Annotated in this window: 212 protein-coding genes, 5 tRNA genes, 3 rRNA genes, 1 pseudogene and 1 riboswitch (1 of these 222 cut by a window edge); of the genes and pseudogenes, 106 read left to right on the forward strand and 115 right to left on the reverse strand. The window is 56.9% G+C overall.

Going from position 1 to position 230,686, the window contains the following annotated elements:
- From IB144_RS23650 to araC, 4 genes are all read left to right on the forward strand, one after another.
- Positions 1-384 carry the final stretch of a hemolysin family protein gene (locus IB144_RS23650; protein WP_002886718.1) on the forward strand. 954 nt of this gene lie to the left of the window's left edge, so only the last 384 of its 1,338 coding nucleotides appear in the window; its start codon lies beyond the left edge, outside the window; its stop codon occupies positions 382-384.
- A gap of 202 nt (positions 385-586) precedes the next feature.
- A complete protein-coding gene (locus tag IB144_RS23655; protein ID WP_065888529.1) occupies positions 587-1,819 on the forward strand; it encodes an oligosaccharide MFS transporter in 1,233 nt (410 codons plus the stop codon).
- 18 nt (positions 1,820-1,837) lie between these two features.
- Entirely contained in the window at positions 1,838-3,847 is a 2,010-nt protein-coding gene (locus tag IB144_RS23660; RefSeq protein ID WP_065888530.1) for a beta-galactosidase, read from the forward strand.
- Positions 3,848-3,877: 30 nt separating this feature from the next.
- The gene (araC, locus tag IB144_RS23665; protein WP_004178353.1) at positions 3,878-4,750 is read left to right on the forward strand and encodes an arabinose operon transcriptional regulator AraC; all 873 of its coding nucleotides are present in this window, start codon (positions 3,878-3,880) and stop codon (positions 4,748-4,750) included.
- 61 nt (positions 4,751-4,811) lie between these two features.
- Here araC and IB144_RS23670 read toward each other — a convergent pair whose 3' ends face one another.
- Positions 4,812-5,018, reverse strand: coding sequence for a DUF1107 domain-containing protein (locus tag IB144_RS23670; protein WP_002886707.1), 207 nt, complete (start codon positions 5,016-5,018; stop codon positions 4,812-4,814).
- Between the two features lie 323 nt (positions 5,019-5,341).
- Between IB144_RS23670 and IB144_RS23675 the strand changes: the two genes are divergently transcribed.
- The gene (locus IB144_RS23675) at positions 5,342-5,899 is read left to right on the forward strand and encodes a YtfJ family protein (RefSeq protein WP_002886706.1); all 558 of its coding nucleotides are present in this window, start codon (positions 5,342-5,344) and stop codon (positions 5,897-5,899) included.
- Here the strand turns inward: IB144_RS23675 and cysQ are convergent.
- The gene (cysQ, locus tag IB144_RS23680) at positions 5,889-6,632 is read right to left on the reverse strand and encodes a 3'(2'),5'-bisphosphate nucleotidase CysQ (protein ID WP_002886705.1); all 744 of its coding nucleotides are present in this window, start codon (positions 6,630-6,632) and stop codon (positions 5,889-5,891) included. The genes IB144_RS23675 and cysQ overlap by 11 nt on opposite strands.
- A gap of 192 nt (positions 6,633-6,824) precedes the next feature.
- On the opposite strand from cysQ, the gene cpdB reads away from it, so the two are divergent.
- Entirely contained in the window at positions 6,825-8,768 is a 1,944-nt protein-coding gene (cpdB, locus tag IB144_RS23685; protein WP_065888531.1) for a 2',3'-cyclic-nucleotide 2'-phosphodiesterase, read from the forward strand.
- Between the two features lie 54 nt (positions 8,769-8,822).
- Here the strand turns inward: cpdB and IB144_RS23690 are convergent, their stop codons facing one another.
- On the reverse strand, positions 8,823-9,194 hold the full coding sequence (locus IB144_RS23690) for a helix-turn-helix domain-containing protein (RefSeq protein ID WP_004152015.1): 372 nt from the start codon (positions 9,192-9,194) through the stop codon (positions 8,823-8,825).
- Positions 9,195-9,283: 89 nt separating this feature from the next.
- Between IB144_RS23690 and IB144_RS23695 the strand changes: the two genes are divergently transcribed.
- The 4 genes from IB144_RS23695 (at position 9,284) to ytfE (ending at position 12,826) form a co-directional block, all read left to right on the forward strand.
- On the forward strand, positions 9,284-10,132 hold the full coding sequence (locus tag IB144_RS23695; protein WP_023342466.1) for an SDR family oxidoreductase: 849 nt from the start codon (positions 9,284-9,286) through the stop codon (positions 10,130-10,132).
- Positions 10,133-10,209: 77 nt separating this feature from the next.
- Positions 10,210-11,034 (forward strand): AraC family transcriptional regulator, encoded by an 825-nt coding sequence (locus IB144_RS23700; RefSeq protein ID WP_048993755.1) that lies wholly within the window; start codon positions 10,210-10,212, stop codon positions 11,032-11,034.
- Positions 11,035-11,109: 75 nt separating this feature from the next.
- Positions 11,110-12,081, forward strand: coding sequence for a DMT family transporter (locus IB144_RS23705; protein ID WP_002886691.1), 972 nt, complete (start codon positions 11,110-11,112; stop codon positions 12,079-12,081).
- Between the two features lie 82 nt (positions 12,082-12,163).
- Positions 12,164-12,826, forward strand: a complete 663-nt coding sequence (gene ytfE, locus IB144_RS23710) for an iron-sulfur cluster repair protein YtfE (protein ID WP_040215974.1) — start codon at positions 12,164-12,166, stop codon at positions 12,824-12,826.
- Positions 12,827-12,930: 104 nt separating this feature from the next.
- Here ytfE and cycA read toward each other — a convergent pair whose 3' ends face one another.
- On the reverse strand, positions 12,931-14,334 hold the full coding sequence (cycA, locus tag IB144_RS23715) for a D-serine/D-alanine/glycine transporter (protein WP_002886688.1): 1,404 nt from the start codon (positions 14,332-14,334) through the stop codon (positions 12,931-12,933).
- A gap of 304 nt (positions 14,335-14,638) precedes the next feature.
- The gene (gene fklB, locus IB144_RS23720) at positions 14,639-15,259 is read right to left on the reverse strand and encodes an FKBP-type peptidyl-prolyl cis-trans isomerase (protein WP_002886687.1); all 621 of its coding nucleotides are present in this window, start codon (positions 15,257-15,259) and stop codon (positions 14,639-14,641) included.
- Positions 15,260-15,477: 218 nt separating this feature from the next.
- On the opposite strand from fklB, the gene IB144_RS23725 reads away from it, so the two are divergent.
- Positions 15,478-16,152, forward strand: coding sequence for a LysM-like peptidoglycan-binding domain-containing protein (locus tag IB144_RS23725; RefSeq protein ID WP_004177687.1), 675 nt, complete (start codon positions 15,478-15,480; stop codon positions 16,150-16,152).
- Positions 16,153-16,260: 108 nt separating this feature from the next.
- Here IB144_RS23725 and rplI read toward each other — a convergent pair whose 3' ends face one another.
- The 4 genes from rplI to rpsF are packed head-to-tail and all read right to left on the reverse strand — an operon-like array spanning position 16,261 to position 17,699.
- Positions 16,261-16,710 carry a 50S ribosomal protein L9 gene (gene rplI, locus IB144_RS23730; protein WP_002886682.1) on the reverse strand — a complete coding sequence of 150 codons (450 nt, stop codon included), beginning with the start codon at positions 16,708-16,710 and terminating at the stop codon, positions 16,261-16,263.
- A gap of 41 nt (positions 16,711-16,751) precedes the next feature.
- The gene (gene rpsR, locus IB144_RS23735; protein WP_000135199.1) at positions 16,752-16,979 is read right to left on the reverse strand and encodes a 30S ribosomal protein S18; all 228 of its coding nucleotides are present in this window, start codon (positions 16,977-16,979) and stop codon (positions 16,752-16,754) included.
- Positions 16,980-16,983: 4 nt separating this feature from the next.
- Positions 16,984-17,298, reverse strand: coding sequence for a primosomal replication protein N (gene priB, locus IB144_RS23740; protein ID WP_002885722.1), 315 nt, complete (start codon positions 17,296-17,298; stop codon positions 16,984-16,986).
- A 5-nt stretch (positions 17,299-17,303) separates the two neighbouring features.
- A complete protein-coding gene (gene rpsF, locus IB144_RS23745; RefSeq protein WP_002885691.1) occupies positions 17,304-17,699 on the reverse strand; it encodes a 30S ribosomal protein S6 in 396 nt (131 codons plus the stop codon).
- 340 nt (positions 17,700-18,039) lie between these two features.
- Here rpsF and IB144_RS23750 point away from each other — a divergent pair, with 340 nt between their 5' ends.
- Entirely contained in the window at positions 18,040-18,315 is a 276-nt protein-coding gene (locus IB144_RS23750; protein WP_002885689.1) for a DUF1471 domain-containing protein, read from the forward strand.
- 149 nt (positions 18,316-18,464) lie between these two features.
- Positions 18,465-19,658 (forward strand): MFS transporter, encoded by a 1,194-nt coding sequence (locus IB144_RS23755; RefSeq protein ID WP_004177693.1) that lies wholly within the window; start codon positions 18,465-18,467, stop codon positions 19,656-19,658.
- A 63-nt stretch (positions 19,659-19,721) separates the two neighbouring features.
- Here the strand turns inward: IB144_RS23755 and IB144_RS23760 are convergent, their stop codons facing one another.
- From IB144_RS23760 to ulaA, 6 genes are read right to left on the reverse strand one after another with little or no spacing between them, the layout of a single operon-like run.
- Positions 19,722-20,408, reverse strand: coding sequence for an L-ribulose-5-phosphate 4-epimerase (locus IB144_RS23760; protein WP_002885687.1), 687 nt, complete (start codon positions 20,406-20,408; stop codon positions 19,722-19,724).
- Positions 20,408-21,262, reverse strand: coding sequence for an L-ribulose-5-phosphate 3-epimerase (locus IB144_RS23765; protein WP_004210671.1), 855 nt, complete (start codon positions 21,260-21,262; stop codon positions 20,408-20,410). The genes IB144_RS23760 and IB144_RS23765 overlap by 1 nt, the downstream gene beginning before the upstream one ends.
- 9 nt (positions 21,263-21,271) lie before the next feature.
- Positions 21,272-21,922 carry a 3-keto-L-gulonate-6-phosphate decarboxylase UlaD gene (ulaD, locus tag IB144_RS23770; protein ID WP_002885684.1) on the reverse strand — a complete coding sequence of 217 codons (651 nt, stop codon included), beginning with the start codon at positions 21,920-21,922 and terminating at the stop codon, positions 21,272-21,274.
- Positions 21,923-21,935: 13 nt separating this feature from the next.
- Entirely contained in the window at positions 21,936-22,403 is a 468-nt protein-coding gene (ulaC, locus tag IB144_RS23775; protein ID WP_002885683.1) for a PTS ascorbate transporter subunit IIA, read from the reverse strand.
- 9 nt (positions 22,404-22,412) lie between these two features.
- Positions 22,413-22,718, reverse strand: coding sequence for a PTS ascorbate transporter subunit IIB (gene ulaB, locus IB144_RS23780; RefSeq protein WP_002885682.1), 306 nt, complete (start codon positions 22,716-22,718; stop codon positions 22,413-22,415).
- A gap of 12 nt (positions 22,719-22,730) precedes the next feature.
- Positions 22,731-24,131 (reverse strand): PTS ascorbate transporter subunit IIC, encoded by a 1,401-nt coding sequence (ulaA, locus tag IB144_RS23785; protein ID WP_002885681.1) that lies wholly within the window; start codon positions 24,129-24,131, stop codon positions 22,731-22,733.
- Between the two features lie 362 nt (positions 24,132-24,493).
- Here ulaA and ulaG point away from each other — a divergent pair, with 362 nt between their 5' ends.
- On the forward strand, positions 24,494-25,558 hold the full coding sequence (ulaG, locus tag IB144_RS23790; protein WP_008807182.1) for an L-ascorbate 6-phosphate lactonase: 1,065 nt from the start codon (positions 24,494-24,496) through the stop codon (positions 25,556-25,558).
- Positions 25,559-25,665: 107 nt separating this feature from the next.
- Positions 25,666-26,421, forward strand: a complete 756-nt coding sequence (gene ulaR, locus IB144_RS23795; RefSeq protein WP_004186641.1) for an HTH-type transcriptional regulator UlaR — start codon at positions 25,666-25,668, stop codon at positions 26,419-26,421.
- Here the strand turns inward: ulaR and yjfP are convergent.
- Positions 26,418-27,134 carry an esterase gene (gene yjfP / locus IB144_RS23800; protein ID WP_032418160.1) on the reverse strand — a complete coding sequence of 239 codons (717 nt, stop codon included), beginning with the start codon at positions 27,132-27,134 and terminating at the stop codon, positions 26,418-26,420. The two genes, ulaR and yjfP, sit on opposite strands and share 4 nt — an antisense overlap.
- 209 nt (positions 27,135-27,343) lie before the next feature.
- Between yjfP and bsmA the strand changes: the two genes are divergently transcribed.
- Both bsmA and yjfN read left to right on the forward strand, forming a co-directional pair.
- Entirely contained in the window at positions 27,344-27,652 is a 309-nt protein-coding gene (bsmA, locus tag IB144_RS23805) for a biofilm peroxide resistance protein BsmA (protein WP_002885674.1), read from the forward strand.
- Between the two features lie 137 nt (positions 27,653-27,789).
- Complete coding sequence (yjfN, locus tag IB144_RS23810; protein ID WP_002885673.1) at positions 27,790-28,065, forward strand: DUF1471 family protease activator YjfN; 276 nt, start codon at positions 27,790-27,792, stop codon at positions 28,063-28,065.
- Here yjfN and IB144_RS23815 read toward each other — a convergent pair.
- The 6 genes from IB144_RS23815 to IB144_RS23840 all read right to left on the reverse strand — a co-directional run bounded on the left by IB144_RS23815 (position 28,056) and on the right by IB144_RS23840 (position 35,275).
- Entirely contained in the window at positions 28,056-29,693 is a 1,638-nt protein-coding gene (locus IB144_RS23815) for an isovaleryl-CoA dehydrogenase (RefSeq protein ID WP_004177700.1), read from the reverse strand. The two genes, yjfN and IB144_RS23815, sit on opposite strands and share 10 nt — an antisense overlap.
- A gap of 125 nt (positions 29,694-29,818) precedes the next feature.
- A complete protein-coding gene (gene rlmB / locus IB144_RS23820) occupies positions 29,819-30,550 on the reverse strand; it encodes a 23S rRNA (guanosine(2251)-2'-O)-methyltransferase RlmB (RefSeq protein WP_002885669.1) in 732 nt (243 codons plus the stop codon).
- 81 nt (positions 30,551-30,631) lie between these two features.
- On the reverse strand, positions 30,632-33,064 hold the full coding sequence (rnr, locus tag IB144_RS23825; protein ID WP_002885668.1) for a ribonuclease R: 2,433 nt from the start codon (positions 33,062-33,064) through the stop codon (positions 30,632-30,634).
- Between the two features lie 36 nt (positions 33,065-33,100).
- Entirely contained in the window at positions 33,101-33,526 is a 426-nt protein-coding gene (nsrR, locus tag IB144_RS23830) for a nitric oxide-sensing transcriptional repressor NsrR (RefSeq protein ID WP_002885667.1), read from the reverse strand.
- A gap of 150 nt (positions 33,527-33,676) precedes the next feature.
- Positions 33,677-34,975: an adenylosuccinate synthase gene (locus IB144_RS23835; RefSeq protein ID WP_002885665.1), complete on the reverse strand. Its 1,299-nt coding sequence runs from the start codon at positions 34,973-34,975 to the stop codon at positions 33,677-33,679.
- 102 nt (positions 34,976-35,077) lie between these two features.
- Entirely contained in the window at positions 35,078-35,275 is a 198-nt protein-coding gene (locus IB144_RS23840; RefSeq protein ID WP_002885664.1) for a DUF2065 domain-containing protein, read from the reverse strand.
- Between the two features lie 222 nt (positions 35,276-35,497).
- On the opposite strand from IB144_RS23840, the gene IB144_RS23845 reads away from it, so the two are divergent.
- Complete coding sequence (locus IB144_RS23845; protein ID WP_032420825.1) at positions 35,498-35,788, forward strand: hypothetical protein; 291 nt, start codon at positions 35,498-35,500, stop codon at positions 35,786-35,788.
- An 82-nt stretch (positions 35,789-35,870) separates the two neighbouring features.
- Here the strand turns inward: IB144_RS23845 and hflC are convergent, their stop codons facing one another.
- The 9 genes from hflC to nnr form a co-directional block, all read right to left on the reverse strand.
- A complete protein-coding gene (gene hflC, locus IB144_RS23850) occupies positions 35,871-36,875 on the reverse strand; it encodes a protease modulator HflC (RefSeq protein WP_002885662.1) in 1,005 nt (334 codons plus the stop codon).
- A 2-nt stretch (positions 36,876-36,877) separates the two neighbouring features.
- Positions 36,878-38,140 (reverse strand): FtsH protease activity modulator HflK, encoded by a 1,263-nt coding sequence (gene hflK / locus IB144_RS23855; protein ID WP_004146726.1) that lies wholly within the window; start codon positions 38,138-38,140, stop codon positions 36,878-36,880.
- A 65-nt stretch (positions 38,141-38,205) separates the two neighbouring features.
- Positions 38,206-39,486, reverse strand: coding sequence for a ribosome rescue GTPase HflX (gene hflX / locus IB144_RS23860; protein ID WP_004146725.1), 1,281 nt, complete (start codon positions 39,484-39,486; stop codon positions 38,206-38,208).
- Between the two features lie 75 nt (positions 39,487-39,561).
- Positions 39,562-39,870, reverse strand: a complete 309-nt coding sequence (gene hfq, locus IB144_RS23865; protein ID WP_002885659.1) for an RNA chaperone Hfq — start codon at positions 39,868-39,870, stop codon at positions 39,562-39,564.
- 92 nt (positions 39,871-39,962) lie between these two features.
- Positions 39,963-40,913 carry a tRNA (adenosine(37)-N6)-dimethylallyltransferase MiaA gene (gene miaA / locus IB144_RS23870; RefSeq protein WP_002885652.1) on the reverse strand — a complete coding sequence of 317 codons (951 nt, stop codon included), beginning with the start codon at positions 40,911-40,913 and terminating at the stop codon, positions 39,963-39,965.
- Entirely contained in the window at positions 40,906-42,765 is a 1,860-nt protein-coding gene (gene mutL / locus IB144_RS23875; RefSeq protein WP_032420824.1) for a DNA mismatch repair endonuclease MutL, read from the reverse strand. The genes miaA and mutL overlap by 8 nt, the downstream gene beginning before the upstream one ends.
- Positions 42,766-42,775: 10 nt before the next feature.
- Positions 42,776-44,131, reverse strand: a complete 1,356-nt coding sequence (gene amiB / locus IB144_RS23880) for an N-acetylmuramoyl-L-alanine amidase AmiB (protein ID WP_004152021.1) — start codon at positions 44,129-44,131, stop codon at positions 42,776-42,778.
- Between the two features lie 16 nt (positions 44,132-44,147).
- Positions 44,148-44,609 carry a tRNA (adenosine(37)-N6)-threonylcarbamoyltransferase complex ATPase subunit type 1 TsaE gene (gene tsaE, locus IB144_RS23885; RefSeq protein ID WP_004210688.1) on the reverse strand — a complete coding sequence of 154 codons (462 nt, stop codon included), beginning with the start codon at positions 44,607-44,609 and terminating at the stop codon, positions 44,148-44,150.
- Positions 44,602-46,113, reverse strand: a complete 1,512-nt coding sequence (gene nnr / locus IB144_RS23890) for a bifunctional ADP-dependent NAD(P)H-hydrate dehydratase/NAD(P)H-hydrate epimerase (protein ID WP_072143359.1) — start codon at positions 46,111-46,113, stop codon at positions 44,602-44,604. Before nnr ends, tsaE begins: the two co-directional genes overlap by 8 nt.
- Before the next feature lie 13 nt (positions 46,114-46,126).
- On the opposite strand from nnr, the gene queG reads away from it, so the two are divergent.
- The gene (queG, locus tag IB144_RS23895) at positions 46,127-47,266 is read left to right on the forward strand and encodes a tRNA epoxyqueuosine(34) reductase QueG (protein ID WP_004178333.1); all 1,140 of its coding nucleotides are present in this window, start codon (positions 46,127-46,129) and stop codon (positions 47,264-47,266) included.
- A gap of 270 nt (positions 47,267-47,536) precedes the next feature.
- On the opposite strand, the gene IB144_RS23900 is transcribed toward queG, so the two are convergent.
- The 3 genes from IB144_RS23900 to IB144_RS23910 all read right to left on the reverse strand — a co-directional run bounded on the left by IB144_RS23900 (position 47,537) and on the right by IB144_RS23910 (position 47,904).
- Positions 47,537-47,612: transfer RNA gene (locus IB144_RS23900), tRNA-Gly, on the reverse strand.
- Between the two features lie 72 nt (positions 47,613-47,684).
- Positions 47,685-47,760: transfer RNA gene (locus IB144_RS23905), tRNA-Gly, on the reverse strand.
- Between the two features lie 68 nt (positions 47,761-47,828).
- Positions 47,829-47,904: transfer RNA gene (locus IB144_RS23910), tRNA-Gly, on the reverse strand.
- A 294-nt stretch (positions 47,905-48,198) separates the two neighbouring features.
- Here IB144_RS23910 and IB144_RS23915 point away from each other — a divergent pair.
- Positions 48,199-48,930, forward strand: coding sequence for a transporter substrate-binding domain-containing protein (locus IB144_RS23915; protein ID WP_004177719.1), 732 nt, complete (start codon positions 48,199-48,201; stop codon positions 48,928-48,930).
- Positions 48,931-48,973: 43 nt separating this feature from the next.
- Here the strand turns inward: IB144_RS23915 and orn are convergent, their stop codons facing one another.
- Positions 48,974-49,519, reverse strand: a complete 546-nt coding sequence (gene orn, locus IB144_RS23920) for an oligoribonuclease (protein WP_002885538.1) — start codon at positions 49,517-49,519, stop codon at positions 48,974-48,976.
- 94 nt (positions 49,520-49,613) lie between these two features.
- On the opposite strand from orn, the gene rsgA reads away from it, so the two are divergent.
- The 3 genes from rsgA (at position 49,614) to mscM (ending at position 55,151) form a co-directional block, all read left to right on the forward strand.
- On the forward strand, positions 49,614-50,675 hold the full coding sequence (gene rsgA, locus IB144_RS23925) for a small ribosomal subunit biogenesis GTPase RsgA (RefSeq protein WP_002885537.1): 1,062 nt from the start codon (positions 49,614-49,616) through the stop codon (positions 50,673-50,675).
- A gap of 160 nt (positions 50,676-50,835) precedes the next feature.
- On the forward strand, positions 50,836-51,798 hold the full coding sequence (gene asd / locus IB144_RS23930; protein WP_002885536.1) for an archaetidylserine decarboxylase: 963 nt from the start codon (positions 50,836-50,838) through the stop codon (positions 51,796-51,798).
- Positions 51,799-51,821: 23 nt separating this feature from the next.
- On the forward strand, positions 51,822-55,151 hold the full coding sequence (gene mscM / locus IB144_RS23935; protein WP_004146716.1) for a miniconductance mechanosensitive channel MscM: 3,330 nt from the start codon (positions 51,822-51,824) through the stop codon (positions 55,149-55,151).
- Positions 55,152-55,188: 37 nt separating this feature from the next.
- On the opposite strand, the gene yjeM is transcribed toward mscM, so the two are convergent.
- A complete protein-coding gene (yjeM, locus tag IB144_RS23940) occupies positions 55,189-56,691 on the reverse strand; it encodes a glutamate/gamma-aminobutyrate family transporter YjeM (RefSeq protein WP_004178330.1) in 1,503 nt (500 codons plus the stop codon).
- 182 nt (positions 56,692-56,873) lie between these two features.
- Entirely contained in the window at positions 56,874-57,851 is a 978-nt protein-coding gene (gene epmA / locus IB144_RS23945; protein ID WP_004146714.1) for an elongation factor P--(R)-beta-lysine ligase, read from the reverse strand.
- 275 nt (positions 57,852-58,126) lie between these two features.
- On the opposite strand from epmA, the gene frdA reads away from it, so the two are divergent.
- The 5 genes from frdA to IB144_RS23970 all read left to right on the forward strand — a co-directional run bounded on the left by frdA (position 58,127) and on the right by IB144_RS23970 (position 62,067).
- Positions 58,127-59,917 (forward strand): fumarate reductase (quinol) flavoprotein subunit, encoded by a 1,791-nt coding sequence (gene frdA / locus IB144_RS23950; RefSeq protein ID WP_057222659.1) that lies wholly within the window; start codon positions 58,127-58,129, stop codon positions 59,915-59,917.
- Positions 59,910-60,644 (forward strand): fumarate reductase iron-sulfur protein, encoded by a 735-nt coding sequence (gene frdB, locus IB144_RS23955; protein WP_004177729.1) that lies wholly within the window; start codon positions 59,910-59,912, stop codon positions 60,642-60,644. The genes frdA and frdB overlap by 8 nt, the downstream gene beginning before the upstream one ends.
- A gap of 10 nt (positions 60,645-60,654) precedes the next feature.
- On the forward strand, positions 60,655-61,050 hold the full coding sequence (gene frdC, locus IB144_RS23960; RefSeq protein WP_023287031.1) for a fumarate reductase subunit FrdC: 396 nt from the start codon (positions 60,655-60,657) through the stop codon (positions 61,048-61,050).
- A 10-nt stretch (positions 61,051-61,060) separates the two neighbouring features.
- A complete protein-coding gene (gene frdD / locus IB144_RS23965) occupies positions 61,061-61,420 on the forward strand; it encodes a fumarate reductase subunit FrdD (protein WP_002885526.1) in 360 nt (119 codons plus the stop codon).
- Positions 61,421-61,533: 113 nt separating this feature from the next.
- Positions 61,534-62,067, forward strand: a complete 534-nt coding sequence (locus IB144_RS23970) for a lipocalin family protein (RefSeq protein ID WP_002885523.1) — start codon at positions 61,534-61,536, stop codon at positions 62,065-62,067.
- Here IB144_RS23970 and sugE read toward each other — a convergent pair.
- The 4 genes from sugE to efp all read right to left on the reverse strand — a co-directional run bounded on the left by sugE (position 62,064) and on the right by efp (position 63,602).
- Complete coding sequence (gene sugE / locus IB144_RS23975) at positions 62,064-62,381, reverse strand: quaternary ammonium compound efflux SMR transporter SugE (protein ID WP_002885521.1); 318 nt, start codon at positions 62,379-62,381, stop codon at positions 62,064-62,066. The two genes, IB144_RS23970 and sugE, sit on opposite strands and share 4 nt — an antisense overlap.
- A 143-nt stretch (positions 62,382-62,524) precedes the next feature.
- The gene (ecnB, locus tag IB144_RS23980; protein ID WP_002885518.1) at positions 62,525-62,671 is read right to left on the reverse strand and encodes a lipoprotein toxin entericidin B; all 147 of its coding nucleotides are present in this window, start codon (positions 62,669-62,671) and stop codon (positions 62,525-62,527) included.
- Positions 62,672-62,830: 159 nt separating this feature from the next.
- A complete protein-coding gene (locus tag IB144_RS23985) occupies positions 62,831-62,962 on the reverse strand; it encodes an entericidin A/B family lipoprotein (protein WP_002885511.1) in 132 nt (43 codons plus the stop codon).
- A 73-nt stretch (positions 62,963-63,035) separates the two neighbouring features.
- The gene (gene efp / locus IB144_RS23990) at positions 63,036-63,602 is read right to left on the reverse strand and encodes an elongation factor P (protein WP_002885506.1); all 567 of its coding nucleotides are present in this window, start codon (positions 63,600-63,602) and stop codon (positions 63,036-63,038) included.
- 41 nt (positions 63,603-63,643) lie between these two features.
- Here efp and epmB point away from each other — a divergent pair, with 41 nt between their 5' ends.
- Entirely contained in the window at positions 63,644-64,672 is a 1,029-nt protein-coding gene (gene epmB / locus IB144_RS23995) for an EF-P beta-lysylation protein EpmB (protein WP_002885500.1), read from the forward strand.
- 121 nt (positions 64,673-64,793) lie between these two features.
- On the opposite strand, the gene IB144_RS24000 is transcribed toward epmB, so the two are convergent.
- Complete coding sequence (locus IB144_RS24000; RefSeq protein WP_031589392.1) at positions 64,794-65,438, reverse strand: winged helix-turn-helix domain-containing protein; 645 nt, start codon at positions 65,436-65,438, stop codon at positions 64,794-64,796.
- A gap of 480 nt (positions 65,439-65,918) precedes the next feature.
- Between IB144_RS24000 and IB144_RS24005 the strand changes: the two genes are divergently transcribed.
- From IB144_RS24005 to yjeJ, 8 genes are all read left to right on the forward strand, one after another.
- Positions 65,919-66,482 (forward strand): fimbrial protein, encoded by a 564-nt coding sequence (locus IB144_RS24005; RefSeq protein ID WP_004872803.1) that lies wholly within the window; start codon positions 65,919-65,921, stop codon positions 66,480-66,482.
- Between the two features lie 58 nt (positions 66,483-66,540).
- Positions 66,541-67,227, forward strand: coding sequence for a molecular chaperone (locus IB144_RS24010; RefSeq protein WP_004872804.1), 687 nt, complete (start codon positions 66,541-66,543; stop codon positions 67,225-67,227).
- Positions 67,228-67,262: 35 nt separating this feature from the next.
- Positions 67,263-69,797, forward strand: a complete 2,535-nt coding sequence (locus IB144_RS24015; protein ID WP_048289690.1) for a fimbria/pilus outer membrane usher protein — start codon at positions 67,263-67,265, stop codon at positions 69,795-69,797.
- A gap of 19 nt (positions 69,798-69,816) precedes the next feature.
- Entirely contained in the window at positions 69,817-70,824 is a 1,008-nt protein-coding gene (locus tag IB144_RS24020) for a fimbrial protein (RefSeq protein ID WP_065888535.1), read from the forward strand.
- Between the two features lie 262 nt (positions 70,825-71,086).
- A complete protein-coding gene (locus tag IB144_RS24025; RefSeq protein ID WP_004178321.1) occupies positions 71,087-71,452 on the forward strand; it encodes a hypothetical protein in 366 nt (121 codons plus the stop codon).
- Positions 71,453-71,514: 62 nt separating this feature from the next.
- On the forward strand, positions 71,515-72,801 hold the full coding sequence (locus IB144_RS24030) for an HlyD family secretion protein (RefSeq protein ID WP_004178320.1): 1,287 nt from the start codon (positions 71,515-71,517) through the stop codon (positions 72,799-72,801).
- Complete coding sequence (locus IB144_RS24035) at positions 72,794-74,917, forward strand: peptidase domain-containing ABC transporter (RefSeq protein ID WP_032420819.1); 2,124 nt, start codon at positions 72,794-72,796, stop codon at positions 74,915-74,917. Before IB144_RS24030 ends, IB144_RS24035 begins: the two co-directional genes overlap by 8 nt.
- Positions 74,918-74,930: 13 nt before the next feature.
- Positions 74,931-75,794 (forward strand): YjeJ family protein, encoded by an 864-nt coding sequence (gene yjeJ / locus IB144_RS24040; RefSeq protein ID WP_032420818.1) that lies wholly within the window; start codon positions 74,931-74,933, stop codon positions 75,792-75,794.
- Between the two features lie 54 nt (positions 75,795-75,848).
- Here yjeJ and IB144_RS24045 read toward each other — a convergent pair whose 3' ends face one another.
- From IB144_RS24045 to IB144_RS24055, 3 genes are all read right to left on the reverse strand, one after another.
- Positions 75,849-76,202 (reverse strand): DUF4156 domain-containing protein, encoded by a 354-nt coding sequence (locus IB144_RS24045; RefSeq protein WP_004152419.1) that lies wholly within the window; start codon positions 76,200-76,202, stop codon positions 75,849-75,851.
- A 260-nt stretch (positions 76,203-76,462) separates the two neighbouring features.
- Positions 76,463-78,109: a chaperonin GroEL gene (gene groL / locus IB144_RS24050; protein ID WP_002885441.1), complete on the reverse strand. Its 1,647-nt coding sequence runs from the start codon at positions 78,107-78,109 to the stop codon at positions 76,463-76,465.
- 37 nt (positions 78,110-78,146) lie between these two features.
- The gene (locus tag IB144_RS24055) at positions 78,147-78,440 is read right to left on the reverse strand and encodes a co-chaperone GroES (protein WP_004152420.1); all 294 of its coding nucleotides are present in this window, start codon (positions 78,438-78,440) and stop codon (positions 78,147-78,149) included.
- Between the two features lie 232 nt (positions 78,441-78,672).
- Between IB144_RS24055 and yjeH the strand changes: the two genes are divergently transcribed.
- Positions 78,673-79,923 (forward strand): L-methionine/branched-chain amino acid transporter, encoded by a 1,251-nt coding sequence (gene yjeH / locus IB144_RS24060; protein ID WP_032418170.1) that lies wholly within the window; start codon positions 78,673-78,675, stop codon positions 79,921-79,923.
- Between the two features lie 51 nt (positions 79,924-79,974).
- On the opposite strand, the gene IB144_RS24065 is transcribed toward yjeH, so the two are convergent.
- Positions 79,975-80,451 (reverse strand): FxsA family protein, encoded by a 477-nt coding sequence (locus tag IB144_RS24065; protein WP_002885425.1) that lies wholly within the window; start codon positions 80,449-80,451, stop codon positions 79,975-79,977.
- 337 nt (positions 80,452-80,788) lie between these two features.
- Between IB144_RS24065 and aspA the strand changes: the two genes are divergently transcribed.
- The 7 genes from aspA to IB144_RS24100 all read left to right on the forward strand — a co-directional run bounded on the left by aspA (position 80,789) and on the right by IB144_RS24100 (position 88,817).
- Complete coding sequence (gene aspA, locus IB144_RS24070) at positions 80,789-82,225, forward strand: aspartate ammonia-lyase (protein WP_002885424.1); 1,437 nt, start codon at positions 80,789-80,791, stop codon at positions 82,223-82,225.
- A 114-nt stretch (positions 82,226-82,339) separates the two neighbouring features.
- Positions 82,340-83,641, forward strand: coding sequence for an anaerobic C4-dicarboxylate transporter (locus tag IB144_RS24075; RefSeq protein WP_002885423.1), 1,302 nt, complete (start codon positions 82,340-82,342; stop codon positions 83,639-83,641).
- Positions 83,642-83,765: 124 nt separating this feature from the next.
- Positions 83,766-84,089, forward strand: a complete 324-nt coding sequence (gene cutA, locus IB144_RS24080; protein ID WP_002885422.1) for a divalent cation tolerance protein CutA — start codon at positions 83,766-83,768, stop codon at positions 84,087-84,089.
- Positions 84,065-85,861: a protein-disulfide reductase DsbD gene (locus tag IB144_RS24085; protein ID WP_065888537.1), complete on the forward strand. Its 1,797-nt coding sequence runs from the start codon at positions 84,065-84,067 to the stop codon at positions 85,859-85,861. Before cutA ends, IB144_RS24085 begins: the two co-directional genes overlap by 25 nt.
- A gap of 20 nt (positions 85,862-85,881) precedes the next feature.
- A complete protein-coding gene (locus IB144_RS24090; RefSeq protein WP_002885410.1) occupies positions 85,882-86,472 on the forward strand; it encodes a transcriptional regulator in 591 nt (196 codons plus the stop codon).
- Positions 86,473-86,538: 66 nt separating this feature from the next.
- Positions 86,539-88,626: a DUF1176 domain-containing protein gene (locus tag IB144_RS24095; RefSeq protein WP_065888538.1), complete on the forward strand. Its 2,088-nt coding sequence runs from the start codon at positions 86,539-86,541 to the stop codon at positions 88,624-88,626.
- Positions 88,627-88,741: 115 nt separating this feature from the next.
- Positions 88,742-88,817 (forward strand) — tRNA-Phe (locus tag IB144_RS24100).
- A 996-nt stretch (positions 88,818-89,813) separates the two neighbouring features.
- Here the strand turns inward: IB144_RS24100 and IB144_RS24105 are convergent.
- Positions 89,814-90,170 (reverse strand): PerC family transcriptional regulator, encoded by a 357-nt coding sequence (locus IB144_RS24105; protein ID WP_305953346.1) that lies wholly within the window; start codon positions 90,168-90,170, stop codon positions 89,814-89,816.
- A gap of 128 nt (positions 90,171-90,298) precedes the next feature.
- On the opposite strand from IB144_RS24105, the gene IB144_RS24110 reads away from it, so the two are divergent.
- Positions 90,299-90,421: a hypothetical protein gene (locus IB144_RS24110; protein WP_004146686.1), complete on the forward strand. Its 123-nt coding sequence runs from the start codon at positions 90,299-90,301 to the stop codon at positions 90,419-90,421.
- Here IB144_RS24110 and IB144_RS24115 read toward each other — a convergent pair.
- Positions 90,416-90,982 carry a LuxR C-terminal-related transcriptional regulator gene (locus IB144_RS24115; protein ID WP_002885396.1) on the reverse strand — a complete coding sequence of 189 codons (567 nt, stop codon included), beginning with the start codon at positions 90,980-90,982 and terminating at the stop codon, positions 90,416-90,418. The two genes, IB144_RS24110 and IB144_RS24115, sit on opposite strands and share 6 nt — an antisense overlap.
- Before the next feature lie 634 nt (positions 90,983-91,616).
- On the opposite strand from IB144_RS24115, the gene pgaA reads away from it, so the two are divergent.
- From pgaA to pgaD, 4 genes are read left to right on the forward strand one after another with little or no spacing between them, the layout of a single operon-like run.
- Entirely contained in the window at positions 91,617-94,064 is a 2,448-nt protein-coding gene (gene pgaA / locus IB144_RS24120) for a poly-beta-1,6 N-acetyl-D-glucosamine export porin PgaA (protein ID WP_074440753.1), read from the forward strand.
- An 8-nt stretch (positions 94,065-94,072) separates the two neighbouring features.
- The gene (gene pgaB, locus IB144_RS24125; protein ID WP_065888546.1) at positions 94,073-96,088 is read left to right on the forward strand and encodes a poly-beta-1,6-N-acetyl-D-glucosamine N-deacetylase PgaB; all 2,016 of its coding nucleotides are present in this window, start codon (positions 94,073-94,075) and stop codon (positions 96,086-96,088) included.
- The gene (pgaC, locus tag IB144_RS24130) at positions 96,081-97,409 is read left to right on the forward strand and encodes a poly-beta-1,6-N-acetyl-D-glucosamine synthase (protein WP_149358904.1); all 1,329 of its coding nucleotides are present in this window, start codon (positions 96,081-96,083) and stop codon (positions 97,407-97,409) included. The genes pgaB and pgaC overlap by 8 nt, the downstream gene beginning before the upstream one ends.
- Entirely contained in the window at positions 97,409-97,858 is a 450-nt protein-coding gene (gene pgaD, locus IB144_RS24135; RefSeq protein ID WP_004177775.1) for a poly-beta-1,6-N-acetyl-D-glucosamine biosynthesis protein PgaD, read from the forward strand. Before pgaC ends, pgaD begins: the two co-directional genes overlap by 1 nt.
- 45 nt (positions 97,859-97,903) lie before the next feature.
- On the opposite strand, the gene IB144_RS24140 is transcribed toward pgaD, so the two are convergent.
- Positions 97,904-98,689, reverse strand: coding sequence for a DsbA family protein (locus IB144_RS24140; RefSeq protein ID WP_002885391.1), 786 nt, complete (start codon positions 98,687-98,689; stop codon positions 97,904-97,906).
- 225 nt (positions 98,690-98,914) lie between these two features.
- On the opposite strand from IB144_RS24140, the gene IB144_RS24145 reads away from it, so the two are divergent.
- A complete protein-coding gene (locus IB144_RS24145) occupies positions 98,915-99,598 on the forward strand; it encodes a TerC family protein (protein WP_040214814.1) in 684 nt (227 codons plus the stop codon).
- Here IB144_RS24145 and IB144_RS24150 read toward each other — a convergent pair.
- Positions 99,555-99,668: a hypothetical protein gene (locus IB144_RS24150; RefSeq protein ID WP_020316611.1), complete on the reverse strand. Its 114-nt coding sequence runs from the start codon at positions 99,666-99,668 to the stop codon at positions 99,555-99,557. The two genes, IB144_RS24145 and IB144_RS24150, sit on opposite strands and share 44 nt — an antisense overlap.
- Before the next feature lie 75 nt (positions 99,669-99,743).
- Here IB144_RS24150 and cbpA point away from each other — a divergent pair, with 75 nt between their 5' ends.
- Both cbpA and cbpM read left to right on the forward strand, forming a co-directional pair.
- Positions 99,744-100,661: a curved DNA-binding protein gene (gene cbpA, locus IB144_RS24155; RefSeq protein WP_002885338.1), complete on the forward strand. Its 918-nt coding sequence runs from the start codon at positions 99,744-99,746 to the stop codon at positions 100,659-100,661.
- Positions 100,661-100,966 carry a chaperone modulator CbpM gene (cbpM, locus tag IB144_RS24160; protein WP_002885324.1) on the forward strand — a complete coding sequence of 102 codons (306 nt, stop codon included), beginning with the start codon at positions 100,661-100,663 and terminating at the stop codon, positions 100,964-100,966. The genes cbpA and cbpM overlap by 1 nt, the downstream gene beginning before the upstream one ends.
- 1,119 nt (positions 100,967-102,085) lie before the next feature.
- On the opposite strand, the gene IB144_RS24165 is transcribed toward cbpM, so the two are convergent.
- The 5 genes from IB144_RS24165 to IB144_RS24185 all read right to left on the reverse strand — a co-directional run bounded on the left by IB144_RS24165 (position 102,086) and on the right by IB144_RS24185 (position 106,560).
- A complete protein-coding gene (locus IB144_RS24165) occupies positions 102,086-102,457 on the reverse strand; it encodes a plasmid partitioning/stability family protein (protein ID WP_008807236.1) in 372 nt (123 codons plus the stop codon).
- Between the two features lie 9 nt (positions 102,458-102,466).
- The gene (parM, locus tag IB144_RS24170; RefSeq protein ID WP_046654758.1) at positions 102,467-103,423 is read right to left on the reverse strand and encodes a plasmid segregation protein ParM domain-containing protein; all 957 of its coding nucleotides are present in this window, start codon (positions 103,421-103,423) and stop codon (positions 102,467-102,469) included.
- A gap of 147 nt (positions 103,424-103,570) precedes the next feature.
- The gene (locus tag IB144_RS24175; protein ID WP_004146677.1) at positions 103,571-103,693 is read right to left on the reverse strand and encodes a hypothetical protein; all 123 of its coding nucleotides are present in this window, start codon (positions 103,691-103,693) and stop codon (positions 103,571-103,573) included.
- Positions 103,694-103,698: 5 nt separating this feature from the next.
- Entirely contained in the window at positions 103,699-105,114 is a 1,416-nt protein-coding gene (gene melB, locus IB144_RS24180) for a melibiose:sodium transporter MelB (RefSeq protein WP_004146676.1), read from the reverse strand.
- A 93-nt stretch (positions 105,115-105,207) separates the two neighbouring features.
- A complete protein-coding gene (locus tag IB144_RS24185) occupies positions 105,208-106,560 on the reverse strand; it encodes an alpha-glucosidase/alpha-galactosidase (RefSeq protein ID WP_040214811.1) in 1,353 nt (450 codons plus the stop codon).
- Between the two features lie 239 nt (positions 106,561-106,799).
- On the opposite strand from IB144_RS24185, the gene melR reads away from it, so the two are divergent.
- On the forward strand, positions 106,800-107,738 hold the full coding sequence (melR, locus tag IB144_RS24190) for a transcriptional regulator MelR (RefSeq protein WP_134894632.1): 939 nt from the start codon (positions 106,800-106,802) through the stop codon (positions 107,736-107,738).
- 49 nt (positions 107,739-107,787) lie between these two features.
- On the opposite strand, the gene proP is transcribed toward melR, so the two are convergent.
- Positions 107,788-109,290, reverse strand: coding sequence for a glycine betaine/L-proline transporter ProP (gene proP / locus IB144_RS24195; protein ID WP_002885227.1), 1,503 nt, complete (start codon positions 109,288-109,290; stop codon positions 107,788-107,790).
- Between the two features lie 187 nt (positions 109,291-109,477).
- Between proP and IB144_RS24200 the strand changes: the two genes are divergently transcribed.
- The 13 genes from IB144_RS24200 (at position 109,478) to phnP (ending at position 118,667) form a co-directional block, all read left to right on the forward strand.
- Positions 109,478-109,747: a hypothetical protein gene (locus IB144_RS24200; protein WP_016831374.1), complete on the forward strand. Its 270-nt coding sequence runs from the start codon at positions 109,478-109,480 to the stop codon at positions 109,745-109,747.
- An 87-nt stretch (positions 109,748-109,834) separates the two neighbouring features.
- Positions 109,835-110,170: a zinc ribbon domain-containing protein YjdM gene (locus IB144_RS24205; protein ID WP_004177783.1), complete on the forward strand. Its 336-nt coding sequence runs from the start codon at positions 109,835-109,837 to the stop codon at positions 110,168-110,170.
- A gap of 228 nt (positions 110,171-110,398) precedes the next feature.
- The gene (gene yjdN / locus IB144_RS24210) at positions 110,399-110,833 is read left to right on the forward strand and encodes a VOC family metalloprotein YjdN (protein WP_012737181.1); all 435 of its coding nucleotides are present in this window, start codon (positions 110,399-110,401) and stop codon (positions 110,831-110,833) included.
- A gap of 155 nt (positions 110,834-110,988) precedes the next feature.
- Positions 110,989-111,714: a phosphonate metabolism transcriptional regulator PhnF gene (gene phnF, locus IB144_RS24215; RefSeq protein WP_004177785.1), complete on the forward strand. Its 726-nt coding sequence runs from the start codon at positions 110,989-110,991 to the stop codon at positions 111,712-111,714.
- Positions 111,715-112,167 carry a phosphonate C-P lyase system protein PhnG gene (gene phnG / locus IB144_RS24220; protein WP_004210036.1) on the forward strand — a complete coding sequence of 151 codons (453 nt, stop codon included), beginning with the start codon at positions 111,715-111,717 and terminating at the stop codon, positions 112,165-112,167.
- Positions 112,164-112,748: a phosphonate C-P lyase system protein PhnH gene (phnH, locus tag IB144_RS24225; protein ID WP_004221970.1), complete on the forward strand. Its 585-nt coding sequence runs from the start codon at positions 112,164-112,166 to the stop codon at positions 112,746-112,748. Before phnG ends, phnH begins: the two co-directional genes overlap by 4 nt.
- Complete coding sequence (locus IB144_RS24230) at positions 112,749-113,813, forward strand: carbon-phosphorus lyase complex subunit PhnI (RefSeq protein WP_004177786.1); 1,065 nt, start codon at positions 112,749-112,751, stop codon at positions 113,811-113,813.
- A complete protein-coding gene (locus tag IB144_RS24235; RefSeq protein ID WP_002885202.1) occupies positions 113,806-114,654 on the forward strand; it encodes an alpha-D-ribose 1-methylphosphonate 5-phosphate C-P-lyase PhnJ in 849 nt (282 codons plus the stop codon). The genes IB144_RS24230 and IB144_RS24235 overlap by 8 nt, the downstream gene beginning before the upstream one ends.
- Positions 114,651-115,409 (forward strand): phosphonate C-P lyase system protein PhnK, encoded by a 759-nt coding sequence (gene phnK, locus IB144_RS24240; RefSeq protein WP_004178305.1) that lies wholly within the window; start codon positions 114,651-114,653, stop codon positions 115,407-115,409. Before IB144_RS24235 ends, phnK begins: the two co-directional genes overlap by 4 nt.
- 107 nt (positions 115,410-115,516) lie before the next feature.
- Complete coding sequence (gene phnL, locus IB144_RS24245; protein WP_065888540.1) at positions 115,517-116,197, forward strand: phosphonate C-P lyase system protein PhnL; 681 nt, start codon at positions 115,517-115,519, stop codon at positions 116,195-116,197.
- On the forward strand, positions 116,194-117,330 hold the full coding sequence (gene phnM / locus IB144_RS24250) for an alpha-D-ribose 1-methylphosphonate 5-triphosphate diphosphatase (RefSeq protein ID WP_004177788.1): 1,137 nt from the start codon (positions 116,194-116,196) through the stop codon (positions 117,328-117,330). Before phnL ends, phnM begins: the two co-directional genes overlap by 4 nt.
- Positions 117,330-117,893, forward strand: a complete 564-nt coding sequence (gene phnN, locus IB144_RS24255; protein WP_004151727.1) for a ribose 1,5-bisphosphokinase — start codon at positions 117,330-117,332, stop codon at positions 117,891-117,893. Before phnM ends, phnN begins: the two co-directional genes overlap by 1 nt.
- A gap of 15 nt (positions 117,894-117,908) precedes the next feature.
- Positions 117,909-118,667, forward strand: coding sequence for a phosphonate metabolism protein PhnP (phnP, locus tag IB144_RS24260; RefSeq protein WP_004151728.1), 759 nt, complete (start codon positions 117,909-117,911; stop codon positions 118,665-118,667).
- Between the two features lie 21 nt (positions 118,668-118,688).
- On the opposite strand, the gene yjdP is transcribed toward phnP, so the two are convergent.
- Both yjdP and IB144_RS24270 read right to left on the reverse strand, forming a co-directional pair.
- A complete protein-coding gene (gene yjdP, locus IB144_RS24265; RefSeq protein ID WP_004151729.1) occupies positions 118,689-119,042 on the reverse strand; it encodes a DDRRRQL repeat protein YjdP in 354 nt (117 codons plus the stop codon).
- 70 nt (positions 119,043-119,112) lie between these two features.
- Complete coding sequence (locus IB144_RS24270) at positions 119,113-121,398, reverse strand: ATP-binding protein (protein WP_032418185.1); 2,286 nt, start codon at positions 121,396-121,398, stop codon at positions 119,113-119,115.
- 179 nt (positions 121,399-121,577) lie between these two features.
- On the opposite strand from IB144_RS24270, the gene IB144_RS24275 reads away from it, so the two are divergent.
- The 4 genes from IB144_RS24275 (at position 121,578) to IB144_RS24290 (ending at position 126,147) form a co-directional block, all read left to right on the forward strand.
- Positions 121,578-123,098 carry a sugar ABC transporter ATP-binding protein gene (locus IB144_RS24275; protein WP_065888541.1) on the forward strand — a complete coding sequence of 507 codons (1,521 nt, stop codon included), beginning with the start codon at positions 121,578-121,580 and terminating at the stop codon, positions 123,096-123,098.
- Positions 123,095-124,093 carry a ribose ABC transporter permease gene (locus tag IB144_RS24280; protein WP_002885172.1) on the forward strand — a complete coding sequence of 333 codons (999 nt, stop codon included), beginning with the start codon at positions 123,095-123,097 and terminating at the stop codon, positions 124,091-124,093. The genes IB144_RS24275 and IB144_RS24280 overlap by 4 nt, the downstream gene beginning before the upstream one ends.
- 30 nt (positions 124,094-124,123) lie before the next feature.
- On the forward strand, positions 124,124-125,065 hold the full coding sequence (locus IB144_RS24285) for an ABC transporter substrate-binding protein (RefSeq protein ID WP_002885156.1): 942 nt from the start codon (positions 124,124-124,126) through the stop codon (positions 125,063-125,065).
- A 74-nt stretch (positions 125,066-125,139) separates the two neighbouring features.
- Positions 125,140-126,147, forward strand: coding sequence for a carbohydrate kinase family protein (locus IB144_RS24290; RefSeq protein ID WP_065888542.1), 1,008 nt, complete (start codon positions 125,140-125,142; stop codon positions 126,145-126,147).
- 124 nt (positions 126,148-126,271) lie between these two features.
- Here IB144_RS24290 and IB144_RS24295 read toward each other — a convergent pair.
- The 3 genes and pseudogenes from IB144_RS24295 to IB144_RS24305 form a co-directional block, all read right to left on the reverse strand.
- A pseudogene (locus tag IB144_RS24295) lies at positions 126,272-127,189 on the reverse strand (nucleotidyl transferase AbiEii/AbiGii toxin family protein).
- Between the two features lie 5 nt (positions 127,190-127,194).
- The gene (locus IB144_RS24300) at positions 127,195-127,953 is read right to left on the reverse strand and encodes a type IV toxin-antitoxin system AbiEi family antitoxin (protein WP_004177809.1); all 759 of its coding nucleotides are present in this window, start codon (positions 127,951-127,953) and stop codon (positions 127,195-127,197) included.
- Between the two features lie 85 nt (positions 127,954-128,038).
- A complete protein-coding gene (locus IB144_RS24305) occupies positions 128,039-128,767 on the reverse strand; it encodes a response regulator transcription factor (RefSeq protein WP_004177810.1) in 729 nt (242 codons plus the stop codon).
- Between the two features lie 272 nt (positions 128,768-129,039).
- Between IB144_RS24305 and IB144_RS24310 the strand changes: the two genes are divergently transcribed.
- On the forward strand, positions 129,040-131,187 hold the full coding sequence (locus IB144_RS24310; RefSeq protein WP_012737173.1) for a formate dehydrogenase H subunit alpha, selenocysteine-containing: 2,148 nt from the start codon (positions 129,040-129,042) through the stop codon (positions 131,185-131,187).
- On the opposite strand, the gene IB144_RS24315 is transcribed toward IB144_RS24310, so the two are convergent.
- Positions 131,184-131,327 carry a hypothetical protein gene (locus IB144_RS24315; RefSeq protein ID WP_022631365.1) on the reverse strand — a complete coding sequence of 48 codons (144 nt, stop codon included), beginning with the start codon at positions 131,325-131,327 and terminating at the stop codon, positions 131,184-131,186. The two genes, IB144_RS24310 and IB144_RS24315, sit on opposite strands and share 4 nt — an antisense overlap.
- A 205-nt stretch (positions 131,328-131,532) precedes the next feature.
- On the opposite strand from IB144_RS24315, the gene IB144_RS24320 reads away from it, so the two are divergent.
- Complete coding sequence (locus IB144_RS24320) at positions 131,533-132,219, forward strand: tetratricopeptide repeat protein (protein WP_004151733.1); 687 nt, start codon at positions 131,533-131,535, stop codon at positions 132,217-132,219.
- A gap of 36 nt (positions 132,220-132,255) precedes the next feature.
- On the opposite strand, the gene gltP is transcribed toward IB144_RS24320, so the two are convergent.
- Entirely contained in the window at positions 132,256-133,569 is a 1,314-nt protein-coding gene (gltP, locus tag IB144_RS24325; RefSeq protein WP_004146659.1) for a glutamate/aspartate:proton symporter GltP, read from the reverse strand.
- A gap of 111 nt (positions 133,570-133,680) precedes the next feature.
- Positions 133,681-133,881 carry a hypothetical protein gene (locus tag IB144_RS24330; RefSeq protein ID WP_004146658.1) on the reverse strand — a complete coding sequence of 67 codons (201 nt, stop codon included), beginning with the start codon at positions 133,879-133,881 and terminating at the stop codon, positions 133,681-133,683.
- Positions 133,882-133,981: 100 nt separating this feature from the next.
- Here IB144_RS24330 and acs point away from each other — a divergent pair, with 100 nt between their 5' ends.
- The 3 genes from acs (at position 133,982) to actP (ending at position 138,087) form a co-directional block, all read left to right on the forward strand.
- On the forward strand, positions 133,982-135,940 hold the full coding sequence (gene acs, locus IB144_RS24335) for an acetate--CoA ligase (RefSeq protein ID WP_149358905.1): 1,959 nt from the start codon (positions 133,982-133,984) through the stop codon (positions 135,938-135,940).
- Between the two features lie 183 nt (positions 135,941-136,123).
- A complete protein-coding gene (locus IB144_RS24340; protein WP_004177812.1) occupies positions 136,124-136,435 on the forward strand; it encodes a DUF485 domain-containing protein in 312 nt (103 codons plus the stop codon).
- A complete protein-coding gene (gene actP, locus IB144_RS24345) occupies positions 136,435-138,087 on the forward strand; it encodes a cation/acetate symporter ActP (RefSeq protein WP_024623073.1) in 1,653 nt (550 codons plus the stop codon). The genes IB144_RS24340 and actP overlap by 1 nt, the downstream gene beginning before the upstream one ends.
- A gap of 46 nt (positions 138,088-138,133) precedes the next feature.
- Here actP and IB144_RS24350 read toward each other — a convergent pair whose 3' ends face one another.
- From IB144_RS24350 to IB144_RS24380, 7 genes are all read right to left on the reverse strand, one after another.
- A complete protein-coding gene (locus tag IB144_RS24350) occupies positions 138,134-139,231 on the reverse strand; it encodes a type 1 fimbrial protein (RefSeq protein WP_004178296.1) in 1,098 nt (365 codons plus the stop codon).
- 19 nt (positions 139,232-139,250) lie between these two features.
- Positions 139,251-139,802 carry a fimbrial protein gene (locus IB144_RS24355; RefSeq protein ID WP_044816513.1) on the reverse strand — a complete coding sequence of 184 codons (552 nt, stop codon included), beginning with the start codon at positions 139,800-139,802 and terminating at the stop codon, positions 139,251-139,253.
- A 35-nt stretch (positions 139,803-139,837) separates the two neighbouring features.
- Entirely contained in the window at positions 139,838-142,417 is a 2,580-nt protein-coding gene (locus tag IB144_RS24360) for a fimbria/pilus outer membrane usher protein (protein WP_040214803.1), read from the reverse strand.
- Positions 142,371-143,060: a fimbrial assembly chaperone gene (locus IB144_RS24365; RefSeq protein ID WP_032418191.1), complete on the reverse strand. Its 690-nt coding sequence runs from the start codon at positions 143,058-143,060 to the stop codon at positions 142,371-142,373. The genes IB144_RS24360 and IB144_RS24365 overlap by 47 nt, the downstream gene beginning before the upstream one ends.
- A 60-nt stretch (positions 143,061-143,120) precedes the next feature.
- Positions 143,121-143,678, reverse strand: a complete 558-nt coding sequence (locus IB144_RS24370) for a fimbrial protein (RefSeq protein WP_004192602.1) — start codon at positions 143,676-143,678, stop codon at positions 143,121-143,123.
- A gap of 510 nt (positions 143,679-144,188) precedes the next feature.
- Positions 144,189-144,878, reverse strand: a complete 690-nt coding sequence (locus tag IB144_RS24375; protein ID WP_002885088.1) for an LrgB family protein — start codon at positions 144,876-144,878, stop codon at positions 144,189-144,191.
- Complete coding sequence (locus IB144_RS24380; protein WP_002885086.1) at positions 144,875-145,282, reverse strand: CidA/LrgA family protein; 408 nt, start codon at positions 145,280-145,282, stop codon at positions 144,875-144,877. Before IB144_RS24380 ends, IB144_RS24375 begins: the two co-directional genes overlap by 4 nt.
- Before the next feature lie 105 nt (positions 145,283-145,387).
- Here IB144_RS24380 and IB144_RS24385 point away from each other — a divergent pair, with 105 nt between their 5' ends.
- Positions 145,388-146,269, forward strand: coding sequence for a LysR family transcriptional regulator (locus IB144_RS24385; RefSeq protein ID WP_002885085.1), 882 nt, complete (start codon positions 145,388-145,390; stop codon positions 146,267-146,269).
- A gap of 162 nt (positions 146,270-146,431) precedes the next feature.
- On the opposite strand, the gene IB144_RS24390 is transcribed toward IB144_RS24385, so the two are convergent.
- The 4 genes from IB144_RS24390 to soxR form a co-directional block, all read right to left on the reverse strand.
- On the reverse strand, positions 146,432-148,078 hold the full coding sequence (locus tag IB144_RS24390) for a Na+/H+ antiporter (protein WP_002885082.1): 1,647 nt from the start codon (positions 148,076-148,078) through the stop codon (positions 146,432-146,434).
- A gap of 147 nt (positions 148,079-148,225) precedes the next feature.
- Complete coding sequence (locus IB144_RS24395) at positions 148,226-149,575, reverse strand: NCS2 family permease (protein WP_040214799.1); 1,350 nt, start codon at positions 149,573-149,575, stop codon at positions 148,226-148,228.
- A gap of 388 nt (positions 149,576-149,963) precedes the next feature.
- Complete coding sequence (locus tag IB144_RS24400) at positions 149,964-150,632, reverse strand: glutathione S-transferase (protein WP_002885078.1); 669 nt, start codon at positions 150,630-150,632, stop codon at positions 149,964-149,966.
- Positions 150,633-150,891: 259 nt separating this feature from the next.
- The gene (gene soxR / locus IB144_RS24405; protein WP_002885077.1) at positions 150,892-151,350 is read right to left on the reverse strand and encodes a redox-sensitive transcriptional activator SoxR; all 459 of its coding nucleotides are present in this window, start codon (positions 151,348-151,350) and stop codon (positions 150,892-150,894) included.
- An 84-nt stretch (positions 151,351-151,434) separates the two neighbouring features.
- Here soxR and soxS point away from each other — a divergent pair, with 84 nt between their 5' ends.
- A complete protein-coding gene (gene soxS / locus IB144_RS24410) occupies positions 151,435-151,764 on the forward strand; it encodes a superoxide response transcriptional regulator SoxS (RefSeq protein WP_004151738.1) in 330 nt (109 codons plus the stop codon).
- On the opposite strand, the gene IB144_RS24415 is transcribed toward soxS, so the two are convergent.
- A complete protein-coding gene (locus tag IB144_RS24415; RefSeq protein WP_004177824.1) occupies positions 151,749-153,353 on the reverse strand; it encodes an EAL domain-containing protein in 1,605 nt (534 codons plus the stop codon). The genes soxS and IB144_RS24415 overlap by 16 nt on opposite strands.
- Positions 153,354-153,859: 506 nt before the next feature.
- Here IB144_RS24415 and IB144_RS24420 point away from each other — a divergent pair.
- Entirely contained in the window at positions 153,860-154,141 is a 282-nt protein-coding gene (locus IB144_RS24420; RefSeq protein ID WP_002885064.1) for a YjcB family protein, read from the forward strand.
- A gap of 46 nt (positions 154,142-154,187) precedes the next feature.
- On the opposite strand, the gene IB144_RS24425 is transcribed toward IB144_RS24420, so the two are convergent.
- Genes IB144_RS24425 through IB144_RS24440 form a run of 4 tightly spaced genes read right to left on the reverse strand, consistent with a single transcriptional unit; the run spans position 154,188 to position 158,136 of the window.
- Complete coding sequence (locus IB144_RS24425; protein ID WP_004186517.1) at positions 154,188-155,045, reverse strand: ABC transporter permease subunit; 858 nt, start codon at positions 155,043-155,045, stop codon at positions 154,188-154,190.
- The gene (locus IB144_RS24430) at positions 155,042-155,875 is read right to left on the reverse strand and encodes an ABC transporter permease subunit (protein WP_004177833.1); all 834 of its coding nucleotides are present in this window, start codon (positions 155,873-155,875) and stop codon (positions 155,042-155,044) included. Before IB144_RS24430 ends, IB144_RS24425 begins: the two co-directional genes overlap by 4 nt.
- 60 nt (positions 155,876-155,935) lie before the next feature.
- Positions 155,936-157,075, reverse strand: a complete 1,140-nt coding sequence (locus IB144_RS24435; RefSeq protein WP_004177835.1) for an extracellular solute-binding protein — start codon at positions 157,073-157,075, stop codon at positions 155,936-155,938.
- Between the two features lie 29 nt (positions 157,076-157,104).
- Complete coding sequence (locus IB144_RS24440; RefSeq protein ID WP_004177837.1) at positions 157,105-158,136, reverse strand: ABC transporter ATP-binding protein; 1,032 nt, start codon at positions 158,134-158,136, stop codon at positions 157,105-157,107.
- 163 nt (positions 158,137-158,299) lie between these two features.
- Between IB144_RS24440 and IB144_RS24445 the strand changes: the two genes are divergently transcribed.
- Genes IB144_RS24445 through IB144_RS24455 form a run of 3 tightly spaced genes read left to right on the forward strand, consistent with a single transcriptional unit; the run spans position 158,300 to position 160,852 of the window.
- Complete coding sequence (locus IB144_RS24445) at positions 158,300-159,070, forward strand: ribonuclease Z (protein WP_004178284.1); 771 nt, start codon at positions 158,300-158,302, stop codon at positions 159,068-159,070.
- Positions 159,067-160,080, forward strand: a complete 1,014-nt coding sequence (locus tag IB144_RS24450; RefSeq protein WP_032418197.1) for a LacI family DNA-binding transcriptional regulator — start codon at positions 159,067-159,069, stop codon at positions 160,078-160,080. The genes IB144_RS24445 and IB144_RS24450 overlap by 4 nt, the downstream gene beginning before the upstream one ends.
- 10 nt (positions 160,081-160,090) lie before the next feature.
- Positions 160,091-160,852, forward strand: coding sequence for an inositol monophosphatase (locus IB144_RS24455; RefSeq protein ID WP_032418198.1), 762 nt, complete (start codon positions 160,091-160,093; stop codon positions 160,850-160,852).
- Between the two features lie 38 nt (positions 160,853-160,890).
- Here the strand turns inward: IB144_RS24455 and iraM are convergent, their stop codons facing one another.
- Together iraM and bamA are read right to left on the reverse strand one after the other, a co-directional pair.
- Positions 160,891-161,244, reverse strand: coding sequence for an anti-adapter protein IraM (gene iraM / locus IB144_RS24460; protein ID WP_002885039.1), 354 nt, complete (start codon positions 161,242-161,244; stop codon positions 160,891-160,893).
- Between the two features lie 551 nt (positions 161,245-161,795).
- Positions 161,796-164,219: an outer membrane protein assembly factor BamA gene (bamA, locus tag IB144_RS24465; RefSeq protein ID WP_004146635.1), complete on the reverse strand. Its 2,424-nt coding sequence runs from the start codon at positions 164,217-164,219 to the stop codon at positions 161,796-161,798.
- Between the two features lie 21 nt (positions 164,220-164,240).
- Between bamA and IB144_RS24470 the strand changes: the two genes are divergently transcribed.
- From IB144_RS24470 to IB144_RS24480, 3 genes are all read left to right on the forward strand, one after another.
- Positions 164,241-164,471, forward strand: a complete 231-nt coding sequence (locus tag IB144_RS24470) for a potassium:proton antiporter (RefSeq protein WP_004146634.1) — start codon at positions 164,241-164,243, stop codon at positions 164,469-164,471.
- A gap of 373 nt (positions 164,472-164,844) precedes the next feature.
- Positions 164,845-166,605, forward strand: a complete 1,761-nt coding sequence (locus IB144_RS24475) for a tannase/feruloyl esterase family alpha/beta hydrolase (RefSeq protein ID WP_065888543.1) — start codon at positions 164,845-164,847, stop codon at positions 166,603-166,605.
- Positions 166,606-166,638: 33 nt separating this feature from the next.
- Complete coding sequence (locus IB144_RS24480; RefSeq protein WP_048337965.1) at positions 166,639-167,007, forward strand: helix-turn-helix transcriptional regulator; 369 nt, start codon at positions 166,639-166,641, stop codon at positions 167,005-167,007.
- A gap of 263 nt (positions 167,008-167,270) precedes the next feature.
- Here IB144_RS24480 and IB144_RS24485 read toward each other — a convergent pair whose 3' ends face one another.
- Positions 167,271-169,529, reverse strand: a complete 2,259-nt coding sequence (locus IB144_RS24485; RefSeq protein ID WP_048337964.1) for a TonB-dependent siderophore receptor — start codon at positions 169,527-169,529, stop codon at positions 167,271-167,273.
- Positions 169,530-170,115: 586 nt separating this feature from the next.
- Between IB144_RS24485 and IB144_RS24490 the strand changes: the two genes are divergently transcribed.
- Positions 170,116-171,696: a lytic transglycosylase F gene (locus IB144_RS24490; protein ID WP_032418202.1), complete on the forward strand. Its 1,581-nt coding sequence runs from the start codon at positions 170,116-170,118 to the stop codon at positions 171,694-171,696.
- A gap of 124 nt (positions 171,697-171,820) precedes the next feature.
- On the opposite strand, the gene ssb1 is transcribed toward IB144_RS24490, so the two are convergent.
- Positions 171,821-172,345 (reverse strand): single-stranded DNA-binding protein SSB1, encoded by a 525-nt coding sequence (gene ssb1, locus IB144_RS24495; RefSeq protein ID WP_004151744.1) that lies wholly within the window; start codon positions 172,343-172,345, stop codon positions 171,821-171,823.
- A gap of 251 nt (positions 172,346-172,596) precedes the next feature.
- Here ssb1 and uvrA point away from each other — a divergent pair, with 251 nt between their 5' ends.
- Positions 172,597-175,422, forward strand: a complete 2,826-nt coding sequence (gene uvrA / locus IB144_RS24500) for an excinuclease ABC subunit UvrA (RefSeq protein WP_004146620.1) — start codon at positions 172,597-172,599, stop codon at positions 175,420-175,422.
- On the opposite strand, the gene IB144_RS24505 is transcribed toward uvrA, so the two are convergent.
- From IB144_RS24505 to dnaB, 6 genes are all read right to left on the reverse strand, one after another.
- On the reverse strand, positions 175,423-175,779 hold the full coding sequence (locus tag IB144_RS24505; RefSeq protein WP_002884953.1) for an MmcQ/YjbR family DNA-binding protein: 357 nt from the start codon (positions 175,777-175,779) through the stop codon (positions 175,423-175,425).
- A 3-nt stretch (positions 175,780-175,782) separates the two neighbouring features.
- Entirely contained in the window at positions 175,783-176,199 is a 417-nt protein-coding gene (locus IB144_RS24510; RefSeq protein ID WP_002884951.1) for a secondary thiamine-phosphate synthase enzyme YjbQ, read from the reverse strand.
- Positions 176,200-176,329: 130 nt separating this feature from the next.
- Positions 176,330-177,043, reverse strand: coding sequence for an acid phosphatase AphA (aphA, locus tag IB144_RS24515; protein ID WP_040165058.1), 714 nt, complete (start codon positions 177,041-177,043; stop codon positions 176,330-176,332).
- Positions 177,044-177,233: 190 nt separating this feature from the next.
- Positions 177,234-178,427 carry an aromatic amino acid transaminase gene (gene tyrB, locus IB144_RS24520; protein ID WP_040165061.1) on the reverse strand — a complete coding sequence of 398 codons (1,194 nt, stop codon included), beginning with the start codon at positions 178,425-178,427 and terminating at the stop codon, positions 177,234-177,236.
- Positions 178,428-178,603: 176 nt separating this feature from the next.
- Positions 178,604-179,683, reverse strand: coding sequence for an alanine racemase (gene alr / locus IB144_RS24525; protein ID WP_004214117.1), 1,080 nt, complete (start codon positions 179,681-179,683; stop codon positions 178,604-178,606).
- Positions 179,684-179,714: 31 nt separating this feature from the next.
- Positions 179,715-181,130, reverse strand: coding sequence for a replicative DNA helicase (dnaB, locus tag IB144_RS24530; RefSeq protein WP_002884942.1), 1,416 nt, complete (start codon positions 181,128-181,130; stop codon positions 179,715-179,717).
- A 169-nt stretch (positions 181,131-181,299) separates the two neighbouring features.
- Here dnaB and IB144_RS24535 point away from each other — a divergent pair, with 169 nt between their 5' ends.
- Positions 181,300-182,283: a quinone oxidoreductase gene (locus IB144_RS24535; protein WP_002884941.1), complete on the forward strand. Its 984-nt coding sequence runs from the start codon at positions 181,300-181,302 to the stop codon at positions 182,281-182,283.
- Between the two features lie 182 nt (positions 182,284-182,465).
- On the opposite strand, the gene pspG is transcribed toward IB144_RS24535, so the two are convergent.
- From pspG to IB144_RS24550, 3 genes are all read right to left on the reverse strand, one after another.
- The gene (gene pspG, locus IB144_RS24540) at positions 182,466-182,708 is read right to left on the reverse strand and encodes an envelope stress response protein PspG (protein ID WP_009484997.1); all 243 of its coding nucleotides are present in this window, start codon (positions 182,706-182,708) and stop codon (positions 182,466-182,468) included.
- Positions 182,709-182,847: 139 nt separating this feature from the next.
- Positions 182,848-183,846: a tRNA dihydrouridine(20/20a) synthase DusA gene (gene dusA, locus IB144_RS24545; protein ID WP_002884937.1), complete on the reverse strand. Its 999-nt coding sequence runs from the start codon at positions 183,844-183,846 to the stop codon at positions 182,848-182,850.
- 100 nt (positions 183,847-183,946) lie between these two features.
- Entirely contained in the window at positions 183,947-184,435 is a 489-nt protein-coding gene (locus IB144_RS24550; protein ID WP_002884935.1) for a cupin domain-containing protein, read from the reverse strand.
- Positions 184,436-184,684: 249 nt separating this feature from the next.
- Between IB144_RS24550 and zur the strand changes: the two genes are divergently transcribed.
- Positions 184,685-185,200: a zinc uptake transcriptional repressor Zur gene (gene zur / locus IB144_RS24555; protein ID WP_002884931.1), complete on the forward strand. Its 516-nt coding sequence runs from the start codon at positions 184,685-184,687 to the stop codon at positions 185,198-185,200.
- A gap of 95 nt (positions 185,201-185,295) precedes the next feature.
- Here zur and IB144_RS24560 read toward each other — a convergent pair whose 3' ends face one another.
- Positions 185,296-185,505 (reverse strand): CsbD family protein, encoded by a 210-nt coding sequence (locus tag IB144_RS24560; protein ID WP_004151747.1) that lies wholly within the window; start codon positions 185,503-185,505, stop codon positions 185,296-185,298.
- A gap of 65 nt (positions 185,506-185,570) precedes the next feature.
- Here IB144_RS24560 and IB144_RS24565 point away from each other — a divergent pair, with 65 nt between their 5' ends.
- A complete protein-coding gene (locus IB144_RS24565) occupies positions 185,571-185,720 on the forward strand; it encodes a hypothetical protein (RefSeq protein WP_004219133.1) in 150 nt (49 codons plus the stop codon).
- 19 nt (positions 185,721-185,739) lie between these two features.
- Here the strand turns inward: IB144_RS24565 and dinF are convergent, their stop codons facing one another.
- The 3 genes from dinF to IB144_RS24580 form a co-directional block, all read right to left on the reverse strand.
- Positions 185,740-187,056, reverse strand: a complete 1,317-nt coding sequence (gene dinF, locus IB144_RS24570) for an MATE family efflux transporter DinF (protein ID WP_004151748.1) — start codon at positions 187,054-187,056, stop codon at positions 185,740-185,742.
- Between the two features lie 69 nt (positions 187,057-187,125).
- Positions 187,126-187,734 carry a transcriptional repressor LexA gene (lexA, locus tag IB144_RS24575; RefSeq protein WP_002884822.1) on the reverse strand — a complete coding sequence of 203 codons (609 nt, stop codon included), beginning with the start codon at positions 187,732-187,734 and terminating at the stop codon, positions 187,126-187,128.
- A 122-nt stretch (positions 187,735-187,856) separates the two neighbouring features.
- Positions 187,857-188,225 (reverse strand): diacylglycerol kinase, encoded by a 369-nt coding sequence (locus tag IB144_RS24580; RefSeq protein WP_002884819.1) that lies wholly within the window; start codon positions 188,223-188,225, stop codon positions 187,857-187,859.
- 128 nt (positions 188,226-188,353) lie between these two features.
- Here IB144_RS24580 and plsB point away from each other — a divergent pair, with 128 nt between their 5' ends.
- Positions 188,354-190,777 (forward strand): glycerol-3-phosphate 1-O-acyltransferase PlsB, encoded by a 2,424-nt coding sequence (gene plsB, locus IB144_RS24585; protein WP_004178269.1) that lies wholly within the window; start codon positions 188,354-188,356, stop codon positions 190,775-190,777.
- Positions 190,778-190,825: 48 nt separating this feature from the next.
- Here plsB and ubiA read toward each other — a convergent pair whose 3' ends face one another.
- From ubiA to malK, 5 genes are all read right to left on the reverse strand, one after another.
- The gene (gene ubiA, locus IB144_RS24590) at positions 190,826-191,692 is read right to left on the reverse strand and encodes a 4-hydroxybenzoate octaprenyltransferase (protein WP_002884808.1); all 867 of its coding nucleotides are present in this window, start codon (positions 191,690-191,692) and stop codon (positions 190,826-190,828) included.
- A 12-nt stretch (positions 191,693-191,704) separates the two neighbouring features.
- Positions 191,705-192,202 (reverse strand): chorismate lyase, encoded by a 498-nt coding sequence (ubiC, locus tag IB144_RS24595; protein WP_002884807.1) that lies wholly within the window; start codon positions 192,200-192,202, stop codon positions 191,705-191,707.
- Between the two features lie 187 nt (positions 192,203-192,389).
- The gene (gene malM / locus IB144_RS24600; protein ID WP_004151749.1) at positions 192,390-193,313 is read right to left on the reverse strand and encodes a maltose operon protein MalM; all 924 of its coding nucleotides are present in this window, start codon (positions 193,311-193,313) and stop codon (positions 192,390-192,392) included.
- Positions 193,314-193,427: 114 nt separating this feature from the next.
- Positions 193,428-194,717 (reverse strand): maltoporin, encoded by a 1,290-nt coding sequence (locus IB144_RS24605; RefSeq protein ID WP_002884747.1) that lies wholly within the window; start codon positions 194,715-194,717, stop codon positions 193,428-193,430.
- Positions 194,718-194,800: 83 nt separating this feature from the next.
- The gene (malK, locus tag IB144_RS24610; RefSeq protein ID WP_002884743.1) at positions 194,801-195,910 is read right to left on the reverse strand and encodes a maltose/maltodextrin ABC transporter ATP-binding protein MalK; all 1,110 of its coding nucleotides are present in this window, start codon (positions 195,908-195,910) and stop codon (positions 194,801-194,803) included.
- A gap of 370 nt (positions 195,911-196,280) precedes the next feature.
- Between malK and malE the strand changes: the two genes are divergently transcribed.
- The 3 genes from malE (at position 196,281) to malG (ending at position 200,038) form a co-directional block, all read left to right on the forward strand.
- Positions 196,281-197,471, forward strand: a complete 1,191-nt coding sequence (gene malE / locus IB144_RS24615) for a maltose/maltodextrin ABC transporter substrate-binding protein MalE (RefSeq protein ID WP_009309456.1) — start codon at positions 196,281-196,283, stop codon at positions 197,469-197,471.
- A 117-nt stretch (positions 197,472-197,588) separates the two neighbouring features.
- Positions 197,589-199,133 (forward strand): maltose ABC transporter permease MalF, encoded by a 1,545-nt coding sequence (malF, locus tag IB144_RS24620; RefSeq protein WP_002884726.1) that lies wholly within the window; start codon positions 197,589-197,591, stop codon positions 199,131-199,133.
- Between the two features lie 14 nt (positions 199,134-199,147).
- Positions 199,148-200,038 carry a maltose ABC transporter permease MalG gene (gene malG, locus IB144_RS24625; RefSeq protein ID WP_002884725.1) on the forward strand — a complete coding sequence of 297 codons (891 nt, stop codon included), beginning with the start codon at positions 199,148-199,150 and terminating at the stop codon, positions 200,036-200,038.
- A 191-nt stretch (positions 200,039-200,229) separates the two neighbouring features.
- Here malG and psiE read toward each other — a convergent pair whose 3' ends face one another.
- Entirely contained in the window at positions 200,230-200,640 is a 411-nt protein-coding gene (psiE, locus tag IB144_RS24630) for a phosphate-starvation-inducible protein PsiE (protein WP_002884721.1), read from the reverse strand.
- A 373-nt stretch (positions 200,641-201,013) separates the two neighbouring features.
- Between psiE and IB144_RS24635 the strand changes: the two genes are divergently transcribed.
- From IB144_RS24635 to IB144_RS24660, 6 genes are all read left to right on the forward strand, one after another.
- The gene (locus IB144_RS24635) at positions 201,014-202,291 is read left to right on the forward strand and encodes an L-serine ammonia-lyase, iron-sulfur-dependent, subunit alpha (protein WP_032433758.1); all 1,278 of its coding nucleotides are present in this window, start codon (positions 201,014-201,016) and stop codon (positions 202,289-202,291) included.
- Positions 202,292-202,374: 83 nt separating this feature from the next.
- Positions 202,375-203,115, forward strand: coding sequence for an AzlC family ABC transporter permease (locus IB144_RS24640; RefSeq protein ID WP_004177854.1), 741 nt, complete (start codon positions 202,375-202,377; stop codon positions 203,113-203,115).
- Positions 203,108-203,428 (forward strand): AzlD domain-containing protein, encoded by a 321-nt coding sequence (locus IB144_RS24645; protein ID WP_004177855.1) that lies wholly within the window; start codon positions 203,108-203,110, stop codon positions 203,426-203,428. Before IB144_RS24640 ends, IB144_RS24645 begins: the two co-directional genes overlap by 8 nt.
- Positions 203,429-203,448: 20 nt before the next feature.
- Positions 203,449-203,829 (forward strand): Rid family detoxifying hydrolase, encoded by a 381-nt coding sequence (locus IB144_RS24650; RefSeq protein ID WP_004178266.1) that lies wholly within the window; start codon positions 203,449-203,451, stop codon positions 203,827-203,829.
- Positions 203,830-203,936: 107 nt separating this feature from the next.
- Positions 203,937-204,446 (forward strand): GNAT family N-acetyltransferase, encoded by a 510-nt coding sequence (locus tag IB144_RS24655; RefSeq protein ID WP_004177856.1) that lies wholly within the window; start codon positions 203,937-203,939, stop codon positions 204,444-204,446.
- Between the two features lie 8 nt (positions 204,447-204,454).
- Positions 204,455-204,910, forward strand: a complete 456-nt coding sequence (locus tag IB144_RS24660) for an acyltransferase (protein ID WP_004178265.1) — start codon at positions 204,455-204,457, stop codon at positions 204,908-204,910.
- Positions 204,911-204,959: 49 nt separating this feature from the next.
- On the opposite strand, the gene pgi is transcribed toward IB144_RS24660, so the two are convergent.
- Entirely contained in the window at positions 204,960-206,609 is a 1,650-nt protein-coding gene (pgi, locus tag IB144_RS24665; RefSeq protein ID WP_023159379.1) for a glucose-6-phosphate isomerase, read from the reverse strand.
- Between the two features lie 349 nt (positions 206,610-206,958).
- Positions 206,959-207,194: riboswitch (Lysine riboswitch) on the forward strand.
- Positions 207,195-207,373: 179 nt separating this feature from the next.
- Here pgi and lysC point away from each other — a divergent pair.
- From lysC to IB144_RS24680, 3 genes are all read left to right on the forward strand, one after another.
- Positions 207,374-208,723 carry a lysine-sensitive aspartokinase 3 gene (gene lysC, locus IB144_RS24670; RefSeq protein ID WP_004146591.1) on the forward strand — a complete coding sequence of 450 codons (1,350 nt, stop codon included), beginning with the start codon at positions 207,374-207,376 and terminating at the stop codon, positions 208,721-208,723.
- A 138-nt stretch (positions 208,724-208,861) separates the two neighbouring features.
- Positions 208,862-209,791 carry a ketopantoate/pantoate/pantothenate transporter PanS gene (gene panS, locus IB144_RS24675; protein ID WP_002884627.1) on the forward strand — a complete coding sequence of 310 codons (930 nt, stop codon included), beginning with the start codon at positions 208,862-208,864 and terminating at the stop codon, positions 209,789-209,791.
- A 116-nt stretch (positions 209,792-209,907) separates the two neighbouring features.
- Positions 209,908-210,180: a DUF3811 domain-containing protein gene (locus tag IB144_RS24680; protein WP_002884625.1), complete on the forward strand. Its 273-nt coding sequence runs from the start codon at positions 209,908-209,910 to the stop codon at positions 210,178-210,180.
- Here IB144_RS24680 and rluF read toward each other — a convergent pair.
- The gene (rluF, locus tag IB144_RS24685) at positions 210,177-211,052 is read right to left on the reverse strand and encodes a 23S rRNA pseudouridine(2604) synthase RluF (RefSeq protein ID WP_023342414.1); all 876 of its coding nucleotides are present in this window, start codon (positions 211,050-211,052) and stop codon (positions 210,177-210,179) included. The genes IB144_RS24680 and rluF overlap by 4 nt on opposite strands.
- A 198-nt stretch (positions 211,053-211,250) precedes the next feature.
- On the opposite strand from rluF, the gene pepE reads away from it, so the two are divergent.
- Positions 211,251-211,940, forward strand: coding sequence for a dipeptidase PepE (pepE, locus tag IB144_RS24690; protein ID WP_004895000.1), 690 nt, complete (start codon positions 211,251-211,253; stop codon positions 211,938-211,940).
- A 112-nt stretch (positions 211,941-212,052) separates the two neighbouring features.
- On the opposite strand, the gene IB144_RS24695 is transcribed toward pepE, so the two are convergent.
- Both IB144_RS24695 and metH read right to left on the reverse strand, forming a co-directional pair.
- Entirely contained in the window at positions 212,053-213,684 is a 1,632-nt protein-coding gene (locus IB144_RS24695) for a Na/Pi cotransporter family protein (RefSeq protein ID WP_004177864.1), read from the reverse strand.
- A gap of 129 nt (positions 213,685-213,813) precedes the next feature.
- Positions 213,814-217,497, reverse strand: coding sequence for a methionine synthase (gene metH, locus IB144_RS24700; RefSeq protein WP_023342412.1), 3,684 nt, complete (start codon positions 217,495-217,497; stop codon positions 213,814-213,816).
- A 194-nt stretch (positions 217,498-217,691) separates the two neighbouring features.
- Here metH and iclR point away from each other — a divergent pair, with 194 nt between their 5' ends.
- Positions 217,692-218,522, forward strand: a complete 831-nt coding sequence (gene iclR, locus IB144_RS24705) for a glyoxylate bypass operon transcriptional repressor IclR (protein WP_016946580.1) — start codon at positions 217,692-217,694, stop codon at positions 218,520-218,522.
- A gap of 50 nt (positions 218,523-218,572) precedes the next feature.
- Here iclR and aceK read toward each other — a convergent pair whose 3' ends face one another.
- From aceK to metA, 4 genes are all read right to left on the reverse strand, one after another.
- Positions 218,573-220,357 (reverse strand): bifunctional isocitrate dehydrogenase kinase/phosphatase, encoded by a 1,785-nt coding sequence (aceK, locus tag IB144_RS24710; protein ID WP_002884575.1) that lies wholly within the window; start codon positions 220,355-220,357, stop codon positions 218,573-218,575.
- Positions 220,358-220,459: 102 nt separating this feature from the next.
- Positions 220,460-221,764 carry an isocitrate lyase gene (aceA, locus tag IB144_RS24715; RefSeq protein WP_002884570.1) on the reverse strand — a complete coding sequence of 435 codons (1,305 nt, stop codon included), beginning with the start codon at positions 221,762-221,764 and terminating at the stop codon, positions 220,460-220,462.
- A 79-nt stretch (positions 221,765-221,843) separates the two neighbouring features.
- A complete protein-coding gene (aceB, locus tag IB144_RS24720; RefSeq protein ID WP_002884559.1) occupies positions 221,844-223,445 on the reverse strand; it encodes a malate synthase A in 1,602 nt (533 codons plus the stop codon).
- Positions 223,446-223,705: 260 nt separating this feature from the next.
- Positions 223,706-224,635, reverse strand: a complete 930-nt coding sequence (gene metA, locus IB144_RS24725; RefSeq protein ID WP_004146576.1) for a homoserine O-succinyltransferase — start codon at positions 224,633-224,635, stop codon at positions 223,706-223,708.
- A gap of 156 nt (positions 224,636-224,791) precedes the next feature.
- Here metA and IB144_RS24730 point away from each other — a divergent pair, with 156 nt between their 5' ends.
- Positions 224,792-225,253 (forward strand): acetyltransferase, encoded by a 462-nt coding sequence (locus IB144_RS24730; protein ID WP_004178258.1) that lies wholly within the window; start codon positions 224,792-224,794, stop codon positions 225,251-225,253.
- Between the two features lie 162 nt (positions 225,254-225,415).
- On the opposite strand, the gene rrf is transcribed toward IB144_RS24730, so the two are convergent.
- From rrf to IB144_RS24750, 4 genes are all read right to left on the reverse strand, one after another.
- A 5S ribosomal RNA gene (gene rrf / locus IB144_RS24735) occupies positions 225,416-225,531 on the reverse strand.
- A gap of 190 nt (positions 225,532-225,721) precedes the next feature.
- Positions 225,722-228,623: ribosomal RNA gene (locus tag IB144_RS24740) — 23S ribosomal RNA — on the reverse strand.
- A 182-nt stretch (positions 228,624-228,805) separates the two neighbouring features.
- Positions 228,806-228,881: transfer RNA gene (locus IB144_RS24745), tRNA-Glu, on the reverse strand.
- A gap of 85 nt (positions 228,882-228,966) precedes the next feature.
- A 16S ribosomal RNA gene (locus tag IB144_RS24750) occupies positions 228,967-230,506 on the reverse strand.
- Together the 16S, 23S and 5S rRNA genes with 1 tRNA gene alongside form the textbook arrangement of a ribosomal RNA operon.
- Positions 230,507-230,686: the final 180 nt, after the last annotated feature.

Raw genomic sequence — 230,686 nt, forward strand, 5'->3', positions numbered from 1 at the left:
GTGGTCGGGATCATCACTCTCAACGACGTAATGACCACCCTGATGGGCGACCTCGTCGGCCAGGGGCTGGAAGAGCAGATTGTCGCCCGCGATGAAAACTCGTGGCTGATCGATGGCGGTACGCCGATTGATGACGTGATGCGCGTGCTGGATATCGACGAGTTCCCGCAGTCCGGGAATTACGAGACCATCGGCGGCTTTATGATGTTTATGCTGCGTAAAATCCCCAAACGCACCGACGCGGTGAAGTTCTCCGGCTATAAGTTTGAGGTCGTGGATATCGATAACTACCGTATCGACCAGCTGCTGGTGACCCGCATCGATAACAAGCCAACGGTGCTGGTGCCGAAGCAGGCGGAAACGGCGGAAAGCCAGAACGCCTGAGCGTAATCTTTTCTCTCTCCTAAGGGCGGATGACCATCCGCCCTTTTTTTATGGCTCGAATGTGAAGCGGCTCACGCCCCTCTGCCGATAGCAGATTACTCCTGCTCGATAGCGAAACGTTCATGACTCCCCGACGCGCAAAAAGGTAACGTTGCTCGCATCAACACGATCATATTCCTGAATAAAGGAAGCGAGGGTTACCATGATAACGTCAAATAAAAATTACTTTATCAGCTGTCTGTTTTTCCTGTTCTTCTTTATAGGTTGGGGATGCTGCTACCCTTATTTATCCCTGTGGTTGACGGAAACCATCGGTATTAACTACACCGACGTCGGCCTGGTTTATTCTTTCACCGCCATTGTCGCCGTCTGCGTTCAGCCATTATTCGGCTTCATCTCCGATAAACTGGTGTATCGTAAGAATCTGATGTGGATGCTGGCGATTATTATCACGTTATTCGCCCCTTACTGGATTTATGTCTTTGCTCCCCTGTTAAAAATAAATGTGTTCCTCGGCGCGCTGGCTGGCGGCCTTTATATTGGCATGGCCTACGGCGCCGGCTGCGGGATTTGCGAAGCCTACATTGATAAAGTCAGCCGCGCCTCCGGCTTCGAATTTGGTCGGGCGCGGATGTTCGGTGGCATCGGCGCTGCGATCGGTACCTTTGCGGCAGGAAAACTCTACGGCATTGATCAGAATATGATTTTCTGGTTGGCCAGCGGCGCAGGCGTCTGTCTTATGGCGATTGTCTGGAAAATGCAGATCAGCGCCCACCCTCAGCAGGGATTGCTGCCTGGCAAAGCCTCGCCGGTTACCCTCCGCGATGCCGTCTCGCTGTTAAAAATTAAAAAATTCTGGTTCTTCGCCCTCTATGTCATTGGCGTCGGGGCGGTCTATGAAACCTATGATCAGCAGTTCGCTATCTATTACAGCCATTTCTTTGAGAGTAAAGCCCGGGGTGCAGAAGTCTTCGGTTATTTAACCACGGGTCAAATTTTCCTTGATGCCATCGTGATGTTCTTTGCGCCATGGTTTGTGAATAAAATCGGCCCGAAAAATGCGCTGTTATACTGCGGGCTGATTATGAGCTTGCGCATTATCGGCTCCGCATGGGCTATTGGCCCGGTATCCATCAGCCTGATTAAACTCCTCCACGGCTTTGAAAGCTCGGTGCTCCTCGTCGCGGCGCTAAAATATATTACCGCTAACTTTAACCCTCTGCTGTCAGCGACCGTTTACTTAATTGGCTTCCAGTTTTCGAAAAGCTTTAGCTCTATTTTTCTCTCGACCGGTATCGGCCATATGTACCAGAGCATGGGCTTTACCAGTAGCTATATCGTACTCGGCGGTATCGCTCTGTGCTTCACGCTTATTTCTTTTATTACGCTGGATAAAGCGCGTGTCTTCTCTTCACAACCGGTGCCCGCGAATTAATGTCAGGAGGTAGTGTGTATGTCTCATTTATTTTATGGCGTGGCGTATTACGATGAATATATGCCGGAAGATCGGCTGGCTAAGGATATCGCCTTAATGCGCGAAACCGGCATTAACGTGGTGCGTATTGCCGAGTCCACCTGGAGTACGCTGGAGCCTGAAGAGGGCCAGTATAATTTCTACCATATCGACCGGGTGCTGGAGGCGATGCATGAGGCCGGCATTGCGGTCATCGTCGGGACGCCCACCTACGCGGTCCCGGCCTGGCTGGCGGCGAAACATCCCGATATTCTGGTCACCACCGTCGCGGGGCAGCAAAAATATGGTCCGCGGCAGATCATGGATATCGTCAACCCGACCTTTCGCCGCTATGCCGAAAAAATTATCCGCACGCTGATGGCCCATGTGCAACACCATCCGGCGATTATCGGCTGGCAACTGGATAACGAAACCAAGCATTACGACAATATTGGCCGCTATATGCAGGAGGGCTTCGTGCGCAGCCTGCAGGAGAAATATCCTGACCTCCGGCAGCTGAATCACGATTTCGGCCTGGATTACTGGAGCAACCGCATTGACCGCTGGCAGGATTTTCCGCCGGTGGAAAACACCATCAACGCCAGCCTCGCCTGCGCCTTCTCCCGCTATCAGCGTCAGCAGGTCACCGAGTATCTGGCCTGGCAGGCGGCCATCGTTCGGGAATACGCCCAGCCGCACCAGTTCGTCACCCACAACTTCGATTTCGAATGGCGCGGTTACTCTTACGGCGTGCAGCCGCGGGTCGACCATTTTGCGGCGGCGCAGGCGCTGGATATCGCCGGCGTCGATATCTATCACCCGAGTCAGGCACACCTGACCGGACGGGAAATCGCCTTTGGCGGCGCCATCACCCGCTCGCTTAAGCCGGGCCAGAACTACTTCGTGCTGGAAACCCAGGCTCAGGGCTTCGCCCAGTGGACCCCCTTCCCGGGCCAGATACGCCTGCAGGCATTCAGCCATATCGCCTCCGGCGCCGCCATGGTCTCCTACTGGCACTGGCATTCGATTCATAACGCCTTTGAAACCTACTGGAAGGGGCTGCTCAGCCACGACTTCTCGCGCAACCCAACCTGGCAGGAAGCTACCACCATCGGCGCCGATTTCGCCCGCCTGTCGCCGCAGCTGGCGGAGCTGAAGGCCGAAAATGACGTCGCGTTGCTAATAAGTAATGAGGCGATGGACGCTCTCAATCACTTCCTTCCCGGCGACGCCAGGGGCAACATTTATAACGATATCTTCCGCCGCTTCCACGATGCGCTGTATGACCACAATATCAGCCTCGACATCATCCACGATGTGAACGAGGAAACCTCGCGCTACCGGGTGCTGATCGTTCCTGGTCTGTACGCCGCCGATGAGGGCCTGCTAACGCGGATTAACGACTATATCGCCCGGGGCGGCAGAGCGCTGATCGGCTTTAAATCAGGCTTTAGCGATGAAAACGTCAAGGTGCGCAGCAGCGCGCAGCCGGGGGTTTTGCGCCAGAGCTGCGGCGTCAGCTACAGCCAGTTCACCCTGCCGGAAGAGACGACGGTAAGCTCTTGCTGCGCAGAGATTGATTGCCGCAATGACAATCAGGCTGAGCTGTGGATGGAATTGCTGACGCCCGATGACGGGACCCGCACCCTGCTGCGCTATCAGCACCCGGCATGGGGCGAATACGCCGCCGCAACGGAGGCGGATTACGGTCAGGGTCGCGCCCTGTACGTTGGCTTTCTGCCGCAGAAGGGCCTGATTAGCCAGCTGTTTGATGTCCTGACGGCGGATCTCACGCTGAACTCGCGAACTTCCGCCTATCGCTATCCGTTAGTGGTTAAAAAGATGCGTAACCGTGCCGGAAATAATATCCACTTCCTGTTCAATTACTCCGGCGAGGCGATGGATGTTGTCAGCGAGACCCTGGGTACTGCGCTGCTGAGCGGGGAGACAGTATACGTCGGCCAGCCGTTGCGCCTCAGGGCTTGGGAATTTACTATCATCGAAAGCTAACGACGCGGCGGCGCTCAGGTGGAAGAGAGAATGGAACTGGATATCAATGAGCTACTCAATTTCTCGCCATTGATGAAGACCTTTACCTTCAATGCCTGGGTCGTCGCAGGCTTCACGCCGATTACCCGCGGCTCCACGCTGGACTACTACATTAATCGCCCGCAGGGGATGAAAGGTTACATCATTAATCTGACCCTGCGCGGCCAGGCGCGGGCGAAAGCGGGCGATGGCTTCCTGCTGTGCCGGGAAAACGATCTGTTGCTGTTTCCTCCCGGCGTGCCCCATCATTACGGCAGGGACGAACACAGCGAGTACTGGGACCATCTGTGGATCTACTTTATCCCCCGCCCCTACTGGATAGACTGGCTGAAGTGGGACCAAACCACCCACGGTATCGGCAAAACAACCATTAACGATCCCGACCAGCTCCAGCAACTGCGCGATCTGTTCTACGAAGTGATACGCCACCACTCTGCGTCCGTACCGCTGTCAGAAGCGCTGGCAATGAACGCGCTGGAGAGATTAATTCTCCGCTGTTTTCAGCAGCAGCCCATTAGCAACCGCCATGCCCACGACCCACGGATTAACGCCATCTGCGACTATCTTAACGCCCATATTGCACAGGAGGTAAAAATCGAGACTCTGGCGGCGATGGTGTTTATCTCCCCTTCACGTCTGGCGCACCTTTTCAAAAATGAACTGGGGCAAACGGTCTATGCGTGGCGGGAAACGCAGCGCATCAACCGCGCCAGGTGGCTTATTCAGAGCACTTCGCTCCCACTTAACAAAATTGCTTTATCGGTGGGCTACAGCGATCCGGTCTATTTCACCCGCTTGTTTCGTAAACATAACGGCATCCCGCCGGGTGAATATCGCAAACGCTATGCGGAAATGAAGGGCTAAAAACATCAACGGCTCCCATCGGGAGCCGTCTTTTACCTACTACGTACTGCTACGTGCCAGGCTATGCCATCTCAGTTTGCAGACGCAACACCTGACGATTGACTTCGGACATCACTGACAGATGCAGCTTGTCCTTGACCTTCGGGATAAGGATTTTGCCCTTATCAAATTCAAATGCGCCAACGTCCTTGATGTACAACCGTCCACGAAACAGGATCTTCACGTACTTCGCCACTTGCAGCGGATTGTAGCGTTGGAAAATTTTCATTCTTCTCTCCTGCCAGGGTTACGCTCTTGTGGTGCCACAGTTAGCCCACGTCTTGGGAGCGCAAATTTTAATGCCCTAAAACTATAGTCCAGAATCTCAGAGGGACCCAGTATGTATAAGTTTATTTACCCTTTGATGACAATAATTCAGAATTTTCGTTTCAGACATACGATGAAGTAAGTATAAGTCGCCGTTTTACGACTAATTTGTGCGTCAACACGCAAACTGGCATCCTCATTGCGGGTAATCACCGTCAATCGCACTTATGATTAAACGAGACCAAGTGGTCGGATCACCTGCATAAAAATGATTAAGGATTACGCATGACCCTACGTAGCATACTGGCCGCCTCGTTACTGCTTCTCCCGCTGCTGGCCACAGCGCATAACTTCGTCGACGGCCAGCGCGTGGCGCCCGTTGGCGTCGCGGATCGGGGAGAGCTTATTCTGGATAAGGATAAGTTTAGCTATAAAAACTGGAATAGCGCCCAGCTGGCGGGAAAAGTGCGCGTGGTCCAGCACATCGCCGGACGCTCGTCAGCAAAAGAGAAAAATGCCAATCTGATCGAGGCGATTAAAGCGGCGGGCTTCCCGCACGATCGCTATCAGACCACCACCATTGTAAACACTGACGACGCCATCCCGGGCACCGGGATGTTTGTACGTAACAGCATTGAAAGTAATAAAAAGCTCTTCCCATGGTCGCAATTTATCGTCGACAGCAACGGCCTGGTGCGGAAAGCCTGGCAGCTGGACGAGAAGAGCTCAGCGATCGTGGTGCTGGATAAGAACGGGCGTGTGCAGTGGGCTAAAGACGGCGCCCTCACCCAACAAGAGGTGCAGCAGGTGATCGACCTGCTGCATAAATTGCTTAATAAATAGAGACCCGGAAGCCGGGGTTGAGGAAGGATTCACGCGGCGTGTAGTCGAGGGTTTTCCCCTGCCAGTCGTGAACATGCGCCCCGGCGGCCACCGCGACCGCATGGCCGGCGGCGGTGTCCCAGGTGCTGGTCGGCCCGAAGCGCGGATAGAGCTGGGCCTGACCTTCCGCCACCAGGCAGAATTTCAGCGACGAACCGATTGAGGTGGTCTGGTGTTCGCCAAGTTGCTCAAGATACTCCTGCAGCTCCGGATCGTTGCTATGGGAGCGGCTAATCACCACCAGCGGCGGACGGGCATCGCGGACCTGGATCTGCTTGCGTACGCCGCACTCTTCTTTCCAGGCTTTGCCATTTTGCGCGCTGTACATCACCTTCATCACCGGCGCATAGACAACGCCCAGCGTCGGCTTGCCGTTTTCAATCAGCGCGATATTGACGGTGAATTCGCCGTTACGCTTAATAAACTCTTTGGTGCCGTCCAGCGGGTCGACCAACCAGTAGCGCTGCCAGTGCTGGCGCACTTCCCAGGACGGCGGGTCCTCCTCGGAGAGGATCGGGGTATCCGGATCCAGCGCCTGCAGGCCGCTGACAATGACTTTATGCGCTGCGATATCCGCCGCCGTGACCGGAGAATCATCTTTCTTGCTGGCGACGTTGATCGGCTGGTTTCCATCGTAGACTTCCATGATGGCATCGCCCGCGTTCCGTGCAAGCTGACATACTTGTTCTAACATTCTCCACCTCGTCTGGTTACAGTGGCGTTAACTCGTTGTTTTATTTATATCGCATCACCGCGAGTTCCGCTATCTGTGATAACGATGGCGGTTTCTCTGCCCGCTTTTCTGGCAAGATTCACATTTCTGTAAGCAACAGAATATAAATACATTTTCTACTGTGCTATCGCTCATAAAAAAAGGACGCCTCTGATGATTAAGTTTAGCGCAACGCTCCTGGCCACGCTGATCGCCGCCAGCGTCAACGCCGCGACGGTCGACCTGCGGATCATGGAAACCACCGATCTGCACAGCAATATGATGGACTTTGACTATTACAAAGATGCCGCCACGGAGAAATTCGGCCTGGTCCGTACCGCCACCCTGATCGAACAGGCGCGGGCAGAAGCGAAAAACAGCGTGCTGGTGGATAACGGGGATGTTATCCAGGGGAGCCCGTTAGGCGACTACATGGCCGCGAAAGGGTTGAAAGAAGGCGATGTGCATCCGGTGTATAAGGCGATGAATACCCTGAATTACGCCGTCGGCAACCTGGGCAACCATGAATTCAATTATGGCCTCGACTTCCTGCATAAGGCGCTGGCCGGGGCGAAATTCCCCTACGTGAACGCCAATATCATCGATGCCAAAACTGGCAAACCGATGTTTACGCCGTACCTGATCCAGGATACCCGGGTCGTGGACAGCGATGGTCAACCCCATACTCTGCGCATCGGCTATATCGGTTTTGTGCCGCCGCAGATCATGACCTGGGATAAAGCCAATCTCAGCGGTAAAGTGACGGTCAACGACATTACCGAAACCGCGCGCAAATATATCCCGGAGATGCGGGCGAAAGGGGCTGATGTGGTGGTCGTGGTCGCGCACTCCGGCCTCTCCGCCGACCCGTATCAGGCGATGGCCGAGAATTCGGTTTACTACTTAAGCCAGGTGCCCGGCGTGGACGCCATTATGTTCGGCCATGCCCACGCGGTGTTCCCGGGTAAAGACTTCGCCAACATCAAAGGCGCGGATATCGCCAAAGGGACGCTGAACGGTGTACCGGCGGTGATGCCGGGAATGTGGGGCGATCATCTCGGGGTGGTCGATCTGGTGCTAAATAACGACAGCGGTAAATGGCAGGTAACTCAGAGTAAAGCGGAAGCGCGGCCAATCTATGACGCGGTGGCGAAGAAATCACTGGCGGCCGAAGATGGCAAGCTGGTGGCGGTGCTGAAAGCCGATCATGACGCCACTCGCGAATTCGTCAGCAAGCCGATCGGCAAGTCCGCCGACAACATGTACAGCTATCTGGCGCTGGTGCAGGACGACCCGACGGTGCAGGTGGTCAACATGGCGCAGAAAGCCTACGTCGAACACTATATTCAGGGCGACCCGGATCTGGCGAAGCTGCCGGTGCTCTCCGCCGCCGCGCCGTTTAAAGTCGGCGGGCGTAAAAACGATCCGGCGAGCTTTGTCGAAGTGGAGAAAGGCCAGCTCACCTTCCGCAATGCCGCCGACCTCTATCTCTACCCCAACACCCTGGTGGTGATGAAGGTCAGCGGGAAAGAGGTTAAGGAGTGGCTGGAATGCTCTGCCGGACAGTTTAACCAGATCGATCCCGCCAGCAGCAAGCCGCAGTCGCTGATCAACTGGGACGGCTTCCGCAGCTACAACTTCGACGTAATTGACGGGGTGAACTACCAGATCGACGTCACTCAGCCGGCCCGCTACGACGGCGAATGTCAGATGATCCATCCGCAGGCAGAGCGTATTAAGCACCTGACCTTCAATGGAAAACCGGTTGATCCGCAGGCTACTTTCCTGGTCGCGACCAATAACTATCGCGCTTACGGCGGCAAATTCGCCGGCACCGGTGAGAGCCATATCGCCTTCGCCTCACCGGATGAAAACCGTTCGGTGCTGGCGGCATGGATTGGCGCGCAATCGAAGAAGGAAGGCGCGATCCATCCGGCGGCGGATAACAACTGGCGTCTGGCGCCGATCCACAGCAACACGCCGTTGGATATTCGTTTTGAGACCTCGCCTGGCGACAAAGCCGCGGCGTTTATCAAAGAGAAAGCGCAGTATCCAATGCGCCAGGTGGCCACCGATGATATCGGCTTCGCCATTTATCAGCTGGATTTGAGCAAGTAATGCCTGTTCCCCGGCGGCGCTGCGCTTACCGGGGCTACAGGGAGTGATACATTTTCACTCCCCGTGGTTAGCCAGCACCGAGGGCAGATTAACCTCGATCCAGTCCGCCAGGGCGGCCACCTTCTCGCTCACCTGCAGGCCGAGCGGCGTCAGGCTATATTCAACGTGCGGGGGCACCACCGGATAAGAGACGCGGTCGATAAAACCATCCTGCTCCAGCGCCTGCAGCGACTGCGCCAGCATCTTTTCGCTGACCCCGCCCATCTTACGGCGCAGATCGCTGAAACGGTGGGTTCCCTCGCGCAGCGCCACCAGAATCAACACGCCCCAGCGGCTGGTGACATGTTTAAGCACATCGCGCGACGGGCACTGTTCCGCAAACAAATTGCCGGTGCGCAGTTTCTCGCTCAGCGTCGGTTCGGCCATTTCACACTTACCTTTTTGTACGTACTTACTAAAAGTTAGTTAAGGTGGTAGCTTACCACAACTGCCAATAAACACGAAGGAGAAGACCCATGATCGCTCTTACCGGTGCCACCGGCCAGCTTGGTCACTACGTTCTGCAAGACCTGCTTAACACCGTCCCTGCCAGCCAGATTGTGGCGATTGTCCGCAACCCGGCCAAAGCCCAGGCGCTCAGCCAGCAGGGCGTGGTTGTCCGCCAGGCCGACTACAGCGACGAAGCGGCGCTGACCGCCGCGCTGCAGGGCGTGGATAAACTGCTGTTAATCTCCTCCAGCGAAGTCGGCCAGCGTGCTGTACAACACCGCAACGTCATTAACGCCGCCAAAGCCGCCGGGGTGAAATTCATCGCCTATACCAGCCTGCTGCATGCCGACACTTCGCCGCTGGGTCTGGCCACAGAGCATATCGAAACCGAGCAGATGCTGGCCGACTCTGGTATCGCTTACGCCCTGCTGCGTAACGGCTGGTATACCGAAAACTATCTGGCCAGCGCGCCGCCGGCGCTGGAGCATGGCGTGTTTATCGGCGCCGCCGGCGAGGGTAAAATCGCCTCCGCCACCCGCGCGGATTATGCCGCCGCTGCCGCCCGCGTTATCGCCAGTGAGGGTCATGAAGGCAAAATTTACGAACTGGCGGGTGATAACGCCTGGACGCTGAGCGACCTGGCTGCCGAGCTGAGCAAGCAAAGCGGGAAAAACGTGGTCTACCAGAACCTCAGCGAAGCCGATTTCGCCGCCGCGCTGAAAAGCGTCGGCCTGCCGGCCGGGCTTGCCGATATGCTGGCGGATTCCGACGTCGGCGCGTCGAAAGGCGGACTGTTTGACGACAGCCGCACCCTGAGTACGCTGATCGGCCGCCCGACCACCTCCCTTGCTGAAAGCGTGAAAGGCATTCTGTAACCGCCCCTCTCAGCTTTTGCGGTTGCGTCCCGGCGGTTCCTCTCTCATATTGAAGGGATAACCGTCGGGAGGCAGGCATGCAGGGCGTACCACCGCAATTTAGTGATGAAAAAGATCGCGCGCGCTTTCGCCATCTCGAACAGTTGCCCGGGGTGGAGCTTTACCACGCCCATATATCCCGCTACGCCTTTGAACCCCATACCCACGAAGCCTTCGGCATCGGCGTGATTGAGCAAGGCGCGGAGCGCTTTCGCTACCGCGGCAGTCAGCATATCGCCGCCGCGAACGCTATTGTCACCATGAATCCCGACGAGCTGCACACCGGCGAAGCGGAAACCGCCGACGGCTGGCGCTACCGGATGATTTATCTGGAGCCGGACCGTCTGGAAGCCATCACCGGGGTGCGCGACTGGTGGTTCAGCGAGGTGGTCCGCGAGGATCCCCTGCGTTCCCGACAGATTGGCCAGCTGATTTATGGTCTGTGGCATAGCGACGATCCGCTGGCCCAGCAGGGAATGCTGCTCGACCTCATCGACGCCTTCCGCCCTCTGGCCCACCATGCCTCTGCGCAAGGTGAGGCCGGGCATCGCTTCGACCGCGTGCGCGACTACCTGCACGATAACTATATGCGTCCCATCACCCTCGACGAGCTGGCGCAGGTGGCGGCGCTGAGCCCGTACCACTTTCAGCGCCAGTTTAAAGCCCACTATCACGTAACGCCCCATCAGATGCTGATGGCCATCCGTCTGTGGCGCGCCAAAGCGTTCCTCACCCACGGCATGCCCGCCGCCGAAGTGGCGATAGCCGTCGGCCTCACCGACCAGTCCCACCTGACCCGCGCCTTCACCCAGCGTTACGGCATTACGCCGGTGCGCTATCAGAAGCAGGTCGCCAGGCGCTAATGCGCAATCTCATACAATATTCCTGCCCGACCCCCTTCTACACTGCAGACAACGGTAATGACAACGGATGCAATGATGATTAGTGGTGTGTTATACGCCCTGCTGGCGGGGCTGATGTGGGGTTTAATTTTCGTCGGGCCTTTGCTGGTGCCAGAGTATCCGGCGATGCTGCAGTCGATGGGACGCTATCTGGCGCTGGGCCTGATCGCCCTGCCGCTGGCGTGGCTCGGGCGCGCGCGACTGCGCCAGTTGAGCCGGCACGACTGGTGGACCGCGCTGGGCCTGACAATGATGGGGAACCTTATCTATTACGTCTGCCTGGCCAGCGCCATTCAGCGCACCGGGGCGCCGGTTTCCACCATGATTATCGGCACGCTGCCGGTGGTACTGCCGGTGTTCGCCAATCTGCTCTACAGCCAGCGCGACGGGAAGCTGCCGTGGCGGCGCCTGTTTCCGGCGCTGATCTGCATCGCTGTGGGCCTGATCTGCGTTAACGTCGCGGAGCTGCGTCAGGGGCTGCCGAATTTTAGCCCGTGGCGCTACGGCTCCGGCATTGCGCTGGCGCTGGGATCGGTGGTCTGCTGGGCCTGGTATGCTCTGCGCAACGCCCGCTGGCTGCGGGAGAACCCGCATCAACCGCCAATGATGTGGGCTACCGCTCAGGCGCTGGTGACGCTTCCGGTTTCGCTGGCCGGCTATCTCGCCGCCTGCGCCTGGCTGCACGGTCAGCAGGCCGGGTTTCCCCTGCCCTTCGGCCCGCGTCCGGCGGTGTTTATTACGCTGATGCTGGCCATCGCGGTGCTCTGCTCATGGGTCGGCGCGCTATGCTGGAATATTGCCAGCCAGCGGCTGCCGACGGTGATCCTCGGCCCGCTTATCGTCTTCGAAACCCTGGCCGGACTGCTGTATACCTTCCTGCTGCGGCAAAGCTTACCGCCGCTGCTGACCCTGAGCGGCATCCTGCTGCTGGTGCTCGGCGTGGTCTCCGCCGTACGCGCCAGACCGGAAAAACCGATGCTGCAGCCGCTGGCGGACGAAAAAAAGTAGCCTCGCCTCCTTAAGGGGTATTCCCTCGCCAAAAAGATGCATTTAAAATACATCTTATATTCCTGATGACGAGGTAACTGCTATGGCTTTCCGTGACCAACCTTTAGGCGAGCTGGCGCTGACCATCCCGCGCGCCTCCGCCCTGTTCCGTCAATACGATATGGATTACTGCTGCGGCGGCAAACAGACCCTGGCGCGCGCCGCGTCGCGCAAAGCGCTGGATGTCGCGGTGATTGAAGCCGAGCTGGCGAAACTGGCCGAACAGCCTCTCTCCCGCGACTGGCGCGCGGCGCCCCTCGCGGAGATTATCGACCATATCATCGTTCGCTATCACGACCGGCACCGTGAACAGCTGCCGGAGCTGATCCTGCAGGCCACCAAGGTTGAACGCGTCCATGCCGATAAACCGAACGTGCCGAAAGGACTGACTAAGTACCTGACCATGCTGCATCAGGAGCTTTCCAGCCACATGATGAAAGAGGAACAGATCCTGTTCCCGATGATCAAACAGGGAATGGGCGCCCAGGCCGGGGGGCCGATCAGCGTGATGGAAAGCGAGCATGATGAAGCGGGCGAACTGCTGGAAGTCATTAAGCACATCACCCACAACGTGACGCCGCCGCCGGAAGCCTGTACCACCTGGAAGGCGATGTATAACGGTATCAACGAGATGATCGACGATCTGATGGAACACATCAGCCTGGAAAATAATGAGCTGTTCCCGCGCGCCCTCGGCGGAAAGTAAAGAAAAAGGCGCCCGCGGGCGCCCTCGACATTGTCCGTCTTATTTGGCCACTCCGGGTGGCCTTTTTTATGACGGGCCGTTGCAAGCAACGTTAAAATTTTCGTTTATTTCGCCAGCCGTTTTTTGCCGGCAAACAGCCAGCCCGCGCCCAGCAGCACAAACCACAGCGGGGTGACCATCAGCGCTTCACGGGTATCGTCTTCCAGGGTCAACAGCACCAGCACAAAGACGAAGAAGGCCATGCACACCCAGCACATGACTTTACCCAGCGGCATCTTGTAGCTTGACTTCTCATGCAGCTGAGGGCGGTTTTTACGATACGCCAGGTAAGAGCAAAGGATGATGGTCCAGACGAACATAAACAGGATCGCCGACACCGTGGTGATCATGGTGAAGGCGGCAATCACGCTCGGGTTGACCATCAGCATCACCACCCCGCCCAGCAGACACATGCAGGAGAAGGTTAAGCCCTTCGCCGGCACCGCACGCTTCGACAGCTTGGCGAACATCTTCGGCGCCTGACCATCCTGCGCCAGACCGAACAGCATACGGCTGGTAGAGAACACGCCGCTGTTGGCCGAGGAGGCCGCGGAGGTCAGCACCACGAAGTTGATCAGGCTCGCCGCCGCCGGCAGACCAACCAGCACGAACAGCTCAACGAACGGGCTCTTGCTCGGCACCACGGAGCTCCACGGCGTCACCGACATAATCACAATCAGCGCGAAGACGTAGAACATAATGATACGCAGCGGGATGGAGTTAATCGCTCGCGGCAGGGACTTTTCCGGGTCTTTGGTTTCGGCGGCGGTGGTACCCACCAGCTCAATCCCCACGAAGGCAAACACCGCAATCTGGAAGCCGGCGAAGAAGCCGCTCAGCCCTTTCGGGAACCAGCCGCCGTCATTCCACAGGTGGGCGAAAGAGGCTTCGACCCCGGTCGGCGATTTGAAATGCATCATCACCATTACCAGGCCGACCACGATCAGCGCCACGATGGCGACAATTTTGATCATCGCGAACCAGAACTCCATTTCGCCAAACATCTTGACGGTGGCCAGGTTCAGGCCCAGCAGCAGCAGGATCACCGCCAGCGAGGCGACCCAGTCGGAGAGTCCGGGAAACCAGAATTGCGCGTAGGCGGTGATGGCGACAACGTCCGCCATCCCGGTCACTACCCAGCAGAACCAGTAGGTCCAGCCGGTAAAGTAGCCCGCCCACGGCCCCAGCAGATCGGCCGCGAAGTCGCTAAAGGATTTATATTCGAGGTTCGACAGCAGTAATTCGCCCATGGCACGCATCACGAAAAACAGCATAAAACCGATAATCATATAAACAAAGATAATGGATGGTCCGGCAAGGCTGATGGTTTTGCCAGAACCCATAAATAACCCGGTGCCGATCGCTCCGCCAATCGCGATCAGCTGAATATGTCGGTTTGTGAGATTTCGCCGTAGCGATTGTTCAGTCGGCTCCTGCTCGACAGCAGCGACTTTAACCTGATCTACCATGTGATTTCTTCCTGTTGTACCTGTCTGTGTTGTTCAGGCTCTGATGGCCCGTCGTCTGTCATTAACCCCAGCAAGGGCTAGTCGATATTAGGTAAGAATCGGAGGGATGAATACTATGATTTAGATATAATGTTAATTTTATGTTTAAAGTGAGTGTTATATCACTCATCTAACGCGAAATAGCTCACAAAAATACACCCATACGTGATGAATGCAAAACATAATTCCAATTAATTTTTAACTTAAGGATTTTACGCTATTTTTATGGCTTCCCCTGCCGCGGGGAAGAGGAAGCCGCTGCTGTTTAGATAATGTCCAGCAGTTCAACTTCGAAGATCAGGGTGCTGAACGGAGGAATCGATGCGCCAGCGCCGCGCTCACCGTAGGCGAGGTTGTGCGGGATCGTCAGTTCCCATTTGGAACCTACCGGCATCAGAGTCAGCGCTTCAATCCAGCCGCCGATCACGCCGGTCACCGGGAATTCAGCCGGTTCACCGCGAGCGACGGAGCTGTCGAAGACGGTGCCGTCGATCAGTTTGCCAGTGTAGTGCACGCGAACGCGGTCAGTACGCGCCGGGATCGGGCCTTCGCCCTGGGTCAGTACGCGGAACTGCAGACCAGACTCGGTGCTGTTCACACCTTCTTTCTCGCGGTTTTCATCAAGGTATTTTTGGCCGTCAGCGGCCATGGCCTGAAAACGCTCGCGACGCACAGCGTCAGCACGCTCGTGGATTTCACGCAGCGCGCGGTGAACGGCTTCCACCGGCACCTGCGGCTGGTTACCTTCCAGCGCATCGGCGATACCCGCCACCAGCGCTTCCGGCAGCAGCCCCTGCAGGCCGGATTCGCTCAGCTGTTGTCCAACCTGCAAGCCGATACCGTAACTTGCCTGCGCTTCGATAGTGTCAAAAGTTGGGGTTGCCATCGTTGTTCCTTTTTGGGTGATAAACATCAAGATAAAAGCGTGCGAAAGCATAACAGCCATAGCGAAATGGGTAAAACTTTGTCGGCGGATGATGACAAATCTCAGCGAAAAAGAAACAATAGGCGGCAGCAGGTTAACTTCACTTTGTTCCGGTCATCAGGACGTTAGCCATCTATACTCATGAGCAGGATATAAATATGCGGAGCAGGAGGAAAGCCATGCCCGGGCGCTTTGAACTGACATCTACCCTGGCGAAAATCTGGCACGCCCCGGATCATTTTCGCCTCCTGGACCCGCTGCCTCCGATGCACCGCCGGGGAATTATCGCTGGCTTCCTGTTGGTTATTATCGGTATTCTGCTTCCCTCCGATGATAGCCAAAGCCCGGCGTCCACCAGCCGTGAAGCGAACCTGAATCTACAGTCGCAGTCCCAGCCGCAAGCTGGCGGCAATCAGGCCGTTCCGCTGCCGCCGATCACTAATACGCCTACCGTGAGCGACGCCGATCAGATGGCGCCGGTCGCTCCGGAGCCGATTCAGGATGAGCAGCCGGATCAGGCGCAGACGCAGCAGCCCGCCGCCACCCAGCCTTATCAATCCTCATCACAGCAGTCCGCGCCGGGTATTGAGCAGCAATGGCGGACCTATCGCATCGAGTCAGGCAAAACCCTGGCGCAGCTGTTCCGCGATCATGGGCTGCCGGCCACTGACGTCTACGCCATGGCGCAGGTTGAAGGTGCTGGCAAGCCGCTAAGTACTTTGCAGAGCGGACAGACGGTGCAGATTCGGCAGAACGCCAACGGCGTGGTCACCGGGCTCACTATCGATACCGGCAACGGCCAGCAGGTGCTGTTTACCCGCCAGTCGAACGGCAGCTTTGTGCGTGCGCGATAGCAGAGAAGACGACAGCAAGCGTTACGCCGCCGCAAAATGAAAGGCGCTAAAAAGCAAAACGCCGGCACAAGGCCGGCGGTTTGTTGTTACCAGAACGTCAGAGGCCGATTACTCAGCAACCACGTTGATGATAACTTTAGCGAATACTTCGCTGTGAACCTGGAAGTTCACTTCGTGCTCGCCAACGTTACGCAGAACGCCGTTCGGCAGGCGAACTTCGCTCTTAGCAACTTTAACGCCTGCTGCAGTAACAGCGTCAGCGATGTCGCGAGTACCGATGGAACCGAACAGTTTACCTTCGTCGCCAGCTTTAGACGCGATGGTTACGGATTCCAGGGCGTTGATCTGCTCAGCACGAGCTTCAGCTGCTGCCAGAACGTCAGCCAGTTTGGCTTCCAGTTCAGCACGACGTGCTTCGAAGAATTCAACGTTTTTCTTGGTAGCAGGAACAGCTTTACCCTGCGGGACCAGGAAGTTACGAGCGTAGCCCGCTTTAACGTTAACCTGATCACCCAGGCTACCCAGGTTTGCTACTTTATCAAGCAGAATAACTTGCATTACCTTATCCTCTCAAAGTCGTATTAATGGACCGTGACCGATTACTGATGACGATCAGTGTACGGCAGCAGGGACAGGTAGCGAGCGCGTTTGATAGCGCGAGCCAGCTGACGCTGGTATTTTGCACGGGTACCGGTGATACGGCTCGGGACAATCTTACCGCTTTCGGTGATGTAGTTTTTCAGCGTAGCGATATCTTTATAGTCGATCTCTTGAACGCCTTCCGCGGTGAAACGGCAGAACTTGCGACGACGGAAATAACGTGCCATATGGCTAGTCTCCAGAATCTATCAATTCAATCTGCTCGGCATGCAGAACCATTTTGCTCAAGCCGTTCTTTGCCTTATGGCAAGAGATGAACCCTCGAACGGTTACTGCGCTACCGACCGTTATACTGTGAGTAATGGCCTGGTTCTCATGACCGCTAATAATAACGGGCATCTGACACCATGCCTGCCGGTGAAAACCGGCTTCCTCCTGCACTGAACGATGCTCAAGCACGAACTGGCAGTGAGGAATTCCTGACGGGCTGACCTTACGAAGTGGAGTCCTGCAAATAATGCCGGACAGCTCCAGACGGTTGGTCATCAGGATTACTCTTCAGAATCCCCAGCTTCAGAATCATCTGCGGTTTCGTTGGCGAAATCTTCGCGACGCTCACGGCGCTCGTCTTTCGCTTTAACCATCGGAGATGCTTCGGTAACAGCGTGCTTAGTACGCATTACCATGCTGCGGATAACGGCGTCGTTGAAGCGGAAGTTAGTTTCCAGCTCATCGATCGCTTCCTGCGGCGCTTCAACGTTCATCAGAACGTAGTGAGCTTTGTGCAGTTTGTTGATCGGATAAGCCAGCTGACGGCGGCCCCAGTCTTCCAGACGGTGGATCGTACCTGCTGCTGCAGTAATTGCACCAGTGTAACGTTCGATCATGCCCGGAACCTGTTCGCTCTGGTCAGGATGGACCATAAAAACGATTTCGTAATGACGCATCGAATTGCTCCTTACGGATTATTCAGCCTCCTGTCTGGGTCAGCCGCGGCCCATGGAGGCAAGGAACGTGTTAAAGGGCGGCTGAAAAATTGACGCGTCATTCTAATGGCGGCCCCTCAGGAACACAAGCGCATTTGCACAAATAATTCGCACTAAGCGCCAAGCTGGGCTAAGTGGGTGATTTAAAATTAACCAATAAAGGAAGCGGCATTTTTTTGAACAACTGCATCAGAAAAGGTCGCCATGCGATGAACGCGCAGCGATTACACTTATATCAAAGCCTAACGACCACAGGAGAGCCCCGAGTCAGCGTCAGGACTGTCAGTCAGGAGCGTAGTATATGAAACTGAAAATCATCGCCATGATGGCTGCGCTTTTCTTCAGCGCCAACGCGCTGGCAGCTATCCAAATCACCGAACGTCAGGCCCGCAACATGGACGACGTGCAGAGCCTCGGCGTTATCTATATCAATCACAATATGGCCACTGAGCACGAGGCCGAACAGGCCCTTAGCCAGATGAGCGATGCGCAGGGGGCGAAATACTTTCAGCCTATCCTGATGCACGAACCCGAAACCAACGGCCCGCTTCGCGCCAGCGCGGTGATATACCGCTAACGCCTGCCCAATTCTTCGCCTCTCCTCGCGAGGGGCGAAGCGAGGTCTGCGCCTAAACGCAATTGAGAATTATTTTACAAACCGACTTACCAGCGTCATCGCAACCTGATTTAATCAGCCACTCGCCATTTGATAATCAGGAGTGATTGATGGTTCCGCGTTTCGCCACCTTAGGCCGTATCCCCAAAGGCGTTTGGGTACTCGGCGGCGTCAGCCTGCTGATGGATGTCTCCTCCGAGATGATCCATAGCCTCCTACCGCTGTTTATGGCCACTACCCTCGGCGCCAGCGTGATAATTATCGGTCTTATCGAGGGACTGGCGGAAGCCACCGCCCTGATCCTGAAGGTCTTCTCCGGCGCAATCAGCGACTATGTCGGCAAGCGTAAAGGACTGGCGCTGCTGGGCTACGGCCTGGGCGCGCTCAGTAAGCCGCTGTTTGCCATCGCCCCTACCGCCGGGGTGGTGTTTAGCGCCCGCATGATTGACCGCGTAGGCAAAGGTATTCGCGGCGCGCCGCGCGATGCGCTGGTCGCCGACGTCACCCCGCCGGAGATCCGCGGCGCCGCCTACGGACTACGCCAGGCGCTGGATACCGTCGGCGCCTTTCTCGGCCCGCTGCTGGCGGTGCTGCTGATGTTTATCTGGGCCAACGATTTTCACGCTATTTTCTGGGTGGCGGTCATTCCCGCCGTGCTCTCCATTCTCCTGCTCGGATTCGGCCTACAGGAGCCAAAATCCGCCATCGCGCACAAACGCAGCAATCCGCTGAAGCGCGAAAACCTGAAAAAGCTCTCCGCCGCCTACTGGTGGGTGGTCGCGATCGGCAGCATTTTCACTCTCGCCCGCTTCAGCGAAGCCTTTCTGGTGCTGCGCGCCCAGCAGATGGAGATCCCGCTCTATACCATCCCGCTGGTGATGGTGGCGATGAACCTGGTCTACAGCCTCACGGCTTACCCGTTCGGTAAACTCTCAGACAGCATGAGCCACAGCAAACTGCTGCAGTGGGGGCTGCTGGTGCTGATCCTCGCCGATATCGTGCTGGCGCTCAGCGGCCACTGGAGCACGCTGCTGATCGGCGTCGCGCTGTGGGGGATTCATATGGGAATGACCCAGGGCCTGCTGGCGGCGATGGTCGCCCATACGGCGCCACCGGAGCTACGCGGCACGGCGTTCGGTATGTTTAATCTGATGAGTGGCCTGGCTCTGCTGCTGGCCAGCACCGGCGCGGGGGTACTGTGGGAAACCTTCGGCGCCGCCTCGACGTTTTACGCCGGGGCGATAATTTGCGTGGTCACGCTCATCGGCATGCGCGTGATGCCGTCGGCCTATCGTCAGGATTAAAAACGGCTCCGGGGCCAGACCAGTTGCTTCACCGTGAGGGGTGAAAGCCCCGGAGCGCGCTATCTACTTTTGCCCATAGTAAGCGTTTGGCCCATGCTTACGCTGAAAATGCTTATTCATCAGCCAGCTATCGATGGGCTGCAACTGCGGATTAATGCCGCGGGCAATCCACGCCATGCGCGCCACCTCTTCCATCACCACCGCGTTGTGTACCGCCTCGTGGGCGTCTTTGCCCCAGGCAAATGGCCCGTGCTGATAGACGACGATCCCCGGCGTATGCAGCGGATTGGCCTCACCCAGCGTTTCGATAATCACCTGCCCGGTGTTCAGCTCGTAGGCCTCGTCCACCTCCTGTGCGCTAAGCGCCCGGGTGCAGGGAATATCGCCGAAGAAGTAGTCCGCATGGGTGGTGCCGAGCGCCGGGATCGCCAGCCCCGCCTGCGCCCAGGCGGTAGCGTGCGTCGAATGGGTATGCACCACCCCGCCAAGGTCGGGATAACGGCGATAGAGCGCCAGATGGGTGGCGGTATCAGAGGAGGGACGCCAGCGCCCTTCCACCACGTGCCCCTGCAGATCAACCACCGACATGTCATCGACGGTCATTGACTCGTAGGCGATGCCGCTGGGCTTAATCACCACCAGCCCACGCTGCCGATCAATGGCGCTAACGTTACCCCAGGTAAAGGTCACCAGGCCGTAGCGCGGCAGATCCATATTGGCCTCGAACACCTGCTGTTTCAGCTGTTGCATTATGCCGCCTCCATCAGACCCGCGCGGGCCATCCGCGCCTTCACCCAGTCACGCGCCTTCGCCACCTCCGCCAGCGGGTCAGCGCTGGTTTCGCTCCACATCTCAATCAGGTACGGTCCGCAGTAGCCGGTCTGCTTGAGCGTTTCGAAGCAGCGTTCAAAATCGACCACCCCTTCGCCGAACGGCACGTTTTTAAAGACGCCGGGCTTCGTGTCTTTGACGTGTACCGCCACGATATGCCCGCTCCCCGCCTTCAGCTCCATCTGGACGTCGTTATCCCACGCCGACAGATTGCCGATATCCGGGTAAAGCTGGAACCACGGATTATTCAGGTAATGGGCATAGCCCAGCGCTTTACTGATCGAGTTCATCAGCGGGTAGTCCATGATCTCCATCGCCAGGGTTACCTGGGCTCGGCTGGCCATCTCGACGCTCTGTTTCAGGCCGTCGCGAAAGCGGCGGCGCGTCTCATCGTTCGCCTGCTGGTAATAGACGTCGTAGCCTGCCAGCTGGATCACCCGAATCCCCACATCCTGCGCCAGCTGAATAGCTTTACGCATAATTTCCAGCCCCTGATGCCGCACCGCGTCGTCTTCACTACCCAGCGGAAAACGGCGATGGGCGCTAAGGCACATCGACGGCACCCGGACGCCGGTTTCAGCCACCGCCTTGACCAGCGCCAGACGCTGCTCCGGGCTCCAGTCCAGCCGCGCAAGGCGGGCGTCCGTTTCATCGAGAGACATCTCAACGAAATCAAAGCCCAGCGCTTTTGCAAGCTTTAGCCGCTCCAGCCAGCACTCCCCGGCGGGGAGCGCTTTTTCATAGATGCCGAGCGGAATGGATTTCGCCAACATAGTCGCTCCTTAACCCCACAGCTGGGCGATAGAGCGTTTAAACTGGCGCGCCGCTTCCACCGGCGAGGCGGCATCGCGGATGCTGCGTCCGGCAATAAAGACGTGAACAGGGATCCCGGCAAACAGCGGCAGGTCTTCCAGCGCCAGCCCGCCGGTGACGGTCACTTTGAAGCCCATATCAGACAGACGCTTAATCGCGCTGATATCCGCCTCACTCCACGCCACGCCTGCCGCCTGCGCGTCGCGGCTGCGGTGATAGACCACCTGCTGAATACCCGCCTCGCGCCACGCCTGCGCCTGCTCCCAGGTCCAGAAGCCGGTCAGCTCAATTTGCACATCGCCGTTGAACTCTTTGGCGACATCCAGCGCCCCTTTGGCGGTGTTGATATCGGCGCAGCAGATCACCGTGACCCAGTCGGCGTTGGCTTCGAAGCACATCCGCGACAGGATCTTGCCGGCATCGGCAATTTTGGCGTCCGCCAGCACGATTTTATGCGGATACAGCGCTTTCAGATCGCGCACCGCGCGTACACCTTCACCGACGCAGAGGATAGTGCCGACTTCAATGATATCTACCTCTTCGGCGATCAGACGGGTTGTTTCATAAGCGCTGGCCAGCGTTTGGTTGTCGAGGGCGACCTGTAACATAGGTAATGACATGATAGTGTTCCTTTTAAACAGCCGCCGCGGTGGCGTTTTTGATTAAATCCAGCACTTCCTGCTCACTGCGGCAGGCGCGTAAACGGTCGAAATTGGCTTCGTCATCAAACAGGTTAACGATCTGCATGATGCCCACTTCCTGGTGGGTGGTGGCGTCAACCGCCGCCATGGTGATCAGGATGTCGACCGGGTCGTTATCTTCGTGGTTGAAAATCAGCGGTTTCTTTAGCGTGACCAGCGCAAAGCCGGTTTTTTTGACGCCCTCTTCCGGCCGCCCGTGCGGCATGGCTAATCCCGGAGCGATCACAAAATAGGGGCCGTGCTGCGCGACGCCGTCGAGAATTGCCTGGTAGTAGCGCGGTTCCACCACGTCGGCGGCCACCAGCAGATCGACGCCGATTTTCACCGCCTCCTGCCAGGTTTCCGCTTCCGCCTGCAGGCGAATGGAGTGATTCTGCGCCAGTGATTCATGGAGTTTCATGGCCGCTCCTTATTTCACGTCCTGCGGGAAATGAGCTTTAATCACCTCCAGCAGCTTTGGCCCGAAATCCGCGGGGGAAAGCATATTACGCACCCCCACCACGTGTTTATTGCCGGAGACGGTAATCTCCCCCGCGATATGGGTTGAAGCGATGATGATATCCGCGCCGTTTAGTTCGCTTTTGTATTCACCCACCGCGCAGCTGTTCACCGTGTGGTCGATATTGGATTGCGTCAGGAACTGATCCACTTTCATTTTCATGATCATGGAACTGCCTTGCCCGTTACCACACACAGCCAGAATACGTACGGTCATAATCAGAACTCCTTATTGGGCAGAGGCCTCTGCCAGTTGTTTTTCCGCGTCTTCTTCGGCGCGCAGCGCGCGGCCAGCGAAGAACATATAAGCGAGAGCAATCAGGATGATGACGGCCATAAACGCCAGCCCGATGGAGGCGAAGCCCTGCATCATCGGCGGCGCCAGAATCGACCAGTCCGCCATTCCCATCCAGGCGCTCATACCGGTGAGCTTCACCGCCCACACGCAACCGAAAATTTCAACCATGCCCATCACCAGGCAGATTTTGAGCGCCGCGCGCCAGCCGCCGAAGTGGTTGGCAAAGACACCAATCGTCGCGTTGGAGAAGAACATCGGGATAAAGCCCGGAATAATCAGAATTGAAGAGCCAATGCCAACCAGAATGCCGACGGCAATCAGCTGGCCGATGGTGCCCCACATAAAGCCCCACACCACCGCATTCGGCGCAAAGCTATAGATCGCGGCGCAGTCAATCGCCAGCACCGCGCCGGGGATCAGGCGTTGCGAGATACCGTTGAAGGCTTCGGACAGTTCGGCGACGAACATCCGCACGCCCTGGGTAATGATGAAAATGGCCACCGCGAAGGAGAAACCGGTCTGCAGGATATAGACCGTCCAGTGGGTTTTCCCCGCCATCGCCTGCACGACGTCAATACCAAAGGAAAGCAGGATCGCGCCAAAGAAAATGGTCATGACAATCGCGGTGGAAACGATGTTGTCGTGGAAGATATTGAGCCAGCCTGGCAGCTTGAGGTCTTCCACACTCTCCTCTTTTTTCCCCAGATACGGCGCCACTTTGTAGGCAATCCACGAGGCAAACTGCTGCTGGTGACCGATGGAGAAGCCGCAGCCGTCGGTGACCAGCTGAGTCGGCTTGAACATCATGTTGGAGGTGATACCCCAGTACAGGGAGACCAGCACGGCGGTACAGATGATGGTCGTCCACATTCCGTAACCAAAGATAAAGAACGAGACGGCGATCAGCCCCGCCTGCTGAAACATGATATGGCCAGTCAGCATGATGGTGCGGATGCCGGTTATCCGGCGCAGCAGGACGTAACAGATGTTGAGCGCCAGCGCCAGCAGCACCGCATAGCCCACCCAGCTATAGGCCTCGCCCATCCGGTCGATGGTCGCCATCATCGAGGCATAGGTGTCAGAGATCGCGCCGTTGATGCCGTACACCTCTGACATTTTCGCCACCACCGGTTTAAAAGTGCTGGTGAGGATGCCGGAGCCGGCCTGTAACAGCATGAAGCCGATAATGGTTTTGATCGTGCCTTTAATAATCACGCTGACGCTTTTGCGCAGCAGGATATAGCCCAGACAGGTGACGATACCCAGCAGCAGCGGGGCATTGGTCATCACCTGATTAAAGAAAACGGTAAAGATGTTGTAGAGGATTGCCATAACACACTCCCGATGGTGAAGGCGCTGAACGCGCCTTACGCTCAGCATTTCTCGCTGCCCACTCTAATAATCAAAAATAATCACAACAAGATTGAATTTGATTAAATGTGACGCGCGCCGCAATAATCCTCTATTTCATTGTGACTATTGCCGATCAGTAGCGCCGAAACATAATTAAACATTTTCAAATCATATAGATAAAACAAAGCACAACCTTTATGGATGCTGGACCCCCTGAGAGATGATGCGCATCTCTTCGTAAAATTGATGGAAAACAAGATTGCAATCTTGAAAATCCAGTGACAACATAAATCAAAACCAATCAAAATTTGATTACTATTGAAAATACGAGGAAGAGCACGATGAGTAAAGTACAGACCATCACCCGTGAATCATGGATCCTGAACACCTTTCCGGAATGGGGCAGCTGGCTGAATGAAGAGATTGAGCAGGAGCAGGTTGCGCCCGGCACCTTCGCCATGTGGTGGCTCGGCTGTACCGGTATCTGGTTAAAATCCGAAGGCGGGGCTAACGTCTGCGTCGATTTCTGGTGCGGCACTGGCAAACAGAGCCACGGCAATCCGCTGATGAAAACCGGCCACCAGATGCAGCGGATGGCAGGCGTGAAAAAATTACAGCCTAACCTGCGCACCACGCCGTTCGTGCTGGATCCGTTCGCCATTCGCCAGATTGACGCGGTCCTCGCGACCCACGATCACAACGATCATATTGACGTCAACGTCGCCGCCGCCGTCATGCAGAACTGCCCGGCCGATGTGCCGTTTATCGGCCCGAAAACCTGCGTCGACCTGTGGATCGGTTGGGGCGTGCCGAAAGCGCGCTGTATCGTCATGAAACCTGGCGATGTCGTGAAGATCAAAGACATTGAGATCCATGCGCTCGATGCGTTCGATCGCACCGCGCTGATCACCCTCCCGGCGGACCAAAAAGCCGCTGGCGTACTGCCGGACGGCATGGACCAGCGCGCGGTCAACTACCTGTTTAAAACACCGGGCGGCAACCTGTACCACAGCGGCGATTCCCACTACTCCAACTACTACGCGAAGCATGGCAACGAGCATCAGATTGACGTCGCCCTCGGCTCGTATGGCGAGAACCCGCGCGGGATCACCGACAAAATGACCAGCGCCGATATCCTGCGCATGGCAGAGTCGCTCAACGCCAAAGTTGTGATCCCGTTCCACCATGATATCTGGTCAAACTTTCAGGCCGATCCGCAGGAGATCCGCGTTCTGTGGGAGATGAAAAAGGATCGTCTGAAGTACGGCTTCAAGCCGTTTATCTGGCAGGTCGGCGGCAAATTTACCTGGCCGCTGGATAAAGACAATTTCGAATATCACTACCCGCGCGGTTTCGACGATTGCTTCACCATTGAGCCGGATCTGCCTTTCAAATCCTTCCTGTAAGTCGCCGCCGGCAGGCCCTGCCTGCCGGAAATACCCCGCCGCAGGGTTAGTATTTTCACATGATTTCAAATATCATCTTTGCCGTTCACTTTTAATCGGATTCGCTCATGACGGAAGCGCAAAGGCACCAAATTCTGCTGGATCTGCTCGCCCAAACGGGGTTTGTTACCGTGGAGCAGGTGATGTCGCGGCTCGGGATCTCACCCGCTACCGCCCGACGTGATATCAACAAGCTGGATGAAAGCGGCAAACTGAAAAAGGTTCGTAATGGCGCGGAAGCCATTAGCGAACAGCGCCCCCGCTGGACGCCGATGAACATCCACCAGGCGCAAAATCTGGATGAAAAAGTGCGTATTGCACGCGCCGCTTCGCAACTGATCGCGCCGGGTGAGAGCATCGTCATTAACTGCGGCTCCACCGCCTTTCTGTTGGGTCGGGAACTGTGCGGCAAACCGGTGCAGATCATCACCAACTATCTGCCGCTGGCTAACTACCTGATCGACCAGGAGCATGACAGCGTGATTATCATGGGCGGCCAGTACAACCGCAGCCACGCCATCACCCTCAGCCCCCACGGTAGCGAGAACAGCCTCTATGCCGGACACTGGATGTTTACCAGCGGCAAAGGGCTCACCGCCGAAGGCCTCTACAAAACGGATATGTTGACCGCCATGGCCGAGCAAAAAATGCTTAACGTGGTCGGCAAACTGGCGGTGCTGGTCGACAGCAGCAAGATCGGCGAGCGCGCCGGGATGCTATTCAGCCAGTCCGGACAAATAGACGTGGTGATCACCGGCAAACAGGCCGATGCCGCGATCCTCAAACAGCTTGAGGATCAAGGCGTCAGCGTAATCCGCGTTTAAAGGTGCTGCTGAAAAAAGGCGACCGTGGTAGCCAGCGCCTCTGGCGTAATGCGATGGCGGACGCCTTTCTGCCAGACACAGGTCAGCCTGGCGGCAAGATCGCCTTGCCGCAGCGCCTGTTCTAGTCGAAAGGTTTCTTCCGGCGGCACCACGTCATCGGCATCGCCATGCCAGAGCAGCAGCGGTCGCCGGGCAAGGGACGCCAGCTGATGGCTGACATCCCATTCGCGGAGACTGTCAGCATCAAAGCCAGGCGAGGGAAACAGGGTTTGCGACAGGGAACGAAAATAGCCCGACCCCATCAGACAGGCGACGCTGTTCAGCTCGGGGTGATGCGTCATGATGCCCAACGCCGTCATTCCCCCCATCGAAGCGCCCGCCACCGCCAGCCGCTCCCCTTCCAGCCATCCTTCAGCGATTATCGCCTCGCGCAGCGCAGGAAACTCCCTGAAATTCTGCTGCAGAATCGGCCAGAAGCGCTGCATCCGCCCGGCCTCATCGCCCTGATAGCGCGCCCCATGCTCCGGCGCGTCCGGCATGATCACCCGGAATCCGACCTCGGCCAGCGCCACCGCAAAGTAGCTGTAGACCAGCTTCGACGAGGTAAAGCCATGATAAAAGACGATACAGGGCAAGGGCTTATCCAGACTCTCCTGCGGACAGGCATGTAAAATTTCACCACCGCCGAGGTTGCGCATTTCTAGTGCAATCATTTATCGTCTTCCTTCTCTATCGTGGTTAGGCGTCATGGGAAAATTCATTCACCAGGCAACCCAGTTTGCTACGATTCATAATGTTGAGAGCCCGGTTACGCTTTCACAACATTTTCATTCGAAAATCGCGTCAGAGATAACAGTTCGGGAACATTCCCCGGCAATCCTGTTAAGGCTACCACTACACTATCACTATCAGGAAACGAGATATGGTTATGCGCAGGTTTTCACCGTGGTTACTGGCTATCGTCCTCAGCGGGTGTAGCGCCCTGCAGGGAACGCCGGAAGCCCCGCCGCCCGCCACCGACCATCCGCAGGAGATCCAGCGCTACCAGACTGCTGGCCTGCAGAAAATGGCCACGGTAAGCGTACTGATGTACGGTTCGCCGATGGATGTCGAAGCGGCGCTGAAGGCCAAAGCAGAAGCGGCCAAAGCCGATTACTACGTCATCATCATGATCGATGACACCATGGTACCCGGCCAGTGGTATTCGCAGGCGATCCTCTATCGTCGATAACGAGGCGGCGTCTTTAAATCTGCTTTACACAGCTTTGCGTCCATTCACGTTCTCCTGTGCATAATAACGTTCGGCCAGCCACCTGGCAGGACGTTAGCAACGGACTGCCCTTGGGACTACGTGAAATGGAGCTGACGATGAAACGATCTTTTACCCTATCCAGCCTGCTGTTAACCGCTGCGACGGCCAATACGTCCGCGCAGTCAGCCGAATTCGCCAGCGCGGATTGCGTCACTGGCCTGAATGAAATCGGTCTGATCTCCGTCACTAATCTTTCCGGTAGCCAACAGGATGTAGAGCACGCCATTGCCCGCAAAGCAGACGAGCAAGGCGCCTCCTGGTATCGCATTATTCAGATGTACGAGGAACAACAGCCGGACAGCTGGCGCGTGCAGGCCATTCTCTACGCCTGAGGCGCCTGGCGCCCGCGCCCCATAGCCCGCAGCAGCAGGTCGTCGAGGGTCGGCGCGTCAAGACGTATGCCGCCGCGGGTGTCGAGCATCATCCGGCACCAGGCTTCGGCCAGCGGCGGCGAAGCATGGCGCAGCATCTGCGCCCCCGCGCCAAGACGATAGACCAGCCGGGCAATCTCTCTCCCCTGCTCTTCGGCGGGTCGTTTCAGCAGTTGCTGCAGCTGACGCCATGCGCGGTCGAGATGGCGGTTCTGCCCTTTCACCTCCGCACACTCCGCGGCCAGCAGCTCCATCGCCGCCGGCTGCTTGCTCAGCACCCGCATCACATCGAGGCACATAATATTGCCGGAGCCTTCCCAGATGCTGTTGACCGGCATCTCACGGTAGAGGCGCGGGAGTTCGCTCTCCTCGCAATAGCCGATGCCGCCCAGCACTTCCATCGCCTCGGCGACAAACGGGATACCGGCCTTACAGATGGCAAACTTGGCCGCAGGCGTAAACAGGCGCGCCCAGGCGCTTTCCCGGGCATCATCCCGATGGTCCCAGGCCCGCGCCAGGCGAAACAGAAACGCGGTCTGCCCCTCCAGACGGAGCGCCATTTGCCCCAGCAGCTGGCGCATCATCGGCTGTTCGACCAGGTTTTTGCCAAACGCCTGACGCTGTAGCGCGTGATACAGCGCCACCGAGAAGGCGCGACGCATCAGGGCATGGCTGCCCAGCGCGCAGTCAAAGCGGGTCAGGCCGCCCATCCTGAGGATCTGCCGCACGCCGTCGCCTTCGTCGCCCACCAGCCAGCCGCAGGCCTCATAAAACTCCACTTCGCTACTGGCGTTGGAGCGGTTGCCGAGCTTCTCTTTTAAGCGTTCAAGACGCACGCCGTTACGCTGCCCGTCGGGCAGCAGACGCGGCACAAAGAAGCATGAGAGCCCCGCCGGAGCCTGAGCCAGCACCAGGTGAGCATCGCTCTGCGGCACCGAGAAGAACCACTTGTGTCCCACCAGTCGGTAAAACCCTTCCGCCGTTTTCTCCGCGCGAGTGGTATTGCTCAGCACATCAGACCCCCCTTGCTTCTCGGTCATCCCCATGCCGATCAGCAGGCCGCGCTTCTGGCCGCCAGGCGCAAGGTGCGGATCGTAACGGTCGCTCAGCAGCGGCGACAGCCAGTCGCGAAAGGGCGCGGGCAGGGCGTGCTGCAGCAGGGGCGTCGCGGCGAAGGTCATGGTAATCGGGCACAACGTCCCGGCCTCCACCTGGGCATGGAGCAGAAAGCGGGCGGCGCGGGCGACAAACGCGCCTTCGCGGGCATCCTCCTGCCAGGCGAGGTTATGTACCCGGTTCGCGCACAGCCCCTGCATCAGCAGGTGCCAGGCGGGATGAAAGCGCACGTCGTCCAGCCGGGCGCCGGTGGCGTCATAGCGCAGCAGCTCCGGCGGATTGCTGTTGGCCAGGCGTCCCAGCTCCAGCGATTCGGCTGTCCCCAGCTGCTGGCCAATGCTGGCGAGCAGATCGCCATCCCAGCCGGCGCCTTCGCGGACCACTGCTTCACGCAGAGCGGTATCGGACAGAAACAGATTGCTGTTATTCAGCGGGGTGGGTTGATTAAAAACGGTGTGCGTTTGCCAGTGCATCGTGTCTCCCTCCATCAATGGCGATAGCCATAAGTATGGTTATCCGGAGGGATACTCGCCCGCGAGAGCGGTCACAAAAAAGCCATCCCGGAGGATGGCTTTTTTTGATTCGTCGATGGTTCAGCTTAGCTGCGCTGGCGTACTGCTTCAAACAGACAGATGCCGGTAGCCACCGAGACGTTCAGCGAGGAGACGCTGCCCGCCATCGGGATGCTGATCAATTCATCACAGTGTTCGCGGGTCAGACGACGCATGCCTTCGCCTTCCGCGCCCATCACCAGCGCCATCGGGCCGGTCATTTTGCTCTGGAACAGCGTATGGTCGGCTTCCCCTGCGGTTCCGACGATCCAGACGTTCTCTTCCTGCAGCAGACGCATGGTGCGCGCCAGGTTGGTGACGCGGATCAGCGGGACGTTCTCCGCCGCGCCGCAGGCCACTTTCTTCGCCGTCGCATTCAACTGAGCGGAACGATCTTTTGGCACGATCACCGCATGCACGCCGGCGGCGTCAGCGCTACGCAGGCAGGCGCCGAGGTTGTGCGGATCGGTTACGCCGTCGAGGATCAGCAGGAACGGTTGATCGAGCTGCGCCAGCAGATCCGGCAGATCGTTCTCCTGATACTGACGCCCCGGCTTCACGCGGGCAATGATCCCCTGGTGCACAGCGCCTTCGCTCTTCTCATCAAGAAACTGACGGTTGGCCAGCTGAATCACCACGCCCTGCGCTTCCAGGGCATGGATCAGCGGCAGCAAGCGCTTATCCTCACGGCCTTTCAGAATATAAACTTCCTGAAAACGCTCAGGTGCGCGCTCCAGCAGTGCCTGCACCGCATGGATGCCGTAAATCATTTCACTCATTGATGTACTCGTTTTAGGTTCTGTTATCTGCCCCCTTCACCCCATCCTGCGTCAGCAGACTTCAGGGTGAAGGGAGGTCAATCACTCGGCGATCTTCTTCTTTGCCGCGCGCTTGGCTTTCGTCGCGGCGGCGATTTTCTGTGTTTTCGCCGACGGTTTTTTCGCTTTTTTCTCTTTCTTCGGTCGGGCGGTCTCTTTCTCTTTACGGAAAGCGCTGTCCGGCTCGAAGTTTACCTGCTTACCCACCTGGCGGCGACGGCCGCCCGGCTTGCCAGAGGTACTCTTTTTCGCTTTCTCACGGGCGGTCTTGCCGACATTACGCGGCGCACGCTCGCTGGAGATCAGGGTAAAGTCGATTTTCCGCTCGTCCATGTTGACCGCTTCCACACGGACTTCCACGCGGTCGCCCAGGCGATAGGTCTGGCCGCCGGACTCACCAATGAGACGCTGCCCCACCTGATCGAAACGATAATAGTCGTTATCCAGGCTGGAAACATGCACCAGACCGTCGATAAACAGATCGTTCAGGCGGACGAAGAAGCCAAAGCCGGTCACGCTGGCGATCACGCCGGAGAAGATGTTGCCCACCTGATCCTGCATGAAGTCGCACTTCAGCCAGTCAGACACTTCGCGCGTCGCTTCGTCGGCGCGGCGCTCGGTCATCGAACAGTGCTGACCCAGCTGGAGCATCTCTTCCATGCTGTAGTGCCAGCCGCCGGTCTCGGTGCTGTTGCCTTTATGTCCCTGCTCTTTGGCCAGCAGATACTTGATAGCGCGGTGCAGCGACAGGTCCGGGTAACGACGAATCGGCGAGGTGAAGTGGGCGTATGACTGCAGCGCCAGGCCAAAGTGACCGCGGTTTTCCGGATCGTAGACCGCCTGCTTCATGGAGCGCAGGAGCATCGTCTGCAGCATTTCCGCATCCGGGCGATCGGCGATGGAGGTTAGCAGCTCGGCGTAATCACGCGGCTCCGGCTTGTTGCCGCCAGGCAGCTCCAGTCCCAGCTCAGCCAGCACGGTACGGAAGGAGGTAATCGCTTCGGTGGTTGGCTTATCATGGATACGGAACAGCGCTGGCTCCTGCGCCTTCTCAACGAAGCGCGCGGCGGAGATGTTCGCCAGGATCATGCACTCTTCAATCAGCTTATGCGCATCGTTACGCTGAGTCTGTTCGATACGCTCAATACGGCGTTCGGCATTGAAGATGAATTTAGCTTCTTCACTTTCAAATGAGATACCGCCGCGCTCTTCGCGGGCGCTCTCCAGCACTTTGTAGAGGTTATGCAGCTCTTCAATGTGCTTCACCAGCGGCGCGTAGTGTTCGCGCAGTTCCTGGTCACCCTGCAGCATATGCCACACTTTGGTGTAGGTCAGGCGAGCATGTGAACTCATCACCGCTTCATAGAATTTATAACCGGTCAGACGGCCTTTTGACGAAATCGTCATCTCGCACACCATACACAGGCGATCGACCTGCGGGTTCAGCGAGCATAGACCGTTAGACAGCACTTCCGGCAGCATCGGCACTACCTGCGACGGGAAGTAGACCGAGGTGCCACGACTGCGCGCTTCCGCATCCAGCGGCGTCCCCGGGCGCACGTAGTAGCTGACGTCGGCAATGGCGACCCACAGGCGCCAGCCGCCGCCGCGTTTCTTCTCGCAGTACACCGCGTCATCGAAGTCGCGGGCATCTTCGCCGTCAATGGTAACCAGCGGCAGCGAGCGTAAATCGACGCGTCCGGCCTTCGCCTCTTCCGGCACCTGTTCTTTGAGACCGGAAACCTGTTTTTCCACCGCCGGCGGCCAGACATAAGGAATCTCATGGGTACGCAGCGCCATATCGACGGCCATGCCGGTGCCCATGTTGTCGCCCAGCACTTCGACGATTTTACCCACCGCTTTGGTGCGGCGGGTTGGTCGCTGGGTCAGCTCGACCACGACCACGTAGCCCATCCGCGCGCCCATTATCTCTTCCGGCGGGATCAGGATATCGAAGCTCAGGCGGCTGTCGTCCGGGACGACAAAGCCGACGCCAGCGTCGGTGAAGTAACGGCCAACTATCTGGCTGGTTTTCGGCACGAGGACGCGGACGATGCGCGCTTCGCGGCGGCCCTTACGGTCCGCGCCCAGCGGCTGAGCCAGCACCTGGTCGCCGTGAATACAGGTTTTCATCTGTTCTGACGACAGGTACAGATCGTCTTTGCGCCCTTCAACGCGCAGGAAACCATAGCCATCGCGGTGGCCAATAACGGTTCCTTTGAGGAGATCGAGGCGTTCCGGCAGGGCATAGCACTGGCGGCGGGTGAAGACCAACTGACCGTCGCGCTCCATCGCGCGCAGGCGGCGGCGCAGCGCTTCGGTTTGCTCTTCGCCCTCGATATTTAACTCGATGGCCAGCTCATCGCGGCTGGCAGGCTTTTCCCGTTTAGTTAAATGTTCGAGGATAAATTCCCGGCTCGGGATAGGGTTCGCGTACTTCTCAGCTTCGCGTTCCTGGAATGGATCTTGTGACATATCGGTTCCTCCGTTGTCATCTCCGGTAGAGTGGCGTCACTCCACCAGCAATAATTTATAAAGCGGTTGATTCTTCTCAACCAAATCAGCCAGCGTATAGTTATCCAGTTCCTTGAGAAAACTCTGCGCGGCTTCAGCTAGTGCCTGTTTCAGACGACAGGCTGGTGTAATGTGGCAAAACTCGCTGCTGCAGTTGACCAGCGATAAGGGTTCAAGGTCACGCACCACGTCACCGACGCGGATCTGTCCTGCTGGTTTGCCGAGGCGAATGCCCCCGTTCTTCCCCCGCACGGCAGTCACGTAGCCCATGCGACTTAACTGATTGATTATTTTAACCATATGATTACGGGAGACGCCATAGACCTCGGTCACTTCCGAGATACTGGTCATTCGTCCTTCCGGCAGCGACGCCATATAAATCAGCGCGCGTAGTCCGTAATCGGTGAAACTCGTTAACTGCACATAAACCTCAGGGAAAAGAAAACAGGGTATGTCGAGCGACATCATTATTATTGATGATAAACCAGCCAGCGCTCAGGCCGCTAATTTATTTGAAATGGGGCGGGCGAACAGCAAAAACAAGGGCGCCCGAACGGCGCCCCTTGAGAGTGATTACGCGTCGAACGGATCGCGCAGAATCATAGTCTCGGTACGGTCTGGACCGGTAGAGATGATATCCACCGGCACGCCGGTCAGCTCTTCAATACGCTGGATGTAGTTCAGGGCTGCCTGCGGCAGGCCGCTGCGCTCTTTCACGCCGAAGGTGGTTTCGGACCAGCCCGGCATGGTTTCGTAGATAGGCTCGATACCTTCCCAGTTATCGGCAGCCAGCGGAGTGGTGGTCACTTCGCGGCCATCCGGCATACGGTAGCCAACGCAGATTTTCACTTCTTTCAGGCCGTCGAGGACGTCCAGTTTAGTCAGGCAGAAGCCGGACAGGGAGTTAATCTGCACCGCGCGACGGACTGCGACCGCATCCAGCCAGCCGGTACGACGACGACGGCCGGTGGTGGCGCCGAATTCGTTACCCTGCTTGCAGAGGAACTCGCCAGTTTCATCAAACAGCTCGGTCGGGAACGGACCTGCACCGACGCGAGTCGAGTAAGCTTTAATGATACCGAGAACGTAATCCACATAACGCGGGCCCAGGCCGGAGCCGGTCGCCACGCCACCTGCGGTGGTGTTAGAGGACGTAACGTACGGGTAGGTACCGTGGTCGATATCCAGCAGCGTACCCTGCGCGCCTTCGAACATCACGAAGTCGCCGCGCTGACGCGCCTGATCCAGCAGGTCGGATACGTCCACCACCATGCTGGTCAGGATGTCGGCAATCGCCATCACATCGTCCAGCACTTTCTGGTAGTCAACCGCTTCTGCTTTGTAGAAGTTCACCAGCTGGAAGTTGTGATATTCCATCACTTCTTTCAGTTTATCGGCGAAAGTTGCTTTATCGAACAGATCGCCAACGCGCAGACCGCGACGAGCGACTTTATCTTCGTAAGCCGGGCCAATGCCGCGACCGGTAGTGCCGATCGCTTTCGCGCCACGCGCTTTTTCACGCGCCACGTCCAGCGCCACGTGATAGTCAAGGATAAGCGGGCAGGCTTCAGAGAGCAGCAGACGCTCGCGAACCGGGATACCACGGTCTTCCAGGCCCTTCATCTCTTTCATCAGCGCGGCCGGAGACAGCACGACGCCGTTACCGATGATGCTGGTGACGTTTTCACGCAGAATGCCTGATGGAATAAGATGGAGAACGGTTTTTTCACCGTTGATTACGAGAGTATGGCCGGCGTTGTGACCACCCTGGTAGCGCACAACATATTTAGCCCGTTCAGTCAGGAGATCGACGATCTTCCCTTTACCTTCGTCACCCCATTGGGTGCCCAGTACGACGACGTTGTTACCCATTTTTCAAAATCACCGTTTGCTTAAAAATGGATTCTACCATCGCTTTTTCAGAGTTACAGCACTTTTTGCATCCAAAATAAGGCAAATCCGACCACTTTTTGATCAGCCAATCGATTTCCTCAACATGTAGTAGATCACAATCCCGGCAACCACAAGTCCGCCGCCAAAACGACGCAATAAATTATCCGGTAGCTGGCTCAGGCTGGCGACCATCTTGCGCCAGGCGCGCGGATAAAGCAGCGGGCCAAGCCCTTCGAGTACTAAAACCAGCGCCAGCGCCAGCCAAATGGTGGAGTTCATCGTCAACCCTAATTGAAAAGTATCATTGCCGCCCTCGCGGGCGTCTCGGCCAGCATGGTGAATTCATTCCCTCATTTCACATTGTCCCGTATTTCAGCTTCATTATGAACCGGAAAGGTGAAACAAAATTCACAACTAATTGTATTGCTGGATATTTTTTAAATTGTAACTATGCCATCGCGTACTACAACCCGGTACGTCTACTTAATCAGGAAGATTATGATGAGAGAATTAACCGCATTTGAAATCGAAAATGTGAGCGGCGCAGGCTGGTTACAGGATGGTCTGGCGGCCTTAGGCAGCAAGGTCGGCGCAGCCGCATGGACGATGGGCACTGATGCCCTGAGCATTAACCTGCCACTGCTTGGCACCCTCAATCTGGCCGACCTGGCGCCGGACCTGGGCAAAACCTTAGGCGAAAGCATCGGCTCTTCTATCGGCGGCACCATCGAAAGTGCGCTGGCAGGCCTGCCGGTGATCGGCGGCCTGCTGAACAAGCTACTCGGCAACTAATTCCCGCCCTCGCAGCATGAAAAAAGGCGCCTGTTTCAGGCGCCTTTTCGCATTATTACTTCAGGTTTACACCTTCTCCGGCTTATTTACGCGCCGAATCCGGTGAACGCATATAGCGGAAGAAATCGCTGTCCGGACTCAGGACCATCACATCCTGATTGCTCTGGAAGCTCTTCTCATAGGCACGCAGGCTACGGATAAAGGAGTAGAAGCCTGGATCCTGGCTGAACGCGTCGGCAAACAGTTTCGCTGATTCCGCATCACCTTCACCACGCAGGATACGGCCCTGGCGCTCGGCTTCCGCCAGCGTCTTGGTGACTTCATAGTCCGCAGTCGCGCGCAGTTTTTCCGCCTCTTCCTGACCCTGTGAACGATGGCGACGAGCAACCGCTTCACGCTCCGCGCGCATACGGTTATAAATCGCTTCCGACACTTCTGCCGGCAGGTTGATCTGTTTGATACGTACGTCGACAACTTCGATACCCAGCGCCGCCATACTGTTCGGGTTGATCACCTGCACTTTACCGTTGGTTTCGGCTTCCACACGCTCTGCCGCTTTAGCAATCGCGTCGTCAGCAGCCGGGGTGCTAACCTCATCTTCCGTACCGGCCGAACCCGAGTTCAGCGCATCGCGCACTTCCAGGGTCAGGCGACCACGGGAGTCAGTGACGATATCTTTCACATCCAGACGACCAATTTCAGAACGCAGACGGTCAGAGAATTTACGCTTCAGCAGCACCTCGGCCTGGGAGACGTCGCCGCCGCCGGTTGCCAGGTAGTAACGGCTGAAGTCGCTGATGCGCCACTTGATATAGGAGTCGACGATCAGGTCTTTCTTCTCTTTAGTAACGAAACGGTCAGCCTGGTTGTCCATGGTCTGAATACGCGCATCCAGCATCTTCACCGATTCGATAAACGGGATCTTGAAGTGCAGGCCTGGCGCATACACCAGCGGCTTGTTTTCGTCGTCGCGCAGAACTTTACCGAAACGCAGCGTGATACCGCGCTCGCCTTCTTTTACGACAAAGACAGACATGTAGAGCACTACCAGCACGATGACAATGATCGCGATAACAGATTTACGCATCGTTATTCCCCCTGACGCTGGTAGTCGTTACGCTGCGCGTTAGCGCGGCGTTGGTCCATAATGCTACCCCCGGTTGAGCTCGAGGTTGATGAGGTGCTGGCGCTGCTTGAGCTGGATGCTGGCGGCAGGCGCAGCAGATCGCTGGCGTCACTGCTATCGCTCTTTGCTGCCGGCGCAGCGGCGCCTTTCAGCATCTGATCCAGCGGCAGAACCATCAGATTGCCGTTTTTGCTGTCATTGACCAGCACTTTACGGGTGTGGCTCAGCACTTTTTCCATGGTTTCGATATACAGACGCTCGCGGGTAATTTCCGGCGCGGCTTTGTATTCCGGCAGGATCTTCGCAAAGCGAGCCACTTCACCCTGGGCTTCCAGAACGGTCTGGGTCTTATAGGCGCGTGCCTCTTCGAGGATACGCTGCGCCTGACCATTCGCCCGCGGCTGGACTTCGTTGGTATACGCTTCCGCTTCACGAATGTACTGCTGCTCGTTCTCACGCGCGGCAATGGCATCGTCAAACGCGGCCTTCACCTCTTCCGGGGGACGCGCCGTCTGGAAGTTGACGTCCAGCAGAGTGATACCCATGTTGTACGGGCGAATCGTCTCTTCCAGCTCACGCTGGGTATCGCTACGGATCACGGTACGACCTTCGGTCAGAATGCGATCCATGGTATATTTGCCGATCACGCCGCGCAGCGCGCTGTCGGTGGCCTGACGCAGACTGTCGTCCGCGCTGGTCACGCTAAACAGATAGCGCTCCGGATCGGTGACGCGGTACTGCACGTTCATCTCAACGCGCACCACGTTTTCGTCAGAGGTCAGCATGACGCCGGAAGCCGCAAGTTCGCGCACCGACTCCACGTTCACCGCCTGAACGTTATCGATAAAGGTCGGTTTCCAGTTCAGGCCAGGCTCAACCAGATGGCTGAACTTACCAAAACGGGTGACCACGCCGCGCTCGGCCTCTTTAATGGTATAGAAACCGCTGGCCGCCCAGATAATCACTGCCGCCGCGGCAACGATGCCGACAATACGCCCGCCCATCGGTCCGCGAGGCCCCTGCGCGCTATTGCCGCCGCCCAGTCCGCCCTTGCCGCCGCCGAGCCCGCCAAGTTTTTTACTTAACTTGCGGAAGATATCATCCAGATCCGGCGGCCCCTGCTCGCGACCGCCTTTATTGCCATTTCCCTCAGAGTTGCCGCCAGGTTTGCTGCTCCCCCACGGGTCGCGGTCCTGTCCGTTATTACCGGGCTGATTCCACGCCATGTATATGCTCCATATTTGTTTTTGATATCCCCACAGGGGTCAATATCTTCAGGCAAGCTGCAAGGTTAAACCACATAGTCAACAAGCGTTGGCTCTTGCTTACAGAGGCGCCGCCAGTCAACGATCGGCATGCGCACCTGCAGACTCACGCTGCCGTCATCCTCCATCCACTCTTTTTCTATCGCCTGAAGCTGATAGAAACGGCTTCTCAGTCGCCCTTCTTTCGGCGGTAAGCGCAGCGTATGCTGGGCCACTTCACCGGAAAGACGCTCCGTTAATGCCTGAAAAAGCAGTGGTACGCCAACCCCGGTCTGGGCTGAAAGCCAGACCCGAATCGGTTTATTTTCATCGTCGCGATCGATGCGCGGTTCAAAATCGTCAAGCATGTCGATTTTGTTCATCACCAGCAGCGCCGGGATCTCATCGGCCTCAATTTCAGCGAGAACCGTATTTACCGCATCAATGTTTTCCTGCACGCGGACATCCGCCGCGTCAATCACATGCAGCAGCAGCGTCGCCTGACGCGTCTCCTGCAACGTCGCTTTAAACGCGGCTACCAGATCGTGCGGCAGGTGGCGAATAAAGCCGACGGTATCGGCCAGCACCGTTTCGCCGACGTCAGGGACGTCAATGCGGCGCAGCGTCGGGTCCAGGGTGGCGAACAGCTGGTTCGCGGCATAGACCTCGGCGGCAGTGATCTGATTAAAGAGCGTTGATTTTCCGGCGTTGGTATAGCCCACCAGCGACACGGTAGGAATATCGGCTTTCGCACGCGACCGCCGCCCCTGCTCGCGCTGTTTCTCGACTTTTTCCAGCCGCGACAGGATCTGCATAATACGGTTACGCAATAAACGGCGGTCGGTTTCGAGCTGGGTTTCACCCGGGCCACGCAAACCAATCCCGCCCTTCTGTCTTTCAAGGTGGGTCCAACCGCGGACAAGGCGAGTCGCCATATGGCGCAGCTGCGCCAGCTCGACCTGCAATTTCCCTTCATGGGTGCGCGCGCGCTGGGCGAAAATATCTAAAATAAGACCGGTGCGATCGATAACCCGGCATTCGCACAGGCGTTCCAGGTTACGTTCTTGCGCCGGACTCAGGGCATGATCGAAGAGCACGACCGAAGCGCCGGTCGCTTTAACGGCTTCCGCAATTTCGACTGCCTTACCTTCACCAACAAAATACTTCGGGTGCGGTGCTTTACGGCTACCGGTAATCACCTGCATTGCTTCGACACCGGCGGAAGAGGCCAGAGTTTCAAACTCCTGGAGATCTTCCATATCTTTGTCTTGCGAAAAATAGATGTGTACCAGTACCGCCTGCTCACCGGCGTCATAACGGTCAAACAAGCGTAAACCCCTTATAAAATACCAGCGGGGAACGCAGAAAACCTGGCTCCCCGGCGTGGAAAAACAGCACTGGCCTTATTCGGCGTCGTCGCTGTCTTGTTGCGGCGCAGAAGAACCCTGCGCGCTACCACCGTGGTGATAGTTACTGGAACCGCCGCCAGCATTGTTGCTGTGGTGAGACACCGGGCGAGACGGGACAACAGTAGAAATTGCGTGCTTATAGACCATCTGGCTGACCGTGTTCTTCAACAGGATCACGAACTGATCGAAAGACTCAATTTGCCCTTGCAGCTTGATACCATTCACCAAATAAATAGAAACCGGAACGCGTTCCCGACGCAAAGCGTTCAGGAACGGATCTTGTAAAGATTGCCCCTTAGCCATTCTCTCTTTTCCTTATATGTATGCTTGTTTTGTACTCAGAACCTTACGATTCTCAAAAAAAATTACGCACGATACCGTTTAATTGTACACGTTCAGTTCTGGCTCGCACCAACAACCTGTAATACTTTGTTGAGCGCTTGTTCAGGTTGTTCACTGTCTAACCAGTGCACACCTTCCCAACCGCGCAGCCAGGTGACCTGACGTTTGGCTAACTGTCTCGTGGCGCAAACACCTCGATAAACCATCTCATCATACGGGATCTCGCCATTGAGATATGACCACATCTGGCGGTATCCGACACAACGGATGGAAGGCATGTCCGTATGCAAATCTCCGCGGGCAAAAAGCGCCCGTACTTCTGCTTCAAAACCTGAAGCTAACATCTGATGAAAACGCTGTTCTATGCGTTGATGGAGCAGTTCACGGCTCGCCGGGGCGATGGCGAACTGATGCACCTGATATGGCAGAGCGTCTCCTGACGTTTGCGTCAGTTCCGTTAAAGTTTTACCCGAAATGAAAAAAACTTCCAGTGCCCGGGAAAGCCTTTGCGGATCATTTGGATGAATACGCGCAGCAGCCACGGGATCGATCTCCTGTAATTGCTGATGTAACGCATTCCACCCCTGCTCTGCGGCCTGCTGCTCAATCCGCGCTCTGACCTCTGGGTCAGCCGACGGTAAGGGCGACAATCCTTCCAGCAACGCTTTGAAATACAACATCGTTCCGCCGACTAACAGCGGAATTCGCCCGGCGGCGACAATATCCGCCATCGCCGCCAGCGCATCGCGGCGAAAATCCGCCGCGGAATAGGCCTCCGCAGGATCCAAAATATCCAGCAGCCGATGCGGCGCAGCGCTAAGCTCCGCAGCATCCGGTTTGGCGGTGCCAATATCCATTCCCCGATAAATGAGGGCGGAATCAACGCTAATCAACTCTACTGGCAAAACTTTACGTAAGGCTATCGCCAGCGCGGTTTTGCCGGAGGCCGTCGGGCCCATTAAAAAAATTGCCTTGGGCAGGCTCGCCTCGGTTACATCATTCATCTTTCAGGGCATTCATCGCCGAATGGAGATCTACAGGTTGTAACAGGCCACCCGGCGGCGTTCTCACCAGCTGCGGGCAAAGACGCTCAACGTCCGCCAGCAGCGCAATCGCCTGCGCCATATTCCATGACGTCTGTTCGCTCGTCAGATTACGCGCCATCCATTGGGCGATATTGCCGACGTCGAATGCGTTTTGCTGCGCCAGGTAGCCTATCAGTTCAGGAATCAAGATTTGTAAATTTTGTTGTCTTAAGGGTAAAGGGACCGCGCGCACCGTCACGTGCAGGGCATCGGTATGCACATCGATCCCTAGCTGCGCCAGCGCCGGCTGAGCGGCGGCCAGCGCCTGCTTTTCCCCTTCCGTAACTTTTAACCGCAGCGGGATCAGCAGCGGCTGAGCACATACTGCCTCCGCTCCCGGGGTCAACTGCGCCTGGCGCAGCCAGCGCTCGGCAACGGTCAACGACAGCAGCGCCAGACCGCCCTCGCGCTCCAGCAGCGCGCAGTCGCCGCCAACAATCGTCAGCACTCTGCCAAAGCTCTGACTGTGACCAGCCAACTCTGCCGCCGCCGGAGGCTGCAACGCTGGCTTTGGCGCCGTTGGCGTGTCGAGCAGTTGACGATAAAGCGCTCCCTGCTGCTTCTGGTAACCCGGCTGCGCATGCGGCCAGCTCGCGCCGCCCGGTTTGCCGCTGGAGGCCGCAGGCTCACGCGATGGCGTGATGCTGAAGCGGGGCGCAGGTTCCCGCGCTTCCGCTGGCCGCGCAAACTGGTTGCCTCCCGCGGCGATGCGGTTCTCCGGCATCGGGCGCGGCGCCGGCGGGTCGTCTTTTTCCGCCAGCGGCGCGTCAAGCTGCTGCTGCAGTACGCTCAGTACGCCCTGGTAGATAAAGTCGTGCACCAGGCGCGACTGATGGAAACGCACCTCATGCTTGGCCGGGTGGACGTTTACATCCACCTGATGGGGATCGATCTCCAGATACAGCACAAACGCCGGTTGCTGATCGGCCCCTAGCTTGTCTTCACAGGCCTGGCGGATAGCATGGTTGATCAGCCGATCGCGCATCATCCGCCCGTTAACGTAGCAATACTGAATTTCCGCCAGCGCCGGGGTGGTATGCAGCGGATCGGCGACCCAGCCGCGCAGGGTCAGATCGCCATGCTGCCACTCGATCGCCAGCGCATGTTCGAGAAAAGCGGCGCCGCAAATTGTCCCCAGCCGGCGCTCGCGCTGGCCATCCTGAGCGACGGCCCGATACTGGCGCATCACCTTGCCGTTATGGCTGAGGTTGATAGTGACGTCGAAGCGCGCCAGCGCAATGCGGCGCACCACCTCGTCAATGTGGCCGAACTCGGTCTTTTCGGTGCGCATAAATTTGCGCCGCGCCGGGGTGTTATAGAACAGATCGAGGACTTCCAGAGTGGTACCGACCGGGTGCGCCGCCGGCTTCACCGTCACCGCCTGATCGCGGCCTTCAGCATACGCCTGCCAGGCTTCCTGCTGCTCCGCCGTGCGCGAAGTCAGCGTTAAGCGCGCTACCGAACTGATACTGGCCAGCGCTTCGCCGCGAAAGCCGAGGCTGATAATGGCCTCCAGATCGTCAAGCGAGGCGATCTTGCTGGTCGCATGACGAGCCAGGGCCAGCGCCAGCTCGTCTTTTTTGATGCCGCTGCCGTTATCGCGGATGCGAATAAGCTTCGCGCCGCCGCGTTCGATATCAATGTCAATCCGCGTGGCGCCCGCATCAAGACTGTTCTCAACCAGCTCTTTCACCACCGACGCAGGCCGCTCCACCACCTCGCCGGCGGCAATCTGGTTGGCGAGCTGCGGCGGCAGAACCTGAATCGGCATCCCCTGCTCCTTAGTTAATCAACATCCCGCCCGGCGCCGCGGCGCTGGCGGTCTGCGCCGCCTCGCCGCGAGGCGCCGACTGCAGCGGATGCTGCATAAAGTAGTTGCGTAAGCCGTTATAAATCGCCTCCGCAATCTGCTCCTGGTAATCATCGCTACCCAGCAGCCGCTCTTCGCCGTTGTTACTGATAAAGCCCGTTTCCACGAGGATCGACGGGATGTCCGGCGAGCGCAGCACGCCAAGGCTGGCATGCTCCGGGCGGCGTTTGTGCAGGTTGCCAATACGCTGCAGCTGGCTCAGCACGTTGGTCGCCACATCGTAGCCGACGCGCTGGGAATGACCAAACTGCAGATCCAGCACCGCCTGGCTCAGGTAGGGGTCGGCCTGGCTGTTTGCCAGCACATCGCCCGCACCGCCGAGCAGTTCAGACTGCTTCTCATGCTGCTCGAGCCAACCGGCCATTTCGCTGTTGGCGCGACGGTTCGAGAGCACCCACACCGAGGCGCCGGTGGCATCGCGGTTTGGCGCGGCGTCAGCATGGATAGAGACGAGGAAATTGGCGTTTTGCTTACGCGCCACGTCAGAGCGGCCCATCACCGAAATAAAGTAATCCCCATCGCGGGTCAGCACCGGCTTAAACTGCGGATCGGCGTTCAGTAACGCCCGCAGCTTGCGCGCGATAGCGATAGTGACGTTCTTCTCTTTGGTGCCGTTCGGACCAATTGCGCCAGGATCCTGGCCGCCGTGCCCGGCATCAATGGCGATAATGACTTTATCATCCGCCGACACCGTGCGGGCCGCCGGGCGAGTCACGGTCTGATTGTTGGTCATCGCCGGCTGAGAGGAGGTCATCACCGTCTGCCGTTCATGACCTGACGAGCTGAACGGGTTACGCCCTGACGTCGTCGTCCGGGAAGGCATCACCGGCGGTGGGTCGGCCCGTTTCACCACCACGGGCGGCGGAGGCGGCGGCGGCGGCGCGTCGGCGTTGATGGTAAAGACCACCGTGTAATTCGCCCCGTTCTGTTGCTTCACCGCCCGGGTTTTGCCATCTTCCGTCAGATCCACCAGCAGACGCAGCGTCTGCGTATCCTGCGGCGTGCCGGCGCGAATACTCTTCACCAGGTTGCTGCCGCTAAACTGCAGCGGTAGTCCCTGCAATACGCCGGTCTGCTTGATATCCAGCGCCACCAGACGTTTACCCTGTGGGGTAAAGGAGTACTCCGGCTCACCGACAAAGCTTAGGGTAATACGGGCCTGCTGGTCTCCGTTAGAGACCTGGATATCGGATAAACTCGCCGCAGTGGCGTGAAGACTCGACAGCATCAGCGCAGCGGCAAGCCAGGTGGTTATGCGATATTTCATCCCGTCATCCTTCAGGCTAAAAGGCTATACGCGCCAGTAAAGATTCACCCCGTGAGGAGATCGCGGTAATACGCGCCTCACGCCCTTGTGCCTGGTAATCAAGGTGAATTTCAACATCCGGGTCAGGCAGGACACCTGCGCCTTGCTGCGGCCATTCCACCAGGCAGATGGCATCGTCGGCAAAATAATCACGGATCCCCATAAATTCGAGTTCCTCAGGATCCGCCAGACGGTAAAGATCGAAGTGATACACCATCAGGTTCTCGAGGGTATAGGGCTCCACCAGGGTATAAGTTGGGCTTTTGACATTGCCGCGGTGACCGAGCGCCTGCAAAAAGCCGCGGCTGAAGGTCGTTTTCCCCGCGCCTAAATCACCATACAGATAAATCACGGTGGCGCCGGTACAGGCCTGCGCGATGCGGTCACCAAGGGCCAGCGTGGCCTGCTCATCGGGTAAAGGAATCACTCGGTTAATCATGGTCTACGTCAATCACATCCGGGTTAACAACACGCCTGAGCGTGGAAAAGAGATCGGTCGCCAGCATGCCGCGGGTGCCCTCGCGGGCGGCCAGTCGGTCGGCGGCATCACCATGAGCGACGCACCCGGCACAGGCAGCATCATACGGCGTCAGGTGCTGTCCTAACAACGCGGCGATGATGCCTGTGAGCACATCGCCCATCCCGCCGCTGGCCATCCCGGCATTGCCGGCATCGATAATGCCCATCGCCCCGCTTTCACTGGCCACCACCGTGCCCGCGCCTTTCAGCACAACCACGCCGCCATACCGTTTTACCAGACGCTGCGCAGAAAGTAAGCGATCGCTTTCAATTTCTGCCACGCTGACGTTCAGCATACGGGCCGCTTCGCCGGGGTGCGGCGTTAGCACGCGATTGTGACGTTTATCGGGATTGAATGCCAGCAGGTTCAGCGCGTCGGCGTCCCAGACCATCGGTTTGTTAAAACTTTCCACCGTGCGCAGGGCGCTGCGTCCCCATTCGCGCTGCCCCAGGCCAGGGCCAATCGCCACCACATCAGCCCACTCCAGCGCGGCTTTCAGAGTCTGCGGCGTCAGTTCATCTACCATTAATTCCGGCCGCACGGTGACAATGGGCGCCACGTTCTCCGGGTGAGTAAGTACTCGCACCAGTCCCGCGCCGCTGCGTAGGGCCGCTTCACCGCACATACGGATAGCGCCTGCCGTGCCGCGATCGCCGCCGACAATCACCAGTTTACCGTGATCGCCTTTATGGGAGGTGGCCCGCCGCGGCGGCAGCCAGTCGGCGAGGTGGGCGGCGCAAAACCGCGTCAGAGGAGTGCTTTGTCCGGCGAGCCAGCGTTCGAGCCCCAGCGCATGATGGTGGAGTTGCCCGACGACATCCCGCGCCTTGCCGGTCAGCAGCCCCGGCTTGAGGGCGATAAAGGTCAGCGTATGGTCGGCCTGTACCACTGCACCTGGCGTCGCGCCCGTCTGCGCATTCAGGCCGGAAGGGATATCCAGCGCCACCACCGGCGCCGGGTGGTGGTTCGCCTGGTGGATGAGCGCCGCAACGGGATCGCGCGGCGCGCTGTGCAGACCGGTGCCGAGCAGGCCATCAATAATCAGTGAGATATCGTCGGGCCATGGGATAGTCGCCGCATGGATCACGCCGCCGGCGTTAAGCCACGCCTCCCGCGCCGCCTGCGCCTCTTCCGGCAGCGGGCTGTCACTCTCCACCGCCAGCAGCGTCACTCGCCGCCCCGCGGCCTGTGCCAGACGCGCAACGACATATCCGTCGCCGCCGTTGTTGCCATGTCCGCAGAGGATCAGCCAGTGCGCGCTGGCAGGATAAGCGCCGCTGGCCAGCTGGAACGCCGCCTCGCCCGCGCGCTGCATGAGTTCGAACAGCGTCAGCCCCAGGCTGTCCGCCGCCTCTCGTTCGGCCAGGCGCAGCGCCTCCGCAGGCCAAATGTTGTATGGTATACTGTCAGGGTTTTTCGTCAATGTATGGTCCATCATGTCACAGCCCCTCGATCTCGTTCAGTTAGCGCAACAAATCAAACAATGGGGCACAGAGCTTGGGTTCCAGCAGGTGGGGATCGCCGATACCGACCTCAGCGCCAGTGAACCCAAACTGCAGGCATGGCTGGATAAACAATACCACGGCGAAATGGAATGGATGGCCCGTCACGGTATGATGCGCGCCCGTCCCCACGAACTGCTACCCGGTACGTTACGCGTCATCAGCGTGCGGATGAACTATCTGCCCGCTAACGCCGCCTTTGCCCGCACCCTGAAAGATCCCACGCTGGGTTACGTCAGCCGTTATGCCCTCGGGCGTGATTATCATAAGCTGCTACGTAATCGCCTGAAAAAGCTGGGGGAGAAGATTCAGGAACAGTGTGCTTCGCTCAATTTTAGACCTTTTGTCGATTCCGCGCCTATCCTGGAACGGCCAATCGCAGAAAAAGCGGGCCTAGGCTGGACAGGTAAGCACTCACTTATCTTAAGCCGCGACGCCGGATCGTTCTTTTTCCTCGGCGAACTGCTGATTGATCTGCCCCTGCCGGTCGACAGCCCGGTCGCGGAGGAGTGTGGGCGCTGCGTCGCCTGCATGACCATCTGTCCCACCGGGGCCATCGTTGAGCCCTATACCGTCGACGCCCGGCGCTGCATCTCCTATCTCACCATTGAACTGGAAGGTGCAATCCCCGAGGAGTTCCGTCCACTAATCGGCAACCGTATTTACGGTTGTGATGATTGTCAGCTGATCTGCCCGTGGAACCGTTTCTCACAGCTCACCGATGAAGAGGATTTCAGCCCACGCAAAGCGCTGCATGCCCCGCCGCTGGTGGAGCTGTTCGCCTGGAGCGAAGCGTGGTTTCTGAAGGTGACCGAAGGGTCGGCGATTCGTCGCATTGGCCACCTGCGCTGGCTGCGCAATATCGCCGTCGCGTTGGGCAATGCGCCCTGGGATGAAGCCCATCTTCGCGCCCTGGAGAGCCGCCGGGGCGAGCACCCGCTTCTCGATGAACACATTGAGTGGGCGATTGCCCAGCAACTGAAAAAGCGGAACGCCGACGCCGTTGAAGTACAGCTGCCGAAAAAATTACGTCTGGTCAGAGTGGTAGAGAAAGGCTTGCCGCGCGACGCCTGATTCATTCACAGGCTGTGAATAAAATCTAAAACACATTGCGTTTCAAGGCGCAGACCAAGGTCAAGTGATCGGATTAACATTTTGAAATGAAATTTATTTGTTAAATTTCAATCACATACAAAGATACTATTTACAAAGCGAAGCATTTGCGCCGCCAGTGACGGAACGACAACCTGTGGATAACTCTGTTCACAGTATTTCTGCGGACCAAACGAAAATCATCCCCGGCGCTGGATTGCACTGTGGATAAATAAGAGATGGAAGAAAATTTGGAGCGGGAAACGAGACTCGAACTCGCGACCCCGACCTTGGCAAGGTCGTGCTCTACCAACTGAGCTATTCCCGCTTAATCATCGTCATTCAAGCTACCGTCTAGCAACCTGAAAACTGCGACTGGTGTGGTGTGTCTTTCAAATTTTGGAGCGGGAAACGAGACTCGAACTCGCGACCCCGACCTTGGCAAGGTCGTGCTCTACCAACTGAGCTATTCCCGCTTAATCTTCGGCTTTCGCCCCGCATCTGCGAGATGAAATCCTTTGATCAGGATGGTGCTTTCAAATTTTGGAGCGGGAAACGAGACTCGAACTCGCGACCCCGACCTTGGCAAGGTCGTGCTCTACCAACTGAGCTATTCCCGCGTTACTGCATTTTTTGCCATATTTCGATGGCGTCGTAATTTGCATTTCTGCGTCGTTACGGGAGGCGCATTATACGAGAATTCGATGCCCCTGCAACCCCCTGACGATCACTTTTTTGCGTTTTTTGTTTAAATGGACATTTTCTCGCCATCTACGCCGCTGAATTGTATAAATAAGCGTCATAACGGGCAAAATCGCTTTTTCCGCCCGGCTGAATGACGCAAAATCGCTCGCATCATACAGAGGTGGCGCGACGTATAACGAGGCCACCCCGACGCCAAACAGGGAATTAGCATGAGAAAAGTCCTCACCGTCCTGCTGCTGAGCACGCTGGCCATCGGAACCGCGTCAGCCGAGACGCTCCATTTTGGCACCACCACGGCCAATCCACCGTTTGTCACCGCCAACGGCAAAAATCAGCCCGTTGGCTTCGATATCGATCTCGCGCACGCCCTGTGCCAGCAGATGCAGGCGCAGTGCCAGTTCACGGCGCAGCGTTTCGATACCCTGATCCCGGCTTTACGCTTTAAGAAATTTGACGCGGTGATTGCCGGCATGGAAGTGATCCCGATGCGTGAGAAGCAGGTCGCCTTCAGCCGACCCTATCGCCAGGCGCTCTCCGGGGTAGTGATCGTCAACAAAGATGTCGCCCATACCTTTGCCGATCTGAAGGCTAAAAAAGTCGGCGTGGTGAAAGGCACGCTGCATCAGCGCTACCTGCGTGATAAACAGAAAGCCGTACAGGCTGTCCCTTACGACGATGTCGCCAGCGCCCTGGCCGCGCTGAAAGCCGGGCAAATAACCGGCGTCATGGGCGACTTCGCCACCCTCGACGCCTGGCAGCAGGAGAACCCTGACTACGCCATCATGGATGAACGGGCCACCGACCCGGCTTATTACGGTAAGCAGTATGCGATTGCGGTGCGCAAAGACGATCCGGAGCTGCTGAACGCCATCAACGATGCCCTGGCCGCGGTCATGGCGACACCTGACTTCCAGCAGATGCAGCAGAAGTGGTTTAAATAACGCAGAAAAGTGTACCGGGCCGCGCACAGGGCCCGGTCGCGGTTTACAGCTTAATGAAGTGTTCGCGGTAGTAAGCCAGCTCGGCGACCGACTCGCGGATATCGTCCATCGCCTGATGAGTGCCCTGCTTTTTAAAGCCGTCGAGAATTTCCGGCTTCCAGCGGCGCGCCAGCTCTTTCAGCGTGCTAACGTCCAGATAGCGATAGTGGAAATAGGCTTCCAGTTGCGGCATGTACTTAAACAGGAAGCGACGATCCTGGCCGATACTGTTGCCGCAGATCGGCGACTTGCCCGCCGGCACCCACTGCTTAAGAAACTCAATGGTCGCCAGTTCGGCATCGTGCTCGCTGACGGTGCTGGCCTTTACGCGATCCACCAGACCGCTGCCGGTATGAGTCCGCACATTCCACTCGTCCATTAATGCCAGCTGAGCGTCCGACTGATGCACCGCGATGGTCGGGCCCTCAGCCAGAATGTTCAGGTTGGCATCGGTCACCAGGGTGGCGATTTCGATAATGCGATCGCGCTCCGGATCCAGCCCTGTCATCTCAAGATCGATCCAAATGAGGTTGTTTTCATTTGCACTCATGCTATTTTCCACCCTTCTCGCGTGACTATATTCATCTAAAATAGCGTGTATCATAGAGGTTTTGCCCCATCAGGGCGACCAGGAGCCAGTTCGATTGAGTAAAAATAAACTCTCCAAAGGCCAGCAGCGCCGCGTCAAAGCCAACCACCAGCGCCGTCTGAAAACCACTGCGGAGAAGGCCGACTACGATGACAACCTGTTTGGCGAAACGTCGGAAGGCATTGTCATCAGTCGCTTTGGTATGCATGCCGACGTCGAATCCGCTGACGGCAGCGTGCATCGCTGCAATATCCGCCGGACGATCCGCTCGCTGGTCACCGGCGACCGCGTGGTCTGGCGGCCGGGTAAAGACGCCGCCGACGGCGTAAGCGTCAAAGGGATCGTCGAGGCGGTGCACGATCGCGCCTCCGTCCTGACGCGTCCGGATTTTTACGACGGCGTGAAGCCTATCGCCGCCAATATCGACCAGATCGTGGTGGTTTCCGCGATCCTGCCTGAGCTGTCGCTGAATATTATCGATCGCTATCTGGTGGCCTGCGAAGCGCAGGATATCGAGCCGCTCATTGTGCTGAATAAAATCGATCTGCTGGATGATGATGGTCTGCGCTTCGTCAATGAGCAAATGGATATCTACCGCAACATCGGTTACCGCGTGCTGCTGGTTTCCAGTCGGACTCAGGACGGCCTTAAGCCGCTGGAAGCGGCCCTGACCGACCGCATCAGTATCTTCGCCGGGCAGTCCGGGGTCGGTAAATCGAGCCTGCTGAACGCCCTGCTCGGGTTGAGCGAGGATCAGATCCTCACCAATGATGTCTCGGACGTTTCCGGCTTAGGTCAACACACCACCACCGCTGCACGCCTCTACCACTTCCCGCACGGCGGCGATGTGATTGATTCACCGGGGGTACGTGAGTTCGGCCTGTGGCATCTGGAAGCGGAACAAATCACCAACGGCTTTGTCGAATTCCATGATTATTTAGGCCGTTGCAAATATCGCGACTGTAAACACGATACCGATCCTGGCTGTGCGCTTCGCGAAGCGGTAGAGAACGGCAAGATCGCCGAAAGCCGTTTTGAGAACTACCACCGCATCCTGGAAAGCATGGCGCAGGTACAGGTAAAAACGCGTAAAAACTTTTCCTCGTCCGATGACTGATCATTAAGCTGAGCATCACGTCAGGCGCTGCCGGGCAGCGATGATGACGCAGCTTACGCGGATGCCATTTGGCGAGTTTTACGTATAGAATCGTCCCCTTTTTTCAGGTCCCCGCCCGCAGGCGGGGTCAGGAACGACATATCATGGCCTGGAGGCTACTTTGTTAAACGATCTTAAACTTTCACTGCAATACATTCTGCCTAAACTGTGGCTCACCCGCCTCGCAGGCTGGGGTGCGAGCAAACGCGCAGGTTGGCTGACGAAGCTGGTCATCGATCTGTTCGTGAAATACTACAAGGTCGATATGAAAGAGGCGCAGAAGCCGGATACCGCGGCTTATCGCACCTTCAACGATTTCTTCGTGCGCCCGCTGCGCGACGACGTTCGCCCGCTGAATACCGATCCAAACGTGCTGGTGATGCCGGCCGATGGCGTGATCAGCCAGCTTGGCGCCATTGAGAACGATAAAATCCTGCAGGCTAAAGGTCATGACTACAGTCTGGAAGCCCTGCTGGCCGGCAACTATCAGATGGCCGACCTGTTCCGTAACGGCAGCTTCGCCACCACCTACCTGTCGCCGCGCGACTATCACCGCGTACACATGCCGTGCAACGGCATCTTGCGCGAAATGATCTACGTTCCTGGCGACCTGTTCTCTGTTAACCACTTGACGGCGCAGAACGTCCCGAACCTGTTCGCCCGTAACGAGCGCGTCATCTGCCTGTTTGATACTGAGTTTGGCCCGATGGCGCAAATTCTGGTGGGCGCAACTATCGTCGGCAGCATCGAGACCGTGTGGTCCGGCACCGTGACCCCGCCGCGCGAAGGCATTATTAAACGCTGGACCTGGCCCGCTGGCGACAACGAAGGCTCCATCGCCTTGCTGAAAGGCCAGGAGATGGGCCGCTTCAAACTGGGTTCCACCGTGATCAACCTGTTTGCCCCGGGCCAGGTGAAGCTGGTCGACACGCTGCAAAGCCTGTCCGTGACCAAGATCGGCCAACCGCTGGCGACAGCAGTGGAAGCGACCGCCGCCGCTGAACCCGCGCCGTTACCGGAAGAAGAGATCCGCGCCGAACACCGCGCCAGCCCGCTGGTTGACGATAAACAAGACCAAGGTTAATTCTTCAGCAAAAGGGTTATGCCGTGCGCCTGATATACACTTTCCTGTTGGCCTTGAGCCTCAGTTTCGGGGCGTACGCTGCGACAGCCCCGGATGCTAAACAGATAACCCAGGAACTGGAACAGGCGAAGGCGGCAAAGCCCGCCCAGCCTGAAACCGTTGAAGTTCTGCAGTCCGCGCTGAACGCGCTTGAGGAGCGAAAATCATCCCTCGAGCGCGCCCGTCAGTATCAGGACGTTATCGACAATTTCCCCAAACTGTTTCAAAGCCTGCGTGCCCAGCTCAATAATCTGAGCGAAGAGCCGCGCCAGGTGCCAACCGGCCTGACCGCCGATGCGCTGAACCAGGAGATCCTGCAGGTCAGCAGCCAACTGCTGGAATCGAGCCGCCAGGCGCAGCAGGAGCAGGATCGCGCGCGTGAAATCGCCGACTCCCTGAACCAGCTGCCGCAGCAGCAAACCGATGCCCGTCGTCAGCTCAATGAGGTTGAGCGCCGCATCGGCACGCAAACCGGCAACAATGCTCTCGCCCAGGCGCAAAATCTTGCCCTGCAGGCGGAATCGGCGCGTCTGAAGGCGCTGGTGGATGAACTCGACCTCGCCCAGCTCTCCGCCAACAACCGCCAGGAGCTGTCGCGCGCCCGTTCCGAGCTGGCGCAAAAGCAGAGCGAGCAGCTGGATGCCTATCTGCAGGCGCTGCGCAATCTGCAAAACAGCCAGCGCCAGCGGGAGGCGGAAAAGGCGCTGGAGAGTACCGAACTGCTGGCGGAGAACAGTGAAAACCTGCCGCCGGACATCACCGCCCAGTTTAAGGTCAACCGTGAGCTCTCCCAGGCGCTGAACCAGCAGGCGCAGCGCATGGATCTGGTGGCGTCCCAGCAGCGGCAGGCGACGAATCAAACGCTGCAGGTGCGCCAGGCGTTAAACACTCTGCGCGAGCAGTCGCAGTGGCTGGGCTCCTCCAATCTGCTGGGCGAAGCCCTGCGCGCCCAGGTGGCGCGGCTGCCGGAGCGCCCTCGCCCGCAGCAGCTGGATACGGAAATGGCGCAGCTGCGCGTGCAGCGTCTGCGCTTTGAAGATTTGCTGAGTAAGCAGCCGCAGCTGCGGCAGATCCGCCAGGCCGACGGCGAACCGCTGACCAGCGAGCAGAACAAGATCCTGCAGGCGCAGCTGCGCACGCAGAACGAGCTGCTGAACTCGCTGCTGCGCGGCGGCGACACCCTGATGCTGGAGCTCACCAAGCTGAAGGTCGCCAACGGCCAGCTGGAAGACGCGCTGAAAGAGATCAACGAAGCCACCCACCGCTATCTGTTCTGGACTTCGGACGTCAGCCCCATCGGCTTCTCCTGGCCGCTGGAGATCGTCCAGGATCTGCGGCGCCTGATCTCCCTGGATACCATCAGCGAACTGGGTAAAGCCAGCGCGATGATGCTCACCAGCAAAGAGACCCTGCTACCGCTGTTTGCCGCCCTGCTGCTGGTTGGCTTTAGCATCAGCTCGCGGCGCCATTTCACCCGCTTCCTTGAGCGCTCCAGCGCCCGGGTGGGGAAAGTCACCCAGGATCACTTCTGGCTGACGCTGCGCACGGTCTTCTGGTCGATACTGGTGGCCTCGCCGCTGCCGGTGCTGTGGATGACGCTCGGCTATGGTCTGCAGTCCGCCTGGCCGTTCCCATTGGCGGTGGCGATTGGCGATGGAGTCACCGCGACGGTGCCTCTGCTGTGGGTGGTGATGATCTGCGCCACCTTCGCCCGGCCAAACGGGCTGTTTATCGCCCACTTCGGCTGGCCGCGTAGCCGCGTGGCGAAGGCGATGCGCTACTACCTGATGAGCATCGGGCTGATTGTGCCGCTGATTATGGCGCTGATCATGTTCGATAATCTTAACGACCGCGAATTCTCCGCTTCGCTGGGCCGCCTGTGCTTCCTGCTGATCTGCGGCGCGCTGGCGGTGGTCACCCTGAGCCTTAAGCACGCCGGTATTCCGCTCTATCTGGATAAAGAGGGGAATGGCGACAATATGGTGAACCGCCTGCTGTGGAACCTGATGCTTGGCGCCCCGCTGGTGGCCATGCTGGCGGCCGCCGTCGGCTACCTCGCCACCGCCCAGGCGCTGCTTGCGCGTCTGGAAACCTCGGTCGCCATCTGGTTCCTGCTGCTGGTGGTCTATCACATCATCCGCCGCTGGATGCTGATCCAGCGCCGCCGGCTGGCCTTCGACCGGGCCCGCCATCGTCGCGCGGAAATTCTCGCTCAGCGCGCCCGCGGCGAAGATGAGCCCGTTCACGTCAGCAGCCCGGAAGGGTCGGTGGAGACGGAGGTCAGCGAGGTCGACCTCGATGCCATCAGTACCCAGTCGCTGCGGCTTGTGCGCTCCCTGCTGATGCTGATCGCGCTGCTATCGGTCATCGTGCTGTGGTCGGAGATTCACTCGGCGTTTGGCTTCCTTGAGAATATCTCGCTGTGGGACGTGACCTCGACGGTACAAGGGGTGGAAAGCCTTGAGCCTATTACGCTTGGCGCGGTGTTGATTGCGATTCTGGTGCTGATCATCACCACTCAGCTGGTACGCAACCTGCCCGCGCTGCTGGAACTGGCGATCCTCCAGCATCTCGATTTAACGCCCGGCACCGGCTACGCCATCACCACCATCACTAAGTATCTGCTGATGCTGGTCGGCGGGCTGGTGGGCTTCTCGATGATCGGTATCGAGTGGTCGAAGCTGCAGTGGCTGGTCGCCGCGCTGGGTGTGGGTCTCGGGTTTGGCCTGCAGGAGATCTTCGCCAACTTTATCTCCGGCCTGATTATCCTGTTTGAGAAGCCGATCCGCATCGGCGATACGGTCACCATTCGCGACCTGACGGGCAGCGTCACCCGCATTAATACCCGTGCGACCACCATCAGCGACTGGGACCGGAAAGAGATTATCGTGCCGAACAAGGCGTTCATTACCGAACAGTTTATCAACTGGTCGCTGTCGGACTCGGTTACCCGCGTGGTGCTGACGGTGCCGGCGCCTGTGGACGCCGATACTGAAGAGGTGACGAAAATTCTCATCGCCGCGGCGCATCGCTGCTCGCTGGTCATCGATACCCCGGCGCCGGAGGCGTTTCTCGTCGACCTGCAGCAGGGGATCCAGATTTTCGAGCTACGTATTTTTGCCGCGGAGATGGGGCACCGCATGCCGCTGCGCCATGAGATGCATCAGCTGATCCTGGCGGGCTTCCGCGAGCATGGCATTGATATGCCGTTCCCTCCGTTCCAGATGCGTCTGGAAAGTATTGACGGCAGGCAAAGCAGTAAAACCATGACCTCGGCCGGAAAAACCAGCCGCCGTACGGCTGGTAGCCTGTAAACCATCCCCTGCCCGGCGGCACCGCCGGGCAGGCTCTTTAACTCTCCATCACCAGCGCGCCGGACGCCATGCGCCGACGGTAGCTTTCGTAGATCCCCAGCGCCAGCAGTGAGAAGAAGATCGGCCCACCGACCATCCACAGAGTGCTGTTCCAGTCCCCGCTGTCGATGACGGGTTGGATAATGGTGAAGATATTGGCGAAGGTCACCACCAGCAGCACCACGCCGGTCGCCAGCAGCGTCGACGGACGGTTTTTGAAGATCACGAACGGCCGGTCAAGATGGGTTTTCGCCTTGAAGAACGGGAAGGCGATGGTCAGGAACAGATAAGGCAAGGTCATAGAGACATTGGCCATCAGCGTCAGCTTGTTATAAAACGCGGAAGCGCTATCCCCACCGAACGATACCAGTACGATAAACACCCCGACCAGCAGACACTGCAGCCACATCGCCGCGGCGGGCATTCCGTTGACGTTGAGACGGGTCATCACCGACGGCCAGAGCGCTTTTGGCGTGCCCTGGATAATCGCTTTCAGGGGAGAATAGCTGAGGGTGAAGAACGCGCCGGTGTAAGCGAGAAACATCGACAGGCCGGTAATACGGGCGAACCAGACCCCGGTCAGGGCTGACGCCGCAGGGGTCAGGTGCAGGGCCTGGCCCAGCGTCGCCCCGAGGCTGGTCATCAGCACATAGGTGATGTTGCCGAGGTTGGTCGAACGCGCGCCAAGCACCTGCTGCCAGTTGGCGCTCACGCCCCACAGCACAATCGCCAGCGAGTAACCGATCGAGATAACAATCGCCGCGATGATAATACCTTTGGCAAAGTTCTTTTCCGGCTTATCGGTCTTATCCACTAAGCCGCCAACCGCCTCAATTCCGCCATAGGCAAAGATGGCAAATACCACAAACGACAGCATCGCCATGCCCGACTGATACCCGGGATTAGGCGAAAGGGTGAAGTTTAACGGCTGGGCGAAATGACCGCCGTTAAGCAGAAGGATCGCCCCGCTCACCAGCAGCAGCACCAGGTTAAGCCCCATCACCGCGATACCGCCGACGGCGGTAATTTTAGCGATTTTATTGATCCCTTTGACGGCAATAAAGGTCACCACGACCATCCAGCAGGCCGCCAGAATACCGACCGTCTGCGTCGGCGTCAGGCTACCCAGCGCCCAGGTCTGGGTTTTGTCCGCGCCAAACAAAAAAGTAGATAGCGGGACCCAGATCTTAGCGGCGGTACTCACCATCCACACTACGTACGAGGCAAACCACATAAAGGTACCAATGAAGGCAAAGCGCGGCCCGACGCTGTGGTTCATCCAGGAATAGATCCCGCCCTCTTCGCGACGATAAGCTGAGCCCATCTCCGCCATCATCAGCGCGAACGGGATAAAGAAAAAGAGGGCGGAAAAAAGGTAAAACGGCATCGCGCTATAGCCCATCAGATAAAACGCCGATGGGCTGTTGGCAAAGCCAAACACCGAGGTGAAGATCATCAGAATCAGCCCGATCAGGCTCATCTTCTTGAGTTGTTGATGCATAAATCTATCCAAACGTGGGCATCGCCCGACGAGCGACGCCTGGCCTCATAAAAAGAGCGCGGATAGTAGCAAAATCACGGATGGAAATTGTGGGTATTCGGGCTAAAGCCGGGGCGAGGGTGTCAGGTCCAGAGTCGTCTTTCACCTCCCCCACCCGGCGGCGGAGGGAGGTGAAAAAGCGATCAGGCGCGGTCTACCGTAAAGGCAATCACTTCGCCGATGCTTTCAGCGCCCAGCGCCAGCATGACCACGCGGTCAACGCCCAGCGCCACGCCGGAGCAGTCCGGCAAACCCGCCTCCAGCGCCGCCAGCAGGTTGTTATCGATGGGCTGCTGCGGAAGGCCGCGCGCGGCGCGTTTGCGGTTATCCTGCTCAAACCGCAGGCGCTGTTCATGGGCGTCGGTCAGCTCGTGGAAACCGTTCGCCAGCTCAATACCTTTGTAATAGACCTCAAAGCGCTCAGCGACCCGATGATCTTCCGGGCTGATCTGCGCTAAAGAGGCCTGAGTCGCCGGGAAATGATAAATGAACGTTGGTCGATCTTTGCCGATGTGCGGCTCCACGCCCATGGTGAACAGCAGCTGCAGCAGGGTATCGCGATCTTCTTCAGTATCGGCGATATTGCTCAGATCCAGCTTCGCTGCGACTTCACGCAGCTGAGCTTTATCGGCAGAGAGCGGGTCAATTTCCAGATGGCGCTGAAACGCCTGCTGATAGGAGAGACTTTCCGCCGGTTGGCACTCCAGCACCTGCTGCAGCAGATCGTCCACCTCATTGATCAGGCGATACATGTCATAGCATGGACGATACCACTCCAGCATGGTGAATTCCGGATTGTGATGACGCCCCATCTCTTCATTACGGAAGCTGCGGCACAGCTGGAAGACCGGGCCGCAACCTGCCGCCAGCAGGCGCTTCATGTGGTATTCCGGACTGGTCATCAGGTACAGGTTAAGCCCCTGAGAATGGCCCGGGCCGACGAAACGGGTTTCGAACGGGAACAAATGAATATCCGTTACCGTCGCCTGACTCATGCAAGGCGTCTCCACCTCCAGCACGCCGCGATCGGTAAAGAAACGGCGGATTTCCGCCATCACCGCCGCGCGCTTCAACAGATTGGGAATGGGTGCGCTCGGCTGCCAGGTTGCCGTCTCGCTCATGGTACTTTCTCCGATTGCAAATTAAGGGCACGAAGTCTACTCGCAACCGGCGAGTGAAACAAATTTTGTGCAATCTCCGGCAGACTACATGCCATTAATCTATCGTTAACCCTGACGCATAAATACCACTGATAAATAACCGCACATATCGATAAAAAAATCGAACACGTCAATTTTCCATACTGACCCTAAGGCTATACTCCTGTACCTATAAAGGAGCAGTGATACTTTTTCGCCAGCCCGGCGGCGAAATACACTAAAACTGGAGGAATGTCGTGCAAACTTTTCAAGCCGATCTCGCCGTAATTGGCGCCGGCGGGGCAGGCCTTCGTGCCGCTATCGCCGCCGCTCAGGCCAACCCCAACGCTAAAATCGCCCTGATTTCTAAAGTCTATCCGATGCGCAGCCATACGGTCGCTGCAGAAGGGGGGTCCGCAGCCGTTGCCCAGGATCACGATAGCTTTGAGTACCATTTTCACGACACCGTCGCGGGAGGCGACTGGCTGTGCGAGCAGGATGTCGTCGACTATTTTGTTCATCACTGCCCGACGGAAATGACCCAGCTGGAGCAGTGGGGATGCCCATGGAGCCGCCGCCCCGACGGCAGCGTCAACGTCCGGCGCTTCGGTGGCATGAAAATCGAACGCACCTGGTTTGCCGCCGACAAAACCGGCTTCCACATGCTGCATACCCTCTTCCAGACCTCCCTTCAGTTTCCCCAAATTCAGCGCTTTGACGAACATTTCGTCCTTGACCTGCTGGTCGATGACGGGCAGGCCCGCGGCCTGGTGGCGATGAATATGATGGAAGGCACCCTGGTGCAGATCCGCGCTAACGCCGTGGTGCTGGCTACCGGCGGCGCCGGGCGCGTCTACCGCTACAACACCAACGGCGGCATCGTCACCGGTGACGGGATGGGGATGGCCCTGGGACACGGCGTGCCGCTGCGCGACATGGAATTCGTTCAGTATCACCCGACCGGCCTGCCGGGCTCCGGGATCCTGATGACCGAAGGCTGCCGCGGCGAAGGCGGGATTCTGGTCAACAAAAACGGCTACCGCTATCTGCAGGATTACGGCATGGGCCCGGAAACCCCGCTCGGCGAACCGAAGAATAAATATATGGAGCTAGGCCCACGCGACAAAGTGTCCCAGGCCTTCTGGCACGAGTGGCGGAAAGGGAACACCATCCCGACGCCGCGCGGCGACGTGGTCTACCTCGATCTCCGCCACCTCGGCGAGAAAAAACTGCTGGAGCGTCTGCCGTTTATCTGTGAACTGGCGAAAGCCTACGTCGGCATCGATCCGGTGAAAGAGCCGATCCCGGTGCGCCCGACCGCGCACTACACCATGGGCGGTATTGAAACCGATCAGCAGTGCGAAACCCGGATCAAAGGGCTGTTTGCCGTGGGCGAATGCTCGTCCGTTGGCTTACATGGCGCCAACCGTCTGGGCTCCAACTCGCTGGCCGAGCTGGTGGTCTTCGGCCGCCTGGCCGGGGAGCAGGCCATGCAGCGCGCCGCTCAGGCGGGCGAGGCAAACGGCGCCGCCCTCGATGCGCAGGCTGCCGATGTGGAGCAGCGCCTGAAAGATCTCGTCAACCAGGAAGGTAACGAAAACTGGGCGAAAATTCGCGATGAAATGGGGCTGTCGATGGAGGAAGGCTGCGGCATCTACCGCACGCCGGAGCTGATGCAGAAAACGATCGACAAGCTGGCTGAACTGCAGGAGCGCTTTAAGCGCGTGCGCATTACCGATAATTCCAGCGTGTTCAATACCGATCTGCTTTACACCATTGAGCTGGGGCACGGTTTAAACGTTGCCGAATGTATGGCGCACTCGGCCATCGCCCGTAAAGAATCGCGCGGGGCGCACCAGCGTCTGGATGAAGGCTGTACCGAACGCGACGACGTCAACTTCCTCAAGCACACTCTCGCCTTCCGCGAGGCCGATGGCACTACCCGTCTGGAATATGGCGATGTGAAGATCACCACGCTGCCGCCGGCAAAACGTGTCTATGGCGCAGAAGCGGACGCGGCTGAGAAGAAGGAGACCACCCATGGCTGAGATGAAAAACCTGAAAGTCGAAGTGGTGCGCTACAATCCGGAGGTCGACACCGCACCGCACAGCGCGTTCTATGACGTGCCTTACGATGAACAGACCTCGCTGCTGGACGCGCTGGGCTACATCAAAGACAACCTGGCGCCAGACCTGAGCTACCGCTGGTCCTGCCGAATGGCAATCTGCGGTTCCTGCGGCATGATGGTCAACAAGGTGCCGAAGCTGGCCTGCAAAACCTTCCTGCGTGATTACACCAAAGGCATCAAAGTTGAGGCGCTGGCCAACTTCCCGATCGAGCGCGATCTGGTGGTGGACATGACCCACTTTATCGAAAGCCTGGAAGCCATTAAGCCGTATATCATCGGCAATAACCGCACGCCTGACCAGGGGCCAAACAAGCAGACCCCGGCCCAGATGGCGAAATACCATCAGTTTTCCGGCTGCATCAACTGCGGGCTGTGCTATGCCGCCTGTCCACAGTTCGGCCTGAACCCGGAATTTATCGGCCCGGCGGCGATCACCCTCGCCCACCGCTATAACGAAGACAGCCGCGACCACGGTAAAAAGGAACGCATGGCGCAGCTTAACGGCCAGAATGGCGTCTGGACCTGTACTTTCGTGGGCTACTGCTCGGAAGTGTGTCCGAAGCACGTCGACCCGGCGGCCGCGATCCAGCAGGGCAAGGTGGAAAGCTCGAAAGACTTTCTTATCGCCACCCTGAAACCACGCTAAGGAGTGCATTATGACGACGAAACGCAAACCCTACGTGCGACCAATGACCTCCACCTGGTGGAAAAAGCTGCCGTTTTATCGCTTCTACATGGTACGGGAAGGCACGGCGGTACCGACGGTATGGTTTAGCATTGTGCTGATTTATGGGCTGTTTGCCCTCAAGCACGGCGCCGAGAGCTGGGCGGGATATATCGGATTCCTGCAAAACCCGGTGGTGGTGATCCTCAACCTGATTACTCTGGCGGCGGCGCTGCTGCACACCAAAACCTGGTTTGAGCTGGCGCCGAAAGCCGCCAACGTCATCATCAAAGGCGAAAAAATGGGGCCAGAGCCGGTCATTAAAGGGCTCTGGGTGGTGACGGGGGTGGTCACCGTGGTGATCCTGTTTGTCGCCCTGTTCTGGTAAGGAGGCTGAGATGATTAATCCCAATCCGAAACGTTCCGATGAACCCGTATTCTGGGGGCTGTTTGGCGCAGGTGGCATGTGGGGCGCGATCGTCGCGCCGGTGATGGTGCTGCTGGTCGGCATCCTGCTGCCGCTGGGGCTCGCCCCGGCCGACGCCTTCAGCTATGAGCGTGTGCTGGCCTTTGCCCAAAGCTTTATCGGCCGCGCGTTCATCTTTCTGATGATTGTCCTGCCGCTGTGGTGTGGGTTGCATCGTATTCACCACGCCATGCACGATCTGAAAATCCATGTGCCAAACGGTAAATGGGTCTTCTACGGCCTGGCGGCAATCCTCAGCGTCATCACCCTCGTTGGCGTACTGTTTATCTGATCCTGCAAGAGCCCGGTCGCATTTCTGCTACCGGGCTCGCTTCATAGAAAAATCTTGCCGCCTTTTCCCTGCTGGACTCTACACTTAGCTTAAAAGCCAGCAAGGAGCATGCCATGCGTATCCTGCCGATAATCACCGCGATTGCCGTCTCGTTCCTGTCTGTCGCCTGCAGCACGCCCGCCCCGCCGCCGGGCGTCACCGTGGTCAGCCCCTTCGACGTTCAGCGCTATCTGGGTACCTGGTATGAAATCGCCCGCTTTGACCACCCTTTTGAAAGCGGTCTGGAAAAGGTCACGATCGCCTGGCACCCACGTGATGACGGCGGTCTGGATGTGGTGAATAAAGGTTATAACCCCGACCGCGGCATGTGGCAGAAAACGGACGGGGTAGCGTACTTTACCGGGGAGCCCAGCCGCGCCGCGCTGAAGATTTCCTTCTTCGGCCCTTTCTACGGCAGCTATAACGTCATTGCTCTGGATAAGGAGTATCGTTACGCGCTGGTCTGCGGCCCCGATCGCGACTATCTCTGGCTGCTGGCCCGGGCGCCGACCATCGCCCCGGAGGTCAGGCAGCAGATGCTGGACATTGCCACCCGACAGGGCTTTGATGTCGGCAAACTGGTCTGGGTCAATCAGCGCTATGATTAGTGCGCGCTGATCTTCAGGCCAATGATGCCAATCACGATACAGACAAGGCTGGCGATACGCATGGCGCTGGCGGATTCCCCTAACAGCACAATACCGGTCACGGCGGCGCCCACCGCGCCGATCCCGGTCCAGACGGCGTAGGCGGTACCTACCGGTAGGGTTTTCATCGCCCATGAGAGCAGCGCCATGCTGGCCACCATCGCCACGATGGTGATAACGCTGGGAACCAGGCGGCTAAAGCCATGGGTATATTTCAGGCCGACGGCCCACACCACTTCCAGCAGGCCAGCGATAAACAAGACTATCCAGGACATAAGGCTCCTTTGCTGGGGCCGTCCCCGGATGAGAAACGCTTACGGGTCGTCCCGTAAGGTGGATGAAAAGTCGTGGTGAGTATATCCAACGGAATGAGAGAAGTGAAGAACGGTACGGCGCTAAACCGTACCGTTGACGGCGTTTATTGCTGAGCTTTGGTTGCCGCGCCAGAGATTGCGTTGCCGCCGTCTGAAATATCCTCACCGACACCGCGCGTGGTGTTACAAGCGGTCAGTGCTGAAGAGAGGACCAAAACCGTAAAGAACGCTGCAATCGTTTTTTTCACCATAATGTCATCCTTAGTGTCAGTTTTGTTTTCATGCCCTATAAGCATAGACAAACCGTCCAAAGATGAAGGGATCTTTGCGATTTTTAAGAGAAAAGGAGTATGCGTGGAGGAGGCTGACATACCGGGAGGCAAGCGCCATTAACGAAACGGCAGGGAAATTCAGCTCACAGCGTGAGAGATAGCGTGGCCCAGGCCCTGAATATCTTCACCCACACCGCGGGCGGTATTGCAGCCAGCCAGTAACGCGCTGCTCAGAAACAGTAACACCAGAAGTTTTACGCTGCGCTTCATGTCTCGTGTTCGTCGTACTTGTGCGTAAAGAGCGGCGCAGCACGGAGGCTGCGCCAGTCATCATGACGCGAAATTATTTCACGCGGGATACGTATTCGCCAGAGCGAGTATCCACTTTGATCACTTCGCCAATCTGGACGAACAGCGGAACTTTAACCACAGCGCCAGTAGACAGGGTCGCTGGTTTACCGCCGGTACCCGCGGTGTCGCCTTTCAGACCTGGATCGGTTTCAATGATTTCCAGCTCAACGAAGTTCGGCGGGGTGACCGCGATCGGCTGGCCGTTCCACAGGGTCACGATGCACTCAGCCTGATCCAGCAGCCATTTAGCGTTGTCACCGATCGCTTTCGCGTCAGCAGACAGCTGCTCGAAGGTTTCGTTGTTCATGAAGTGCCAGAACTCACCGTCGTTGTACAGGTAAGTCAGGTTCATATCGACAACGTCCGCGCCTTCTGCGGAATCGGTAGATTTGAAGGTTTTCTCAACGCGGGTACCGGTCAGCAGACGGCGCAGCTTAACGCGCGCAAACGCCTGGCCTTTACCTGGTTTAACGAATTCGCTGGCTTCTACCGCATAAGGTTCGCCATCTAACATGATTTTAAGACCAGCACGAAAATCGTTGCTATAGTAAGTCGCCATAAGGCCCTCTGAAATTGTTTAACTGGTAGCTAAGCCACAAAATGGCGCATATTGTAACCCTAAATACCCCATCCAGAGAAGATTGGATAACGCAACTTGCCAATGTTGTGACCAGTCCTGATGAACTGCTGCGTCTTTTAAATGTAGACGCTGATGAAAAACTGCTGGCCGGACGCGAGGCCAGACGCCTGTTCCCGCTGCGCGTCCCACGCGCGTTTATCGCCCGCATGGAGAAAGGCAACCCTAACGATCCGCTGCTTCGTCAGGTACTTACCGCCGAGGAAGAATTTATCGTCGCCCCCGGCTACTCCACCGATCCGCTGGAAGAACAGCACAGCGTGGTGCCCGGTCTGTTGCACAAATATCGCAACCGGGCCCTGCTGCTGGTGAAAGGCGGTTGTGCAGTCAATTGCCGTTATTGTTTCCGCCGCCACTTCCCTTATGCCGAAAATCAGGGCACCAGGCGCAACTGGCAGACGGCGATGGACTACATCGCGGCGCATCCGCAGCTTGATGAAATCATTTTCTCCGGCGGCGACCCGCTGATGGCGAAGGACCATGAGCTTGACTGGCTAATGACCCAGCTGGAAGCTATTCCGCACGTTAAGCGCCTGCGTATTCACAGCCGCCTGCCAATTGTGATCCCGGCGCGCATCACCGAGACGCTGGCCAGCCGCTTCCAGCGTTCGTCGCTGCAGGTAATCCTGGTTAACCACGTTAACCACGCCAATGAAATTGACGGTGAGTTTCGCGCGGCGATGGCCATGCTGCGTCAGGCGGGCGTCACGCTGCTCAACCAGAGCGTGCTGCTGCGCGGGGTGAACGACAACGCGCAAACCCTGGCCGACCTCAGCAATGCGCTGTTTGACGCCGGAGTAATGCCCTACTACTTGCATGTGCTGGATCGGGTGCAGGGGGCGGCGCACTTCATGGTCAGCGATGATGAAGCCCGTGAAATCATGCGTGAACTATTGACCCTCATCTCCGGCTATATGGTGCCGAAGCTGGCGCGCGAGATCGGCGGGGAACCCAGCAAGACGCCGCTGGATTTAGGGCTGAAGCAGCGTTAATAAACTGAAGGTCTGCCAGGACGTTCTGGCAGACCTTCAGATAGGAAGATTTCGACAGACGGGTGTTAAGGTGACCAGCAAATGACTATCGCACCGCGCTATAACCCCTGGGTGCGACGAGCTACCGATTTAGCGCGACCAACACAATAATATTAATTACAATCATCACTACAATTAGCGCGATTAACCATATGGGTATTTTAAAAGTAACATGTAACCGCTCAGATACTTTTTCACCTTCTTCCGGTTTATTTGCCATCAAATCACTGCCATGATTTGATGAGTTTTCTATTAGTGGAAGATTTAAATGAGTGTCAGGTTTTTCCTTATCTTCAGAAATAAAGCCGACAACTTTATTATTCTGATAATGCGTTAATGTCACCCGGTTCATATTCTCGCACTCTTCATCAGAGAGAGGAATGACCAATGTATTCGGAGCGACGCTAAAGCCTTTTTGCCGGACGGTGATAATGATATCCTCAGATAGTCCAGCTTTTACCAGCGATTTTCGCAGCAAAGAGATATTTTGATAGAACGTATTTTGCGAAACGACTACCCCCCGTGTTTCCCATACAGCCGCCAGGAACTCATCCCGTGAAATGACTTTGCCGCAATTCTGCAAAAGCAGCAGCAAGCATCTGGCGGTAGGCGCATTGAGGCTGATGCACTCCCCGTCCCCGGCAAGCGGCCGCAGCTCATTCATATTGGCATTAAATATAATCTCCTGATTAATTATACACCCATTAAATAATACTGCGTCATCCATATCCTTGCCCCACGTAACCCTATTATCCATAATAAAATCAAATGATTTCAACCAAACGATTATGTGAACATTCTTGTTTCAGATGGAAACAGGTACATTTCACATTGAAGTTCAGCCCACAGGATACCGCAGATAAAAAAACAAGCGATAGCTAACTTGCTTAATGGTCACATTTTCAGATTAAATTAATCTCAACTGGAATCCACATCTCATCAGAGAGGGGGGAAGCATTAAATTCACGGGTGCTTCATCAATAATTCACAAGCATTTTTTGCACCAGACTTTTAAATTACTCCCGCTTCTCCATGGTTCGCTATGGCAAGCGATATGGTAGCGTCGTTCAACAGGATGATTGGTCTCAGCACTATATAAAGGAAAGCTGACGCTTATTTTCAATATCAATGCGAATGCATACTCCATTCCCTTGATAACTGTTATCGATTCTACACAGGACTAAGTATCTATATATGGATTAATTAAATGAAAAAGACAATCGTAGCTGTAATGGTCGCTGCATCTGCAGTGCTGAGTGCTCAGGCAATGGCAACCAACACCGCTCAGGTAACTGTACTGGGTGAAGTCTCTGATGCAGCTAACTCTTGCGTCGTGACTCCGACGGGTACCCTGAACAACGGTATCGTACAGCTGATCACTGTTACCACCACCGAAGCGAACGCTGAAGCGGCTGGTAAACTGTTCAAAACTCAGGACTTCGGTTTTGATGTGAAAGACTGTGCCCAGGGCAGCACTTCACCGGTAACCGCTGTGACCGTAAATGTTAGTGGCACCTCCAGCAGCGATGCAACCATTCTGGACAACACCGCCGCTAACGGTGCAGCCGGTATCGGCATCGGTATCCAGCGCGTCAGCGATGCACATCGCGTAGCCTTCGACGGTTCCGACACTATGTCCGAAAGCTACTCTGCAACCAACGGTACTCAGCTGAAGTACACCACTGGTTATGTAAGAACTAACGCCGCGACTCCGGTTACCGAAGGTCCGGTTAAAGGTGTTGCGACCTTTACTATCGATTACACCCTCTAATTTTTCCCTAAAGGGTCCCGCTTCACGGCGGGCCCTTTTTTGCATTCAGAGAAAAGCCATGTTCAGGACCTTATTAAATCTCACCGTATCCTGTGCATTACTCCTCAGCAGTATTGCTCATGCCGGTATTGTCGTTGAATCCACCCGCTACCTCTATAAGGAAGGTGCGCGTGAAATTACCGCGCAAATCGAAAATAAAGATGATATTCCCTATCTGATTAAATCCTGGGTTGAAACGCCTGCAGGGAAAGCGCCTTCGTTTATGGCTACCCCACCGCTTTTTCGCCTCGAGGGGAAACAACAGAATACGGTTCGTCTGTTTGCCACCGGCAACGTTAATGCGCCGACCGACCGGGAATCCATGTACTATTTTAACGTGATGGCGATTCCTCCGGCAGATGATGCCAAAGCGAATAACAATACTATTCAACTGGCGGTTCGTCACCGCATGCGTCTGGTCTATCGACCCAAAACACTTTTCGACCTCTCCCCTAATACGGAAGCGAAAAAGCTCGAATGGCGTAAGGCCGGCAAAAAGCTGACCATCAAAAATCCGACACCGTTTTTCTTTTATTTCAATAGCATCCAGCTTGGTGGGAAAGAAGTGAAGCCGGAAGTCAACTCCGTCGCCCCAATGACGACCAAAGAAGTGACGCTAAAAGAAAATATTAATGCCTCCAGCATTACCTGGAAAGTGGTCAATGATTATGGCGGAGCAGGGTCGCTCTATTCCTCATCGCTGTAATAAGAAATTTATTTTATCATTATAGGGATGTGTCTATGCCAAATAAGAATAATGGATTATTCAAACTATCCACCGTCTTTCTCGCAATGCTTCCGGCATTGATTTCTGGTTTGAATAATAAAGCGCAAGCACGTGACTTTTTCGATCCCTCATTCATTAGCTCATTGAATGGTAGCGATCCATCAACCACTCCCGATTTATCCATATTTCAGACTCAGAACGCGCAGGCGCCAGGGGATTATCGGGTCGATATTATGTTTAATGGCCGCTACCTGGACACCAGGACGATAAAGTTTGTTGCCAACAATCGCGCCAGCAGCGATAACCGCGAACCAGCTCTGGTTCCCTGCCTGAGTCTAAAAACACTCGCGGAATATGGCGTAAGGATAAAAGCCTTTCCAGAGTTAGCCGAGGATAAAAACGGCTGCGCAAACTTTTCTGTCATTCCGGACACCAAAGCGGATTTTGACTTCACCGCCCAGCGCTTAAATATCTCTATTCCGCAGGCGGCCTTATCCACCACCGCGCAGGGATATATTCCACCGGATCAGTTTGATGATGGCATCAACGCGTTATTGGTGAACTATCAGTTCAGCGGCTCAAACGACATGCAGGCCAATGATGAATACTACAGTCTGAATCTGCAGTCCGGCCTCAACGTTGGCCCGTGGCGCATCCGTAACCTCAGCACCTGGAATAAAAACAACAGCGGTGCCGGGGACTGGGATTCCGCCTATCTCTATATGCAGCGCAGCATCCGCTCCATCAACAGTAACCTTGTGATGGGTGAGAGTTCATCGCTCAACGGTATCTTCGACAGCGTGCCGTTTACCGGTATTCAGCTGGCCACCGATACGACGATGTTGCCGGAAAGTATGCGCGGCTATGCGCCGATTATTCGCGGTATCGCCAGAACCAACGCCCGCGTAACGATTAAGCAGAACGGCTACCAGGTTTACCAGACCTACGTGGCGCCAGGGGCATTTGAAATCACCGATATGTACCCGAGCGGCGGTAGCGGCGACCTTTACGTCAGCGTGGAAGAGTCCGACGGATCCAAGCAAGAATTTGTTGTGCCGTTCGCCACCCTGCCGGTCATGGTGCGTGAAAATCAACTGGAATATGAGATTACTTCCGGTAAATATCGTCCTTACGATGGTGGAGTTGATGAAACGCCGTTTACCCAAGCCACCGCGACCTACGGCGTCTCCAGCAGCCTGACGCTATATGGCGGCATGCAGGCGGCCTCGCGCTATCAGGCGCTGTCAACAGGTCTCGGCTATAACCTGGGTGAACTGGGCGCCGCCTCGGCAGACGTCACCCAGGCCTGGTCAAAAATGAAAGACGATGAAAAGACCTCCGGACAGTCCTGGCGAGTTCGTTACGGGAAAAACATCGTTGAAACCGGCACTAACGTCACCATCGCCGGCTACCGCTACTCCACCCGCGGATTTCATACCCTCTCGGAGGTCCTGGATAGCTACTCTAATGACGGCTACTACACTTCGCGCTCGCTGCGCAACCGCACCAATCTGACGGTTAACCAAAGCCTGGGTAAAGGTCTCGGTAGCCTGTCGATAAGCGGTTTAATCGAAGATTACTGGGATGATAAGCGTACTAACAAGTCGATTAGCGTGGGCTATAACGGCGGCTTCCGCAATGTGAACTACTACCTCGGCTACAGCTATAACCGCTATACCTGGGGTGGAGATAACTCAGGGAAAGACGCTCAGGACGACCAACGTATTACACTGACGGTAACGCTGCCGTTGAGCAATTGGTTGCCTGGCACCTACACCAGCTATCAGTTAACCAACAGCAATCCGGGATCAACCGATCAGTCAGTATCCATCGGTGGTAATGCGCTGGAGAACGATAGTCTGGAGTGGAGCCTGCAGCAAGGATACAGCAACCGGGAATACTACAGCGGCGATATGCGCGCGACTTATAATGGCGCCCGCGGCAGCGTCAATGCCGGCTACAGCTACGATCGCAGTAGCGAGCGCATTGACTACGGCGCCAACGGCAGTATCGTTGCCCATGCCGATGGCATCACGCTGGGTCAGGACATCACTGATGCAGCGGTACTGGTTAAAGCGCCGGGGCTGGATAACGTCAAGCTCACCAATGATAACACCATCTCTACCGACTATCGCGGCTACGCCATCGTTCCGTACGTAACACCATACCGTCGCACCGATATCACGCTCGACAGTTCCACGTTAGGCGAAGATATGGAGCTGCCAGAAACCACGCAGAGCGTCGTTCCGACCCGTGGTGCCATCGTGCGTGCTAATTATGCCGGCAATATTGGACGTAGAGCACTCATACAACTAGAAATGCCTGGAGATAAACCGGTTCCTTATGGTTCCACGGTAACGATAAAAAACAGTGCCAATACTCAAGCCAACATTGTCAGTGATGAAGGGATGGTTTATCTCTCTGGCTTGCAAGATAGTGGTGAGTTACTTGTTTTATGGGGCCAACGGCAGGATCAACGTTGCAATGCAACGTATCAATTACTTCCCACGCAAGGAAGTCTCACAACATCCAAAGCTATTTGCCGCTAGTGATAAAAGGATATCACATATGAAAAAAATATTTTTATTCTCGGCTTTATTGATTATCGCTTGTGGTCAAGCAGAAGCAACTTGTAATATCAAAGATATCGCCAAAAGGGTTAATTTTAACATGCCAAGCAATGTTAAAATATCTACTGATCCAACTATACCGGTAGGAAGCATACTCTATACAAAATTGATGGGTATCGGCGGTTCTGCACCCGCATTTACTTGCGACAACTCATCTAAGAATAGATACACTACCGTGATCACTGCCAGCGAAGTTCCAGGAGTGACTGGCATTATGGGTAAACCTGTTTATGAAACGGGAATTCCAGGCATTGGTTATCAGATTAGTGATTTACTTACTGGCTCGGTCTATGGAATGATACCCGCGGTTGCAGGAAGCATACCGGTTCCAGGAACAACTGAAAATACACTTTATCGCTATTGGTTAATCAAAACTGGAACTATTGACTTAAGTCAGTCCCCAACCAATAGCAGCGTATCATTTTATGTTGCTGATAGCGATTATAAAGCCACAATGCCATCTAGCTTACTATTATCAATAAATATGAAATTTGTAAGCCCTGTACCTCGCGAAAACTCATGTGAAATAACATCAACTAAAACCGTAAACCTCTCAAGAATTGATAAAGTGACACTTTTGTCTACTTCACCGGGAAGTAAAACCTCAAAAGAAAAATCCTTTACCTTGAATATTAACTGCGAACAAAAGTCAACTGGAAATACGATTTACTATTGGTTTAACCCTCGTTCGAGTACTGATGGCACTCCCGGCGTTCTCCTTAACAGCGATCCAACAAGTAGCGGAGGTGCACAAAACGTCAACACTATAATAAAAGAAAATGGTATCCCTATTAATTTTTATGATTATGAAGCAAAGTCATTTATAGTAGATGCCAACAAGCTCAATAAAGAGATTAATCTTACCGCAGATTACTATCGTACTACCGATGACATTACTATTGGCACCGTAAGAGGATTGTTAGAGGTCGTCATTCAAGAGGAATAAATTTAATTCACATGAAATCACAATATAAACATAATAAATCATCAAGTTAGAGGTTGCTTTAAAGAAAGGATGAGCATAGCATTTACCACCGTGAAATATACGAACCAAATAGAGATCTCTGGCAAATAATCTTTATTTGAGTGATGGTATGTTTCTTATCTTGAGGGCAATGCTCTCTATTAAATCATGGCTCAGTAAAATGACCATATACACTTTACTCCCTTTACAGGAAGTAAATTATTTTATTACAGGAGTATATATAATGCGTGAGTTAAACGTTTTTGAAATGCAGGAAATTTCTGGTGGCTATAGCTGGGATACCTCAAGCTTTATGTCCACTCTTACCAGCCTGGTAACGAATGGTGTAGAAGCAGTAGGTTCCGCAATAGCATTCGGAACTGTAGCGGCTATGTGGGGTGCTTTTGCTGCAGGTGGTAAGGCTGGTGACGGCGGTGGCATCCTTGGGTTTGGTATCATCGCCGAACTAGGTGGGGTCATCTTTGGTGCCATTGGCGGCTTTATTGGTGGCGCCGTCAGCGGTATTGCACTTGGCTGGGAACAAACTGTAAAATATATCGCAGATTCTTATACTTCTGCTCTTGACGGCACATTCACACCTTGGGCATAAGTTAAAAATTCCTTTAACAAAGGCCCATTCCGGGCCTTTTTACATCGGTAAATAAACAAAAAATGACAAGAAGATTATATCGCAAGGAAGCGATTGAGTACAAAAGAGTATATTGGAAAGGGAAAGCTTTATTGCTGGCTGGAATGCCGACTTGGTTAATCATAGTATTATCTTTGCTATTCCTTGGTTTGCTTATATCAGCCATGATCTTTTGTAGCTTTACTCAGCGGATAGATGTTAATGGGGAGGTTATCACCTTACCTCATTCTGTAAATGTTTATGCGCCACAACAAGGTTTTATCGTATCACAATATGTGAAAGTTGGTGATCTGGTTAAAAAAGGACAACCTCTCTATGAAATAGATATCTCTCGTGACACGACTACTGGAAATGTTAGTTCTGTACAGATAGAAGTTAATAAAGAAAAGATAGCCAATGCTGAAGAAATAATAAACAAGCTTTCTCAAAACAAGCAAGAAACATTGTCTTCAATAGAAAAGCAACTTAAAGCCAATAAAGAATCATTGAAAGAGATCAATCGTCTTCTTGCTAATGCCTTAGCTGGATTAAAGAAAATGCACGATAATTTATCCAGCTATGATAGTTATCTTAGAGATGGACTCATCACAAAAGATCAATATAACTATCAACATTCATTATATTTCCAACAACAGAGCACATATCAATCTCTTGTAAGTCAAAAGATGCAATTAGAATCGCAAATCACACAATATAATAGCGATAAAATAACTAAAATCGCTGATTTTGACAATCAGATAACAGCACAACAGAATCAAATAAATGATTTCAAAAACCAATTAGTTGAATCAAATGCCAAAGGCAATGCTATTATAAAAGCTACGACAGAAGGACGCATTGAGTCACTCTCGGTAACTAAAGGACAGATGGTTGATAATGGCAGTAGCTTGGCTCAAATCAAGCCTACAGGTAACATTGAGTATTATCTTATATTATGGCTGCCGAATAATAGCATACCTTATGTAAAACCTGGTGATGTTATAAATATTCGCTATGATGCTTTTCCTTCTGATAAATTTGGACAATTCCCTGGCGAAGTCATATCAATATCTTCCGTCCCCGCAGCGAGGCAGGAAATGTCAGAATATACTAACGTGAGTAATGGAACTAATCAGCAAGAACTGGCACTTTATAAAACAATTGTAAAGATTAAAAATAAAACTTTTTCTTATAATGGGAAAACACTTAAGCTCTCAAATGGACTTAAAGCACGGGCAGTTGTTTTCCTTGAAAAACGTCCTCTTTACATGTGGATGTTTACTCCTTTTTATAAAATGTCTCAAAGTGTAAGTGGGCCGATCCATGACTAATGAAATATTTACCACCATTATATCCAGACTAAATTTTTCATTACGCCATAAAACGCCAGTTATATTACAGTCGGAGGCAACAGAGTGTGGGATCGCTTGCCTGGCGATGGTTTGCGGTCACTATGGTCTGGATATTGATCTGTTTAATTTCCGCCAGCGCTTTGGCAGCGCTTCGCAGGGAGTAACGATGATGTCATTAAGCAAAACGGCAGATCATGCCGGCTTGAAAAGCCGTGCTCTGTCGTTAGACCTGAATGAGATTCGTCAGCTTAAACTGCCCTGTATCCTGCATTGGGGAATGAATCACTATGTGGTTCTCACCAAAGTACGTAAATCAAGTTTCATTGTACACGATCCGGCATTGGGTAAACGAGTCATTGGCAATCAGGAGATGTCCAATTATTTTACCGGTATCGCCCTGGAACTCTGGCCGGATCAAAACTTTCAACAGGAAAAAGCCAAATCTCGCCTGCGTCTGTTGGATCTGATGCGTAATATTATCGGATTGAAGTCAACGCTACTGAAAATTTTCGCCTTCTCGGTCGTGGTTGAAGCGATTGGCTTATTGCTGCCGATAGGCACTCAACTGGTGACTGACCACGTGATCATGGCCCATGATCAGAGCCTGCTATCCGTAATCTGTATCGGTCTGGTCTTCTTCACCCTGTTCCGCACCTTTATCAGTATGCTCCGGGCCTGGACATCGTTAACATTAAATACGTTAACTAATATTCAATGGAAAACCACGCTTTTCGATCATCTGGCCAGTCTGCCACTATCCTTTTTTGAAAAGCGTCATTTAGGAGATATCCAGTCGCGTTTTTCCTCTCTGGACACCATACGCTCGACGTTTACGAATAGTATTGTCAGCGGCATTATTGACTCGATCATGACTATTGGTCTGCTGATCATGCTGACACTGTATGGGGGCTGGCTGACCTGGGTGGTCGTTGGTTTTACCCTATGCTATGCGATTATGCGCTTTGCTACCTACCGCTTTTATCGTCGCGTAGCGGAAGAACAAGTGATTAAAGGCGCACGCTCCAGCTCGCATTTTATGGAGTCTCTGTATGGAATCTCGACCATCAAGGCCTTAAACCTGAAAGAGCGTCGCTCCCAGCATTGGCTCAATATTAATATTGAAGCCTGCAATGCCGGAATCAAACAAACGCGCTTCGACATGATGTTTGGTGGAATCAATACTTTTATAACTACTATCGATCAGGTCGCGGTTCTTTGGCTGGGTGCCATTATGGTTATTGATAATAATATGACTCTCGGTATGTTTATGGCCTTCAACGCCTACCGTGGCCAGTTTTCACAGCGAGCTTCTAGTCTGATTGATCTCTGTATGCAACTCCGTATGCTTTCTTTACATAATGAACGTTTGTCAGAGATCGTCTTCAGCGAACCGGAGCAGGAGCTTCCTGCAAGAGAAGTTTTCTCTGCTGACTCGGGTGCAAAACTAGAAGTAAAAAATCTCTGTTATCAATACGATCCCTTTTCTCAGCCTATATTTTCTAATTTAAATATTACGGTAGAACCTGGGGAATCTGTTGCGTTAATCGGACCTTCCGGTGTTGGTAAAACCACGCTGTTAAAAGTGATGTGCGGTTTGCTTTCACCTACTAGCGGAGATGTATTAGCCGATAACCTCGATATCACTAAAATTGGTTTGAATAACTATCGTCACGGTACCGCCTGCGTACTGCAAGAGGACCGCCTTTTCTCCGGGTCGCTTATCGATAATATCAGCGGCTTCGAAGATAATGCCGATATTGATTTTGTGATGGAATGCGCCAGGCGCTGTAACATTCATGACGAAATTATGAAGATGCCAATGGGCTATGAAACCATTGTTGGTGAACTGGGGTTAGGTATTTCCGGCGGGCAAAAGCAGCGTATTCTGATCGCTCGAGCTTTGTATCGTAAACCAAGCATTCTGTTTATGGATGAGGCCACCAGCCATCTCGACTTAAAGAATGAATCAGTTATCAATCAGTCAATCTCGGCGTTAAGCATTACCCGGATTATCGTTGCCCATCGGCCATCCACTATTGCCTCTGCAGATCGCGTTATCGATCTGTCGCAGACAAAGAATCTCGCGCCAGCATAAAAAGGAGAGAACTATGCAAGGAACGTTTATTGGATTTAATACCGCAGGTATTACCTTTGAAAATCGCTTTATGGCATTGCTGTTGAAAATAAAACAGGAAAATGGTTTCTGTCAGCAGTATTATCTGCAAGCACCGATAGTGCTCGATCTTCTTCTTATCCTGCAAAACCGTCTGCTTGTAACATTTAAATCTTTGCAAGATCAAGGCGAAACGTATAAAGAAAAGCTGATCGCTTATAATGAATCGTTGATCGCAAATATCCCTGCTGTAGAGATGACCGAGATTCAGCAGCCAAATCCGGAACGTCGCATTATGTCGATCACTCACAAACCAGACGAAACCTGGTCAACGCTTATACTGGTTCTCCAGAATGAGCAAGTTTGTACGCTATGTATTGAAGACAGGCAGGTAGAAGCTCTCCTTGCTGGCATTGAGTACACATTGAAAACCGTAGGCGATCAAGCGTTTATTCAGTACTTAAGCTCGAATCTTGAATTCTTAATGTGCTATGCCGTGGACTTAACCACTCAACCCAATATTGATTACCAGCAGTATCCCCAGGAAGAATGGAAGCTAAACCTGTTTTCGCATTATCTGGGCGTGCTGTACTGCTGCGAGACAGACGAAGGCAAGAAAATTGTCTCCGGGGCGGTGGTGAAAACCAGCGCGCCGCATTTATCGGAACTGGAAAACAACGTCGTGACGCGGCTTATCGAGAAAAGCCCCAAGCTCAAGGCGATGCACGCGGAGCTGGCGCCATGCCAGATCTTCAGTACCATTATCCCTTCCCAGCCGGGAAGAATGCTCAGTCTGGAAGAGTGCCTGCGTCCTCTGCACGCCTTCTATCTGGAGAAGAAAGCAGAGCTTAGCGTCTGATCCTCATCTAACGACCACGCCTCTCTCCGCGCTCGCAGAGAGAGGCGTCACGCATCAGTTCGGGCACTTATAAACCTGGCCGTTCATTTCGCTGTCGGTAGGCACAAAGCTCGACAGCAGGTTCTGCGTCGGGCTGCTGACGCCGTAAATCACGTTGCCGCCCATCGCTGCCGCCTGGTTGCGCAAGGCGTTCGCAGCACCGCGCATGGAACCGCCCTCATCGCCATTCTGGCCGGAGAGCCAGTTGCTCTGTTTACCCGTCGCGGTCCCTAACAGCTGACACTCTGCGCCCGGCTTCTCCTGCACGAAGCGCACATTCTGGCCGGCAGAGGTTAATTCATTGCTGGAACTGCAACCTGCCAACAGTAAGGCTGCGCCGACAATCCCTGCTAAATATTTTACCTGCATGTTATTCCCCATGATCGATGAGCTGGACGCACTGGCCCGGATGTAAATCTGTCATCCTTCAAACTGCGCCGGCATGAGCCGCGTTCATTTCCTCCCCGGTCGCGCTTGTCAGTTCACGCCCGAAACGGAGGTGCTTGCCACTCTGATGCAGCTTAAATGATTTTTATGTATAAGCCTTATACTAAAAAGCGCGCCAAAAGAAAAACCCCCAGCCATTGCTGGCCAGGGGTTTCTGCTTTTTTATGCCGTAGAGCGCACGATTACATCATGCCGCCCATACCGCCCATGCCGCCCATACCGCCAGCAGCACCTAAGTCAGGCGCGTCGCCTTTCGGCAGGTCGGTCACCATGCACTCGGTGGTGATCATCAGGCCAGCCACGGAAGCCGCGTACTGCAGTGCAGAACGGGTGACTTTGGTTGGGTCCAGGATACCGAAGTCGATCATGTTGCCGTATTCTTCAGTTGCTGCGTTGTAACCGTAGTTACCGTCGCCAGCTTTCACGTTGTTAGCCACAACAGACGGCTCTTCGCCGGCGTTGGAAACGATCTGACGCAGCGGTGCTTCCATTGCGCGCAGCGCAACTTTGATACCGACGTTTTGATCTTCGTTCTGACCGGTCAGGCCAGCGAGTTTCGCCGCAACGCGAACCAGCGCTACGCCGCCGCCAGCCACCACGCCTTCTTCAACCGCAGCACGGGTTGCGTGCAGGGCGTCGTCGACGCGTGCTTTTTTCTCTTTCATTTCAACTTCGGTAGCCGCACCGACTTTGATTACTGCTACGCCGCCAGCCAGTTTAGCGACACGTTCCTGCAGTTTTTCACGATCGTAGTCGGAGGTCGCTTCTTCGATCTGCTTACGGATCTGAGCTACGCGGCCCTGGATTGCGGATTCTTCGCCAACGCCATCGATGATGGTGGTGGTGTCTTTGTTGATAACCACGCGTTTCGCCTGGCCCAGGTCTTCCAGAGTCGCTTTTTCCAGCTCCATACCGATCTCTTCAGAGATAACGGTACCGCCAGTCAGAGTAGCGATGTCCTGCAGCATAGCTTTACGACGGTCGCCGAAGCCCGGTGCTTTCACCGCAGCCACTTTAACGATGCCGCGCATGGTGTTAACCACCAGGGTCGCCAGCGCTTCGCCTTCAACGTCTTCAGCGATGATGACCAGCGGTTTGCCAGCTTTCGCTACGGCTTCCAGAACCGGCAGCATTTCGCGGATGTTGGAGATTTTTTTGTCAGCCAGCAGGATGAACGGGCTTTCCAGCTCAACGGCACCGGTGTCCGGCTTGTTGATGAAGTACGGAGACAGGTAGCCGCGGTCGAACTGCATACCTTCAACTACGTCCAGTTCGTCTTCCAGACCGGTACCGTCTTCAACGGTGATCACGCCTTCTTTACCAACTTTATCCATCGCTTCCGCGATCAGTTTACCGACGGTTTCGTCGGAGTTAGCGGAGATGGTACCTACCTGAGCGATAGCTTTGGAGTCAGAGCACGGAACGGACAGCGCTTTCAGCTCTTCTACGGCAGCCAGTACCGCTTTGTCGATACCGCGTTTCAGATCCATCGGGTTCATGCCTGCAGCAACAGCTTTCAGACCTTCGTTCACGATAGCCTGAGCCAGTACGGTTGCGGTGGTGGTACCGTCGCCTGCTGCGTCGTTCGCTTTAGAGGCAACTTCTTTCACCATCTGCGCGCCCATGTTTTCGAACTTGTCTTCCAGTTCGATTTCACGTGCAACGGAAACACCATCTTTGGTGATGGTCGGCGCGCCGAAGGATTTGTCCAGAACCACGTTACGGCCTTTCGGGCCCAGGGTCACTTTAACTGCATCTGCCAGTACGTTTACGCCGCGCAGCATTTTTACACGAGCGTCGTTACCGAATTTTACGTCTTTTGCTGCCATTTCTTTTATTCCTCAAATTCGTTCAGGGTCGTGCGAATTAAGCTTCAACAATTGCCAGGATGTCGCTTTCGGACATGATCAGTACTTCTTCGTTGTCGATCTTTTCAGTCTTCACGCCGTAGCCATCGTTGAAAATCACGATGTCACCAACTTTAACGTCCAGCGGCTGCACGGTCCCGTTTTCCAGGATGCGGCCTTTACCGACAGCGATGATTTCGCCACGAGTTGACTTAGCTGCTGCAGAACCGGTCAGAACGATGCCGCCCGCAGATTTGGTTTCAACTTCTTTACGTTTGACGATCACACGATCATGTAACGGACGAATACTCATTGATAGCTCTCCTTCGAGAAAGTCATTATCAGTTATGGGTGACGCCGGGCCGAACGCGGTTTACCGGCTAGTGCAGAGAGAGATGGGGATGGCCATTTCCGGCTTCAAGGGCAAAATTAAAAAAAATTTTTACCTTTGCGCTGGCGCACAAAAAGCGGTCATGTCAGGCAATCGGTCATAAGGAAAAGCGATTGTGATACTCTCTTTTTTTTCACTGGCGCAGGATTGAATCATGAGTGGTTTAAAACAGGAGTTAGGGCTGGGACAGGGAGTTGGGTTGCTTTCCACCTCATTGCTGGGTACCGGCGTCTTCGCCGTCCCGGCGTTGGCGGCGCTGGTCGCTGGCGATAACAGCCTGTGGGCATGGCCGCTGCTCATTCTCCTTGTTTTCCCGATTGCCATCGTCTTCGCCCTGCTGGGCCGCCATTTTCCCAGCGCGGGCGGCGTGGCCCACTTTGTCGATATGGCCTTTGGGCCACGTCTGGCCAGCGTCACCGGCTGGCTGTTTTTATCGGTTATCCCGGTCGGACTCCCCGCCGCTCTGCACATCGCCACCGGTTTTGGCCAGGCGCTGTTCGGCTGGCATGATGCGCAGCTGCTGCTGGCGGAGCTGGGCACCCTGGCCATCGTCTGGTGGGTCGGTTCGCGTGGCGCCAGCTCCAGCGCCAACCTGCAGACGTTGGTTGCCATACTGATTGTGGCGCTGATCGTCGTAGTCTGGTGGCGCGGCGGGATAAGCCCGGCGCAGATCCCCTTCCCGGCCCCGGCGGAGATTGACCGCGGGCAACTCTTTTCGGCGCTGTCGGTGATGTTCTGGTGCTTTGTCGGTCTGGAAGCCTTCGCACATCTCGCCTCGGAGTTTAAACATCCCGAGCGTGATTTCCCCAGGGCGCTGATGATAGGCCTGCTGCTTGCCGGCTCGGTCTACTGGGCCTGCACCGTGCTGGTGCTGCACTTCCACGCCTTTGGCGAGGAGATGGCGGCGGCGGCGTCATTACCGAATATCGTGGTCCGTCTGTTCGGCGTCGAAGCGCTGTGGGTAGCCTGCGTCATCGGCTATCTCGCCTGTTTCGCCAGCCTCAACATCTATATTCAAAGCTTTGCCCGCCTGGTCTGGTCGCAAGCGCAGCATAAGCCACACAGCTACCTCGCAAGGCTGTCGCCACGGCAGATCCCGCGCAACGCCCTCAACGCCGTGCTGGGATCCTGCGTAGTTAGCACCCTTGGCATCTATCTGCTCGATATCAATCTGGACGCGCTGATCGTTTACGCCAATGGCATTTTCATCATGATCTATCTGCTGTGCATGCTGGCGGGTTGTCGTTTGCTGCGCGGTCGCTATCGGCTATTGGCGGTGGTGGGCAGCATTCTCTGTCTGCTGCTGCTGGCGATGGTCGGCTGGAAAAGCCTGTACGCGCTGGTGATGCTGGCGGGGCTGTGGCTGTTTTTACCCAGGCGCAAGCTGGCGACGGGAAGCGTGTAGGCCTGCAAAGAAAGCGGCCCGGTCGCATCTGCTGACCGGGCCGGGGGGATGTTAATCGCGGCGATCGTCCTTATGGTCCAGACGGTCGCGCTGCTCATCTTTGCGCTGGAATTCCCCTTCGAAGGTCTCTCCGCCGCCAGTACCGGCGCTAAAGCCGCCGCCCGGCATCCGGCTGAAGCGCAGGTGCGGCATCAGCTTCATCGTCAAATGCTTTTGCACCGGCGGCAGCAATAGCAGCAGGCCGAGGAAGTCGGTAAAGAACCCCGGGAGCAACAGCAGCAGACCAGCGATAATCAGCGATACGCTCTTGATCATCTCCGCCGCCGGGCTCTCGCCCGCGGCCATCTTCTGCTGCATCAGCAGGAAGTTTTTGAAGCCCTGGTTACGCACCAGCGACATCCCTACCACCGAGCTAAAGATCACCAGGATCAGGGTCATAAAGACGCCCAGCACGTGCGCAACCTGGATAAAGATCGATATCTCAATGTAAACGTAAAGAAAAAAGGCAATAAACGGAATCCAACGCACCGGCGTCTCCTTCATCAACGGGCGCTGCGTTCAGCGCCCGTAATCATCAATTTGCTGATCGCATCCCACTAACATGGGGATGCTGAGCGGCTTTTCAATCAGCGGAAAGGCTTATTTTTCTCAGAAATAAGAAAGCGGTGACCCATTTCACAGATTAATAAATCTTCTCATAGCCGCAATGTAATAAGTGATCAAGCTTACTGATATTCGCTATCATCAGCATATGATCTTGGGCACCAGGCCGGTTAAGGAAATAATCGTCGGCCAGAAAATATACTGAATACTGGATATTCTGTGTGTTTGGTGAATTCATTGGCAGCTTGAAAAGAAGGTTCACATGTTAAACAACATTCGTATCGAAGAAGATCTGTTGGGCACCAGGGAAGTTCCCGCGGACGCTTACTACGGCGTTCATACTCTGCGAGCGATTGAAAACTTCTACATTAGCAACAGCAAAATCAGCGACATACCAGAATTCGTGCGCGGCATGGTCATGGTTAAGAAAGCCGCCGCGCTGGCGAACAAGGAGCTGCAGACCATTCCCAAAAGCGCGGCAAATGCGATTATCGCCGCCTGTGACGAAGTCCTGAATAACGGCAAATGCATGGACCAGTTCCCGGTCGATGTCTTCCAGGGCGGGGCCGGTACCTCCGTAAACATGAACACCAACGAAGTCCTGGCGAACATTGGCCTTGAGCTGATGGGCCACCAGAAAGGCGAATACCAGTACCTGAACCCAAACGATCACGTCAACAAATGCCAGTCCACCAACGATGCTTACCCCACCGGGTTCCGCATTGCGGTGTATGCCTCCATCCTTAAGTTAATCGATGCGATTAAACAGCTGGGCGAAGGCTTCCAGGCGAAAGCCGTGGAGTTCCAGGACATCCTCAAAATGGGCCGCACCCAGCTGCAGGACGCGGTGCCGATGACCCTCGGCCAGGAATTCCATGCCTTCAATGTGCTGCTTAATGAAGAGACCAAAAGCATTTTGCGCACTGCGGAGCTGCTGCTGGAGGTGAACCTCGGCGCCACCGCCATTGGTACTCGCCTCAACACCCCGGACGGCTATCAACAGCTGGCGGTGCAGAAGCTGGCTGAAGTAAGCAACTTACCGGTCGTCCCGGCGGAAGATCTGATTGAAGCCACCTCGGACTGCGGGGCGTACGTTATGGTTCACAGCTCGCTGAAACGCCTGGCGGTGAAACTATCCAAGATCTGTAACGACCTGCGCCTGCTCTCTTCCGGTCCGCGCGCGGGCCTCAACGAAATCAACCTGCCTGAGCTGCAGGCTGGCTCTTCAATCATGCCGGCGAAGGTTAACCCGGTGGTGCCGGAGGTGGTCAACCAGGTCTGCTTCAAAGTTATCGGCAACGATACCACTGTGACCATGGCCTCCGAAGCCGGTCAGCTGCAGCTGAACGTGATGGAGCCGGTGATCGGCCAGGCGATGTTCGAGTCGATTCATATCCTGACCAACGCCTGCTACAACCTGCTGGAGAAATGCGTTAACGGCATCACCGCCAATAAAGCGGTATGTGAAGGCTACGTCTACAACTCCATCGGCATCGTCACCTACCTCAACCCGTTTATTGGCCACCACAATGGCGATATCGTCGGCAAGATCTGTGCCGAAACCGGCAAGAGCGTACGGGAAGTGGTGCTGGAGCGCGGACTGCTGACGGCGGCGGAGTTGGATGATATTTTCTCTGCGCAAAACCTGATGCATCCCGCTTATAAAGCAAAGCGTTATACCGATGAAAGCGAACAGTAATCTTTCAGGTTAGTCATTCAAAGGCATGTCAGCGATGACATGCCTTTTTTGCTTTTTGGTTTTACTAAAATACAACAATTCAATATCAACTTGTTAAAAACAAGGAAGGCATACATGTTTGGTGCAGAACTGGTTATTGTCCTGCTGGCGATTTATCTCGGCGCCCGGCTCGGCGGCATCGGTATCGGCTTTGCCGGTGGCCTTGGCGTCCTTGTCCTGACGCTTATTTTTCAAATTAAACCGGGTGCGATCCCCTTCGACGTTATTGAAATCATTATGGCGGTGATTGCCGCTATCGCCGCCATGCAGGTCGCCGGCGGGATGGATTACCTGGTCAGCCTCGCCGAACGGATGCTGCGCCGCCACCCGAAGTACATTACCTTCCTTGCCCCGCTGGTGACCTGGTTTATGACCGTGCTCGCTGGCACCGGCCATACCGCCTTCTCCACGCTGCCGGTGATCACCGAAGTTGCCAAAGAGCAAGGCATTCGTCCGTCTCGTCCACTGTCGATTGCGGTGGTGGCCTCCCAGATAGCGATCACCGCCTCGCCCATTTCCGCCGCAGTGGTCTTTTTCGCAGGTATCCTTGAACCGCTGGGCGTTAGCTATTTGACGCTGCTGGCCATCTGTATTCCGGTCACGCTGCTGGCGGTGATGCTCACCGCTATCGTCTGCAACTTCCTCGGCTGCGAACTGAAAGACGATCCGGTTTACCAGGAGCGGCTGGCCAAGGGGGAAGTCAGACTGCGCGGTAGCCAGGTATTTGAGCTGCAGCCGCACGCCAAACGTTCAGTTCTGCTGTTTTTGATCGGCATCGTGGCGGTGATGTTCTACGCCACGGCCATCAGCGATACCGTCGGCCTGATTAAGAACCCGGTGCTGCCGCGTAACGAGGCGATCGTGGTATTTATGCTGACCATCGCCACCCTGATTAGCATCACCTGTAAAATCGACACCGGCGAAGTGCTCAACGCCAGCACCTTTAAGTCCGGGATGAGCGCCTGCGTCTGCGTCCTCGGCGTCGCCTGGCTGGGAGATACCTTCGTTAAAGCGCATATCAGCGACATCCAGGCCGTGGCCGGCGATCTGCTGCACAATTACCCATGGCTGCTGGCGGTGGTACTGTTTTTCGCCGCCACGCTGCTCTACTCGCAGGCAGCCACCACCAAGGCGTTGATGCCTGCCGCGCTGCTGCTGGGCGTTAGCCCGCTGACGGCTATCGCCTCGTTTGCCGCGGTCTCGGCGCTGTTCGTTCTACCGACCTACCCAACCCTGCTGGCGGCGGTAGAGATGGACGACACCGGCTCAACCCGCATTGGTAAATATGTCTTTAACCACGCCTTCCTGATCCCCGGCGTTATCGCTATCACGCTGTGCGTGATCCTCGGCTTTATCTTTGGCGGGATTATGCTGTAAATACCGCTGGCGGCGGGCCCACTACGGGCCCGCCTTCCGTTGCCCTCACTTTCCCCGCTCGTTACGCTAATATCCCCGCATCTTGCGTGTTATAGTGCCTCTTTTCGCTGATACGAGGTTCATGATGACTACGCCTGATGCTGTTGTTGTGCTCTGTACCGCGCCGGACGAAGCGACCGCCCAGGATCTGGCGGCAAAAGCGCTGGCGGAAAAGGTGGCGGCCTGCGCCACGCTGCTGCCGGGAGCCACCTCTCTGTATTACTGGGAAGGGAAACTCGAGCAGGAGTATGAAGTGCAGATGCTACTCAAAACTGACCTTGCCCATCAGCAGGCGCTGCTGGACTGCCTGAAGTCACACCATCCGTATCAAACCCCAGAACTGCTGGTTCTACCCGTCACGCATGGAGACAACGATTACCTCTCATGGCTTACCGCATCATTACGCTGATCCTGCTGCTGTGCAGCACATCAGCCACCGCCGGGTTATTCGACGCGCCGGGGCGCTCGAACTTCGTGCCTGCTGATCAAGCTTTCGCCTTTGACTTTCAGCAGCAACAGCATGACGTCAACCTGAGCTGGCAAATCAAGGATGGTTATTATCTTTATCGTCAACAGTTTACCTTCAGCGCCGCCGGGGCGACGATCGACGAACCGGCGCTGCCGGCGGGAGAGTGGCATGAAGATGAGTTTTACGGCAAAAGCGAGATCTTTCGCCAACGCCTGACCGTGCCGGTGACGGTGAAGGAGGCGGACAAAGAGGCTACTCTCACCGTCACCTGGCAGGGCTGCGCCGATGCCGGATTCTGTTATCCGCCGGAGACTAAAGTGATCCCGCTGAGCGCCGTGCGGGCGGCCTCAAACGACGCTCAGCCAACCGCCGCCGCGCCCGTGTCGTCGCTGAACCATCGCCCGGCCTTCAATCCGCCGCTGCCGGTTGAACCGCGCCCGATGGAGGAGAACGCCGTGCCGCAGGCGCCTGCCATGGCGCCGCCAGCAGACGTCCCCGCTCGTCTGCCCTTCACCGCCCTGTGGGCGCTGCTGATTGGCATTGGTATCGCCTTCACCCCCTGCGTGCTGCCGATGTACCCGCTGATTTCGGGCATCGTGCTGGGCGGAAAACAGCGGCTTTCCACCGCGCGCGCCCTGCTGCTGGCCTTTATTTACGTCCAGGGGATGGCCCTGACCTATACCGCGCTGGGGTTGGTGGTAGCCGCCGCCGGGCTGCAGTTCCAGGCGGCCCTGCAGCACCCATATGTCCTGGTCGGCCTGTCGGCGGTGTTTATACTGCTGGCGCTCTCCATGTTCGGCCTGTTCACGCTGCAGCTGCCGTCGTCGCTGCAGACCCGGCTGACGCTGCTCAGCAATAAGCGCCAGGGCGGCTCGCCCGGCGGGGTCTTTGCGATGGGCGCTATTGCCGGGCTGATCTGCTCTCCCTGCACCACCGCGCCGCTAAGCGCCATTCTGTTGTATATCGCCCAGAGCGGTAATCTGTGGCTGGGCGGCGGCACGCTGTACCTTTACGCGCTGGGCATGGGTCTGCCGTTGATCCTTGTGACCGTGTTTGGCAATCGCCTGTTGCCGAAAAGCGGCCCGTGGATGAGCCATGTGAAAACCGCCTTCGGGTTTGTGATCCTTGCCCTGCCCGTCTTCCTGCTGGAACGCATACTCGGCGACCAGTGGGGGGTACGGCTGTGGTCAATGCTCGGTGTCGCCTTCTTCAGCTGGGCGTTTATCACCTCGCTGGGCGCTACCCGGCCGTGGATGCGGCTGGTACAGATCATTCTGCTTGCCGCCGCGCTGGTCAGCGCGCGGCCTCTGCAGGACTGGGCGTTTGGCGCCCCGGCGGCCGAGCAGCAGGCGCACCTGGCTTTCACCCGCGTCAGCTCGGTGGCCGAGCTTGACCAGGCGCTGGCGCAGGCGAAAGGTCAACCGGTGATGCTCGATCTTTACGCCGACTGGTGCGTGGCCTGCAAAGAGTTTGAAAAATACACCTTTAGTTCACCTGACGTGCAGCAGGCGCTGAAAGGCACCGTGTTATTACAGGTCGATGTGACGAAGAACAGCCCGCAAGACGTCGCGCTGCTGAGACACCTGCAGGTGCTGGGTCTGCCGACGATCCTGTTCTTTAACGCTGAGGGTCAGGAACAGCCTGAGCGGCGAGTCACCGGCTTTATGGATGCCGCGGCATTCAGCGCCCATTTGCGCGATTGGCAAGCGTGAGCGACACTTTAGGAGGAAAGATGGAGGAGAACACCGTGCTACGTGAAGACGTCCTGGCAGAAGCCATTAAGATTCTTGAAATTGAAGGTATCGCCAACACGTCGCTGGAGATGGTCGCTGAGCGCGTGTCCTGCCCGACGAGCGACCTGAAACGCTTCTGGCCTGACCGCGAAGCGCTGCTGTACGACGCGCTTCGCTATCTGAGCCAGCAGGTGGATGCCTGGCGTCGTCAGCTCCTGCTGGACGAGACCTTAAGCGCAGAGCAAAAGCTGCTGGCACGCTATGCCGCACTCACCACCTGCGTAAGCAACCAGCGGTACCCGGGCTGCCTGTTTATCGCCGCCTGCACCTTCTACCCGGATCCTCAGCACCCCATTCACCAGCTGGCGGAACAGCAGAAGCAGGCTTCGCTGGCCTACACTCACGAGCTGCTGACTCAGCTGGAGGTGGATGACCCGGAAATGGTCGCCAAGCAGATGGAGCTGATTGTCGAGGGCTGTCTGAGCCGTCTGCTGGTCAAACGTAGCCAGACGGATGTGGATACCGCCCGGCGGCTGGCTGAAGATATTCTACGCTTCGCCCAGTGCCGTATGGGCGGCGCCTTGACCTGATTCTGATATCCTAACCGCCACGTCGCGCCTATAATTTCCCCTCACTGATTGCTGACAGGGATTGATATGCGCGCGTTCTTCTGGGCTGCCTGGCTGGGCCTCTGCTCTACGCCCCTGCTGGCGGCTCCCCTGCAAGGTTTTTCCTTTGCACAAAAAGACTGGGAGCTCGCCTGCGATAATACCGGCGCCTGCCGGGCGGCGGGTTACGGCGTCCGCATGGGTGAGGTCAGCGTGCTGTTGACCCGCAACGCGGGCAGCGAACAGCACCTCACCGCCACGGTAACCTTTGCGCAAATCGAGCACGATATCCCCGCCGACTCCACCGCCAGCCTGCTGATCGACGACCGGGATTTTGGCGCGCTGGACGCTCTCGACGACAGCCACTTTCGCCTCGACAGCGATCAGACCACCGCCCTGCTACAGGCGTTAACGAATCAGCGCAAAATCGAATTCACCCTTAACGGCCAGCACCTGCCGCTTTCCAGCGCCGGCAGCCGCGAGGTGCTGGGTAAAATGGATGCGTTTCAGCGACGCACCGGCACCGCCGATGCGCTGCTGGATAAAGGCGATGCCGGCGACGATGCCATTTTGCCAGCCACTCCCGCCCCGGAAATTATCGCCGCCCCGGTTCTCCATAACGCGCAGCCAGTGCCGTTGAGTATGCTTCAGCGCCAGAAACTGCTGCCCATCCTGACGCCGCTGCTGAACCAGCGCTGCGACGACTGGCAGAATCAGGCCATTCCGGCGGCAGATCGCCAGATCACGCTGACCGCGCTGGATAAAACCCATTCTCTGGCGCAGGCGCTCTGCTGGCGAGCGCCCTATAACGACGGTTATGCCCTGTGGCTGGTCGATAACGCCCAGTTGAGCAAACCGCGACTGCTCACTACCGAGGCTTCCAGCTACGCCGACGGCGCTATCGTCTTTTTGCACAAAGAACGGGGCATGGCCGACTGCGTCACCGGCGAGACGCGCGTTTGGGATGGTAAAACCTTTACCCCCAGCCTGAAGTACAGCACCGGTATGTGTCGGGAAATCACCCCGGGTGGCACCTGGATGCTGCCGACCTTTGTCAGCCAGGTGATCCCCAGGCAGCAGAAAGAGGCGGATAACCTGGCTCTGCGCACGTTGTATAACGCAGTGTTGAAAGCGCAAAAAAGCGATCCAGAATTGTCTCTGAATAAGGTCGCCGAGCAGTTTCCGTTAACCGGCCATATTACCGACTTCACGCTCACTTACGCCGACGATACGCTGATCACGACCAGTAAACCGTCCCCGGATATCAGCGATGATGAGTGGCAGGCGTTTCTGCGCTCCTCGATTAGCGCGGATTCAGAAAACGGCAAAGTCAGCCTTACCCTTATCGACCTCGACGGCGACGGCAAACGCGACCTGATCATCGACAGCTACGTGGGCGGCACCGGGCTCTTCAGCTACACCGGGGTGCTCAAGCGAGGTGATGATGATTTTGCCGCCGTCAACGGCAGCGACAGTGATAATGGTGATGATTTCGATGCCGGGGTGCCCGGCGCCCTCTTTTCCATTAATGGCCGCGGGGCTAACCAGTGGAACCACTGGGTCAAAATCAACGGCCAGGTGTATGCCCTGTGGTACAACGGCCAGTTTGGCGAAGATAACCTCTACCTGCTACGCCCGTTCAGCACCACCAGCCAGACGCCCGCGGTGACGGTTCGCTATCGCTATACGCTGAACAGCATCCGCTCCCCGGAGAAAGACCAGCCGCTGACCCCCAGCCTGAGCGACGGCGATAAAGCGGACCTGCTGCGCTCGCTGGAGGTAATGCAGGGCAGCCTGCTGAAAGACAGACCCGCCAGCGACAACGCCACGCCGATCTGCCCCATCCCGCCGGGCACCTCCGCTGACGAGGCGGATAACTACTACAGCGGCGTCGCCGTTAACTATATCTATGAGACGGTGGCCTATATTCCGGTCTGGCTGAACGGGAAGTGTTATATCGGCACCATTTTCAGCCATCATGGCGCCTATCGCCACGGCGTGGATGCGGAAATTACCCTGAGCTCGCCGCGTGAGGACGAGGAGGTCATTGGCGATTATCTCATCTCCGGACTACGCCACGTTATCGCCATTACCAGCGGCTGGAAAACCCGCGAGGGCGATAACGGCATGCAGTGAAGTTAAGCCAAAACGCGCCTTTGAACGCAGAATTGCCGCAAAGATAAGCAATCGATAAGTAATTTAAGAAATTTGGTTGACGGGGTGGGCGGATTACGGTTTAATGCGCCCCGTTGCCCGGATAGCTCAGTCGGTAGAGCAGGGGATTGAAAATCCCCGTGTCCTTGGTTCGATTCCGAGTCCGGGCACCACTATTTAAAGAACCCGCCCAAAAGGCGGGTTTTTGCTTTTCTAAGACCGGACTCTCCATCGAACTCCGTTCGATTATTCGCCGCACAGCGGCTCACCCCTTCGGGGCCAGCGCGACAAGCGCGCTGTTCAACGCCTGCGGCGTTAGTCCGAGTCCGGGCACCACTATTTAAAGAACCCGCCCAAAAGGCGGGTTTTTGCTTTTCTGCATCCGGACTCTTCATCGAACTCCGTTCGATTATTCGCCGCACAGCGGCTCACCCCTTCGGGGCCAGCGCGGCAAGCGCGCTGTTCAACGCCTGCGGCGTTAGTCCGAGTCCGGGCACCACTATTTAAAGAACCCGCCCAAAAGGCGGGTTTTTGCTTTTCTACATCCGGACTCTTCATCGAACTCCGTTCTATCACCCCCTGCCTGGCGGCGCTGCGCTTGCGCGGACCTACGCTGTTTGAACCTGTGGAGGACCCGCAGGCCGGATAAGGCATTTATGCCGCCATCCGGCACAACCGCGAGTACGGTGTCTGATGTGTATCGCCCGGCGGCGCTGCGCTTGCGCGGGCCTACGCTGTTTGAACCAGCAGAGGACTCGTAGGCCGGATAAGGCATTTATGCCGCCATCCGGCACAACCGCAGGTACGGCGTCTGATGTGTATCGCCCGGCGGCGCTACGCTTGCGCGGGCCTACGCTGTTTAACCTGTGGGGGACCCGTAGGCCGGATAAGGCATTTATGCCGCCATCCGGCACAACCGCGGGTACGGTGTCTGATGTGTATCGCCCGGCATCGCTGCGCTTGCGCGGGCCTACGCTGTTTGAGCCTGCGAAAGGACTCGTAGGCCGGATAAGGCATTTATGCCGCCATCCGGCACAACCGCGGGTACGGTGTCTGATGTGTATCGCCCGGCGGCGCTGCGCTTGCGCGGGCCTACGCTGTTTGAACCAGCAGAGGACTCGTAGGCCGGATAAGGCGAAGCCGTCAGGCAAACGTCGTGAAGAAAGGCATTACTCGGCGGCCGTTTTCCCTTTGCCGGGCAGCCTGAATGCTTCGCCATAGGGCTTCGCAATGCCCATACGATATTGAGTCTCTTTCGCCGCCTGGTGGAGGTCGGCAAACTCCTCTTTCGGCGCCGGCGGACGTTGCGCCTTTTTCAGACACTGATTGCGATGGTGACGGATCCACTCTCGGTCCTCATCGTCCAGACAACGCTGCATCACCTCAATCCATCTGGATGCCGCCCGACGGTAGAGCCCGCATGCCTCTAACCGCTCAGCAATACTGTCCCTTATTCTCATCCACCTCGCTCCTCTGATGCTTTCACGATATCTCATGGTATTCCGACGCGTGAGCCGGAATACCATGGTAGTGTTAATTTATGACAAAACTATTCCTGTGCGGCGCAAGGAATATATTCATTATAATAATCGCTGTGCATAGCAAACCGCATTGGCGGTAAATACTTCCAAAGAGCTCCGGAATTATATGCCGAATGCCATCATCGATACCGCCGGGTATCGACGGTTGTACCTATCAATATCTATTTAATTTATTAGATTTTCGTCAACAAATACCTTGCGATAACATCCATTCTCTGTACAGCGAAGCTTCATAACGAACGTTCGGTCTGCTCCAGCAGCTTATTTCGAAAGATAAATAAGCAAGCTTCATTAAAATTATCTAACCCCAACCGCTCATAAAGCGCAGTACGCTTGCGGTAAAGGCTTTTTAGTGACGTATTGAGATTGACGGCCACCTCCTCCATGGTCATCCCCGCCATGAGTAAACGTAACATTAACTGTTCAGACAAACTTAAGCGCAGATCGTCAAACCACTCTTTGGTCAGACGCTTGCTATTCATCTCCAGAAAAAGGCCAAATAATGTCGCCATATCCGCGGGTGATAATGACATGTTTAAAAACGATTTCAGGCTCAGTAAATGCTCTTCCCGATGGCGCATATCGAGGACGATACAGCATATTCGCTTTCTGGATTTCGCCGCTGCCAGCACGAGATAATCGTAATGGCAAAGCGGCGAGCGGCTATCAACCAGCAGAGAGACTTCATCAACCTCATTATCTAAAATCGCTTTTCCGCTAGAATCTAACTGAATGATATCAGGAAAAAAATTCTTAACACCTTGAAAAAGATAGTAATCTTGGGTAACCAATATCATTAAAGTTGCCACAAATCGTCCCTTTAACATTTAATCAACAAATTCTCGTCAACCAGACGTTTTCCCTCCCCCCTATGGAACGCTTCGCATGGCGGTGAAAATAACGAGACCTGTGATTTATCATTAGCGCGGCATCTGAATCTGGCTGTGAAAACCCTCCTTGCGTTCTGACAGGAAATAAACAGATTGATTATAAATAAAAAAAATACACAGAAAAGATGCTTTTTTTGCTATTGAGAATTTTTGTCAGAAATCATCTTAAATATTGCCTAAAAAACTCTAACCCCAACTAAATATAAGTCACACCGCCATTTTGAAACAAAATTCCACCTGACTTTCTTTTTTATTTATATCAGTAGGTTAAAGAAATCAACTTGAACACTTCCGTTCGAATGAAGTCGATTTTACAGAATTATCTTAAAACGCAGACCATAATTTATCCATATTTATCGGTTGCCGTATCGGGTATAAATTACCCATTCATTTATCAACAGGAGATATGTTTATTAGTTTGCAATAGGTCATTCACCTGCAGTGCCAGTCAGCTAAATGGGACCATCCTCATCCTTTAACTCACCGTCAAAGGACGGTCGTGTTGTGCAATGGATTCTTGATGAACATATGGCAAATAGAAATGGAAAGATCACCTTATTCAAATACGTTATTGTTTAATCGCAACACGAAACTCTCGCTATCAATCGGCTTGCTTTTGCTCTTCCCGGCGCTGGTTCAGGGAGCGGATTCGCTCTATGACCAGCAAATCTTGCAAGCGCGCCAAGGTCAGTACGCCCCCTTTCTCAGTTACCTTCAGCAGTACCAGCTGCGGCATGCCTTAACCCCTTCTCAGGTGGCGGACTGGCTGCAGGTGGCCCTCTGGGCCGGTCAGGACGATGAAGTGGTGAAAGTCTGGCGACGCTACCAGGTCTATATGCCGCTTCCCGCACGGGGCACCGCCGCCGCGGCGCAGGCCCTGCGCAACCAGAAGCAGTGGCAAACCTCGCTCACCCTCTGGCAGCAGGCACTCAGCCAGGCCCCTGGCAGCGACGACTATCGTATCGGCTATATCAAAACGCTCGCCGATGCCCGCAAGGACGGCGAGGCGCTCAGCGAAGCGCGTCGCCTGGTGGCGGAGCAGGCGAGCGTTGCGCACCTGCAGACGCTCTCCTATGTCTACCTGCGGCTGGGCAAAAGCTGGGACCAGCTGTTGGTGGACACGCAGATCCTCGATCGTGATCCGCAAAACAAAACCGCGCTGGCCAGCCTGATGGCGACCCTGACCCGCAACCGAATTGATTCCCCTGCTCTCGGCCTGGCGAATAGCGCCGAACTGACGCCTGCGGAAAAGCGTAACTTGCAGTTGAACGCCGCCGCCGAACTGGTGCGCCTTGCCGATACCCCTTCCCGCGAAGAAAAGGCGCGTTACGCGCTGGCCCGCACGGCGCTCACGCAGTATGACGCGATGATCGCCGCCTGGCACCCCGACCCACAGGCTGCGCCCGACATCATCCGGGCGCGTATTGATCGTCTGGGCGCGCTGTACGCCAGCGCCGAGTACGCGCAGGTCATCCGCGAATACCAAAGCCTGATCGCCCAGCAGCAGACCGTTCCCGACTGGGCCATCGGCTGGGTCATCTCCTCTTTTATCGCCCTTAAGCAAATTGAGCCTGCACTGACGCTTATCCACCAGCATCCTTCGTGGCTGACAAGCCAACAGAATGAGGAACACGAGCTTTTCTACGCTCTGCTGGACACCGGTCAGTACCCGGCGGCGCAACGGTATGTCGCCCGCCTCACCAGGAATGCGCCCTACATCCGTCGTCTCTACGGCTCGCCAACGCCGCAGCCGAACGACGACTGGCTCACCGCACAGTCGCTTAACGTGCACTATTTAGCGGCTACCAACGACCTGCCGCAGGCCGAAGCCCGAATGCAGCGCCTGGCGGCGACGGCCCCTGGAAACCAGGGCCTGCAGATAGACTATGCCGCCCTTCTGCAGGAGAGAGGATTGCCACGGGCAGCCGAACGCCAGCTAAAAGCGGCGGAATCTCTGGAACCCGCCAGCCTGCAGCTGGAGCGCCAGCAGGCCTGGGTCGCCCTCGATCTGCAGGAGTGGCGGCAAATGGATCTGCTGACTGACGACGTCGTCGCCCGCTCGCCACGGGATCTGAACACCCAGCGCCTGGCCAGAGCGCGCGAGATCCATCATCTCTCCGAGCTGCGCCTGAGCGTTGGCAAAGGGCTGCATTCCGACAACCCGGTGAGCGGCACGCACGACCTCAGTTTTGAGACGGCGATCTACAGCCCGCCGCTAGCCGACAGCTGGCGGTTGTTCGGCGGGCACCGCTTCGCTGAAGGCAATTTTGAAGAGGGGAAAGGCAGCCGTCGCCAGCTGTTTGCCGGTATTGAATGGCGTCCGCGCGACTACTGGGGCGAGCTTGAGCTCTCCAGCGTCAATTTTCACGGCGAGAACAAGCCCGGCGTCCGCCTTTCCGCCGCCCATGACGTTAGCGATCGCTGGCAGCTGGGCGGCGAACTGGAGCGGATTTCGCAGCAGATGCCGCTGCGCGCGTTACGCAACGGCGTCAGCGCCAACCGCGGCGAAGGCTGGCTGCGCTGGTCTCCAAACGAACGCCGGGAGTACCGCTTCAGCGCGGCCGCCAGCCGGTTTACCGATCGCAACCGCCGCCAGGAGTACACCCTCTCCGGTAAAGAACGCCTCTGGCAAACCCCATGGTTAACGCTGGATTTGCAGCCCGGTCTGTCGGCCAGCGCCAATAGCCGCACCGACACCGCCTACTACAGTCCGGCACGGGACCTCGCCGCCACCGCGGCGCTGGCCGTCGATCACACGCTTTACCAGCGCTATGACACCGTCTGGAGCCAGCAGTTACTGGCCGGCGGCGGCAGCTACTGGCAAAAAAATCACGCCGCCGGGGCGATCACGGTGCTGGGTTACGGGCAGCGCCTGCGCTGGAACAACGTCGTCGACACCGGGCTGATGCTGAACTGGGATAAGCGCCCCTACGACGGCAAACGTGAAAACAACCTCGCCATCACTCTTGATGCAAATATACGGTTTTAAGGATGACCATGCTGAACACGACCCTGCGCAACGGCCTGATGCTTCTCATCTGGCTGTGCCTTATCTTCAGCGTGCGTGCTGAGGAAGTCCCCTTCCTCGCCCCGCAGCAGCGCCCCCAACTGGAGGCCAATCAACCCTGGCCGGCGGATCGCTTTCTGGTGCTGGCCTACCATGACGTCGAAGACGATGCCGCCGACCAGCGTTATCTTTCGGTGCGCACCAGCGCACTCAATGAGCAGATCGCCTGGCTGCTGCATAACGGCTACCATGCGATCAGCGTTCAGGACATTCTCGATGCGCATTATGGCTTAAAGTCGCTGCCGCCCAAGGCTTTTCTCCTCAGTTTTGACGATGGTTACAGCAGCTTTTACACCCGCGTATGGCCGCTGCTTAAAGCCTGGAACGTCCCGGCGCTGTGGGCGCCGGTGGGCAGCTGGGTGGACACTCCCGCTGGTCAGCCCGTTAATTTTGGCGGCCTGATGACGCCGCGCGAGCGCTTCGCTACCTGGGAGATGGTGCGCGAGCTCAGCCGCTCGCCGCTGGTGGAGATCGGCGCTCACACCTGGGCCTCGCACTACGGTCTGCCGGCCAATCCGCAGGGCAGCCGCGAGCCTGCCGCCGCCAACCGCGGCTGGGATAAAACCACCGGCCGCTATGAAAGCGACGCGCAGTTTACCCGGCGAATGACCGATGACGTGCAGAAAGTGACGGCGAAAATCCATGAGGTTGCCGGGAAAACGCCGCGCGCCTGGGTGTGGCCCTACGGCGCCGCCAGCGGCAGCACCCTGGCCATCGCCAAACAGCAAGGGTATCAGCTGGCGTTTACGCTGAACGACGGCCTGGGCAACGTGAAGGATCTGGACAATATTCCACGCCTGCTGATCGCCGGTAACCCGTCGCTCAAGGCCTTTGCCAGCGCCGTGACCCAGATTCAGGAAGCCGATCCTGTTCGGGTGATGCATGTGGATCTGGACTATGTCTATGACCCCAATCCCGTCCAGCAGGCAAAGAATATCGATAAGCTGGTGCAGCGCGTCTATGACATGAAAATCAGCCACGTCTTTCTGCAGGCCTTCTCCGACCCGCAGGGCGACGGCACGGTCAAGTCGCTCTATTTCCCCAACCGCTGGCTGCCGATGCGCGCCGACCTGTTTAACTTCGTCTCCTGGCAGTTGCAGACCCGCGGCAATGTGAAGGTTTATGCCTGGATGCCGGTGCTGGCCTTCGATCTTGCCTCAGATCTGCCGCGCGTTCAGCGCTGGGATCCGCAAACCGGGAAGGCGTTACTTGCCCGCCAGCCGTACGTCCGTCTGTCGCCCTGGGATCCCCGGGTTCGCCAGCAGATCACCGACATCTACGAAGATCTGGCCCGACACGCCAGCTTCAGCGGGATCCTGTTTCACGACGACGCCGTGCTGACCGATTTTGAAGACGTGAGCCCGGAGGCGGTCGCCGCCTGGCGGCAGACGGGTATGGCGCACGATGCCGGCCCGGTGCCCCAACGTCCGCAAGAGCGCCAGGCATGGATGCGTTTCAAAAGCCAAACCCTGACCCGCTTCACTCTGGATCTACGCCAGGCAGTGCAGGCCATCCGCGGCCCGCAGGTGAAAACGGCGCGTAATCTCTTCGCCCTGCCGATCCTGGAGCCGCAAAGCGAAGCCTGGTTTGCGCAGAATCTGGATGACTTCCTTGCCGCCTATGACTGGACGGTCCCCATGGCGATGCCGCTGATGGAGTCCGTGCCGATCGACGCCAGCCAGGCCTGGCTGACGCGGCTGGTTCAGGCCGTCGCCCGCCACCCGGGCGCGCTGAAGCAAACCATCTTTGAACTGCAGGCCAGAGACTGGAATCGACGCCAGCAAAACGCCATTCCCGACCAGCAGCTGGCGGACTGGATGCGTTTGCTGCGGCTGAACGGCGTCAAAAACTACGGCTACTACCCTGACGATTTTATTAACAACCAGCCTGATATCTCTCGTATCAGGCCGCAATTTTCTTCCTGGTGGTACCCTGACCATGACTGATCGCATTATCGCATTGTGCATTTTATGCCTCGTATTCGGGCTGCCGTTAGGTGTCGCAGCGGTATTTACCGGCGAGCTTATCCTCGACTTTGTCTTTTTCTGGCCGCTGTTTATGTCAGTGTTGTGGATCACCGGGGGTCTCTACTTCTGGTTTCAGCTGGAACGTCACTGGCCGTGGGGGGAGGATACCCCGCCGCCGACGCTGCCGGACAATCCACTGATCTCGATCCTGATCCCCTGCTTTAACGAGGAGAAAAACGCCCGGGAAACCATCAGCGCAGCGCTGGCCCAGCGTTACGCCAATCTTGAAGTGATCGCGATTAACGACGGCTCTTCGGACAACACCGCCCAGGTGCTCCAGCAGCTGGCGCAGGAGGAGCCGAGGCTGCGGGTGATCCATCTGGCCGCCAATCAGGGAAAAGCGGTGGCGCTCAAAGCGGGTGCCGCCGCCGCCCGCGGCGATCTGCTGGTCTGCATCGATGGCGACGCCCTGCTGGACCGGGATACCGCGGCCTGGCTGGTCGCGCCGTTGATCCATTATCCGCACGTCGGGGCGGTCACCGGCAATCCGCGGATCCGCACCCGATCCACGCTGATCGGCCGCATTCAGGTTGGGGAGTTCTCGTCGATCATTGGGCTTATCAAACGGACGCAGCGGATCTATGGCCGGGTCTTTACCGTCTCCGGCGTAATCGCCGCCTTCCGGCGCCAGGCGCTGGCGGACGTCGGCTACTGGAGCCCGGATATGATCACTGAAGATATTGATATCAGCTGGAAGCTTCAGCTCCGCCACTGGGACATTTTTTTCGAGCCGCGAGCGCTGTGCTGGATCCTGATGCCGGAGACCCTCAAAGGGTTATGGAAGCAGCGTCTGCGCTGGGCCCAGGGCGGCGCCGAAGTCTTTCTGGTCAATCTGCGCCGCCTGTTTCACTGGCAGCATCACCGGATGTGGCCGCTGTTTCTGGAGTATGCCTGCTCCACGCTGTGGGCCTTTGCCTACGCGATCACCATTCTGCTGTTTATCCTCAGCCGCCTGATGCCGCTGCCTGACAATCTGGCGGTGCATAGCCTGTTTCCACCGGAATTCACCGGCATGCTGCTCGGCCTGATGTGCCTGCTGCAGTTCGTCGCCAGCCTGTATATCGAGCGGCGCTATGAGAAAAAGGTCGCCAAATCGCTGTTCTGGGTGATCTGGTTCCTGATGGTCTACTGGATGATCGGCCTGCTGACCACGCTGGTCGCTTTTCCGAAAGTGATGGTGAAACGTCAACGTTCCCGCGCGCGCTGGGTGAGCCCGGACCGGGGAAAAGGAAGCCTGTGATGAATGAAAATACGCTCATCTTAACCGAACATCGGGTGCTGCCCCGGCTGGTCGACGCCGGCTTAACGCTGCTGGCCTGGCTCGGTTTTCTGTTCTTTCTGTACGCCAATTTGCTGATGCAGTTCATCGCGCCGCCCTCTCCGCGCTGGGAATCGCTGATGGACTCCCTGAATACGGCGCTGGTGTATCTGCTGATTGCCGCGCTGAACGGCTGGCTGTTGATCCTCTGGTATCACTACAACCGGCGCCGCGCCCGTACCCGGCGTCATACCGCGGTGCTCGCTCTGCGCGACGATGAGCTGGCGAGCAGCTTTAACGTCGCGCCGCAGATTATCTCGGAGATGAGCCGCTATAATTTGCTCACCGTTTACCACGATCAAATCGGGCAGATTATTGATTTAAAAAGCCACGCGTTACCGCCGCCGCAGGAAGAGAGCGATGACGCATGAGAGCAAGGCCGCCGTCGGCGGCCTGGACAGGTAATACGCCGGGGATTAGCCGCCGGCTTTTTTGATGGCGGCTTCCAGCGAGGCTTTGTCTGCCAGCCCCGGGAAGACGGTGATGCTGGCTTCCGTGGCGCCGGTGGTCGGCATCACGATCACGCCCGGCGTGCCGCTCAGACCAATCTCCTGCGCCAGATCGTTAATGCTCTGCAGCACCGGTTCGACGTCGGCGGCCTTCTTCGCATCAAAGCCGGCTTTTTTCGCCTGCTGCTGGATATCCGCCGTCGTCAGCTTGCCTTCGTTATGGCCGGTAGCGTAAATCCCGTTATGGTAGGCCAGATAGGCATCCGCCCCTTTCTGTTGATAGATCTGCAGGCCGGTTTTTGCCGCCTCCAGCGAGCTTTCCCAGCGGCCGCCGAAAATCGGCCACTCTTTGAAGGCGAAGCGGGTCTGCGGGTGCGCTTTAATCACCTGCTCCATCACCGGCGCCAGACGGCTGCAGTAGACGCACTGGTAGTCGAAGAATTCGATCACCGTGACTTTGCCGTTGGCCGGGCCGTAGGTCGGGGTATTTTTATCCTGGGTCAGCACGGCGGCGTTCTTCAGCACCGCCTGAGTGGCCGCGCTGGCCTGCTGCTCAGCCTGAATTTGCTGCAGTTTCTGGCTCGCCTGCAGCAGGACTTCCGGATGGGCGACCAGATAGTCGGCGGCGATTTTGCCGATTTTCGCCTCCTGTTCCGGGGTGAAAGTCGCCGGCGCGTCAGCGGCAGAGGCCATCGCCGGCAGTAAGACAGCGCTCAGCAGGGCGACAGAGAGGTATTTCTTGTGGCCAGACATAGTGGGGATCCTTGCGATAAGTGAACGGCAGGTGAGTCTGGGTGACAAAATATCACCCTTTTTCGCCGAAGCCTTGCCCAACGGCGCCTTGATTCGTAACTTTATTTTTCAGGCTCTCTCTTTCCCGCGCGATAGCGCAGGTCTGCGCCAGTGGTCAACGCGGCCCAGGCGGAGTACCCTGCGCAGCGGTTTTTCTTGCTCTTTTTTCAGGTGGTTTCTCTCGATATGTATGCATTTCTTCCACAATGGGACATGGCAGTGATTATGCTGCAGATTGTCGCCATCGACTTACTGCTGGGTGGCGACAATGCCGTGGTGATCGCCATGGCCTGCCGCAAACTGCCGCCGCAGAAACGCACCAAAGCGATCATCATCGGTACCGTGGGCGCCATCCTGGCGCGCGTTCTGCTGCTGGCGATCGCTTTGTATCTCCTGTCGCTGCCGTGGCTGAAAATAGTCGGCGCGCTGCTCCTGCTGTGGATTGGCATCAAGCTGGTCAGGAATGAGGAAGAAGAGAGCGAGGTTAGCAGCTCTGGCAGCCTGTGGCGCACCGCGATCACCATCACTGTTGCCGATGTGATTATGTCGCTGGATAACGTACTGGCGGTAGCTGCTGCGGGGAAAGGGCACATTGCGCTGGTCGCCCTCGGCGTGGCGATCAGCATTCCGGTTATTGTCGCCGGCAGCAAGCTGGTGCTGGTCCTGCTCACCCGCTTTCCCGCGGTGGTGCTGCTGGGCGGGATGCTTATCGGCTGGATTGCCGGGTCAATGCTGGTCAGCGACCCTACCATTCGCCAGCTGTTTCCCAGCGCCGGCGAGGGCACCGCGCGCCTGGCTGGCGCCGTCGGCGCGCTGCTGGTGCTATTCACCGGATGGCGCCGCCGCCCACGGCCGCAGGCGAAAGACTAATCTTATCCACGGCGCCGTCGACCCCGACGGCGTCAAGTTTCCGCCACTTTTCTTCCCCGTCAGGGCGCATTTGCCCTACGCTTTATACTGACGCCTGTTCCAGGGAATATGTAACCACCGCACTGAGCATAGATGAGAAAAAATCATGGAATTGAAGGATTATTATGCCATTCTCGGGGTGCAACCAACCGACGATCTGAAAACCATCAAGACCGCCTACCGCCGCCTGGCGCGCAAATATCACCCCGACGTCAGTAAAGAAAACGATGCCGAAGCCAAATTTAAGGATCTCGCCGAAGCCTGGGAAGTCCTGAAAGATGAGCAACGGCGCGCCGAATACGATCAGCTCTGGCAGCATCGCAACGATCCCGGCTTCGGTCGCCAGCGACAGACCCACGAGCAGAGCTACAGTCAGCAAGATTTCGACGACATCTTCTCCTCCATGTTTGGCCAGCAGGCGCATCAGCGTCGTCGTCAACACGCGGCGCGCGGCCACGATCTGGAGATCGAAGTGGCGGTGTTCCTTGAAGAGACGCTGGCCGAGCAGACGCGCACCATCAGCTATAACCTGCCGGTGTACAACGTGTTTGGCATGATCGAAAGCGAAACGCCGAAAACGCTGAATGTGAAGATCCCCGCCGGGGTAGTCGATGGTCAGCGTATCCGCCTGAAAGGCCAGGGGACGCCGGGGGAGAATGGCGGCCCGAACGGCGATCTGTGGCTGGTTATCCACATCGCCCCGCATCCGCTATTCGATATTGTCGGTCATAACCTGGAGATCGTCCTGCCGCTGGCGCCATGGGAGGCCGCGCTGGGCGCGAAAGTGACGGTGCCCACCCTGAAAGAGAGCATTCTGCTGACGGTGCCGCCAGGCAGTCAGGCAGGGCAGCGACTGCGTATCAAAGGGAAAGGGCTCGTGAGCAAAACCCACACCGGCGATTTGTTCGCCGTTATTAAAATAGTGATGCCGCCAAAACCAGATGAAAAAGCGCGTGAGCTCTGGCAACAATTGGCCGCCGCCGAAGCCAGCTTCGATCCGCGTAAGACATGGGGGAAAGCCTGATGGCTACAGTAACAGTGACGTTTACCATTACCGAATTGTGCCTGCGTACCGGGGTGTCGGAAGAGGAGCTGACGGAGATCGTCGGCTTAGGGATGATTGAGCCACACCAGCCGCAGGCGGACACCTGGCTGTTCGACGACAGCGCGGTGACGATCGTGCATCGCGCGGTACGCCTGCGTAACGAGCTGGAGCTGGACTGGCCGGGAATTGCGGTGGCGCTGACCCTGCTGGATGAGAACGCGCGGCTGACCCGCGAAAATCGCCTGCTGCAGCAGCGCCTGGCGCGCTTCCTCGCCCATGGATAGGGGCGACATCCCGGGTCGTGGCGTTCCGTCTTCGCGCCGGGTGGCGGCTACGCCTTACCCGGCCTACAAACGGCACTGGGCCCACCATTGCACTGGATCCGTAGGCCCGCGCAAGCGTAGCGCCGCCGGGCATGGCCCCAGCCAGGGAGCCGCCTGTATGCCGGATGGCGGCTACGCCTTACCCGGCCTACAAACGGCACTGGGCCCACCATTACACTGGATCCGTAGGCCCGCGCAAGCGTAGCGCCGCCGGGCATGGCCCCAGCCAGGGAGCCGCCTGTATGCCGGGTGGCGGCTACGCCTTACCCGGCCTACAAACGGCACTGGAGCCCACCATTGAACTGGATCCGTAGGCCCGCGCAAGCGTAGCGCCGCCGGGCATGGCCTCAGCCAGGGAGCCGCCTGTATGCCGAATGGCGGCTACGCCATACCCGGCCTACAAACGGCACTGGGCCCACCATTGCACTGGATCCGTAGGCCCGCGCAAGCGTAGCGCCGCCGGGCATGGCCCCAGCCTGGGAGCCGCCTGTATGCCGGGTGGCGGCTACGCCTTACCCGGCCTACAAATGGCACTGGACCCCACCATTGAACTGGATCCGTAGGCCCGCGCAAGCGTAGCGCCGCCGGGCATGGCCCCAGCCTGGGAGCCGCCTGTATGCCGGGTGGCGGCTACGCCATACCCGGCATACAAACGGCACGGGACCCACCATTGCACTGGATCCGTAGGCCCGCGCAAGCGTAGCGCCGCCGGGCATGGCCCCAGCCAGGGAGCCGCCTGTATGCCGGGTGGCGGCTACGCCTTACCCGGCCTACAAATGGCACTGGACCCACCATTACACTGGATTTGTAGGCCCGCGCAAACGTAGCACCGCCGGGCATGGCCCCAGCCAGGGAGCCGCCGGTATGCCGGGTGGCGGCTACGCCTTACCCGGCCTACAAACGGCACTGGGCCCACCATTGCACTGGATCCGTAGGCCCGCGCAAGCGTAGCGCCGCCGGGCATGGCCCCAGCCAGGGAGCCGCCTGTATGCCGGGTGGCGGCTACGCCATACCCGGCATACAAACTAAGCGCAGCGCAAGCCGGGGAGTTTCCCGGGTCGCGCAAACCGGGAATAGCGCTTAATCCGGTAACGAACCGGCGAGATTACGCGCGGAGACGCTCTCGCTCACCGGCGCGGGCGGCTCGGGCGCCTTAGCCGGAGCGGCTGCTGGCGCGGCTGCCGGGGCGGAAGAGGCCGGCTGGATCTCAAGGAACGAGGCCAGCATCTTACGCAGCGTTTCCGGTTTAGTATCTTCCGCCAGCAGCGCCGCCAGCATCGACGGCAAGCGGCTATCGACTTCCCCTAACGCCAGCCCCGCCAGCAGCGCGGTACGCGACATATCGCCGCGGTCGCCACGGTGATGGGCCTCAATTTTTGCGTCCGCGAAGCGCTCGCTGGCGCTGATATCCGGGCGCAGGTAAATCAGCACTTTTCTGCGATCCAGAGTCATAGACGCTCCTTAACCAATAATTTTCAGACCACGCACCAGGGCAAACTGCGGCTCTTCAGCCACCACGAAACGATCCTCGCGCAGACCCATCCGATCACGAATGGCGTCGGCAACCAGCGGCGCGCCGCCGCCAATGACGATCGCGTGCGAATAGCCTTTAAAGCTATCGATGGCCGTCAGGACACGCGTGGTCAGACGTTCGATACTGTTATTGATCACCTTCTTCACCTCAGAAACCGCATCCGGATCGTTGATGTTGTCGGTCAGGTATTCTTCGTCGTGGCGGTTGATGATTATCTGGTCGACGTTATAGCTGGAGGTGTCGGTATTCGCCCGGGCCAGCGCCAGCTTAACGGCGTCGGTCACCAGCGATACGCCCAGCTTCGGGTCGCCGTAAATGCGCGAAACCGAGGTCATCTGCCCGGCGACCATTGAAATATCCAGCGTGGTGCCGCCAAGGTCGATAATCAGCACCGAATGCGACGGTTTCAGCTCATCACACAGGCTGATGCCCGCCGGAATCGATTCCGGGCGCACGGTAACTTTAGTGATATTGAACACCACGCCTTTATTCAGTTTAACGTCGCGCAGCAGGCTCTTTTTCTTGCGCTCAATATTGTCGAGGCGATATTGCGCATCTTCATCATAAAATTCGGTCAGCGGCAGGGTGACCACAATTTCAACATCCTGCGGCTCAAGACCGCTGGTCAGCAGCGCGTGATGGACAGCGATGGAGTTCAACGGGCTGTATTGCCAGTCAATGTTATTGGTTGGGAGCGCATCGGGAGTGATCAGGTCGAATGAGTACTTTTCATCATCCACCGTGTAGTTAAAAGGCTTCCCCGAACCGAAGGTGGCAGACCAGCCGCGTTTAAAACTGTTGGGGCTGATATGGGTGAAAGTTTCGCCATCTTGCTCCCACAGCATTTTGATATTGGTTGAACCATCATCGATAAAAATGCGCATTGCATTGCTCCATCACTGAGACAAATAAGAGAAAAATGTAAGACCCAAAAAGAGTAGCAAGAGTTAAAAAGCAGCGCAAGAGCACGAAAAAGAGACAATTCTGAGTTTTATTTGAGAACAACCGGAGAAACAAACAGTCCAGAACACTCAAAAAGAGAAATAATTGAGATAAAATAGAGAACTACAGTTTTCTCTTTCTGTCTTTTTAAGACACTGTTTTTTGCTCAAAAAGAGAGCATCCCTCCCCTCTTTCGTCAGCGGTTTTCGCACGCTTTTTACACCTGATTGGGTACCACAATCGGCCGTTCCGGCTCGACGTCATTTTCCGGTACCCGGCGATATTTATCCAGCAGGTGAATCTGAATCCGTCGCAGCATATCGCCATTCAGTTTGTAATAACGGAAATAGAGAAACAGCGTCAGAGCAAAAAAGAGCGTCGGCAGCGCAATCATAATCGCCTGCATCCCCAGCAGCGTGTGGGGCGACTGCACAACATTCGGCACGTAACCGATGATACCCAGCACGATGGCGATAAACCAGGCCGCAAACGCCGAACCGGCTTTGACTACCAGCGTTTGAACGGAATAGGCGATGCTTTCGCAGCGGATATTCATCGTATATTCGCCATAGTCGACGGTATCGGCCACCATAATAACCTGCAGCACCCAGAACAGCGCGGTGCCGATATTCAACAGCATCCCGGCCAGCGAAATCAGCGCGATGTTGTAAACGCCGCCCAGCGCCATCAGCAACAGCACGCCGCAGCCCAGCACGGGCATGATCGAAGCACCCGCCCACAGAATGCGCCGCGACAGCCCTTTCACCAGTCGTGGGAACAGGATCAGCGTCAGCAAATTCGCCGCCCCGGCGTAGGACATGTAATACGGGAACATCTCCGCGCTGCCAATCACGTAGGTAAAGTAGTAAATCGCAAAGCCAGCGATAATGTTCGCCGCCGTGTTATAGGCCAGCGCCATGCCTAACAGGCAGGCCAGCTGATCGTTTTTATAGATCAGCGCCACCATCTGGCGCAGTGAGAGGTGGCTGGAGTCTTCGCTCACACCACTGTCGGAGGAGTAAACCTCATGCACGTTGCGCAGGGTGACGAGGGTGGAAACGACGAAAAAGGCGATCAGCACCAGAGTGAACATCTGAAAACCGAAACCGCGATCGGCGCCGCCGACGGCGTTGACGAACGGCAGCGTGACGCCGGCCGTGACAAATCCCGCCAGACTGGCGAAAAAGCGCGGGTAAGGCACCAGCTGCTCGCGTTCGCGTTTATCGAGGGTAATGGTCGGCACCAACGACCAGAACGGCACATCCATGATGGTGTAAGTGAAGCCCCACAGCAGGTAGGTTAGCCACACCCACGCCAGCAGCGCCCCGCCGCTGAAATGGTGGGCGCTGAACAGCATATACAGCACCACCGAGTTGGTTATCGTGCCGATCAGGATCCACGGTTTGAACTTTCCCCATCGCGACCGCGTACAGTTAACGATCCATCCCATAATCGGATCGGCTATCGCATCGAGGATCCTTGCCACCAGGAACAAGGTGCCAACCACCCCGACCGATAAGCCAACAATATCGGTGTAGTAATACATCAGGTACATGTAGACGATACCGATAGCGAAATCTTTACCAAAGGCACCAAATCCGTAGCTGAGCTTTGTTGTCATTGAAATACTCATAGGGTCCAGGTCGCTGTCGCCAGCGCCTCCTTTAGCGTTTGATAGAGCGTGACAGGCACCGCCGGGTTCGTTGCCCCCGGCGGCATAAGAGGATTAACGGTGCAGCCAGGCCGGCAGCCAGTCGCCGTGGCTGGCGATCAGATCGTCCACCAGCGCGTAGATCTCTTCGATCCCCAACACCGCGGCGGTGTGCGGATCCATCATCGTGGCGTAATAGACGTAATCGCGATTTTCGGTGAGGATCGCCTCCGTGAGCAGCGTCTGCACGTTGATATTGGTCTGCATGAGCGCCGCCAGATGCGCCGGCAGCGCGCCCACTTTGGTCGGCTGGATGCCGTTGGCGTCCACCAGGCAGGCCACTTCCACACAGCAGCCCTGAGGCAGGTTGTCGATGAGATTATCGTTGCGCACGTTGCCGTACACCACGCTTGGCTCGCCGGTCCAGATGGCGTTCATGATGGTGCTGGCATATTCGCGGGAGGGTTTCACCTCAATGCGCTCCCCGCGCTTATAGCTCTCCAGCTCCTGATGCCAGTTGGCCAGTTGCTCGACGCAGCGTTTAGGGTATTCATCCAGCGGCACTTTATAGCGAGCGATAAGGTCATCGCGGCCCGGCTTGATAAACCATGGCGTGTATTCCGCGAAATGCTCCGAGGACTCGGTGACGAAGTAGCCCAGCTTTTTGAACATTTCATAGCGGACAATGTTTTCGCAGCGCGGGTTGCCGTGCAGGTTCGGCTTCGGCGCCCGCCCGTCGGCGTAGGCCTGTAGCAGGTCGGGGTAGATACTGACGTAGCTGCCGTCCGCGAGCTTTTTCTCCAGCGACAGATAGAACGCCATATGGTTAATCCCCGCGCAGCGGTAGCGTAAATCCGCCGGATCGAGATCGAGGTCGCGCGCCAGCTCTTCCGCTGTGCCTTGCACCGAGTGGCACAGGCCAACCTGCTTGATATGCGGGTAGCGGGCGTACATCGCCCAGGTGTTCATCGCCATCGGGTTGACGTAGTTAAGCATGGTGGCGTCCGGGCAGACCTCGCTCATATCGTCGCAGATAGCCCACAGGTGCGGGATGGTGCGCAGCGCGCGCATAATGCCTCCCGGCCCCAGCGTATCGGCAATGGTCTGCTCCAGGCCGTGGCGCTTGCAGACTGCAAAATCGGTGACGGTACAGGGCTCATAGCCGCCAATCTGGAAGGCAACGACGACAAAATCGGCGCCCTGCAGGGCGGTTTTCCGGTCGCGGTGGCAGCTGATTTCGCCGTTCGCGCCCACGGAATCCATCAGCTTGCGCACCACGATATGCGACTCTTCCAGCCGGGTTTCATCGATATCCATCAGCGCGATATGCGCCGATTTCAGCGCCGGGCGCTGGAAAACATCACCGAGAATATTTTTGACGAACACCGTCGAACCGGCGCCGATAAAAGTAATTTTTGGGGCAGACATCACGCACTCTCCATCAGGTCATTGAACACTTGCAGAGTGGCACGCCGCTCCCCGCTGCGCTGCCCTGTTCCCGCCGGAGCATTCCCGAAAGCTCAGATCGGCCATTAAGCGCCACAAAATCTGAGATTTCGGGAACAGATTGAGCAAAAAGGAGAGAAAATGGGCCGATTCTTCCGCTAAGCTGTCGTCAGTTCTGGCGAAAAATGCAGCCACTCTGACAATTCAGGAATACGCTAACGATGGAACACCGCTTCACCTCTCTGCCCCCCGATCCCTTTATGTGCAGCAGCGACGAAAAGCAGAGCCGCAGCCCGCTGGCGCTCTACTCCGAGTATCAGCGTATGGATATCGAACTGCGCCCGCCGCACGCCATGCCCACCAGCCACTGGCACGGCCAGGTGGAGGTCAACGTGCCGTTCGATGGCGACGTGGAGTATTTGATTAATAACGAAGTGGTGCGCATTGAGAAAGGCTATATCACTCTGTTCTGGGCCTGTACGCCGCATCAGCTGACCCGCCCCGGCGATTGCCAGCAGATGGCGATATTCAACCTGCCGATGCATCTGTTTCTCTCATGGCCGCTGGACCGGGAGCTTATCAACCACGTCACCCATGGGATGGTGATTAAATCCCTCGCCGCGCAGCAGTTGAGCGCCTTCGAAGTACGCCGCTGGCAGCAGGAACTGAGCCACGAGAATGAACAGATACGCCAGTTGGCGATCGATGAAATCGCCCTGATGCTGAAGCGGCTGAGCCTCGCCGGCTGGCAGCCGATTCTGGTCAATAAAACCTCACGCACCCACAAGAACAGCGTCTCGCGCCACGCGCAGTTTTATGTCAGCCAGATGCTGGAGTTTATCGCTGCCCACTACGACCAGGCGCTGACCGTCAATGCCGTTGCCGAGCACGTGAAGCTCAACCCGAACTACGCGATGGGGGTCTTTCAGCGGGTGATGCAGCAGACCATGAAGCAGTACATTACCGCCATGCGTATCAATCATGTGCGGGCGCTGCTGAGCGATACCGACAAGACCATCCTGGATATTGCCCTTATCGCCGGTTTTCGCTCCAGCAGCCGCTTCTACAGCACCTTTACCCGCTACGTGGGCATGCCGCCGCAGCAGTACCGTAAACTCAGCCAGCAGCGGCGTCACGGCCTGGCCTTGCCGGAGGCATAAAAAATGCCGCCGGGGTTTCCCCAGGCGGCATGATTAACAGTGAAAACGGTTAGTCGTTGATACGCGGATGCTGCTGCACCAGACGCGACCGTTTTGCCTGCAGATCGGCGATCTCCTGATCGATATCTTCGATTTTTTGCTCGATGTTATCGTAGTGCTCGCCAAGGATTTCTTTCGCTTCCTGGATATCCGACGCCGCCGGGGTCGCCCCTTTCAGCGGACGGTTAGCCGTCTCTTTCATCGACAGGCCCGTCGCCATACCCACCACCGCGATAACCATCAGGTAGTACGCCGGCATCATCAGGTTTTGGGTGGTCTCCACCAGCCACGCCGCCAGGGTTGGCGTCAGACCGGCAATCAGCACCGAGATGTTAAAGGCGCTGGCCAGGGCGCTGAAGCGGATGTGCGTCGGGAACATCGCCGGCAGCGAGGAGGCCATCACCCCGATAAAGCAGTTCAGCACCACCGCCAGCAGCAGCAGGCCGGCGAAGATCAGGCTAGTCACGTTGCTGTTGATCATAATGAAGGCCGGGATCGACAGGGCAAACAGCGCCACGCTACCAATCAGGATAAACGGGCGACGGCCGAAACGGTCGCTGAGCATACCGATAACCGGCTGTACAAACAGCATCCCGACCATGATAGCGATGATGATCAGCACTCCATGATCTTCCGAGTAGTGCAGGTTATGCGACAGATAGCTCGGCATGTAGGTCAGCAGCATGTAGTAAGTCACGTTGGTGGAAATCACCAGACCGATACAGGTCAGCAGACTACGCCAGTGCTTGGTGGCAATCTCTTTAAAAGAGACCTTCGGCCCGTCCTGCAGTCCTTCACGGTCGCCCTGCTCCATGGTGTCAACATGCTGCTGGAACGCCGGCGTCTCTTCCAGCGCATGGCGCAGGTAGAGACCAATGATACCTAACGGTAGCGCCAGGAAGAACGGGATACGCCAACCCCAGTCGAGAAAGTTCTGTTCACCCACCACGCTGGAGATGAGAACCACCACGCCGGCCCCCATCACAAACCCGGCGATGGAGCCAAAGTCCAGCCAGCTGCCCATAAAGCCGCGCTTGCGGTCAGGAGAGTATTCCGCGACGAAGATCGACGCCCCGGTATATTCACCGCCAACCGAGAAGCCTTGCGCCATTTTACACAGCAGCAGCAGGATCGGCGCCCAGATACCTATCGTGGCATACGACGGAATAAGGCCGATACAGAAAGTACTTATCGACATGATCACGATAGTTATCGCGAGAATTTTTTGCCGACCATATTTATCGCCCAGCATCCCGAAGAACAGGCCGCCTAACGGACGAATTAAAAATGGTACGGAGAAGGTACCCAGCGCGGCAATCATCTGCACGCTTGGGTTGGCATCGGGGAAGAAGACTTTACCTAAGGCGTAGGCCACAAAGCCGTAGACGCCGAAATCGAACCACTCCATCGCGTTGCCCAGGGAGGCCGCGGTGATCGCCTTTTTCAGTTTACCATCATCGATGATGGTCACATCCTTAAGGGTGATGGGCTTTATTTTTTTCCTTTTAAGCATATTTTTCCTCTGCTACTCCGCCTTGAGTGCACGCCTCTTCGCCGAATGGCAAGGCCATTCGCATCGTGCGTCAGGAGCGGTGAATTGCTGTGCTCCTCATTTCAAGCGTAGCAGGTTTGCCTGCACTGTCTGCTGACAGAATGTACAACCGAACCTGTTGACGCCTGCTCTGGCTACTGGTGAATAAATGGAGCGGCTCATCGTGATGCTTGATGAAATTGACCTGCTCCCCTTTTTTACCCTAACAGTGTTTATATCTGCGATCAACTTCACAGAAATTTACCGCCTCATTACAGAGTGTCGGAAAATAAATAAGTTCATTTCCTGCCGATCGCGCGGAAATTATTTCGTCGATTTTGCTCCACTTCGGGCGGTTAATTTCAGCGTTTATTCACTTCTTTCCGGAATAACACCACGGCTATTTTTTAGCAAAAAAACACCCGACAAAAGTGGGTGATTGCGCTATAATCATACCCACTTTCGGCTCTCAGCCGCTGTTTAAAGGACCAACATCCTGTTTTTCGACGACATCATGAGGAGCGTCATGCAACTGCCACACTGCCCAAAATGCGATTCGACTTACACTTATGAAGATAGCGGCATGTACATCTGCCCGGAATGTGCCCATGAGTGGAACCCTGCCGAGGCGACGGAAGAGAGCGACATTCTGATCGTTAAAGATGCCAATGGCAATTTACTGGCCGATGGCGACAGCGTTACCGTCGTGAAAGATCTGAAGGTTAAAGGCAGCTCTTCGATGCTGAAAATCGGCACCAAAGTGAAAAATATCCGTCTGGTCGAAGGCGATCACAATATTGACTGCAAAATTGACGGTTTTGGTCCGATGAAGCTCAAATCGGAATTTGTGAAAAAGAACTGATTTAATTTCGGGTAGGCGGCGCGATTATTTTTTCACATAACCGTCGCCGCTCCCGATATCCTGGTGGCCGTTTGTCCCCCGGCGCATCCTGTTATTTCCCTCGCCGGCAACCGCTATTTACGCTGTCGCCTGCCGTCATATTTCAGCGCCCCTTTTCGCCCTGCCGTCTGGCTCAATCGCCTGCCGGGCGACTACGCTTTACGGGTTACGGTCACTGAGGTATTCACCATGTCCTTAAGTCCCTACCTTGCCTTTGCGGGCAACTGCGCCGAGGCGATCGCCTTCTACCAGCAGACGCTGGGCGCAGAGCTGATGTTTAAAATGACCTTTGGCGAAATGCCGCCCCCGGCGCAGGAAGCGTCAGACGGCTGCCCGTCTGGCCAGAAGATGGAGGATGATGCTATCGCCCACGCCAGCCTGCGCATCAATAATGGCGAGCTGATGCTGAGCGACAGCGCCTTCGGGCCCGATGTGCATTACGCCGGCTTCACCCTCGTCCTCGATCCCAGCGATGTCGCTGAAGGCCAGCGCTGGTTCGACGCGCTGGCTGTCGGCGGGCGCATTGAGATGGCCTGGCAGGAAACCTTCTGGGCCCACGGCTTCGGCAAAGTCGTCGACCGCTTTGGCGTCCCCTGGATGATCAACGTGGTCAAACAAGGCTGACGCCCCCAGGGCGGCCCGGCCGCCCTGTCATCCGCCTGGCATCAACTCTTCATCCTTTAGTCATCGTCACTTAACCGAAATGCAACATAAACCGGTCAGGATCGGCCCACAACGCGAGGAAGCTCCTCGCCTATGCTGTGTGAGGCTTGATGACTATGCACCTGTCCAGACATCCGACCAGTTACCCCACGCGCTATCAGGAAATCGCCGCCCGACTTGAGCAGGAGCTGCGCCATCACTATCGCTGCGGCGACTATCTGCCCGCCGAGCAGCAGCTGGCGACGCGCTTCGACGTTAACCGCCACACCCTGCGCCGGGCTATCGACCAGCTGGTTGAGCGCGGCTGGGTTCAGCGCCGTCAGGGCGTGGGTGTGCTGGTGCTGATGCGCCCCATCGACTACCCGCTTAACGCCCAGGCGCGCTTCAGCCAAAACCTGCTGGAACAAGGCAGCGATCCCACCAGCGAAAAGCTGCTATCGGTGCTGCGCCCCGCCAGCGCCCATGTCGCCGAAGCCTTTGGCATCAATGAGGGCGAGAACGTGATCCACCTGCGTACCCTGCGCCGGGTCAATGGCGTCGCCCTGTGCCTGATCGACCACTACTTCGCCGACCTGCGCTTCTGGCCGGTGCTACAGACCTTCAGCCACGGCTCGCTGCACGATCTGCTACGCGATCGGCTCGACGTCGAACTGACCCGCGTACGCACCAAAATCAGCGCCCGCCGCGCGCAGGCAAAAGAGAGCAAGCTGCTGGAAATCCCCAATATGGCGCCGCTGCTCTGCGTCCGCACGCTCAATAGCCGCGAGGGCGAGTCGCTCACGGCGGAGTACTCCGTCAGCCTGACCCGCGCCGACATGATTGAATTTACCATGGAGCACTGAATGCACTTCGATACCGCCACCCGCCAGCGCTGGATGTCCGTGCTGGCCCACAGTGAACCGCAGGACCTTCTGGCGCGCATGCAGTCCCTGCAGCTGGCGCCGGAATATGAATTGATTCGCACCCCGGAAACCGGGCTGGTACAGCTCCAGGCCCGCATGGGCGGTATCGGCGACCGCTTCTTTGCCGGCGACGCCACCCTTACCCGCGCAGCGGTACGCCTGGCTGACGGTACCCTCGGTTACAGCTGGATCTTAGGCCGCGACCGCCCGCACGCTGAACGCTGCGCGGCGATCGACGCCCTGCTGCAGTCGCCCCGCCATTTTCACACCTTAATGGAAACCCTGATAACCCCGCTGGAAGCGCTACGCAGCGCGCGCATTGAAGCCCGACGCGCCGAAGTCAACGCCAGCCGGGTCGACTTCTTTACCCTGGTTCGCGGAGATAACGCATGACCTTACAACCCGCTTTTACCCTGGCTGTGCAGGATGCCCAACACAGTTTTCGTCGCCTGCTGAAAGCGATGAGCGAGCCGGGGGTGATTGTCTCCCTGCAGCAGCTTCAGCACGGCTGGCAGCCATTGAACGTGGCCTCCACCAGCCTGCTGTTGACCCTTGCCGATCATGAAACACCGGTCTGGCTCGCCAGCGCTCTGCGTAACGATCTGGTGGGACAGAATCTGCGCTTTCATACCGGCGCGCCGCTGGTGGACCAGCCGCAGCAGGCGGTTTTTGCCATCGCCAATGACGGCATCAGCGCCGAGCAGCTCAACGTCCTTTCCGCTGGCACCGTCACCGCGCCGGAAACCGGCGTCACACTGATCGTTCAGCTTGCCAGCCTCAGCGGCGGACGCATGCTGCGCCTGACCGGGGCAGGCATTGCCGAAGAGCGAATGATCGCGCCGCAGCTGCCGGACTGCATCATCGACGAATTAACCGAACGCCCGCATCCGTTCCCGCTGGGCATCGACCTGATCCTCACCTGCGGCGAGCGCCTGCTGGCGATCCCGCGCACCACCCACGTGGAGGTGTGCTAAATGTACGTTGCCGTCAAGGGCGGCGAGAAGGCGATCCGCGCCGCTCACGCCTTACAGGAACAGAAACGACGGGGCGATGGACGGCTTCCCGAACTGAGCGTCGAACAGATAGGCGACCAGCTCAGCCTGGCGGTGGACCGGGTGATGACCGAGGGCGGCATCGCCGACCGCGAACTGGCGGCGCTGGCGCTGAAGCAGGCCAGCGGCGATAACGTCGAAGCAATATTTCTGCTGCGCGCCTACCGCACCACCCTGCCGCGGCTGGCGGTCAGCGAACCGATTAATACCGCGGAGATGCGCCTCGAACGCCGCATCTCCGCAGTGTATAAAGATATCCCCGGCGGCCAGCTGCTGGGCCCCACTTACGACTACACCCACCGCCTGCTCGATTTTACCCTGCTGGCCAACGGCGAAGCGCCGTCTGTGCAGCAAGCCGATGGCGAAGCAGAGCCGACGCCGCACGTCTTTAGCCTGCTCACGCAGCAGGGGCTGGCGAAGACCGAGGAAGATCGCGGCACGCCGCCCGACGATATCACCCGCACCCCGCCGGTCTACCCCTGCTCGCGTTCCTCGCGCCTGCAGCAGCTGATGCGCGGCGATGAAGGCTACCTGCTGGCGCTGGCCTATTCGACCCAGCGCGGCTATGGCCGCAACCATCCGTTTGCCGGCGAGATCCGCAGCGGCTACGTGCAGGTGGAAATCGTCCCGGAAGAGCTGGGCTTTAGCGTCAATATTGGCGAGCTGCTGCTGACCGAGTGCGAGATGGTTAATGGCTTCGTCGCCCCGCAGGAGGAGCCGCCGCACTTCACCCGCGGCTACGGCCTGACCTTCGGCATGAGCGAGCGCAAAGCGATGGCCATGGCGCTGGTCGACCGTGCGCTGCAGGCGCCGGACTATGACGAAGAGATTGCCGGCCCGGCGCAGGATGAAGAGTTTGTGCTGGCTCACGCCGATAACGTCGAAGCGGCCGGCTTCGTCTCGCATCTGAAGCTACCGCACTATGTCGATTTCCAGGCCGAACTGGCGCTGCTGAAACGCCTGCAACGGGAGAACGAACGTGGCTAACCCACTGACTGGCTATAACTTTGCTTACCTCGACGAGCAAACCAAGCGCATGATCCGCCGGGCTATTCTCAAAGCGGTAGCGATTCCCGGCTACCAGGTGCCGTTCGGCGGGCGCGAAATGCCAATGCCCTACGGCTGGGGCACCGGCGGCATCCAGCTGACCGCCAGCGTCATCGGTGAGAATGACGTGCTGAAGGTGATTGACCAGGGCGCGGATGACACCACCAACGCGGTGTCGATTCGTCAGTTCTTTAAGCGCGTCACCGGCGTCGCCACCACCGAGCGTACCGAAGACGCCACCCTGATCCAGACCCGCCACCGGATCCCGGAGACGCCGCTGGTGGAAGATCAGATCCTGATCTACCAGGTGCCGATCCCGGAGCCACTGCGCTTTATCGAGCCGCGTGAAACCGAAACCCGCACCATGCACGCCCTGGAAGAGTACGGCGTCATGCAGGTGAAACTGTATGAAGATATCGCCCGCTTCGGCCATATCGCCACCACCTACGCCTATCCGGTGAAGGTCAATGGCCGCTACGTGATGGACCCTTCGCCGATCCCGAAATTCGATAACCCGAAAATGCACATGATGCCGGCGCTGCAGCTGTTCGGCGCCGGGCGCGAAAAGCGGATCTACGCCGTGCCGCCCTATACCCCGGTGGAGAGTCTCGATTTCGACGACCATCCCTTTACCGTGCAGGAGTGGGATGAGCCCTGCGCCATCTGCGGCTCGCGCCACAGCTACCTCGACGAAGTGGTGCTGGATGACAGCGGCCAGCGGATGTTTGTCTGCTCCGATACCGACTATTGCCGCCAGCAGAGCGAGGGGCAGAAAAAATGAACCAGCCATTACTTGCTGTGAATAACCTGACCCATCTCTACGCCCCGGATAAAGGTTTTCGCGATGTCTCCTTCGAGCTGTGGCCGGGAGAAGTGCTCGGCATCGTCGGCGAGTCCGGCTCCGGTAAAACCACCCTGCTGAAGGCAATCTCCGCCCGCCTGACGCCGCAGCAGGGCGAGGTGCTGTACCAGCAGCGCTCGCTGTACGCCATGAGCGAAGCCGAACGCCGACGCCTGTTGCGCACCGAATGGGGCGTAGTGCATCAGCACCCGATGGACGGTCTGCGTCGCCAGGTCTCCGCCGGGGGCAACATCGGCGAACGGCTAATGGCCACCGGCGCCCGCCACTACGGCAACATTCGCGCCACCGCCGAAAAGTGGCTGCAGGAGGTGGAGATCCCGCCCTCGCGCATCGACGACCTGCCCACCACCTTCTCCGGCGGCATGCAGCAGCGTCTGCAGATCGCCCGCAATCTGGTCACCCAGCCGAAGCTGGTGTTTATGGATGAACCCACCGGCGGGCTGGATGTGTCCGTGCAGGCGCGGCTGCTAGACCTGCTGCGTGGCCTGGCGGTGGAGCTGAATCTGGCGGTGGTGATTGTTACCCACGATCTCGGCGTCGCTCGCCTGCTGGCGAACCGTCTGCTGGTGATGAAGCAGGGCCAGGTGGTGGAGAGTGGCTTAACCGACCGGGTGCTCGACGATCCGCACCATCCTTACACCCAGCTGCTGGTGTCGTCGGTGTTGCAGAATTGATGCTGTTTTGCCGGGTGGCGGCTGCGCCTTACCCGGCCCACAGGTGCGTTATTCGTAGGTCGGGTAAGCGAAGCGCCACCCGGCAACTCAACCCCGTGAGAGCTAACATGATCCGCGTTGAAAACGTCCTTAAAACCTTTGTTCTGCACCAGCAGCACGGCGTGCGTCTGCCGGTGCTGGCCGACGCCTCGCTGACCGTTAACGTCGGGGAGTGCGTGGTGCTCCACGGTCACTCCGGCAGCGGCAAATCGACCCTGCTGCGTTCGCTGTACGCCAATTATCTGCCGGACAGCGGCCATATCCATATCCGCCACGGCGACGAATGGGTGGACCTGGTCACCGCCACCCCACGCAAGGTGCTGGAAGTGCGCAAAACCACCATCGGCTGGGTCAGCCAGTTTCTACGGGTGATCCCGCGCATTTCGGCGCTGGAGGTGGTGATGCAGCCGCTGCTCGATCTTGGGACGCCGCGCGAAGCGAGCGCCGCCAAAGCCGCCCAGCTCCTGACCCGCCTCAACGTTCCGGAACGCCTGTGGCACCTTGCGCCGTCCACCTTTTCCGGCGGCGAGCAGCAGCGGGTCAACATCGCCCGCGGTTTTGCGGTCGACTATCCGATCCTGCTCCTTGATGAACCCACCGCCTCACTGGATGGCAAAAACAGTGCTGCCGTGGTCAACCTGATCCACGATGCCAAAGCGCGCGGCGCGGCCATCGTGGGGATTTTCCATGACGAAGGGGTACGCCGTCAGGTCGCCGACCGACTGCACTCTATGGGAATGACAGCATGATTATCAATAACGTAAAACTGGTTCTCGACGACGAGGTGGTCCACGGTTCGCTGGAAGTCCATGACGGTCGCATCCTCGCCTTCGCCGAAAGCCAGAGCCGGCTGCCGCAGGCGCTGGATGGGGAAGACGGCTGGCTGCTGCCGGGCCTTATCGAGCTGCATACCGATAACCTCGACAAGTTCTTTACCCCGCGGCCGAAGGTAGACTGGCCGGCCCACTCGGCGATGAGCAGCCATGACGCCATGATGGTCGCCAGCGGCATCACCACCGTGCTGGACGCCGTGGCGATTGGCGACGTGCGCGATGGCGGCGATCGTCTTGAGAATCTGGAGAAGATGGTCAATGCCGTGGAGGAGACGCAAAAGCGCGGTCTCAACCGCGCCGAACACCGCCTGCACCTGCGCTGCGAGCTGCCGCATCACACCACGCTGCCGCTGTTTGAAAAGCTGATCGATCGCGAGTCGGTGAGCATGGTCTCTCTGATGGACCACTCGCCGGGCCAGCGTCAGTACGCCGATCGCAGCAAGTACCGCGATTATTATCAGGGCAAATATCATCTGACGCATGACGAAATGGACCGTTTTGAAGCCGAGCAGATGGCTCTGGCCGCCACCTGGTCGCAGCCCAATCGCCAGACCATCGCCGCCATGTGCCGCGCCCGCCGTATCGCCCTCGCCAGCCACGACGACGCCACCGAAGCGCATGTGGCCGAATCCCACCAGCTAGGGAGCGTGATCGCCGAGTTTCCCACCACGCTGGCCGCGGCGCAGGCTTCACGTCAGCACGGGATGCACGTCCTGATGGGGGCGCCGAATATCGTGCGCGGCGGTTCCCACTCCGGCAACGTCGCCGCCCACCAGCTGGCGAGCCACGGTTTGCTGGACATCCTCTCATCTGACTATTACCCCGCCAGCCTGCTGGATGCCGCTTTCCGCATCGCCGACGCCGAGGACAATGCCTTCACCCTGCCACAGGCGATCCGTCTGGTCAGTCAGCATCCGGCGCAGGCGCTGGGCCTTGACGATCGCGGCGTCATCGCCGAGGGGAAACGCGCCGACCTGGTGCTGGCGCACCGTCGCGGCGAACATATCCAGATCGACCATGTCTGGCGCCAGGGAAAGAGGGTCTTTTAATGCCAGGAAAACTGATTTGGCTGGTTGGCCCCTCCGGCTCCGGTAAAGATAGCCTGCTGGCGGCGCTGCGCCAGCGCGAGCACCCGCAGCTGCTGGTGGCCCATCGTTACATAACCCGCCCGTTTAACGCGGGCAGCGAGAATCATATCGCCCTCAGCGAACATGAGTTTTTTACCCGCGCCGAGCAGCATCTTTTTGCTCTCAGCTGGCACGCCAACAATACTTACTATGGCATTGGCGTGGAGATCGACCTCTGGCTGCACGCCGGCTTTGACGTGGTGGCCAACGGCTCCCGCGCCCATCTGGCGCTGGCCCGGGAACGCTACGGCGAGGTGCTGGTGCCGATCTGTCTCGCCGTCTCGCCGCCGGTGCTGCGCCAGCGGCTGGAGCAGCGCGGCCGGGAAAACGCGCTGGAAATCGCCCAGCGTCTGGAACGCGCCGCGCGCTATAAGCCGGACAACTGCCTGACATTGAATAACGACGGCAGTCTCCGACAATCGGTCGATGAATTTTTCCGCCTGCTTCGCAGCCACGCGGCGCGCGAAGCGGATCAACTGGTATAAACAAAAGGTGACACGATGAGCCTGACCCTCCGCTTAACCGGCACCGGCGGCGCTCAGCTGGTGCCGGTCTTCGGCTGCGACTGCGCGGCCTGCCGCCGCGCACGCCGCGAGGAGAGCCACCGACGCCGCCCCTGTAGCGGAGTGGTCACGTTCAACAGCGCCGTGACGCTGCTCGATGCCGGACGACCGGATCTGATGGAGCATCATCCCGCCGGCAGCTTTCAACAGGTGCTGCTGACCCACTACCATCTGGATCATGTGCAGGGGCTGTTTCCGCTGCGCTGGGGAGTCGGCGCGTCGATTCCGGTCTATGGCCCGCCGGATGACGCCGGCTGCGACGATCTGCTCAAACACCCCGGTCTGCTTGACTTTAGCCATACCGTCACGCCGTTTGTGATGTTTAACCTGCAGGGGCTGCGGGTGACGCCCCTACCCCTTAATCACTCGAAGCTGACCTTTGGTTATCTGCTGGAGTCGGCCCACAGCCGGCTGGCCTGGCTCTCGGATACCGCCGGGCTGCCGGACAAGACGCTGAAGTTTTTGCTCAATAACCGCCCGCAGGCGATGATCATCGACTGCAGTCATGAGCCGCGCGCGCAGACCCCGCGTAACCATAACGATCTAAACACCGTCCGCAGCCTTAACCAGGTCATTGGCTGTCCGCGGGTGATCCTCACCCATATCAGCCACCAGTTTGACGTCTGGATGATGGATAACCCGCTGCCGACAGGTTTCGAAGCGGGCTATGACGGGATGGAAATAGCGCTGGATTAAGCGCTGGCCTGCGGGGGGCGATCAGTAGCTATCATCCAGCCGACGCTGGTCGCTTTCTAACTGACGACGATCGCGGTCGAGCTGACGCTGGCGTTCATCCAGCTGGCGGCGGCGCTCGTCCAGCTGGCGTTGCCGCTCGTCATACTGGCGCTGACTGTCACGGCTCTGCTGACGGCTCCCCTGATAGCGCCCGTCATCATACCGGCCATCGTCATCGTATCTGTCGTCGTCATCGGAGCGACTGCTGCCCGGGTTATAGGCGTCGTTAATGGCTTGCTGAATATTGCCGATCGCGTCATCGATAATATCGGCGCGAGCGGCCAGGCTGGTCAGCGACAGAGTGCAAAAGAGCAGTGCGGTTGCGTAACGTTTCATCGGGGCCAATCTCATCAGAGTCCTGCCGCTACCTTAATCAAGCGTACACCCCCCGAGTAGCGGAGGAATCTCAAATCCTCGCGTACGCCGCGCTCAGCGCCTGCGCCAGCTGGGCGCGGGTAAACGGCTTACGCAGCCACTCAACCTCCGGCAGGGCCGGGTTCTGCGCTGGACGCAAATCCTGGCCGCTGATCAGCAGCACCGGCAGCGCCGGAAAGCGGCGTCGGGCGGTATGGATCACATCGGCGCCGCTCAGGGCGCCGGGCAGCATCAGATCGCTAATCAGCAGGGCAATATCCGGCGAGGCCTCCAGCAGCTGCAGCGCCTCTTCACCGCTGGCGGTTTCCAGCGTCAGCCAGCCCAGCTGATGCAGCTGTTCACATAGCGTCTGGCGGACATCCTCTTCATCTTCCAGCACCAGCGCCAGCCGCTCGCCCGCCGGGGACGGCTCGTCCACCGCTGGCGCCACCTCCTTCTCAACCTCGGTCAACGCTCGCGGCAGCTGCAGCCGCACCGTCGTCCCCTGCCCCGGCGCGCTCTCCAGCGCCACCCGGCCGCCAGACTGGCGCACAAAGCCATACACCATCGACAGCCCCAGGCCGCTGCCGCTGCCGGTGGCTTTGGTGGTGAAGAAAGGTTCAAACACCCGGGCTTTCACCGCCTGCGACATCCCGCTGCCATGATCGATCACCTCCAGGGCCACCATATCCTGCCGCTGGCCGCTGCTGCGGGTGACCCGCTGATTCCAGGTGCGTATTTTGATGACCCCGTCGCGCCCCGCCATGGCGTCGCGGGCGTTCATCACCAGATTGATCAGGGCGTTTTCCAGCTGGCCAACGTCTATCCATGCCGGCCACGCCGGCGACTGCGCCTCAATCTCCAGGCTTAAGGTCGCCGGCAGGGAGTGACGCATCAGCTCGCTGAGGTTCTCCAGTAGCGGCGCCATCGCCACCGCCTGGGGATGCAGCGCCTGCTTGCGCGAAAAGGCCAGCAGCCGCTGGGTCAGAAGCGCCCCACGCTCCGCCGCCTTCAGCGCCCTGGAGAGGCGCGGCGCATCGCGCGCATCCGGCTCCACCAGCTCAAGGCTGCCGATAATCACCGCCAGCAGGTTGTTAAAGTCATGCGCCAGACCTCCGGTCAGCTGGCCGACGGCCTTCATCTTCTGACTATGCAGCAGCGCCTCCTCCAGCTCCTGGCGCTTAATCCGATCGATCTCCATCTGGTTGGTCTTCTCTTTCAGCAGCCGGGTGGTGTGCTCCAGCGACGCCATATTGCGGGCGAAAACGTTAAAGGCCCGCGCCAGCTCCCCCAGCTCGTCGCGCCGCTGCAGGGCCGGCACCGAGACGTTCGGCTCTCCCTGAGCCAGCCGCGACATCGCCCGCGAGATGGCGGTCAGGTTCGAGCCGAGATTACGGTAGATGTACCACCCGGCGCAGCCGGTGATCGCCAGCGCCAGCAGCGCGGAAAGCAGAATAAACATACTGATGGAGCGCAGCTCCCGATGGCTCTGCGCCGCCCGCTGCTCTGAGGCTTCCGCCACCCGGGTCACGTACTGATTGATATCTTCGTTAAGCAACGCGACCAGCGCTTTGATGTGATACATGTACCAGCTGATCGTCAGGTCGCTCTCCTCCAGCTGGGCCGACAGCGGGGCCAGCGTCGCCAGTTCGCGGGTCACATCAGGGAGGACAAACGCCAGCGCGGGATCGGCGCTGCGTGTCGGCAGGGCGCCGCGCAGCTGGTCGAGTAGCAGGACGATCGACCGCGGCGTGACGGTATGGATCGCAGCCACGATCAGCCGGTCCATCTCGGCCAGCCGGCGCGGATCGATCGCCTTATCCCCGCCGCGATCGTTAAGATCGGCGAGATGGCGCAGGTTACTCTGATTCTGGTAAAGCGAACTCAGCAGCGCATTGCGCTGCAGATGGCGGCGCTGGCCGCGCTCCAGCATCTCCGCCACGCTCTGCTGCAGCGCGTTGCTGCGGCGAATAATATTGGCCACCCGCGCCTGCTCCTGCTGCGCCAGCGGGGCCGCCGCCAGCTGGGCCAGCGAGTGCTTCAGCGCCTGCTGCGTCGCCAGCAGCCGTTCCGCTTCGCTTTTGTACTCCAGCGCCCCCACCACCTGCGACAGGCGCACCGCCGCCGTGGCGACATTCGCCGTGTCCCGCGCCAGATCCATACTGCCGCGCATGTCGTTGAGAGTCTGGCGCTGCACCTGCTCCTGCAGCTGGCTGGCGTGGTGAAAGCCGAACACCGCCACGCCGCTGACCAACAGGGTGACCACGCCCATCAGCAGATTAAAGGAGAGCAGGCGGCCACGGGCGCTGGTGAAAAACGGGTGTCGGCGAGCGGTCATAACAACTCCGGTGAAGGATCGGTCGGCAGATAAGCGTGACGGTGCAGAAAATGACGCCGCGTAACTGTGATCGCGGTTAACTATTTATCACTATGACAAATATGAATGGATTCTGACATTCTGCATTTATTTTCCGGTGGTGGACTGCAGCTATTGTTCTTACAGACAGGAGCGCCGCGATGACCGCCATGCCGGTACTGGAAATGCGCCATATCGCCAAAGTTTTTGGCAAATTCTACGCGCTGAAGGGCGTCGACCTGACGGTCTGGCCCGGCGAGATCCATGCCCTGATGGGGGAGAACGGCGCCGGAAAAAGCACGCTGATGAAGATCCTCGCCGGCGCCTATACCGCCACCAGCGGCGAGATCCTGATCGACGGAAAACCGCAAACGATCCGCGGCCCCAAGGACGCGCTGGCCGCCGGGATCACATTGATCTACCAGGAGATGCAGCTGGCGCCGAACCTGACCGTCGCGGAAAACATTTTCCTCGGCAGCGAGCTGGCGCGCGGTGGTCTGGTGCAGCGCAAAGCCATGCTCAGCCAGGCGCAGGCGGTGATCGACCGTCTCGGCGCCCAGTTCAAAGCCAGCGACCGGGTGATGACCCTAACCATCGCCGAACAACAGCAGGTGGAGATCGCCCGCGCCCTGCACCGTCAAAGCCGCATTCTGGTGATGGATGAACCCACCGCCGCCCTCTCCTCGCGGGAAACCCAGCGCCTGTTCGAGCTCATCCTGCGCCTGCGCGATGAGGGGATGGCGATCATCTATATCAGCCACCGCATGGCGGAAGTGTATGAGCTCTCCGACCGGGTCAGCGTCCTGCGCGATGGGCAGTATGTCGGCAGCCTGGTGCGCGACAAGCTCAACGCGACGGAGCTGGTGCGCATGATGGTCGGTCGGCCGCTCAGCGATCTGTTCAATAAAGAACGGGACATTCCCCGCGGCCAGCCGCGCCTGCGGGTCGAGGATCTGACCGATGGCGGCAAGATTAAGCCCAGCAGCCTGGTGGTGCATGCCGGCGAAATCGTCGGCCTCGCCGGGCTGGTCGGCGCCGGGCGTTCCGAACTGGCGCAGCTGATCTTCGGGGTGCGCAAAGCCACCGCCGGGGTGATTGAGATCGACGGCGAGCCGGTGGTGATCCACTCGCCGCGGGAAGCCATCGACCTCGGGATCGGCTTTCTGACCGAAAACCGCAAAGAACAGGGGTTGTTTCTCGAACTGGCAGCCCAGGAAAACATCACCATGGCGACGCTGGAGCGCGACGCGACCTGGGGGATGCTCAACCGCCGGAAGGCGCAAACCATCTCCGATGACGCCATCCAGTTGCTTAACATCCGCGTGCCGCACGCCCAGGTGCGCGCCGGCGGACTGTCCGGCGGCAACCAGCAGAAGCTGTTAATTTCGCGCTGGGTGGCGATTGGCCCGCGCATTCTAATCCTCGATGAACCCACCCGCGGCGTCGACGTCGGCGCGAAAAGCGAAATTTACCGCATCATGAACGACATGGCGCGCCAGGGCGTCGCCATTCTGATGATCTCCAGCGAGCTGCCCGAAGTGGTGGGCATGAGCGACCGGGTCTATGTGATGCGCGAGGGCGTTATCGCCGGCGAGCTACAGGCCGGTGATATTAGCCAGGAAAGTATCATGACGCTGGCCACCGGCGTGACCGATTCTCACCTTAAGGCAGGGCAACTATGAGCATACCGAAAGAGACCTCCGCGCCGGTCGCGAAATCCGCTTCGGCGAAAAAAATGTTGATGGGCGACCTGATGCAGACCGTCGGCATTCTGCCGATACTCATCCTGATCGTCGCCGTTTTCGGCTTTATCGCCCCCAACTTTTTCACGGAAAGCAATCTGCTGAATATCACCCGCCAGGCCTCGATCAACATTGTGCTGGCGGCGGGAATGACCTTCATCATCCTCACCGGCGGCATTGACCTTTCCGTCGGCTCCATCCTTGGCACCACCGCAGTGGCCGCGATGGTGGTGTCGCTGATCCCGGCGTTTGCGTTGCTGTCGATTCCGGCGGCGCTGATGCTCGGCCTGCTGCTCGGCCTGTTCAACGGCGCGCTGGTCGCCTTCGCCGGGCTGCCGCCGTTTATCGTCACCCTCGGCACCTACACGGCGCTGCGCGGCGCCGCCTATCTGCTGGCCGACGGCACCACGGTGATCAACTCCGATATCAGCTTCGAGTGGATCGGCAATGACTACCTCGGCCCGGTGCCGTGGCTGGTAGTCATCGCCCTGGCGGTGATCGCGGTGTGCTGGTTTATCCTGCGCCGCACCACCCTTGGGGTGCATATCTACGCGGTGGGCGGCAACATGCAGGCGGCGCGGCTGACCGGCATCAAAGTCTGGCTGGTGCTGCTGTTTGTCTATGGCATGAGCGGCCTGCTCTCCGGCCTTGGCGGGGTGATGAGCGCTTCGCGGCTGTACAGCGCCAACGGCAACCTCGGCGTCGGCTACGAGCTGGACGCCATCGCCGCGGTCATTCTCGGCGGCACCAGCTTCGTCGGCGGTATCGGCACCATCACCGGTACGCTGGTGGGGGCGCTAATTATCGCCACCCTCAATAACGGCATGACCCTGATGGGGGTCTCCTACTTCTGGCAACTGGTGATCAAAGGGGCGGTGATCATCATTGCGGTGCTGATCGACAAATACCGTACCCGACATCATCAAAGTGCATAACAACAACATCTTACCTGCGAGGAAAAGCGAATGCGTTTAAAACCGATAGTCACCGCGCTGTGTGCTGGCGCGCTGCTGGCCGCCTCCCCTTTTGCGTCGGCCAAAGAGCTGAAAGCGATTGGCGTGACGGTGGGCGACCTTGCCAACCCGTTCTTTGTACAGATCACCAAAGGGGCGGAGCTGGAGGCCCGCAAGCTGGCGGGGGATAACGTCAAAGTGACGCTGGTCTCCAGCGGCTACGATCTGGGCCAGCAGGTGGCGCAGATCGATAACTTTATCGCCGCCAAAGTCGATATGATCATCCTCAACGCCGCCGATTCGAAAGGCATTGGCCCGGCGGTGAAGCGGGCCAAAGAGGCCGGGATCGTGGTGGTGGCGGTTGACGTCGCCGCCGAAGGGGCCGACGCCACCATCACCTCCGATAACACCCAGGCGGGCGAGCTGGCCTGTAAATACATTAGCGACCGCCTGAACAACAAAGGCAACGTGGTGATCATCAACGGGCCGCCGGTCTCCGCCGTACAAAACCGCGTCGAAGGCTGCGAAACGGAGTTCAAAAAACACCCGGACATTAAAATCCTCTCCGCCAACCAGAACGCCAAAGGCAGCCGGGAAGGCGGCCTGGAGGTGATGACCTCCCTGCTGGCGGCCAATCCGAAGATTGACGGCGTGTTCGCGATCAACGATCCGACGGCGATTGGTGCCGATCTGGCAGCGAAACAGGCGCAGCGCAGCGAGTTCTTCATCGTCGGCGTCGACGGCAGCCCGGACGGCGAAGAGGCGCTGAAGCGTAAGAACTCGCTGTTCGTCGCCACCCCAGCGCAGGACCCACAGGTGATGGCAGCGAAGGCGGTGGAGATTGGCTACGACATCCTGCAGGGCAAACCTGCGCCGACCGCGCCGGTACTGATCCCGGTGACGATGATCGACAAAAATAACGTCAGCTCTTACAAAGGCTGGACCGTGAAATAAGCGCAACCAGGCGCACAATCGTTCCGCCGATTGTGCGCTACGCTTAACGAATATGACGGCGCGGAGTAGCGATCATGGAACGGAAAGGCATTATTGCCGCAGGCAACATGCTGGTCGATCATGTCCACCAGATCAGGCAGTGGCCGGAGCGCGGCTGGCTGGTGGAAATTGTCCATAGCGAACGCGCCACCGGCGGCGCGCCGCTGAATGTCCTGCTGACCCTGGCCAAAATGCACGCCGGGCTGCCGCTGCAGGCGGTCGGCCTGATTGGCGAGGATAACGATGGCGACTACATCACCGCCATGCTCGATCAGTACCATATCAATCGCCAGCTCGTACAGCGCACCAGCTCCGCCCCCACCTCGATGACCCAGGTGATGACCGACGCCGAAGGCCAGCGCACTTTCTTTCACTCTCCCGGCGCCAACCGCCTGCTTGATCTCCCGGCTTTTGAGCCGCTGGATGCGCCGCTGAAAATTTTCCATCTCGGCTATCTGCTGCTGCTCGAAAGCCTCGATCGCCCCGATGAAGTGTACGGCACCCGCAGCGCGCGACTGCTGGCGCAGATGCGCGAGCGAGGCTATGAGGTGTCCCTCGATCTGGTGTCGCGCAAGGGCGACCCGCGCTACCGGCCGCTGGTCCTGCCGGCGCTGAAGCATCTTGACTACCTGACCATCAATGAACTGGAAGCCAGCGAGTTTAGCGGGCTGGAGATTCGTCTACCCAACGGCGAGCCGCACGTCGCCAATATCGCCCGCGCCGCCAGCGCATTGCTTGACGCCGGCGTACGCCAGCGGGTAGTGATCCATTGTCCGGAGGGGGCATGGGGCGTCTCCCGTACCGAAGCCGGGCGCTGGGTACCGTCATGGCGGCTACCGCCGGAGGAGATTATCGGCAGCGTCGGCGCGGGGGACGCCTTCTGCGCCGGTCTGCTGTATGGCAGTCACGAACGCTGGCCGTTAACCGCCAGTCTGCAGCTGGCTCACGCTTGCGCCCGCGCCAGCCTGCAGGCCGCCAATGCGATCGACGGCGCCAAAACGCTCCCTGAGCTGCAGACGTTTATACAATTGCAGAATGTTTAGATCGAGTAGATCCCGCTATCAGGGCGATGCCACAGGAGAACGGCGTGTCATGGCGAGAAAAGGGATACGGTTTATTCAAATCACGCCTGTTTTACGCTGAGTTCAACAAGGGCGGGCCAGGTAACTAACTGCGCCACTCGGCCAGCACCTTTTCCAGTTTATCTAATGACTCAGCGCGTTTTATCGCTGGCATCTGATGAATATTGCGCAATTTCCACTGCACGGCAGGCAAATCCTGAATACGCATTTCCGGCGCTAAACGCCAGTCTGGTTCGCCTCGTTTAAATGACAGTAAAAAATCGACATCCTGTTGTGTGAAACAGGATTTTAACGCAGCAATCATCCTGTTGGGGACTGCTGTCAGTTCCTCCAGGGCTATCGTCTCAAATGTCATCCCGCTGAATTCACGGTAAAAAGGTTCAGCAATATCTTTCCAGCGAGGATTCAGCACTTAAGCCAGAGGCCGATTATGGCTCAGTAAATACGCGATAAACCCATTGAAAATGGGACGGTCAAGCTCCTGCGCATCAAGAAGTAATTTCACGTCATAAAAATCTCTGGGATGCTGGCGATCCAGCGCCGCGCATAATTTTCCACCGTAGAGGTCAGGCAACGAAACCACTGGAAGGCTGGCATAGCCAAAAACGTCCTCTACCGCCCCCACCACTTCTCGCTCCTGTGGTGGATATAATGTTCCCCGGGCGACCGGTGAAACCTCTATCTTTATTTGCGCGCTATCGGTAGTAACAATGACACGCATCTCATCTGAACGATTAGCTTGTAATACAGCGCTCATACCTGCCTGTTGTTGCAGATTGGCGGCAATACGTGCAAGCGCATCCCGTATATGAGGTAAAGCGATGGCTCTGCTTTCCAGGGGCACCCAGGCGAGGTCGATATCCACCGATAATCGAGGGAAATCGCGGATAAAGAGATTGATGGCAGTGCCACCTTTCAGCGCAAATTCCCGTTCGACAGCAACATAGGGTAAAACCTGCATTAGCAGAGCAACCTGCCGATAATAAGGCGCCTGTATATCCATATTTTTTATTCCTTTTGAAAGCGTTCAGGCACTGTGATTTGGTATTGAGCATTGAACTTTCCATTTTCCACGATTTGCCGCTTGCCCGCTCCCAGATCGATTTTTTGGCTATCGATTCGTTTGAGCCAGCCATGCTCGTAAAAACTGGCGAAGAAGAGATACAAACGCTTGGCCTGCACGGACTGGCTGACGGAAAGAAGATACTCTACTTTACGAGGATTAAGATTAACCAGCCCCTGGAAAAGCTCTGCAGCGTGGTTAAATGAGAGGGTCCCCGGCACCGCGCTCAGCAACTCGTAAGCAGCCAGTTCTGGCGCACTGCCGATGAGTTTTTTCCCTTTTATATCAAGCGTTACACGGTATCTATCATCCAGCACCGGCAGTTTTTTCCCCGATATGACTATCCACTCCACACCCGGGAATTCCCTGAACCATTTCGGCAGCAGCGCTTTATTTTCCACACTAAGCCAGCACTGGTTTTGTTTTAGCTGTAGATAGTGTGAACGGCCCTGCCAGACTAAGCTACTGAGCCCCGCAACATACACCGGAGCGGCAAGCTGATTTTGCAAACATGCTAATGCATCGTTCCACTCCGGCTCACGTCCCGCACGCGCATATACGCCGTTGCCTCTTTTTTTTAACCAGCCACTTTGCGCGTATTTAAAGGCCAGAGAGGGAGAGATGGCATGCTGGCTTAACCAGGACTGAAGGATCACATCTCCGGGAGCGCTGTTTTGCAGCAGCCAGTTTAATTTTGTTGCCATAGATTAACCCAGAGTGTCACTTTAATAAAAAAAGTAAACTCCCTGCGCCAAATAAAGTCAACAGCGGGTTGGCAGCAAACCCGCCCTACGCCGCCTTCTCGCTGTGGGTCACGTCGGCGGAAAAGACATAGCCCAGACCGCGCAGGGTTTTAATCAACGTCGGCTGATGCGGGTTGAGCTCAATTTTGCGCCGCAGGCGCATGATCAGCACATCGATGGTCCGGTCGAATACCTCGGTGCTTTCGTTATGGGTCAGCGCCAGCAGCTGTTCGCGATTCAATACCCGGCGCGCGTTCTGCGCCAGCGCCAGCAGCAGGCCATATTCTCCCTGGGTCAGCGGGATCGCCTGCTGCTGCGGGTTATACAGTTCACAGCGCGTGGTATCCAGCCGCCAGCCGTTAAACGTCAGGCCAGCACCGGCGCCCGACGCCTCGCCGGCCAGCGCCCCGCTGCGTCGCAGTACCGCTTTCACCCGGGCGACCACCACCCGCGAGCTGAACGGTTTGGCGATGTAATCATCGGCGCCCATCTCCAGGCCCACCACCACATCAGACTCACTGCCCAGACCGGAGAGCATCACCACCGGCAGCTCAGGCCGCGTGCGCTGCAGCTGCTGGAGCACCTGCAGGCCATAGGTATCCGGCAGGATCATGTCCAGTAAGACCAGCGCAATATCCGCCCGCTGCGCCACCGTCGCCAGCGCGTCGTTGCCGGTCTGGCTGACAAGCACTTCAAACGCGTGCGCGCCGAGCACATCGCTGAGCAGCTCGCCCATTGCCCTGTCATCATCCACCACTAAAATGACTGGTTTCATTTTTGCCTCTGCCCGCCGGGAATTAGTGTCAGTCTGATCGATTCTGCAAGCCTGCGCCGACAAATTCCTCTCCCGGTGACATTTTTTCAAGCGCCGTCACATCTCCAGGGTATCGACACGTCAAATCTGTCGACAGGCTGTTTTTCGTCAGCATTCCGCCCAAAAAACCCGCGTATCATCAAGGAATACCCACAATGAAAATATGGCATAGAAGATGCATAGTGACGGCGCGATAGCGCAAACGCGCCCATTGAATAACTGGAGCAATACCGATGAAAAAAGTCGTCACGGTTTGCCCGTATTGCGCATCAGGTTGCAAAATCAACCTGGTGGTCGATAACGGCAAAATCGTTCGGGCTGAAGCGGCGCAGGGGAAAACCAACCAGGGAACCCTGTGCCTGAAGGGCTATTATGGCTGGGACTTCATTAACGATACCCAGATCCTAACGCCGCGCCTGAAAACCCCCATGATCCGCCGTCAACGCGGCGGCAAGCTGGAAGCCGTCTCCTGGGACGAGGCGCTGGATTACGTCGCCACCCGCCTCAGCGCCATTAAAGCCAAATATGGCCCGGATGCGATCCAAACCACCGGCTCCTCCCGCGGCACCGGTAATGAAACCAACTATGTGATGCAAAAATTCGCGCGCGCCGTTATTGGTACCAATAACGTCGATTGCTGCGCTCGCGTCTGACACGGCCCTTCGGTTGCAGGTCTGCACCAGTCGGTCGGTAACGGCGCCATGAGTAATGCCATCACGGAGATTGATAACACCGATCTGGTGTTTATCTTCGGTTACAACCCGGCGGATTCCCACCCTATCGTGGCGAATCACGTCATTAACGCTAAACGCAACGGGGCGAAAATTATCGTCTGCGACCCGCGCAAAATTGAAACCGCGCGCATCGCCGATATGCACATTGCGCTGAAGAACGGCTCGAACATCGCGCTGCTCAACGCCATTGGCCACGTGATTATTGAAGAGGATCTGTACGATAAATCCTTCGTCGCCAGCCGTTCCGAAGGCTTCGAGGAGTATCGCAAAATCGTTGAAGGCTATACGCCGGAGTCGGTGGAGGAGATCACCGGGGTCAGCGCCCAGGAGATCCGCGCCTGCGCCCGGATGTATGCCAGCGCCAAATCCGCCGCCATCCTGTGGGGCATGGGCGTCACCCAGTTCTACCAGGGCGTGGAGACGGTGCGGTCGCTGACCAGCCTCGCGATCCTCACCGGCAACCTCGGCAAGCCGAGCGTCGGCGTCAACCCGGTACGCGGCCAGAACAACGTTCAGGGCGCCTGCGATATGGGTGCGCTACCGGATACCTATCCGGGCTATCAGTACGTCAAGTTCCCGGAGAACCGCGAGAAATTCGCCAAAGCCTGGGGCGTGGAAAGCCTGCCTGCGCATACCGGTTATCGCATCAGCGAATTGCCGCACCGCGCGGCGCACGGTGAAGTGCGGGCGGCGTACATTATGGGTGAGGATCCGCTGCAGACCGACGCCGAACTCTCGGCGGTCCGCAAAGCGTTCGACGATCTGGAACTGGTTATCGTCCAGGACATTTTCATGACCAAAACCGCCTCCGCGGCCGACGTCATCCTGCCGTCCACCTCGTGGGGCGAGCACGAAGGCGTGTATACCGCAGCGGACCGCGGCTTCCAGCGCTTCTTTAAAGCGGTGGAGCCGAAGTGGGATCTGAAAACCGACTGGCAGATCATCAGCGAAATCGCCACCCGGATGGGCTATCCGATGCATTACAACAACACCCAGGAGATCTGGGACGAGTTGCGGCATCTGTGCCCGGACTTCTACGGCGCCACCTACGAGAAAATGGGTGAGCTCGGCTATGTCATGTGGCCGTGCCGCGATGAGTCCGACGCCGATCAGGGAACGTCGTATCTGTTTAAAGAGAAGTTCGATACCCCGAACGGACTGGCGCAGTTCTTCACCTGCGACTGGGTCGCGCCGATCGATAAGCTTACCGATGAGTACCCGATGGTATTGTCGACGGTGCGCGAGGTCGGCCATTACTCGTGCCGTTCAATGACCGGTAACTGCGCGGCGCTGGCGGCGCTGGCGGATGAACCAGGCTATGCGCAAATCAACACCGCCGACGCCGAACGGCTAGGCATCGAAGATGAAGAGCTGGTATGGGTCAATTCGCGTAAGGGGCGCATCATCACCCGCGCGCAGGTCAGCGATCGGCCGAATAAAGGCGCGGTGTACATGACCTACCAGTGGTGGATCGGCGCCTGTAACGAACTGGTCTCAGAGAACCTGAGTCCGATAACCAAAACGCCGGAGTACAAGTACTGCGCGGTCAACGTTGAGCGGATTGCCGATCAGCGCGCCGCGGAACAGTACGTGATCGACGAGTACAACAAGCTGAAATCCCGCCTGCGCGAAAGCGCGATGGGTTAAGGTTCGGCGGTCTGACCCGGCTCGCGCGATGCGTAGGCCGGGTCAGGCGCAGCCGCCACCCGGCACATAAACGGCTCCGTGTCCACAGTCTGTCGCCCGGCGGCGCTGCGCTTGCGCGGGCCTACGGTTGGCAGGAGCATCTCCATCCGTAGGCCGGGTCAGGCGCAGCCGCCACCCGGCACACAAGCGGCTCCGTGTCCACAGTCTGTCGCCCGGCGGCGCTGCGCTTGCGCGGGCCTACGGTCAGGTAGCGCAAATCGGCCCTACCTACCGATACCCGCCATTTTCTTCTTTTTCGCCTCCCTTTATACTGCGCGCTATGTTCCTTACTGATAATAAATACAAATGAAATACCTCTTTTTATTTCTACTGGTTTTCACCAGCGGCGCAGCGGTGGCCACCGAACCTGGCAGTCAGTATCAACAGCAGGCCGAAGCCGGCGATCGACGCGCGCAATATTACCTTGCCGATACCTGGGTCAGCTCCGGCGATTATCAAAAAGCCGAATACTGGGCGCAGAAGGCGGCCGCCCAGGGCGATGGCGATGCGCTGGCGCTGCTGGCGCAGCTCAAAATCCGTAACCCCCAACAGGCGGACTATCCGCAGGCCCGCCAGCTGGCGGAAAAAGCCGTCGAGGCCGGCAGTAAATCCGGAGAGATCGTCCTCGCGCGGGTGCTGGTCAACCGTCAGGCTGGCGCCACCGACGTAGCGCACGCCATCACGCTGCTGCAGGATGCTGCCCGGGATAGCGAAAGCGATGCGGCGGTAGATGCCCAGATGCTGCTGGGGCTGATCTACGCCAGCGGCGTACACGGCCCGGAGGATGATGTGAAAGCAAGCGAATACTTCAAAGGCAGTTCATCACTTTCCCGCACCGGCTATGCCGAATACTGGGCCGGGATGATGTTCCAGCAGGGAGAAAAAGGCTTTATCGAACCGAATAAGCAGAAGGCGCTGCACTGGCTCAACGTCAGTTGCCTGGAGGGGTTTGATACCGGCTGCGAAGAGTTTGACCGGATCAGTAAAGGATAAGAAAAAGCCCGGCGCTATCGCGCCGGGCTTTGTGTTTTATTGGGCGGTTTTATCAAACTTGCCCAGCACTTCGCGTTCATACGCCAGCGCTTTTTTGCGGTCGAACTTATGCTCCCACTTGGCGATAACCAGCACCGCCAGCGCATTACCCACCACGTTCAGCGCGGTACGCGCCATGTCGAGGATACGGTCGACGCCGGCAATAAAGGCAAGCCCTTCCAGCGGGATCCCGACGCTACCCAGGGTGGCCAGCAGCACCACGAAGGAGACGCCCGGCACGCCGGCGATCCCTTTCGAGGTCACCATCAGGGTCAGCACCAGGGTAATCTCCTGCCAGATAGAGAGGTCAATACCGTACAGCTGGGCGATAAAGATCGCCGCGATGCTCTGATACAGCGTTGAACCATCGAGGTTGAAGGAGTAACCGGTCGGCACCACAAAGCTGGTGATCGACGCCGGCGCGCCGTAGGCTTCCATCTTCTCAATAATGCGCGGCAGTACGCTCTCCGAACTGGCGGTAGAATAAGCCAGAATCAGCTCATCTTTCAGGATGCGGATCAGGATCCAGATGCTCAGACCACACAGGCGCGCGACAATCCCCAGCACCACCAGCGCGAAGAACAGGATCGCAAAGTAAACCAGCAACACTAGCTTGGCCAGCGGCCACAGCGAGGCGAAACCGAAGGTGGCGACGGTTACCGAAATCAGGGCGAATACCCCGACCGGCGCATAGCGCATCACCATATGGGTGACTTTAAACATGGTCTCGGAGATAGAGCGGAAGACCGTCACCAGCGGCTCACGGTGGGTCGCCGGCAGCGAGGAGAGCCCCAGGCCAAACAGCACCGAGAAGAAGATAATCGGCAGCATATCGCCTTTCGCCATCGATGCCACGATATTGGTCGGCACCAGCGACAGGATGGTGCCCATCAGGCCGTGCGCATGGCTCTGCACTTCGGCGGTGGTGTTCTGATATTTCGAAATATCAACTGCCGCCAGCTGCGACATATCAATGCCCGTCCCCGGCTGGAAGACGTTGGCCAGGGTGATACCCAGCACAATCGCCACCGTGGTGATCACTTCGAAATAGATAATGGTTTTGGCACCGATCCGCCCTAACTGTTTGGCGTCACCCACGCCGGCAATCCCGACCACCAGGGTCGAAATGACAATCGGGACCACGATCATTTTAATCAGATGGATAAAGATATCGCCCGCCGGCGTCAGCAAATTGCTAATTAACCAATCGCGACTTTCAGCGTGGTAATGCAGATAACTGCCCAGAAGGATACCCAGCACCAGGGCTAGCAAAATTTGCCAGGCCAGACTGACTTTTTTTGTTTTCTTCACTACTGACTTCCTCAATGAAAGGCACCATTCCTTTTCGTCATGGTACCCACTGCAGGGGGTATGAATTGTGTTGCGTTGCTTTGTGGGGTTATTTAACGCGCAATATCAGTATCATTTGCACGGCATGCTGCGCAAGCCTTTAAGAACAGGGCTTTCCTCTGCTTTTATGCATAAAGCAGCGAATTTCCCCCAGTTATATTGCATAAGTATTTGTAATAAAAAAAATTTCACAGCTTCCGTTTCTATAAATTCATTTGCGTAATTATTTCGCTTCAAAGTTTCATTTGATGAAATTTCACCCAGTTTAATCATTGCGTGATCTGCCCCCCAATTAACAAACAAAGCTGTCAAAACCCCTCCTCTTAACGTTTGTTTGACATATATTTAACAAGTTCAAAGGAGAAAAAAAGCCATGAGCCAAATTCACAAACACCCTATTCCCGCTAATATTGCGGAACGTTGCCTGATTAACCCGGATCAGTACAAGGCGCAGTACCAACAATCCATAACCGACCCTGATACATTTTGGGGCGAGCAGGGCAAGATCCTTGACTGGATGCGGCCCTATACCCGTGTAAAGAACACCTCCTTCGCACCGGGTAATATTTCCATCAAATGGTATGAAGATGGCACCCTGAACCTCGCCGCTAACTGTCTCGACCGCCACCTCGCCGAACGCGGCGATCAAACCGCCATCATCTGGGAAGGCGATGACGCCAGCCAAAGCAAGCACATCACCTACCGTGAACTGCATGCCGACGTGTGCCGTTTCGCCAATGTGCTGCTCGACCTCGGGATTAAAAAAGGCGACGTGGTTGCTATCTATATGCCGATGGTGCCGGAAGCCGCGGTGGCGATGCTGGCCTGCGCCCGCATCGGGGCAATCCACTCGGTCATTTTCGGCGGCTTCTCGCCGGAGGCGGTGGCCGGACGCATTATCGACTCCAGCTCACGCCTGGTGATCACCGCTGACGAAGGGCTGCGCGCCGGTCGCGCCATCCCGCTGAAGAAAAACGTCGATGACGCGCTGAAAAACCCGAACGTGAAAAGCATTGAGCACGTGGTGGTCCTGAAACGCACCGGCGGCAATATCGACTGGCAGGAAGGCCGCGATCTGTGGTGGGGCGACCTGATTGCGAACGCCAGCGCCGAACACCGGCCCGTCGAAATGAACGCCGAAGATCCGCTGTTCATCCTCTATACCTCCGGCTCCACCGGTAAACCGAAAGGGGTGCTGCACACCACCGGCGGCTATCTGGTCTATGCGGCCACCACCTTTAAATACGTTTTCGACTACCATCCGGGCGATATTTATTGGTGCACCGCCGACGTGGGCTGGGTCACCGGCCATAGCTATCTGCTGTACGGCCCACTGGCCTGCGGCGCCACCACCCTGATGTTCGAAGGGGTGCCGAACTGGCCTACGCCGGCGCGCATGTGCCAGGTCGTCGATAAGCATAAGGTCAGCATTCTCTATACCGCCCCGACGGCTATTCGCGCCCTGATGGCGGAAGGCGACAAAGCTATCGAAGGCACAGACCGCTCCTCGCTGCGCATTCTTGGCTCGGTCGGCGAACCGATTAACCCGGAAGCCTGGGAGTGGTACTGGAAGAAGATCGGTAACGAGAAGTGCCCGGTGATGGACACCTGGTGGCAGACCGAAACCGGCGGCTTTATGATCACTCCGCTGCCGGGCGCGATTGAGCTGAAGGCCGGCTCCGCGACGCATCCGTTCTTCGGTGTCCAGCCGGTGCTGGTGGATAACGAAGGCCTGCCGCTGGATGGCGCCACCGAGGGCAACCTCGCCATCGCCGACTCCTGGCCCGGCCAGGCGCGTACCCTGTTCGGCGACCATGAGCGCTTTGAGCAAACTTACTTCTCCACCTTCAAAAATATGTACTTTAGCGGCGACGGCGCGCGTCGTGATGAAGATGGCTATTACTGGATCACCGGCCGGGTCGATGACGTCCTGAACGTCTCCGGACACCGTCTGGGGACCGCCGAGATCGAATCGGCGCTGGTGTCGCACCCAAAAATCGCCGAAGCGGCGGTGGTGGGGATCCCGCATAACATCAAAGGCCAGGCCATCTATGCCTACGTGACGCTCAATCACGGCGAAGAACCGACGCCGGAGCTGTATGCCGAAGTGCGTAACTGGGTACGCAAAGAGATCGGTCCGCTGGCGACGCCGGATGTGCTGCACTGGACCGATTCGCTGCCGAAAACCCGCTCGGGCAAAATCATGCGCCGCATTCTGCGTAAGATTGCCGCAGGCGACACCAGCAACCTCGGCGATACCTCGACCCTCGCCGATCCTGGCGTCGTGGAAAAACTGCTCGAAGAGAAGCAGGCCATTACCATGCCATCGTAAGTAAGGACCGATTCCCTACACCCTCTCCCCTTCCGGGGAGAGGATAAAAATAAGTCCCTCCCCCAGGATTTCACTCGCAGGAACGCCGTCAGCAACACCTGTCCCGGCTCCGTCGCCGGAGGGGTTGCTGTCGCCAGCGTCCGCCGAGTGGATGACGAAAGGGAGACCTCTGGAGACGCTAAGATGAATGAACAACTTTGTCAGCGGATAGAAAATAGTGCGCATTTCAGGGAGTTAGTTGCATCACGGCAACGGTTTGCCGCCATTCTGTCAGTGATTATGTTAGTGATCTACGTGGGCTTTATTTTGCTTATCGCCTTTGCACCCGGCTGGCTCGGCACCCCGCTGCACGCCGGAACCAGCGTCACCCGCGGGATCCCGCTCGGCATTGGCGTGATCGTCATTTCGTTTATCCTGACCGGTATTTATGTCTGGCGAGCTAACGGTGAATTCGACCGTTTGACCAAAAGCGTTCTCAACGAGGTAAAAGCATGATCAAGAGAGTCCTGACGGCGCTCGCCGCCACGCTGCTGCCCCTCGGCGCTCACGCCGCAGACGCTATTACCGGCGCGGTACAGCGCCAGCCGACCAACTGGCAGGCGATTGTCATGTTCCTGATTTTCGTCGCCCTGACGCTGTACATCACCTACTGGGCCTCAAAACGGGTGCGTTCGCGCAGCGATTACTACACCGCCGGCGGCAATATTACCGGCTTCCAGAACGGGCTGGCGATTGCCGGCGACTTTATGTCAGCGGCGTCGTTCCTCGGTATCTCCGCGCTGGTGTATACCTCCGGCTACGATGGGCTGATCTACTCGCTGGGCTTTCTCGTCGGCTGGCCGATTATCCTGTTTCTAATTGCTGAACGTCTGCGCAATCTTGGCCGCTATACTTTTGCCGACGTCGCCTCTTACCGCCTGAAGCAGGGGCCGATCCGCACCCTCTCCGCCTGCGGTTCGCTGGTGGTGGTGGCCCTGTATCTGATTGCCCAGATGGTGGGCGCCGGCAAGCTGATCCAGCTGCTGTTCGGCCTTAATTACCATGTCGCCGTAGTGCTGGTTGGCGTGCTGATGGTGCTCTATGTCCTGTTCGGCGGCATGCTGGCGACCACCTGGGTGCAGATTATTAAAGCGGTTCTGCTGCTGTGCGGCGCCAGTTTTATGGCCTTTATGGTCATGAAGCACGTCGGCTTCAGCTTCAATAACCTGTTTACCGAGGCGATGGCGGTCCACCCGAAAGGGGCGGCGATTATGAGTCCCGGCGGACTGGTGAAAGATCCGATATCCGCGCTCTCTCTGGGTCTGGGTCTGATGTTCGGTACCGCTGGCCTGCCGCATATTCTGATGCGCTTCTTTACCGTGAGCGACGCCAAAGAAGCGCGTAAAAGCGTCTTCTACGCCACCGGTTTTATGGGCTATTTCTATATCCTGACCTTTATCATCGGCTTCGGCGCCATCATGCTGGTCGGCGCGAACCCGGCGTTTAAAGACGCGGCCGGACAGCTTATCGGCGGCAATAACATGGCGGCGGTGCACCTGGCGGATGCGGTTGGCGGCAACCTGTTCCTCGGCTTTATCTCTGCGGTAGCCTTCGCCACTATCCTGGCGGTGGTGGCGGGCCTGACCCTCGCCGGCGCGTCAGCGGTGTCGCACGACCTGTACGCCAACGTCTTCCGCAAGGGCGCGACCGAGCGTCAGGAGCTGAAGGTCTCCAAGATCACCGTACTGATCCTTGGGGTGGTGGCCATTCTGCTGGGTATTCTGTTTGAAAATCAGAATATTGCTTTCATGGTCGGCCTGGCCTTCTCCATCGCCGCCAGCTGTAACTTCCCGATTATTCTGCTGTCGATGTACTGGTCGAAGCTGACCACCCGCGGCGCGATGGTCGGCGGCTGGCTGGGCCTGCTGACTGCGGTCATTCTGATGATCCTCGGCCCCACCATTTGGGTGCAGATCCTCGGCCATGAGAAAGCGCTGTTCCCGTATGAATATCCGGCGCTGTTCTCCATTGCCATCGCGTTCATTGGCATCTGGGTCTTCTCCGCCACCGATAACTCACCGGAAGGGATGCGCGAGCGCGAGCAGTTCCGCGCCCAGTTTATCCGTTCACAAACCGGGATCGGTATCGAACGCGGCCAGGCGCATTAATCGTCCTCTCCCTTCCCCGGCATCGTTCGGGGAAGGGATTCTCCCCTCAGTTATAAGTAAAGGTGATCACCCCGGTGGCGTTGGCTGTCCCCGCGGTCACCGCGCTCCCCGTCCTGTAATAGTTAGTGGATAAAGCGAGCGTCTGCATGGCCGCTGCGCCTCCGGGGCTGTCGGGATTGGTGAAATAGCTGTAGCTGGCGTCCGCGCCGCTGTTGGTCACCGTCGTGCGGCTCGAAGTATAGAGGCTGATATCGGTATTTAACGGCAGCGCTTCGCCATCCATATTCAACTGAACCCCCACCCCGGTGGCGACATTCTCCCCTGCCGTTAAGGCCATCACCGTGTTGCCAGGGTTATCCCCACTCGCTTGCGCCGCCGCCACTCTCATTGAGACGTTGGTCCCCGGTTCGCAGGAGAGAGTCAAAGACTGGCGTGCTGACCCCACTTTCGTCGCCGTGTTAAACTCGCTGGCATTGATGCTGCCCATGGAAAAACTGAGATTATTGCTACTAACGATGCATCCCATCGGGATCATCTGGATGCTGGTGGTGCCGCTAATGTGCAGCCGGGAAATGGAGATTGTCCCGCCATTATCTTTTGCCGATACCGTGGCCACCGGATCGCTGAACGATAATTGACTGTTGCTGGCAATAGCGCCGCCGGTGGCCACCAGCTGCAGCTGATATGCCGGGGTGTAATGGGTCGAGGCATAATAATCAAACAGACCGGTAGGCTTACCGAGGTAATAGTTCACATCCCCGATATAATGTACCTGCGAGTCGGGGCTGAAATCATCAGTATCACCTTCATATTCACCGCTGATATTGAGCCACACCTTGACGCGGAGGCCAATCCCCTGCACCGAGGTGGCATAGATATTATCCCCTATCAGCGCCCCGGCATTGTTCGAGGACCAGGCAAATACCGCATAGACGTTGCCCTGACAGTTGGTAAATGCTGTTTGCGCGCGGGTAATTTTTCCCGAGTCATACAGCACGGTGCCGGCGGTATAGCTCCCGGCGTTGACCAGGATCTTTTCCGGCAGGTTGGTCATTGAGACATCGCCAGAGTTAGTTCCGCTGCAGGTCGCCCAGCTATAGAGGGGGCACAGTACCAGCATGCATAAGAAGATCAGTTTTTTCATACTCATCCCTGTCGAAATATTATTTGTAGACCACATCAAACGTGGCGGTAAACCCGACGATGCCGGGGTTCGCCTGGCCATAGGGCGAATACATACGTGCCACCATATTAAAGGTATGGATATCCGCATCGTCCCCAAAGGTATAGAGATACTGGTCGCCGGGGCCAAGGGGCTGCTGGTCGGCCATGCTCTGCAACTGCAAACCGACGCCGCTGGCACCGCTGCTGCCAGTCTGGAAGTTTTTATAGATTGAAGCGTGGGTGCTATCGAAGCTGGTGCCGCTAAACGCGATGGTCACCGCCGACGCATCGGCGGAACAGCTGGAAAAGACCAGCTTAACCGGCACGCTGGCGCCGCTCGCCCCGGCATGTCCGGAGAACGTCTGCGAGGAGACGGTGCCTAAATCGATACTGTTCGACGGCTCCACGGCCACCTCACAGGAAGGCGCTTCGATGGTGCCCGTGACGTTAAAATTGACCGTGCTGCTGCCCTCATAAGCCAGCGCCGGAAGGGAGAGCAGCAAAAGGCTGGCCACCAGGAGGCCCCTTGTGCTGCCGTCTCGCATATTCATATCAGCCCCTCTTCCATGTTGAAAACCTGCATCCATTACCGACATTCGGCCTGATAGAACAGAATATCGTCGCCAAGAGCCATGCTGGAGAAGTCATAATGAACGGTGCACTGCTCACTGCTTTTCTCCCCCCAGCGCGCTAACAGCTGGCCTTTTTTCTGCAGCCCCGTCAGATACACCTGCCCCTCATCGCCAACGATATTGCTGCGCGACGCGCTACCGTGATCATTATCGAGGGTCACCAGCGCGCCGAAAGGCACCACGCCATTGCGGGTACGCAGGGTGAGCATCGCCTTATAGCCAATTCGCGTGTCGTACTTCACTTTGACGATCGCATTGCGCGTCGGAACCACCGTTCTCGCGACGTTATCCACTTCAGCGCCAGGTATTTCCTGTTCATCCAGCGCCAGGCTGTTACGATGGTACGGACGGACGTAAGGCACCACCGCATATCCGGCGGCATCCGTCGTCACGTTTGTCTGACCGCGCACTGTCACATCGCTGACGCCAGGCGTTTCGACCAGCGCAGAACTCTCGCCCAGAAAGCGTGATAGCGTGAGTCCGCCCGCATGGGCGACCATGCCCCCGCGCAGCGAATAGTTGTAGTGATTGCTGTAGCGGTCGTAGCCATAGCCGCCAGCCACATCCCCTTTCGAACTCTGGTAGTTGACGCTGAGGTTACCGGAGGTGCTTTTATCCTGCGTGTTGTACCCTTCCATCAAGCTCCAGTTCAGGGAGCGATCCTCGAACGCCGAGCCGTTGAGCCCCACGCTGTGCGTGGTGTCGTTATGCCGACCATGGTTCAGGGTGTAATTTGCCGAAAGCGTCTCACCAAGCGGAATACTTAACGTCAGGGAGACGACCGTATCGCTGGCCGGCCGGTTATTGTCGCTGTCATCGCTGCTTTGCACATTGCGGTTATAGGAATAGTTAATAAAGTAGGAGGCCTTGCCAATCGACCCGCTATAACCCACGCCCACCGATTCCATACGCGAACTGTCCCAGTAGGTCTCATTGACCAACGAAAGCGAGAGCGAACCATAGCCAAACAGCGTCTGCGACAGCGATGCGTCAAATCGGCCTTTCGTTCTGCCGCTCTGCGTACAGCAGTCGCCCTGTGTGGAAGAGTTATCGACAAAGTCCTGAAACGAATAATATCCCGAGGTGGAGTAGCGATAACCGGCCACGGAAAAGCTGGTGCCCGTCTGCAGAAAGCTTTTACTGAAGCGGACGCGATACGATTGCCCTTGCTCTTTACTGGTTGACGAGGCCGTATCGCTGGTTTTCACGTCGGCCCACGACTGAGAGCCATCAAACGACAGCGCACCGATAGTACCGAGATTAAAGCCAGCGCCTAACAACAGGTTGGTATATTTATCTTCCGCCTGCTGGAAACCAGTATAAAGAGTGATGTTGCTGGTGGCGCCATAGGCCAGGGAAGACTGAATAAAGTTATATTCTTTATCGTCGGAGCTACCCGATCGCGTCCTGCCGCTGCTCAGCGCATAGTCCAGCTGGCCCTCACGTTGCAGGATCGCCAGCGACGCGAAAGGCACCACAAAGTTTTGCTCGCTGCCGTCAGACTCTTTAATGTTGACGTACAGGTCGCCGGCGCTGCCGGTGGCGTACAGATCGTTAATTTCAAAGGCGCCGGGAGCGACGGTGGTTTTATAAATGCTGTAACCATTCTGATAAACCGAGACCTCCGCGGTGGTGCGCGCGATCCCTCGAATCGTCGGCGCAAAGCCATGCAGGCTATCCGGCAGCATCTCTTTGTCCGAACTGAGCTGCAGACCGGTAAAACTCAAACTGTCGAAAATGCCGGAAGAGGTATACGTATTACCGACCACCAGCTGGCTGCGTAGGGTGTGAATATCGCGGGCAAGATAGGAGTAAACCGACTCCCAGCGGCTGTTGTTATCGCTGTGGCTATAGGTGCTGTAGTTGCGCAGGCGCCATGGTCCCAGATTCAGCCCTGGCTGCAGGCTGACGAACTGACTGTCGATAGTGGCGCCGTTATGCCGCGGCGCATTACGCTGCCCGGTGACGCTATAGTTGAGAAGACCGGCGTTGATCCCCTGTTGCCACTGGCTCTCGGGAATATAGTCTCTGGGGCGATTCAGCATGGCGGCCTGCGGCACGGTAAAATCAATGCGCTGCTGGGCAAGAGATACCGAGAACGTCATCCCGGGGATCGCCGACAGCCGGGCGCAGGTTTCCCCTGCCTCGAACAACTGCGGATAGGCGGTGGTATTAATCAACCATGAATTCAGATACTCCGCGGACAGGCAGGGAGAAGCAGTCGCGCCTGCGTCATGGCTAATTTCCTGAAAAGTCAGCGAGTCTGAACTGACGTACTTATCGTTGATGTAAACATCCAGGTGATAGGTGCCCGGCGGTATGCCATCTTGCGAAAAATAGGATAGATCAACCGAAGCCGCAGGACTCTCGGCGACTTCGAGTAAATTTGGGTTGAAATATTCGCCGGCCTCCGCGCGAGAGGGTAGAGTACTTAGGCACAGAATAATAGCGACGCAGATACTTTTAGTTGAAAATAGCAGCTCAACGCTACTGAATGATAGCGGTATATTTCTTCCCTGACATACCATAATCATTAATCACGCTCCATGTGATCTCTTTTTTTCCTGTCGCCGACAGGCTACTCTGCACGGGTATTTTTAAGATGGAAAACGGGGCAGCAAACCATGCGCCAGAAATATTTTTACCGTTAAGGCTAACCTGTGAGAAATTCATATACAGCGGTGAGTTATTTTTTACCGTCACCGACGCCCCCTCTTTCCCCCACTGTAATTTTTCAGCGTACGCTTCCGGTGTATTACCTTTTAACGCAGCGGGTCGATAAATCAATTTTATTTTCGAATTAATCGCAAACTGTACGACATTTTTATCAGGTACATATTCTGTTGCCGGGATCCCTTTAATATTGAGCCAAAACATCGACTCGCGATCGTCGGGTAATTTCTTTCCTGATCGAACTACGCGGACAAATCCTTTCTCCCCGGCTTTGAGACGAAACAGCGGCGGCGTAATAATAAATGCGTCTTTGGCAGGTGAGGCTGCATCAACCACCGAGAGCCAGGACTGAACGATATTGCTGTTCTGATCTTTATTCTCAACCGTTATTACAGCGTTATTTTTCGTACCATCAAAAACCAGACGCGTACCGCCAACGACCACGCTGGCCTGCGCGAAGGAAGAAGACAGCAATAAACCGATCGCAAAAAAAGGATATCTCATATGTTTAATTTAAGGGGAATAGCAGGCGATTCCCCTTTCTCCATTCAACAAGAAGCCGAATTAATGATAGGTCACGTTATAAGTCACGGTTGTCTGAACGGTACCTTTCGTCGGATCGGCATCACCCGATTTCACCATTTTTACGGTGAACGGAATGGTTGCTGCACCCGAAGAGATATCAACATCAGAACCCTCTTCGTTATTCTTCATCACATTGCCCGCTTCGTCGAAAAGGGCCACAGCGACGCCGGTTGCCGGCTCATCAGTTGCCTGGTTTTTAAAATAATCGCTGTTCGCGGTATCGGAAACACCGCCAAAAGTGACGCGGGCGATACTGTTGCCACCTTCTTCCGCGGTCGGGCAATCAGCTAAGCTAAAGGAAAAGTTCTTGGCAGCGCCGAAGGTATACGCTTTCAGATCCGCCACTGAGGTGGTGCCCATATCAATAGCCGTTACACCGCCATCAATGGTCGCCGTACAGGTGGTATCGGAAACAATACCATTAAAGGTAATGGTGTTATCAGCCTGCGCAACGGTAGACAGCGCGCTGCAGGCAGAGAAAATCAGGGCACCCGCCAGAAATTTTTTACTCATCTTCATATTTATTCCCATATCCATTATAAACGACAATCAGTCCGTCAATTGCTTTATGCAGCGATATTAGAGAATGAAATTCAAGCAGCGCGGCGTCATGCATGTATTTACATGACATATGGTTTATGACAATTAATATTATTCATAAATAAACGACCAGCATTTGAATCCATTCAATAATACAAGCTCGCGTAAAAATAATAACTAGCATGAGGTAAGAACTCAATTATTAATGTAAAAATTGATTTTTTGCGACATAACATCGCAACGCATGCGTGGCCATACTCAAAACCATAAAAATCAAAGAGTTATAAAGTTATAAAATTCGCAAAGATAATTGGATATTTATATAATATTTGCCCCATAATTAAATACGGGCATGCAGAGAAACATTTAGTTACAAAGTCAGTGCTGATATAAGAATTGGCTTAATCTTTTATGATGAACCGTTAAATGCATCAATAACAAAAACAGGGAATAGCCGATAGCTATTCCTCTCCTCAATATTTATTAACATTCACTCTGGCGATAATGTTAAAACAGCAGCCAGCGGACGACCGGCGCAGCCAGCACCACCACTACGCCTGACAGCATCATCACCAGGCTGGCCACCACGCCCTCCTGCTGGCCCAGCTCATACGAGCGCGCCGTTCCCGCACCATGGGAAGCCGCGCCGAACCCGGCTCCTTTCGCCATCCCCTCCCGGATAGCAAGACGTAAGAACAGCATATCTCCCACCGCCATGCCAAACACGCCGGTGATCACCACAAACAGCGCCACCAGATCGGGTTGACCGCCGAGCGGTTTCGCCGCCGCCAGCGCAAAGGGCGTGGTCACCGAGCGCACCGCCAGGCTACGCTGAATTTCATCAGACAACATAAACCCGCGCGCCAGCCATACGGAACTGGTGACAGCCACCACTACCGCCGTCACCACCCCGGCGCTGAGCGACATCCAGTGGCGTTTAATCACCGCGACATTTTCATACACCGGAACGGCAAAGGCGATGGTCGCCGGGCCCAGCAGCCACAGCAGCCAGTGGGTCTCTCCCATATAGCTCTGATAAGAGATGTGGCCTACCACCAGAATCAGCACCAGCAGGATCGGCGTGAACACCAGCGGCATCAGAGGGAGTTTATGAAAACGGCGATACAGTTTTTTGTTGGCGTAATAGAGGACCAGCGTCGCCACCAGGCACAGGATACTCAGCACGGCATCGCTCATTTTTTTAACCTGCCCACTTCGTAACGATAGACCTTGTCAACGACCCAGGCGGTGGCGCCGAGCACCATCAGCGTGCTTAAGGCAATCACCAGAAAAATCCGCCAACCATCGACCATCAACAGCTGGGCGTAGTTCACCACCGCGACCACCGCCGGGACGAAAAACAGCAGCATCTCCGCCAGCAGCCAGCGGGCGCCGGCGCGCACCCAGCTTACCGGTATCACCCGGCAGACGATCAGCAGCAGGAGCATCACCATGCCGACCAGGTTAGCCGGCAGCGGTACCTGCCACCTGTTCACCAGATATTGTGCGAAGATGAATAACCCGACGTAGAGAAGTACCTGTACCGGGATCTGAAGTCGTTGCGCCACGGCGGGGGCAACGCGAGCTGGCGCGAAGGCCATGTGCGATAGTCCTGAAAAAAAGAAGTCAGGCGAGCAGTATAGAGAGCCGCCGAAGCGGACAGAAATGAATTAAAATCATCGCAGGTATAGTCTCAGGGAATAATTATGGATATCCGAACGCTGCGCTATTTCGTTGAAGTGGTTCGTCAGCAGAGTTTTACTCGCGCGGCGGAAAAGCTGTTTGTCACACAGCCCACCATCAGCAAGATGCTCAAGAATCTCGAAGATGAGCTGAACTGCACGCTGTTGATCCGCGACGGCCGCAAACTGCTGCTCACCGATACCGGGCGCGTCGTTTTTGAACGCGGCCAGGCGATCTTGGGCGAGTTCAGCCAGCTGGAGTCAGAGCTGAGCGATATCAACCACCTGCATAAAGGGGTGCTGCGGCTTGGCATTCCGCCGATGGTCGGGATGTTGATGGCTGAACCGATCAGTCGCTTCCGCCAGCGCTACCCGGGCGTCGAGCTGAAGATCGCCGAGTTTGGCGGCCTGACGGTCCAGCAGGCGGTCAGTAATGGCGAACTTGATATGGCGATGACCGCCCTGCCTGTCGAGGAGGATAGCAGCCTCACCATTCTGCCGTTGTTCAATCACCCGCTGTGCGTCCTGACGCCAAGGACCGCGGAGTGGGAAGGTAAAACCTCGCTCTCGCCGGCCGAGCTGGCGTCGCATCCGCTGGTTATCTACAACGAGGAATTTGCCCTTAGCCAGCAGCTGATGCGGCTGTTTGCCGAGCATGACGTGAAGCCACGTATCGCGGTGCGCAGCGGCCAGTGGGATTTTCTCGCCGCCATGGTGCAGGCGGGCATTGGCGTAGCGATCCTGCCGGAACCGATTTGCCAGCGTCTCGACCGGCAGAATTTTTGCTGGATCCCGTTGCAAAGCGAGCTGCGCTGGGAGCTGGGGATGATTTGGCGGGAAGGCGTATATATGTCGCGCAGCGCTGAAGCCTGGCTGACGTGCAGCAAAGCGTTCTGGCTGGAATAATTCTCTGGTGACAACGCGTTCCGCAAGGGAAGGGGTAGCCCGGGTCAGGCGCTTGCGCCGCTGCCCGGGTTTCCCCCGGTCGCGCTAACGCTTACCGGGGCTACACATTTACTGCAGTCTCGCCAGTAGTCCGAATAAGCGTCGCGCTATCCGGATTACAGGTTATTGATCTTCGATTAACAGCGCTTCCAGCAGGTCGAGATCGTGGAGCAGCTTCTGCAGCGTCTCGTTACTGATCTGCCGGGTGGCGCGCAGATGATACAGCTCGCCGCGCTCAGAGCGCAGCGCCGCCAGGCGGAAGCGGCGTTCCAGACTCTCTTCGAGCATAGAGGTTTCCACGTCGTTACGTCCATCGGCGCGCCGGCGCAGGTTACCGATCACCCGCGAACTGACTTCGGTCAGCAGCTGGGTATCGATATTCTCTTTGGTATCCGCCGCCAGACGCTCTTCCATCTTCTGGATCGCCACAATCGCCACGTCAGCCGTTGCCGCGCGCGCCAGACGCTCCTCTTTCCGCTGCTGCACATTATCGCTCGATTCAATGTGACGTAGCAGGATCGGCAGCGCAATCACCCCGACGAACAGCGAGAACAGGATCACCCCGGCGGCGAGGAAAATCAGCTCATAGCGCGCCGGAAAGACATTCCCGTCAGGCAGCAGCAGAGGAATGGAGAGCACACCGGCGAGGGTAATCGCCCCGCGCACCCCGGCAACGGAGGAGATCAGCAGCTCGCGCGTAGTCCAGGAGCCAAACTCCATCGGCTTCTTCTTCAGGAAGCGCTGACTGAGCTTACGCATCGACCACAGCCAGCCAAAACGCACCAGCATCAGCGCGGCATAGATCAGGATAATGTCGGTAAACAGCATCCAGGTCTCAACGTTGGGGTCGGCCTCCGCCGCCACCAGCGAACTGGAGAGGATATCCGGCAGCTGCAGGCCCAACAACAGGAAGACCATGCCGTTGAAGACAAACTCCAACATTGCCCAGGTGCTGTTGGCGCGCAGGCGCATGGCCAAGGGCGCGGTGCGCATCACGCCGGAACGGGTGATGGTCATCCCCGCCGCTACCGCCGCCAGGATGCCGGAGACACCGATATGTTCGGCAATCAGATAGGAGGCAAACGGCAGCAGGAACAGCAGGACAATCTGCGTGGCGGGTTCATCCCCGCCCCAGCGGCTGAGGAAGCGCATCGAGCGGCCATACGACCAACTCACCACAAACCCGGCCAGCACGCCGCCAATCGCCACCTTCAGAAATTCTACGGTGGCGCCGCCAACGGTAAAGACCATGGTGCCCATCGCCACCGCGACGGCAAACTTGAGCGAGACCAAGCCGGAGGCGTCGTTCATTAGCGCCTCCCCCTGCAGAATGCCCATGATTTTCTTCGGTATCCGCCCTTCCCCAACGATGCCCGAAAGCGCCACGGCGTCGGTCGGCGACAGCACGGCCGCCAGCGCGAACGCCGGGATCAGCGGAATGCCCGGCACAATCCAGTAGATCAGAAAGCCGATGCCGACCACCGTCACGACCACCAGCGCTAGCGCCAGGCCGAGGATCTCGCGCCCGTGTTCAATAAATTCGCGGGTTGGCGTTTTCCAGCCGTCGGCGAATAGCAGCGGCGGGATAAACAGTACCAGAAACAGCTCTGGATCAAATTCAACGTGCAAACCAAAGGTCGGCCACGCCAGAAGCGCGCCAATGGCGATTTGCATCAGTGGAAGTGGAACCTGAAAGGGCAGTACGCGCGTCACTACCCCGGAGAGTGAGACCACAAGGGTCATGATGAGGATGGTAAAGAATATTTCCATGTGTTCCCTGTTTGCTGCGTTTTCTTTTATACCTGTAAGGCGTCGTGCCTGTGAATCATACGCTACCCAGATTAACGCAAATGGAAACAGGATGTGGCTTAAAAATAAAACGGGCGGCCTGAGCCGCCCGTGAGGAGCACGAAGGGTTTAAATCGCCCAGCCGCCGGCGTAGAACACCACCAGCGCCACAGCGATAATCACCGTGCCGAGGTTCAGTTTGCGCCACTCGCCGGAGACCAGACGGCCAATAACCAGGGTCGCGAAACCGATCATGATGCCCGTCACGATGTTACAGGTCAGCACGATAAGCACCGCGGTGATCAGGCCAGCCATCGCGTCAACAAAGTCATTGAAATCAATTTTCGCCACGTTGCTCAGCATCAGCAGGCCAACGTACATCAGCGCCGGCGCGGTCGCGTAGGCCGGCACCAGATAAGAGAGCGGGGAGAGGAACAGGATCAGCAGGAACAGGACACCGACCGTCACCGCGGTCAGACCGGTTTTACCACCGGCCGCGGTACCCGCCGCCGATTCGATATAAACCGCCGCCGGCGCCGCCCCGACTAAACCGGAGAAGACGCTGCTCAGGGAGTCGGTGGTCAGCGCTTTACCGCCGTTGATGATCTGTCCGTCCTTATCCAGCAGGTTCGCCTGGCCAGCCACCGCGCGGATGGTACCGGTGGCGTCAAAGACCGCCGTCATCACCAGCGCCAGCACGCTTGGCAGCACGACCGGGTTGAGCGCGCCGACGATATCCAGGCTGCCGATCAGGGAATTACCCTGGCCATCGCTCAGGGATGGCATAGCGAAAATGCCGGAGAAATGGACGTTGGGATCGAAAATCAGGCCGACAATCGACACGCCGATAATGGTCAGCAGAATGCCGCCCGGCACCTTCATTTTTTCCAGACCAATGATTACCGCGAGGCCAATCAGCGACATCACCACCGGGAAACTGTCAAAGTTGCCCAACGCCACCGGCAAACCGTCCAGCGGGTTTTTGATCACCAGACCAACGCCGTTGGCGGCGATCAGCAGCAGGAACAGGCCAATGCCGATCCCGGTACCGTGCGCCACGCCCTGCGGCAGGTTACGCAAGATCCAGCTGCGGATGCCGGTTGCCGAGATCACCGTAAACAGGACCCCCATCAGGAATACTGCGCCGAGGGCTACCGGAATACTGATCTGCTGCCCCAGCACCAGGCTGAAGGCGGTGAAGGCGGTCAACGAGATAGCGCAACCGATCGCCATCGGCAGATTCGCCCATAATCCCATCGCCAGCGAGCCAACGCCCGCTACCAGACAGGTCGAGACAAACACCGCGGCCGGCGGGAAGCCCGCTTTACCGAGCATGCCCGGCACCACGATGACGGAGTACACCATCGCCAGAAAGGTAGTAAGACCTGCAACAATCTCCTGACGCACGGTGCTGCCGCGCGCCGAAATTTTAAACCAGGCGTCCAATGAGCCGCCGGTACGCGCTGAAGGCGTAGACATAGAAAACTTCCCCTGAAAATTTTTATCGTTCGTTGATATGCGTGGTGGACCGTCCACTGCCAGTTAAACGCGATCTCCATGTACCGAATCGCAGCGCCAGGGGGGCCGCAAAAAAGCAAACGTTTAACTCCGCGCATACACTACGGTGGTCAACCTTATCGCCTCCCCCGGACAGCAGAAAAAAGGGGGAGCGAAACAGAAAGGCAAACGATTATCCGGCCTTTAGATAACCCTTTTCAACCGATGTTTATCGTATTTCGCTAAATTTCGCTTATGACGAACAGAAAACAACCAGACGATGCGCAAACGTTATCGTCCATGCGCAATCCGCTAACAATTTTTTAGTGAGTTGCTTTCATTTATCGACGTCATCGGATCCGCTGATATCTCAGGCGCCGGGTAAGGTGAAGGGGCCGCCGCGCTCGATGGCGCGTTGCCAGGCCGGTCGCTGTTCCACTCGCTGACGCCAGGCCTCGATATGGACAAGGTCATGCATGCCGCCGCGCGCCAACAATGCCATCACCGGGAAGCTCATCTGGATATCGGCCATGCTCAGCCGCTCGCCAGCGAACCATGGCCGCGCGGCAAGATGGTCGTCAATGAACCGCGCATGGGTGGCCAGCTGCGGATCGAGCCACGTTTTCTGTATCCCCTTTCCCAGCAGCGAACCCAGCGAGCGAACGCCAAAGGGCACAGGGGGTTTGCCAAGGCTGGCGAACACCAGCTTCATTAACAGCAGCGGCATCAGCGAGCCTTCGGCATAGTGCAGCCAGAAGCGGTACTGCAGTTTGTCGTCAATTCCCTGCGGCTTCAACAACCCGCCGCTGTCCCAGGTTTCCTGCAAATACTCGAGGATCGCCCCGGACTCCGCCAGCACATAGCCGTTATCTTCCAGTACCGGTGATTTGCCCAACGGATGGATTTTTTTCAGCGCCGCCGGCGCCAGCATCGTTTTCTCCCGCTGATAGCGGACTATCTGATAAGGCAGCTGCAGCTCTTCCAGTGCCCACAGTACGCGTTGCGATCGTGATTGATTAAGATGATGTACCGTCAGCATGAGCCTCTCCCGTAGTTTGTTCAAATTAACTATAGAAACAGGCGCTCATTGCCGGGAAAATTTCAGCAAAATAGTGAGGAAAAAGCGACGGCAGATGCCATAGTTAAAGTGTCGACGCAAACCGGAACCTCCATCAACAGATTGCGCAATACTGAGGGACGTCGACGTCGGGGGAAACCCTCTCGCGAACCAGCGAGATAATGCGAAAGACCAAGACCGGAAAACAACTAAAGCGCCCAGTTGTGGCGCTTTAGTTTTATCACTCGTCTTCCAGCAGCCGGGCGCCGGTTCCCTCTTCCCCCAGTTTATCGCCCGGGTTGCGCAGCGGGCAGTCGCGTCGCGATAAACAGCCGCAGCCGATACAGCCGTCGAGCTGGTCGCGTAGCGCCGTCAGGGTATGAATGCGCCGATCCAGCTCCTCACGCCACTGCGATGACAGCATCTTCCACTCTTTTGCGCTGAGATTGTGCCCTTCCGGCAGCACGCCAAACGCGTCGCCGATAGTGGCCAGCGGGATGCCAATACGTTGCGCAATTTTGATAATCGCCACCGCGCGCAGAACGTCACGCCGGTAGCGCCGCTGATTGCCGGCATTCCGCTGACTGTGGATCAATCCTTTACTCTCATAAAAATGGAGGGCCGAGACCGCCACGCCGGTTCGTTTTGCCACTTCTCCAGGCGTCAACAGCATTTTGATGCGGGGTGATTTCTTTTCCATAAAGCGCTTTACCTCAAGTTAACTTGAGGAATTATACTCGCCTGCAGACAAAACGACGAATCGAGAATTGAGAGAGGCCGCTTTATGTCCCATCAGGATATTATTCAAACTTTGATTGAATGGATTGATGAACATATCGATCAACCACTTAACATTGATATAGTCGCCAGAAAGTCAGGATACTCGAAGTGGTACCTGCAGCGGATGTTCCGTACCGTGATGCATCAGACGCTGGGGGACTATATTCGCCAGCGCCGCCTGCTGCTGGCGGCGGAGGCGTTGCGAACCACCCAGCGGCCGATCTTTGATATCGCCATGGATCTGGGCTACGTCTCGCAGCAAACCTTCTCCCGGGTGTTCCGCCGCGAGTTTGACCGCACTCCCAGCGACTATCGCCATCAGATCTCCGCGTGACGCGGCGGCTGAGGCACGTTCGCGGGCGCGGGAGCATTGGCTAACCACTGCATAAACTCCCGCGCCGGCATCGCTTTCGCAAACAGCCAGCCCTGGCAATACTGTACGCCGCGCTTGTAGAGCCAGCTTACCTGCTCCGGCGTCTCCACGCCTTCTGCAATCGTCTTTAACCGCAACCCGCGCGCCATCTCGATGATATGTTCAGCAATCAGGTGGCTGGTGTTGTTGGTGGTGAGCGTATCGACGAAGGTTTTATCGATTTTAAGGATATCGACGTTCAGCGCGTGCAGATTATGCAGATTCGAGTAGCCGGTGCCGAAATCGTCGATGGCAATTTCATAGCCTGCTTCGCGGAACGCCTGGATCACCGGCGTGGTCTTCGGTACGTCGATAAACCCGCGCTCGGTCACTTCGATTTTGATTTGTCCGATACAGACCGCGTAGCTGTGCGCTTTCTCACTGATCTGTGAAATCAGCCGCGCCGAATGGAAATCCGACGCAGAGAGGTTGATGGCTATATACAACTGTGGATGGCTGGCCAGAAACTCACCCATTTCATAAAACAGTTCATCCACCACGTAGTCCGTGACCTGGGCAATCATTCCTTCATTTTCCGCCAGCGGAATGAACTCCGCCGGGTTCATCACCGGACCGTCAAACCCAGGCCAGCGCAGCAGCGCTTCCGCCCCAACGCAGCGGTTATTTTTAATATCGATAATCGGCTGGTAGTGCAGGCGCAGCTGGCGGCAGCTCAGAGCCCGCTGCAGCATATTGCGCGGCGAGTGATACTGTCGGCGGGTGCGCGACCACACCAGCACCAGTAAAATACTGCAAATTATCCCCAGCGGCAGCGTCAGACTGGCCTGGTCACAAAAGTTGTGATAGTAGCTGGCCCGCGAGGTGGACATAATGACGGCGATGGGGCGAATAGCGGAGCGGGCGATCGTATACACCCGGCCATTCTGATTAAAAAAGGTATCGCCTTCGCGAATTAACGCATGGAGTTCCGCGGGCTCGACATTGTTACTTACCGAGAAAAAGAGGTTGGTTTTGGTATCGAAAACGCCATAGGCTAAATCGCGGTCGCTGGCGATCACCGAGCTGTACGAGAAGGGATTAACCACCACAACATAGGGCCCCTTCTGCATATAATTCATGGCAAAGCCTGGATAAAACGGCGTGTCCCGGTAATAGTAAATCGCGACATCCGGCTTTTTGGTGTAATTAGCCGCCGGCATCCGCCAGCCGGTTTGCTGATGAACGGACGTTGAACAGATAAAGCGCTGGCCGTTAGCGTAGATCAGATCTTCCACATACAGCAGGCCGCGCACAATATGCAGTAAATAACGCTGGTGATCCGCTGAACACAACTCACCGCGATACTGGCTGGCTTTAGCCCGAGCCTGATCCGCTTCCCGGATGACCATTTCCGTTTTTTGCAGCGCCAGCTGCGAAAATGAGTGTAATTGATCAATGGTTTCGGCTTTAGCCCGCAGCTGGGCAAACCACAATGCCAGCACCACTGGCAATAAAATAACCAAACCTGTTCCGATGAGTCTTAGCGCCTTATGCGGCGCACTGTCACCCATTTACGCTTACATCCATGCGATATGCCTTAATTAAGGTAGCCCGAACACGTTAGCAATCGCGATTGCGATAGACATCAGCTGACATCCGACAGCCCTCACGAGCGTCAGTTTTACCTCTGATGGTGATGAATAATACTTATTTATCAGGTATTCGGAAGATATTCCGGCAAGATTAAGAATAGACGCGCATCTGACTCGGTTTCTCCGTGTAATAAACAAGAACAGGTAATAAAACCCGCAGAATAATAATCATTAGGCAGTGAATGAAAATATGTTTCCCGGGGTTGCTCACCAATATCCACACAAAATTCATAGTTATTAAACGCAGCAAAAGCTCATTTTTTGACTGGTGAATAAAGCGACAAGTGTGATATAGTTCACACAAGTTGATGAAACAGAAATGGCGTTTCATCACTCTCTAGTACGCCAGTTGAGACCAGAGCGCTATGCCATCGTCAGTCGCGTCAGGTCGTCCATGGCTCCCGACTTTCTTTGAGGATAGGTTAATGGCTTCCATTACTACCAGTGTCGTATTATTGCGCTGGCCCCTGGTGAGCGCGGTACTGATGTTTCTCGCCAGCTCACTGAATATTCAGCTTCGCAAAAGCGATTACGCCGGTCTGGCGGTGATCTGCAGCTGCCTCGGCCTGGCCGCCGCCTGCTGGTTCGCCACCGGTTTGCTCGGTATCACCCTGCTCGATATTGCCAAAATCTGGGGCAATATCAAAGATGTGATGATTGAAGTCATGAGTCAGACACCGCCAGAATGGCCGATGATGATGACCTGAGGTTAAAAAGCTTCCCGACGGGAAGCTTTTTCGTTTTCTGCAGCCCTTATTTCCCTAATTTCGCCATCATCTCCGGACGCATAAATTTATGGATCACCACCATAAAGAGCAGCGATGGGGCCAGCAAAATCAGCGCGGTAATCGACGAGACCTGATAGTTACCCGACATGCTGGCGTTATAGAGCAGCAGCGGCAGCGTGGTGATATCCGGCGCCCCGACGAAGAAAGTGCCGGTAAACTCATCCAGCGACTCCAGAAAAACAAAGATGCTGGCGGCAACGATCCCCGGCGCCGCCTGCGGCAGCACAATGTGCCAGAAGGTATACACCGGCCCGGCGCCCAGGTTACGCGATGCCCGCGCCAGCAGCGGGTCGATGGCTGAAAACGCGGCCACACAGATCCACACCGAGTACATCAGACCGTGGACGCTATGCACCAGCACCACCCCTGCGATACTGCCGTTCAATCCCCACTGATAAAACAATCGGGCAACATTCATGTATACCGTCAGGTTAGGAAAGGCCTGCGGGATAAGAAATAGCAGCATAAACAGCATCCGTAATGGCATTTTCCGCCGGGAAAGCGCATAGCCGGCGGGTACGGAAATCAGCAAACAGACCCCCACCGATAACAGAGCGATCAGCACGCTGGTTAACAGCGAGCTGGAGACATCGCTGTATGGATTGAAAACCTGATACCAGTACTTCAGCCCCCACCGACTGGGCAGCGAATGGGGAAAATACCAGCTTTCCGCTACGGTCCAGATCAACAGGTTCAGCAGCGGACCAAACATCGCCAGCAGCATAAACAGCAGCAGCAGGGTCTGCAGCACCGGACTGGCGCGCACTTTACGGCGCCCTTTCACCCACCATGCCGGGGTTGATACGAGGGCCAGCGCTTTCATGATTCACCGCCTTTTTGCTGCAGGCTGTGGCGCAGGTAAAACCACGACAGCGCGCCGCAGATCGCCAGCGACACCACGCCAAGCGCATTCGCCACCGCGTAATCACCATAGGAATTGACGCGAAATGCCATATCCACGGTTAGCATCGTCGGGGTCCCCACGCCGATCATCAACGGTACCGACAGCACCGACATCATGGTCACCGTCGACAGCACCAGCGCCACGCCGATAGTCGGCAGGACCTGCGGCAGCATGATATCGAACAGGATCCGCGGCCGGGAGGCGCCAAGATTACGTGCAGCAAGGATCTGCGACGACTCCAGCGCCGCCATCGCCCCGCAGATCAGCAGCGTGGCAAAGGCCAGTTGCTTCCAGACAAAGGTGATCACTATCCCTTTCCATCCCAGCCAGGAGAGCGTCTCCAGCGGCGTGACCAGGTCGGCCGCCACCAGCGCATTGTTCATCAGGCCATTTTTGGCGAGAAAAGTGCGCATCATCTGGGCAACAACGATAAAAGGAATAAACAGCGGCAGGCGATACAAAAAACCCAGCAAACGCACAACGGGTCGGCAGGGTGACAGCGCAATCACTGCCGACAGGGTAATGGCGAGCAGCGCTAACAGCGCCACTGAGATCAGCACGATAAGCAGCGAAAAGAGCACATCGCTGGCGTAGAGCGCATAGACCTTGCGGAAGTGATCGAGGGTGAACGGCTGTCCCGGCGCGGTAAACGCCGAGACCAGCGAAAACCCCAGCGGATACAAAAACAGGATCGCGATCATCAGCGCCGCCGGGGCAACCAGCAGCAGATATTTTAATGAACTGGACATAATAAACCTGGCGTCAGCACAAGCAAGCGCCCGGGACGGCGGCCCGGGCTGGAAAAAGGTTTAATTAGCCACCTGGCTTTCGTAACCCTCTTTGATATCGTCAAAGTAGGGGGCGATCGGGAAGCTTTTGCCATACTTCGCCAGCGCTTCCGGCGAGATTTCGGCAAACAGCTTTTGCCAGGTCGCCGCATCCAGCTTCGGCTTCACCTGCCCGGCGTCGATGCCCGGATACCAGTTGAACTGCTTGACGATCCCCTGCGCCTGAACTTCCGGGCTGGTGGCCAGCGCGATAAAGTCGCGCGCCAGCTGCGGATTCGCCGCCTTCGCCGGGATGACGTAATACATCGGCTGGCCCGGCATGCCCGGCGCCAGTAAAGCAAGCTTGATCGACGGCGGCAGCTTGCCCTGATCTTTCCAGCTATAGAACATATCGACCCACACCGGGCCCATGGCGATTTCCCCCCGGCTCAGCATATCGAGCGTCCCGGCGTTGCCCGGGGTGAAAGTTACGTTTTTATTGAACGCCTTTAGCTTCTCATAGGCCTGCTGCCAGCCTTTTTCGACGCTTTTATCATAGGGCCCGGCGGAGAGACGCTGGGCGTCGGTCCCGTAGGCGTAGATCCAGCCCACCACAAAGCTGACGCCGGACATGCCATTCTTGATGCCGTTATAGCCAAAAGCCTGCGGGTGTTTCTGCGTCCAGGCCACCAGCTCGTCATACGACGCCGGCGGGGTAGTGACCAGATCGCTGTTCCAGGCGATAGCGGTCTGGCTTAAGAACATCGGCATCACGTATCCGTCAACGTTAACGCCCAGCGCCTGGGTGGCGCTCGGCGAACTCACCATGCCGCCGGTCTGAATATCCTGACGGTATTTTTGCAGCAATCCCTTTGCCACCTGCTCACCGCCCGCCTTCTGGTGCACTACCGCGACGTCGATATCCCACTGCTGCGCGCCGCTCTCCTGCTGGGCCGTTAGCTTCTCGCTAATTTTATTCGACCCGGCGTCGCCGGGGCCGGTACCGATCACCCGCACCTTGACGCCGGGATGAGCGGCTTCAAATTTTGGCCCCAGCCAGGTTTTTACATAATCCACCATATTCTGATCGCCCGCGGTGGCGACGTTGAGAATGGTGTCGGCCTGTGCGCCAAGGCTCAGGAAGAGGGTCGTTACGATCGCTGCTTTCGTCTTAGTCAACATGGATTGTCCCCAGAATGAACACGCTGATATCACTGTGATAGTGGTAAAGGAAAAATATGCAGGGCCGGCGTTGGCACATGGAGCCGAACGCGGCTTTTTGTCGGCCAGCACTGCGCGGCATCCGCCAGGAGCAGGCGGTCATGGCAGCGCACGCTGTGACGATACAGATTGCCCAGAAACGCGCTTTGCTCCACCACGCCTTCCAGAGCCAGCCCCTCCTGCGGCGCAGGCTGCGTTAATTCAGCGAGCGCGGCATCGGCGCTGCGAAAATAAATAACGTTGTCACCCTGCTGAGCGGCAGATAAACCGGATATTGCGGCAGCGGATAATTCACCGGAAATTATTTTATTATCGGCCCCCATAAAATCAGCGACGAAGGGCGTCGCGGGGCGTTGATATATTTCTTCCGGCGTGCCGGTTTGTTCAATACGCCCCTGATTTAATACCGCAATGCGGTCCGCCATCACTAAGGCTTCCTGCTGATCGTGGGTGACAATTAATGACGTGAACCCCAGTCTCTTTTGCAGAGATTTAATTTCATGGCGCACATTCAGGCGCACTTTGGCATCCAGATTAGATAACGGCTCATCCAACACCAGCACCTGGGGCTCTATGGCCAGGGCTCTCGCCAGCGCCACCCGCTGCCGCTGGCCGCCCGACAGTTCGGTCACTTTCACTTCGCCAAGCCCTTCGAGATTGACTATTCGCAGCAGCTCCGCCACCCGCCGCGCGATATCCGCCCCCCGCCATTTGCGCAGCTTCAGGCCATAGCCGATATTGCGCGCTACCGTCAGGTGCGGCCACAGGGCGTAGCTTTGAAATACCATGGTGATATTGCGCTGCTCCGGCGCAAGATGAGTGATCGTTCGGCTGGCAATAGCCACCTCGCCGCTTTGCACCGGAATAAAGCCGCAGAGGGCGTTCAGCAGCGTGGTTTTTCCGCATCCCGACGGGCCCAGTAGAGCAATCATCTCTCCCTGCTCTACCGCCAGATCGATATTATGTAAAACCACCTTATCGCCATAACTAATTTTAAGGCCGGAGATCTGTAAATAACTCATATTCGCTACCTGAAAGCGCTGCTGCGGCATTTTTTTTAGCAAGGTGAACACGTGTTCATTTGGCTGTAAAAAAAATGCAACGTTGACTCGACATGATGTGAGCCTACTTTGTCGGGTATTTATGACAATTTAATTAAGCGGCAAAAAATTTTGGCGAGGGTAAATGAAAATAGATGTGCTTGGCTGCGGGAGCGCCTTTTCCTGCACGCAAAATACCTCCGCGCTGCGGGTGATCGATGCGGACAACAAACAGTGGTTAATCGACTGCGGCCCCACCGTTCCCCGCGCGCTCTGGCAGCGCGGCGGCGAGGTCAACGATATCGACGCGATCTACTTCACCCACGTTCACCCGGACCACTGCACCGGCCTGACGGCGCTACTGAACCACTGGAAAAGTTATTCCCGTCAGAAGCCAGTCATTATCTACTGCCAGCCGGCGCAGCAGCCGGTGCTCATGCAGCTGGCCGCGCTGGCGAACTGGCCGCAGGCGGACCTTGGTTTCACCATCGACTGGCAGGAATGCCGCGAAGCCTGGACGTGGCAGGACTGGCAGATCCGCACTGCCCCCACCCAGCATGAGCTGAGTAATCGCGCCATCCGCATCACCATTGCCGGGCAGACGCTGTTTTACAGCGGCGATGGCCGACCGACCGCCGACTCGATAGCCCTGATGGCCGGCGCCGGGCTGGCGTTTCAGGAGTGCGCCTCGGTAGCAGCCCTGGACGATGACGCCTCGCATGGCGATTTCCCCTCCTGCCTGATGCTGTTCAGAACGCTGCAGCTCCCGGCGCTGGGGCTCTATCACTGCGAGGATGCTTCCCTGTCGGCGCTAAAGCAGGCCTGTCAGCCGTGGCCGGGCTTATTCGTTTCCCGGGATGGACTCACCTTAACGCTGCCGCGTCCCACGCCCACTGACGAGACGTACCTCCTATGAACCCACGCAAACCCAGCGTCACCGCCCAGGATGTTGCCCGGCGAGCGGGCGTCTCCCGGGCAGTGGTGTCCCGGGCGTTGAGCAACAACGGCAGCATCTCTCCCGACGCCCGGGCGCGGGTACTGCGCGCCGCCGAAGAGCTGGGGTATCAGGTTAACTTCCTCGCCCAGGGGCTGAACCGCCAGCGCAGCCACTTAATCGGCGTGATCGTCTCGCGCATCAGCGATCCTTTTCGCAGTACCCTGCTTGATGCGCTGCTTAACGAGATCCAGCGCCAGGGCTTTCAGGCGCTGGTGAGCGAGATCCACAGCGAGCAGGATCTGGCGCAGACCTTGCGCCGTTTCGCTCAGTTTCGCGTCTCCGGCGTTATCGTCACCTCCGGCCAGCCGCCGGAGGCGCTGGTGAACGAGTGCGTCCAGCAGCATATTCCGGTCGTGGGCATTAATCGTCAGCCGACGATCCCCGGCGTGGATTACGTTTGTTCTGACAACGCCGCCGGCGCCGAACTGGCCGCCGACCAGCTGCTGCGCAGCGGCTGTCAGCGCTTTGGCTGGCTCAACCACCATCCTTCCACCTGGGCCGGCCGCATGCGCGGGGAAGCGTTCGGCCGGGCGCTGCAAAGGCGCGGAGTGGACGTCGAACGCCACCTGGCGATCCTCGCCTGTCAGCAAGAAGGTTACGCGGGCGGGTTACAGGCTGCGGCGCTCGCCGACGAGGCGCTGGAGGGGATCTTTTGCGCCAACGCCCAGCTTGCCTGTGGCTTTCTCGATGGAATGCGCCAGCGCGGCAGAGAGGCTCCGGCGGATTTTCAGCTGATTGGTTTTGATAACACGCCGACGACCGCGCAATATAGCTATCAGCTCACCACGCTACATCAGGATGTGGCGGCGATCGCCCGCCAGGCGCTCGCCCGGCTTCTGGAGCGCGCCGCCGACCCTTCGCAACCTTCACGCACCACCTGGGTGGAGGTAACCTTAATTCACCGGCGCACGTCGCCCTTTGTTATCTGAGAGCAGGACTATGACGGAAGCACAACGAGAGTCATTATGCACCTTGATTCGCCAGGCAGGCGCCCACGCCCAGGCGCTGCGCGATGCGGGATTACAGGTCGATAAAAAAGCGCGCCAGGACTTTGTGTCGCAGGCGGATCTCGCGGTAGAACAAGAGATTAAAGGCTGGCTGCAGGCCCACTTTCCCGAGGAGGGTTTCCTCGGCGAGGAGAGCGGTTTTGAAGGCGACGACCATACCGTCTGGGTGCTGGATCCTGTCGATGGGACCACCAACTTTATCCTCGGCATGGATTACTGGTGCATCTCACTGGCGCGAGTGTGCCAGGGCGAGCTGTCGCTCGGCATCATTTACGCCCCCGATCGCGATGAATTTTTCTTCGCCGCCCGCGGCGAAGGCGCGTATCTCAACGGTCGGCGCCTGACGCTACGCGAGCCGGAGCCCGATGCGGTGGTGATCGGCATGGGGCGCTCCAGCCGGGCCCCGGCCAGCGACTACGCCCGGGCCATCGACACGCTGCTCGACGCCGGTCTGGAGTATCGCCGTTTTGGCGCGGGCGCCCTGATGCTGGCGCATGTCGCCGCCGGTCAGCTCCACGCCTATTATGAAGCGCATATGAACAGCTGGGATGCGCTGGCAGGCATGCTATTGATTGAGGAGGCGGGCGGAACGTGCAATGCGTTTCTCGCCAATGCGGGCCTGCGGCGAGGCAACCTCGTGCTGGCCGGCTGCGCAAGCGTCCAGCCTCGACTGGCCGCCCTGCTGGCGAAATGACGTCACGCCGCCGGTGTCTGACCGGCGGCGTGGACTGGCTAACGCCAGGGTTCACTGCGGGGAATATTATTCGGGCAACGCTTAATCGTGCAAAAGGACTGGTAAAAACAGGAGTCAGACCGCTCGCCACCGGCATGGTAAGGGCACGATGGTCGCTCACGTAATTTTTCCCACTGCGCCTCGTCGTACACCGTAATATTATAGATTTTTAATGAATGATACTGGTCATTAATTAAAACTCTCGAGGAATAGAGTCTTATCGACTCACCGGGCAACAGGATTACATCAGCCTCGTACCACATGATAAATTTCAAGAAACGCAGACTGGATATAGCCGAGAAGGCGATACCAGATTGCGGGCAGATCAGGGTATTAAGAATAGTCCATTTCATATTCCTTCCTTATAAAGATGCTACAAATTATTACAATATATAGTGATAGCATTCATTGTTATAAATCGCAAGCGCCCCTGACAATTATGTGATTTAAGACAATTCCTAACAACATACTCCATTATTAGTAACGTTTCATTTCCCTCTCTAAATTTATGGTTAGGCCTGATGAAAAACAGCCAAATTAACCTTAAAAAAGAAAATATAATAAAAAATAAGATAATATAAACTTAATTGACAATACGTATTAGTCCCTCTGGATGAGGCCTCAGCCATTGGTATTAGATGATGCAGCACTGAGTATTACCCGCGGTTTGGCAAGAAGAGAGGACCATAGCAGGCAGCTATTTATTGCGTGGTTACCTCGTCGTACGCCACCAGGTCCGCGAGGCCCTCAGACCGCGCTCGGGTAAATGTCGCGGGTGTCCCGCCAGATCGCATTCCTTAGCGATAATATCGACATAGCGGTTGAGTATATTCTGCTCAATCGCTATGTCGGAGGACAGTCCACAGAATATAGCCACGCCGGTCTATCAGGCCCCGTTGGAGCCCTACCAGGTTTTGCCAATATTAAACTGAAACTGTTCTGCTTTATCACCATCGTACTTTTTAAACGGCTCTGCCCAGGAGAAGACCAGTGGACCGAGGGGAGACATCCACTGCACGGCAATCCCCGCGGAGAGACGAATATGACTCGGATCGCCGTAATCAGGGATCCCTGCCGCCAGCGTCTGCGCGGTGTTGTGCCAAGATGTGCTCCAGACCGTCCCCGCGTCAACAAACAGCGAGGTTCGCAAGCTATCGGCGTACTTATCATTCACAAAGGGGGTTGGAATGATAAATTCGCTGTTCAGCACCGCCATGGCATTCCCGCCGACCGCATCAGACGAGGCGTCCAGCGGGCAGGCGCTATAGCTGCTTTCGCTACCGTTACAGCGGTAATAGGCCGCTTTAGGCCCAATGGTGTTAGAAGAAAATCCGCGCACTGACGACGAACCGCCAGCGTAAAAGTTATCGTAGAACGGCACACTTTTGCCGTCTAACCCGCCGGCATAGCCTGCGCGCAGGCGTTCCATCCAGACCCAGCGCTTGTTCTCGCTCAGCGGCAGATACTGGGCGGTGTCAAAAGAGAGTTTGTAGTAGCTATTATCCGAACCGGGGAGCGTCACTTTACCGCTCAGGCTGCTCTTGTTTCCCGCACGCGGGAAGAAGCCGCGATCGAGATCGTTGTAGCCCCATCCAAGACTTACAAAATAATCGTTGGCGCTATATTTTGCGCCGCTGTCGCCATCTTTCGTCACCACGCTGGGCTCGATTCCCCGAGAGCTGAGGTAGCGCCAGGTCGTCAGCTCCGGATCCATATTGGTCAGGCGATTATGGACATAATCCAGTCCCAGGTTCAGGGAGTTATTTTCGCTAATGGGAAACCCTAGCGTACTACCTAAACCATAGCTCTGCTGGTTATAGCTCCCGGCATCCGCATCAGAAGCATCATAGCTGTTATAAAAAATCTTTCCGCCCAGGCTGATGCCATCTACGGTAAACCACGGGTTCGTCGCCCCCAGTTCAAGATAAGACTGGTAGCTGTTGCGCGTCCCGTTGAAGCTAACGCTATTACCCGTTCCCAGCCAGTTATCCTGCGTCACGCCAAGCTGATAGCTCACGCCGCTGTCCGTACCAAATCCCAGGCCCACATTGAATGAGCCGGTGTTGCGCTCCTTCACCTTGTAGACCACATCGACCTGATCCGCCGTTCCATTGACCGGAACGATCTGCTGTTCAACGTTCTCAAAAAAACCCGTTCGATCAAGACGTACCTTCCCTTGATCGACTTTTTCGTTGTTGAGCCACGCCCCTTCCATTTGGCGCATTTCACGACGCAGCACCGCGTCCCGGGAGGTGTCGTTACCGGAAAAGCGGATCTGGCGTACCGAGTAGCGGCGGCCCGCGTTGACCTGAATATGCAGCACCACGCGGTGATGCGCATCATCGATTTCCGGCGTGGACGTCACCTGCGGCCAGGCATAACCATACTTACCAAAATGCTTTTTGATCTCATTTTCAACCGTGGTGACTTGCGCCCCGCTATACCATGCCCCCGCCAGCGGCTGGGCAAGCGCCTCGATCTCCGGCCCATGCTGAGCCAGATCGCCTGTCACCTGAGTTCGGTCGACCCGATAACGTTCGCCTTCATTGAGGGCGATAGTGATATACAGGGATTTTTTATCTGGCGTCATACTGACCTGCGTGGACTCGATAGCAAAGCGCGCATAGCCGCGATCGAGATAAAAACTGCGCAGCGTTTCCAGATCGGCTTCCAGCTTCTGCTTCTGGTATTTTTTATCGGCTACCACGTTCCACCACGGCACATTATCACGTAGCTGAAGCTGGTCCAGGAGCGTCTCTTCCCGAAACGCCTGATTACCGATAATGTTTATTTGTGCGATTTTCGCCGAGATGCCTTCCTGAAAAACGAACGTTAAGTCAACGCGATTACGCGGTAACGGGGTCACCACCGCGTGAACCTGCGCACTGTATTTCCCCGCGCTGTAATAGAAATCCTGCAACCCCTTTTCTATTTCGCTAAGCGAATTTCTGTCCAGTGCGCTACCTGCAGAAATACCGGACGCGGTGAGATTTTCCTTTAGCGCATCATCCTTCACTGCCTTATTCCCGGAAAAACTGACGCTGGCAATAGTGGGCCGTTCCTTAACCTGCACCACCAGCGTTTTCCCATCGCGCAGGATCTGCACATTTTCGAAATTGCCGCTCGCATACAGCGCGCGCACTGCCTCGCTGACATCTTCTGGCGTCACCGCATCTCCCGCGTGCAATGGCATACTTAATAGCGCCGCCCCGACGGTCACGCGCTGTAGCCCTTCAAAACGGATATCATCAACTTGATATGATGTTGCGGCATATAACGTTAAAGGGGCGATCAATAATCCGCTGATGATATGAGTCTTTTTTAACATGAATGTGTCGTCTACGAGATAATGAGCAATAGCAGTGTTCTGCTGGCGTTGAGCTTATTTGTTCAGGATGCATCTCTAAAATATGCGACAGAAAATAACCTGAGCGAGGCGCAGAATTACATGCAATTATGGCGACAAAATGGAGAAAAAATGGATATTAAAGCATCTTTAAAAATATATTTAATGATGGAACTTTTTCTGAAGCGCATTGTTCTAATGGCCAACACCAGTACTATATTTAGATTTGCCTGAACGTTTTATTAATAAAAAGCCCCCTTTCTTATTAATGGAAAGGGGGAAGGATCTCGTTAGGAATGATGCTCTCTGGGATCACCAGGAACAGGGAGAAAAATAACCTGCAACCCAGCAGATTTAATGAAGAGAAATTGAATAAATTATGCAACTGATATCACAACATTCTACCCCGAATTCACCGCCAGACGCCGTTGGCAAACATCTCCATATTTTCCTCAAAATAGCAGAATACAGTAGGGTCGCCTTATCAAGGCATCAAGGAAAGTCTATCGTTATCTACAATAGCCAAGCAGTGGCGCCTCGCCAGGGAAGGTGAGGCATAGGTTTCGCCATCCTGCCGCCTCCCATCATCAGCCACAGGGAACTGCGTATGACACGCTTACTCAAGACAATCTTGCCCATCATCCTCTGCGCCCTCTTCGGGTTATCGTTCGCTTCACCCACGCAGACTGTCGCCAGTCTGCCGATCGTTCTTCCCGCGCTGACATGCGATGCGCTAAGCGCTACCGACTTCAGCGCGGCCGTTGGCGCAAAGGTCACTATCAATCACACTGAAATGCAGACCTCCGCGCAGGGAAGCTGGTGCAAGGTGAGCGCCACTATCGCCCCTGAGATTGGCGTGCAGATTGCCCTGCCGACTCAACGCTGGAGTCAACGTTTTTTGCAGGTCGGCTGTGGCGGACTGTGCGGGAGTATTAACCTGAGTCTGTCGAATGCCAGCGGCTGCCTGCCGGCAATGAACGGCGAGTTTGTGGTGGCAGCAACCGATATGGGGCACCATGGCAGTATGATGGATGCGTCATGGGCCGAAGATCCGCAAAAGCGCATCGATTTTGCCTGGCGCGCCAACCACCTGACCGCCGTGCTGGCCAAAGCGGTGATGCAGACGCTTTACCGCCAGCCGCCAAAGTATGCCTACTTTATGGGCTGCTCAGACGGCGGTCGCGAAGCATTGATGGAAGCGCAGCGCTTTCCGCAGGATTTTGACGGTATCAGCGCTGGCGCGCCAGCGGCCTTTTTCCAGTTTCAGAACTCCTTCTTCCACGGCTGGAATGTGGCCGCCAATCAGCGCCCGGACGGTACCGCTATCCTGCTGAAAAATCGCCTTCCTCTGATTCACCAGGCCGTGCTGGCTCACTGCCCGACGCTTTCCGGCGTGCAGGATGGTATCCTGCAAAATCCGTATGCCTGTCAGTTCTCTGAGTCATGGCTCCCCCGCTGTCCTGCCGATGCTCGGGATCGTTCTACCTGCCTGACGCAGGAAGAGATCGAGGTGGTGAAAAAGCTCTACCGCGGGGCTTACGACAGCCACGGCGCCCAGTTCGTCGCGGGCGGTCTGCCGCTGGGTTCCGAGCTACGCTGGCCGGTGCCCGAGACGCCGACCGGCCACTCAATGTCGGAAATGATGGTACTACCGGCTCTGCAATCCGTGCTCCTGCCAGGAGAAAAACAGAAGATCCAATCGATGCGGGATTTCCCGCTTAACCAGCAGAATTTTGACGCCGTCGCCCAACTGGCGCCGCTCTATAACGCGGCAAATACCAATCTTCATGCCTATCAACAGAGCGGCGGCAAGCTTATCCTCTGGCACGGTCTGGCCGATGACTCCGTCAGTCCGGCCTTTTCTATCGCCTATTATCGCGGCGTAGAAGCAGAGATGGGCCATGCCGCAACGGATACCTTCCTGCGGTTATTCCTGCTGCCTGGGGTAGCCCATTGCGGTAATGGCGAAGGTTACGATCAAATTGATCTCCTTACCCCGCTGATGCGCTGGACCGAGGAAGGCATCGCGCCGCAGGAGATCATGGCCGGCAAACGGGCAACAGCCGCTGCCGACCTGCCGCCGATGACAGAAAAACCAGATGCGCAAACGCAGTTTCACGGCGTGCAGAAAGTCAGTCAGCCTTACGCTGACGCCGCTCCAGCTGTTATCGCGACTCGTCCGGTGTATCCCTTCCCGGCCATTGCCCGTTATAACGGGCGCGGCGACGTGAATGACGGCGAAAATTATCATGCAGAGCAAACAACCGCCTTTGGTCATCTGCAGCTGGCAAAACCCGCCAGCGACTATATTGGCCCTGATAATCAAAAAAATTATCAGGTTCGCCACGGCACACTCACTGTTCAATAAACCCCAGGGCTCCTCATTGAGGAGCCCTGCGTTATGGGATTGGCCGCAATTATGCGTAGCAAAACGCTCCAGCAATCGGTATTAAGCGACCTGCTCTTGTGGATCGATAATAATCTGGATAAGAAACTGACCGTCGACGATCTGAGCGATATCTCTGGTTATTCCCCCTGGCATTTGTTTCGGCTCTTCCGTCATTATTTTGATCGTTCGCCAATGGAATATATCCGCCAGCAGCGCATGTCGCTGTGTTGCCGTTTATCGCTGACGACGCCTGGTTACCGAATCGTCGATATTTGTATGATGGTCGGTTATGACGATCTCAGTGCGTTTAATCGTACCTTCAAAAAATATCATGCGCTCACGCCCACTCAGTATCGCTATCAGATCACGCGGCAAAAATAAGGAGGTCCCCCTCCTCCGCATCGCTGCGGTTGGGAATGGAAGGGGGACAGGGGATATTACAGAAGGGAAATAGCAGGATGCTATTATCGAGCCCGGTCGGGATCAACGACCTTGCGCGACGGAAATCAGTATAAAAGGATATGTTGAGCTAATAATGTAGAGGGCGTGAAGATTTTGTCACGATTTATAACCGCCTCCTCCGCTGTCATCTGAAATAAAAAAACCGGGTCGCGTTGCACCCGGTTTACTCCTCATCAGGATCATCAGAAATGAGTATTAACGCTCATAAAGAAGGTCCGCCCCGATTCGTTATAGGTCTCGGCACCCGCGCCATACAGATAAGCTCCCGTCGTCGCGTTGCCGGTCGTTTGCGCATTCCCTGCCCGGTAGTGGCGAATATCAAACAGGTTATCTATCCCGCTGGTGAAGCTCAGATTTTTGTTCACATCCCAGGTCGCACTGAGGCCGACAATGCTGTATGGGCTGACTTCGTTTAGTTCGCTGCCGCTGACCGCCTCGCCCTTATAATTAAAGCGTTTTGGTTTCTGTCGACCATACCAGGTAAAGGTGCTCTGCAGGGAGAGATCTTCACGAACCTGCCAGCTCAAAGTCGAGTTCAGGGTAAACTGCGGGATCACTGACAGTCGGTCGCCGGTCGTCTTATTCTTGCTTTGCAGCATCCAGGTCAGGTTATTGCTCCAGTTAACCGTCTCCCCCACCGGCAGATTCAGCGTTCCTTCCAGGCCTTCCACTAACGCCTTTGGTACGTTTTCCCACTGATAGATATTGGTGGTGCCGTTGCTGGCGGTACCCACCGCCGCATACCCTGACTCAATCTTATTGTGATAGTCGTTACGGAACCAGGTGATCCCCGCCTGATAGCCATCATGCTTGTACTCAAGACCAATCTCTTTATTAACGCTGGTCTCCGCTTTCAGATCGCTATTCCCCATCAGATAGCAGGCGGAACTACTGGCGTAACAGCCTTGACCGTTGCTGTAGAGAATATAGTTCGGGTTCAACTGGTAGAGGTTAGGCGCCTTGTAAGCACGGGCAATGCCCAGCTTCAGCGTCCAGTCGTCCGTCAGCTCCTGAGACAGGTTCAGTGAGGGGCTCCAGTTATTGCCGACTATGCTGTGATGATCGAAGCGCAGAGCGGGTGTCAGCATGGTGCTGTCCGTTAGCGCCATATTATCTTCGGTAAACAGCGAGAAGATCTCGGCGCTGGAGTACGGGCTACGACCGGTAGCCGATACGCCATCGATAGTGCCGTAAGAGAGCGCCTGGGTTGTCGATACGCCATCTTTCATCCGCTGCTGATTCCATTCTGCCCCCAGCGTCAGATTCTGATCGACCCCCAGCGTAAACGGAATATTCACTTCACTATGTAGCAGGACATCGGCCAGATCGATATCTGAAAACTCGCTACTGGAGAAGATCCCTTCCGTACCGCCCGCCAGCCCTTCATCCATTCGCGAGTTACGGGTGTGTTCGTACTGGGCATAGCTGTTGCTGGTCACGCCATTATCCCAGCCGCCGGTCCATGTTACGCCGTAAGTTTGCCGGAAGAGACGGTTGGTCTCTTTCCCGTACATACTCTTCACCAGCGTACTGGTATTGGTGTTTTGTGTGTCGCCGGCATAGAGATTATCCTGGCGGCTGTAACCGGCCTCAAACTCCAGGGCCTGCATCGGGGCAAACTCCCAGCGCAGCTTACTGTGAATATCTTTGTTCACCACCCCTTCACGTCCGGCGGGATAAGAACCGGCGTAGGAACCGGTACGTTCCGCTTCATGCCCGGCGTTAATATCCTGTGCATCGGCCTGGGTTTTACTCAGATTACCCCAGAGATTGAAGCTGACACTGTCCGACAGCGGACCATTGAGGCTAAAGTTAGTACGTTTCGTCGCCCCTTCTTTACGGTGCTGCGGAGCATTCATATAGGTATTCCACGAACCGTGCCATTCTCGCGTGGTCGGTTTGGTCACGATGTTGACGACCCCGCCCATCGCGCCATTACCATAGCGCGCCGCCGCCGGGCCGCGGATCACATCGATATGATCGATCATCTCCGCTGGCACCCAACTGGTATCGCCGCGGGAGTCACGATCGCCGCGCCAGCCATACCGCACCGAGTTACGGCTGGTCACCGGTTTACCATCGACCAGCACCAGCGTATTCTCGGGCCCCATGCCACGGATATCAATTTGCCGGTTGTTGCCGCGCTGCCCGCTGGTAGAGTTGCCGGTCAGGTTTACCCCGGGCTGCGTACGAATTAACTCCGACACATCGCGGGCGGGGGGATGTTTGCGGATCTCTTCTGCGGTGATGGTCGACACGCCCGGCGCCTGCAGGTTCTGCCTGGCGGCGGTTATGACCATCGTCTCCTCGTGATTTTCGGCAGTGGCGGCGCTCTCGTCAGGCGTCGATTGTTCGGTCATGTTCTCTGCCGCCTGCAACGGCACGCTACAGGCGAGCAGAGGAATGACGATCCCCAGCGGGAAGTGAGACGTGTATTTCATAGAATATGCCCTGTTTTCTGTTGCTGTCGGGCATAACGCCTTCCCCAATTGAAAAAACAATGGGATAAAATACTTGCCTCAGCGCGTCGCCAGATTTTGGCGCAGGTCAGCGCCTTCCCGGCATTAATGGGAATAAAAAAAAGCGTGAGGCATAATAAAATTAAGTGCCCTGTTTCATCATTAGAGAAAAAGCGCTGCGCGCTATTCTTTGATAGCGTAATCCAGACAGCGTGTCATTAGAGTAATGTGCCGTGTTACGGTAATAAAAATGAGATTCATTATCAAGATGATAATAATCAATATCGGAGAAAAATAAAATAAATACTAACAATCAAAAGGTTACAACAAAACAGATGGGGAGAAATAAAATAAAAACATCATCATTATTTTCTATTTATCATTAAAAACACACATTTTCGCCATATTATCTCCATAGTTAAATTAAAGATAAAAACACATTAATAGTAAGCGATAAAATGGGAGAAAACTATTTGTCGGCATTGTTATGTTTTTTACGCCCTTGTCGTTCCCAGCTAACGGCGGCCGTTCTGCTAAAATAATCACATCCCCTGCGGAGTATTCCTCCATGAACGCCTACTCGCTATCACGTCTGTTTATCGCCTGGCTCACCTGCCTCGCGACACTGTTATTCGCTCCTCTGCTGCCGGCAGTAGAGGCGGAAAAAGCGCCGCCGGCAGCAGCCGAAGACAACACGCTATCGATTCATATCGACGATATGCTACGGCCATGGAGAGGCGATTTGCCTGACATGATCGACCGTCGTACCATTCGGGTATTAACCACCTACAGCAAGACCTTCTTTTTTATTGATAAAGGCACCCAGCGCGGGGCGACGCACGACATTTTTATCGCGCTGGAAAACGAGCTGAATAAACAGCTAGCGAAGGATAAAAAGCTCAAACAGCGCCACCTGAAGCTGCATATCGTTTTTGTGCCGGTCAGTCGGGACAATCTCTTTATCGCGCTTAATGAAGGTAAAGGCGATATTGCGGCTGCCAATCTGACTATCACGCCCTCGCGGGAAGCACAGGTCGATTTCGCCCAGCCGCTCTACAGCAACGTGAAAGAATTACTGATCTCCGGCCCGGCTTCACCGAAGGTCGACAGCCTGGAGCAACTCTCTGGTCAAACCGTCTTTGTTCGCCGCTCCTCCAGCTATTACGACAGCCTGCAAGCGCTGAACGCCCGATTTGCCGGTGAGTCGCGCCCACCGGTGATACTGGAGGCGGCGCCGGAAGCGCTGGAGGATGAAGATCTGCTGGAAATGCTCAACGCCGGGCTGATTCCGCTGATCGTCGTCGATCAGCATAAAGCGTTGTTCTGGAAACAGGTGTTTCCAAAAATTCAGGTCCATGACAATGTGGTGCTGCGCGACGGCGGCGACATTGCCTGGGCGGTACGCAAAGACAGCCCGCAGCTGCTGGCGGTACTGAACAACTTCGTCAAAAAGAATCGTCAGGGCACCACGCTGGGCAATACTCTCCTGCTGCGTTACCTGAAAAATGCTAAATATGTCAAAAATGCCGCGGCGAGTAAGGAACGACGCAAATTCCTCGCGATGGTAGATGTCTTCCGCAAGTACGGCGATCGTTACGACGTCGACTGGCTGCTGATGGCGGCCCAGGGATACCAGGAGTCGCGGCTGAATCAGTCGGTACGGAGCCACGTCGGCGCCATCGGCGTTATGCAGGTGATGCCCAGCACTGGAAAAGAGCTGAAGGTGGGCGATATTAAACAGCTGGATCCCAATATCCATGCCGGCGTGAAATACATGCGCTGGATGATGGATCGGTACTATGCCGATGAGCCCATGACCCGGCTCGATAAAGCGCTGTTTACCTTTGCCTCCTATAACGCGGGTCCGGCGCGTATCGCCCGCCTGCGCACCATGACTAAACAGCGAGGATTTGACCCGAACGTCTGGTTCGGTAACGTCGAAAATATGGCGGCAGAAAAAATTGGCGCCGAGACGGTAACCTACGTCAGCAATATCTATAAGTATTACATCGCCTATCGGCTGATCGTCGATGACATGGCCCGCAAACAGAAAGCGACGGCCGTACCGCGGCAGGAGCCGGTGGCGCAGCCAGTCAAACCGCAGCCCAGCATGGCGACAGCCGCCACCGCTCAGGTGCCCGTCATCTGAATCGCCCGTCACCGCTGGTCAAATCTCATCCTGAAATGACGGAGCAGGAATAACAAAGAAAAAGCCCCGGCGAAACCGGGGCTTTCTGTTTTCGACTGCGTAGACAGTGCGCCTAAGGCAAGCCTTAGAACGGGATGTCGTCGTCGAAGTCCATCGGCGGTTCGTTGGAAGGCGCTGCCGGGGCCTGCTGCTGCGGACGGGACTGCGCGCCGCCGCTGAACTGGTTGCCTCCCTGCGGCTGCTGCGGCTGACCCCAACCGCCCTGCTGCTGGCCGCCGCCTGCCGGTGCGCCGCCGCCCTGACGGCCGCCCAGCATCTGCATGGTGCCGCCCACGTTCACCACCACTTCGGTGGTGTATTTGTCCTGACCGGATTGATCGGTCCACTTGCGGGTACGCAGCTGGCCTTCAATGTACACCTGAGAGCCTTTACGCAGATACTCACCAGCGACTTCCGCCAGTTTGCCGAACAGCACAACGCGGTGCCACTCGGTCTGCTCTTTCATTTCGCCGGTCTGCTTGTCACGCCAGGATTCGGAAGTTGCCAGCGTGAAGTTGGCGACAGCGCCGCCACTTGGCATGTAGCGTACTTCCGGGTCCTGCCCCAGATTACCGACGAGAATCACCTTGTTTACGCCTCTGCTGGCCATGTTCGTGTCTCCTGAATACGTTTCTTAATAGTGTAAACGCGCGAGTGTACCATTTCCACGTAGCATTTTAATAGCTGCGAGGCTGATTCCAGAGATAGTACCCGGCTACGGCATTGTTGCACACTCGACCCGAATTTGCATTCCGATACTGTATATTCATTCAGGTTAAATTGTGTCATAATTAGCCGTTTCTGCCGTTTGTCCTTCAAGCAAACCAGGCAATCCGTGTATCTACCTACCGGGAAAGGTGAATGGATAAGATCGAAGTTCGGGGCGCCCGCACCCATAATCTCAAAAACATCAACCTCGTTATCCCGCGCGACAAACTCATTGTCGTCACCGGGCTTTCCGGGTCTGGCAAATCTTCACTCGCTTTCGACACCCTGTATGCCGAAGGCCAGCGTCGCTACGTCGAATCGCTCTCCGCCTATGCGCGACAGTTCCTGTCGCTGATGGAGAAGCCGGACGTCGACCATATCGAAGGGCTGTCGCCGGCGATTTCCATCGAACAGAAATCAACCTCTCACAACCCCCGCTCGACGGTGGGTACTATTACCGAAATTCACGACTATCTGCGTCTGCTGTACGCCCGCGTCGGCGAACCGCGCTGTCCGGATCACGACGTGCCGCTGGCGGCGCAAACCGTCAGTCAGATGGTCGATAATGTCCTCGCCCAGCCGGAAGGCCTGCGCCTGATGCTGCTGGCGCCCATTATTAAAGAGCGCAAAGGCGAGCACACTAAAACCCTGGAAAACCTCGCCAGTCAGGGCTACATCCGCGCGCGGATCGACGGCGAGGTCTGCGATCTGTCGGATCCGCCGAAGCTGGAGCTGCAGAAGAAGCACACCATTGAGGTAGTCATCGACCGCTTCAAGGTGCGCGACGATCTGGCGCAGCGCCTGGCCGAGTCGTTTGAAACCGCGCTGGAGCTCTCCGGCGGGACCGCCATTGTGGCTAATATGGATGATGAGAAAGCGGAAGAACTGCTGTTTTCCGCCAACTTCGCCTGCCCGATCTGCGGCTACAGCATGCGCGAGCTGGAGCCGCGTCTGTTCTCCTTTAACAACCCGGCGGGCGCCTGCCCGACCTGCGACGGCCTCGGCGTGCAGCAATATTTCGATCCCGATCGCGTGGTGCAAAATCCCGAGCTGTCGCTGGCGGGCGGCGCCATCCGCGGCTGGGATCGGCGTAACTTCTACTACTTCCAGATGCTGAAGTCGCTGGCGGAGCACTATAAATTCGACGTCGAAGCGCCATGGGGCACCCTCAGCGCCAACGTGCAGAAAGTGGTGCTGTACGGTTCAGGTAAAGAAAGTATTGAATTCAAATACATGAACGACCGCGGGGATACCTCGGTGCGCCGCCATCCGTTCGAAGGCGTGCTGCATAACATGGAGCGCCGTTACAAAGAGACGGAATCCAGCGCGGTGCGCGAAGAGCTGGCGAAGTTCATCAGCAACCGTCCGTGCGCCAGCTGCGACGGCACGCGTCTGCGTCGCGAGGCGCGCCACGTGTTTGTGGAAAACACCCCGCTGCCGACCATCTCCGATATGAGCATCGGCCATGCGATGGATTTCTTCAACAATCTGAAGCTCTCCGGCCAGCGGGCGAAAATCGCCGAAAAAGTGCTGAAAGAGATTGGCGATCGTCTGAAATTCCTCGTCAACGTCGGCCTCAACTACCTGACGCTCTCCCGCTCGGCGGAAACGCTCTCCGGCGGCGAAGCCCAGCGTATCCGTCTGGCAAGCCAGATTGGCGCCGGGCTGGTTGGCGTGATGTACGTGCTGGATGAACCCTCTATCGGCCTGCACCAGCGCGATAACGAACGCCTGCTCGGCACCCTGATCCACCTGCGTAATTTAGGTAACACGGTGATCGTCGTTGAGCACGACGAAGACGCCATTCGCGCCGCCGACCATGTGATCGATATCGGTCCCGGCGCTGGCGTTCACGGCGGCCAGGTAGTAGCGGAAGGGCCGCTGGAGGCCATTATGGCGGTCCCGGAATCCCTGACCGGCCAGTTCATGAGCGGTAAACGCAAAATTGAAGTGCCGAAACAGCGCGTGCCCGCCAACCCGGAGAAAGTCCTCAAACTGACCGGCGCGCGCGGCAACAACCTGAAGGATGTAACGCTCACCCTGCCAGTGGGCCTGTTTACCTGCATCACCGGCGTCTCCGGCTCGGGTAAATCCACGCTGATCAACGATACCCTGTTCCCGATTGCCCAGCGCCAGCTCAACGGCGCGACCATCGCCGAACCAGCGCCGTATCGCGATATCCAGGGGCTGGAACATTTCGATAAAGTGATCGATATCGACCAGAGCCCGATCGGCCGGACGCCGCGCTCCAACCCGGCAACCTATACCGGGGTGTTTACCCCGGTGCGCGAGCTGTTCGCCGGCGTACCGGAGTCTCGCTCACGCGGCTATACGCCGGGGCGCTTTAGCTTTAACGTTCGCGGTGGGCGCTGCGAAGCCTGCCAGGGTGACGGCGTCATTAAGGTTGAGATGCACTTCCTGCCGGATATCTACGTGCCGTGCGACCAGTGCAAAGGCAAACGCTATAACCGCGAAACGCTGGAGATTAAGTACAAGGGTAAGACCATCCACGAAGTGCTGGATATGACCATTGAAGAGGCGCGTGAATTCTTTGATGCCGTGCCGGCACTGGCGCGTAAGCTGCAAACCCTGATGGACGTCGGCCTGACCTATATCCGCCTTGGCCAGTCGGCGACGACCCTGTCCGGCGGCGAGGCGCAGCGCGTGAAGCTGGCGCGCGAGCTGTCCAAGCGCGGTACCGGCCAGACGCTGTATATCCTCGATGAGCCGACCACCGGTCTGCACTTCGCCGATATCCAGCAGTTGCTGGAAGTGCTGCACCAGCTGCGCGATCAGGGCAATACCATCGTGGTGATTGAGCACAACCTCGATGTGATTAAAACTGCCGACTGGATTGTCGATCTCGGCCCGGAAGGCGGCAGCGGCGGCGGCGAAATCCTGGTCTCCGGTACGCCGGAAACCGTCGCCGAGTGCGAAGCCTCGCACACCGCGCGCTTCCTCAAGCCCATGCTGAAATAATTAGCGGGTAAGCTGCTGCCGGACCGGCTCCGGCAGCATTTTCACCGCCTGCTGATAAGACGCATCGACCAGGTAGTAGATTTGCGAATCCGGCAGCGAGCCATCCAGATAGACGGTGCTCCAGTGCGCTTTATTGAGATGCTGGCTGGGCCGGACATCGCGATGCTGCTGACGCAGCAGCTCAGCCAGCTCCGGACTCGCCTTCAGCGCGACCGCCGGCCGCTGGTCCTCAACCTCCTTCACCATGGCAAACAGCACGTCTGAGACCTTAATCTGCGTGGCTTTCCAGTCGCTGTGGACGCTCTGCTCTGCTCCCGGTTTCGCCATGCAGTACTGTAATAACTCCGAAATTGTCATCTTTTATTCCCCCATGAGCGTCGCAACGATGCGCCGCGAACCGCCGTGTATCCGATGCTCCCCCAGCCAGATGCCCTGCCAGGTTCCCAGCCTGACGCGTCCGTCCTCGACCGGCAGCATTAGCGACACGCCAAGCATCGATGATTTGATGTGCGACGGCATATCGTCAGGGCCTTCATAGTCATGTTCATACGGCGCATTGTCCGGTACGGCGTTGAGAAAATACTGCTCCATGTCATAGCGGACGGTGGGATCGCAGTTTTCGTTGAGCGTCAGGGAAGCGGAAGTATGCTGGAGCAGGAGGTGCAGCAGGCCAACCTTCACCCCGGACAGCCCGCGGATCTGGCCAAGGATTTCGTCAGTGACCAGATGAAAACCGCGGGATTTTGGCCCAAGCGTCAGGGTTTGCTGATACCACATCATTGACTCCTTTTGCGAATGAATCCTTCTAAGTGTGCAGCAATACGTGAAAAGGTAAAACCTTCCACCCCTGATTTTGCATAAAAAAACGGCAGCGCCGTCGCTGCCGTTTATCGCGTTCAGGCGGTCATCAGTATTCGGAATTGACGATTACTTCCTCGCCCAGCGCGCCAGCCATCGGCAACGGCTTATAGGAGGAGTTGGCGGCCCGCAGCACGCGGATGCCACGGGCGCCCGCTTCGCGGGCGGCGGTGATATCGTTATCCGAATCGCCGTAGAAAACCTTTATCTGCTTCGCCTGCAGCCACTGGGTCTTGGTGTTTTGGCCAGGCTTATCGCCAGCGAAAATCACCGGATTCATATTGGCGGCCGGGATGAGAAAATCATCCTGCAGGGTTTTAGAAACGGTTTCGGTTTTGGTCTGGCTGCGGCCGGTGACGAACCAGATGCTGTCCCCGCGCTTCACATGCATCGCAATCAGCTGGCGCGCCACCTCTTTCGGCATGCTGAATTCATCCCAGCCATTGTTCATTTTTTCCCAGAACTGCGGGTTTTTCAGGTAATCCTCGCTGCCGGGAGAGAAGGTTTTTTGCCCGCGCCAGAAACCCGGACTGGAGAAGAGGACGGTGTCATCGATATCAAAGCCGACGGCCATCGGCGGCCGCCCCAGCAGGCTGTTCTCAATTTGCGCCACCGAAACCCAGTGGATCGGCGCCTGCTCGGCCAGCTGGGCCACGTTGGTGCCGACACATAGCGGCTGCGGCGTGGAGGCGCGCGCCACAACGGCGCTGTTCAGCGTGAACAGGAGAGAAGCCGCCGCAAGGGCGAGAGTAAGTTTGCGCATATTTATCCCTAAATCTATCAATCATTATTGTTTTCAATAATGTGCATGCTTATCAACGTCCCGACCTTACCCGCCGGCGGCATGGATGAAAAGCCTTTTTCGCGCAGATGTCATAGAAAAAGAGGATGATCACATCCGAGGGGGTTGCCCCTGCCCGTTGACCGGCAGAGACAACCTGCTGGAGAGCGGCTTACATTACCGCGGCAAAAGCTTTCGCTACCTGCTGAACATTACGTGAGTTTAACCCCGCCACGCACATGCGTCCGCTGGCAATCAGGTAGACGCCAAACTCGTCGCGCAGACGATCCACCTGCGCCGCGCTAAATCCGGTATAGCTGAACATCCCGCGCTGCTTGAGCAGGTAATCCACTTTGCTGCCCGGGGCAACCTGCTGCAGCGCGTCGACCAGCGCCTGGCGCATGGTCAGGATGTGCGCGCGCATGGCGTCCACTTCCGCCTGCCAGGTGGCTTTCAGAGCTGCATCGTTCAGCACCGTCGCCACCACCTGCGCGCCAAAGCTCGGCGGGCTGGAGTAGTTGCGGCGCACGGTGGCCTTCAGCTGCCCCAGCACGCGGCCCGCGGTTTCGCTGTCTTCACAGACCACGGACAGACCGCCGACGCGCTCCCCGTACAGCGAGAAAATTTTGGAGAACGAGTTGCTGACCAGCATCGGCATCCCGGTGCTGGCGATGGCGCGAATAGCGTAGGCATCCTCTTCCAGCCCCCCGCCAAAGCCCTGGTAGGCGATGTCGAGGAAGGGGATCAGCTGACGCGCTTTCAATACCTCAACCACGCGGTCCCACTGGGCTGGCGTCAGGTCGGCGCCGGTCGGGTTGTGGCAGCAAGGGTGCAGCAGCACAATATCGCGCGCCGGCAGCGTTTGCAGCGTCGCCAGCAGGTCCTCAAAGCGCACGCCGTTGGTGGCTTTATCAAACCAGGGGTAAGTACTTACTTCGAAGCCAGCCCCTTCAAAAATGGCGATGTGGTTTTCCCAGGTCGGATCGCTGACCCAGACATGAGACTCAGGAAAGTAACGTTTGAGGAAGTCGGCCCCGACCTTCAGCGCGCCCGAACCGCCGACCGTCTGAATAGAGGCAATGCGATTTTGCTTAAGCGCGGTATGCTCTGCGCCAAACAGCAGCGGCGCAATCGCCTGACGGTAGCCGCTCAACCCTTCCATTGGCAGATACAGCGAGGCGCCATGTGGCTCGGCGTTCAGGCGTGCTTCCGCTTCCGCCACCGCCTGCAGCTGCGGGATAATGCCGTCATCGTTGTAGTACAGCCCGATACTCAGGTTGACTTTGTCGCTTCGCGGGTCTTCTTTGAAGCGTTCCATCAGAGAAAGAATAGGGTCGCCGGCGTAGGCGTCAACTTTTTGAAACACGCGATGTATCTCCAGGTTTACATGGGGCAGGTTCTTACACAATAAACCGGATATGACGGCAGGTCGAGAGGATGTTGAGGGGAAAGTGACCGCGCAGCGGTATAAACCGCTTTTTTGAGCGCCGCAGGCCTGGTGCGTACCGGATCAGCCTCTGTGCTATCCGGTACGCCAGAGGCTTAGTCGAAGTATTTCATGGCGACGCGGGAGGTCAGTCGCGTAATAAGTTCGTAAGCACTCACTTTCGTTATCTCGGCGATGCGCTCTACCGGGAGCCCCTCTCCCCACAGCACTACCGCATCGCCGGCCTTATCCTGGGCCTGCGGTCCGAGGTCAACGCAGATCATATCCATCGCCACCCGGCCGACAATCGGCACTTCCCGGCCATTGACCAGCACCGGCGTGCCCGACGGTGCCGCACGCGGATAACCGTCGCCATAGCCCATCGCCACCACGCCGAGACGGGTATCGCGTTCGCTGATCCAGGTGCCGCCGTACCCGACGGGCTCCCCTGCTTTATGCTCGCGCACCGCAATCAGGCTGGACGTCAGGGTCATCACCGGCTGGCAGCCGAAATCTTTCCCGGTGGAGCGATCGTCCAGCGGCGACACGCCATACAGGATAATTCCGGGGCGCACCCAGTCGTAATGCGATTGCGGCCACAGCAGAATGCCGCCCGAGGCGGCGATAGAGCGCAGCCCCGGTTTGCCTTCGGTAAAGGTGGTGAAGATGTCCAGCTGGCGTTCGGTGGCGCCGCAGGTCGGCTCATCGGCGCGCGCGAAGTGGCTCACCACGTTCACCGGCTGGCGGACGTTTTTACACTGGCTCAGACGCTGATAAAACGCCTCGGCTTCCTCCGGGCGCACCCCTAAGCGATGCATGCCGGTATCCAGCTTCATCCACACGGTCACCGGCTCGGGGAGATCGGCTTGCTCCAGCGCCGCCAGCTGTTCGGGGCTATGCACCGCCGTATGCAGGCGCTGGGCGGCGATCACCGCCAGGTCTTCCGCAGCAAAAAAGCCTTCCAGCAGGAGGATCGGCTGGGCGATGCCCCCCGCTCGCAGGCGCAGCGCCTCTTCCAGGCGGGCGACGCCAAAGGCGTCGGCGTCGGTCAGCGTTCGCGCGGTCTCGAGAAGACCGTGTCCGTAGGCGTTCGCTTTCACTACCGCAACCAGTTTGCTGGCGGGCGCCAGTTCACGCAGACGTTGCAGGTTGTGTCGCAGAGCGCGGCGGTTGATAACTACAGTTGCCGCTTGCATTTGAATTCCTTAATAAAAGAAGGCGGAAGGATTACTCATCATCATACTGAGGACCGGCATAATTATCGAAACGCGACCACTGGCCGTTAAAGGTCAGTCGCACGGTGCCGATCGGGCCGTTACGTTGTTTACCAATGATAATTTCCGCGATGCCTTTAAGATCGCTGTTCTCGTGATAGACCTCATCACGGTAAATGAACATGATTAAGTCGGCATCCTGTTCGATAGAGCCGGACTCACGCAGGTCGGAGTTGACCGGGCGCTTATCGGCGCGCTGCTCCAGCGAGCGGTTAAGCTGCGACAGCGCCACCACCGGCACCTGCAGCTCTTTCGCCAGCGCCTTCAGCGAGCGGGAGATTTCGGCAATCTCAAGGGTACGGTTGTCGGAGAGCGACGGCACGCGCATCAGCTGCAGGTAGTCGATCATAATCAGTCCGATGCCGCCGTGCTCGCGGGCGATACGCCGCGCGCGGGAGCGCACCTCCGTCGGCGTCAGGCCGGAGGAGTCATCGATATAGATATTGCGCTTTTCCAGCAGGATGCCCATGGTGCCGGAGATCCGCGCCCAGTCTTCGTCGTCCAGTTGACCGGTACGAATGCGGGTCTGATCGACGCGCGACAGCGAGGCCAGAGAACGCATCATGATCTGTTCCGAGGGCATCTCGAGACTGAAGATTAATACCGGTTTGTCCTGCAGCATCGCCGCGTTTTCCACGAGGTTCATCGCGAAGGTCGTTTTACCCATCGATGGACGGGCGGCGACGATAATCAGATCCGACGGCTGCAGGCCGGCGGTCTTTTTGTTGAGGTCGTCGTAGCCGGTATTGACCCCGGTGACGCCGTCATGGGGCTGCTGGAACAGCTGTTCGATACGGGCGACGGTGGCATCGAGGACATCGGCGATGTTCTTCGGCCCTTCGTCTTTGTTGGCCCGGCTTTCGGCGATTTTGAAAACCCGGGATTCGGCGAGGTCGAGCAGATCTTCGCTGGTTCGCCCCTGCGGGTCGAAGCCGGCTTCGGCGATCTCGTTGGCCACCGAAATCATTTCGCGCACCACCGCGCGTTCGCGCACGATGTCGGCATAGGCGCTGATGTTAGCCGCGCTGGGCGTGTTTTTGGACAGTTCGGCCAGATAGGCGAAGCCGCCCACGCTGTCCAGTTGCCCTTGACGCTCCAGCGACTCGGCGAGGGTAATCAGGTCAATCGGACTGCCGGACTCTTGCAGGCGCGCCATCTCGGTAAAAATATGACGGTGCGGACGGGTATAAAAGTCGTCGGCAACGACGCGTTCGGCGACGTCGTCCCAGCGCTCGTTATCCAGCATTAAACCGCCCAACACCGACTGCTCCGCTTCAATCGAGTGCGGCGGGACTTTCAGCCCGGCGAGCTGCGGATCGCGTTCGCGGGTTTCTGTCTGTGGTTTGTTGAAGGGTTTATTTCCTGCCATAGCCTAACATTTCACCGATCCGGAAAAGAGCGTGACAGTATAGCGAGAAAGCCATTGCCGCTAAAGAACCCATTAAGCGTGGCAGGCCTGAGGCGGGTAAGAAAATCCGTCGCCGCCGGCGCAGGCTGTTAAGCTTACTGAATAATCTCGGAACAACACAGGAGCGAACATGGCAACACGCATCGAATTTTCGAAACACGGGGGACCGGAGGTGCTTCAGGCGGTTGAGTTCACGCCACGCGATCCCGCAGAACATGAGATTCAGGTCGAAAACAAAGCCATCGGCATCAACTATATCGACACCTATGTTCGCAGCGGCCTCTATCCGCCGCCGTCGCTGCCGAGCGGCCTGGGCACCGAGGCGGCCGGCATCGTCAGTAAAGTTGGCCATGGGGTCACGCATATTAAGGTAGGCGATCGGGTGGTGTACGCCCAGTCGGCGCTCGGCGCCTACAGCACGGTACACAATGTGCTGGCCGACAAAGCGGCGGTCCTGCCGGACGCTATCTCTTTCGAACAGGCCGCCGCGTCGTTCCTCAAAGGATTAACGGTCTGGTATCTGCTGCGCAAAACCTATGAAATTAAGCCTGATGAGATGTTCCTGTTTCACGCGGCCGCTGGCGGCGTGGGGCTGATAGCCTGTCAGTGGGCGAAAGCGCTGGGGGCGAAACTTATCGGTACCGTCGGCAGCGCGCAGAAAGCGCAGCGCGCCAAAGAGGCGGGCGCCTGGCAGGTGATTAACTATCGCGAGGAGTCTATCGTGGAGCGGCTCAAGGCGCTCACCGACGGTAAGAAAGTGGCCGTCGTCTACGACTCGGTGGGGAAAGATACCTGGGAGGCCTCTCTGGACTGTCTGCAGCGCCGCGGCCTGATGGTCAGCTTTGGTAACTCCTCCGGTCCGGTGACCGGCGTTAATCTGGGGATCCTGAATCAAAAAGGCTCCCTGTACGTCACTCGCCCATCGCTGCAGGGCTATATCACCAACCGGGAAGAACTGGAGGAAGCCTGCAGTGAACTGTTTTCGCTGATCGCCAGCGGGGTGATTAAAGTGGACGTGGCTGAAAGTCAGATCTATCCGCTGAGCGAAGCGCGGCGGGCGCATGAAGTTCTGGAGAGCCGGGTGACGCAGGGTTCGAGTTTGCTGCTGCCATAAGTTGGCAGAAGGGGCAAAAGTTTAGGGCTTCCACCTGGGAAGCCCTTACTTTTTTTTAGTTCGGCTGTATGTAGGGTACAGCGCGATGAATTCGTTAACGCGCTAATAGTGACAGATTTGCGCAGCAATGCCTACGCGGTTGTCTGCAAAATTGTTCAGGTTGTGACGCACCCCTCAATACCTTAGTAACGCCAACGGTTATTGTCGCGAAAAGCATTTCCGTTCGGGGATTTCAGCGCCCGAATAACCCACACCGCCGCCACCGCCAGCAGCAGCCACGGCAGTAATTTGATCATCAAGGCGAACAACCCGCCGACGAACATCAGCGCCGTCGCCACCACGATTGCCGCGATAATCCCCAGCAGCGATACGCCGGTGACCAGCAGCATGACAAAAAATCCAATGACAAATAGCAGTTCCAGCATGGTTCTCTCCCCAAAAAATGAATACTTCACTCTGCAGGTATTACAAAAAGCATGCCAAACATAAGCACTTGACTTTAAAAGAAAACGCCCCGCGTCAGTGCGCGAGGCGTGGTCAATTTCACCAGGTTTTGGTCAGAAATTAACGTTTATCGGCCACCAGCTTCAGGGCATGCTCCAGCACCGCAATATCGGCGCCGGCTTTATGCGCATTTTCGCTCAGGTAGCGACGCCACTGGCGAGCGCCGGGGATCCCCTGAAACAGCCCCAGCATATGGCGGGTAATATGGCCCAGATAGGTGCCCTTGCTGAGCTCGCGCTCAATATAGGGGTACATGGCTCGCACCACCGCTACCGGATCGGCATCCGCGCCGGCGACGCCGAAAATTTCGCGGTCGACCGAGGCCAGAATGCCCGGGTTCTGATAGGCCTCACGCCCGACCATCACCCCATCCATATGCTCAAGCTGTACTCTGGCTTCGTCCAGCGATTTGATGCCGCCGTTGATCGCCATCGTAAGGTGGGGGAAATCGCGCTTCAGCTGCCAGACGCGGGGGTAATCCAGCGGCGGGATCTCGCGGTTCTCTTTTGGACTCAGGCCGGAGAGCCAGGCTTTGCGGGCGTGAATAATAAACATCTCACACTCGCCCTTGCCGGAGACTGTCTCAATGAAATCGCACAGAAACTCATAGCTATCCTGGTCGTCAATGCCGATACGGGTTTTCACCGTGACCGGAATCGATACCACATCGCGCATCGCCTTGATGCAGTCGGCCACCAGTGGCGCATTGCCCATCAGGCAAGCGCCAAACATCCCGTTCTGCACGCGGTCGGAGGGGCAGCCGACGTTGAGGTTGATCTCATCATAGCCGCGCGCCTCGGCCAGCTTTGCGCACTGCGCCAGGGCCTGGGGATCGCTGCCGCCGAGCTGCAGAGCAACCGGGTGCTCTTCTTCGCTATAGGCCAGATAGTCCCCTTTGCCGTGAATAATCGCCCCGGTGGTCACCATTTCGGTATACAGCAGCGTATGCCGCGACAGCAGCCGCAGGAAGTAGCGGCAGTGTCGGTCGGTCCAGTCGAGCATCGGCGCGATGGAGAAGCGGTGAGCAGGGAAAACAGGTGACGTTGATTCAGGCATCATGGCGAATAAATAAGCATCCGGGTAAAAAGGGGCGCTACTATAGCATAAAGATACACCACAGGCGCATAGTGCGCCGCGCTTCGCCCCTCACCTGAAATGATTACTTTTTCCGCGGCTTACCGTCGTGTGGACCGAAGAACTGCGGCGGATGGTCAACCCAGCGATCCTGGCGCGTCGCGGCATAGCCGGGATTGAGAGGATAATAGATGCGGTTGTATTTCTTGTTGGCCTCGCCCACCACCAGCAGACGAACTTCCTGCTCGGTGTTATTGAGAAAGGTGTGGCAGATGCCGGTACCAGCGGGAAAACCCACGCTGTCGCCGGGCTCCAGCTTCCAGAGATAGCCGTTTATCCACACTTCCGGATAGCCCTCCAGCACGTAGATGAACTCTTCCTCATCGCTCTCCGCGTGTGGATAAGAGGTGCGCCGCCCGGGCGGCAGCCGCTCGTGGTGGATCCCCAGCCGGTTGAGACGTAAACCTCGCCCCAGCGGCGCGCCGATTGAAAAACGCTCCGGGCTGTCGGGATAAGTAGCATCGTCGGGCCCTTCCAGTTCGCGCCAGTGGCGAATGCAATCAGGTCGTTTCATCGTTTTCTCCCGAAAATGAGACACTTCAGATATAGCATACCCAGGGTCGGGCGTGTTGTGATTAAATCGGACATGGTGGTTTTAGCGAGCGGCTAAGGCGTAGTCTGCTCGAGAATAAGCGGCCAGCGCCCGGGACGGGCGCCGGTGCCGACAACCTGAAGTATGACCCGTATCACCTGCCGGCTCTCGGTGTTTTCTGAGGAACGTGATAAAGTAACAGATTCAAATTCACGCAACCCGAGGATGCTCATGGATAAGACCCCTTCGCAAGAGATGTTAGCGCATGCTGAAAAGCTTTGCGCACAGCGCGGCGTACGCCTGACTCCACAGCGTCTGGAAGTGTTGCGCCTGATGAGCCTGCAGCAAGGGGCAATCAGCGCCTACGATCTGCTGGACTTGCTACGTGAGAAAGAGCCGCAGGCGAAGCCGCCGACGGTTTACCGTGCGCTGGAGTTTTTACTCGAGCAGGGTTTTGTCCATAAGGTAGAGTCAACCAATAGCTATGTGCTGTGCCATCTGTTCGACCAGCCGACCCATAGCTCGGCCATGTTTATCTGCGACCGCTGCGGCGTGGTAAAAGAAGAAGCGGCGGAAGGGGTGGAAGATATCATGCATACGCTGGCGGCCCGCATGGGGTTTGCCCTGCGCCACAATGTGATAGAAGCTCACGGGCTTTGCGCGGGCTGCGTGGAAGTCGAAGCCTGCAGCACCCCGGGACACTGCCAGCACGATCATACTATTCAGCTCAAAAAGAAAGCCCGCTGAGCGGCTGCCGCAGCGGGAAAAAGGGTTAACGGCGCGTCCGTGCGCCATTCAGACAGGCACTAACACAAATGCTTCATTCTTCGGATCAAGGAACGCTACCAGCGATAGTCGTTCTTATGCTCCCAGTCTGAGACTTCTTTCTCAGCCTGATCTTTCTCATAGCCGTAACGCTCCTGAATTTTGCCGACCAGCTGGTCGCGCTTCCCTTCGATTACGGTCATATCATCATCGGTAAGTTTGCCCCACTGTTCCTTGGCTTTACCTTTAAACTGTTTCCAGTTACCGCCGATTTCGTCTTTATTCATAATAACGTCCTCATCATTCGGTGGGTTTACAGCCCGTTTTGTGCCGGACATGGTATTAACTATAGATGAGAATGCTGGCGTCGATTCGTTATTCGGAATTTTTAACCATCGCACCGCGGGATAACGCGAAGAGGATGTTCCCGGCTTGCGCCACGCTGAGCCGGGCTATTGAATCGCCCTGTAAGCGTAGCGCGACCGGGGAAGGTCACGGCTAGCGGCAATGACAGGAGATGACTAACTAAACCATGTGCCGCGTCGCCAGTGTCGACGCCAGATCAGCGCCAGCGACAGGCCGCGCAGGGCGAGGAACACCGCCAGCGCCAGCCACAGACCATGGTTGCCAAGCACCGGTAGCGTAAGCAGCGTCACGGCAAACCCCGCCGCGGCGACCGCCATACTGTTCCTCATCTCAGCGCCGCGCGTCGCGCCGATAAACATGCCGTCCAGCAGATAACACCAGACGCCGACCACCGGCAGGATCGTCTGCCAGATCAGATAGCGATCGGCCAGCTGCTGCAGGGAAGGCAGTGAGGTTAACAACGCGATAATGTACTGCCCCGCCAGGCTGTAAATCAGGGCAAACGCCAGCGCCACCATGCCGGACTGCCGGCAGGCCGCCCGCCACACCTCCAGCAACTGGCTACCGTCGCGCGCGCCGTAGGCCTGGCCGGAGTGAGCCTCCACGGCATAGGCAAAGCCATCCAGCGCGTAGGCGGTAAAGGTCAGCATGGTCATCAGTACGGCGTTAACCGCCACGATGTCGCTGCCCAGACGGGCGCCGAATACGGTCAGCGCGCCAAAGCACAGCTGCAGCAGCAGAGAGCGCAGCATGATGTCCCGATTCAACGCCAATAAACGGCGCAGATCCCCGCGCCAGGCGTTTTTCAGCATCGCCAGCGACACGCCGCGCAGCGTCAGCACCCGCTTCGCCATCAGCAGGCCAATAATGAGGGTGGCGTACTCCGCGGTGACCGTGGCCAGCGCCGCTCCCTGGACGTTCATCCGCAGGCCCATCACCAGCCACAGATCGAGCACAATATTCAACAGATTACCCACCACCAGCAGAATAACCGGCGCCCGGGCGTACTGGACGCCCAGCAGCCAGCCGAGCAGCACCAGGTTGGCCAGCGAGGCGGGGGCGCTGAGCCAGCGAATTTCGAGAAACCGTCTCGCCTGCTCAAGCACCGCCTCGCTGCCGCCGACAATATGCAGAGCGAGGTCAATTAGCGGCAGGCGAAGCAGGATAATCAGCACCCCGGCGCCCAGCGCCAGGGCCAGCGGCTGCACCAGCGCCCGCGCCAGGCGCTGCGGATCTTTGGCGCCCCAGGCCTGAGCGGTGAGCCCGGTGGTGCTCATGCGCAGGAACAGCAGCAGCATGAAGAGGAAACTGGTGGCCGTCGCCCCGACCGCTACGCCGCCGAGGTATACCGGGCTGTCCAGGTGGCCGATCACCGCCGTATCCACCAGCCCCAGCAGCGGGACGGTGATGTTGGAGAAAATCATAGGGAGGGCAAGACGCCACAGCGCTTTATCGGCAGCGTTGAGCAGCATGTTTGAGGACCTGATTGAGGAAAAACGTCGCAGCGTCACGCAACAGATGACGCTGCGCAGAGGCAGGCGCTACAGCCATTCTCCATTACGGATCACGCCAACGGCCAGACCCTCAATGGTAAAACTCTGCTGGCGCAGATCGACGACGATCGGGGAAAACTCGCTGTTTTCCGGCAACAGTTCAACGACATTGCCCTGCTTTTTCAGACGCTTCACCGTCACTTCTTCATCGATACGCGCGACAACCACCTGGCCGTTACGCACATCCTGGGTTTTGTGGACCGCCAGCAAATCGCCATCCAGAATACCGATGTCTTTCATCGACATCCCACTGACGCGCAGCAGGAAATCGGCGTTGGGCTTAAACATCGACGGGTCGACCTGATAGTGGCCTTCAATATGCTGCTGCGCCAGCAGCGGCTCACCGGCGGCGACGCGGCCGATCAGCGGCAGGCCTTGCTCTTCTTCCGTCAGCAGGCGAATACCGCGAGAAGCGCCGGAGACGATCTCGATCGCGCCTTTACGCGCCAGCGCTTTCAGGTGTTCTTCCGCCGCGTTTGGGGAACGGAACCCCAAGCGCTGAGCAATTTCCGCACGCGTCGGCGGCATGCCCGTCTGGCTGATATGATCCCTAATGAGATCAAACACCTCTTGCTGCCTGGTCGTTAACGCTTTCATTCCGCCCCCTGGGTGTATATACAGTTATGCTGTGAGTATATACAGCTAACGGTGATTTTGGAACCACATGGCACACAAAAATCGGCGGATTGTTCATATTTTGCGAGGGTTAGCGAAGAACGTTAGTGATAATGGCTCCACAGCAGCGTTCCCCAGGTGATCAGCGCGATGATAATCGCCAGCAGAACCGCCGCCGACCCCATATCTTTGGCGCGCCCTGAAAGCTCGTGAAAATCCGAGCCGATACGGTCCACAACCGCTTCAATCGCGCTGTTGAGAATTTCGACTATCATCACTAGCAGGACCGAGCCAATCAGCAATACGCGGGTGATGGCGTCAACGTCCAGCCAGCAGGCTACCGCGACGGCCACGATAGCGGCGACGCCTTCCTGACGAAACGCAGCCTCGTTGATCCACGCCGCGCGAAATCCTTTCCAGGAGTAACCTGCCGCCTTAATGATCCGGGTTAACCCGGTGGTATTATTAGCCATCACAAAACCTTTTTACGTAAATGACGTCGATGAGTGTGCGCGTTTGCCGCGTGGTAACGGAAATTTTGCCCACTTTCTGTTATTCTTGCCGCGCATTTGCATGATTAACCAGAGGCTTCACATCGTTTATGTCCGGCTGGCAACGAATTTACTATAAATTACTGAATTTACCATTACAGGTGCTGGTAAAAAGCAAGTCTATTCCGGCAGAGCCTGCCCAGGAATTAGGACTCGATACCTCGCGTCCGGTCATGTACGTCCTGCCCTATAATTCGAAGGCGGACCTGCTGACGCTGCGCGCCCAATGCCTGGCGCATGATTTACCTGACCCGCTTGAACCGCTGGAAATCGACGGCGCCCTGCTGCCGCGTTACGTATTCATCCACGGTGGGCCGCGCGTATTTACTTATTACACGCCAAAAGAAGAGTCCATCAAGCTGTTCCACGATTACCTCGATCTGCACCGCAACCATCCGGACCTCGATGTGCAAATGGTGCCGGTTTCGGTCATGTTCGGCCGTTCGCCGGGTCGCGAGAAAGGAGAAGTCAATCCGCCGCTGCGGATGCTGAACGGCATTCAGAAATTTTTCGCCGTCTCCTGGCTCGGCCGCGACAGCTTCGTGCGCTTCTCGCCGTCCGTTTCGCTGCGCCGCATGGCGGATGAGCACGGTACCGATAAGATCATCGCCCAGAAGCTGGCTCGCGTCGCTCGCATGCATTTTGCCCGCCAGCGGCTGGCCGCCGTCGGCCCGCGTCTGCCGGCCCGCCAGGATCTGTTTAATAAACTGCTGGCCTCGAAAGCGATTGCCCGCGCGGTGGAAGACGAAGCGCGCAGCAAGAAAATTTCGCACGAGAAGGCACAGCAGAACGCTATCGCGCTGATGGAAGAGATTGCGGCGAACTTCTCATACGAGATGATCCGCCTGACCGACCGCATTCTCGGCTTCACCTGGAACCGCCTGTACCAGGGCATCAACGTGCATAACGCCGAGCGCGTACGCCAGTTGGCGCACGACGGCCATGAAATTGTCTATGTCCCCTGCCACCGCAGCCACATGGACTATCTGCTGCTCTCCTACGTCCTGTACCATCAGGGGCTGGTCCCTCCGCATATCGCGGCGGGCATCAACCTCAACTTCTGGCCGGCCGGACCGATCTTCCGCCGCCTCGGCGCCTTCTTTATTCGCCGCACCTTTAAGGGCAACAAGCTCTATTCCACCGTGTTCCGCGAATACCTTGGCGAACTGTTCAGCCGCGGCTATTCCGTGGAGTATTTCGTCGAAGGCGGCCGCTCCCGTACCGGCCGTCTGCTCGATCCGAAGACCGGTACGCTGTCGATGACCATCCAGGCGATGCTGCGCGGCGGAACCCGACCGATCACCCTGGTGCCGATTTACATCGGCTATGAGCACGTGATGGAGGTAGGAACCTACGCCAAAGAGCTGCGCGGCGCCACTAAAGAGAAAGAGAGTCTGCCGCAGATGGTGCGCGGTTTAAGCAAGCTGCGCAACCTGGGCCAGGGTTACGTTAACTTCGGCGAACCGCTGCCGCTGATGACCTATCTTAACCAGCATGTGCCGGATTGGCGGGAAGCGATCGACCCGATCGAAGCGGTTCGCCCCTCCTGGCTGACGCCGACGGTGAATAGCATCGCCGCTGACCTGATGGTGCGCATCAATAACGCCGGCGCGGCCAACGCCATGAACCTGTGCTGTACGGCGCTACTGGCCTCCCGCCAGCGTTCGCTGACCCGTGAGCAGCTCACCCAGCAGTTAGAGTGCTACCTCGCGCTGCTGCGCAATGTGCCCTATTCTCCGGATGCGACCGCCCCATCCGCTTCAGCCAGCGAGCTCATCGATCATGCGCTGCAGATGAACAAGTTCGAAGTGGAGAAGGACACCATTGGCGACATCATCATCCTGCCGCGCGAGCAGGCGGTGCTGATGACCTACTATCGCAACAATATCGCCCATATGCTGGTGATGCCGTCGCTGTTAGCCGCTCTGGTGACTCAGCATCGTCATCTCAGCCGCGCCGAAGTGCTGCGTCATGTGGAAACACTCTATCCGTTCCTCAAGGCCGAGCTGTTCCTGCGCTGGGAAAAAGCGGAGCTGGCCGGAGTGGTGGATGCGCTGATTGCCGAGATGCTGCGTCAGGAGCTGATCGTCGTCGATGGCGATGTCATGAGCCTCAACCCGTCGCACTCTCGCTCCCTGCAGCTGCTGGCCGCTGGCGCCCGCGAGACGCTGCAGCGCTATGCCATCACCTTCTGGCTGCTGAGCGCTAACCCGGCGATCAACCGCAGCTCGCTGGAAAAAGAGAGTCGCACCGTGGCCCAGCGTCTGTCGGTGCTACACGGCATCAATGCGCCGGAGTTCTTCGACAAAGCGGTGTTCAGCACCCTGGTGTTGACCCTGCGCGATGAAGGCTATATCAGCGACACCGGCGACGCCGAGCCGGAAGAGACCCTGAAGGTTTATCGGATGCTGGCGGATTTGATTACGTCGGATGTCCGACTGACCATTGAGAGCGTCACGCAGGACGACGCGTAACGCGGCGTTTGCTGCCCCCCGGAATGCCGGGGGGCAGCAGACAGGAGGTTACAGGTAGCTCATCGCCAGGCCGAGGAACAGCACCAGCCCGACGTAGTTATTGTTCATAAACGCTTTGAAGCAGTTATCGCGGTCGCGATTGAAGATAAGCTTCTGCTGCCAGCCAAACAGACCCGCCGCCACGAACAGCGACCAGTAATATTCCCAGCCCAGCCCATTCAGCCAACCCACCGCGCCCATCAGCGCCAGTACGGCCACCTGCAGGATACCGATAATCAGACGATCGTTTTCGCCAAACAGGATCGCCGTCGACTTGATGCCGATCTTAACGTCGTCATCGCGATCCACCATCGCATACTGGGTATCGTAGGCCACCGCCCACAGAATATTGGCGAGGAACATCAGCCAGCAGCTCAGCGGCAGCGATTCGCTGACGGCCGAGAAGGCCATCGGGATCGACCAGCCAAAGGCCGCGCCCAGCACCACCTGCGGCAGATGAGTGTAGCGCTTCATAAACGGATAGACCCACGCCAGCGCCAGCGCCGCCACCGACAGCAGAATGGTCATGGTGTTGAGGGTGAGCACCAACAGGAAAGAGAGCAGCACCAGCACGATAAACAGCGTTCGCGCCTCTTTCTCGGTAACATCGCCGCTCGGCAGCGGACGGCGGGCGGTACGCTTTACGTGACCATCAAATTTTCGGTCGGCATAGTCATTCACCACGCAGCCGGCGGCGCGCATCAGCCAGACGCCGGCGACGAATACCGCCAGGATCCACAGCGGCGGGACGCCCGGCGAGGCCACCCATAGCGCCCACAGCGTCGGCCACAGCAGCAGCAAAGCGCCGATTGGTTTGTCAGTGCGCATCAGGCGATGAAACGCCAACAGCTTATTCTGCGACAGACTCCACTCCATTTTTTCTTCCTCTTAGTACAACGGCGACGCAGGCAAGAAAAGCTCGGTCAGCAGCAGGGGTTTGCCGCTCAGCCGCAGGCGGGAACGACGCCCCCACAGCGCTGCATCGCGACCAATTTCAATAAAATCGCGGGTTAATGTCGACGACGTAAACAGGTATCGGCCCAGCGGAGTTTGCCCGAGCTGCTGTAGCGCCAGCTCCGGACCACACAGCGTCGACTCCGGCGCCACCGTGCGCCCGGCCAGCCAGGGCTCGCCATCGGCATTGAGTATAATCTCCCGCAGCCAGTAGCGCGGCTCGTCGGGCAGCAGCGCCGCTTCGTCAGTCAGCGCGTCACGGCCGATATACCCTTCGTTAACCAGGGTCACGGTGACCTGCTTTCCTTGTTGTTCAAAGCGCTGGGTCATTGAGTCCTCCAGCAGCAGCCAGTCACTTAGCGGCGGCGGCAGGGATGGCATAACGGCAAAATAGCGCAGCGCACGCAGTCGCGTAAGCGCAGGATGGGACATGCCTGATTCTCCGGTACATAACGTGAAAGCATTGTATCGCAGAATAGGCGGTTGGTGGCGGGCAAACGTCAATATACGATCATTCACGCAACAGCCATGCAACAGGCTGCCGCGCGTGCAAAAAAAGGTGCATCCCGGAGGATGCACCTAAAGGCTGTGCCTAAACATCAGCATTGTGGGGAGACGATTACCCCTTGCCTTTTACACTGCTGATAAAGGTGGAACGAGCGGATTTCGAGCCGAGGCGCTCAGCTTCGTTCATCAATTTCAGGGCTTTGTCGATGTCACCTTGTTTCACCGCCTGCTTAATACCATTGTTGAAGTAGGTTTCGGTATCGCTGAGCATCGGTTCGCTTTTGGCGGCCGGCGCCGCGGCGGCGGCTGGCGCGGCTACCGGCGCCGCGGTGTTGCCGACGGTTACCGGACCCGGGCCGGAGGAGCCGAACAGCGGCCCCACCAGCACGCTGGAAGTGCTATTAGTTTTCACTTTCAGCTTCAGCACGCCATCGGTGGTATGTTTAGCGATCGGATCCGGGATATCCGGGGCCGCATTGCCAGCGCCTTTGGCATAGGCTTTCGCCGGATCCAGCAGGGTCGTGGTCTGCTGGAGATCTTTTTCAGTGGTAAACACCAGCACATAGAGCTTTTGCTGGCCCAGCGCCGGGGTCAGGCGCATCACGCCGCCCAGGCGGTCAGCGGTCATCACGCCCGGCTGCTGATAGGTAAAGTAATTGCTGGGGAAGAACGCCGCGGGCGTCATGTTCTGGTCGAGAATCAGCACGTTCGGCGCAAAAATCTGCTTATGTTTGTTCAGTTCGCTGTCGAGCGTCAGGGTCAGCTCACCGATATTGGCCGGCACGCTCCAGGCGGCGACCGGTCCGACGATCCCCGGGACATCCAGGCGTTGACCGCCGGTGGTTAAATCAACGCTCTGCGTCTTTGATTGATCGGCAGGCGTCCAGATCAGCTGCTGCAGCGCGCTGGCTGGAATAGCCGGCGCGGCGCTGGTGTTCTGCGGTACAAAGTTAACATCGGCAAGGCTCATCCCCGGCACGCATGCCAACATCCCTGCGGATAAACACAGAGCGACGAGAGTTTTCTTCATTTTCATTCTTCTCACCTTGGATAGCATCGGTTTAGCGGTAGCCAGGCAATAGCGCGCTAACCCTGAATAATCAGGAGGGGCTGACGCCCCTCCCAGGTTACACCCGTCCTGCGGACGGTATTACCACCACACTTCCATCTGGGCACCGAAGGTAACTTCGCTGTCGTCACCGCGGCTGGAGGTGAAAGCGCCGCTTCCGCTGCTGTCTTTCGTCTGCAGACCGGAGGTGTTGCTGTAGCCCCAGTTTTCATCCCACTTCGCGTAGGTTGCGAAGATACGGATAGCCGGACGAGACCAGACGCTGTTGCCTGCCTGCCACTGTTGAGCCAGAGTAATTTTGTACTGGTTGTTGTTTTCGCTGGTACGCTGGGATTTCACGTTGTCGTAACCGATTTCCAGCTGGGTGCTCATGATCGGCGTCCATTTGTACATCGGACGGACACCCACGGTGTACCAGGTAGAACCGTTCTTGCTGTCCAGATCCACGTCCTGGTACATTGCCACGTACATCAGGCCCCAGTCATCGTTGAAGTCCATCGCGCCGTGATCCAGAACGCGGATCATGCTGCCGTTGTTATCGATGCTGGTCCCCTGAGAGTGGCCGCTGTTCCAGGAGGTCATTGCGTCAGTGGCGTACTGAACCACAAACTTGTTGAAGCCGCCCCAGATAGACTGAGTATGTTCACCGGTCCACATCCAGCCGTCTTTCGACGCGCCGTCTTCCAGGCGATAGTCATCCTGCGGGTTAGCACGGCCGTAATCGACCCCTAACTCCAGCACGCCGCCCGGGTTGGTTTCCAGACCCGCCAGACGGATATCAAAGACGTCGTTGGCAGTTTTCGCAGCATATTTTTTGGTGTCATCGCTGGAGAAAGTATAAGAGCCGCCGCTTTCTGAGTTACGGGTAGCGGCCAGAGAGAGCTTACCGAAGCCAAGGTCAACGTTTTCCAGACCTGCACCCGGGCCGGAGATATCCCAGTAGTAGAAGTCGATCATGTGAACGTCATGACGCTGATAGAAGCGTTTACCCGCCCACAGCGTGGAGCCCGGCAGCCAGTCGATCAGGTTTTTACCCTGGATGTTGGCTTCACGGAACGCCGGAGAGGTGCTTTCCCAGTCATCTTCCTGATTCACGGAATAGGCAACGTTAGTATCGAAATAAAAACTCTTATCCCCTTCCTTCCACAGCTCCTGGCCCAGCTTCAGTTCCGCATAGGTTTCACATTCGTTACCAAGACGGTATTTACTTTGAGCGCCAGTCGCTTTGAAGCACTGTTGCTCGCCGCCGCTGCCGGTCCAGCCAATGCCGGAACGCGCGTAGCCATGGAAATCGACAGCCAGCGCCTGAGCAGACATCACGCCTGCTGCGACGGCGACCGCCAGAGGAAGTTTGCGCAGAGTAATCATCATTCTATCTCCTGAGATCATTGCTTTTATTTGCACGCTTCGCCGGTATATCGCCAGCCGGGTTCGCGCTTTTTTAATGGGAAGCCTTACACGCCCGGCTCTTTATGCAGCCGACGACAAGCGGTGCCATCCTCACGGAATAAATGGCAACGTTCTGGCGGCAAACCGATAGCGAATGTGGCTCCCTCTTCTACCAACACCACGTCGTTCTGGCGGTAAACCAGGTTCTGACGGATGGCGGGGATCTGGATATGAATTTGCGTTTCGTGACCGAGCTGTTCGACGACCTGGACCTCGCCTTCAAGGGTTACATCGGCGATATCGCTGGGCAGTAAATGCTCCGGTCGAATACCTAAGGACATATTGGCGCCCGCCTGCACGTTGGCGCTGTCCACCGGTAGCCAGATTTGCTGACGGTTCGGCAGTTCAACCTGCACCTGATCGATAGCCGTCGCGGTGACTTTGACTGGCAGGAAGTTCATCTTCGGTGAACCAATGAAGCCGGCAACGAAGCGGTCAGCCGGATAGTGATAGAGCTCCAGCGGTTTCCCAACCTGCGCCACACGGCCGGCGTCGAGGACCACGATCTTGTCGGCGAGGGTCATCGCTTCCACCTGATCGTGGGTGACATAGATCATGGTGCGGCCCAGTCGCTTATGCAGACGGGAGATTTCGATACGCATCTGGACGCGCAGGGCGGCATCGAGGTTGGAAAGCGGCTCATCCAGCAGGAAAACGCTTGGCTCTGCCACCAGCGTACGACCAATCGCCACGCGCTGGCGCTGACCGCCGGAGAGGGCTTTCGGTTTACGCTCCAGCAGATGGGCCAGCTGCAGCACTTCCGCAACCTGAGTCACCCGCTGGTTAATCAGATCTTTTTTCGCGCCGGCCAGCTTCAGGCCAAACGACATATTTTCCGCAACGGAAAGGTGGGGATAGAGTGCATAAGACTGGAATACCATCCCAACGCCGCGTTCTGCCGGTGGGATCTCGTTCATGCGGGTGTCACCGATAAACAGGTCCCCGCTGGTAATAGTTTCTAACCCGGCAATCATACGCAGCAGGGTAGATTTGCCGCAGCCCGATGGCCCGACAAACACGACGAATTCCCCTTCGTGGATATCGAGATTGATATCTTTCGATACCACCACGTCACCCCAGGCTTTCGTTACATTTCGCAGCTGTACGCTCGCCATGCCCTTCTCCCTTCGTTACAACCTGTCACTAACAGTCACATTCAAGATGGGTCGACTATGCGGCATTCATTACGCAGGCAAATCCTCCACCCCCCGGCTTTTTTATGGGGGAGGAGATGGGAGGATGAGAGATTGGCTCTCGCCGCGGGGGATGGCGGGCGGAGCGTGATTTCGTGATGGAGGCGACAAAATTGGGCGCTTTTTTCTGTGCTCCAGGACGCAATACGGCCGTTTTTGCAATGGAGATCACACAACCAGCGGGTGGGGCGTAGACCTGGGGAGGATGGAAAGGGGTTGTTAAAAAAGGAAACTCATCATCGTTAAGCCACCGAAGTGTATCCACGAGTACAACACCAAAAAGGACGGGTATATGAAAATCAAAACTGGCGCTCGCATCCTCGCGCTGTCGGCACTGACCACGATGATGTTTTCCGCCTCTGCCCTCGCAAAAATTGAAGAAGGTAAGCTGGTTATCTGGATTAACGGCGACAAAGGCTACAACGGCCTCGCTGAAGTGGGTAAAAAGTTTGAAAAAGACACCGGCATTAAAGTTTCCGTAGAACACCCGGACAAGCTGGAAGAGAAATTCCCGCAGGTTGCGGCGACCGGCGACGGCCCGGACATCATCTTCTGGGCGCATGACCGTTTCGGCGGCTACGCGCAGTCGGGCCTGCTGGCGGAAATCACCCCGGACAAAACGTTCCAGGACAAACTCTATCCGTTCACCTGGGATGCGGTTCGCTATAACGGCAAACTGATCGCCTACCCGATCGCAGTCGAAGCCCTGTCCCTGATTTACAACAAAGACCTGGTGCCGAACCCGCCGAAGACCTGGGAAGAGATCCCGGCGCTGGATAAAGAACTGAAAGCGAAAGGTAAGAGCGCGCTGATGTTCAACCTGCAGGAACCGTACTTCACCTGGCCGCTGATCGCTGCCGACGGCGGATACGCGTTCAAGTTTGAAAACGGCAAGTACGATGTGAAAGACGTCGGCGTGGACAGCGCAGGCGCGAAAGCGGGCCTGACCTTCCTGGTTGACCTGATCAAGAACAAGCACATGAATGCCGACACCGACTACTCCATCGCGGAAGCGGCCTTCAACAAAGGCGAAACCGCGATGACCATCAACGGTCCGTGGGCGTGGTCTAACATCGATAAGAGCAAGGTTAACTACGGCGTGACCCTGCTGCCAACCTTTAAAGGCAAACCATCGAAACCGTTCGTTGGCGTGCTGAGCGCGGGGATCAACGCCGCCAGCCCGAACAAAGAGCTGGCCAAAGAGTTCCTCGAAAACTACCTGATGACCGATCAGGGTCTGGAAGCCGTTAACAACGACAAACCGCTGGGTGCCGTGGCGCTGAAATCCTTCCAGGAAAAACTGGAAAAAGATCCGCGCATCGCTGCCACCATGGCGAACGCCCAGAAAGGCGAAATCATGCCTAACATCCCGCAGATGTCTGCCTTCTGGTATGCCGTTCGTACCGCGGTTATCAACGCCGCCAGCGGTCGCCAGACTGTCGATGCTGCGCTGAAAGATGCACAGAGCCGTATCACTAAGTAAGAAAACGGCGGGTGGCGCGTGCGCCTACCCGCCCTACCACTACGGCTCGGACCGTAGGTCAGGTAAGCGAAGCGCCACCTGACAAATAAGTTTTCACCGCTGTAGAGGATGATCCCCATGGATGCCGTTAAAAAGAGACACTGGTGGCAAAGCCCGCAACTCACATGGTCTGTGATTGGCTTACTGTGCCTGCTGGTGGGTTACCTTGTTGTTTTGATGTACGCCCAGGGGGAGTACCTGTTCGCCATCATGACGCTGATTTTAAGCTCAGTTGGCCTGTATATTTTCGCTAATCGCAAGGCTTATGCCTGGCGCTATGTTTATCCCGGCCTCGCCGGCATGGGCCTGTTTGTCCTGTTTCCGCTGATCTGCACTATCGCTATCGCGTTTACCAACTACAGCAGCACCAACCAGCTGACCTTTGAGCGTGCGCAGCAGGTGCTGATGGATCGTTCCTTCCAGGCCGGCAAAGCCTATAATTTCACGCTGATCCCTGCGGGTGACGAGTGGAAGCTGGCGCTGACCGACGGCGAAAGCGGTAAAAACTACCTTTCTGACGCCTTTAAATTTGGCGGCGAGCAGAAGCTGGCGTTAAAAGAAACCGACGCCCTGCCGGAAGGCGAGCGCGCCAACCTGCGCGTGATTACCCAGAATCGCACCGCGCTGAACCAGCTGACCGCTGTGCTGCCGGATGACAGCAAAGTCATCATGAGCTCCCTGCGCCAGTTCTCCGGTACCCAGCCTCTGTATACCCTCGGCGAAGACGGGGTACTGACCAACAATCAGACCCACGTTAAATACCGCCCGAACAACGACGTCGGCTTCTACCAGTCAATTAACGCCGACGGCAGCTGGGGCAATGAGAAGCTGAGCCCGGGCTACACTGTGACTATCGGCTGGGACAACTTTACCCGCGTCTTCCACGATGAAGGCATTCAGAAACCGTTCTTCGCGATCTTCGTCTGGACGGTGGTGTTCTCGGTGCTGACCGTGGTGCTGACCGTCGCGGTGGGGATGATCCTCGCCTGCCTGGTGCAGTGGGAAGCGCTGAAAGGCAAAGCGATTTATCGCGTCCTGCTGATTCTACCGTACGCCGTACCGTCGTTTATTTCGATTCTGATTTTCAAAGGGCTGTTCAACCAGAGCTTTGGTGAAATCAACATGATGCTCAGCACGCTGTTCGGCATTAAGCCGGCCTGGTTTAGCGACCCGACCACCGCGCGCACCATGATCATCATCGTCAACACCTGGCTGGGCTACCCGTACATGATGATCCTGTGCATGGGGCTGCTGAAGGCGATTCCGGACGATCTGTACGAAGCGTCGGCAATGGATGGCGCCGGCCCGTTCCAGAACTTCTTTAAAATTACCTTCCCGCTGCTGATTAAGCCGCTAACGCCGCTGATGATCGCCAGCTTCGCCTTTAACTTTAACAACTTCGTCTTGATTCAATTGTTGACCAACGGCGGTCCGGACCGTCTCGGCACCACCACCCCGGCCGGTTATACCGACCTGCTGGTGAGCTACACCTATCGCATCGCCTTTGAAGGCGGCGGCGGTCAGGACTTCGGCCTGGCGGCGGCTATCGCAACGCTTATCTTCCTGCTGGTTGGCGCGTTAGCGATTGTGAATCTGAAAGCCACGCGCATGAAGTTTGATTAAGGGAGATAACGATAATGGCTATGGTCCAACCCAAATCGCAGAAGCTACGTTTATTTACCACGCATCTCCTGCTACTGATTTTTATCGCCGCGATTATGTTTCCGCTGCTGATGGTTATCGCCATCTCGCTGCGCGAGGGTAACTTCGCCACCGGCAGCCTGATCCCGGATACCATCTCCTGGGAGCACTGGCGTCTGGCGTTAGGCTTCAGCGTCGAACACGCCGATGGCCGCGTCACGCCGCCGCCGTTCCCGGTCCTGCTGTGGCTGTGGAACTCGATTAAGGTCGCCGGGATCACCGCGATCGGTATCGTCGCTCTCTCCACCACCTGCGCTTACGCTTTCGCCCGTATGCGCTTCCCGGGGAAAGCGACCCTGCTGAAAGGGATGCTGATTTTCCAGATGTTCCCGGCGGTGCTGTCGCTGGTTGCCCTGTACGCGTTGTTTGACCGCCTGGGCCAGTACATCCCGTTCGTCGGCCTCAACACCCACGGCGGCGTCATCTTTGCCTACATGGGCGGTATCGCGCTGCACGTCTGGACGATTAAAGGCTACTTCGAAACCATCGATGGCTCGCTGGAAGAAGCGGCGGCGCTGGATGGCGCGACCCCATGGCAGGCTTTCCGTCTGGTGCTGCTGCCGCTGTCGGTGCCGATTCTGGCAGTCGTGTTTATTCTGTCGTTCATCGCGGCCATCACCGAAGTGCCGGTCGCCTCGCTGCTGCTGCGCGATGTGAACAGCTATACCCTGGCGGTAGGTATGCAACAGTATCTCAACCCGCAGAACTATCTGTGGGGCGACTTTGCCGCCGCGGCGGTGCTCTCCGCCATTCCGATCACGGTTGTCTTCCTGCTGGCGCAGCGCTGGCTGGTTAATGGCCTGACGGCGGGTGGAGTGAAAGGTTAATTTTTTTGTAACACCGGCCCCAAATTTCAGAGGAGGGCCGACGGTCTAGCCGCAATACACGACCCCAACCGGGTATTGTCGCCGTCGCCCTCAGCTGAAAAAGTAAGGTCAATGCCACTGCTATCCTCAACTGGACCCTACATAAATTCTATTTGTGACTGTTGGTCAGCGGCCCTGGAGGCCGCTTTTTTTTATTCGCGTTTCAGGCGATTGGAGTTACACAGCCAGAGCGTAATCACCAGGATCAGGATCGCCGCGGAGTAAATGAGCACCGCCAGCGGCGACTCATGATCGACGATAATAAGCCGCACAATTGCGGTAATACCGATATAGACGAAATAGCGCAGTGGAAAGTGAAAACCGGATTCAAAATATTTAACAATCAGCGCGATAAACTCAAAGTAGAGAAAATAGACCACCAGCCCTTCGACCAGCTTGTACTTACTCACCGGCTCCGGCGTAAACAGTACGTGCGCCAGATGCAGGGTCTCCTTTCCCAGGAACACCACCAGAATAATTCCCAGGCACAGCAGTGCCAGATTCAGCACGGCCTGCATGGCCTTCGCAACGAAATTAACCAGCGGACGATATACCGACGGCATAGTGACACCTCAAATGCATGAACGTTGTCGATCTGTATAGCGCAAAAGTGTGATCCAGATCTACCTATGATTCCTTCGTCTTACGCTATCTCCGGGCTATTGATTCGAAAAGTACGAACAAGAGAAAATTGTCCTTCCAGCAACGCTGTGAGCAGATTAACAAAATCATCCGTTACGCTTAGAACGAATCAACCCAACTAACTGAAATATAAAAAGTTTACTTTTTGAAACAGGTGTATCTTAAAACCTCCCGTAAGATAATATTTTTCTCCAAACCACAGTCTTTTTATGGTTATTAGGGTAAGTTTTTTCTTATCTTTTGTCTTAGCATTATCGCAGCTGAATAAAATTTAATTTTGGACATTAAATCATTATGAACACCGATAACGCTTCCCTGTACGTAAAATGGCTCAAACAAGAGGTCGCCCCGGCTTTAGGTTGTACTGAACCCGTCGCTATTTCCTTCGCGGCCGCCTACGCCGCACAATATCTGGATCAGCCTTGCACAAAAATTAGCGGTTTTATTTCCGCCAATCTTTATAAAAACGCGATGGGCGTCACCATACCCGGCACCACCGTTTGCGGTGTACCGCTGGCAGCCGCAATTGGCGCATTTGGCGGCGACCCGCAAAAGGGATTAAAAACGCTGGAAGATATCACTCCGCGACACGTTGAAATGGCGCAGAAGCTGATCGCCAATAACGCCGTTGATATTGCCGTCGAAGAGACCCCGGATTTTATCCATCTCGATTTAACCCTCTCTGCTGGCGAGAATTGCTGTCGTGTCGTGGTCAAAGGAACCCACACCAACGTGGTCGAACTTTATATTAATGGCCAGCCGCAGCCATTAAGCGAAAAACAGAATACGCGCACCCAGCGCGAAACGCTGCCCACTTTCTCGCTACAACAGGCTTACGAATTTATTAATAGCGTCGACTTTAATGATATTCGCTTTATTCTCGACGCCGCGCGCTTAAACTCCGCGCTGGCGGCAGAAGGCAAAACAAAAAAATATGGCCTGAACATTAACGGTACCTTTTCTGACGCAGTGAAAAACGGCCTGATGAGCAACGATCTGTTAAGCAAGGTGATCATCAACACCGTCGCCGCTTCAGATGCCCGCATGGGCGGCGCGCCGGTGGTAGCGATGTCTAACTTCGGCTCAGGCAATCAGGGCATTACAGCAACCATGCCGGTAGTGGTGGTTGCAGAGCATCTCGGCGTCGATGAAGAGACCCTGGCTCGCGCTTTGTCTCTCTCTCATCTCACTGCCATCTCAATTCATTCTCGTTATACGCGCTTATCTGCGCTATGCGCAGCCTCAACCGCCGCTATGGGCGCCGCCGCCGGTATGGCATGGCTGTTTACCCGCGATATCAACACCATTAATACCGCAATTATTAATATGGTCAGCGATATTACCGGCATGATTTGTGATGGCGCTTCCAACAGCTGCGCGATGAAAGTCTCGTCAGTGGTCTCCAGCGCCTTTAAGGCGGTACTAATGGCAATGCAAAATAGCTGCGCTGGCGCCAATGACGGTATTGTCTGCGCCGATGTCGAGCAGACTATTAATAACCTGTGCCGTCTGGTGATTAAACCAATGACTCTCACCGATAAAGAAATTATCAGCATTATGGTCGCTAAATAATACCATTTCACGGGCCTGAAAGAGCAGGCCCCGATTAACGTACTCTACCCACACTATTATTTATAAATTAGCAGGTATAGCAGATGAATAAAAAAGTCATCTTCCGCGGCGCCAGCGCTATTATGCCCCTATGCATCGGCGACTTTCCATTTTCATTTATTGTCGGCGCATTAAGCGTTAGCGCGGGCATGAGCGTCTGGCAGAGTACGGCGTGGTCGGCGATCGTCATTGCCGGCTCGGCGCAAATGCTGGCACTGAATATGTTAAAAACCGGCGCCACGCTCGGCGTGATTATTTTCACCACATTAATTATCAATCTTCGCCACGTGCTGTATAGCGCCTCTATTTCCGGAACCGTGCGCGAAGCTTCATTCTTTAAAAAATGCTTTATGTCCTATGCGCTCACCGACGAGGTGTATGCCACCACCGTCAAAGAGATGGAAGGAAATAAAAAGGAAAAATATCTGTTTTATGGTTCGGCGATGATTACCTTCTGGGCGATTTGGGTGCTGGCTGATTTTCTTGGCGCGCTGGTCGGCGCCTCGTTTCCCCACATTGAGAAATACGGTCTCGATTTCGCCATGGTCGCCGCCTTTATCGCCATCGTGGTGCCGCAAATTAAAAGCCAGGCCTGCACCGTCGCCGCGGTTGTAGCCGCCGTTTCCGGCGTGCTGTTAGTGGTCCTACCCTATTCGCTGGGTATCGTCGTCGCCTCAGTGCTTGGCGTCCTCGCCGGCCTGTGCGTCGACCTGGCGGAAGAGCGCAAGCAGATGGCAAAAACCGAATCCGATATGCCGTTAGTGGAGGCGATGGAAAATGAGTAATAGCTATTTTATCGCCCTGACGCTGGGCATGGCCGCGGTGACTTTTCTCATCCGTTTCTCGTTTATCGGCCTGGCCGGCAAGATCCAGATGTCCGAGCGGGTGACCAAAACGCTACGCTTCGTGCCGGTCACCGTTCTGCCGGCCATCATCACCATTCAGATCCTGAGCGTGAATTCCAGCATGGAGTTCGACTTAAAAAATCCGAAGGTGATCGCCGCCATCATCTGCACGCTCGCCAGCTTCCGTTTAGGTCTGGTGTGGGTGGTAGTGAGCGGCGTCGGCTCGCTGGTGTTGTTAAATTATTTTATGTAACCGTTTGAAGGATAAACCGTATGATTATTACCACCGCTGACGCGCCTGCTGCTATCGGCCCGTACGTGCAGGGCGTCAATCTCGGCGCTATGACCATCACCTCCGGTCAGCTGCCGATTAATCCGCTGGACGGCACCATGCCCGAGGACATTGCCGAACAGGCGCGGCAATCACTGGAAAATGTGAAAGCCATCGTTGAAGCTGCCGGACTCACGGTCGGGCAGATCGTTAAAACTACGGTGTTTGTCAAAGACCTGGCGGATTTTGCCGCCATCAATGCCGCCTACGAGGCCTTCTTTATCGAACACCAGGCGGCCTTTCCGGCGCGCTCCTGTGTGGAGGTAGCAAGGTTACCGAAAGATGCCGGCGTCGAAATCGAAGCGATCGCTTTCGCCCGCTAACCCCCAGGCTGGAGGGAGCGCCTCCAGCCTTCTCCCACCGATTTTTGTCGTTCCACATTGTTCACTTTACAGGCAATATAGCCGCAGAACGACGCGAGGAACGCAGCATGTTAACTATTCGACAGGCATGTCCCGAGGACGCGCCCCAGCTTAGCGCGATGGGCTATGCCAGCTATCATCACCACTTTGCTCATCTCTGGCGCGATGCCGATGAACTGGCGTTATTTCTTAAGCAAGAATATGCCGAAGATGCGCTACGTCGGAGTCTTGCGGATGCGACCCAACACTGGCTCATCGCCGAAGCCCCCTCTCCTGTTGGTTTCGCTAAATATAGCTATCAGCAGCGAATGGCTGACGACGGCAAGATTGGTACGCTGCTGCATAAGCTCTACCTGATGCCGGGGAAGACTGGCCACCGCTACGGCGAGCATATTTTTCACGCCGTCGAGACGCGAGCAAAAACGGCCGGTGAAAGCTGGCTGTGGCTGGAAGTACTCGCCGCGAATCCCGCCGCGCGCCGTTTTTACGAACGTCAGGGGATGCAGCACATCAGAGACACGACTTTCCACTCCGCCAGCCAGCAAAGCACCTTACATATTCTGGCCAAACCGATTTGAGAGGAACTATGCCTGAGCTTCGTGATACCGGCGTACGTAACGTCGTTTGTGGGGAAAATGTCGTTATTTACCAGCCCGCCAACCTCTATGATTGCCGGCTCGGCGATAACGTCTTCGTCGGGCCGTTCGTTGAGATCCAGGGGAATACCCGCATCGGCGCGAACAGTAAAATTCAATCCCATACCTTTATCTGCGAGTACGTCACCATCGGCCAGCGCTGCTTTATCGGTCACGGCGTGATGTTTGCCAACGACCTGTTTCGCGAGGGTAAACCAAACGCCGACCGCGCCAGCTGGGGGCGGATCGAGATTGGCGATGACGTGTCGATCGGCAGCGGCGCCACGATTCTGGCCGTCAGCATCTGCGATGGGGTGGTGATAGGCGCGGGCAGCGTGGTAACGAAGTCCATTACCGAGAAAGGCGTGTGGGCGGGGAATCCGGCGAGGCTGCTGCGGCGGCTATAAATAAAAATGCCGACCAAAGGGTCGGCATTCCGTCTTAGCTGCGCAAGCGTTATGCGCGCCAGGCTTTATAACGGTTAATCAGGCCGTTAGTAGAGCTGTCGTGGCTGCTAACTTTGCTGCCGTCTTTCAGCTCCGGCAGGATGCGGTTAGCCAGCTGTTTGCCCAGCTCAACGCCCCACTGGTCAAAGGTGAAGATGTTGAGGATCGCGCCCTGGGTGAAGATTTTGTGCTCGTACAGGGCAATCAGCGCCCCGAGGCTGAACGGGGTGATCTCACGCAGCAGGATGGAGTTAGTCGGGCGGTTACCTTCGAACACTTTGAACGGCACCACGTGCTCCAGGGTCGCCGGGTCTTTACCCTGATCGCGATATTCCTGCTCAACCACTTCGCGGGATTTACCAAAGGCCAAGGCCTCGGTCTGGGCGAAGAAGTTAGACAGCAGTTTCTGATGGTGGTCAGACAGCGGGTTGTGGGTGATAGCCGGAGCGATGAAATCGCACGGTACCATTTTGGTGCCCTGGTGGATCAGCTGGTAGAACGCGTGCTGACCGTTGGTGCCCGGCTCACCCCAGATGATTGGGCCAGTCTGGTAGTCTACCGCGTGGCCGTTACGGTCAACATACTTACCGTTGGACTCCATGTTGCCCTGCTGGAAGTAAGCGGCAAAGCGGTGCATGTACTGGTCGTACGGCAGAATCGCTTCGGTTTCCGCACCGAAGAAGTTGTTGTACCAGATGCCGATCAGCGCCAGCAGCACCGGCAGGTTTTTCTCCGCCGGAGTGGTGGAGAAGTGCTTATCCATCGCATGCGCGCCGGACAGCAGCTCAACGAAGTTGTCGAAGCCCACGGAGAGAATGATGGACAGACCAATCGCCGACCACAGGGAGTAACGGCCGCCAACCCAGTCCCAGAATTCGAACATGTTGGCGGTGTCGATGCCGAACTCGCCAACCGCTTTCGCGTTGGTGGAAAGCGCGGCGAAGTGTTTCGCCACGTGCTTGTCGTCGCCCGCGGTTGCCAGGAACCAGTCGCGCGCGCTGTGGGCGTTGGTCATGGTTTCCTGGGTAGTGAAAGTCTTGGACGCTACCAGGAACAGAGTCGTTTCCGGATTCACGTTCTTCAGCACTTCGGCGATATGGGTGCCATCGACGTTAGAGACAAAGTGCATGTTGAGGTGGTTTTTATACGGACGCAGCGCCTCGGTCACCATGAAAGGACCGAGGTCGGAGCCGCCGATGCCGATGTTAACCACGTCGGTGATCGGTTTGCCGGTGTAGCCTTTCCAGCTACCGGAGATAATCGCTTCGGAGAAGGTTTTCATCTTCTCCAGCACAGCGTTCACTTCCGGCATCACATCTTTGCCATCAACCACAATCGGCGTATTGCTGCGGTTACGCAGCGCGACGTGCAGTACCGCGCGGTCTTCGGTGCGGTTGATCTTCTCACCTGAGAACATCGACTTGATAGCGCCCGCCAGGTCAGTCTCTTTCGCCAGATCCTGCAGTTTAGCCAGCGTCTCTTCAGTGATGCGGTTTTTGGAGAAGTCCACCAGCATCAGATCGTCGAACGTCGCGGAAAATTTAGAAAAACGGTCGCTATCTTTGGCGAAAAGCTCGCTGATAGTGACATCTTTCATTTCGTCGAAGTGTTTCTGTAATGCCTGCCAGGCAGAGGTCTGCGTTGGGTTGATGTTTTTCATTAGCAATACTCTTCTGATTTGAGATTGTGACTTCGGTCGATTGTAGCGCCGGTGACGGAAAATTGTGATGATTTTTGTGACTTGACCCTGACGCCGGTCAGGAATCGGGTCAAAACGGAGTAAAAAGCCCCATTAGTATAGCTATCATAAGGCTTTTTTCTGTTAGCCGCAGAGGCATGAAAAATCCGCATAACCGCAGCGTTGACATAGCTGGCGTTAAGCCTTTATATATCCGCAGTGCTTACGTATTGGTAGGTATCTATTGCTCGCGCATTTCACGCTACAGCGAAAGGGTATTCGCGGGGGATATAATGTCCCTGTTCCCCCGGCCAGGTGAAAGACGTCAGTAATTGCCAGAAGAGGTGCGTTGCCCAGGTAACCGTATTGGAGGAACCAGTCCGGGGAAGATACGTGAGGGGGAGCAACGCCGAGGTGAAAGAGCGTCTGGTCACGCTCCTCGCCGGCCACAGGGGCTGAATCCCCTGGGTTGTCACCAGAAACGTTCGCAGTCGGGCGTTTCATACCCGAACACCTCAGCGCCCAAAGCGGTGAGTCGGGTCTACAAGGTGGAGCACTTCTGGGTGACATCGTAGTTGTTTATCACTCTGCGCCACCCTGTTTATCGCTCTTCCCTTGTGCCATGGCTGAATAATTTGGCCTGGCTTATTAAGACATTTTGTTGCGATCCGGCGGCGTCCAGCCCCTGCCAGGATCGGTGCTCAGGAATCGTTTTAATAAGTCAGGCCCCCTGACACGAGGTTGTTATGACAGATCTAGTCGTCGCCAAATTCGGCGGCACCAGCGTTGCTGATTTTGATGCAATGAACCGCAGCATCGATGTGGCGCTGCTCGATGCCAATACCCGTATTGTTGTGCTCTCCGCCTCTGCCGGCGTGACCAACATTCTGGTGGCCTTAGCGGGAGGGCTGGAACCCACCGAACGTTTTTCCCAGCTGGACGCTCTGCGTCAGATCCAGTTCAATATTCTGGAGCGTTTGCGTTATCCCAACGTGATCCGCGAAGAGATTGAGCGCTTGCTGGAAAATATCACGACGCTGGCGGAAGCCGCCGCGCTCGCCTCCTCAACCGCCCTGACCGACGAACTGGTCAGCCATGGCGAACTGATGTCCACCCTGCTGTTTGTGGAAATTCTGCGTGAACGCGGTATTCAGGCGCAGTGGTTTGACGCCCGTAAAGTGCTGCGCACCAACGATCGCTTTGGCCGCGCCGAACCGGACATCGCCGCCGTCGCCGAACTGACCCAGCAGCAGCTGGCGCCGCGCCTGGCGGAAGGCCTGGTGGTGACCCAGGGCTTTATCGGCAGCGAAGCGAAAGGCCGCACCACCACCCTCGGCCGCGGCGGCAGCGATTATACCGCCGCTCTGCTCGGCGAAGCGCTGAATGCCACCCGCGTCGATATCTGGACCGATGTCCCGGGGATCTATACTACCGACCCGCGCGTCGCGCCGGCGGCGAAACGCATCGACGTCATCGCCTTTGAAGAGGCAGCGGAAATGGCCACCTTTGGCGCCAAAGTGCTGCATCCGGCGACCCTGCTGCCTGCCGTGCGCAGCGATATCCCGGTGTTTGTCGGCTCCAGTAAAGAGCCTAAAGCGGGCGGTACGCTGGTGTGTAAAACCACCGAGAACCCGCCGCTGTTCCGCGCGCTGGCGCTGCGTCGCCGGCAAACGCTGCTGACGCTGCACAGCCTGAATATGCTGCACTCCCGCGGTTTCCTCGCCGAAGTGTTCGGTATTCTGGCGCGCCATAACATCTCAGTTGATTTGATCACCACCTCCGAAGTGAGCGTGGCCCTGACCATGGACACCACCGGCTCGACCTCTGCGGGCGATACCCTGCTGACCCAGGCGCTGCTGACCGAGCTCTCTTCGCTGTGCCGCGTGGAAGTGGAAGAAAATCTGGCGCTGGTCGCCCTGATTGGCAATGAGCTGTCGAAAGCCTGCGGCGTCGGCAAAGAGGTCTTTGGCGTCCTCGAGCCGTTTAACATCCGCATGATCTGCTATGGCGCCTCCAGCCACAACCTGTGCTTCCTGGTGCCGGGCGACGATGCGGAGAAGGTTGTGCAGAAGCTGCATCATAATTTGTTTGAATAAAATTCCTTAGCACGATAAACAATACCTATAGCCGGGCTCGAACCCGGCTTTTTTATAACAACATCAACACAACCAGCTGACCTGCTCGCCGCCCATCGGGATGGCGCGGCCCGGTTCGCGTATCGCAAGGAACACAACATGCTCGCAACTCTGACGCGGCTGTTCCCGTTATGGGCACTGCTGCTCTCCGTTCTGGCCTATTACACTCCCACTACCTTCACCCCAATTGGCCCATGGGTCACCACCCTGCTGATGCTGATCATGTTCGGTATGGGCGTGCATCTGAAGCTGGAGGATTTCAAACGCGTCCTGTCGCGTCCGGCGCCGGTCGCTGCGGGGATATTTCTGCACTATCTGGTGATGCCGCTCGCCGCCTGGCTGCTGGCGCTGCTGTTTCATATGCCGCCGGAGCTTTCCGCCGGGATGGTGCTGGTCGGCAGCGTCGCCAGCGGGACCGCCTCCAACGTGATGATCTTTCTTGCCAAAGGGGATGTGGCGCTGTCGGTGACCATCTCCTCGGTCTCCACCCTCGTCGGCGTCGTGGCGACACCGCTGCTCACCCGTCTGTACGTCGACGCGCATATTCAGGTCGACGTCATGGGCATGTTGCTCAGCATTCTGCAGATTGTGGTCATTCCCATCGCGCTGGGACTGATTGTCCATCATCTGCTGCCGAAGGTGGTGAAAGCGGTAGAGCCGTTCCTGCCCGCCTTCTCGATGGTGTGCATTCTGGCGATCATCAGCGCGGTGGTGGCGGGTTCCGCCGCCCATATCGCCTCCGTCGGCCTGGTGGTGATTATCGCGGTGATCCTGCATAACACTATTGGTCTGCTTGGCGGGTACTGGGGCGGACGTCTGTTTGGTTTTGATGAATCCACCTGCCGTACGCTGGCGATCGAGGTGGGGATGCAGAACTCCGGCCTGGCGGCCGCGCTGGGTAAAATTTACTTCGGCCCGCTGGCGGCGCTGCCGGGCGCGCTGTTCTCCGTCTGGCATAACCTGTCCGGTTCGCTGCTGGCCGGGTACTGGTCAGGAAAGCCCATCGCCAAAAAAGCCGACAAGCGCTGAGCGTGATACGTCCGGGCGCAGGCCCGGGCGTGTGCCTGCTTTAGTTGCCATACAGGCTATCAGTAAAATATTCATTGCCGTACACTGGGTGCTCTGGTCTGACTGAGGGCACCACCATGGCACTCCCCCGTATTACACAAAAAGAGATGACCGAGCGCGAACAGCGCGAATTGAAAACGCTGCTGGACCGCGCGCGTATCGCGCATGGCCGCCCGCTGAGCAATGCGGAAACGAACAGCGTGAAAAAGGAATATATCGATAAGCTGATGGCGCAGCGTGAAGCGGAAGCGAAGAAAGCCCGCCAGGTGAGAAAACAGCAGGCTTATAAAACGGATAAGGAAGCGACCTTTTCCTGGTCGGCGAATACGCCGACCCGCGGCAGGCGTTAACGCCCTTTCTTTTTACGTCCCGGCTGGGTGAAACGTTTCCCGTTACCAGCCGGGCGGCCCTTATCGTTGCTATTTTCCATCTTCACCACCGGGCGCTTGATCCCGGGGGTCGCCGCTTTAGGCTTCGGCTTGGCTTTCGGCTTCGCTTCGGAAGAGGAGTTTTCAATCAGCTTGAACAGGTCGATCAGCTCGTCATCGGTCAGATCGCGCCACTCTCCCAGCGGGATCCCCGTCAGGCTGACGTTCATAATCCGCGTACGCTCAAGCTTCGTCACTTCATAGCCAAAGTGCTCGCACATACGACGGATCTGGCGGTTTAACCCCTGCACAAGGGTGATGCGGAAAACGAACGGCGCTTCTTTCTTTACCTTACATTTTTTGGTCACGGTTCCGAGAATCGGTACCCCCGCGCCCATGCCGCGAATGAACTCATCGGTCACCGGCTTATCGACCGTCACCAGATACTCTTTTTCATGGTCGTTGCCGGCGCGCAGGATCTTGTTCACCAGATCGCCGTGGTTGGTGAGGAAGATCAGCCCCTGAGAATCTTTATCCAGACGGCCAATAGGGAAGATACGCTTGCTGTGGTTGACGAAATCGACAATGTTGTCGCGCTCGCCGTCTTCCGTGGTGCTCACAATGCCGACCGGCTTATTCAGCGCAATCAGCACCAGATCATCCGCTTCACGCGGCTCAATCAACCGTCCGTTAACTTTGACTAAATCGCCAGGCTTCACCTGATCGCCAATGGTGGCGCGCTTGCCATTGATAAAGACGTTGCCTTGTTCAATAAAGCGGTCCGCTTCGCGACGCGAGCAGATGCCGCTTTCACTGATGTATTTATTTAATCGGGTTGATGAGTCGGGCAGCATAGATTCTCCTGTAAAAGCGAAATATACCCTACCTTGTGGGCGAGAAAAAACCTGGATTGTGTGATTCATTCTCCAGAAGCTTCGTCGGGCTTGTGAACAGCATTCCGCTTACCCACATCATGCGCCATATCAGCGCGTCGGTATGGGGGCGATGCTAGAATTTCTGCTTCAATAATATTTTTAAAACAGGAAGAAAAGATGGAACTGCTGTTACTCAGTAACTCCACGCTGCCGGGGAAAGCCTGGCTGGAACACGCCCTGCCGCTGATTGCCGGTCAGGTCAAAGGCCGCCGTAAGGCGGTATTCATCCCCTTCGCTGGCGTGACGCAATCCTGGGATGATTATACGGCCAAAGTGGCTGCGGTTATGGCGCCCATGGCGGTCAGCGTAACCGGTATCCACAGCGTCGACGACCCTATCGCCGCCATTGAAAGCACCGAGATGGTGATCGTCGGCGGCGGGAACACCTTCCAGCTGTTGAAAGAGTGCCGCAGTCGCGGTTTGTTGGCGCCGATTGTCGATGTCGTCAAACGCGGGGCGCTGTATATCGGCTGGAGTGCAGGTTCAAACCTTGCCTGCCCGACCATTCGCACCACCAACGATATGCCGATTGTCGATCCGCAGGGATTTGATGCGCTGGGGCTGTTCCCGCTACAGATTAACCCGCACTTCACCAACGCGTTGCCGACCGGGCATCAGGGCGAAACCCGCGAACAGCGTATCCGCGAACTACTGGTCGTGGCGCCGGAATTAACGGTGATTGGTTTGCCGGAAGGAAACTGGATCCAGGTCACCGATGGTCACGCGACGCTCGGTGGCCCGAACCCGACGCTGTTGTTCAAAGCGGGGGAAGAAGCGATAACCCTGCCTGCGGGCCACCGCTTCTGAGCCTGGGTGGCTAACGTTTCCCGGATAGCGGCGCATTGCGCCTTATCCGGGCTGCCTCAATGGAACGTCCAAACGCAAAATCCCGGTTAGCACAGCGCCGCCGGGGAATGGCTCAGTAGTCATCCCGTTCGTCGTCTTCATCCGGCTGCTCCATCACGCTGTAGGCCACCGAGCAGAACAGGCTGTTCAGACGCTTCATATCCCCCAGCAGCGCCAGGTGCAACGTACTGGTTTCGATGCTCTGCACGTTCTGCTGATGCAGACGGTCAACGTGCGCATGCGAGTAGCGGCGGTTAAGAATGCGGAACCGGTGTTTGCTGCGCCGCAGGCGGCGGGCGCTGGGCACATCGCTGGAGAAGAAGACCGACATCGCCAGCTGCAGGTTGCTGAGCAGCAGATCGTACAGGGCGTCCAGCTCCTTTAACCCTTCTACCGAGAAGGCGCGCCGCGCCGCCAGCGATTTATCGGCGATCTCGCTGCCCATTCGCTCGACGATATCGGACGCCTGTTCGAGGTTTAACGACATCTCAATAATTTCCGCCCAGCGCCGGGATTCCTCTTCCGCCAGCTCATCCTTTGGCATTCGCGCCAGATAGAGCTTAATAGCGGTGTAAAGTACGTTGATATCATCCGCCATACGGCGCAGCTCTTTCTCCTGACGCGGTTCGCCATGCATCACCTTGTGTAGGCTCTCCAGCATCTGCTCCATCGCGTCACCAATGCGCAGCGTCTCACGCGCGGCATTGGCCAGCGCCAGCGCCGGGGTGTCCAGCGCCGACGGGTCGAGATGCTTGGGTTTTAGATGGTTATCCAGCTCGGGCTCATCGCGGATCAGACGCTGGCACAGCTTCGCCATCGGTCCGGCAAAGGGCACCATCGCGATGCAGCGCAGCAGGTTGTAAAAGACGTGGAAGTAGATAACCAGCTCGGACTCGGCCAACGGCAGCTTGTGCATCGCCGCGGCCAGCGGATGGACGAACGGCAGAATAATCAGGCTCCCCACCAGCTTAAACAGCAGGCTGCCCAGCGCCACCCGGCGCGCCGCCGCGTTCGCCGCGCTGTTGTTAAGCATCGCCAGCAGCCCCGATCCCAGGTTGGCGCCAATCACCAGACACAGCGCCACCGGGAAAGAGATCGCTCCCGCCGCGGTCAGCGTCGCCGTTAACAGCACCGCCGCCAGGCTGGAGTAGCTAATGATTGCAAATACGGCGCCAATCAAAGCATCCAGCATGATATCGCCGGTCAGCGAGGCGAAAATCACCTGCACGCCGTTCGCCTGGGTTATGGGGTGTACGGCCTGGACAATCAGCTCGAGGGCCAACAGGATCAGCCCCAGACCAATCCCCACCCGTCCAAGCTGCCCGGCGCGGGTCTGCTTGCGGCCGAGGAAGAAAATCACCCCGATAAATATCAACAACGGCGACAGCCACGACAGGTCGAAGGTCAACACCCTCGCCATCAGCGCCGTCCCGACGTCGGCCCCCAGCACCATCACCAGCGCTGGCATCAGACCCACTAAATCCTGGGCGACAAATGAGGTCACCAGCATGGTGGTGGCGTTACTGCTTTGCACCAGCGCAGTCACGCCAAGACCCGCGCAGAAGGCGAGCGGCTTTTTCTCTACGCTGCTACTGAGAACGGTACGCAGGCGAGCGCCATAGACGCGCATCACCCCGGTACGCACGATATGCGTGCCCCACACCAGCAGAGCAACCGCGGACAACAGGTGTAGCAGAGTTAACACGGAATCAGCTTCTCCTTATCGTTATAGGTTTTCCGAAGTTCAGGAACCTATCTCAGTATAAGGGGTTAACCTCAATAAAGAGACAAGGCGCTCACAGAGCGCCTTGTTTGTTGTAAGGAAAGATGACGACTAGTCCGCATCATAGCCCAGATTAGGCGCTAACCAGCGCTCGACCTCCGCCGGCGTCATTCCTTTACGCAGCGCGTAATCTTCGACCTGATCGCGCTGGATCTGCGCCACGGCGAAGTACTTGCTGTCCGGATGGCTGAAGTACCAGCCGGAAACCGATGCGCCCGGCCACATGGCGAACGATTCGGTGAGCTTCATGCCGGTATGGGCTTCGACGTCCAGTAGCTGCCAGATGGTCCCCTTTTCGGTGTGCTCCGGACAGGCCGGATATCCCGGCGCCGGTCGGATCCCCTGGTAGTTCTCGCGAATAAGCTCCTCATTGCTGAGGTTCTCATTGGCCGCATATCCCCAGTAAACCTTGCGCACTTTCTCATGCAGATACTCGGCAAAGGCCTCCGCCAGGCGATCGGCGATGGCCTTGATCATGATCTTGTTATAGTCATCATGCTGCGCTTCATAGGCATCCGCCAGCGCGTCCTCTTCCAGGCCGCCGGTCACGGCGAAGGCGCCGATGTAGTCCGCCTTGCCGCTCAGCTTCGGCGCGACAAAATCGGCGAGGCAGTAGTTGGCGAAGCCAACCTTCTCCGTCTGCTGGCGCAGATGATGGCTCACCGTCAGCACGTGGGTGCGGGTTTCATCGCGATAGATTTCAATATCGTCGCCCACGCGGTTGGCCGGGAACAGACCCACCACGCCGCGCGGGTTCAGGGTTTTCTCTGCGCTCAGCTTATCCAGCAGCTCGTTAGCATCTTTGAACAGGCGCTGCGCCTCTTCCCCTACCACTTCATCTTCCAGAATGCGCGGATATTTACCCGCCAGCGACCAGGTCATGAAGAACGGCGTCCAGTCGATGTAGTTGCGCAGAGTCTCGATACTGGCTTCCACCGTCTGTACTCCCAGACGATGAGCCACCGGCGGCGTGTAGCTCTCCCAGTCAAAGGCCAGATCGTTTTCCCGCGCGGCGGCAAGGGTCACCGGCGGCGTACGCGGTTTTTTACGCCCATGCTGGATACGCACCGTTTCATACTCTTTGCGCGTGCGGGCGACAAACTCGTCGCGCTGCGTGTCCGAGAGCAGCGCAGACACCACGCCGACGGTGCGCGAGGCGTTCTGTACGTAAACGGTCGGGCCGCTGTAGTTCTGCTCGATTTTCACCGCCGTATGCGCTTTCGAGGTGGTCGCGCCGCCTATCAGCAGCGGGATGGTAAAGCCCTGGCGCTCCATCTCTTTCGCCACGTTAACCATCTCGTCCAGCGATGGGGTAATCAGCCCGGAAAGACCAATTAGATCCGCGTTTACCTCTTTGGCCGTTTTGAGAATTTTATCCGCCGGGACCATCACGCCAAGATCGATGATTTCGTAGTTATTGCACTGCAGCACCACGCCGACGATGTTTTTGCCAATGTCATGAACGTCGCCTTTTACCGTGGCAATCACCATTTTGCCGTTACTGGAGCCCTGCTCTTTACTGGCTTCAATAAACGGCTCAAGGTAGGCCACCGCCTGTTTCATTACACGGGCGGATTTCACCACCTGCGGCAGGAACATTTTGCCTTCGCCGAACAGATCGCCGACCACGTTCATGCCGTCCATCAGCGGCCCTTCAATGACCTCAATCGGGCGGGCGGCCTGCTGACGCGCTTCTTCGGTGTCCTGTTCGATAAATTCGGTAATGCCCTTAACCAGCGAATATTCGAGGCGTTTTTTCACTTCCCAGGTGCGCCACTCCGCCTGCTGGGCATTCGCGCCGTCGTCCGCTTTGCTGCCGCGATATTTTTCCGCCAGCTCAAGTAACCGTTCGGTACTGTCATCGCGGCGGTTGAGGATCACGTCTTCGACCGCGTCGCGCAGCTCGCCCGGGAGGTCATCATAGATGGCCAGCTGACCGGCGTTGACGATCCCCATGTCCATGCCGTTGCGGATCGCGTAGTAGAGGAATACGGCGTGGATCGCCTCACGTACCGGGTCATTACCGCGGAAGGAGAAGGAGACGTTGGAGACCCCGCCGGAGATTAGCGCATGCGGCAGCTCGCGTTTGATGTCTTCGCAGGCGCCGATAAAGTCCTGTGCGTAGTTGTTATGCTCTTCGATACCGGTGGCGACGGCAAAGATATTGGGGTCGAAGATAATATCTTCCGGCGGGAAGCCGACCTCTTCGGTGAGGATTTTGTAGGCGCGACGGCAAATCTCAATTTTACGTTCGCGGGTGTCGGCCTGACCAATCTCGTCGAAAGCCATCACCACCACCGCGGCGCCGTAGCGGCGAACCAGTTTCGCATGGTGGATAAAGGATTCGACGCCCTCTTTCATCGAAATCGAGTTAACGATGCCTTTGCCCTGAATACATTTCAGGCCCTTTTCAATGACTTCCCACTTGGAGGAGTCGATCATGATCGGCACGCGGGCAATGTCCGGCTCGCCGGCAATCAGGTTAAGGAAACGCACCATCGCCGCTTCCGCGTCGAGCATCCCCTCGTCCATGTTGATATCGATAATCTGCGCGCCGCTTTCCACCTGCTGACGCGCAACGTCCAGCGCTTCGCTGTACTTCTCTTCTTTAATCAGCCGCTTAAATTTCGCCGAGCCGGTGACGTTAGTTCGTTCACCGACGTTAACGAACAGGCTATCGTCGCCGATATTCAACGGCTCCAGGCCGGCGAGGCGGCAGGCCACCGCAATTTCCGGCAACTGACGCGGCGGCAAGCCCGCTACCGCCCGGCTCATGGCGGCGATATGCTCCGGGGTGGTACCGCAGCAGCCGCCAACGATATTGAGGAAACCGGCTTCCGCCCATTCGCGAATTTGCGTCGCCATGGTGTCGGCGTCCAGATCGTATTCGCCGAAGGCGTTGGGCAGGCCGGCGTTCGGGTGCGCGGTGACGTAGCATTCGGCAATGCGCGACAGCTCCTGGACGTACTGCCGCAGCTCGTCCGGCCCGAGGGCGCAGTTCAGACCAAACGATAAGGCTTCGGCGTGACGCAGCGAGTTATAAAAGGCTTCGGTGGTCTGTCCGGAAAGCGTGCGGCCAGAGGCATCGGTAATGGTCCCGGAGATCATCAGCGGCAGGTCAACGCCTAACGCCTCCAGCTCCTCTTTCACCGCATAGATAGCCGCTTTAGCGTTCAGGGTGTCAAATACCGTTTCAATCAGGATCAGATCCACGCCACCTTCCACCAGCGCCCGGGTGGATTCGCGATAGGCGGCCACCAGCTGGTCAAAGGTAATATTACGGAACGCCGGATCGTTCACATCAGGCGAAATAGAAGCGGTGCGGTTGGTCGGGCCAAGCACGCCCGCGACATAGCGCGGTTTTTCCGGCGTGCGGGCCGTCCAGGCGTCGGCGCTGGCGCGGGCCAGCTTCGCCGCGGCAAAGTTGATCTCGGCCGACAGGGATTCCATCTGGTAATCCGCCATCGCGATGGTCGTCGAGTTAAAGGTGTTGGTCTCAACGATATCCGCGCCGGCCTCGAAATAGGCGTCGTGGATCTCGCGGATCACTTCGGGTTTGCTGAGCACCAGCAGGTCGTTGTTGCCTTTCAGGTCGCACGGCCAGTCAGCAAAGCGCTCACCGCGAAAGTCCTGCTCACTCAGACGATAGCCCTGGATCATGGTGCCCATGCCCCCATCCAGAACCAGAATACGTTCTTTTAACTGCTGATGCAGTTGCTCAACTTTGCTGCTCACACTTGCTCCCGACAACGCTCGACTCAGGCCAAATAGCCAACAAACCATACTGGCATAAACCACCGGAGCGGAAAAGACAACAACGGGCAATATGAGACATGTTCAGCTTCACTCCTCCGATGAGTCCGGTTGTGATTGCATTATTGCCAAATAAAACGAAAATTATTTCCACGATACAGAAAAAGGAGTTCGCGATGGCCACTACCCCCATTCCCGCGAAACGCGGCAGAAAACCCGCGGCTGCCACTGCCCAGCAGGCTGGCGGTCAGGTTCAGTCGCTGACCCGCGGCCTGAAATTACTCGAATGGATTGCCGAGTCCCACAGCAGCGTCGCGCTGACCGAACTGGCGCAGCAGGCGGGTCTGCCCAACTCCACGACTCACCGTCTGCTGACCACCATGCAACAGCTGGGCTTCGTCCGCCAGGTTGGCGAGCTGGGTCACTGGGCCGTCGGGGCGCATGCTTTCGTGGTCGGCAGCAGCTTTCTACAAAGCCGCAATCTGCTGGCCATTGTCCACCCGATCCTGCGCCAGCTGATGGAAGATTCCGGTGAAACGGTGAATCTGGCGGTGCTCGACCAGAGCGACCACCAGGCGATCATTATCGATCAGGTGCAGTGCACCCAGCTGATGCGGATGTCGGCGCCAATCGGCGGTAAACTGCCGATGCACGCTTCCGGCGCCGGGAAGGCGTTTCTCTCGCAATTGAGCGAAGAGCAGGTCACCAGTCTGCTGCACCGTAAAGGGCTGCATGCCTATACGCATGCCACGCTGGTCTCCCCGCTGCATCTGAAGGAAGATTTAGCCCAGACCCGCAAGCGGGGCTACTCTTTCGATGATGAGGAGCACGCGCTCGGCCTGCGCTGCGTCGCCGCCTGCATTTACGATGAACATCGCGAACCGTTCGCGGCAATCTCCATCTCAGGCCCCATCTCGCGTATGACCGATGATCGGGTGACTGAGCTGGGCGCGCTGGTGATCAAGGCGGCGAAGGAAGTGACGCTGGCGTATGGCGGGGTTAAATAAAAAAATGCCCCAGAGGGGCATTTTAAGTAGGCCTGATAAGCGTAGCGCCATCAGGCAGATCGGCGCACCTTGCCGGATGGCGGCGTAAACGCCTTATCCGGCCTACTGTCGGCGCCATAGCGCACGCTAAAACGCTGCTTGCGCCGGTAGGCGTAGACATCTTCCACATGGCCGTTTTTAATCCGCATCTGCAGTGCGCGCCAGTAGTCGGCGCGCAGCAGGTCGGCATGCATCTCTTCAAACAGTGGCCCAATGCGCGGGTCGGCGCACAGCCAGTGGCGGAACTCCTCCGGAAACACATCGCCAGGCGAAACGCTGTACCACGGCTCGCTGGCCAGCTCATCCTCCGGATAGCGCGGCGGCGGGATCTCGCGAAAATTCACTTCCGTCATATAGCAGATTTCATCATAGTCGTAGAACACCACCCGGCCATGGCGGGTGACGCCGAAGTTTTTAAATAACATATCGCCGGGAAAGATGTTGGCGGCGGCCAGCTGGCGGATAGCATTGCCATACTCTTCTACCGCATCACGCAATGCCTGGCCGTTAACCTGCTCCAGCCACAGGTTGAGCGGCACCATTCGCCGTTCAATATAGAGATGGCTGATGACGATGCGGTCGCCGAGATCGGTGAGTTTGTTCCCCGCTTCCGCCTGCAGCAGCGCCAGCAGCGCCGGCGCGATTTGCCGTTTATCCAGCACGAAATTTTCAAACTCCTGGGTGTCCGCCATCCGCCCGACGCGGTCATGCTCCTTTACCAGCTGATAGCAAGCCCGAACATGGGCGGCGGTCATCTCTTTCTGCGGCGCGAAGCGGTCCTTGATCACCTTAAACACCCGGTCAAAGCCCGGCAGGGTAAACACCAGCATCACCATCCCGCGAATACCCGGCGCTTCAATAAACTGCTCATCGCAGCGAGTAATGTAGTGTAGATATTCGCGATAGCTTTCGGTTTTGGCGTGCTTCTGACAGCCAATCGCCATGTACAGCTCGGCCGTCGTTTTACCCGGCAAGATCTCGCGCAGCCATTCCACCAGGGCGCCGGGCAACGGCGCATAAACCATAAAATAGGAACGCGCGAAGCCAAAAACGATACTCGCTTCGGCATGGGTTGTGAGGCAGGTGTCAACAAACAGCTCACCCTCTTCGCTGCGGTGGATCGGCAGCAAAAAAGGCAGCGTCGCCATCGGCATGACCAGTTTGCCCACCAGCCAGGCGGCTTTATTGCGGTAGAACAGCTCATTGGCGACCTGCAGATGACAGGTGGCGAGCAGTTCCTCCCCCAGCGCCTCCTGCAGACTGGCAATGATATAGCCGATATCCCGCGCTTTGTTTTGCCACGGTAGCCGCAGCGGCAGATCGGACAGTACTTTACCCAGCAGGTGCGACCAACCGCGTTCCGGAAAGAAATCTTTCGCCAGCGGTCGCGGGAGGGTACGAAAGGGTCGCTCGGGCTGCGAGCTGAAAATAAAGAGCCGCTCGGGGGTCAGCGAGCGGTGGTCAAACAGGCGGCAGTAGACCGAATTGAAAAAGCTCTCAGCAATTTCAAAGCGAGGGTAATCCGGTAAAAGTTGGGTGTACTGCTGTTTCACCCGCAGAAGAAAATCGACGTCGGTGCTTTTCCCTTCGGTGATGCAGCGCAGCTGCTCTACTACCAGGCCCACGTGGTGATCGTAGAGATGGATCCGCTGCTTCATCGCCTGCTGCACGGCGTGCCAGTCAGCCTGTTCAAAGCGCTGCTGCGCGCCGGAAGTGACTTCAAGAAAACGCCCATACTGCGCGTCAAATCCCTGCAATATCGTTTGGGCAATCAGTAATTCAAGACCACGCGTCATCGCTTTCCCCCATCCGGCGCCACGTCATGCCGGATGGCGCGCTCGCTTATCCGGCCTGCGTCCTCTTGCAGGCCCGGTCAGCGTCGCGCCACCGGGCATGGCTTAAAACTGCTCTTCTTCGGTCGAGCCGGTCAGCGCCGTTACCGACGAGGTGCCACCCTGGATAATGGTGGTGACCTTGTCGAAGTAGCCGGTGCCCACCTCCTGCTGATGCGAGACGAAGGTGTAGCCTTCCGGCCCGGCGGCGAATTCCGGCTGCTGCACTTTCTCAACATAGTGGCGCATCCCCTCACCCTGAGCGTAGGCATGGGCGAGGTCGAACATGTTGAACCACATGCTGTGGATCCCCGCGAGGGTAATAAACTGGTATTTGTATCCCATGTCCGACAGCTGCTGCTGGAAGCTGGCGATGGTTTTATCATCGAGATTTTTCTTCCAGTTAAACGACGGCGAGCAGTTATAGGCCAGCAGTTTGCCCGGGAAACGCGCATGGATAGCCTCGGCAAAGCGGCGCGCCTGCTCGAGATCCGGTTTCGACGTTTCACACCACACCAGATCCGCATACGGCGCGTAGGCCAGCCCGCGGCTGATCGCCTGCTCGATCCCGGCGTGGGTGCGGAAGAACCCTTCGCTGGTGCGATCCCCGGTAATAAACTCACGATCGTACGGATCGCAGTCTGAGGTAATTAAATCCGCGGCGTCGGCATCGGTGCGGGCGATGACCAGCGTCGGGACCCCCATCACGTCGGCCGCCAGACGCGCCGCCACCAGCTTCTGAATCGCCTCCTGAGTCGGAACCAGCACTTTACCGCCCATATGGCCGCACTTCTTCACCGATGCCAGCTGATCTTCGAAGTGAACAGCCGCTGCACCGGCTTCAATCATCGATTTCATCAGCTCAAAGGCGTTCAGGACGCCGCCAAAACCGGCCTCCGCATCCGCCACGATCGGCAGGAAGTAGTCGATAAAGCGCGGATCGTTCGGTTCAATTCCCGCTGACCACTGGATCTGATCGGCGCGGCGGAAGGTGTTGTTGATCCGATCCACCACCGCCGGTACCGAGTTGGCCGGATACAGCGATTGATCCGGATACATGCTGGACGCTAGGTTAGCATCCGCCGCCACCTGCCAGCCGGAGAGATAAATGGCTTCGATACCCGCCTTCGCCTGCTGCAAGGCCTGGCCGCCGGTCAGCGCGCCGAGACTGTTGACGTACCCTTTTTTCGCCTCCCCGTGCAGCAGACGCCACAGTTTCGCCGCGCCAAGCTGCGCCAGCGTGCATTCCGGATTCACCGAGCCGCGTAACTTCACCACCTCTTCCGCGCTGTAGGGACGGGTAATGCCTTCCCAGCGCGGGTTCGTCCATTCTTTGTTTAATTCTTCGATTTGTTGGGTACGGGTTTTCATGTGCAGATGCTCCATATAATTTCCTGGCTCCCCAGGCTCATAGGTGAAGGACTAAATGGCGAACCACACCATCTGGCGATTAGGCCAGCAGGCGGTAGCCCGGCAATGTCAGAAAATCAATTAGCTCGTCGGAGGTGGTGATCTGCTCCATCAGTCGCGCCGCATCGTCAAAGCGGCCGTGGCTGAAGCGGTGCTCTCCCAGCTCCTCCTGAATCACCATCAGCTCTTCCGCCAGCCACTGGCGAAACAGCGCCTTAGTGACCGGGGTGCCGTCGTTCAGGGTTTTCTGATGATGGATCCACTGCCAGATAGAGGTGCGCGAGATCTCGGCCGTTGCGGCGTCTTCCATCAGGCCATAAATCGGTACGCAGCCGTTGCCGGAGATCCACGCTTCGATGTACTGCACCGCCACGCGAATGTTGGCGCGCATTCCGGCTTCCGTGCGTTCGCCCTCGCAGGGAGCCAGCAGTTGTTCAGCGGTAATTGGCGCATCCTCGCTCCGGGTGACCGAGAGCTGATTCGGCTTATCGCCCAGCACGCGGTCAAACACCGCCATGGCGGTATCCGCCAGGCCCGGGTGGGCGATCCAGGTCCCATCGTGACCGTTGTTGGCCTCCAGCTCTTTATCGGCGGTGACTTTACTCAGCACCTGGCGGTTACGTTCGGTATCTTTGCTCGGGATAAACGCCGCCATACCGCCCATCGCAAACGCGCCGCGTTTGTGGCAGGTCTTAATCAACAAGCGTGAGTAGGCGCTGAGGAAGGGTTTATCCATCGTCACCACCTGCCGGTCCGGCAGTACGCGATCCGGATGGTTTTTCAGCGTCTTGATATAGCTGAAGATGTAATCCCAGCGGCCGCAGTTCAGGCCAACAATATGGTCGCGCAGCGCATGCAGGATCTCATCCATCTGGAACACCGCTGGCAGCGTCTCAATCAGCAGCGTGGCCTTGATGGTGCCCCGCGGCAGGTCAAAGCGATCTTCCGTAAAACTGAAGACATCGTTCCACCATGCCGCCTCCTGCCAGGCCTGTGTTTTTGGCAGATAGAAGTAGGGACCACTTCCTTTCGCCAGCAGCGCCTGGTAGTTATGAAAGAAATAGAGCGCAAAATCGAACAGGCTGCCGGGGATGGCCTCATTACGCCAGGTCACATGCTTTTCCGGCAGGTGCAGGCCGCGCACACGGCATACCAGCACAGCGGGATTGGGCTGCAACTGATAGATTTTGCCGGCCTCGTTGGTGTAGCTGATGGTTCCGTTCACGGCATCGCGCAGGTTGATTTGACCATCAATGACTTTGCGCCAGTCAGGCGCCAGCGAATCCTCAAAGTCCGCCATAAAGACTTTGACGTTGGCATTCAGCGCGTTAATGACCATCTTGCGCTCGACGGGGCCGGTGATTTCCACGCGGCGATCCTGCAAATCAGCCGGGATACCGCGAATAGTCCAGTCGCCATTTCTAATGGAAGCAGTTTCCGAAATAAAATCCGGAAGCTGCCCGTCGTCAATAGCCTGCTGTTGCTGCAAACGCGCGGCCAGCAGCTTATTGCGCGCCGGCGTAAAGCGGCTCACCAGTTCCGTCAGAAATTCTACCGCCTCAGGCGTTAAGATCTGCTTCTCCTGCTCGCCATAGGGCTGACTAAAGGCCAGTTCATCGGTGATTGTCGCCTGCTGCGTCATTGTGCTGCTCCTCTTGGTTGATCCGCTGGAAGCGAGCGAAAGATCGTTGTGCAGTTTTCGCTCAGCACAATTAAGACTACTCAATTAATTTCCAAAATCAAAAACAATTTCCATTTTAATTTTAAATTATCATTAACACATTGATAACAATGAAATTAAAGTTATCATCGTGTATGAAGTGAATTTCGGAAATAAAAAAGGCACCCGAAGGTGCCAGAGGCAAAATGCTGAAACGCTTTAGGATCGTCTCACATAGAGTATTATTCCAGCGTCGGATTCATATGACGCAGATCGTATGGCGTAATCTGGTAGACGTAATAGTTAAGCCAGTTAGCGAACAGCAGATTGCCGTGGCTGCGCCAGGTGGCGCGCGGTTTGTTCTGCGGGTCGTTTTGTGGGAAATAGTTATGAGGTATCTCAGGGTTCAAACCGGCTTCCACATCGCGGAAATATTCACTTGCCAGGGTATTGGCATCGTACTCCGGGTGGCCGGTGACAAAGGCGATGCGCTTATCTTTACTGGCGAACAAATACGCATCGCCCTCTTCCGTCTCCGCGAGGATCTCAAGATCGGTATAGTCGCGAATAAGTCCGGCCGGAAAATCAGCATAGCGTGAGTGCGGGGCCAGGAAAGAGTCGTCGAAACCGCGGGTCAGTAAGGCGTGCGGATGAAGAATATGGTGTTCATAGACGCCGGAAATCTTTTCGGCGCGGGTCTGCTTGGGAATGCCGTACAGAATGTTCAGCGCGGCCTGAACCGCCCAACAGACGAACAGCGTCGAAGTGACGTGATCCTTGGCCCACTCCAGTACCTGTTTGATCTGCGGCCAGTAAGCAACATCGTTAAACTCAACCAGGCCTAAAGGAGCGCCGGTAACAATCAGGCCGTCAAAGTTCTGATCGCAGATCTCATCGAAATTACAGTAAAAGTTATTCAGATGCTCCGCAGGGGTATTACGCGACTCGCGCGCATCGATACGTAATAACTGGATATCCACCTGCAGCGGAGAGTTTGATAGCAGACGCAGGAACTGATTTTCCGTCTCGATTTTCTTCGGCATCAGGTTGAGGATTAACACCTTCAGGGGGCGGATTTCCTGAGTCGTTGCACGTGTTGTCGTCATTACGAAGACGTTTTCATTGCGCAAGAAATTGACGGCTGGCAGCTCGTCCTGCACCCGAATTGGCATAACTGTATTACCTCATAGCATACGTATAAACGTTTAGACATCCAGATAGCTGAAGATAACCAGGAATCGGGTGAATGTCGAGTCTGCATGTTCACGGTGAGAAAATTTCACGGCGCTTGTTGAGTTAGAATATAAGAATGTAGAAAAGGAGAAAGTATGGTTATTAACATCCGCCGTTCCCGGCCTGATGAAGGGGATAAACTGACTGCGATCTGGTGTCGGTCGGTCGACGCCACGCATGATTTTCTGACAAAAGCGTATCGAAAGGAGCTGGAGGAGATGGTACGCGCATTTTTACCGGAGGCTCCGCTGTGGGTGGCGGTTAATACGGAAGACCAGCCGATCGCCTTTATGCTGCTGACCGGAGATCATATGGATGCGCTGTTCGTCGATCCGGATGTCCGCGGCTGTGGCGTGGGGAAGTTGCTGATTGAGCATGCGCTGTCGTTAACGCCGAAGCTGACGACCAATGTAAATGAGCAGAATGAACAAGCGGTCGGGTTTTATCAGAAGATGGGTTTTAGGGTGACAGGGCGCTCTGAAACGGACGATCTGGGGCAACCGTATCCGTTATTGAATTTGATGTATGAGCAGCAGGCTGAAGCAGACTACGATTGACGTCGGTAACTTTGCGGCATTGATGTCCCCTCGGCCAGCAGGTGGCCGAGGATCCGTAGCCCCTGTAAGCGCAGCGCCACCGGGGAGACATGCCGGCACGCTGGCCGGACGACAGAAACGCAAAAAGCCCATCCGACAGGATGGGCTCTTCACTTGTTTGATGCCTGGCAGTTCCCTACTCTCACATGGGGAGACCCCACACTACCATCGGCGCTACGGCGTTTCACTTCTGAGTTCGGCATGGGGTCAGGTGGGACCACCGCGCTAGTGCCGCCAGGCAAATTCTTTGTGCTCGTCCTGTGTCTTTTGCGCTCATACTGCGTTGGCTGCTCTCGCGAGTGTCAGTCACATACTTATGTATGCTCCTTCCATCGCGTCGTTTGCCGCCTTGTCTCAGCGCAAAATCCTTCGGACTCTGAATCAGAGCTGAAAATCTTCTCAAATCCGCCAAAACATCTTCGGCGTTGTAAGGTTAAGCCTCACGGTTCATTAGTACCGGTTAGCTCAACGCATCGCTGCGCTTACACACCCGGCCTATCAACGTCATCGTCTTTAACGTTCCTTCAGGAGACTTAAAGTCTCAGGGAGAACTCATCTCGGGGCAAGTTTCGTGCTTAGATGCTTTCAGCACTTATCTCTTCCGCATTTAGCTACCGGGCAGTGCCATTGGCATGACAACCCGAACACCAGTGATGCGTCCACTCCGGTCCTCTCGTACTAGGAGCAGCCCCCCTCAATTCTCCAGCGCCCACGGCAGATAGGGACCGAACTGTCTCACGACGTTCTAAACCCAGCTCGCGTACCACTTTAAATGGCGAACAGCCATACCCTTGGGACCTACTTCAGCCCCAGGATGTGATGAGCCGACATCGAGGTGCCAAACACCGCCGTCGATATGAACTCTTGGGCGGTATCAGCCTGTTATCCCCGGAGTACCTTTTATCCGTTGAGCGATGGCCCTTCCATTCAGAACCACCGGATCACTATGACCTGCTTTCGCACCTGCTCGCGCCGTCACGCTCGCAGTCAAGCTAGCTTATGCCATTGCACTAACCTCCTGATGTCCGACCAGGATTAGCTAACCTTCGTGCTCCTCCGTTACGCTTTGGGAGGAGACCGCCCCAGTCAAACTACCCACCAGACACTGTCCGCAACCCCGGTCAGGGGCCAACGTTAGAACATCAAACATTAAAGGGTGGTATTTCAAGGTTGGCTCCACGCAGACTGGCGTCCACGCTTCAAAGCCTCCCACCTATCCTACACATCAAGGCTCAATGTTCAGTGTCAAGCTATAGTAAAGGTTCACGGGGTCTTTCCGTCTTGCCGCGGGTACACTGCATCTTCACAGCGAGTTCAATTTCACTGAGTCTCGGGTGGAGACAGCCTGGCCATCATTACGCCATTCGTGCAGGTCGGAACTTACCCGACAAGGAATTTCGCTACCTTAGGACCGTTATAGTTACGGCCGCCGTTTACCGGGGCTTCGATCAAGAGCTTCTCCTTACGGATAACCCCATCAATTAACCTTCCGGCACCGGGCAGGCGTCACACCGTATACGTCCACTTTCGTGTTTGCACAGTGCTGTGTTTTTAATAAACAGTTGCAGCCAGCTGGTATCTTCGACTGGTCTCAGCTCCATCCGCAGGGACTTCACCTACACACCAGCGTGCCTTCTCCCGAAGTTACGGCACCATTTTGCCTAGTTCCTTCACCCGAGTTCTCTCAAGCGCCTTGGTATTCTCTACCTGACCACCTGTGTCGGTTTGGGGTACGATTTGATGTTACCTGATGCTTAGAGGCTTTTCCTGGAAGCAGGGCATTTGTTACTTCAGCACCGTAGTGCCTCGTCATCACACCTCAGCCTTGATTATCCGGATTTGCCTGGATAACCAGCCTACATGCTTAAACCGGGACAACCGTCGCCCGGCTAACATAGCCTTCTCCGTCCCCCCTTCGCAGTAACACCAAGTACAGGAATATTAACCTGTTTCCCATCGACTACGCCTTTCGGCCTCGCCTTAGGGGTCGACTCACCCTGCCCCGATTAACGTTGGACAGGAACCCTTGGTCTTCCGGCGAGCGGGCTTTTCACCCGCTTTATCGTTACTTATGTCAGCATTCGCACTTCTGATACCTCCAGCATGCCTCACAGCACACCTTCGCAGGCTTACAGAACGCTCCCCTACCCAACAACACATCGTGTCGCTGCCGCAGCTTCGGTGCATGGTTTAGCCCCGTTACATCTTCCGCGCAGGCCGACTCGACCAGTGAGCTATTACGCTTTCTTTAAATGATGGCTGCTTCTAAGCCAACATCCTGGCTGTCTGTGCCTTCCCACATCGTTTCCCACTTAACCATGACTTTGGGACCTTAGCTGGCGGTCTGGGTTGTTTCCCTCTTCACGACGGACGTTAGCACCCGCCGTGTGTCTCCCGTGATAACATTCTTCGGTATTCGTAGTTTGCATCGGGTTGGTAAGTCGGGATGACCCCCTAGCCGAAACAGTGCTCTACCCCCGAAGATGAATTCACGAGGCGCTACCTAAATAGCTTTCGGGGAGAACCAGCTATCTCCCGGTTTGATTGGCCTTTCACCCCCAGCCACAAGTCATCCGCTAATTTTTCAACATTAGTCGGTTCGGTCCTCCAGTTAGTGTTACCCAACCTTCAACCTGCCCATGGCTAGATCACCGGGTTTCGGGTCTATACCCTGCAACTTAACGCCCAGTTAAGACTCGGTTTCCCTGCGGCTCCCCTATACGGTTAACCTTGCTACAGAATATAAGTCGCTGACCCATTATACAAAAGGTACGCAGTCACACCCGAAGGTGCTCCCACTGCTTGTACGTACACGGTTTCAGGTTCTTTTTCACTCCCCTCGCCGGGGTTCTTTTCGCCTTTCCCTCACGGTACTGGTTCACTATCGGTCAGTCAGGAGTATTTAGCCTTGGAGGATGGTCCCCCCATATTCAGACAGGATACCACGTGTCCCGCCCTACTCTTCGAGTTCACAACCTGTGCATTTTGGTGTACGGGACTATCACCCTGTACCGTCGGACTTTCCAGACCGTTCCACTAACACACAAGCTGATTCAGACTCTGGGCTGCTCCCCGTTCGCTCGCCGCTACTGGGGGAATCTCGGTTGATTTCTTTTCCTCGGGGTACTTAGATGTTTCAGTTCCCCCGGTTCGCCTCGTTAACCTATGTATTCAGTTAACGATAGTGTGACGAATCACACTGGGTTTCCCCATTCGGACATCGCCGGTTATAACGGTTCATATCACCTTACCGACGCTTTTCGCAGATTAGCACGTCCTTCATCGCCTCTGACTGCCAGGGCATCCACCGTGTACGCTTAGTCGCTTAACCTCACAACCCGAAGATGTTTCACTTCTGATTGCGAAAATTTGAGAGACTCGAACACACATTAACTGTGTGTCGTTTCAATTTTCAGCTTGATCCAGATTTTTAAAGAGCAAATATCTCAAACGTCACCCGAAGATGAGTTTTGAGATACATCGGCACGCGTCTTTCACTCACGAACCAGCAAGTGGCGTCCCCTAGGGGATTCGAACCCCTGTTACCGCCGTGAAAGGGCGGTGTCCTGGGCCTCTAGACGAAGGGGACACTGAAGTCTCAATCGCAAGACGCCTTGCTTCTTTACGTTCATCAGACAATCTGTGTGAGCACTGCAAAGGCAGGTTCTTTAAGGTAAGGAGGTGATCCAACCGCAGGTTCCCCTACGGTTACCTTGTTACGACTTCACCCCAGTCATGAATCACAAAGTGGTAAGCGCCCTCCCGAAGGTTAAGCTACCTACTTCTTTTGCAACCCACTCCCATGGTGTGACGGGCGGTGTGTACAAGGCCCGGGAACGTATTCACCGTAGCATTCTGATCTACGATTACTAGCGATTCCGACTTCATGGAGTCGAGTTGCAGACTCCAATCCGGACTACGACATACTTTATGAGGTCCGCTTGCTCTCGCGAGGTCGCTTCTCTTTGTATATGCCATTGTAGCACGTGTGTAGCCCTGGTCGTAAGGGCCATGATGACTTGACGTCATCCCCACCTTCCTCCAGTTTATCACTGGCAGTCTCCTTTGAGTTCCCGGCCGAACCGCTGGCAACAAAGGATAAGGGTTGCGCTCGTTGCGGGACTTAACCCAACATTTCACAACACGAGCTGACGACAGCCATGCAGCACCTGTCTCACAGTTCCCGAAGGCACCAATCCATCTCTGGAAAGTTCTGTGGATGTCAAGACCAGGTAAGGTTCTTCGCGTTGCATCGAATTAAACCACATGCTCCACCGCTTGTGCGGGCCCCCGTCAATTCATTTGAGTTTTAACCTTGCGGCCGTACTCCCCAGGCGGTCGATTTAACGCGTTAGCTCCGGAAGCCACGCCTCAAGGGCACAACCTCCAAATCGACATCGTTTACGGCGTGGACTACCAGGGTATCTAATCCTGTTTGCTCCCCACGCTTTCGCACCTGAGCGTCAGTCTTTGTCCAGGGGGCCGCCTTCGCCACCGGTATTCCTCCAGATCTCTACGCATTTCACCGCTACACCTGGAATTCTACCCCCCTCTACAAGACTCTAGCCTGCCAGTTTCGAATGCAGTTCCCAGGTTGAGCCCGGGGATTTCACATCCGACTTGACAGACCGCCTGCGTGCGCTTTACGCCCAGTAATTCCGATTAACGCTTGCACCCTCCGTATTACCGCGGCTGCTGGCACGGAGTTAGCCGGTGCTTCTTCTGCGGGTAACGTCAATCGACAAGGTTATTAACCTTATCGCCTTCCTCCCCGCTGAAAGTGCTTTACAACCCGAAGGCCTTCTTCACACACGCGGCATGGCTGCATCAGGCTTGCGCCCATTGTGCAATATTCCCCACTGCTGCCTCCCGTAGGAGTCTGGACCGTGTCTCAGTTCCAGTGTGGCTGGTCATCCTCTCAGACCAGCTAGGGATCGTCGCCTAGGTGAGCCGTTACCCCACCTACTAGCTAATCCCATCTGGGCACATCTGATGGCATGAGGCCCGAAGGTCCCCCACTTTGGTCTTGCGACGTTATGCGGTATTAGCTACCGTTTCCAGTAGTTATCCCCCTCCATCAGGCAGTTTCCCAGACATTACTCACCCGTCCGCCGCTCGTCACCCGAGAGCAAGCTCTCTGTGCTACCGCTCGACTTGCATGTGTTAGGCCTGCCGCCAGCGTTCAATCTGAGCCATGATCAAACTCTTCAATTTAAGTTTGATGCTCAAAGAATTAAACTTCGTAATGAATTACGTGTTCACTCTTGAGACTTGGTATTCATTTTTCGTCCGAGGACGTTAAGAATCCATGTCACTTTGAGTGCCCACACAGATTGTCTGATAAATTGTTAAAGAGCAGTTGCGACGCGCTTTAGCGCTCTGTCGCGAGGTGGC

Origin of the sequence: Klebsiella sp. K4, from assembly GCF_014596785.2 — a bacterium.
Classification (GTDB): Bacteria; Pseudomonadota; Gammaproteobacteria; order Enterobacterales; family Enterobacteriaceae; genus Klebsiella; species Klebsiella pneumoniae.

Excerpts from the sequence above, each read along its gene's own strand:
- IB144_RS23655 (WP_065888529.1), top strand. The coding sequence starts at position 587 with ATGATAACGTCAAATAAAAATTACTTTATCAGCTGTCTGTTTTTCCTG.
- IB144_RS23660 (WP_065888530.1), top strand. The coding sequence starts at position 1,838 with ATGTCTCATTTATTTTATGGCGTGGCGTATTACGATGAATATATGCCG.
- araC (WP_004178353.1), top strand. The coding sequence starts at position 3,878 with ATGGAACTGGATATCAATGAGCTACTCAATTTCTCGCCATTGATGAAG.
- IB144_RS23670 (WP_002886707.1), bottom strand. The coding sequence starts at position 5,018 with ATGAAAATTTTCCAACGCTACAATCCGCTGCAAGTGGCGAAGTACGTG.
- IB144_RS23675 (WP_002886706.1), top strand. The coding sequence starts at position 5,342 with ATGACCCTACGTAGCATACTGGCCGCCTCGTTACTGCTTCTCCCGCTG.
- cysQ (WP_002886705.1), bottom strand. The coding sequence starts at position 6,632 with ATGTTAGAACAAGTATGTCAGCTTGCACGGAACGCGGGCGATGCCATC.
- cpdB (WP_065888531.1), top strand. The coding sequence starts at position 6,825 with ATGATTAAGTTTAGCGCAACGCTCCTGGCCACGCTGATCGCCGCCAGC.
- IB144_RS23690 (WP_004152015.1), bottom strand. The coding sequence starts at position 9,194 with ATGGCCGAACCGACGCTGAGCGAGAAACTGCGCACCGGCAATTTGTTT.
- IB144_RS23695 (WP_023342466.1), top strand. The coding sequence starts at position 9,284 with ATGATCGCTCTTACCGGTGCCACCGGCCAGCTTGGTCACTACGTTCTG.
- IB144_RS23700 (WP_048993755.1), top strand. The coding sequence starts at position 10,210 with ATGCAGGGCGTACCACCGCAATTTAGTGATGAAAAAGATCGCGCGCGC.
- IB144_RS23705 (WP_002886691.1), top strand. The coding sequence starts at position 11,110 with ATGATTAGTGGTGTGTTATACGCCCTGCTGGCGGGGCTGATGTGGGGT.
- ytfE (WP_040215974.1), top strand. The coding sequence starts at position 12,164 with ATGGCTTTCCGTGACCAACCTTTAGGCGAGCTGGCGCTGACCATCCCG.
- cycA (WP_002886688.1), bottom strand. The coding sequence starts at position 14,334 with ATGGTAGATCAGGTTAAAGTCGCTGCTGTCGAGCAGGAGCCGACTGAA.
- fklB (WP_002886687.1), bottom strand. The coding sequence starts at position 15,259 with ATGGCAACCCCAACTTTTGACACTATCGAAGCGCAGGCAAGTTACGGT.
- IB144_RS23725 (WP_004177687.1), top strand. The coding sequence starts at position 15,478 with ATGCCCGGGCGCTTTGAACTGACATCTACCCTGGCGAAAATCTGGCAC.
- rplI (WP_002886682.1), bottom strand. The coding sequence starts at position 16,710 with ATGCAAGTTATTCTGCTTGATAAAGTAGCAAACCTGGGTAGCCTGGGT.
- rpsR (WP_000135199.1), bottom strand. The coding sequence starts at position 16,979 with ATGGCACGTTATTTCCGTCGTCGCAAGTTCTGCCGTTTCACCGCGGAA.
- priB (WP_002885722.1), bottom strand. The coding sequence starts at position 17,298 with ATGACCAACCGTCTGGAGCTGTCCGGCATTATTTGCAGGACTCCACTT.
- rpsF (WP_002885691.1), bottom strand. The coding sequence starts at position 17,699 with ATGCGTCATTACGAAATCGTTTTTATGGTCCATCCTGACCAGAGCGAA.
- IB144_RS23750 (WP_002885689.1), top strand. The coding sequence starts at position 18,040 with ATGAAACTGAAAATCATCGCCATGATGGCTGCGCTTTTCTTCAGCGCC.
- IB144_RS23755 (WP_004177693.1), top strand. The coding sequence starts at position 18,465 with ATGGTTCCGCGTTTCGCCACCTTAGGCCGTATCCCCAAAGGCGTTTGG.
- IB144_RS23760 (WP_002885687.1), bottom strand. The coding sequence starts at position 20,408 with ATGCAACAGCTGAAACAGCAGGTGTTCGAGGCCAATATGGATCTGCCG.
- IB144_RS23765 (WP_004210671.1), bottom strand. The coding sequence starts at position 21,262 with ATGTTGGCGAAATCCATTCCGCTCGGCATCTATGAAAAAGCGCTCCCC.
- ulaD (WP_002885684.1), bottom strand. The coding sequence starts at position 21,922 with ATGTCATTACCTATGTTACAGGTCGCCCTCGACAACCAAACGCTGGCC.
- ulaC (WP_002885683.1), bottom strand. The coding sequence starts at position 22,403 with ATGAAACTCCATGAATCACTGGCGCAGAATCACTCCATTCGCCTGCAG.
- ulaB (WP_002885682.1), bottom strand. The coding sequence starts at position 22,718 with ATGACCGTACGTATTCTGGCTGTGTGTGGTAACGGGCAAGGCAGTTCC.
- ulaA (WP_002885681.1), bottom strand. The coding sequence starts at position 24,131 with ATGGCAATCCTCTACAACATCTTTACCGTTTTCTTTAATCAGGTGATG.
- ulaG (WP_008807182.1), top strand. The coding sequence starts at position 24,494 with ATGAGTAAAGTACAGACCATCACCCGTGAATCATGGATCCTGAACACC.
- ulaR (WP_004186641.1), top strand. The coding sequence starts at position 25,666 with ATGACGGAAGCGCAAAGGCACCAAATTCTGCTGGATCTGCTCGCCCAA.
- yjfP (WP_032418160.1), bottom strand. The coding sequence starts at position 27,134 with ATGATTGCACTAGAAATGCGCAACCTCGGCGGTGGTGAAATTTTACAT.
- bsmA (WP_002885674.1), top strand. The coding sequence starts at position 27,344 with ATGGTTATGCGCAGGTTTTCACCGTGGTTACTGGCTATCGTCCTCAGC.
- yjfN (WP_002885673.1), top strand. The coding sequence starts at position 27,790 with ATGAAACGATCTTTTACCCTATCCAGCCTGCTGTTAACCGCTGCGACG.
- IB144_RS23815 (WP_004177700.1), bottom strand. The coding sequence starts at position 29,693 with ATGCACTGGCAAACGCACACCGTTTTTAATCAACCCACCCCGCTGAAT.
- rlmB (WP_002885669.1), bottom strand. The coding sequence starts at position 30,550 with ATGAGTGAAATGATTTACGGCATCCATGCGGTGCAGGCACTGCTGGAG.
- rnr (WP_002885668.1), bottom strand. The coding sequence starts at position 33,064 with ATGTCACAAGATCCATTCCAGGAACGCGAAGCTGAGAAGTACGCGAAC.
- IB144_RS23835 (WP_002885665.1), bottom strand. The coding sequence starts at position 34,975 with ATGGGTAACAACGTCGTCGTACTGGGCACCCAATGGGGTGACGAAGGT.
- IB144_RS23840 (WP_002885664.1), bottom strand. The coding sequence starts at position 35,275 with ATGAACTCCACCATTTGGCTGGCGCTGGCGCTGGTTTTAGTACTCGAA.
- IB144_RS23845 (WP_032420825.1), top strand. The coding sequence starts at position 35,498 with ATGAGAGAATTAACCGCATTTGAAATCGAAAATGTGAGCGGCGCAGGC.
- hflC (WP_002885662.1), bottom strand. The coding sequence starts at position 36,875 with ATGCGTAAATCTGTTATCGCGATCATTGTCATCGTGCTGGTAGTGCTC.
- hflK (WP_004146726.1), bottom strand. The coding sequence starts at position 38,140 with ATGGCGTGGAATCAGCCCGGTAATAACGGACAGGACCGCGACCCGTGG.
- hfq (WP_002885659.1), bottom strand. The coding sequence starts at position 39,870 with ATGGCTAAGGGGCAATCTTTACAAGATCCGTTCCTGAACGCTTTGCGT.
- miaA (WP_002885652.1), bottom strand. The coding sequence starts at position 40,913 with ATGAATGATGTAACCGAGGCGAGCCTGCCCAAGGCAATTTTTTTAATG.
- mutL (WP_032420824.1), bottom strand. The coding sequence starts at position 42,765 with ATGCCGATTCAGGTTCTGCCGCCGCAGCTCGCCAACCAGATTGCCGCC.
- amiB (WP_004152021.1), bottom strand. The coding sequence starts at position 44,131 with ATGAAATATCGCATAACCACCTGGCTTGCCGCTGCGCTGATGCTGTCG.
- tsaE (WP_004210688.1), bottom strand. The coding sequence starts at position 44,609 with ATGATTAACCGAGTGATTCCTTTACCCGATGAGCAGGCCACGCTGGCC.
- queG (WP_004178333.1), top strand. The coding sequence starts at position 46,127 with ATGTCACAGCCCCTCGATCTCGTTCAGTTAGCGCAACAAATCAAACAA.
- IB144_RS23915 (WP_004177719.1), top strand. The coding sequence starts at position 48,199 with ATGAGAAAAGTCCTCACCGTCCTGCTGCTGAGCACGCTGGCCATCGGA.
- orn (WP_002885538.1), bottom strand. The coding sequence starts at position 49,519 with ATGAGTGCAAATGAAAACAACCTCATTTGGATCGATCTTGAGATGACA.
- yjeM (WP_004178330.1), bottom strand. The coding sequence starts at position 56,691 with ATGCATCAACAACTCAAGAAGATGAGCCTGATCGGGCTGATTCTGATG.
- epmA (WP_004146714.1), bottom strand. The coding sequence starts at position 57,851 with ATGAGCGAGACGGCAACCTGGCAGCCGAGCGCACCCATTCCCAATCTG.
- frdB (WP_004177729.1), top strand. The coding sequence starts at position 59,910 with ATGGCTGAGATGAAAAACCTGAAAGTCGAAGTGGTGCGCTACAATCCG.
- frdC (WP_023287031.1), top strand. The coding sequence starts at position 60,655 with ATGACGACGAAACGCAAACCCTACGTGCGACCAATGACCTCCACCTGG.
- frdD (WP_002885526.1), top strand. The coding sequence starts at position 61,061 with ATGATTAATCCCAATCCGAAACGTTCCGATGAACCCGTATTCTGGGGG.
- IB144_RS23970 (WP_002885523.1), top strand. The coding sequence starts at position 61,534 with ATGCGTATCCTGCCGATAATCACCGCGATTGCCGTCTCGTTCCTGTCT.
- sugE (WP_002885521.1), bottom strand. The coding sequence starts at position 62,381 with ATGTCCTGGATAGTCTTGTTTATCGCTGGCCTGCTGGAAGTGGTGTGG.
- ecnB (WP_002885518.1), bottom strand. The coding sequence starts at position 62,671 with ATGGTGAAAAAAACGATTGCAGCGTTCTTTACGGTTTTGGTCCTCTCT.
- IB144_RS23985 (WP_002885511.1), bottom strand. The coding sequence starts at position 62,962 with ATGAAGCGCAGCGTAAAACTTCTGGTGTTACTGTTTCTGAGCAGCGCG.
- efp (WP_002885506.1), bottom strand. The coding sequence starts at position 63,602 with ATGGCGACTTACTATAGCAACGATTTTCGTGCTGGTCTTAAAATCATG.
- epmB (WP_002885500.1), top strand. The coding sequence starts at position 63,644 with ATGGCGCATATTGTAACCCTAAATACCCCATCCAGAGAAGATTGGATA.
- IB144_RS24000 (WP_031589392.1), bottom strand. The coding sequence starts at position 65,438 with ATGGATGACGCAGTATTATTTAATGGGTGTATAATTAATCAGGAGATT.
- IB144_RS24005 (WP_004872803.1), top strand. The coding sequence starts at position 65,919 with ATGAAAAAGACAATCGTAGCTGTAATGGTCGCTGCATCTGCAGTGCTG.
- IB144_RS24010 (WP_004872804.1), top strand. The coding sequence starts at position 66,541 with ATGTTCAGGACCTTATTAAATCTCACCGTATCCTGTGCATTACTCCTC.
- IB144_RS24015 (WP_048289690.1), top strand. The coding sequence starts at position 67,263 with ATGCCAAATAAGAATAATGGATTATTCAAACTATCCACCGTCTTTCTC.
- IB144_RS24020 (WP_065888535.1), top strand. The coding sequence starts at position 69,817 with ATGAAAAAAATATTTTTATTCTCGGCTTTATTGATTATCGCTTGTGGT.
- IB144_RS24025 (WP_004178321.1), top strand. The coding sequence starts at position 71,087 with ATGCGTGAGTTAAACGTTTTTGAAATGCAGGAAATTTCTGGTGGCTAT.
- IB144_RS24030 (WP_004178320.1), top strand. The coding sequence starts at position 71,515 with ATGACAAGAAGATTATATCGCAAGGAAGCGATTGAGTACAAAAGAGTA.
- IB144_RS24035 (WP_032420819.1), top strand. The coding sequence starts at position 72,794 with ATGACTAATGAAATATTTACCACCATTATATCCAGACTAAATTTTTCA.
- yjeJ (WP_032420818.1), top strand. The coding sequence starts at position 74,931 with ATGCAAGGAACGTTTATTGGATTTAATACCGCAGGTATTACCTTTGAA.
- IB144_RS24045 (WP_004152419.1), bottom strand. The coding sequence starts at position 76,202 with ATGCAGGTAAAATATTTAGCAGGGATTGTCGGCGCAGCCTTACTGTTG.
- groL (WP_002885441.1), bottom strand. The coding sequence starts at position 78,109 with ATGGCAGCAAAAGACGTAAAATTCGGTAACGACGCTCGTGTAAAAATG.
- IB144_RS24055 (WP_004152420.1), bottom strand. The coding sequence starts at position 78,440 with ATGAGTATTCGTCCGTTACATGATCGTGTGATCGTCAAACGTAAAGAA.
- yjeH (WP_032418170.1), top strand. The coding sequence starts at position 78,673 with ATGAGTGGTTTAAAACAGGAGTTAGGGCTGGGACAGGGAGTTGGGTTG.
- aspA (WP_002885424.1), top strand. The coding sequence starts at position 80,789 with ATGTTAAACAACATTCGTATCGAAGAAGATCTGTTGGGCACCAGGGAA.
- IB144_RS24075 (WP_002885423.1), top strand. The coding sequence starts at position 82,340 with ATGTTTGGTGCAGAACTGGTTATTGTCCTGCTGGCGATTTATCTCGGC.
- cutA (WP_002885422.1), top strand. The coding sequence starts at position 83,766 with ATGACTACGCCTGATGCTGTTGTTGTGCTCTGTACCGCGCCGGACGAA.
- IB144_RS24085 (WP_065888537.1), top strand. The coding sequence starts at position 84,065 with ATGGCTTACCGCATCATTACGCTGATCCTGCTGCTGTGCAGCACATCA.
- IB144_RS24090 (WP_002885410.1), top strand. The coding sequence starts at position 85,882 with ATGGAGGAGAACACCGTGCTACGTGAAGACGTCCTGGCAGAAGCCATT.
- IB144_RS24095 (WP_065888538.1), top strand. The coding sequence starts at position 86,539 with ATGCGCGCGTTCTTCTGGGCTGCCTGGCTGGGCCTCTGCTCTACGCCC.
- IB144_RS24105 (WP_305953346.1), bottom strand. The coding sequence starts at position 90,170 with ATGGTATTCCGGCTCACGCGTCGGAATACCATGAGATATCGTGAAAGC.
- IB144_RS24110 (WP_004146686.1), top strand. The coding sequence starts at position 90,299 with ATGCCATCATCGATACCGCCGGGTATCGACGGTTGTACCTATCAATAT.
- IB144_RS24115 (WP_002885396.1), bottom strand. The coding sequence starts at position 90,982 with ATGATATTGGTTACCCAAGATTACTATCTTTTTCAAGGTGTTAAGAAT.
- pgaA (WP_074440753.1), top strand. The coding sequence starts at position 91,617 with ATGGAAAGATCACCTTATTCAAATACGTTATTGTTTAATCGCAACACG.
- pgaB (WP_065888546.1), top strand. The coding sequence starts at position 94,073 with ATGCTGAACACGACCCTGCGCAACGGCCTGATGCTTCTCATCTGGCTG.
- pgaC (WP_149358904.1), top strand. The coding sequence starts at position 96,081 with ATGACTGATCGCATTATCGCATTGTGCATTTTATGCCTCGTATTCGGG.
- pgaD (WP_004177775.1), top strand. The coding sequence starts at position 97,409 with ATGAATGAAAATACGCTCATCTTAACCGAACATCGGGTGCTGCCCCGG.
- IB144_RS24140 (WP_002885391.1), bottom strand. The coding sequence starts at position 98,689 with ATGTCTGGCCACAAGAAATACCTCTCTGTCGCCCTGCTGAGCGCTGTC.
- IB144_RS24145 (WP_040214814.1), top strand. The coding sequence starts at position 98,915 with ATGTATGCATTTCTTCCACAATGGGACATGGCAGTGATTATGCTGCAG.
- IB144_RS24150 (WP_020316611.1), bottom strand. The coding sequence starts at position 99,668 with ATGCGCCCTGACGGGGAAGAAAAGTGGCGGAAACTTGACGCCGTCGGG.
- cbpA (WP_002885338.1), top strand. The coding sequence starts at position 99,744 with ATGGAATTGAAGGATTATTATGCCATTCTCGGGGTGCAACCAACCGAC.
- cbpM (WP_002885324.1), top strand. The coding sequence starts at position 100,661 with ATGGCTACAGTAACAGTGACGTTTACCATTACCGAATTGTGCCTGCGT.
- IB144_RS24165 (WP_008807236.1), bottom strand. The coding sequence starts at position 102,457 with ATGACTCTGGATCGCAGAAAAGTGCTGATTTACCTGCGCCCGGATATC.
- parM (WP_046654758.1), bottom strand. The coding sequence starts at position 103,423 with ATGCGCATTTTTATCGATGATGGTTCAACCAATATCAAAATGCTGTGG.
- melB (WP_004146676.1), bottom strand. The coding sequence starts at position 105,114 with ATGAGTATTTCAATGACAACAAAGCTCAGCTACGGATTTGGTGCCTTT.
- IB144_RS24185 (WP_040214811.1), bottom strand. The coding sequence starts at position 106,560 with ATGTCTGCCCCAAAAATTACTTTTATCGGCGCCGGTTCGACGGTGTTC.
- melR (WP_134894632.1), top strand. The coding sequence starts at position 106,800 with ATGGAACACCGCTTCACCTCTCTGCCCCCCGATCCCTTTATGTGCAGC.
- proP (WP_002885227.1), bottom strand. The coding sequence starts at position 109,290 with ATGCTTAAAAGGAAAAAAATAAAGCCCATCACCCTTAAGGATGTGACC.
- IB144_RS24200 (WP_016831374.1), top strand. The coding sequence starts at position 109,478 with ATGGAGCGGCTCATCGTGATGCTTGATGAAATTGACCTGCTCCCCTTT.
- IB144_RS24205 (WP_004177783.1), top strand. The coding sequence starts at position 109,835 with ATGCAACTGCCACACTGCCCAAAATGCGATTCGACTTACACTTATGAA.
- yjdN (WP_012737181.1), top strand. The coding sequence starts at position 110,399 with ATGTCCTTAAGTCCCTACCTTGCCTTTGCGGGCAACTGCGCCGAGGCG.
- phnF (WP_004177785.1), top strand. The coding sequence starts at position 110,989 with ATGCACCTGTCCAGACATCCGACCAGTTACCCCACGCGCTATCAGGAA.
- phnG (WP_004210036.1), top strand. The coding sequence starts at position 111,715 with ATGCACTTCGATACCGCCACCCGCCAGCGCTGGATGTCCGTGCTGGCC.
- phnH (WP_004221970.1), top strand. The coding sequence starts at position 112,164 with ATGACCTTACAACCCGCTTTTACCCTGGCTGTGCAGGATGCCCAACAC.
- IB144_RS24230 (WP_004177786.1), top strand. The coding sequence starts at position 112,749 with ATGTACGTTGCCGTCAAGGGCGGCGAGAAGGCGATCCGCGCCGCTCAC.
- phnK (WP_004178305.1), top strand. The coding sequence starts at position 114,651 with ATGAACCAGCCATTACTTGCTGTGAATAACCTGACCCATCTCTACGCC.
- phnL (WP_065888540.1), top strand. The coding sequence starts at position 115,517 with ATGATCCGCGTTGAAAACGTCCTTAAAACCTTTGTTCTGCACCAGCAG.
- phnM (WP_004177788.1), top strand. The coding sequence starts at position 116,194 with ATGATTATCAATAACGTAAAACTGGTTCTCGACGACGAGGTGGTCCAC.
- phnN (WP_004151727.1), top strand. The coding sequence starts at position 117,330 with ATGCCAGGAAAACTGATTTGGCTGGTTGGCCCCTCCGGCTCCGGTAAA.
- phnP (WP_004151728.1), top strand. The coding sequence starts at position 117,909 with ATGAGCCTGACCCTCCGCTTAACCGGCACCGGCGGCGCTCAGCTGGTG.
- yjdP (WP_004151729.1), bottom strand. The coding sequence starts at position 119,042 with ATGAAACGTTACGCAACCGCACTGCTCTTTTGCACTCTGTCGCTGACC.
- IB144_RS24270 (WP_032418185.1), bottom strand. The coding sequence starts at position 121,398 with ATGACCGCTCGCCGACACCCGTTTTTCACCAGCGCCCGTGGCCGCCTG.
- IB144_RS24275 (WP_065888541.1), top strand. The coding sequence starts at position 121,578 with ATGACCGCCATGCCGGTACTGGAAATGCGCCATATCGCCAAAGTTTTT.
- IB144_RS24280 (WP_002885172.1), top strand. The coding sequence starts at position 123,095 with ATGAGCATACCGAAAGAGACCTCCGCGCCGGTCGCGAAATCCGCTTCG.
- IB144_RS24285 (WP_002885156.1), top strand. The coding sequence starts at position 124,124 with ATGCGTTTAAAACCGATAGTCACCGCGCTGTGTGCTGGCGCGCTGCTG.
- IB144_RS24290 (WP_065888542.1), top strand. The coding sequence starts at position 125,140 with ATGGAACGGAAAGGCATTATTGCCGCAGGCAACATGCTGGTCGATCAT.
- IB144_RS24300 (WP_004177809.1), bottom strand. The coding sequence starts at position 127,953 with ATGGCAACAAAATTAAACTGGCTGCTGCAAAACAGCGCTCCCGGAGAT.
- IB144_RS24305 (WP_004177810.1), bottom strand. The coding sequence starts at position 128,767 with ATGAAACCAGTCATTTTAGTGGTGGATGATGACAGGGCAATGGGCGAG.
- IB144_RS24315 (WP_022631365.1), bottom strand. The coding sequence starts at position 131,327 with ATGCTCCTGCCAACCGTAGGCCCGCGCAAGCGCAGCGCCGCCGGGCGA.
- IB144_RS24320 (WP_004151733.1), top strand. The coding sequence starts at position 131,533 with ATGAAATACCTCTTTTTATTTCTACTGGTTTTCACCAGCGGCGCAGCG.
- IB144_RS24330 (WP_004146658.1), bottom strand. The coding sequence starts at position 133,881 with ATGATTAAACTGGGTGAAATTTCATCAAATGAAACTTTGAAGCGAAAT.
- acs (WP_149358905.1), top strand. The coding sequence starts at position 133,982 with ATGAGCCAAATTCACAAACACCCTATTCCCGCTAATATTGCGGAACGT.
- IB144_RS24340 (WP_004177812.1), top strand. The coding sequence starts at position 136,124 with ATGAATGAACAACTTTGTCAGCGGATAGAAAATAGTGCGCATTTCAGG.
- IB144_RS24350 (WP_004178296.1), bottom strand. The coding sequence starts at position 139,231 with ATGAAAAAACTGATCTTCTTATGCATGCTGGTACTGTGCCCCCTCTAT.
- IB144_RS24355 (WP_044816513.1), bottom strand. The coding sequence starts at position 139,802 with ATGAATATGCGAGACGGCAGCACAAGGGGCCTCCTGGTGGCCAGCCTT.
- IB144_RS24360 (WP_040214803.1), bottom strand. The coding sequence starts at position 142,417 with ATGATTATGGTATGTCAGGGAAGAAATATACCGCTATCATTCAGTAGC.
- IB144_RS24365 (WP_032418191.1), bottom strand. The coding sequence starts at position 143,060 with ATGAGATATCCTTTTTTTGCGATCGGTTTATTGCTGTCTTCTTCCTTC.
- IB144_RS24370 (WP_004192602.1), bottom strand. The coding sequence starts at position 143,678 with ATGGATATGGGAATAAATATGAAGATGAGTAAAAAATTTCTGGCGGGT.
- IB144_RS24375 (WP_002885088.1), bottom strand. The coding sequence starts at position 144,878 with ATGAGCGATGCCGTGCTGAGTATCCTGTGCCTGGTGGCGACGCTGGTC.
- IB144_RS24380 (WP_002885086.1), bottom strand. The coding sequence starts at position 145,282 with ATGGCCTTCGCGCCAGCTCGCGTTGCCCCCGCCGTGGCGCAACGACTT.
- IB144_RS24385 (WP_002885085.1), top strand. The coding sequence starts at position 145,388 with ATGGATATCCGAACGCTGCGCTATTTCGTTGAAGTGGTTCGTCAGCAG.
- IB144_RS24390 (WP_002885082.1), bottom strand. The coding sequence starts at position 148,078 with ATGGAAATATTCTTTACCATCCTCATCATGACCCTTGTGGTCTCACTC.
- IB144_RS24395 (WP_040214799.1), bottom strand. The coding sequence starts at position 149,575 with ATGTCTACGCCTTCAGCGCGTACCGGCGGCTCATTGGACGCCTGGTTT.
- IB144_RS24400 (WP_002885078.1), bottom strand. The coding sequence starts at position 150,632 with ATGCTGACGGTACATCATCTTAATCAATCACGATCGCAACGCGTACTG.
- soxR (WP_002885077.1), bottom strand. The coding sequence starts at position 151,350 with ATGGAAAAGAAATCACCCCGCATCAAAATGCTGTTGACGCCTGGAGAA.
- soxS (WP_004151738.1), top strand. The coding sequence starts at position 151,435 with ATGTCCCATCAGGATATTATTCAAACTTTGATTGAATGGATTGATGAA.
- IB144_RS24415 (WP_004177824.1), bottom strand. The coding sequence starts at position 153,353 with ATGGGTGACAGTGCGCCGCATAAGGCGCTAAGACTCATCGGAACAGGT.
- IB144_RS24420 (WP_002885064.1), top strand. The coding sequence starts at position 153,860 with ATGGCTTCCATTACTACCAGTGTCGTATTATTGCGCTGGCCCCTGGTG.
- IB144_RS24425 (WP_004186517.1), bottom strand. The coding sequence starts at position 155,045 with ATGAAAGCGCTGGCCCTCGTATCAACCCCGGCATGGTGGGTGAAAGGG.
- IB144_RS24430 (WP_004177833.1), bottom strand. The coding sequence starts at position 155,875 with ATGTCCAGTTCATTAAAATATCTGCTGCTGGTTGCCCCGGCGGCGCTG.
- IB144_RS24435 (WP_004177835.1), bottom strand. The coding sequence starts at position 157,075 with ATGTTGACTAAGACGAAAGCAGCGATCGTAACGACCCTCTTCCTGAGC.
- IB144_RS24440 (WP_004177837.1), bottom strand. The coding sequence starts at position 158,136 with ATGAGTTATTTACAGATCTCCGGCCTTAAAATTAGTTATGGCGATAAG.
- IB144_RS24445 (WP_004178284.1), top strand. The coding sequence starts at position 158,300 with ATGAAAATAGATGTGCTTGGCTGCGGGAGCGCCTTTTCCTGCACGCAA.
- IB144_RS24450 (WP_032418197.1), top strand. The coding sequence starts at position 159,067 with ATGAACCCACGCAAACCCAGCGTCACCGCCCAGGATGTTGCCCGGCGA.
- IB144_RS24455 (WP_032418198.1), top strand. The coding sequence starts at position 160,091 with ATGACGGAAGCACAACGAGAGTCATTATGCACCTTGATTCGCCAGGCA.
- iraM (WP_002885039.1), bottom strand. The coding sequence starts at position 161,244 with ATGAAATGGACTATTCTTAATACCCTGATCTGCCCGCAATCTGGTATC.
- bamA (WP_004146635.1), bottom strand. The coding sequence starts at position 164,219 with ATGTTAAAAAAGACTCATATCATCAGCGGATTATTGATCGCCCCTTTA.
- IB144_RS24470 (WP_004146634.1), top strand. The coding sequence starts at position 164,241 with ATGAGCAATAGCAGTGTTCTGCTGGCGTTGAGCTTATTTGTTCAGGAT.
- IB144_RS24475 (WP_065888543.1), top strand. The coding sequence starts at position 164,845 with ATGACACGCTTACTCAAGACAATCTTGCCCATCATCCTCTGCGCCCTC.
- IB144_RS24480 (WP_048337965.1), top strand. The coding sequence starts at position 166,639 with ATGGGATTGGCCGCAATTATGCGTAGCAAAACGCTCCAGCAATCGGTA.
- IB144_RS24485 (WP_048337964.1), bottom strand. The coding sequence starts at position 169,529 with ATGAAATACACGTCTCACTTCCCGCTGGGGATCGTCATTCCTCTGCTC.
- IB144_RS24490 (WP_032418202.1), top strand. The coding sequence starts at position 170,116 with ATGAACGCCTACTCGCTATCACGTCTGTTTATCGCCTGGCTCACCTGC.
- ssb1 (WP_004151744.1), bottom strand. The coding sequence starts at position 172,345 with ATGGCCAGCAGAGGCGTAAACAAGGTGATTCTCGTCGGTAATCTGGGG.
- uvrA (WP_004146620.1), top strand. The coding sequence starts at position 172,597 with ATGGATAAGATCGAAGTTCGGGGCGCCCGCACCCATAATCTCAAAAAC.
- IB144_RS24505 (WP_002884953.1), bottom strand. The coding sequence starts at position 175,779 with ATGACAATTTCGGAGTTATTACAGTACTGCATGGCGAAACCGGGAGCA.
- IB144_RS24510 (WP_002884951.1), bottom strand. The coding sequence starts at position 176,199 with ATGTGGTATCAGCAAACCCTGACGCTTGGGCCAAAATCCCGCGGTTTT.
- aphA (WP_040165058.1), bottom strand. The coding sequence starts at position 177,043 with ATGCGCAAACTTACTCTCGCCCTTGCGGCGGCTTCTCTCCTGTTCACG.
- alr (WP_004214117.1), bottom strand. The coding sequence starts at position 179,683 with ATGCAAGCGGCAACTGTAGTTATCAACCGCCGCGCTCTGCGACACAAC.
- dnaB (WP_002884942.1), bottom strand. The coding sequence starts at position 181,130 with ATGGCAGGAAATAAACCCTTCAACAAACCACAGACAGAAACCCGCGAA.
- IB144_RS24535 (WP_002884941.1), top strand. The coding sequence starts at position 181,300 with ATGGCAACACGCATCGAATTTTCGAAACACGGGGGACCGGAGGTGCTT.
- pspG (WP_009484997.1), bottom strand. The coding sequence starts at position 182,708 with ATGCTGGAACTGCTATTTGTCATTGGATTTTTTGTCATGCTGCTGGTC.
- dusA (WP_002884937.1), bottom strand. The coding sequence starts at position 183,846 with ATGATGCCTGAATCAACGTCACCTGTTTTCCCTGCTCACCGCTTCTCC.
- IB144_RS24550 (WP_002884935.1), bottom strand. The coding sequence starts at position 184,435 with ATGAAACGACCTGATTGCATTCGCCACTGGCGCGAACTGGAAGGGCCC.
- zur (WP_002884931.1), top strand. The coding sequence starts at position 184,685 with ATGGATAAGACCCCTTCGCAAGAGATGTTAGCGCATGCTGAAAAGCTT.
- IB144_RS24560 (WP_004151747.1), bottom strand. The coding sequence starts at position 185,505 with ATGAATAAAGACGAAATCGGCGGTAACTGGAAACAGTTTAAAGGTAAA.
- IB144_RS24565 (WP_004219133.1), top strand. The coding sequence starts at position 185,571 with ATGAGAATGCTGGCGTCGATTCGTTATTCGGAATTTTTAACCATCGCA.
- dinF (WP_004151748.1), bottom strand. The coding sequence starts at position 187,056 with ATGCTGCTCAACGCTGCCGATAAAGCGCTGTGGCGTCTTGCCCTCCCT.
- lexA (WP_002884822.1), bottom strand. The coding sequence starts at position 187,734 with ATGAAAGCGTTAACGACCAGGCAGCAAGAGGTGTTTGATCTCATTAGG.
- IB144_RS24580 (WP_002884819.1), bottom strand. The coding sequence starts at position 188,225 with ATGGCTAATAATACCACCGGGTTAACCCGGATCATTAAGGCGGCAGGT.
- plsB (WP_004178269.1), top strand. The coding sequence starts at position 188,354 with ATGTCCGGCTGGCAACGAATTTACTATAAATTACTGAATTTACCATTA.
- ubiA (WP_002884808.1), bottom strand. The coding sequence starts at position 191,692 with ATGGAGTGGAGTCTGTCGCAGAATAAGCTGTTGGCGTTTCATCGCCTG.
- ubiC (WP_002884807.1), bottom strand. The coding sequence starts at position 192,202 with ATGTCCCATCCTGCGCTTACGCGACTGCGTGCGCTGCGCTATTTTGCC.
- malM (WP_004151749.1), bottom strand. The coding sequence starts at position 193,313 with ATGAAAATGAAGAAAACTCTCGTCGCTCTGTGTTTATCCGCAGGGATG.
- IB144_RS24605 (WP_002884747.1), bottom strand. The coding sequence starts at position 194,717 with ATGATGATTACTCTGCGCAAACTTCCTCTGGCGGTCGCCGTCGCAGCA.
- malK (WP_002884743.1), bottom strand. The coding sequence starts at position 195,910 with ATGGCGAGCGTACAGCTGCGAAATGTAACGAAAGCCTGGGGTGACGTG.
- malE (WP_009309456.1), top strand. The coding sequence starts at position 196,281 with ATGAAAATCAAAACTGGCGCTCGCATCCTCGCGCTGTCGGCACTGACC.
- malF (WP_002884726.1), top strand. The coding sequence starts at position 197,589 with ATGGATGCCGTTAAAAAGAGACACTGGTGGCAAAGCCCGCAACTCACA.
- malG (WP_002884725.1), top strand. The coding sequence starts at position 199,148 with ATGGCTATGGTCCAACCCAAATCGCAGAAGCTACGTTTATTTACCACG.
- psiE (WP_002884721.1), bottom strand. The coding sequence starts at position 200,640 with ATGCCGTCGGTATATCGTCCGCTGGTTAATTTCGTTGCGAAGGCCATG.
- IB144_RS24635 (WP_032433758.1), top strand. The coding sequence starts at position 201,014 with ATGAACACCGATAACGCTTCCCTGTACGTAAAATGGCTCAAACAAGAG.
- IB144_RS24640 (WP_004177854.1), top strand. The coding sequence starts at position 202,375 with ATGAATAAAAAAGTCATCTTCCGCGGCGCCAGCGCTATTATGCCCCTA.
- IB144_RS24645 (WP_004177855.1), top strand. The coding sequence starts at position 203,108 with ATGAGTAATAGCTATTTTATCGCCCTGACGCTGGGCATGGCCGCGGTG.
- IB144_RS24650 (WP_004178266.1), top strand. The coding sequence starts at position 203,449 with ATGATTATTACCACCGCTGACGCGCCTGCTGCTATCGGCCCGTACGTG.
- IB144_RS24655 (WP_004177856.1), top strand. The coding sequence starts at position 203,937 with ATGTTAACTATTCGACAGGCATGTCCCGAGGACGCGCCCCAGCTTAGC.
- IB144_RS24660 (WP_004178265.1), top strand. The coding sequence starts at position 204,455 with ATGCCTGAGCTTCGTGATACCGGCGTACGTAACGTCGTTTGTGGGGAA.
- pgi (WP_023159379.1), bottom strand. The coding sequence starts at position 206,609 with ATGAAAAACATCAACCCAACGCAGACCTCTGCCTGGCAGGCATTACAG.
- lysC (WP_004146591.1), top strand. The coding sequence starts at position 207,374 with ATGACAGATCTAGTCGTCGCCAAATTCGGCGGCACCAGCGTTGCTGAT.
- panS (WP_002884627.1), top strand. The coding sequence starts at position 208,862 with ATGCTCGCAACTCTGACGCGGCTGTTCCCGTTATGGGCACTGCTGCTC.
- IB144_RS24680 (WP_002884625.1), top strand. The coding sequence starts at position 209,908 with ATGGCACTCCCCCGTATTACACAAAAAGAGATGACCGAGCGCGAACAG.
- rluF (WP_023342414.1), bottom strand. The coding sequence starts at position 211,052 with ATGCTGCCCGACTCATCAACCCGATTAAATAAATACATCAGTGAAAGC.
- pepE (WP_004895000.1), top strand. The coding sequence starts at position 211,251 with ATGGAACTGCTGTTACTCAGTAACTCCACGCTGCCGGGGAAAGCCTGG.
- iclR (WP_016946580.1), top strand. The coding sequence starts at position 217,692 with ATGGCCACTACCCCCATTCCCGCGAAACGCGGCAGAAAACCCGCGGCT.
- aceK (WP_002884575.1), bottom strand. The coding sequence starts at position 220,357 with ATGACGCGTGGTCTTGAATTACTGATTGCCCAAACGATATTGCAGGGA.
- aceA (WP_002884570.1), bottom strand. The coding sequence starts at position 221,764 with ATGAAAACCCGTACCCAACAAATCGAAGAATTAAACAAAGAATGGACG.
- aceB (WP_002884559.1), bottom strand. The coding sequence starts at position 223,445 with ATGACGCAGCAGGCGACAATCACCGATGAACTGGCCTTTAGTCAGCCC.
- metA (WP_004146576.1), bottom strand. The coding sequence starts at position 224,635 with ATGCCAATTCGGGTGCAGGACGAGCTGCCAGCCGTCAATTTCTTGCGC.
- IB144_RS24730 (WP_004178258.1), top strand. The coding sequence starts at position 224,792 with ATGGTTATTAACATCCGCCGTTCCCGGCCTGATGAAGGGGATAAACTG.